The sequence below is a fragment of the Parvibaculum sp. genome, assembly GCF_046297875.1.
Classification (GTDB): domain Bacteria; phylum Pseudomonadota; class Alphaproteobacteria; order Parvibaculales; family Parvibaculaceae; genus Parvibaculum.
Genome location: NZ_JBKBHD010000001.1, coordinates 1739108 through 1962155 on the forward strand (window position 1 = coordinate 1739108; position 223048 = coordinate 1962155).

The window sequence follows — 223048 nt, forward strand, 5'->3', positions numbered from 1 at the left end:
GGCTCGTCCTTCAGGCGGCGCTCTGTCAGGATGTGCATTTCGCGCTCGTTCAGCGTTTCCATGGCGCGGGCGAGCATTTCGCGGCGGAGGCCCAGCTCCTGTTCCTCACCAAGCGTCGCTTCCTGATCGGCCGTGTCGTCGACCAGCCAGTCCTGCCACTCGCCGCTTTCCGAATCCTGCCGGAGCGGCGCATTCAGCGAATTGTCGGGGCCCGCCATGCGGCGGTTCATGGAGATGACTTCGTCCTCCGTCACGCCGAGGCGCTCGGAAATCGTCTTCACCTGATCGGGGTGAAGGTCGCCATCCTCGATCGCCTGGATCTGGCCCTTCACCTTGCGCAGGTTGAAGAAGAGCTTCTTCTGCGCCGCGGTCGTGCCCATCTTCACGAGCGACCAGCTCCTCAGGATATATTCCTGGATCGAGGCGCGGATCCACCACATGGCATAGGTCGCCAGCCGGAAGCCCTTTTCCGGCTCGAAGCGCTTCACCGCCTGCATCAGGCCGACATTGCCTTCCGAGATCACCTCGCCGATGGGCAGGCCATAGCCGCGATAGCCCATGGCGATCTTCGCCACGAGGCGCAGATGGCTCGTCACCAGCTTGTGCGCCGCATCGGTGTCCTCATGCTCCTTCCAGCGCTTGGCGAGCATGTATTCCTCCTGCGGCTCCAGCATTGGGAATTTGCGGATTTCCTGCAGGTAGCGCGACAGCGACCCTTCCGGGTTCGGCGCGGGCGCAAGCATTTTCGACTTCGTTTCGGCCATTGGGGCCCCCAATCCGGCCCGCGGGGCTCCCCTTTGGGATTTGGGGGAGGGGGAGGCGCGAGCCCTGTCATTCTTCCGTTCCGGGCCTTATGCCAAGGCCCGCCGCCGGATAATACCCGACGGATAAGGTCGGGCTATAAGATAACGGAAGAGGGGCGGAAAAATGGCATCCGTCCCCTCTCAAGGCGCATCCTGCCACGGGGATCGGCCTCAAGGCCCCCCGGCCGGCAGAGGGCTTATATGGGGAGGGGATCAGGGAGTTAAAGGGGTTGGCGGCCGCTAGGTACAACAAATGACCGCACCAACCGCGCATAGATTGGCGGCAAAATATTATGAGGCTAATCTTGGCAGAGAATTCAGATGCAGTTTTAAAGGACATGGGAAAGTGGACAGAGTCTCTCGAAGAATAAAGGCGCTCGAAGATCAGGCGCTTTACGAAGATGACACGAACGAGGTCCCACCGTCTGATATCGTCGCTTACAACGAGCTGCGATCTTGTGCCGATCTTTTCAGAATGGCCAACCAAGGGATTTTAGATATCCAACCCGATTTCCAGCGCGATATCGTTTGGAAAGGCACGGATCAGACCCGTTTCGTGGATTCGCTAATCAAACAACTTCCGATCCCTAGCATGTGCTTTGCTATGGACCACCGCGCTCAACGTTGGATAGTTATCGATGGTCTGCAGCGGATCTCGACAATTGTCAGATTTCTGAGAGGCGAGGATTGGCGACTTTCGCAGCTCGACGATATAAACCAAGACATTGCCGGTAAAACAGCTGCTGCGATTAAGACGTCTACAGATGATCTGCATCAATACTATTCAAGGGTTGAGAATCAAACCCTCCCGATAAATGTTCTTCGTTGCAATTTTCAGAAACGAGAACACATGGAATATCTGTTCACGATTTTTCACCGGTTGAATGCCGGCGGGATAAAGTTGAACAATCAGGAGATTCGAAACTGCATATTTAGCGGACCGTTCAATGAGCTTCTCAAAGATTTGGATCAATATGTGCCGTGGAGAAAACTCAACCGTATGTCTGCCGAGGGATTGTATCGATTCACAAAGCAAGAGCTAATACTGAGATTCTTTGCATTCTTGGAACAGCGAGGAAAGTACAAAGGGCAAGTGGCCAAGTTTTTGAACAGCTACATGCATGAAAACCGTAACGCTGACTTAGATACACTCGATCAAAAATCCAGACTGTTTCGCCGGACGGTTGACGTCATTCTTCGGACTGTCTTTTCGGAAGGGCCCCCAACAAAGATGCCGGTGACAATTATGGAGTCACTTCTGGTTGGAGTGGCTGCCAATATTGAGAGATTGGAATCAATAGACGCGGTCTCGGCCCACGAGATGTATGTCAAATTGATCGAGCATCCGCACTTTTCAGAGGACGCGTTAGCTGAGGGCTTGTCGAAGAAACCGAAAGTCGAGGAGCGTTTCTCAACAGCCGTAGAGATATTTGCGGGACGTTAAATGATTTCTAGAACGGAGATTGATCGGAATTTGAGAGCGCTCAACGGCAAGTTCCTTAAGGCAAGGCGAACAAAAGATGCTTTGTTCTTTTCGAAGCTGGCAATTATGGAATTGGGCGGGTGGATTGAGGTTTCGATGGATGACGTTGTGCGTCGTTGTTCAAAACGCATTCTCAAAGAGAGGGACAATCTTCAGCTGATTGAAACTAGCATCAAAAAGAATCACGGATTTAATTACAAGGAAAATTTCCGCCGTATGCTGATAGATCTAGTCGGAATTGTGAATGTTGAGCGAATCGAACGTCGAGCAGATCAGTCTAAGCGTTTGAAGATGGAGGCTGCGCTGAAGCACATTAAGGCATCGCGTGATCCCGAGGCCCATACTTACATAAAAGGAACCACTCGGACCATTGATGCGCCTTCACTTACTTACAGTAAGTTCGTTGATATTTACGAAGGACTTCAGGAGATAGAAAGAGTGTGTAGGTCGCAAAAATTTTGAGTTTATTTCTCCAAGAACTCCGATATCACTTTTTCCAATGTGCGGGTATCTTTCACTGCGCACTCCCAAATTATCAATTTCTCCCATCCTTCGGCGATTAGACGTTCCTCGGTCTCTTTGTCCCTTTTTTTGTTCCTATTTAGCTTTTTACTCCAATATTGTTCATTGGACTTCGGCATCCGTCCATCGAGGCAGGCCGGGTCGCTATGCTGATGCCAGAAGCATCCATGGACGAAAATCACTTTCCGGCGCGAGGAAAAGACCAGATCGGGTTTGCCAGGAAGGTCCTTGCGATGCAGACGGTAGCGGTATCCCATGCCGTGCACGAGCCGCCGGACAATCATTTCCGGCTTCATGTTCTTGCTTCGAATGCGCCGCATGTTTTCGCTGCGCCGTTCCTTCGAAATCCTGTCAGACATTGCGTTAGTCGATCAGTTTGGTCCGCCGCAGGTAACTGAGGTCTGTTTCATTGCGCGGGCTGACAGCAATCATTTCGTCGTCACCCGTATGCGGTGCCTTCAGAATCCGGAGAGCTGCCTTGTCGTAAAAGCCCGAGAGTAGCGCGACGCCTTCCGTACGAAGAATATCTCTGGCGCCTTGATTTCCACGGAGACGCTTCATGTAGTCCCGCTGATCGAAGAGAAGGGCCTGAATGACAGAACGGTGAACCGGCCTGCCGATATTCTCACGAAAGAACTGGGCAGCCCTTTTTGTACCGCCAGAAATCTCTCTTAGCTCCCGGAAGCGTTGCATATCGAGACCTTCCCAGTGACCTCGGGGATAAGGGGCTTCATTCACAAGCCATAGAATGTTTTTGAATGCCCCTTTCCTGACGCTCCTCTTCCTGTCCTGATTGGGGCTGTTCAGATAAGCGTCGCGTGCCAGCATGACGCCCATCCAGCACCGCTGATCCTGCTCGTCAAATGCGACCACGATGCAAGGCTCTTCGCTGCGATAGATTTCAGGGGGAATCATCCAGGATTCGCGGGTCGTATTCTTCACATCGACGTCCATTCCGTCGATGACCAGGTCCCGCAAACCCTTTGGGACATCCAGCATATCGCGAATGAAGTGTTCGACCTTCAAGCCAATAAATGTCTTCTCGACATTGTCCAGGTCTGACAGGCGCGTACGGCCTGTGCGGACCGGGTCCAGCACGAAATCAACCGCATCCCGCACGAGGACTGGCAGCTTTTCTTCAAGAGCGGTTTTGCCACCGGCACGATTCAGAACAAACCTGGCAATCTGATCCAGAACGGGGAAGTCTGGGTGTCCGGCCTTGACAATGCTTTCCGGAATATTCTTCATGCGCCGACGCTATACGGCGCTTGAGCGGAATTCTAGAGCTTAGCTTAGGCGCTTCTGCGAAGCGGTCTGCTATTCCGTTGCAAAGCAATGGCTATGTACTCGGCAACCGCCTGTGCAACCGGTGGCGGAAATGCATTCCCGACCTGTCTATAGGCAGCGGTTTTGCGGCCGGTAAAATACCAATCGTCAGGAAACCCCTGAAGCCGTGCGACCATCTGAACGGTCAGGCGCGGCATACCTGCGAAATTGGCGTCGGGTGCTTCCTCGGCAATGGTCATGCCATTGACGCCCAATGCGGCCCAGGCTTTCTTTGCGCGCGTCGGACCGAGATCGGGGCCGCCATGTTTCTTTGATCCGCCAACGATTGTAGGTGCAATTTCATTTGCGCGCGCAGCCCATGTCTTGGCGCCCCGCCACCCATTGGCCGCCATTAGATCGGCCAATGTTTCACCGACAGTTTTCGGCTTGCGCAAGGATTCTGTTGGCCAGACGAATGCGTCTGCCTGTTCCTTTCTGATTGCGGCAATTACAACTCTCGGGCGCAATTGGGGTACACCAAACCCGGACGCATTGAGGAGCCTCCAGTCAGTTGCGTAGCCTAGTTTGTCCAGTTGCTGCCGCAGTCCTTCTCTGTATTCACGGAAAACCGGATCGAGAAATCCGCGCACATTCTCGATCATCACAGCGCGGGGCCTGATGGCATCGATAATGTCGATGGCGTCTGGAAACAGATTGCGCTCGTCGGCGGCGCCTAGCTGCCTTCCTGCAACCGAAAAAGGAGGACATGGCAGGCCGCCTGCAACAAGGTCGACACCTTTGAAGTCTGCCGCTCTTTCCTTGAACAGCCGAAGGTCTTCTTCAAAAACTTTCCACCCGGCGCGGTTGTGACGAAGGGTATTGCAGCAATGAGGGTCAATTTCGACAAGCGCCTCGTGTTCAAAGCCGGCCATTTCAAGGCCAAGGGCCTGTCCGCCGGCTCCCGCGCACAATTCGATGGATGTCAACATATCGGTGGCTTTCCCCTCATTAAGCCCAAATGTAGTGGTGCTTTACTCTTGAGTCATGGCGAAACTTGTTTCTATTTTGTTCCTTTTGTCTGTCTGACGCAAGCTGAAGCTGGGCCGATTTGGAACGTAGTTTTGGAGCGCACTGGAGATGGCGAAAGGCTGCGTGTGGTTTAGCAGCGCCTAGACTTCCTCCAACTCCCCCACGAGCTCCGCAATATCCTCCGGCAACGGAGCATCGAAGCTGAGGTGTTCGCCGGTCACCGGGTGCTCGAAGCCGAGGTGCCAGGCGTGGAGGGCCTGGCGGTCGAGGCGGGCAAGCGCCGTGCGGGCTTCGTCGGAGAGTTTTGAGGCGCGGGTTTTCATGCCGGTGCCATAGGTGGGGTCGCCCAGCACCGGGTGGCCGATATGCGTCATGTGCACGCGGATCTGGTGGGTGCGGCCGGTTTCGAGCCGGCATTCGACGAGCGAGACGAGGCCGTCTGCGAATTCCTGCTCCACCTCGTAATGCGTGATGGCGCGGCGGCCGGCGGTGTTGTCGTCGCCTTCATCTTCGTTCCGCCGCGCGCGCGGCTTCAGCGCCGCCATCTTCATGCGGTTGTGGCTCGAGCGCGCGATATTCGCGTCCACCGTGCCGCGCTTTGGCGATGGCACGCCCCAGACCAGCGCCTTGTAGGCGCGGGTCAGTTTTCCGTCGCGGCCATGCGCGGCGAATTGTTCGGCGAGGCCGCGATGCGCGCGGTCGGTCTTGGCGACGACCATCAGGCCAGAGGTTTCCTTGTCGAGCCGGTGGACGATGCCGGGCCTGCGCTCGCCGCCAATGCCCGACAGCGTTTCGCCGCAATGGGCGATCAGCGCATTCACAAGCGTCATGTCGGGATTGCCGGGGGCGGGATGCACCACGAGCCCCGCCGGTTTCATCACCACAATGAGGTCTGCATCCTCGTAAACGACATCGAGCGGGATCGCCTGTCCCTCGGGCCTTGCGGGCGCGGGCGGCGGCAAGGTGAGCGTCAGCCGTTCGCCCGCTTTCACACGATATGAGGCATCGGTGAGCGGGCGCGGCCGCGTGCCCTCGATTTCGACGCGACCTTCCTCGATCAATTGCTTCACGCGGGCGCGGGACGGCGGCCCCTCGGCGTTTTCCTCCGCCTCGAACTTGCGGGCGAGCGCATCCGTGAGATACTTGTCGAGGCGCATGCCGCTTTCGTCATCAGCGACGGTCAGGGCGTGGCGCGTTTCATCATCTGAAGGCAGGGCGGCGGACATCATGGGCGAGACTATATCACCGGAAGGTTCCACGTCGCGCGAGGCGCCAGAACCGGGCCAGCCTCTTGATGAAGCAAAGCTGAGGAAGCTGAAGCTCCTCATGGGCATGATGTCGGGCTTTCTCGTGCTCACCTTCATGGTGGTGATCGCCGCCTTTGTCTGGCGCCTGTCGGGCGGCGGCGCGGAAGGCGGGGCGCCGCGTGCGTCGCTGCCGGCCGGTTATTTCGGCATTTCGCATGTCGGCATAGCGCCGGGCCAGATGGTGCGTTCCGTCACGCTGGGCGAGGGCCGTGTCGCCATCCATGTCACGGGCGGCGACGCCGACATGGTGATCCTCGCCGATCCGAAGAGCGGCGCCGAGCTTGGCCGTATCGTGGTCACGCCCATGTCCGATTTCGCGGCGCGATGAGATCGCGCCCAGGGTTTGATTTCGCTGTGCGCTGATCGCATCACAAGGATTGCCGGACATCCCAATGCCAGCCGCCGCGCCGGAAGCCTTCCGCGCGGGCCATCATGCTGCCGATTTTCGGGGGAGGGAGGGTGCCGCCGGTGCCGGGGGAGGAGGGAGGATGGCACCGGCGGCAATCTGAAAACCGGTCGGGGAGGAGGTCGACCGGCGTTTCGTGACACCAATATCGCCATGAAATGACATATTGTCAATCGTGATTTTTGTGCGTTGCAAAACTTTAACGTAGATTGGGATGAGAGCGGATTGCAGTGTAACTATATGAAATCCCTTACGTAAATTGCTAAAATGCGGAGTTTCGGACCGCGAAATCCGGCCCGGTGCGGTCGAATGACGCAGTGCGGGGAATTTGTTTTAGGGGGCAACCCCTAGTCTCTCTGGGGAGCGCGGCAGGGCGCAAACGAATGCTCTTGCGCGGCCCGGCACGGCATCATAGAAGGGGCGCCCGAACTGGTCCGTCCCCTTCGTCTAGCGGTCCAGGACGTCGCCCTCTCACGGCGAAAACAGGGGTTCGAGTCCCCTAGGGGACGCCATTTTCTCTTTTGAAAATCAACGTTTCACGCTGTCAGAAATAGACAGCGGCCGCTTCCATGGCCAGTGCGATCAGCGAACCAAGCAGGAGGATCACGGTCGAGGCGAGGCCGACGGTGAATCCGGTGGAGCGCTTGAGCGCCGCCGCATAGTAGCCGCGGGCATAGAGAACGCGGCCGACGGGATAGAAGATGCCAATGGCGGCGGCCCAGATGTCGCCGACCGTCAGCGCGAAGAGCCAGATCGCCGGCAGGAACAGCAGCAGGTTTTCGGCTGTATTTCCCTGAACCCTCAGCACACGAAGGAAGTCGTCGGGCCCGTCCATGCGGGGCGCCGGAATGCCGAATGCGGCGCGCGCCTTGCCGACCTTGAAGGCCATCCAGAAATAGACGATGAGCGTAATGATCGTGACCAGGCCGGTCAGCGGATAGGCGAAGGACGTCATGGCAGTCTCCCCGATGCGGTGCTCACATCAAAGAAATCAGCTTGCAGTGATTCCAGCAATCAAAAGAGAGGGGCCCGGCTAGTTGGCCACACCAGCCTCCAGCGCCCGGATGCGGGCGAGCAGGGCCTTGTCGCCGATATGGGCCTCCGTCAGGCGGTCGTCCGCTGAGGGAGCTGTGGTCCGGTCGTCTTCGGCCGTGGCGTCGAGCCGCTCCAGCGAGGCCTTGACCTCGGCCAGTGTGCGCGCCGCCTCGTCTTCATTTACCGCTGTTTCGGCTTTCGGGGCTTCGGCATGCGTTGCCTCAATCGGCTCCTCAGCGAAGACATGGGGATTGGCTGTCGCCACGGGAACCGGGCTGGGTTCAGGCGCATCGCCGATCGCTGTCTCGAGCGCGGAAATCTCATGCTTCAGCGCTGCGATCCGCTCAGCGATATAAACGGCATTCTGGCCGATATGGGCGCGCAATGCCGCTGCCTCCGCGCCCAGCCGGCCTGTCTCCGCCCGCAAGCTATTGATTTCACTGGCTAGAGCGGTGTTTTCGCGCACCAGGTCGTCATGTGACGCCGAAAGGGCTTCCTTGTCGCTGCGCAGACGGCTGATTTCGGCTTCGAGAGGGGCCGTTTCGCTGCGATGGCGCTGCATCAGGTTGTCGAGTTCGCGCACCCGCGCATCGTCAACGGTTTCGGTTTCCGTCTCGACGAGGCTGCGTCTGGTCACAGTGACAGCCCGGCGCCACACGAACTGGGCTGCAATTGCCGCAAACAGCGTGGCAACGAAAAAGCCAAGAGCAATCAGCATCAGGCTCTCGATCATGGCTTACCTGCATGGAACGGCGCCATTTGGCGCGTCGGGATGGAAAACTCCGGGAGCCTGCCAGAAATCCGGCCATGCTTCCACCTTGGACGCATGTCAGGCAGTCAATTCGCGGATGTGTGCGTCAGAAGGGCAACCATTCGCGCGTTTTAGTATATTTGAGGTAGCCGACAGATGCGCCGAGCCGGACGCCGACGCCAGAACGCATCGGTGCCAGAATAACGTCGTCGCGCTGCTGATAATTGATGCCGATGCCGCCGATCAGATAGGCGCTGCCCTCGACGCCGGGATAGCGCCGGTAAATGGTTTCTCCGTTGGGCAGATTGTAGACCAGGGTGAATACCTTCACCGCGTTGCCACCAAAGTCCCAGCCTGCGCTCGGCCCCTGCCAATAGACGCGCTGCCGCGTGCCGTTCTTCATCACGAGTTCGCCCTGGCCATAGCGCAGCCCGAGAACGAAGGCGCCGCTTGCTTCCTCGCCCTTGATATAGGCATTGGGTTCGCCATAGGCCTCGAAAACACTATGAACGGCATCGGCGAGGCCCTGCGATACGTCGCCAAAGAAGTCGCCTGCCTCCTTGACGATCTCATCCTGCTTGTAGGTGTCTTGATTGTTCCCGGATTGGGCGGCAGAGGGCTGAGCAGCAAATGTCAAGAGCGCAAGACCGATACACATGCCTGCAATGACCGGCGATCCCCGGAACATGCGCCTCGGCTGCGAATTGAAGATGGTCATGCTGCCCTCCTGTCCCGTCCGGCGCTTGCCGCCCGGCATCGTCCGTTTGCCATCGAATCGCCGTCAATGATTGCGAAAGTCTATATTAGAATCACATAGATTGAGGCATGGCGATATTGACGGCAGAGCATGGCGAAACAGTGGCCGGCCCGCGATGGCGCAAGTCCGGCTGCGTTGGAGCGCAATCGATATGCTGAAGGGCCGATGGCGCAAGCTGGCATTTTTCACTGTGCTCCTGCTGCTGGCGGTCATGATTGCCGCCGTGTGGGCCTGGCAGCAGCGCCGCGGCCTCGCCGAGCAGGTGATCGGTCAGGCGCTGGCGGAGCGTGGCATTGAGCCTGTGTCGTTCTCCGTCTCATTTATCGGGCTGCGGAGCATTTCGCTTTCGGATGTGGTGATCGGCGACCCGGCTGCACCGGATGTTCATGTCGACAATGTCTCGGTCTCCTATTCTCTCGGCGAGCTCATGTCCGGCCGCGTCCGTTCAATCGATGTTGGCGAGGCGAGGGGCCGGCTGGCATTGTCGGAAGATGGCCTGTCTTTCGGCGCGCTCGATCCGCTGCTGAAGGGGGAGGGCGGTGGCGGCGCGGCGCAGATACCACCGGTCGAGATCGAAAGTGCCCATATCGAAATCAAAACAAAGGAAGGCATACTTTCGATTGTTGGGCCTCTAGCCATTGTTCCGGACGGTGATGCATTTGCCGTTTCGACTGCAGGTATCCTTATCAGCGAGACAGGCGATGCGCCTCGTGTCGCTCCATTGCACGCGGCAGGTGCAGCGCGCATCGCGCCCGGCGCGATTTACCTCGAAGGCCAGATATCTACTGCGGACGGAGAACGCAGCGGCGTTCCGTTGATGCGCGTCGAGGGTGAATACGACATCGCCTTGCGGCAAGGCGCCCTGCGCGGCGAGGGCACGTTGTCGCTCGATAGAGATGGATTGACGGTTTCGCGTCTCGCCCCGGTGCTCGCGCCTTACTACATCGACCTTACGGGCGCCGTTTCATATCGCGGGGAAGCTGTTTTCGACGGTGAGGCGATTTCGGTGAACGGCGAAGCCGACATGCAGAATCTCGCCTTGCGGCAAACGGCGGCAGGCGATGCGCGCCTGACTGGCCTTGTGAAATTGGCTGCGGTAACGGGGGGCGCTGCCGTGCCGCTTCGTCTGGAATTTTCCGGCGTTCGGGTGGAGGACATGTCACGCCCGGAGCGTTTCGCGCCGGTGACGATCGAGGGGCCTTTGACGATGGTGAGGCGGCAGATTGAAGCCAAACTTGTCGTACGCAGCGCGCTTCCCGCGATCCGCGGCGCGCGCCTTGCGAATATCGACGGCCGGTTCGATATTGCCAAGGGTGAGGGGGAAATGCGGGCCAATGGCGACCTTGCCCTGGCGCCGGACAAGCTCGAATTGCAGACCATATTGCCGGTGTTCAAAGATGCCGTCATGCAGATGAGCGGCGGTCTGTCCTATTCGGCGCAAGCGAGACTGTCGGGCACCGGGCTGGCGACATCGGGCCGGGTGACGCTTAAAGATACCGGATTTGTTGCTGCCGCAGTTACTGCGCGTGGCGTCAGCGGTGTGGTCAACTTCAAAAACCTTGTTCCGCCGGCAACGAGTGGCGTGCAAACGCTGACGGTACGGGAAATCGACGCTGGCGTTCCGCTCGAGAAGGGAACGGTCTCATTCGAAGTGGATCGGACGGGCGTGCGGATCGTCGATGCGACCTGGCCCTTTGCCGATGGCAGGCTCGTTCTCGCATCCCGGGGTACATCGGCGTTGGCGGACGACGCGGCGTTTCTGTTGACGGTCGAGAATGTCGATCTGGGCATTTTGCTCGAGATCGCAGATGTCCCCGGCCTGCGGGCCACAGGACATATTTCCGGTGGCATTCCCGTCGTGATCCGTGATGGCGACCTCGTTCTTGTTGATGGTGCATTGGCCGCGCAGGAGAAGGGCACCATCGTCTATCGGAGCGAGGCGGGCGATGCTGTGCAGACCGAGCAGACGAAGCTGCTCACCGATGCGTTGAATAATTTCCATTATACGGAACTCAGTGGCGGTCTGTCCGGCAATGCAAATGGCGAAGTAGTGCTGCGCCTTTCATTGCGCGGGTCCAATCCCGATCTTTATGAGGGATATCCGTTCGCGATCAATGTGAATGTCGAAGGATCGCTTGCAGACCTGTTTCGCCGTGGTACCGTTGGCTTCAGGCCTCTTGAGCTCATCAAGCAGCACCCGGATGCGACCAGGGTGCCGTGATGCTGAAGGCGAGAGGAGAACCCGCAGAAATTTTGGTTCGGAGCGCGAGAATGCGAGGGAGATACATGTACAGAAATCAAGCCTTCGAACTCCGGCGGCACCGTGCCATGGCATTCGTGGTCGCTGCGACTTGCCTCGTCGTGGCTGGCTGCAATCCGACGGTGAAGATCGAGGCGCCGGACAAGCCCATCGAAATCAATCTGAATGTGAAGATCGAGCAGGAGGTGCGCGTCCGGGTCGACCGCGATCTCGACGATCTTCTTGCCAAGAACCCCGACCTGTTCTGAGGGAGAACTGGATCATGTATGCAATCGCAAAGCGCCATCTCCCGCTTGCCCTGTTTCTTTTCGTCTTTCTGGCCGTTTCCCCTGCATGGGCGATGGATCTCGACTCCGCCAAGGCGCAGGGCCTCGTCGGCGAGAAGCTGAACGGTTATGTTGGTATCGTTACGGCCTTGCCCACGCCGGAAGTGTCGAACATGGTGGACGAGATCAATCGCCGCCGCCGGGGCTCCTATCAGGAAATCGCCAACAGGACGCCGGGCGCGACGCTTGCCTCGGTCGAGGTGCTGGCGGGTGAAAAGCTGATCCAGCGAACGCCTTCGGGCCAGTTCGTGGAGACAGCGCCCGGGCGCTGGGTGAAGAAGCCCTGATCTGACCCGTTTCGGCACGCGCGCGCCCATATTGGAGCGCATGGTGCGGGAATACTGGCTTCGAATGCCGGTTTGCGGTCCATTCCCGCCCGCCCGGCGCGGCATATGCCTTGCAAATTACTTTGCAGCAAGCTCTTCCGCCCGCCGTTTCATCCGCGTGGCGGAGCCGGTGCGGGCCTCCGACGGTCGGGGGGCCAGTTCGCAGTCCGCACCGGTCAGCTCGCTTTATCCGACGGCCTCGACAGCACCGCGCCCGGATCCGCTTTCAGCGGGTCCGGGCAGGGTGCCGCGCGTTCTCAAACAAGTATGCCGCGAGCAACGAAGAAGGGATTGTCGAGCCCGCGTTCCGTCTTGCCATAGATGAGCGGTGTGCCGTCGAGCTGGGTTACGCTGCCACCCGCCGCAGCAAGTACGGCGTGTCCGGCGGCTGTATCCCATTCCATGGTGCGGCCATGACGGGGATAGAGATCGGCTTCGCCTGCTGCGATGACGCAGAATTTGAGCGACGAGCCGGCGGCGAGAAATTCCTTCACCTTGTAGAGGTTCAGATATTCGTCGGTCTTGGTGTCGCGATGGGTGCGGCTTGCAATGACGACGAGCCCGTCGTCTGCGGGTCTGCGCGCAGAGATCGCGTGTGAGGGGCCTTCGCTGCTTCCCTTGCTGCAGGCAGCAACCGTCTCCTCGAAAGCGTGTCCCTTGCCGTATCCGAAGAACATGCGCTCCTTTGCGGGCGCATAGACGACACCCGCGACCGGCAACCGGCCTTCGATGAGCGCGATGTTGACCGTGAATTCACCGTTCTTGTTGATGAACTCCTTGGTGCCGTCGAGCGGGTCGACAAGGAAGAAAGCGTGCCCGACATCGGGAATATGACCCGCGGCGGCGGCCTCTTCGGAAACGATGGGAATGTCGGGGGCAACGCGGCGCAGCTCGGCAAGGATGATCGCCTCGGCATCATTGTCAGCTGCCGTGACCGGGCTGTTGTCGTCCTTCCGGATCACTTCGAAATCGGTGCGATAGTGATCCATGATGGCGGCGCCGGCCATCAGGGCGATGCGGCGCAGTTCGCGGGTCAGGCCCGCCTTGTCGGAAATTGTCAAAACTCTGGTCCCTGGCATCTGCCGGCCCCGCATTCTTGCCGATCTGGTCCGGTCCTCGCCATGTGGGAGAGGTTGCCGCAAGTCGGGCAGGGCTGGCATTGAAGGCGGTGCAATGCTATCAGGCTTTCTAGACTTTCAGGGGTGCCGGGGCAATTCGATATGAGCGAAGCAACCGAAGTTTCCGCGCTTGAGCTTGCAGCTTTGATGTGCAGCCGGGTGTGCCACGATGTCATCAGCCCGGTGGGGGCGATCACCAACGGGCTTGAGGTGCTCGCGGATGATGACGATCCCGAGATGAAGGCCCATGCGATGGAGCTCATTACCAAGAGCGCCGCGCAGGCCTCGGCGAAGCTGCAGTTCGCACGGCTCTGTTTCGGGGCCGCCGGTTCGGCGGGGGCCGAACTCGATCTTCAGGACGCGAAGGCTGTGGCCGAAGGCCTCATGGCGGGGGAGAAGGCATCGCTTGCCTGGGATGCGCCTGCTGCGACCATCGGCAAGGACTATGTGAAACTGCTTCTCAACATGGTGCTGATCGGCATGGCCGCCATTCCGCGCGGCGGAGAGGTAGCGGTGACGGTCGAAGGCGATCTCGCAAAACCGGTATTGCGTGTCCGCTCGACAGGGCAGGCTGCGCGCGTGCCGGAGGAAACGGACAAGTTTCTCGGCGGGCGGGCGGCGGACCGTTTCCTCGATGCGCGCGCCGCGCAACCTTATTTCACGGGGCTTGTCGCGCGTTCGCTCGGTCTGACGATCAATGCGCGGATGGATGCCGATGCCTTTGTGATCGAGGCCTATTTCGCCGATGCGGGCGCCGGCGTCTGATCCTGGTTCGTGGCCGGAAAGAAAAGGGCGCCGGTGAGGCGCCCTTTGCATTTCAGCATCTGTCCTGCCGTCAGGCCGAGGCCTTGGCAGGCATTGCCGCTTCCGACGGATCGCGAAGCACATAGCCGCGTCCCCACACCGTTTCGATGTAGTGATCGCCGCCGGTCGATACGGCGAGCTTCTTGCGCAGCTTGCAGATGAAGACGTCGATGATCTTGAGTTCCGGCTCGTCCATGCCGCCATAGAGATGGTTGAGGAACATCTCCTTGGTGAGCGTGGTGCCCTTGCGGAGCGAAAGCAGCTCCAGCATCTGATATTCCTTGCCGGTCAGGTGGACGCGGTTGCCTTCGACCTCGACAGTCTTGGTGTCGAGATTGACGGTGAGCTTGCCCGTGTTGATGACCGACTGCGAGTGACCCTTGGACCGGCGCACCACGGCATGGATGCGGGCGACCAGCTCATCCTTGTGGAAGGGCTTCGTCATGTAGTCGTCGGCGCCGAAGCCGAGTCCACGGACCTTGTTCTCGATGCCGGCAAGGCCGGAGAGAATGAGGATCGGCGTGGTGATCTTGCCGACGCGCAGCGATTTCAGCACGTCATAGCCGCTCATATCCGGCAGGTTCAGGTCGAGAAGGATAATGTCGTAGTCGTATAGCTTCCCGAGATCGACGCCTTCTTCGCCGAGGTCGGTCGTGTACACATTGAACCCGTCCGACTTGAGCATCAGCTCGATGCTCTGTGCCGTCGCGCTGTCGTCTTCGATGAGCAGAACTCGCATTGGTCCCCCTCCGGCGATCCTCGATAGCCCCGATCGCCGTGGCTTGGTTAATCCGTATTTCCGGACATTAATGCGAATTGGTTAACAAAGGTTAATCGGAACGGAAAAAATTCAGAAAAATTTACGGGTCGGTCCGCAAGTCATTGGAATACGGCGATTCTGACAGAAATCCACCCTTTTGGACAGGTTCCATAATGAAGGAACCCGGGGCCGGGAAGTTAAATTCCTGCCTTGAAAGCCTTGGCCGTGGCCGGTTTTCAGGGTTTACGCCGTCTTAAAGTCTTCGCGGCATGATCCTCCAGCGGCGGCGGCTTCTTTGGGCCAACGTCAAAACCGGCTTTGGCGGCAGTAGCTGCCACAAGAGGGAGCCTGGAGGCCAGTGCAGGCATTGTTGGCGGAAATCGGCGCGCTTCCCGAAGTGAAGCATTACGGGCGCGTTGTGAGCATTCAGGGGCTTACGGTCGAGGTGGCCGGGCCGCTGCACGCCATGGGTATTGGCAGCCGCCTTTCGGTGTCGAACCGTGCGGGCGAGCAGGTAATCTGCGAGGTGGTCGGGTTTCGCGACAATCGCGCGCTTTGCCTCCCGTTCGGCGCGCTTTCCGGCATCGGGGTGGGCTGCAAGGCAGTGCTTTCCGCGGACGAGCCGCACATCTATCCCTCATCCGCCTGGCTTGGCCGGGTGGTCAATGCATTCGGCGAGCCGATCGACGGCAAGGGCCCGATCGCGCAGGGCGCCGTCCCCTATCCGCTGCGCAATACGCCGCCGCCTGCCCATATGCGCCAGCGCGTGAAGGGCAAGGTCGATCTCGGCGTCCGCGCGCTCAATACATTCACGACCGTCTGCCGCGGCCAGCGCATGGGCATCTTTGCCGGCTCGGGCGTCGGCAAATCGGTCCTGCTGTCGATGCTTGCGCGAAATACGGCCTGCGATGTCTCGGTGATCGGTCTGATCGGCGAGCGCGGCCGTGAAGTTCAGGAATTCATTGAGGACGATCTGGGGCCGGAGGGGCTCGCGCGCTCGGTCGTCGTCGTGGCGACCTCGGACGAGCCGGCGCTGATGCGCCGGCAGGCCGCCTATCTCACGCTTTCGCTGGCCGAATATTTCCGCGACCGCGATGAAGACGTGCTTTGCATGATGGACAGCGTAACGCGCTTTGCCATCGCCCAGCGCGAGATCGGACTTTCGACCGGCGAGCCGCCGACGAGCAAGGGCTATACGCCGACCGTGTTTGCAGAACTTCCGAAACTTCTCGAGCGGGCAGGGCCCGGTATGGGCAAGGGCAGCATCACAGGCCTCTTCACCGTGCTTGTCGATGGCGATGATCACAACGAGCCGGTGGCCGATGCCGTTCGTTCCATTCTCGACGGTCATATCGTCATGGAGCGCGCCATTGCCGAACGCGGGCGCTATCCCGCGATCAATATTCTCAAATCCGTTTCGCGCACCATGCCGGATTGCAACGCGCTGGAAGAAAACGATCTGATCCGCCGCGCGCGGGGGCTGCTTTCGACCTATGACGACATGGAAGAGCTGATCCGGCTCGGTGCCTACCGGCCCGGATCGGACCCGCTGGTCGATGAGGCGATCCATTATCAGCCGGCAATCGAGGCCTTTCTCGCGCAGCGAAAGGACGAGGCGACGAGCCTTGCCGATGGCTATGCGGCGCTGGCTGACATTCTGGACAGGCAGCCCGTGACGGACGAGGAGGCTGAGTGATGCGCAACCGCGAATCCCTGATCCGGCTTCACAAGTTCCAGGTGGATGAAAAGCGCCGCAAGGTAGCCGAGCTTGAACTCATGCTGGCCGAATTTCGCCAGCGCGAGCGCGATCTGGAAGCACAGGTCGAGGCCGAGCAACGCAAGGCCGGCATTTCGGACGTGGCCCATTTCGCCTATCCGATGTTTGCCAAATCGGTGATCCGGCGCCGCGAAAACATCCTCGAATCCATCGAGGGGATAGAAGTTCAGCTCGAAGTGGCAAAAGAGGAGCTTTCCGCCGCGTTCCGGGAACTCAAGAAGTACGAGCTTCTCGAAGACAGCCGCAAGCGCAAGGTCCGAAAGGCAGCGATGCGCGTGGAGCAGGCTGAACTCGACGAGATCGCGCTCACCATTCATCGCGGTCATTGAGCGGCGCAATCCGCCGAATCGCTCTTTCCACTGCAGCATGCTTCGTTAGAATGACCGTAGCGACAACGAGCAGCGGTCAACGTCCATGCCTTCCTTCGACATCGTTTCCAAGACGGATCTCGCCGAGATCGACAACGCGCTCCAGAACGTGATGCGCGAGATTTCCCAGCGCTACGACTTCAAGGGGTCGAATTGCAGCGTTGAGCGGAACGAGCAGGAGCTCACCATCAAGGCCGATGACGACCTGAAGCTGAAGCAGATGCATGAACTGCTGCAGGGGCATCTGGCGCGCCGGCAGATCGAGGCCGGTATTCTCGACTACAAGGAGCCGGAAAAGGCAGCGGGGCAGAGCGTGCGCCAGAAAGTTGGAATCCGCGAAGGCATCGACAAGGAACTGGCGAAGCGCATCGTCAAGGATATCAAGGGATCGGGTATCAAGGTTCAGGTCGCCATTCAGGGCGACGAACTGCGGGTGTCGGGCAAGAAGCGCGATGATCTGCAAGAGGTCATTCAGTTTGTGAAGGGGCTGAAAATCGATCAGCCCCTCCAGTATGAGAATTTCCGCGATTGAGGCGCGGTGCTAGCCGCGGAAGAAGAGGCGCCGCACCATATAGATCAGGCTGATCGCGATCAGATATCCGACAAAGCGAATGCCGACGAGTTGCAGCACTTCCATGTTGAGATAGTCAGGCAGCGGGTTCGCTGCGCCTGCATAGAAATTGCGGCCGATATTGACGAGCTCGTGTACCACGGTCGCGCCGACTGCATAGACCAGGATGCGGCTATAGCGGCTCATCAGGATGGCGGCGATAAGCGCGATGACCAGTCCCTGAATCGAATTGACCGTGTCGAAACCCATTCGGGCCCAGGCGAGCGCCTGGTTCAGAATTTCGTTGAGATCCATCTTGTCCCCCCTCAAGCGGTTACTTCGGAAGAGCCCCCTCTTCCAATGCGAAGCGTACTGCGCCTGCCACCACGCTGGCGCCGCACACGGTTGCGTGGCGAGAGGTTAGCCCAAAATGGGACAAGGTCTAGGTGTTTGCGGTGCAAAAAACGTCAGCCTGCGTTGCAAACCTGTCACAAGGGCTCCGGGATGGCGGCTTTCCGCCCTTTTTTCACAGTGAGTTTCCTTGCGTGGCGAGCTGCCGGCCGGGCTTTGAAAAGCCCTGGCCGGCAGGTTCGGCCTCTCGAATTGAACAATGCCGGTTTGCCTGTATCACACGCTGCCGACTGTGCGCAGTTTGATGCGCGGGTGGATTTCGTTCTGCGACATGACGAATGTCTGCGGACGGAACCTTTCCACGATCGACCGGACATAGGGCCGCACGCCGGGGCTCGTCAGCAGCACGGGAACGTCGCCCGCCTGTGCAGCTTCCTCGAAGCGGTCGCGCATGGTGCCGATGAACTCCTGCAAGAGGGACGGCTGCATCGCGAGCTGCTTCTCTTCGCCCTGGCCGACAAGCGACTCTGCGAAAGCCTGTTCCCAGCGCGGCGACATGGTGACGAGCGGCAAGGCGTTGTTCTGGTCGCTATGTGCGGCGCAGATCTGGCGGGCAAGGCGAGCACGCACATGTTCGGTGATGAGCGTCAGGCTTTGCGTGTGGCCCACGGCTTCCGCGATGCCTTCCATGATGGTCGGCAGGTCGCGAATTGAGATTCGCTCCGTGAGCAGCGTTTGGAGCACACGCTGGATACCCGTGATCGTGATCTGCGAAGGCACCAGGTCTTCCACGAGCTTCTTGTGTTCCTTGCCGAGTTCGTCGAGCAGCTTCTGTACTTCCGCATAGGAGAGCAGGTCGGCCATGTTGTCCTTGATGATCTCGGTCAGATGCGTCGTCAGCACCGTCGGCGGATCGACGACCGTGTAGCCGCGGAAGGAGGCTTCCTCGCGCAGACCTTCGTCGATCCATGTCGCCGGCAGGCCAAAAGCAGGCTCTGTTGTGTGGAGACCCGGCAACTGGATCTGGCCGCCATGCGGGTCCATGACCAGCAGCTGGCCGACATAGACTTCGCCGCGGCCCGACTCGACTTCCTTCACGCGGATCATGTAGCTGTTCGCGTCGATCTGCACATTGTCGAGGATGCGGACGGAAGGCATGACGAAGCCCATGTCGCTCGCGATCTGACGGCGCAGCGCCTTGATCTGGTCGGTGAGCTTCTGGTGATCCTTGCCGTTGATGAGTGGCAGCAAGGCGTAGCCGATTTCAAGGCGCAGTTCGTCCATCTTCAGGGCAGTGCTGATCGGCTCGTCTGCGACAGGCGCAGCCTTTGCTTCGCTTTCCCGCGCCGCTTCGGCGTCCACCACGCGTTGTTTTCGCGTTCGTGTCAGATAATAGGCAAGGCCGCCCGCACCGCCGGCAAGCGCAAGGAAGGGGATTGCGGGCAAGCCCGGAAGGAAAGCCATCGTTCCCATGACGAAGGACGACATGCCGAGCGCCTGCGGATAACCGGAAAGCTGGTCGAAAAGAGCCTGGTCGGCGGCGCCTTCGACACCCGCCTTGGAAACGAGGAGGCCGGCCGCGGTCGAGACGATCAACGCGGGGATCTGGCTGACGAGGCCGTCGCCGATTGTGAGCAGCGTGTAGGTGTGTGCCGCATCGCCGAAATTCATACCGTTCTGGGCAACGCCGACGATGATGCCGCCGACTATGTTGATGAAGGTGATGAGCAGGCCGGCGACGGCGTCGCCGCGAACGAATTTCGAGGCACCGTCCATCGCACCGAAGAAGGAGCTTTCCTTTTCCAGGTTCGAGCGGCGCTCGCGGGCTTCCTTTTCGTCGATCAGGCCGGCCGATAGATCGGCGTCGATCGCCATTTGCTTGCCGGGCATGGCATCGAGTGTGAAGCGCGCCGCGACTTCCGCGATACGGCCCGAACCTTTCGTGATGACGACGAAGTTCACGATCACGAGGATCGAGAAGACGATCACGCCAATCACGAAATTGCCCTGCATCACGAAATTGCCGAAGGCCTCGATGACTTTGCCGGCGCTGTCCGTGCCTTCATGGCCCTCGCCGAGAATGAGGCGTGTGGAAGCGAGGTTGAGTGCGAGGCGCAGCATCGTTGCGATCAGCAATACGGTCGGGAAGGCGCTGAATTCCAGCGGCTTCTGGATGAAGAGCGCCGTCATCAGCACGAGTACGGAGAAGGTAATCGAGATGGCGAGCGAGAAATCGAGTAGGAAGGCAGGCAGCGGCAGAATGAGGACGACGATGATTGCCATGACGCCAAGCGCAAGGGCAAGGTCGCCGCGCTTTGCAAGACTCGACATGACGCTGCCAGGCGTTACATCGGACAGTCCGTCGAACATTCCCTTTTTCGGGGCAGCGCCGCTCGCGTCACTCATTTATAAGGTTCCAACCTGCGCAGGAATGATGGTTGTTCAGCCGAATTGCGGGCGGGCTTCGCCCGGCGTGGGGATGGAGACGCCCTGCTCGCCATATTCCTTGAGCTTGTTGCGCAAGGTGCGGATCGAGATACCGAGAATGTTTGCCGCGTGGGTGCGGTTGCCGAAGCAGTGATCGAGCGTCTGCAGGATCAGATCCTGTTCGACTTCGGCAACTGTCTTGCCGACAAAGGCGCGTGAGGCGGCATCTGCCGCAGCGGCCGCCTTCTGGGCGACGCCGCCAAGCGGCGCTTCGTCGAGCTTCGTGCCGTCGGGGAGGCGGATCGCGTTGACGTCGATCTCGTCGGCGGTCGAAAGCAGGACCGCACGGTGCATCGTGTTTTCGAGTTCGCGCACATTGCCGTTCCAGCGATGGCGGGTAAGGAAGCCCCGCGCTTCGATGGAAAGTGCCTTGGGCGCGAGCCCGTTTGCCTTTGCGTAGCGAGCGGAGAAATGATCGGCGAGCGCGAGAATATCGGCAGGCCGCTCACGCAGAGCCGGGAGTTGAAGGTTCACGACATTCAGGCGATAGAAAAGGTCTTCGCGGAAACGTCCAGCACGGGCCTCCGACTGAAGATCACGGTTCGATGTGGCGATAATGCGGATATTAACCTTAACCGGTGTTTTTCCGCCGACACGGTCGATTTCGCGCTCCTGGATCGCCCGCAGGAGCTTTGCCTGAAGCCGAATATCCATTTCGCTGATTTCGTCGAGCAGCAGCGTCCCGCCATCGGCTTCCTCGAATTTGCCGATGCGCCGCGCAACAGCGCCGGTGAAGGCACCCTTTTCGTGGCCGAAGAGTTCGGATTCGAGGAGATTTTCAGGGATGGCAGCGCAGTTCACCGATATGAACGGCTTGTCGCGGCGAAGCGAGCGGTCATGAACATAGCGTGCCATGACTTCCTTGCCGGTGCCGGATTCACCCGTGATAAGGATCGAGGCTTCGGAAGCGGCCACCTGATCGGCGAGCCTCACGACATCGGCCATCTTCGCGTCCTTGAAGATGAGGGCGTGGCTGTCTTCCGCGACGGCAGCAAGAACGGCGGCGATGAGTTCGGCATCGGGCGGCAGCGGGATATACTCCTTCGCGCCGGCACGGATGGCGTTTACAGCGGCGCGGGCGTCGGTTTCGACGCCGCAGGCCACCACGGGAATGCAGATGTGCTCGGCCTGAAGCCGGGGAATGAGGCTGGAAATGTCGGCGGCAACATCGACCATCATCAGGTCGGCACCACGGCCCGCCCGCAGGGTTTCGATCGCCTGATCGACCGTTTCCGTATGCGTCACCTTGGCGCCCTTCGACATCGCCATCTTGGTGGCGGTTGAGAGCTGTCCGTTCAGGGTTCCGACGATCAGAAGGCGCATCTGCGGCTCCTCTACTTTCTAATGCGGTTACGTGTCAGTCCGTTTCAGGGCGATAGATCAGCTAACGCCGCCCTTGACGATTTCGGTCATGGTCACGCCAAGGCGGTCGTCGACGACCACGACTTCGCCGCGCGCGACAAGGCGGTCATTGACGTAGATGTCGATCGCTTCGCCGACCTTGCGGTCGAGTTCGACGACAGCGCCACGGCTGAGCTTGAGAAGGTTCGACACCTCCATATGCGTCTTGCCGAGAACGGCCGATACATTGACCGGCACGTCGAAGACGGCTTCGAGGTCATGCGCCGTGCGCGTCTGGTCTTCCTCCTCGATGCTCAGTGCCGGCACGTCTGCGGAAAGCGGTTCCGCGTCAGTGAGGTCGGGGAGGGTAACTTCTTCGTCCTGATCGGCCATGGTCATGTGCTCCTTGGAAATTTCTTACGACTGCGTTGCGCCATTGCGCGGTGCGGGTTCCGGCATGGCAAGCGCGTCGTGGTCCTTGTGTGCAGGCGCCAGCGTTTCGACGTAACGCGCGACAATCTGATTGATCTCGGCCTCTATTTCCGCACGGTCGCGAACGACGCCGCCATCCGCCCATTCTACAACGCAATCGCCTTCGGTCATTGCCGGTTCGCCGAGCAGGATGACGCGGCCGGAAAGCCCGCGTTCCATTGCCATCTGGTCGACCGCACCCTTCAGGCGTTCGACGAGAGGTGTGGAGACGCGAAGCAGAATGTGCGGCTCGCGGTTCAGATGGGTGAGGCAGTCGCGGAAAACCGCTTCGATCTCGGTTTCGGGACGGGTCGCTATCATGGCCGGCGCGAGCTTGCGGGCGATTTCAACCGCGGCGGTAATCGATTCACGGCGGGCAATCGCGGTCTGGCTGTCGAGCGCGGCCAGGAGGGCGCCAGCGCTCTCGGCAAGTTGCCGCATGGCGGCATTCAGGCTTTCGTCGGCGCGGGCAGCGGCTTCGCGTTCTCCGGCGGCAAGGCCTTCCGCATATCCGAGCTTGCGGGCATTTTCGACATCCGCCTCCGTCACGCGCATTTCGACTTCCGGCGCGCGCGCGGCGGCAGCCGGCCGTTCACCGAAATACGTGTCGAAGGTAAATTTCACTGCCTGCTTCATAATTCTGCCTGGTTGCCTTTTCGATATGTCCGGCGATCAGTAGATGAGTTCGTTGTCGGCGTTGTCCGATGCGATCATGATCTCGCCCTTGTTCGCGAGGTCCTTGGCGACGTTGACCATCATCATCTGTGCTTCGTCCACGTCCTTGAGGCGGACAGGGCCCATCATTTCCATGTCTTCGCGCATGATCTTGGCGGCGCGTTCCGACATGTTGGCGAAGAACAGGTCGCGCAGCGCGTCCGACGAGCCCTTGAGCGCAATGGCGAGCTTGTTCTTGTCCACGGCACGAAGCAGGGTCTGCACGCCGCCCGGATCGAGACGGCCGAGATCTTCGAAGGTGAACATGAGCGCCTTGATGCGGTCGGCGCTTTCGCGGGCGCGCTCCTCGAGAGCGGCGAGGAAGCGGCCTTCCGTCTGACGGTCGAAATTGTTGAAGATTTCGGCCATGAGTTCATGGCTGTCGCGGCGATTTGTGCGCGACAGGTTCGACATGAATTCAGAGCGCAGCGTCTGTTCGACCTTGTCGAGAATTTCCTTCTGCACCGACTCCATGCGCAGCATGCGGGTCACAACCTCGAGGGCAAAATCCTCGGGCAGATGCGTCAGCACGCGGGCGGCATGTTCAGAGCGGATTTTCGTCAGGACGACAGCGACAGTTTGCGGATATTCGTTCTTGAGGTAGCTCGCAAGCACGGCCTCGTTCACATTGCCGAGCTTTTCCCACATGGTGCGGCCGGCGGGACCCCGAATCTCGTCCATGACGGAGTTCACGCGGTCTTCCGGCAGGAAGCGCATCAAGAGCCGTTCGGTCGATTCATAAGAGCCGACAAGGGCGCCGGTTCCCGAGACTTTCGAGGCAAATTCGACGAGCAGCTTTTCGACCGTGCCGGCCTGGATCGTGCCGAGCGAGGACATGATCTGGGACATTTCCCTGATTTCGTCTTCGTCGAACATTTCCCAGAGCGGCGCGGCGTCATCGGCCCCAAGCGCGAGCATGAAGATGGCGGCTTTCTGAGGGCCAGTCAGCGTCTTGTCGTCCTTGATTTTGGGTGCAGTTGCCACTTTTCAGATCCTCAAACCGCTTCGTGCAGCCAGCTGCGGAGAATGGAAATCGACTCATCGGGGTGGTTGTTGACGAGTTCGCCGATCTTGCGAACGGAAGACTGCTTCACCTTGCCCGCGACCTGCGCGATGTCGATCAGCATGTCTTCGCTGAGCTGGTCGGGAGAGGGCAGGGCACCGGCAATGTCGTCGCTTCCTTCGGGACCGGCGAGTGCCATGCTGGACGGGCCGCCAGCGAAGGCCGGCTGGGCGCTGCCGGCGCCTGCAACCCCCGGCGCAACGCGCGCGATGAGCGGGCGCAGGACGAAGAACATGGCGATCAGGGCGAGGACACCGATGACGGCAAGTTCGGCAAGCCGCATGATGTCGCCGCGGCCGAATTCGAAGAGACCGGGCTCGGAGGCGGCATCGTCCGTCCCGAAATCCACGCCCGGCGTTTCGGCGAACTGAAGGTTCACAACTTCCACCTGATCGCCGCGCGCCTCATCGAAGCCGATCGCCGATTTCACAAGCGCCTGGATCTTCGCGAGCTCTTCATTGGAGCGAGGCGTATAGACCATGTTGCCGTCCGGGCCCGGCGCATAGGCGCCATCCACAAGCACGGCGACGGAAAGCCGCTTGATGCGGCCCGGTTCCATGACTTCGGTCTTGGTTGTGCGGGAAATTTCGTAGTTGACCGTTTCTTCGGTGCGGTTCGATGCCTGGCGCGAGCCTGCCTCGCCCTCAGCTGCGCCCAGATTGGCGTTCGGAAGGTTGTTGCCGACGGTCACACCCTCGTTGCGCACGCCGTCGGAGCTGGTGGAGGAATCCTCCACCGTCTGCGTCGAGCGGACGACCTGACTTGCAGGGTCGAATGTGTCCGAGGTCTGTGTGACGCGGTTGTAATCCATCTGCGCCGCGACTTCGACGCGCGCCTTGTCGGCGCCGACCACGCGCTGAAGGATGTTTTCGAGATGCGTGCGCATCCTCGTTTCATAGTTGGTGCGGCGTTCGTCCACCGAGCTTGTCAGCATGGATTGCGTGTCGTCGCCGGCGCCGCTTGCGAGCAGCGTGCCGCGCTCGTCAACGATGGAGACGCGGCCCGGTGCAAGACCGTCCACGGCTGAGGAGACGAGATACTGGATGGCCTTCACCTGCTGCGTGGCAAGCGAATTGCGGGAAACCTTCAAAACGATCGAGGCGGTCGGCTCGCGGCGGTCGCGCGAAAAAAGTTCGCGCTCCGGCAATACGAGGTGGACGCGCGCGCCATCGATGCCTTCGATGGCGCGGATCGTGCGCGCCAGCTCGCCCTCGAGCGCGCGCAGGTGATTGATGTTCTGGACGAAGCTTGTGGTGCCGAGCGAGTCCGCGTTGTCGAAAATCTCGTAGCCCACGGTGCCGCCGGCGGGGAGACCCTTTCCGGCAAGGGTCATGCGCAGACGCAGAACCTGCGACTGCGGTACGTAGATCATGCTGCCATTGCCGCGGAGTTCGTAGGGCACTTTGGCGGTATCGAGTTCGGCGATCATTTTCGCCGCGTCCTCGACGCCAACATCGGAAAAGAGCAGAGCCTTGGGCTCGCCGCCCATGCGCAAGGCGATGAATCCGAAGAAGCCGAGCAGCGTCACGGCGACAAGCGCCAGTGCCGCAAGCCGGGCCATGCCCAGGGACTTGAGAAATTCAGAGAGACCGCTCACGAACCCACCTCATCTTGCCAGTGCGCAAGCGTGGACCCGTTCCTGGATCTGTGCCTGTGCCCGACAGAAGGGAGGGTGCAATTCCTTTGCCCCAGAACCCCGGTTCCCGATTGCCCGACCGGGGGCCCCTTGCCGCTAGGCAGAAATTACCGCCTGCAGCCTAAACAGATGTTTAACGCGCCCGGCAATTTTTGCCGGGCTGGCCGGATTCTGGGGTAGATCGAAAGAAAGCGCCGGCGGAGGGAGGTCCGCCGGCGCTCGAAAGACAGCAAGTACGCAGATACTCTTCTATCTCACTGCCTGTACTGCTGGACACGGGTCGCGCGCAGTCCCGCGAGCCCATGGCGTTCGATGGACCGTTGCCAGCTCAGGAATTCTTCCACCGTCAGCGTGTAGCGGCGGCAGGCGTCGTCCAAGCTGATCAGGCCGCCGCGAACGGCAGCGACCACTTCGGCCTTGCGACGGATCACCCAGCGCTTCGTGTCGGGTGGCGGCAGGTCAGCGACCGTGAGCGGGCTCCCGTCAGGGCCGATCACGTAATTGACCTTCGCGGTCTGGTGCTCACTCATCGAACTTTGTTCTCCGTACTCATCGCGTGGTGAGAGCATAGACGGGCGCCTTTTAAAAAACGGCTAAGTGCCTTGGTAAAATTTGTCCAAAATCAAAGGCTTAGGCGTGTCATTGCGGGACGGACCAGACCGTTAAAGGGCTGCTCCCGGCTGCTTTACCGCGGTGATCTGGGAATAACGGATTTGCGCACCGTTAATTGTCAGGAGTGGATCAGTCGAAGTCATGTCGATGGCAGTGACGATCCCGGTCGTGCGTGTATCGACGGCAACAGGCGCGCCATTGGCGGCATTGGCCGTCACCTTCAGGAAAAAGGTGCCGTCGGGAAGCTGGCTGCCATTGCTATCCTTGCCGTCCCAGGCGAATTGATGGTTGCCCTTGCTCGCATCCATCCTGGTCGTGAAGACCGTCGCGCCATCTGCATTGATGACTTGCAGCATGGTGTCCGGCGCATCGGCGGCGGTGGCGAAGCTCCATGTTGCTTCGCCATTCTGCAGCAGGGCGCCAGTGCCGGAGCCCGTGACTTCCTTGCCGAGAAGCGAAATGGCCCCGCTCGCATTCTGGATGGCATTTGCGGTCAGCAGCAGCTCCAGATTGCGATTGGTCTGAATCGACTGTTCGACGCCGGACATCTGCACCAGCTGTTGGGTGAACTGGTCCGAACTCATCGGGTTGGTCGGGTCCTGATGCATGAGCTGGGTCGTCAGCAGTCTCAGGAATGTGTCGAAGTTTCCGGCGAGCGCCGTGGCGGCCGCGGAAGACTTGCCGCCATAGGTGGCCGCCTGAACGGCGGCTGATGCTGAAGCGATATCCATGATCCGGTTTCCTTTGTGTCAGACGCGGATATCGACGCCGCCATCGGCGGCGAGGTTCACGTTGTAGACAGGCAGCAACTGCGTATCGTCGTCCTCATCGCCTGTGCCTGCTGCGCTGCCGCCATCGGCGGTTGACTGGCTGGAAGCATTTTCCTGCCCGTCCTTCAGCGAAAAGTTCAGACTGTCGCTGTCGGCCTGAAGGCCCGCATTGTTGAGCGCCTGCTGCAGGGCGCGCGCATCGCGCTGAAGAAGATCGAGGGTTTCAGGCCGTTCGACCGACATGTGCGCGACGACCTGGCCGTCCTTGCGGATTTCCATGCGGACATCGATCCGGCCCATCTCCGGCGGATCGAGCCGGATATCGAAGCGGCTGATGCCCTTCTGGAGATTGCGCGCCATCTGGAGTGCGATCGCGGCGGCAGGGACCTGTGTCGGGTGGCTCTGGCCGGGAAGGGTTCCGATACGTACGGTCGCGGACGCGCTATTGGCCTGTGCACTCTGCGGCAGGCTGCTCGCCGGCATGTCGAGCGCGAGGCCGGTGCCGCTCGTCTGCATGGAGGCGGGCATGAGCGGCGCGCCCTGTGCCTGCGGGGCAGCGGCGCGCAGGATCTGCTGAGCCATCTGCTGCACCGCCTGGAGCGCCGCCTTGGGAAGGTCGCCCGTCAGTTTCGCGTCGGCCTTCTTGCCTGCAAGCTGCTCGGCGGCTTCCTGGCCGAGACCCTTCGCGGGCTTCGTGTCTCCCGCCTGTTTCGCCTCGGGCATTGCGGCATCCGCATCGCCGTCCGTGGCGGCAATATCCGCCGGCTGGTTGGCAGCCATCTGGCCGCGGGGCTTTTCAGCGACAGTCTCGCCTGCTGACCTCATTTCCTTGGGGGCAGTCTCCTGTGAAGCAGGCTGGGCTGCCACGGTGTTCACACCGGACGCATCAGGCGTGGACTTGGCGGTTTTATCCGTCGCCTGCTCCGCCTCATCGGCGACATGGGCGTCGGGCTTTGCCGTTGCGGCAGGGTCAGCTTCAGGTGCCACCTCATTGGCCACAATCGAGATGGGTGCTTCGACGGCGGCATGCGGTGTTTCGGTTGCTGCGGTATCGGCTTTCGCCTGAGTTGCGGTCTCGACGGCCACTTCTTGCGTGGTGGCGTCGAAGGCGACCGCTTCGCCGGTCTTTCCGGCTGTCACCGCGTCCTCAAGCAGCGGCAGGGCTGCAGCTTCGGCGGCTTGCGGGCGGGCGGTCTCGTCCTTCGTCGTTTCCCGATCGTCACCGGCCTTGCGGCTTTCCGTCTTGTCGTCTCGCGTCTCGCGCGGACGTTCCGCGGTGCGTTCGGTGCGTTCCGGCGCGCGATCATCGCGCCGGCGGCCCGCATCCGAACGGGCATTTTCGGCGAGATGGCGAGCAAATTCATTCGCAGCCACGGCCGTCGTCACGCGGACGGAGCCTGGCTGAATCGAAAGCGCCTCGGAAGTCGTGCTGCGCTGTGTGGCCGAAGAAGACAAATCCATTGGGTCACCTGGTAGAAAATGCGGTCCATGCCCGATGAAGCAAGCCGCAGGCCATGAGGGCTGATCCGAAAATCTCAATTATTTCATTGGGTTGGGCTTGACGCGCAGGGGCATGGACCCGATATTCCCTGCCGATCCGGCAAGTTTTGCCGGGCAGGAGCCGCTATATGCGCCGCGCATTCGACGAGACCACAGGACTGAACAGCCTCGATCTTCCGGGCCGCCCGGAGGAAACGCGGGTGGTCGTCGCCATGTCGGGCGGGGTGGACAGCTCGGTTACGGCCGCGCTGCTCAAGGAGCAGGGCTACGACGTGGTCGGCATCACCATGCAGCTCTACGATCATGGTGCCGCGGTTTCCCGCAAGGGGGCCTGCTGCGCCGGGCAGGACATCCACGATGCACGCCGCGTCGCCGAGCAGATAGGCATTCCTCATTATGTGCTCGATTATGAAGATCGCTTCCGCAAGGCGGTGATGGATGATTTCGCGGAATCCTATGCTGCTGGCGAAACGCCGATCCCCTGCGTGCGTTGCAATGAACGGGTGAAATTCCGCGACTTGCTCGACACGGCGCGCGATCTTGGCGCTGTGGCGATGGCAACCGGGCATTACATTTCAAGTGCGCCAGGGAAGGCAGGCAGGGAACTGCGCCGGCCGCGCGATCTCGACCGCGACCAGAGCTATTTCCTGTTCACCACAACGCGCGATCAGCTCGACTACCTTCGTTTCCCTCTGGGAGAGTTGACGAAACCCGAGGCACGGGCGCTTGCCGAGCGCATGGGGCTTGGCGTGGCTCAGAAGCCGGACAGCCAGGATATCTGTTTCGTGCCGACTGGCCGCTACACGACGATCGTTCAGCGGCTGAAGCCCGATGCCGCGGGACCGGGCGAGATCGTTCATCTCGACGGACGTGTGCTCGGGCGTCATGACGGTATCATCCACTTCACAATCGGCCAGCGCCGCGGACTTGGCATTGGCGCGGAGGGGCCGGAGAGCGAGCCGCTTTTCGTCGTCAAGCTCGATCCTGCGCGACGGCAGGTCATTGTCGGTCCGAAGGGCGCGCTCGAAACCCGCAAGCTTCATCTGCGCGACGTCAACTGGCTTGGCGACCTGCCGCTCGATGCCTTGCCGCCGGCGGGTATGGATATTCTCGCGCGCGTCCGTTCGACGCGGGAGCCGGTTCCAGCCCTGCTTGTGGCCGAAGAGGGCGGTGCAGTCGTCACTCTCGCGGATGGCGAGGGCGGCGTTGCGCCGGGGCAGGCTTGCGTGTTCTATGATGTGTCCGACCCCGCGCGCGTCCTTGGCGGCGGCTGGATCGCGCGGACCGAGAGCGAGTGGAAGATCCTGGCGGATGCAGCCGGCGTTCCGCTGGCCGCGCGCGCCTGACAACGCATTTTGGCCTTATTCAGTCACTTATAGTGTTGCGGGCGCGGGCCCAAGGGCCCAGAGTTGTGACAGCAAAAATTTACGGGGTGCGGAATTTTGAACGGGATTGTCCGGATAGACGAACAATCGGTCATCAAGGCCTATGCGCGCTGGGCGCCCGTCTATGATTTTTCCTTCGGTCCTATCGCAGATGCCGGGCGCAAGCGCGCCATCGACATCATCAACCAGCGCTCGGGCAGTTTGCTTGAAGTGGGTGTCGGCACCGGCGTGGCACTGCCCCGCTATGCACCCCATCTCACCGTCACCGGCATCGACCTTTCGCCCGACATGCTGCGCATTGCGCGCCAGCGTGTGCGGGAAAAACATCTGACCAATATTGCGGGCATCTACGAGATGGATGCGTCGGAACTCACCTTTGAAGATGCGTCTTTCGATACGGTGGTTGCGATGTATGTGATGACGGTGGTGCCCGATCCTGTGAAAGTGCTGGGCGAGCTTGAACGCGTCTGTGCGCCGGGCGGTGAAGTGCTGATCGTCAATCACTTTGCCCAGGATCACGGATTGCGTGGCTGGATCGAGACCTTCATGGCGCCGGCGGCGCGGGCGCTTGGCTGGCACCCTGATTTTCGTGCCGAGACAATCACCGATGCGACGACTCTCGAACTCGTCGAAACGGTCAAGCTGAGGCCCTTCGGGCTCTTCACCATGCTGCGCTTCCGCAAGGCCGATGAGGCCGGGGCGGGTGCCGCAGGCGAGACCGTCCCCGCTGCCTGAACCCAATTTTCCGGCGATTCACGAGTATCGGCGGGCGCCGCGCGCGCTTGCTTGACAGGCCCGCGTGTCGCCCCTTATATCCGGGTCTCCCCGGAGGCGGATGCGTCACGGGCCGCAGGATTTCGCGGTTTTCCAGGGGCGGAGTAGCTCAGTTGGTTAGAGCAGCGGAATCATAATCCGCGTGTCGGCGGTTCGAATCCGTCCTCCGCTACCACCGCCTTCAACACAGCGTTCGGAAATGATGGCGGGCCCATTTGAGGCGACTGTCTCGGTGGCACGTCAATTGCTGGTTGAGGAGGCAACCCCGGGTGGCGACGCCTGTCGCGGCGTCACTGTGCTGAATTCGAACGATGGTGTCCCAAAATGAACCGGTTTCCGACCCTTACCCGCAAGCGGGTGTTCGCGAGTGTTAGCACGGCAGCGGCTGCCGCAGGCGCAGTTCTGTATGTGCTGGTGAGCGCCACGCCGGCTCACGCCTGTGCCAGCGGGAACTACAATTTCAATTACAACTACAACTACAATTCCAACACGAACATCAACTCGAACTCGAACTCGAATTCCAACTTCAACAGCAATTCGAACTCCGTCATAATCCGTCAAAGCGTTTCGGGTTGATGCCTAGAAGGGGCATGCCTGTTTGAAAGTGCAGGGTTGCCCGTCGGAGGGATGACGGAGAGTCAGTTCCTCGGCATGAAGCTGCAGGCGGGAAGCCGCTGCGAGCGCGTCTCCTTCAGCGTAAAAACTGTCGCCCAGGATCGGGTGGCCGATGCTCAGCAGGTGAACGCGAAGCTGATGCGAGCGGCCGGTGAGCGGCTGAAGTTTCAGCCGCGTCGTGTTGTTTTCCCTTCCGATTACTTGCCACTCGGTGATCGCCGGTCTCCCCCTCGCATGGTCGACTTTCTGCTTTGGCCGGTTCGGTGCATCGGTTGCCAGCGGCAGGTCGATGCGTCCGCTTTCCTCCTCCACCCGGCCCCAGACCCGCGCGATATAGGTTTTCGAGAGTTTGCGTCTTTCGAACTGCAATCCGAGGTGACGCTGTGCGCGCCTGTTCATGGCCATGATCACGACGCCCGATGTCTCCCGGTCTAGACGATGAACGAGCAGCGCCTGCGGAAAGCGATCCTTGGCCCTGGCTTCCAGGCAATCGCGGTGGGTTTCCGGTTTGCCTGCCACGCAAAGAAGACCGCTTGGCTTGGCGAGGACGAGAATTCCCTCGTCCTGGTGCAGCACGGTCAGCCAGGGGTCTGCCGGCGGGCGGTAGTCGAAGCGGGCCGTGGTGCCTGGACCGGTTGTCATTGCGCGCTCCGGGCGGAAGCGGTCTGGGCGCCTGCCTCGCATGCCGCCCGAATCAGCTCCCTCTTGGCGGCGGCGGTAAGCCGTTTTATGGCGTATTCCTCCCGCTGGGCCTCGGCACGGCTTCCAAAGCCCCGGACAAAGACGATCCTTTCGGGCTTGTAGCTGCGGGTGAATTTGGCGCCTTTTCCCGCAGCGTGGGCCCGGAAGCGGGCCTCCAGATCGAGGGTTATCCCCGTATAGAGGCGCCCGCCGGCGCATTCCAGAATGTAGAGGTGCCAGACGCGACTAGCTGAAATTGCGGTTCCATTCTGCGTCACGGCGTCATTTTTCGCTTCTATCGGTGGCCGCGATCCCGCTATCATTTTTCCAGCTCTTGGGGAGGAGCGGGGGAATGAACGAGAATAGCACTCTCAGATATCTGGGCGAAGCCTATGGCAGCGTGAGTTCCAATCTGGAGCTCATCTGGTCGGCACTCGGCAGCGATGTTGCCATCCAGATCTACACGCTCACAGCGGCACTTGTTTTCGCCGGTTATGGCGTTTCATTCGTGCTGCGGAGCCTGCAGGATTTTGCTGGCGCAATGCGCGACGCATTTCGCAGGGCCTGACGGGCCGGACAAGGTCCGATTTGTACGGCGGGCTGCTGAGGCTGCCTCGCGAGTTGGTCTTTGCTCGCATGTATGCCGCAGTGACGCCCGGCTCCAAAGAGTGTTAGATGCTCGCCATTGAGTTGTCTGGCAGCCATCATATGAAAAAGAGACGAAGCGGCGCTATCCGCGGCCTTGCGCAAGTCGGTACGCGCAAGAAGCCTGACGGAAGCACATTCGGCGATGTTCTCAACTCCCTTGGGGACCGCAGTTTCGGCTGGGCGTTCATTCTGGTCGGTTTCACGAACATGCTGCCTTTGCCGCCGGGCGCCAACCTGATCCTCGGCATCCCGATCCTGTTCATTGCGACCCAGATGGCTTTGGGAAGGCCGACACTCTGGCTTCCAGGGTTCATCACGCGGCGCTTCATTTCGCGTGCGCGCTGGCGGGCAGGTGCCCTGACGGCGCTGCCTATTGCGCGGCCGCTCTCGCGCTTCACAAGCATCAGATACACCAGCCTGTTTCAGGGGCGAGCGGAGCGGTTGCTTGGCATGTTGATGCTGGTCACGGGCGTTGCTCTTTGTACGCCTCTGCCGCTCACCGGCTGGCTGCCGGCAATTTCCTGTTTCGTCGTCGGAATTGGTCTCGTCGAGCATGATGGCGCCATCGTCGCCCTCGGCGCGACGATTGGCATTGTCGCCATCGCTATCGCCGTGGCGATGGCTGCCGCAATCTATCTCGGTATCAGCTATGCGAGTGCCTGACGGTGCTTAACCGAGGTCGTATTGTCCGCCACGCTCGATGCCGCGCTTGTAGGCATCGCGCGCCTGCATGCGGGCAAGATAGGCCATGAGGCCCTTGAACGGTGTCAGCAGGCCGAGAGACTTTGCCGCTTCGAGCACGAAGGTGATCTGTATGTCGGCGCCGGTGAGACAGTCGCCGACAAAGAAGTCGCGCGTTCCAAGCTCGTGTTCCAAATAGCCGAAATGATTCCGGGTTTCGCTTTCGAGGCGAGGGCGGAGCGGCGCTGCGGCATCGCCAAGGCGCATCGTATAGAGCGTCAGCATCACGGGCAGCATGGCCGATCCTTCCGCATAGTGCAGCCAGTGCAGATAGGGCACGAAGTCCGCCGAGTCTTCGGCCGGCATCAGCTTGTCGCGGCCATATTTGCGGATCAGATATTCGACGATGGCGCCGGATTCCGCGACGGCCACGCCATTGTCGTTTATGACCGGAGATTTGCCGAGCGGATGAACCGCTTTAAGGCTGTCCGGCGCGAGGTTTGTTGTCGCGTCCCGCTGATAGCGTTTGATCTCGTAGTCTTGCCCCAGTTCCTCCAGCAGCCAGAGGATGCGCTGCGACCGGGAGTTGTTCAGGTGGTGGACGGTAATCATTGACGACCTCGCATTGTTGATGAGCCGACGCTAGCGAGACGCAGGGCATACGTCCAGAACCCGGCGCAAAACGAAAAAGGCCGGACCCTTGGGGTCCGGCCATTCCATTCGCGCTTTTGCAGCGGAATTCAAGCGACGGTTAGGTTTGCCGCCGACGTCTTGCCGCGCTCGGTCACGAGTTCATAATTGACCTGCTGACCTTCGTTGAGAGTGCTCAAGCCGGCGCGTTCAACGGCGCTGATATGGACGAACACGTCGCGGCCGCCATCGGACGGCTGAATGAAGCCGTAGCCCTTCTGCGTGTTGAACCACTTCACAGTACCTGTAGCCATTTCTAAGTCTCCTGTCGCATTTGCATGCGGGATTCACCGCGCGACCATCGCGCGGCGTGTACAACCTGGTCTTTGGGAGTCTTGAAAGGCCCTGAGGGCAATGCAGGCAAGGTAGTCCAAAAGTAAGATTGCCCATCAAGCGAACAGGATAAGGCCGTCCAAGTCAAATCAAAATGAAACCCCGATCGGGTCAGCCGCCGCGCCGGAGCTTCGCGTGAACGGCATCAAGCGCCCGGTCGATAGCGTCCTTTGCGCTGGCGGTCATGCCGCCGCGCTCGTATTGGCGCTTCACCAGCTCTTCGAGCCGCGCGACCATTGCATCGACACTTTCGCCTTCGCGCTTCACGGCGAAGTCCGGCGGCGGAATGCGGTCTGCGTCTCCGTATTTGTTGATCCAGTCTTCGAAGCGCCGCGCCGCATGCAGCACTTCATAGAACTGCCGGCCGGTGTCGCCTTCGCGATTGAAAAGAGAAATGGCAGCCGCGCCAAGAGACACGGGCGCCAGCAGCAGATCCTTCACGCTGTCCATGAGAAGCTTTCCCTGCAACACGGTGACATCCCGCAGCAGAACCCATCGCGTTACCGATGGTGCAAAGGCGTCCATCTCGCCGGAGGTTCTGCCGTGCTCTGCCGTCATGTTGCGGAAATCCGCTTGAGGCTTTCTAGCTGCCGATATTCTTGCGGACGAAGGTCACGGCGTAGAAAAGTTCGCCTTCGAACAGGTCCTTCGGCGCTCCCATGCCTTCGATCATCTGGAATTTGCGCTGAACGATCTGGCCTTCCATGCGATAGCCCTTCTCGCTCATGTTCCGGCGATGGAATTCCATCGCGGCCGGGGTGAAGTCCCGCGCGAGCACGGTGATGCGTTCGGGCAGTTCGCTTGTCTTGGTCTCGTCGGCCATCGGTCTCTCTAGCTCTGATATTCAGCACTGTGCCGGGCATCCGGCGGTTTCGGGCAGTATGAGGCGGGGGGCCTGCCTTGTCGATAGCTTGCCGTCTCCGGTCAGAAAAGGGGTGACGCCGGTGACGCAAGGGAGACCCAGAGAAGCATGACGCCGAGAAGGACAAGGGCGATGCCGCCAGCCAGCCGCAGGCCAAGCTCGAGCCGTTGTGTGCGCGGACTGTCGACCGTGCCGGCGAGGCGCAGCGCCACATTCTTGGAAAACACCGTCAGGATGGCCAGCGCCGAAACGGTAATCGCCGTGCCGACCGACATGGCCACGGCGGAAAGGACGCCGACTGCGAATGCCCCCTGGGTGAGCGCGAAAAGCAGAACGAGGATCGCGCCGCTGCAGGGCCTGAGGCCGACGGAGAGGATCATGGCCGCCATGCCCTTCCAGCCATCTGCCGCGCGGATTTCAGCAGGGGTCGGCATATGCGCGTGTGCATGTCCGTGGTCGCATTCGGCACCATGCGCATGATGGTGTTCATGGGAATGGTCATGCGCGTGATGGTGATGCGCGTGGCCGTGCCCGCGGGCACGGCTGATGGCCTGCCAGATCAACCAGACGCCAATGCCGGCGATCAGTACGAAACTTGCCCGCTCGATGATCGGGACCGCACCTGCGGTGCCCCGGCTCGACATGCCGATCATCATGGCGAGGATGCCTACGACGAGGATGGCGGTCACGGCCTGGGCAAAGGCAGAGAGAAAGGCGAGCAGGATGCCACGCCGAACATCGCGTTCGTCGGCAAGAAGATAGGAAGTGACGACGATCTTTCCGTGACCGGGGCCTGCAGCGTGAAATACGCCATAGAGGAACGAGATGGAGACAAGGCCCCAGACGGCCGCCGCCGACTGCTGCAGATTGACGGCCCGCAGCGCGCCCGCCATGGCGCGGTAATATTCCTGCTGCATGGCAATGATGTAGCGCGCCAGATCGGCATAGAAGCCCGGCTCGGGTGGCGGCGCGGCCTCGGTGCCCGGCACGGCGAAGGGACTTTGCGCCAGCGCGGGCAGGGCAGGGCCAAGGAGGGCGGCTGCGATTATCAGTGCAACTCTACTTCTCATGAGCCCGGCGGACAGGTAACGGTGACGATGGTCGCAAAATTGGCGCCAATCCGGGAGTTCGCGTCGGTAAAGGCGGTTTCCGGCAGGCCGATCCAGACATTCTCGACATTCGGCGTTTCGCTCACGATGGAGCATCCCTCCGGAACCTTGCCGGTCATGCGGACCGGATCGGTCCTCTCATACTCGATGGAGATGTAATAGGTGGGATCGTAGATCCGTAGCCGCAGCGGCGCCGCTTCTTCAGGCGCCAGCGGTTCTTTCAGCGGAACGGTGAACGAGAGTGACAGGCGTCCGCTCGTGTCATCCCATGTGGACTTGCCGTCCTCAGCCGCGCCGAGCGCAACACTTTCCGCGCCCGACGTGATGTCGGTGAAATAGTCCCATTCGGCAAGGTTCTGAAGATTGATCCCGGCAAGTTCAGCAAGATACTCGGGGTCATATTCCTTGCCGTTTCGCGGTGCGCCTTCCAGCGCGAAGGCGGAGTAGAACTCGTCGAAAGTCCAGGCGATTTGAATCGAGGCGACGCGGCCTTCATCGTCGAACCGGAGTTCCGTCCGCATGTCGATCCAGACATGCGGGTGAGCTAGAGCAGGGGAAGCAGGCACAAAGAGAACGGCCAGCGCAAAAAGCACTGCAACGAAACCACTTGTGCCGCTTGCCCTTGCCAGCACTTTACTTTCAGTACCCTTCGAGGTTTGCGAAGCGGTCGCGGTGGAAGTTGCCATCGCCGAAGCTGGCGGCGGCGACGCGGGCGCGCTTCATGAAGAGGCCGACATCGAACTGGTCGGTCATGCCCATGCCGCCATGCATCTGCAGGCCCTCATTGGTCATGAGGGTGGCGGTGTCGGAGAGCCGCGCCTTGGCGAGGCTCGCAAGCAGCGGCACGTCGTTGCGGCGGCCCTCGATGGCCGACAATGCGTCGAGGACCACAGAGCGGCAAAGCTCGATTTCGGCGAAGAGCACCGCCATGCGGTGCTGCAGCGCCTGGAACGAACCGATGACCTTGCCGAACTGCTTGCGCTCCTTGAGATAGGCAAGCGTCGTGTCGAAAGTTTCCTGCACGAGACCGAGCATTTCGGCGCAGAGGCCGATGCGCGCAATGTCGAGCACCTGTTCGAGAACGTCGTTGCCACCATCGATCGAGCCGAGTACGGCCGATGATGGCACTGAGACATTCCTGAACTCGACATTTGCCGCGTTTCGGCTGTCGACCATATGCGTGCGCGTCACTTTCACGCCGTCGGCGTTGGGGTCGACGAGGAAGAGTGTGATGCCGGAGCGGTCGTTGACGTCGCCGCTGGTGCGGGCGACGACGATCAACTGATCGGCGACGTGCCCGTCCAGCACGAAGGTCTTCTTGCCGGAGATACGGAAGGACGAACCATCGGCTTCGGCCCGCGTCGCAATGCGGGTCGGGTTGTGGTGGGGGCCTTCCTCGAGCGCCAGCGCCATGATGCGGTCGCCAGCGGCGATGGCCGAGAGGATTTCCTGGCGCTGCGTTGCGTTGCCCGCAAGCTGCACGGCGGAGCCGCATAGCAGGACCGTCGAAACGAGCGGCGTTGCGGCCAGCGTGCGGCCAGCTTGTTCGAGCACGAGGCCGAGGCCGACCGGACCGAACTCCGTGCCGCCGTACTTCTCGGAAATCATGATGCCGGCAAATCCGAGATCGGCCATTTCCTTCCATGCCGCGCGATCGAAGCCCGAAGCATCCTTGCTGTCGCGGAGCTTGCGCAAATTGGCGACCGGCAGGCGCTCCTGAAAGAACTGCGTTGCGGTGTCGCGGAGAAGCTGTTGCTCCTCGGTCAATACAAGTGCCATCTGTTCCAGATTTTCTTTTGTTGTTTCAAATGAGCGATCGGGAGCGCGCCGTGAAGCGCGCCCCTGACATGCGATCAGTCCGGCAGGCCGAGAACGCGCTTCGAGACGACGTTCAGCTGCACTTCGCTGGTGCCGCCCTCGATGGAATTGCCCTTGGAGCGGAGCCAGGAGCGCGTGATGCCGATTTCATCGTCGCTGAACCCGTCGCCTTCCCAGCCGAGCGCCTGTGTGCCCATCAGTTCGAGCAGCAATTCGTAGCGGCGCTTGTTCAGCTCCGTGCCGTAATATTTGAAGATCGAGCTTGCGGCGCCCGGTCCCTGACCGGCTTTCGCTTCTTCCATCGAGCGCTGCATGGTGAGTGCAAAGGCCTTCGAGTCCATCTTCTGGCGGGTGATGTGGTCGCGCAGCTGCGGGCTCGCAATCCTGCCGTCCACCTCGCCGAAATATTCTTTCGCCACCTGATCGAGACCGCCGAGGCCGCTGCCGGAGCCGACGCCGCCAAGGCCCATGCCGGAGATCATCTCGCGCTCATGCTGCAGCAGGCGCTTGGCGATGGTCCAGCCCTTGTTGAGCTCGCCGACGAGGTTGCCCTTCGGCACCTTCACATCGGTGAAGAAGGTTTCGCAGAACGGCGAGGCGCCGGAGATCATGCTGATCGGGCGGGCTTCCACGCCGGGCGACATCATGTCGAAAAGCAGGAAGCTGATGCCGTCGTGCTTCTTCGTCGGGTCGGTGCGGACGAGGCAGAAAATCCAGTCGGCCTTGTCGGCATAGGAGGTCCAGATCTTCTGGCCGTTGACGAGGTAATGGTCGCCCCTGTCTTCGCATTTCGTCTGAAGGCCCGCGAGGTCCGAGCCCGCGCCCGGTTCCGAATAGCCCTGACACCAGCGGATTTCACCGCGCACGATCTTCGGCAGATGTTCTTTCTTCTGCTCTTCATTGGCGAATTCGAGCAGGGCCGGCCCAAGCATCCAGATGCCGAAGCTCGACAGCGCCGGGCGCGCCTTGATGCGGCGCAATTCCTGCTGGAGAACGAGGTTTTCCTCTTTGGTGAGGCCGCCGCCGCCATATTCCTTCGGCCAGGCTGGCGCGGTCCAGCCGCGCGAGGCCATGCGGTCGAGCCAGAGTTTGGCTTCCGCATTCTTGTATTTGGCGTTGCGGCCGCCCCAGACCGTCTCGTCCTCGGAGGCCATGGGGGTCCGCATCGTGGGCGGGCAGTTCTCTTCGAGCCAGGCTCGGGTTTCCTGACGGAACTTCTCAAGCGCTTCCATAATCGTCTCTTTCTGCAAGCGGTTCTTGTTGCTGACACAATATCAGCCGGTCTTTGGCAGGCAACCGCGAAGCGGCAAAAAGCGCCTGTCCGCAAGGGTAGAATCATCCGCTCGACAGGCTTTATAGCGCGGGCGGCCGGGGGCGGGGATAAGTTGAAAAAGGCCGGTCCTGCGGGACCGGCCTTTTCCGTTTCAATTCAGTGCATTCGCGCTCAGGCGACGCCGAGCTCGCGCTTTGCGAATTCGGTTACACCCTTGTAGTCGGCCTTGCCGTTAGGTGCCCGGAAGGGGACCATGCCGATCAGGATACGTTTCGGCGTCTTGTAGCCCGCGAGCTTGTCGCGGACATGGGCGCGCAGGGCTTCCTCGTCGAAGCTCGATCCCTGATTGAGCTTCACGATGCCGGTGACGGCCTGTCCCCATTTCTCGTCCGGCAGGCCGACGACCAGCGCGTCCTCGACGGCGGGATGCGTCTTCAGCACTTCCTCGACCTCTTCCGGGTAGACCTTCTCGCCTGCGGTGTTGATGCAGACCGAACCTCGACCGAGCAGCGTCAGCGTGCCGTCCGGCTCCACGAGGCACCAGTCGCCGGGAATCGAATAGCGTTCGCCGCGCACCGTCTTGAAGGTCTTGGCGCTCTTTTCCGGGTCCTTGTAATAGCCGACGGGGATCGGCGCACCGAGCGCGATGAAGCCCGGCTTGCCCGAGCCCGGCACGACCGGCTCGTCGTTCTCGTCGAAGACCTTGCAGCGTTCGCCGATCTGGAACTTGGCGGTGGCAACCTCGCCATCCTTGGTCATCAGCGAAGAGCCGAGGCCAACTGCCTCGGAGGCACCGAAGCTGTCGGTCATGATGGCGTTCGGCATGTGCTGCAGGAGGCCGCGCTTCACCTCCGTCGACCACATAACGCCGGAAGAGATGATGGTGACGATGGAGGAGAGATCGTATTTACCGGGTGCCTCTTCCAGCGCGCGCAGCATCGGCTTTGCGAAGGCATCGCCGACGATTGCAACCTGCTGCACCTTGTTGCGGTCGACCGCTTCCCAAAGCTCATGCGGTTCGAGCGAGACGCTGTCGAGCGTCACGACGCAGCCGCCGGAGAGCATGTTGCCATTCGCGGTGAGAAGGCCGGTGCCATGCATCAGCGGGCAGGCAGGGATCATCGGGCCGGCCGGACCGACTTCCTTGATCGAGGCGACGAGTGCCTCCAGCGTTTCCGGCACGGGGCCGAGGCGGCGCAGAGCCGCAAGCTGCACTTCGCGCAGGTCGTCATGCGTCCACATCACACCTTTGGGCATGCCGGTGGTGCCGCCCGTATAGATGAACAGCATGTCGTCGGGCGAACGCTTGATGTCCACTTGCTCGCCGCTGCCTTGCGTGGCGAGGTCTTCGAAGCGTTCTGCAAAGGGGGCGATTTCGCCGCCGTCATTCACTTCAACGAAGGTGCCGACCTTGTTGAGCCGCGGGCGGATTTCCTCGATCACGTCGCGGAACTCGCTGCCATAGACGACGGTCTGCGCATCCGAATTGTCGAAGATGTAGAAGACTTCATCCGGCTTGTAGCGGTAGTTCACGTTCACATGGGTCAGCCGTGCCTTGTAGCAGGCGGCGAGCGTTTCCATGTACTCCGGCCGGTTGCGCATATAGAAGGCAACCTTGTCGCCGGCTTTTGCGCCGCGCTCGATCAGCGCGCGGCCAAGATTATTGCTGCGCTTTGTGGTTTCGCCCCAGGTGATGCGGCGTTTGCCGTGCACGAAGGCGGGCGCGTCTTGCGGCAGCACAGGCGAAATGGCGTCGAGGATGTCCCCGAGGTTCCAAGGCATTCTAGTCCTCCCAGACAGATGTTGAGTGCCGCCGCCTCTTTGCCGGGCGGTCGGCCAATTCTTTTGCGGCGTACTATAGGAGGGAAATGCGGAGCGGTCATCCGCAAGAGCGGGTCAGCAGGGCAGGCCGGGGCCGCCTTCGGCACTGGCGACAAGGCAGGCGACCGAGGTGCCGGGGGCACCTGTCCTCAGTACCTGTTCGATGACGTCGCGGAAAGGCCCGTCGACGCGCACGGCGGTGTTGGGGTTCATGCGGCCGTTATAGGGGCGGCCGGAAATATGGGTAATGGCGTTGAGCTGCGTCGAGTTCACGGCGACGAGATAGGAGACTCCTTTTTCGCGCAGGACCAGCGGCCCGCCGGACCAGCCCGGCATCATGTCGCAATCATGATTGAAGACGCGCTGGTCGAAGCCGTTGAGATCGGAAAAGCGCTTCGGCATCGGCCCGCATTTGTCCGACACCTGAAGCGGCCCACGCTCGCCATTGTGCCCGGCAAGAAGGAAGGTCGCGCCATTGGCGCGCAGCGTATTGGCATCTGCCTCGCCGAGTACGCGGGGAACGAGGCGGTCAAGCGCTTCAGGCAGGCGGCGGTCGAGCACAGCGACCGCCCAGTCATTGTGCCAGTTGCGATAGAGCTTCACGGCGCCGGTCTTGAGGAAAGTGATGCGCGCGGCGCGGGTGGCGTCGGCGCCGACATGGAATTCGCAATCGGTCAGGAAGCTGCCACCCGGCCCGACAAAGGCATGGGCTACCGTGACGATCACGTCGAAACGGGCCACGACATGGCGCTCGGGATCGGCAATCAGTGCGCCGACGGGGCGGCGCGTCGTGCCCTCGCAGACGATAGTGCCGACGCCGCTCATGCCGTCATCGGGACGGATGTCGCGGCGGTCGTCATTGCCGAAAATGTTGGATGCGGAGGGCGCGGGCACGAGCAGAAGGATCAGCAGACCGAGGCCTGCCGCGCGCATTGCCTTTGCGATTGCGCCATCCGTGCCGTGCATTCCGGGTAGCCCCTGGAACGATCACACCGGTGGAAAGGCTAGCACGGATGACGCAGCGTCAGCGGAACAATTCCGCGTGATCGTTCAGGCCGCTACGGGCGCTGATTTCCGCCGTCTTTTCGCCCAGGCGGCTATGCGAAGGCCGAGTGCGGCAAAGCCGAGCGCGGCGGTGGCGATGAAAATGATGCGCGGCTCGGGCGGCGCTTCGCGGGCGATGCGGCCGATATAGGAATTCATGAAAATCAGCCAGATGTAATAGCTGCCAATCAGGTGGAGCCGCCGCCAAGCCGCGGGCCCAAGTGTGCGTACCGACCAGTCATTGGAGGTGATGGCCATCAGCGAGACGAAGACATAGGCCATGCCGCCGCCGGTGATCGTCACCACGTCCGGCACCTCGCCGATCGAGACGAAAAAGCCTGTCAGCGCGCCCAGATGGATGAAATGGGCGAGCGCAAAGGAAAGGCCGATATAGCGCCGGTTGCGCCGCAGCCAGCGCGTGCCATCCGAAGGGAAAAGCTGGGCGAGGGCGCCAGCCGAGAAAGCAACGATGAAGATCAGGAAGGCAAATCGGGCCGTATAGCGCGTGAAGTGCTGCAGGCCGTCGCTCCCCATGCCCCAGATGCCGAAGCTCAGGCCAGCGATGAAGGCGGCGCCTGCGAGGGTCGCGGGGAAGAGCCAGTAGGGGCGGGAGCGGGCGTCGGCCATCGTTGCGGTTCCGGAATTTTCATACAGCGTGTATGATTTTATAGCCGAGTTTTAAAAATCATACAAGCTGTATGAAAGCATCCCGATTCATGTCCTCACTTCGCACCGCGCCTGCCAAGAAACCCTCCCGCAACCGCGTGAAGCTGATCGCGGCGGCACGGCGGCTCTTTGCCGAGAGGGGCTATGCCGATGTCGGCACGGAGGAGGTGGTGCGCGAGGCGGGGGTGACGCGCGGCGCGCTTTATCATCAGTTTGCGGATAAACGCGATCTCTTCCGCGCGGTGCTGGAAGAGATGCTGCCGGAGATCGGCCAGCGTCTCTATGAGGAGACGATGGCGCGGATCGGGCATGACCGCGAGGACCTGCAGGTCGGCGCCCGCGTATTGCTCGGCATCTATGCGGAACCGGAAGTGCGCCGCCTCTTTCTGATCGAGGGGCCGGCAGTGCTTGGACTTGGCGACTGGAAGGCGCTGCAGGCGCCGCTCTCTACGCTCTTTCTCGATCATGCGCTCCGGCATCTGGTGGAGGAGGGGCTCATCGCCGAAAGCGAAATGCCCTCGCTCAACGAACTCCTCTCCGGCGCGCTGCAACAGGCCGCACTCGGCATCGCCGCGGCGGAAGACCCGGAAGCCGCGAGGGCTTCCTACGCGGCGGGGCTCGACCGGATCATCGAGGGGCTGATGCGGGGGTGAGAAACAAAAAGGGCGGCAACCGGAGTTGCCGCCCCGATGCGTTTCTGCGACGTGTGCGTTATTCCGCAGCCGACATCTTGTCGAGTGAGTAGGCGCCGCCGCCCTGGCCGTTGAGCTGGCGCAGGAACTTGATGCCTTCTTCGGCGATGTCGTCGCCGATCATGCGGTCGCCTTCGCCATAGAGCTCCTTCATGTCAATAAAGGCGGCGTAGTTCATCGAGGTGCGGTCGGTGATGATACCGGCCTTGAGCAGCGTCTTGATCAGCACGCGGAAGATGTTGGAGCTTTCCTGCATGCTTTCGCGGATGTGCTTGTCCGTCAGCGCTTCCATGAAGGCGCCCTGCACCCATTCCCAGTCGAGACCGACTGCGGCATAGATGTGCTTCTTCTGCTCGGGGCTGCCGAGGTTATAGAGAAGCACCTGGAAGACTTCCCATGCCCAGTCCTCGATGGCGTTGCGCTGCTCTTCATTGAGGTTCGGGATTGTGCGATCGGCCCAGATCTTGCCGAACTTGTGATGGAAGGCCTCGTCCGTCATGGTGAGCTGCATCAGCTTCACCATCAGGGGGTCGCGGCCCCATTTGTAGAAGGAGGCGAAGGCGCCCATGGCGAGGCCTTCGACCAGCATCTGCATGCCAACGAGCTTCTTCCAGACGAGCGGCGAGTTGACGAGCTCCGTCAGGATGTTGCCGAGCGCCGGGCCCACGGGCACGGGCTTGCCCCAGCGGGCCTTGATGTAGTTCGAGAAGCCGGCGACATGGCGCGCTTCTTCGCGGGTCTGGTTCGCGGCATATTCCTGCGCGCCGGGGTCCTTGAGGATGTGGCAGAGCGACGCCGAAAGGGCGAGCGCGCCCGCTTCGCCGTGCAGGATCGAGGAGAGCGCCCATTGCACGTCCATGTTGACGAGCTTGATCTTCTGCTTCTCGTCGAGCTTGTCCTTCACCGCCGTTTTCAGGTCGGTGTTCTGCTCGGGATCGATGAGGTACTCATTCTCCATGTCGAAAGGCGCGGAGAAATCGACATATTTCGGATCCTGCGGGTCCCAGAAATGGTCATGGGTCGCGGAAATGATCTTGTCGAAGGCGGTGGAGCGCTTGCCGTAGCGGTCCACTTCCATCATGGCGGGGAAATCGTCGGGCGCGACCGCTTCGTAGGCCGCATCGACCGTGATATTCGTCGTGATCTTGTTCGTCATGGTTCCTCCAAACCCGGCTCAGCCGTCCTTGGGTACCAATATAGGCGCTGGGGTTAAGGGAAGCAAAATAAATGACGCCCCCGTCACGAATTTGGGGGACAAAAATGAGGAGAGGCGGGATGAAAGAGGGTTTCGCGGAGACGGCGCATGGGCGGCTCGCCTGGGTGGAGAGCGGGGGCAAGGGCCCGGCGGTGCTCTTGATTCACGGCAACTCCTCCTGCAAGGAGATGTTCGGGCGGCAGTTTTCTGCGCCGATGGCGGGGCGCTACCGGTTCATCGCCTTCGACCTGCCGGGGCATGGCAAGAGCTCGGATGCGCCTGACCCGGCTAAAACCTATTCGATCACCGGCTTTGCCGATGCGGCGATGGCGCTTCTGGAGGCGCTGAAGATCGAGCGGGCGGTCGCAATGGGCTGGTCGCTTGGCGGCCATGCAGCACTCGAGATGATGGCGCGCTGGCCGGGCACCACCGCTGCCTGGATCACGGGGACGCCGCCCGCCGGCGGCGCCGACATGGGCGAGGCGTTCCTGCCGTCGGACAAGATGGGCCTCACCTTCAAGCCGGACTTCACGGAGGAGGAGGCGCGGACCCAGGTGCAGGGCGGGCTCGGCGAGGGGGTGCCGATGGAGCCCTGGATGCTGGCGGCATCGCTCCGCGCCGACGGGCGCTTCCGGCCCCTGATGCTGCAATCGGCGGTGGAAGGCCGCGACCTCGACGGGCGGAAGATTGCGGGCGAGGCGCCGCAGCCGCTGGCCGTCGTGACGGGCGGGGCGGAGCCTTATGTGAACAATGCGTTCCTTGAGACTGTGACCTATCGCAATCTCTGGGACGGCAAGGTGCACGTCCTGCCGGGATTGGGTCACGCGCCATTCTGGGAGGCGCCGGAGGTTTTCAATCCGCTGTTCGAGAGGTTTCTCGAAGAGGTGAGTTGAGGGGCGCAGGCCCCTCGCTCAATTCGCAAAGCGGAAGTGCATCACGTCGCCGTCGGCGACGATGTAGTCCTTGCCTTCGAGACGCATCTTGCCGGCATCCTTGGCGCCCTGTTCGCCGTTCAGCGATACATAGTCGTCATAGGAAATCGTCTCTGCACGGATGAAACCCTTTTCGAAATCCGTGTGGATGACGCCGGCAGCCGCCGGTGCCCGAGTGCCCTTGGTGATGGTCCAGGCGCGGGTTTCCTTCGGTCCGACCGTGAAATAGGTGATGAGGTCGAGAAGCGCATAGCCCGCGCGGATGAGGCGGGAGAGGCCGGGCTCGGTGAGGCCCAGGGTTTCCAGATATTCGTCGCGGTCGGCGGGCGGAAGCTGTGCCACTTCTTCCTCGATGCGGGCGGAAATCACGACCGATTGCGCGCCTTCCGCCTTCGCGCGCTCTTCCACTGCTTTCGAATAGTCGTTGCCTGTCGAGGCGGAGGCTTCTTCAACGTTGCAGACATAGAGCACGGGCTTCGAGGTGAGGAGGTTCAGGCCCTCCCATGCCTTCATGTCCTCGTCCGAGACCTTGTCCTCGGCGGTCGCGATGCGCGCCGGGCGGCCGTCGCGCAGATAGGCGAGCGCGAGGTTCATCAGCTCGACCTGCTGCTTTGCATCCTTGTCGCCGCCCTTCGCCTTCTTTTCGTTGGCGGCGACGCGCTTTTCCAGGCTTTCGAGATCGGCGAGCATCAGTTCCGTCTCGACGATCTCGGCATCGGCGAGCGGGTCGATGCGGTTTTCGACATGGGTGATGTCGTCATCGACGAAGCAGCGCAGCACATAGGCGATGGCGTCCACTTCGCGGATATTGGCGAGGAACTGGTTGCCGAGGCCTTCGCCCTTCGATGCGCCTTTCACAAGGCCCGCAATATCGACGAAGGTGAGGCGCGTGGGAATGATTTCCTTGCTTTTGGCGATGGAGGCGAGCTTGTCGAGGCGTGGATCGGGAACCGCCACTTCGCCGACATTCGGCTCGATGGTGCAGAAGGGATAGTTCGCGGCCTGCGCGCTTGCCGTCTGCGTCAGCGCGTTGAACAGCGTGGACTTGCCGACATTGGGCAGTCCGACAATGCCGCATTTGAAACCCATGACCCGTTACTCTCCGTCGCTGTCTTGCTGCTTCGATTTCTTCTTCTCGGGCTCAGGATTGAGCGCGAGGTGAACCTTGTTTGCGAATGTCGCGTCCTTGCCCTGGGCGAGGAGCGGTGCTGCATCCGCCATGGCGTCCAGCATGGGTTCGACCCAGGCTGCATCCGCCTTGGCGAAATCGCCGAGCACATGGCCGAGCACACGCTCCTTGTCGCCTGGGTGGCCGATGCCGATGCGCACACGGCGGAACTCCGGCCCGATATGGGTGGCGATGGAGCGGATGCCGTTATGACCTGCCGCACCTCCGCCCGTCTTCATGCGGACCTTGCCCGCTTCGAGATCGAGTTCATCGTAAAAGACGACGATATCGGCGGGGGTGAGCTTGTAGAAGCGCATCGCCTCGCCGACAGCACGGCCGCTCTCGTTCATGTAGGTCGTGGGCTTCAGCACGATCGCCTTTTCGCCCGCAAGTGTGCCTTCGCAGACGAGCCCTTGAAAGCGCGCGCGCGATGGGGAAAAGGAATGGCGGCGGACGATCGCGTCCGCCGCCATGAATCCGACATTGTGCCTGTTCCGTGCGTATTTCTCGCCCGGATTTCCAAGACCGACGAGCAGGATCATCGCCGCCTCCCTTCAGGCAGTGAAGATCAATCGGCCTTCGTTTCGGCCTTGGCTTCAGCCTTCTCTTCCGCCTTGGCTTCGTTGTCCGCGGAGACAACGGCGGCCGGGGCGGCGATGGTCGCGATGGTGAAGTCGCGGTCGGCGATGGTCGGCTTCACATTGGCAGGCAGCGTGACCGCAGAGATGTGGATCGAGACGCCCATCTCGTAGCCCGTGAGGTCGATGTCGATCTGCTCGGGGATCGCATCCGCCGGGCAGGCGAGTTCGATCTCGTGGCGCACGATATTGAGCACGCCGCCGGCCTTGAGGCCGGGCGAGGCTTCGTGGTTGTGGAAATGCACGGGCACGTCGACGACGACGGATGCATTCTTGCCGAGACGCAGGAAATCGATATGGATGATGAAGTCGCGCACCGGTTCGAACTGCACGTCGCGGGGAATGACGCGCTCGGTCTTGCCGCCGACCTCGACATCGAGCGTGTGGCTCATGAAGGTGCCGGTCTGGTAGAGGGCGGTCACGTCCTTGTAGCTGACGGTGATGAGCTCGGGGGACTTCTTGTCACCATAGATGACGGCGGGGACGCGGCCTTCGCGGCGGAGCGAACGGACAGCCCCCTTGCTGCCTTTCTCGCGCGCCTCGGCCTTGAGCGTCAGTGACTCGGCCATAGCAAATTCTCCAATAAAAACGGGGCCTTAGAGGCCCGGGCAAATAGCCCGCAAGTCTCCTCCAGGGGTGTGGAAGTGCGGGATCGCGCGCCTTATAGCGCCTGAGGGGGAAAAACTCAACCCGTAGGGGACGTTAGGAGATCAGTCGAAAAGGCTCGAAACCGAGCGTTCTTCGGCCGTGCGGCGCATGGCCTCGCCGATCAGCGGGGCGATGGAGACGACGCGGATATTGTGCGCGACGCGGACGGCCTCGGTGGCCTGGATCGAATCCGTGATGACGAGTTCCTTGAGCTTCGAGGCGGAGACGCGGGCGACCGCGCCGCCTGACAGCACGCCATGCGTGACATAGGCGGAGACTTCGGTCGCGCCGGCCTTCAGCAGCGCATCGGCCGCATTGCAGAGGGTGCCGGCGCTGTCCACGATGTCGTCGACCAGGATGCAGGAACGGCCCGAAACATCGCCGATGATGTTCATGACTTCGGATTCGCCCGCGCGTTCGCGGCGTTTGTCCACGATGGCGAGGTCGGCGCCGATGCGCTTTGCGATTGCGCGGGCACGCACCACGCCGCCCACGTCCGGCGAGACGACCATGACGCCATTGCCGGTCTTGTAGTGCTGCTCGATATCGCGGGTCAGCACCGGGGCTGCAAAGAGATTGTCTGTCGGAATGTCGAAGAAGCCCTGGATCTGGCCGGCATGGAGATCGAGGGTCAGGACGCGGTCGGCGCCGGCGGTGGTGACCAGGTTGGCGACGAGCTTCGCAGAGATGGGCGTGCGGGCACCGGGTTTGCGGTCCTGCCGCGCATAGCCGAAATAGGGGATCACCGCCGTGATGCGGCGCGCTGAGGCGCGGCGCAGCGCATCCATGATGATCAGCGTTTCCATCAGGTGGTCGTTCGCGGGATAGGAGGTCGACTGGATTACGAAGACGTCCTCGCCGCGGACGTTTTCCTGAATTTCAACGAAGACTTCCATGTCGGCGAAGCGGCGCACGACGGATTTGGTGAGCGGCAGGTTCAGATAGGCGGCAATGGCTTCGGCAAGGGCCCGGTTGGAATTGCCCGCTATGAGTTTCATTGCGATGTCCCTGCGATTGCCTGTGTGCCGAATGGCGGGAAAAGCTGCCCCGATCCGAAAACGCCGCCCCTGGATGAAGGTCCGGTGACGGCGCGAGCGCGTTTTAACAAGGGGCCCAACCCGTGTAAACACGCAAACCTGTGCTGAAAACGGGTCGCATCAAATGGGGGCAGCGCCCTAGCCATTGGAGGCGATCCGCTCCGGCGCGGGCTGGAGTACGGCAACGACGCCATCGGCGGCGGCACGCGCCGCGGTTTCGGCGACCTCGCCCCAGCGGCCCGCGATGCGCGCGGCATCGAGCGCGTTTTTCTGGTGGATTTCGCCGAGCCGCGTGCCTTCAGCCGATTTCACCAGCCAGTGGATCGAGACGTCGGTGCGGCCGTCGCTGCGCGAGGCGGTGGCAATGCTGCCTTCGATGACGAAATTTTGGGCAGTGAGCCAGGGGGCGTTTTTCGCGCGCTCCTTCAATTCGGCATCGAGGGCGCGGGTGAGGGCGGCGGCGCCATCGCCGGGCGCCGGGCCGATGGAAATGGTGAAGGCGGCCGGTGCCGGGGCGGCAATGCTGCCGGTGACAATGGCATCGTGCGTCGCGGGCGCATTTGCGAGGCTCGGCGCTGGGCCGGGCGTGAAGGCCGCATACCATTTTGCGATCTTGCCCGCGGTTTCGGCGGCGAAGCGGCGCAGCGCGCGTTCGTCCACCGCGCTGCCTTCCAGCGTTGCCTCGCTGACGAGCCTGTGGAGCGGCCGGCCTGCCTCATCGGCAATGTCGATCACGGCGACAAGATAGGTGCCATCGCCGCCTTCGCCAGCGCCAAGCGCGCCGCCGATGGCGAAGGGAAGCGAGCCGCCGCGCGATGTCTCCTGCGTGAGATAGGTGGCAAAGATTGCCGCATCGGCGCTGCGGGCGGCTTCCAGCGGCACAATCTCGACCCTTGCCGGGGCGGCGGCATGGCCGGCGGCCTGGGTGGCGGGCGGCGCGGCGACATCATCGGCCTTGCCCGAGGCTGCCTCGTCCACGCATGCGGCGCTGGCCAGAATGGCAATGACCGCGCAGGCGCGCAGGCGGCGGAGTGCCCGTCCTTTCGCCTGCCAGCCTTGCATTGACTCTGTTTCCGATTGCACCTGGTATCGTCCCGCTGCCTGCCCGAAAGGCAGGATGTACCCGGTTACGGTTTTATCGCGATTCGGGAAGGCGGGTGCGAACTCGCAGCCCGATCTCACGGGCGGAGCATCAGCGCGGAAATCTGGCGGCCATAGTCCTTTTCCTTGCGATGCGTGGTGCGGCGGAAGGAAAAGAATCGCCTCTCGTCCTGATAGGTGCAATGGCCGAGCGCCGCCACCGTGCCGATTTCGCACGCTTCGAGGCGGGATGCGACATAGCCCGGCAGATCGAACATGAAGTGGCCGGGATGTTCCGAGGGCCCGAACCAGCGGCCATTCGCATCGCTATCGCTCAGGAACCGCTCATGAAATTCAGGGCCAACTTCATAGGCTTCCTTCGAGATGCAGGGGCCGATGGCGGCGGTAATGTTCTGCCGCTCCGCGCCGAGCCGGAGCATGGTCTCGATGGTCGTTTCGAGAACGCCGGTGACGGCGCCTTTCCAGCCGGCATGGGCGGCACCGATGACGCGGGCCTTCTTGTCTGCGAAGAGAACGGGCGCGCAGTCTGCGGTAAGGATGCCAAGCGCGATACCGTGCGTGGCCGTCACCATCGCATCGGCCTGCGGTGCGGTATCGGGTGTCCAGGGTTCAGTTACCTCGGCGACCGCGGGGCTGTGGATCTGATAGACGGTGAGCAGTTTCTCGCGCTCGACGCTCAACTTCTCCGCCACGCGGGCGCGGTTTTCGCGGACGTTTTCGGGCACATCGTCAGAGCCATAGCCGCAATTCAGCGAGGCATAGATGCCTTTCGAGACGCCGTCCTCGCGGGTGAAAAAGCCGTGGCGGATATGCGAGAGTACATCGAGGGGTTTCGCCGTCAGCATTGTTCGTTCCTCATGCGAAACCGGCAGGCGCGTCTGCGCCCGGCGGGGTGATCCCCAGCACCTTGAAGAGGCTGCCCATCTCCTGCGCGCCGGTCAACCGCGCAAGTGCGGCCTCGATATCGCGTTTCTGTGCTGCTGTTGCGTTTCGTGAGAGGCGTTCGGCGCGGGCGGCGATGCCGAGCGCCTCAAGGAAGGCGCCTTGTTCTATGGGGCCGTGCGGTTCCGCGCCGCCACGGCGGACGGCATGGGCAAGCGCCTCGAAATCGACATGGGCGGTGAGGTCCGCCTCGCCCGGCGCATCGAAGGGATCAGCGAAGCGATGGTTCCGCAGCGCCTGCAGCGTGTCGCCTGCTGCGCTTTTCGCGTAGCCATAGTCGATGATGAGGGCCGCGCCGCCGTGCCGGGCGATGCGGGCGGAGATGTCTTCGGCAATAGCGGTGGCGGCGGGGCATGTTTCGGCAATGGAACCGATGGGCGCACTTCGCACATTTGCAGCCAGCGCCTTGTCGTTTGCGGCGGCAACGGGCGGGAGGACAGGCGTGAATTTTCCATCGCGGTAGTCGACGCAGCGTTCGCACCAGCCGCGTTCCGTGCGCTGATATTGCGTGATGGGAAGCGCGTCGAAAAATTCATTGGCAATGAGGAAGAGCGGCAGAGCGGGCAGTTCGCCGATTGCGGCATGCCATTCGGCCTGCGGCACGCGGCTACGTTGCGCTTCGCGCAGGGCGGGGCTCGTCTCGACGAAATGGACGGAGGCCGCTTCCGTCATTCCCTGCACGGCGCGCATGGCGCGCAACGCATCTGCCATCAGTGTGCCGCGGCCGGGACCGAGTTCGGCAAGCGCGAAAGGGGCGGGGCTGCCGCTTGCGATCCAGCGGTCGGCGAGCCACAGGCCGACCAGCTCGCCGAACATCTGGCTCACCTCCGGCGCGGTGGTGAAGTCGCCCGCGCTGCCCAGTGGATCGCGCGTCATGTAGTAGCCATGCTCGGGATGGCCGAGCGCGAGCGCCATGTAGTGCGAGAGCGGCAGTGGCCCCGTTTCGCCGATCAGGCGAATGAGGTGATCGCGGAGATTCGCGCCGTTCATTTCTTCCGTGCGGGTTCTGCGGCGCGGGTGGCGGCAAACCACATCAGCGCTGCGCCGGCCAGCGCCATGGGGATCGACAGCACCATGCCCATCGTCAGCCATCCGCCCGCCAGATAACCGATCTGCGCATCGGGCTCGCGGAAGAATTCGACGAAGGTGCGGGCGATGCCATAGCCGCAGACGAAGGCGCCGGTCACGACACCGGGCTTCTTCAGCGTACCCAGACGCCAGATGAGGAACCAGAGAATGGCAAAGAGGAGAAGTCCTTCGAGGGCTGCTTCATAAAGCTGGCTCGGGTGGCGCGGCAGCGGGCCGCCATTCGGAAAGACGACGCCCCAGGGCACATCGGTGACGCGGCCCCACAGTTCGGCATTGATGAAGTTTGCGATGCGGCCGAAAAAGAGACCGATGGTGGCGGCGGCGCTCGTCACGTCCATCAATGAGATGAGCGGCAGCTTGCGTGAGCGCGCGAACAGATACAACGCCGCGAGTACGCCCGCAGCGCCGCCGTGGAAGCTCATGCCGCCCTGCCAGACATAGAGAATTTCAACCGGGTGCCAGAGATAGTGGCCCGGATTGTAGAAGACGACATAGCCGAGGCGGCCGCCGAGAATGACGCCGAGCGCCACCCAGAGCAGCATGTCGTCGGCATCGGTTTTCGTGATGGGCGACTTTTCCGGCCAGAGGCGACCCGCTTCGGCGAGCATCGCGACATAGCGCCAGCCGAGGATGAGGCCCGCGATATAGGCGAGCGCATACCAGCGGATGGCGAAGGGGCCAATCTGGATCAGGATGGGGTCAATATCGGGAAAGGGCATGAGGCTCCGGCTTTCGGCTCTGGCGATGCGCGCCAGTGTGGCGTGGCCGTGCCTCAAGTCAAGGAATGGGGCAGGTGGGCCGCAAATGCAGGCTCCGCTTCAAACAGTTCGGGCGGCCAACTGGCCGCCCATATCGTTCGATATGCCGCCTGGTGGCGTCAGTTCTTCGTCGGAATCAGAACCTTCATCGATTCATAGCCGCGCACGAAGGTGGAATAGCTGCGCTTCGGTTCAGCGGTGACGATGATTTCCGGGAAGCGCTTCAGGATTTCTTCCCAGATGATCGTGAGCTGCAGTTCGGCGAGGCGGTTGCCGACGCAGCGATGGATGCCGAAGCCGAAGGAGATGTGCTGGCGCGGCCGGGCGCGGTCGATGATGTAGTCGTTCGGACGCTCGATGACTTCATCGTCGCGGTTGCCCGAAAGGTACCACATGACGACCTTGTCGCCCTCGCGGATCTTCTTGCCCTGGAAGTCGATGTCGCGGTTCGCGGTGCGGCGCATATGCGCGAGCGGCGTCTGCCAGCGGATCGTCTCGGACACCATCGGCGTGACGAGCGAGGGATCGTTGCGGAGCTTTGCGAACTGGTCCGGGTTCTGGTTGAGCGCTAGAATGGAGCCGGAGATGGTATTCCGTGTCGTGTCGTTGCCGCCGACGGTCAGCAGCACGACATTGCCGAAATATTCGCGCGGTTCCATGTTCCGCGTCTCGGGGTGATGGGCGAGCATGGAAATAAGGTCGCCCACCGGCTCGGCGTTGACCTTCTCGTTCCAGAGATTGTTGAAATAAGTCGAATACTCGCCGAAGATTTCAAGCTTCTGCTCGAAGGTTTCGACAAGGCCGCCCGGTGCCGGAATGGCTGTGACGACATCCGACCAGTAGGTGATCTTGCGGCGGTCTTCCTGCGGCGCGCCGAACAGCGTCGCCAGCGTCATCGCGGTAAGTTCCTTCGAGACGAGGTCGACCCAGTCGAATTCCTCTCCGATCGGCAGGTTGTCGAGAATGCCTGCCGCGCGTTCGCGGATCTGCGGCGCCATCTGCGCCAGCGCTGAGGGGGCGACGGCGGGGCTGACTGCCTTGCGCTGCACGTCGTGGCGCGGCGGGTCCATGGCGATGAACATGGGCAGCGGCTCGAAATTTTCCTGGCCGCCGCTGATGGTGATGCCGCCCTTCATGTAGTCGGACGAAAACACCTGATGGTTCGTGTCGACAGCCATGATGTCGTTATATTTGGTGATCGACCAATAGGGGCCATAGTCGCTTTCCGGCGTGAAATGGACCGGGTCTTCGGCGCGCAGACGCTCGAAATAGGGAAGCACCGCATCGGCCTCGAACAGCGCCGGCTGCGCGGGGTTCAGCGTTTCGAGTGGCTGGGCGTAAGCCGCCTCGCGGTCGAGAGCCTTCTTTGAAACCTGCTCGTTCATAATATGATTCCTCCGGTCTGATGCGGGTACTGGAGCGGCATTCCGGGCATTCGAACAGCGTTCTGCAATGCCGGAAATTGCGGGAACGCTGCGGCTTTCCGTCCCGATCAGGCGGTGCGGTCGATCAGGAAGGCGGCGCCTGTCAGCAGTTTTTCGATCCGTTCGGGCGGAATTTCACCGGGCGGGTAGGATGCGATGATGGCTGCGATGCCGCGTCCCATCGCCCAGATCGCATGGGCGGCATTTTCCTGATGTTCTGGCGGCAGGCGGTCGTCCTCTTCCATCGAGGCGCGATAGGCGGCAATCGTCGCAAGTTCCGCCTCGCGTAGCGCGCCATGCTGGGCCATCAGATGCTCGTCGAACATCAGCGTGGCGAGAGCGGGGTGGGCCAGCACGAAATTGAAGAAGGCCCGCGCAGCGGCGCGCATGGGCGGGGCGTGTTCCGGCAGGGTGCGGAAATGCTCGATTTCGCGCTGCAGGTCGTGGAAGCCTGTGAGCGCCAGCTGCAGCAGCAATTCTTCCTTGCTGGCGAAGTAGTGATAGATCGAGGTGAGGCCGATGCCGGCGCTGTCGGCAATGGCACGCAGGCTCAAGGCGGCGACGCCCTTTTCGGCGAGGATCTGCATGGCGGCGGCGAGCGTGCGCGCGCGGACGCTGTCGATTGCGAGCAGAGTGTCCGAAGGCCGCGTGCTCTCCGCATCCTTGCGGGCGAACAGCGGCTTGCCGCTCGCAATGGCGCTCAGCGCATCGCGGATGCCTGCGGGCAGGTCCGTTTTCCTGTCTTTTGCCATGTGTCCATCGGTCCGGGGGCGGCGGTGGCGGAACTCTAGCATGAGGCCTCCGGGTGGGTTCGCTTTTCGCGCGCGCTACGACTATGTTGCCACCGAAGCATCGTAAGCGGAGCAGCCCATGACCCAGACCCAGAACCGGATTTTCGACGAGCTTGGCCGGCTTTTCACCAATGCGGCGGGCGCCGCGCAGGGTGTCAGGCAGGAGATCGAGACGGTCATCAAGGGGCAGGCCGAGCGGCTCATCGCCGATATGGACCTTGTGACGCGCGAGGAGTTCGAGGCGGTGCGCGCCATGGCGCAGCTTGCCCGCGAGGAGAACGAGGCGCTGAAGGCGCGGATCGAGGCGCTCGAGGCGGCTGCGTCGAAAAAGGCCGCCAGGAAGGCCGCAAGCGCGGACGACTGAGGCCGCCTGCTTCATCCACAGATTCGGCCCGGATTTCCCCACCTATCGGACCGCCGAGGGTTGCACCGACTCAATGTGTCGGGCACGGTTGTCTGGTATTCAAGGGGCGGGCAGCCCACTAGATGTAGGGTCCGGCGGGTAACCTCCGGTTCTAGCGGGCAACCCGAGCGGGGTGATGAATGTCAGGCTCTGTCGCCGAAGCCGAAGAATTCGACGGCAATCCGCTTGATCTACTCGAACAAGTCGCCTCTATCCGCGACTGGTTCTTCGAGCGAAGCCATGAGGATGAGCTGAATATCTGCGTCGCGGGCGAGTGGCGGGACTATCAGCTGTCGCTTAACTGGCGGAACGATATTTCCGGCCTTCATGTCGCCTGCACGCTGGACCTCAAGGTGCCGCCGGAAAAGCGGCCTGTGGTGCGCCACCTCATTACCCTCATCAACGAGCAGCTCTGGTCCGGCCATTTCGACATCTGGTCGGATGAGGGCGCGGTGCTTTACCGCAACAGCTTGCTGCTCTGCGGCGGGGCGGCGGCAACGCCCGAACAATGCGAGGCGCTGCTTCGGCTCGCCGTGGAAGCCTGCGAACGCTATTATCCGGCGCTGCAATTCGTGATGTGGGCGGGGAAATCGGCCGAGGAGGCCATTGCCGCTGCCATGTTCGAAACGCAGGGAAGCGCCTGACGCGCCGACGGTTTCCTCAGAAGACGGTTCCAGAGATGACAGTTTCGATCGAGCGTCCGCTTGTACTGGTGGGTGCGGGCAAGATGGGCAGTGCGCTGCTTTCCGGCTGGCTTCAGGGCGGGCTTTCGCCCTCGCTCGTGTATGTGCGCGAGCCGCAGGCCACGGACGAGATCCGCGCGCTTGGGGCGAAGGGGCTGAAGCTCAATGCGCCGGTCGAGGAGATTGCGGCGGCGCAGCCTGCGCTGGTGCTGATTGCGGTGAAGCCGCAGGCGATGGGCGCTGTGCTGCCGGAACTCAAGCCGCTGGTCGGGCCCGCGACCGTGTTTTTGTCGATCGCGGCGGGGACGGGACTTCAGCGGCTGGAGGAACTGCTCGGCGCCGATGTGGCCGCAATCCGCGCCATGCCGAATACGCCAGCCGCCGTGGGGCGGGGCGTCACGGTTGCCCATGCGAACCGGCATGTGACGGCGGAACAGCGCGCGCTGGCCGATGGGCTGCTCGCGGCGGTGGGCGAAGTCGGCTGGGTCGAAAGCGAGGGCCTTATCGACGCGGTGACGGCGATTTCGGGCAGCGGGCCTGCCTATGTGTTCCATCTCGTCGAATGTCTTGCGGCGGCGGGTGAGGCGCTGGGGCTCGATCAGGCGCTTGCAATGAAGCTTGCGCGCGAGACGGTCAGCGGCGCGGGCGAGATGCTGCACCGGCTGCCCGAACCTGCCTCCGAACTCCGCGCCAATGTGACCTCGCCGGGCGGCACGACCGCGGCGGCCCTTGATGTGCTGATGGGCGAGGGCGGCTTGTCGCCGCTGATGCGCCGGGCGGCAACGGCGGCGCGGGACCGGGCGCGCGAGCTTGGCAAGTAGGCTCGCCATCGGGCCTTACGGGGCCTATGTTCTGTCCGACAGGAGAACAACATGGCCCGCAAGAGCGACCCGGAAGAGAAAATCATCAATGCCGCGATGAAGCTCGCCGCCGCACAAGGCTGGCGAGACCTGACGCTTGCCGATATTGCGAAGGCGGCGAAGCTGAAACTTTCGGAAATGCCGGCGCATTTCCCGTCCAGGACCGCCATTCTCGCCGCCTATGGCAGGCGGATCGACGCGCGGGTGCTGGATGAAGCCTCCGCCGAAGATATGGACAGCGAAAGCGCGCGCGACCGGCTGTTCGATGTGCTGATGATGCGCTTCGATGCGATGGCGCCGGAAAAGAAGGCGCTGAAGCGCATTGCCGAGGACATGAAGCGCGAGCCGCTTTCTTCCGCCGTGCTGGCGCGGCCGATGCTGCAATCCATGAGCTGGATGCTCGAAGCCGCAGGTATCGACTCGTCCGGCTTCGCAGGCGCCTTGCGGGCGAGGGGCCTCGCACTCATCTGGGCTTCGGCGTTCAACACCTGGCTCGAGGATGATGACGATCAGTCGAAGACCATGGCCGTGCTCGACAGGAGACTGGCGGACGCCACCATGCTGATCGAACGCGTGTCGCGCTTCATGCCGAAGCGCCGCGAGGCCGGGGAAGCAGCCTAGAAGTGAAACACGCGGCAGGCGGTGAGCTTGCCACCTTTCCATTCGAGGATTTCGGCAACGCGCTTTCGCGCCGCCTCGTCGTCATTCACCACGCGCCAGTATTCGATGGCGGCGCGGCCTTCCTCATCCGTTCCTTCGGCGATGACGCTGGTTATGTCGGCGCGGAAGCTTGTGAGCACTTTCGCGACTTCCGCCGCATAGGCGCGCAGTTCGGCGGGGCCATGAAGCGTTCCATCGGCGCGCTTCATGCGCGCGGTCACGGCGGCGCTCATATGGGTGGCGTCATCGGCATAGAGGGCGGCGACCTTGTCCGGGTCGAGGCTCGACCAGGCCGCCTGCCATTTAAGAACCATCGCCGGAATTATCATTCGCTGTCACACCGGCAGATGGATGATGGCGCGCAACCCGCCCATGGGGCTGCGGGTGAGCGTGATGTCGCCGCCATGACCGCGCGCAATGTCGCGGGCGATTGCAAGGCCAAGGCCCGTGCCGCCTTCGTCGAGATTGCGCGCCGCGTCGAGCCGGTAGAAGGGGCGGAACACTTCTTCCAGCAGTTCTTCAGGTATGCCTTCGCCGTCATCATCCACCAGAATGTCGATGCTGCCATCCTCATCGCTTTCCGCATCGCGGATCGCGGTCACCCAGACATGGGGCGCATATTTACCGGCATTGTCTATGATGTTCGTCAGGCAGCGCTTGAAGGCATTGCGCCTGAGCGGCAGCGTGAGATCGCCATGCAGATCGAGCTTGACATTGTGGCCCTTGCGGATTGCATCGTCCTTCACTTCGGCGATGAGGTCGGCAAGGTCGGTTTCGACGGACGCCTCGCCCTGATGGCCGCGCGCGAATTCGAGATAGTCTTCGAGCATCCTTTCCATCTCGGCAATGTCTTCGTGCAGTTCGGCCACTTCCGGGCCGTCGGGCAGCATGGCGAGCTGCAGCTTGAAGCGCGTCAGCGGGGTACGCAGATCGTGGCTGACGCCGGCAAGCATGGCTGTGCGCTGCTCGATCTGGCGTTCGATGCGCGCCCGCATTTCCATGAAGGCCTGCGCGGCACGGCGCACTTCGGAAGCGCCTTGCGGGCGGAAGCTCTCGACATCGCGGCCCATGCCGAAGGATTCGGCCGCGGCGGCAAGACGCTCGATGGGACGAATCTGGTTTCTCAGAAAAATTATCGCGACGATGATAAGCACGATCGACGTGCCGACCATCCAGACGATGAAGATATGCGAGTTCGAGGCATAGACCTGGGACGCCGGCGTCAGCACGCGCATCACGCCGCCATTATAGGCGATGCGAATGTCGACATAGCGGTTCTGCCGCATCGTGTTGATCCAGTAGGGCCGCGCGATGCGCTTGCGGATTTCGTCGTTGAGCGAGTCCGCCAGCAATCCTCCGACCAATGATGGGGATTCCGGCAGCGTTTCGCCGTCGAGGAAGGCGATGGGGAGGCCGAGATTGTCGCCCGCGCGTTTGGTGATGCGGGACGCATGGAAGGGAGAGGGGTCTTCCTCGAATTCGTCGAGCAGCATTGCAATTTCGGCGATGGTCTTGGCCGAAAGGCGCTCGGTGACGAGCTGCCAGTGCCGCTCCAGAAAGACATAGGTGACGACGACCTGCAGCAGCACCATCGGCGCCACGATGATGATGAGCGAGCGCCAATAGAGGCCGGACGGCATCAGCCGTTTCAGCAGCATGAAGGGGTGAAGCGCGGGCATGGCCGGTGCCCCGCGTTTGCCGGGCGGCAGTGCCTGTGTCTTGCTCTCGGTGTCCGCGCTTGTCATATGCGTCAATCCGGCATCAATGCGTAGCCTTCGCCGCGCACGGTTTGCAGGTAAACCGGATTCTTCGGATCGGCTTCGAGCTTTCGGCGCAGGCGGTTGATCTGCACGTCGATCGAGCGTTCCGCGGCTTCGTTGTCGCAGAGATCGAGGCGCGAGAGCGGCCTGCCCGGATTGGCAGCGAAAATGCGCATGAGCTGGATTTCGCGTGTGGTCAGGCGGATCTGCATGTCGCCGTCCCAGAGCTCGCCGCGGGTGACGTTGAAACGCAGCGGCCCCAGCGAGATATCGTCGGCCTTTTTCATGCCCGGCATTTGCGCGCGGCGGAGAATTGTGCCGATGCGCAGCAGCAATTCGCGCGGTTCGAAAGGTTTGGCGAGATAATCGTCGGCGCCGCGTTCAAGCCCCTCGATGCGGTCGCCTGCCTCGCCGCGCGCCGTCAGCATGAGGATCGGGACGGGCGAGGTGCGCCGCAGCGACCGCGCAAAATCGAAACCGCTTTCGCCGGGCATCATCACATCGAGAACGATGAGATCGAAGGCGAGGCCTTCGAGCCGCGCCCGGGCCTCCGCGGCATGTTCGGCGGTGGTCACGCGGAAGCCATTTTCCGAGAGGTAGCGCTTCAGGAGTTCACGGATGCGGCGATCGTCATCGACGACGAGAATATGCGGCGCATCGTCGGCGACGGGTGCGCGGGCCGGCTCCAATGTGCTTCCCTGTTCTGCGGCCAAGTGCCGTCTCCTTCAGCCTGTGCGGCGCGTCAATTGGTCTGGGCCAGCCGGGCGGCAATGAGGCGCTCGACTTCCGGCCGGTCGTCCTCGTTCACGAGTGCAAGCAGCACGGCGCGCCAGGCGGCTTCGGCGCCGGGTCCGGCGCTTGCGAGCGCGGCGGCGACACGGGCCTGCTGCGGCGCAGCGAGGCGTTCTTCCAGTTCGAGACCGGCAGGCGTGAGGAAGAGCAGGCGCTGGCGCCGGTCCTGCTTGCCGGTTTCCTGTTCGATGAAGCCGCGCTCGATAAGCTGTTTCAGCACGCGGGCCAGGCTCTGCTTGGTGATGCGCAGGATGTTCAGCAATTCCGCCACGGTGATGCCGGGGTGGCGGCCCACGAAATGGATGACGCGGTGGTGGGCGCGGCCAAAGTCGTATTTCGCGAGCAGCTCGTCCGGATCGCTGATGAAGTCGCGATAGGCGAAGAAAAGAAGCTCGATGGCCTCGGTCAAAGGGCCGGTTTCGCGCGCGGGCATTCCTTGCGCGGGGAGTTCCGCCGCGCGGGCCGGGGCTTTTCCGGATGGTTTTGCCGTGACCGTCATTTTATGTCAGCCATGTTGACATATTTTCCGCTAAGTGCTACCCCTAACAAACCGCTTGAGACAGAATGGGCGCAAAGGCCGGGCAGATCGAATCTGCCGGTCAGTATAGAGGAAGTTCGCCCGAACTGGCTGTCTCCGGCAAATCCCTTAAAGGGGGACGCGGGCAGCCGGACAAGATTGGCAAAAACCGGCGCGGCGCGAAACGGCATCAGGAAGCATGGTCATGGCAGACGTTCCCTTCGACAAACGCGACGGCTTTATCTGGTTCAATGGCGAGCTTGTGCCGTGGGCGGATGCCAAGGTGCATGTGCTGACGCATGGGCTGCACTATGCGAGCTGCGTGTTCGAGGGCTGCCGGATGTATGGCGGCGAAATCTTCAAGCTGCGCGAGCACTCCGAACGGCTTATCAAATCCGCCGAAATCCTGGGCTTCACGATCCCCTACAGCGTCGAGGAAATCGACGAAGCCTGCATCGCGACGGTGCGTGCGCAGAAGCTGACCGACGGTTATCTGCGCCCCGTGGCATGGCGCGGCAGCGAAATGATGGGCGTCTCGGCGCAGAAGAACCGCATCAATTTTGCGGTCGCTGCATGGGAATGGCCGTCCTATTTCGATCCCGAACAGCGCAAGAAAGGCATCCGCCTCGACATCGCGCAGTACAAGCGCCCCTCGCCGGAAACGGCGCCTTCGATGGCGAAGGCGGCTGGCCTCTATATGATCTGCACGATCTCGAAGCATGCGGCGGAGAACAAAGGCTATGCCGATGCGCTGATGTATGACTATCGCGGCTATGTAGCGGAAGCGACGGGCGCCAACATCTTCTTCATCAAGGACGGCGTCATCCACACACCGAAACCCGACTGTTTCCTCGACGGCATCACGCGGCAGACCGTGATCGGTCTTGCCAGGGCGCGCGGCTACGAGATCGTCGAACGGCATATCAAGCCGGAAGAGCTTTCGGATTTCTCCGAATGTTTCATCACCGGCACGGCGGCGGAAGTGACGCCGGTGGGCGAGATCGGCCCGCACAAGTTCACGCCGGGCGAGATCTCGAACAATCTCCACCAGGACTACATCGCTGCGGTTCACGCGCATCAGCATCGCGCCAAGGCGGCGAACGGCTGAAAAAGCCGGTATCGAATGAAATAGGCGGCTCCTTGCGAGCCGCCTTTTTGTTTGGTCAGGGTGATTTCTTCCAGCGATGAACGGCTCGCTCGTCGCTCTCGCGCGCATCGACCCATTGCGACTCGCCGTTCCGCTCTTCCTTCTTCCAGAAGGGCGCGCGCGTTTTCAGATAGTCCATGAGGAAGGATGCCGCCTCGAAAGCGGCTTGGCGATGGGCGGAGGCGGCGATGACCAGCACGATATTGTCCCCCGGCTGGAGAATGCCCACGCGATGGACAATCAGGCTTGCCTGAAGCGGCCAGCGGCGATGCGCTTCCTCCTCGATGCGGGCGAGTTCCTTTTCCGTCATGCCGGGATAGTGCTCGAGTTCGAGCGGCACATCGCGCACAAGGCCGGAAAAGGTCACGACAGCACCGATATCCGTGCGGCCTTTCGTCAGCGCCTTCACTTCGGCGCCGATATCGAAATCCTGCGTCTCTACGCGGATCATGGCCTCAACCGCCGGTGACGGGCGGGAAAAAGGCGATTTCCGATGCGCCTGCGACCGGCGTTGCAAGGTCGCCATGTTCCTGATCGACGGCGCAGCGGATGACGGCGAGATCGGCGAAGGCAAGGGCGTAGTTCTCGCCGCGCGATTTCAGCCAGTCGATGACGCCCGCGACATCGCGAATGGCGGCGGGCAGCGTCACATCTTCCTCGGCTATGCCGGCCTTCTGCTTCACCCATGCGAAGTAGAGGAGTTTCACGAGCCGGATTCCTGTTTGGCCGCTGCGGGCGGCTGCTTCTTCGCGGGTTCGTCCTCGCGCAGATGGACGATACCGGCGCGGAAATAGTCGATGCCGGTGTAGAGCGTGAGGATCGCCGCTGCCCAGAGCAGAGTGAGGCCGGTCTCGGTGACGCCGGGCACGATCTTGTCGGCGGCGGGGCCCGCAAGCAGGAAGCCGAGCGCGACCATCTGGATCGCGGTCTTCCATTTTGCAAGCTGAGTCACCGGCACGCTGACGCGCAGTTCGGCCAGAAATTCGCGCAGGCCCGAGACGAGAATTTCGCGGCAGAGAATGATGATCGCTGCCCAGATCGCGACGTCGGCGATGATGCCTCGCCATGTCAGCGCGATCAGCACGACGGCCACGAGGAGCTTGTCGGCGATCGGATCGAGCATGCGGCCGAGCTTCGACTGCTGCTCCCAGGCGCGGGCGAGATAACCGTCGAAGAAGTCGGTGAGGCACGCAACGATGAAAAGCGCGAGTGCGACCCAGTGCGAGAGATCGCCCGGAATATAGAAGCAGGCCACCACTGCGGGCACCAGCGCGATGCGGAAATAGGTCAGCAGGTTCGGAAGATTGGTGGCCATTCTGCGGTCAGCTCCGTTGTCAGCGGCCAGAGTTTAGCACTCCCGACCTGAATGTCGCGCCATACGGCGCATATTCAAGGTGCCGAATCGGGATTTCCGTGAAAATGATCGTAAACGGTGCGCGCGACCTTTTCGCTGATCCCTTCCACCGCCTCGAGGTCGGCAAGGCCAGCCCGGGAGACGGCGCGGGCGGAACCGAAATGCTGCAGCAGGGCGCGCTTGCGGCCGGGGCCGATGCCCGGAATTTCGTCGAGCGGATTTGCGCTGACGGCCTTTGAGCGGCGTGCGCGGTGGCTGCCGATGGCGTAGCGGTGGGCTTCGTCGCGCAGGCGCTGCAGGTAGTAGAGAACGGGGTTGCGCGGTTCCATCATGAAGTCGGGCTTGCCCGCCATGAAGAAGCGTTCGCGGCCCGCATCGCGCTCCGGCCCCTTGGCGACGCCGACAGCCGTCACATTGTCGATGCCGAGTTCGGCCAGCACATCGAGCGCGACTTTCAGCTGGCCAGCGCCGCCGTCGATCAGGATGAGGTCGGGCCAGGCATCGTCATTCGCCTTGTTCTCCTCGCTCTCCTTCAGGAGGCGGGTGAAGCGGCGCGTCAGCACTTCGCGCATCATGGCGTAGTCGTCTCCCGGTTCCACATCCTCGCCCTTGATGTTGAACTTGCGGTACTGGTTCTTCATGAACCCTTCGGGCCCGGCGACGACCATGCCGCCGACAGGCTTGGTGCCGGAGATATGGCTGTTGTCATAGACCTCGATGCGGCCGGGCGGTGCGTCGAGATCGAAGACTTCGGCCACGCCTTCGAGGAGCTTTCGCTGCGTCGAGCTTTCGGCGAGGCGGCGGCCCAGCGCCTCGCGCGCATTGGTGAGCGCGTGATCGACGAGTGCGCGCTTCTCGCCACGGCGCGGAACGCCGACAGCGACCTTGCGTCCGGCACGAATGGTGAGCGCCTCGGCAAGCAGCGCGCGGCCCGGTACATCATGGCTCAGGAGTACCATGCGTGGGGGAGGGCGATCCTCGTAAAACTGGGCGAGGAAGGCGTCGAGCACTTCCTCCGTCGAAAGCTCCTTGTCGTGGCGCGGGAAATAGGCGCGGTTGCCCCAGTTCTGTCCGGCGCGGAAGAAAAAGACCTGTACGCAGGTCTGGCCGCCTTCGGCCCAGGCGGCAAAGACATCCGCTTCGGCGACGGTTTGCGGGTTGATCCCCTGATGCTGCTGGATCTGCGTCAGCGCGCGGATGCGGTCGCGGTAGATCGCGGCGCGCTCGAAATCGAGATCGGCCGAGGCCTGATCCATCAGCGTCACGAGTTCGCGCTGCGTCTTGCGGCTGCGGCCCTTGAGGAAGTCGCGCGCTTCGGCGAGGAGCATTGCATAGCCCTCCGCGCCGATCTCGCCGGTGCAGGGCGCGCTGCAGCGTTTGATCTGAAACAGGAGGCAGGGCCGCGTGCGGCTCTCGAACACGCTGTCGGAGCAGGAGCGCAGCAGAAACGCCTTTTGCAGTGCGTTGAGCGTGGCCGTCACGGCGCCGGCGCTGGCGAAGGGGCCGTAGTAATCGCCGGCGCGCGCGCGGGCGCCGCGATGTTTCAGAACTTGCGGGAAGGCGTGGTCCCCCGTCAGCAGGATGTAGGGGAAGGACTTGTCGTCCCGCATCAGCACGTTGTAGCGAGGCTTCAGCCTCTTGATGAGGTTCGCTTCCAGGAGCAGCGCGTCGGTCTCGGTCGCGGTGGTGATGAATTCCATCTGCGCCGTGGCGGCGATCATGCGGGCGATGCGGTTCGAATGGCCGCCGAGCTTGGCGTAGCTCGCCACGCGCTTTTTCAGGCTCCGCGCCTTGCCAACATAGAGCAGACCGCCATCGGCGGCATACATGCGGTAGACGCCGGGGCTGTCGGGCAGGAGTTTGACCTTGGCCGAAATAAGTACCGCGCCCACGGGTTTTTCCGGGACGGCGGGCTCGTTTCCTGTGTTGTCGCCGGATTCGCTCATTGTCTTCTGTATAGCATCGCCGGGGCGGGGCGGGATGGGCATCGCCCACCTTCCATGTTGCTGCGTCGCCTGTGGATAAGTTTGTTGAAAGCTTTCGCTGCAGAAACCCGAGTTTCCGTCAAGGTCTTGTAATAATTAGGATTTGTGACGCCGGCCGGAAATCTCGCCGGTTTTTAAGGCATTGAAACATATGAGTTTTTTGACCTATCCGGCCACATCCGAAAGGTTGCGGCGAGCCCGGGCTGTAATATTCGGGCTCGCGGAACCTGCTGACGCTGCTGTGCACAAACCTTCCGTATGCGGCATTTGGAATCTGCAAATCGTTGATTCCATTGCCGCTTTCCGGGGAGCTTCCGGCGTCAGGAACGATGGCGTGTGCGCTCGATCTCGACGCCGACGCTGGAGGCTTCGGGAATGACGGCAAGTTTTTCCACGCGGACCCGTGCCACCTGCACCCTTTCGTCGCCGAGGCAGGAGGCGGCGATACGTTCGGCGAGCGTCTCGACGAGGTTCAGGTGGCCTTCCTCGACGATCGCGCGGATGTTGCCGACAACGGTCGCATAACAAACGACGTTTCTCAGGTCATCGCCATGCGCGGCCTCGGCGACGGTGAGATCGACATTGACGCGGATGGGCTGGGTGCGGCCCTTCTCGTCCTTGTAGACGCCGATATGGGCATCGAGCAGCAGATCGCGGACAAAGACATGGCGGATCGCGCGCTCCGCATTGGCGATCTTGAGCGGTGTCACATTGTCGGGCTGGCTCATTGAGTGTCCTATTCGGAAATGCCGGTCACGTCCGGCGTTTCCCATGCGAGGTGCTGGCCGCCATCGAGCGCGATCATCTGGCCGGTCATGGCGGGCGCGGCGAGGATAAACCTGATCGCGGCGTAAATCTCTGCCGGCGAGGTGCCGCGGCGAAGAATTGTCGAGTCGAGCTGCTTCTGGAAGTCGGAAGCGGACTGGCGCGCATTTGCAAGCGTCGGGCCGGGGCCGATGGCGTTGACGCGGATCGAAGGAGCGAGCGAGCGGGCGAGGATCTGAGTCATGTCCCAGAGCGCCATCTTGCTGACCGTGTAGGAAATGAAGCGAGGCGTCGGCGCCCAGACGCGCTGGTCCACGATATTGACGATATTGCCTTCCGTGCCTTCGGGAAGCTGCGCGGCAAAGCCCTGCGAGAGAAAGGCAGGCGCGCGCAGATTGGTGTCGAAATGGGCGGCCCAGCTTTCGGGCGTCATGGTCTCGATCCCGTCATGCTCGAAAAGCGAGGCATTGTTGACGAGAAGCGTGAGCGGCCCAACGGCGTTCGTGGCAGTGCCGATGAGAGCCTGCGTCGCCGCGAGGTCCGACAAATCGGCATGAATGGTCTCGGCCTTGCCGCCCGCGGCGCGGATTTCGGCTACGGCCTCGGCGGCTTCAGCGGCCGAATGGTTGTGATGCAGTGCCACTGTCCAGCCGTCGCGCGCAAGACCGAGCGCTATTTCGCGGCCGACGCGACGTGCGGCGCCGGTGACAAGTGCTCCTTTGGATGCTGCGTTCATGGCCCGGTCCTTCAGGCGGCCGGCATGTGGCCGAAGGCGAACATGGCGTAGAGATAGGCGCCGTAGGCGGCGAGGAAGAGAATGCCCGCACCGCGCCCGACCTTGCGGCCCGTCATGGCGATGGGCAGCAGAAGCACGGCGGCGCCGAGCATGACCCAGAGATGGAAGGACAGGAAGTCGGACGAAACCGAAATCGGCGCGATGATCGCGGTGATGCCGAGGATCGCCAGGATGTTCATGATGTTGCTGCCGATGATGTTGCCGACCACCACATCGTCATTGCGCCGGAAGACCGCCATGACGGAGGTGGCAAGTTCGGGCAGCGAGGTGCCGACGGCTATGAGCGAGAGGCCGATCACCGCGTCCGACACGCCGAATGTTTCGGCAATGTCGATACCGCCATCCACGACGAAGCGCGCGCCGAGCGGCAGGCCGGCAATGCCGAAGAGAATCTTGAAGGCTATGAGGCGGCGCGACAGGTTCGGTGGTTCGATATCGCCATGCGGCAAGTCATGGGCGCTGGCCGTGCCTTCGCAAAAGGCGTCGTCCGGCCTTTCGGGCGAGGGCACGGCACCGCCTTCGGTGGCGGCGCAATAGGGGTTCTTGCGGGCGTCCCAGCCGGAATAGACGAGATAGGCAGTGAGCATGCCGAGCAGAAATACACCTTGCCAGAAGGCGAGCGGACCGTTGAAGCAGAGCGCAATCAGAAGCACGCTCGCCGCAAGCATGATGAGCATGTTGTGCGGCACGGCGCGGCCGGCGCAGGCGATAGGCGCAATAAGGGCTGGAATACCGAGGATGAGCAGAATGTTGGCGATGTTGCTGCCGACGACATTGCCGAGCGCGATGCCCGGCGCGCCGGCAAGCGCGGCGCGGACGCTGACGAGAAGTTCGGGCGCCGAGGTGCCGAAGGCAACAATGGTAAGCGCGATAAGGAGGGGCGAAAGCCCATATCGGGCGGCGAGTGCCGATGCGCCCTGAACGAGAAAATCGCCGCATACGATCAGGATCAGCAGGCCGCCTGCGACCAGCAAGAACATTTCGGACATCAACAAGCCTCGTCAGGGAAATGGGCCGGCCTTGCCGGTGGCAGCATGCCAGCGGCGTCCATGCGATAGATGCGGTCTATGGCCCGCATTTCGGCGCCCGATCCTCTCATCAATGGCAGGTCCGCCCCCGGTCCCGGTTCCAAGGCATATAGGGGCGCGGCGGCAATATGGCAAGAATGTCGCCGGAATCCTTTGTCGAGGCTTAATTCCGGCTTGGTCAGGCCTCGTAGATTGCGTAGTGCTTGCGGGTGCGTTCCACCACCTCCCAGGTGCCGGAAAAGCCGGCCGGAATGACGAAGGCATCGCCAGCCCGGACGGTCATTGCGGCGCCATTGTCGCTGGTGATGACGCTGACCCCTTCAAGGATGTGGCAGAACTCGTCCTCGGTGTAATGGATGATCCACTCGCCGGGATCGCCCTCCCAGATGCCGGAGAAGAACTTGCCGTCCCGCGAGGTATAGAGGTTCCAGCTCCGGTTCTGCGGATGGCCCTTGACGATGCGCTCGGGGGCCGGGCTCCCCTTTTCGGGCCTCAGATCCTTGATGTCGAAGGGGATCAGCGCAGCTTTCATCGATTTCTCCCATGCCTGTTTTCCTGATCCTACCACTTCATTGGCCGGGAGATTGCTGGGAGTGGGGAGAGAATCCGCATCGCGTCCCGAAAAGGGACAAGTTGGGTCAGGTCGGTACGATGAGCGTTTCGAGCGAAGATTTTACCATGGTCCCCGAGGCGGGCGGGGCGGCCCGGCCGCGCGGCATCAATGCGCGCTTCAGGGCGGGATATGAAGCGCGGCTCGCCCATGCGGCAGGGATCACGATCTACGAAACATTCGAGGCGGCGGAGCCGGTCTGGCGCGCCTTCGAGGGCCGGGCACGAGGCACGGCCTTCCAGAGCTTCGACTGGCTTTCCATCTGGCATGCGCATGTCGGTGCGGTGGACGGGATCGAGCCGGCCATTGCCGTGGTGGCGCGGCAGGGCGAGACGCTGCTGCTGGCGCCGCTCGGCATCGAACGGAAACTGGGGCTTCGCCGCCTTGTCTGGCTCGGCGGGCGGCTTGCCGACTACAAGGGGCCGCTGATTGCGCCGGAGTTCGCGGCGCAGGTTCCGCCTTCGGAGTTTCCGGCGCTGTGGCGGCAGATTCGCCGGGCGCTGCCGCGACACGATCTCGTGCTGCTCGAGAACCAGCCGCTTTCTCTCGGCACGCCGGATGCGCCGTTCGACAATCCATTTGCGGCGCTTGGCGGCGAGCTGGCGCCGGACGTGGCTTATGTGTTCGATCTACCGGGCGATTTTGAAACCTTCACGCTTCGCTACCGGGCGGAGACGCGACGTGCCGACCGCTCCAAGCTGAAAAAGCTGGAAGCGGAAGGCGAGCTGACATTCCGCTTCGCGGTAACGCCGGAAGAGCGGATGGCGATGGTGAGCGAGACGCTGGCGCGCAAGGCGGCACAGCTTGCGGCACAGGGCATACCGTCGATCTTTTCGGACGAGCGATACATTGCGGCCTTTCGCGAGCTGGCGCTGCTGCCGGAAGACCGCAAGTTGGTCGAGGCGGCGGAACTCCGGCTCGATGGCGTGTTCCTCTCGGGCAGCATCGGGCATCTGAAAAACGGGCGCACCACGCTGATGGTACATACCTATGATGCCGAGAAATTTCCGCGGCTGTCGCCGGGGCGGCTTCACCTGCTGAAGCTCATCCAGTCGAGCATTGAACGCAGGATCGGCGTCTACGATCTGTCCGTCGGATATGCGGCCTACAAGGAGAGTTTCTGCGAGGCGCCGACGGAGATGCGCAATCTTGTGGCCGGCGCTTCGCCTGCCGGTGCGCCGGTGGCCTTTGCGCTGCGTCAGGGGCTTGCGCTCAAGCGGTTCGTCAAGAACGAGCCGCGCCTGATGGCCACGTATCAGGCGGCGCGGGAACGCTTCGCAAAGAAGTGACATTGATATTGCCAATTTAATGGCGGCTGCCTAATCTTGCCGGTGATCCGACAGGAGGCATCATGCTGCGTATCACCGGGCCGAGACTGCTCACCGCTGTTCTGGCGCTTTTCTATGGCTTGTTCGTCTGGTGGTATGGCGGTGCGGGAAAACCGCTGACGCCGGAAGAGGCTGCGCATTATTTCGCGCTGCTGGACGGGCGTGAACATTCGCATCCGAACCCTTCGCTCCGTGCAGCGATGGAGGCGCTGGCGCGGAACGATGACGGGCGCGAATTCTACATGGTGAACCTCATCAACGACCCGGAAGACCCGGAGGCGGCGGCGGCCTATAACCGGCTCATCATTCCCGAACTTCTGAAGCGCGGCGGGCATCCTGTTTTCATCGCACGCCCCATTGGCCGGTTCATCGAGCCCGAGGGGCTCGAGGGCTGGGACCAGGTGGCGATCGTCCGATACCGGAGTTTCCGCGACCTGCTCGATATGATCACCTCGGACCTGGCAGAGGAGATCGAAGAGCTGAAGGCGGGTTCCGTATCGAAGACGCATGTCTTCCCCACGCATATGGAGTTCAGCTTCATCTGGGTGCGGTTCATCGTGGCGGTGCTGCTGATTGCGATTGGTGCGATGCTCCATCTCGCGCTCGGTCGCTTTGCCTTCTATTCGCGGGGCTGATCAGCGCGGGCGTTCATCCCAGGGTTCGAGCACGCCGGCAATGCGGCGCGGCGATGGATCGTCGATTTGCGCTATGGCGGCAGCGGAAATCTCGTCATGCGTCAGCCAGCGCGAGGCGCCGTTTTCGCGCATGAAGCCGAGGATCACCGCCGCATAGGTAATGTCCGTCTGATGAGCGAAGGCATCGGCCCTGAGCGCCGCGATGGACGGTTCGCCATTGCTCCCGGTGAGGATCGAGCGCGAACCCATGACTTCAACGAGAAGGCCACGCGGCGCGATCAATGCGTCGATTGCTGCACGGAGCAGTTCCGCGCGCGGCCTGATCCAGGTCAGTGCCAGTTCGAAGGGTGCATGATCCGCCAGTGCATCGAGCAAATGCGCTTCGTCCTCATAGGAGATCGGGAGGCGGGTGAGCTTCGCATCGAGCGCGGCACTGCCGAAGGAAAAGACACTGGCATTGCGCGAGACGAGAACGCATTCATCCGCGCGCATGGCCGCATGACGCGCCGCGGCGGCGAGCATGCCGGTGGTGCCGAGGAGGAGGGCTTTCGTCAAGCCGCAGGGCCTAGCCGCGCACGCGCTCATAGGCTGCGAGGCCGCGATCCGTTATCCGGTCCGTGTAGTGCCGGAAGAACCGATAGGCGTGATGGAGCGCAGGCGTGCCGAGCACGAGCGCGGCGGCAGCGAAAGTGACAAAGCCGCCGCCGACCAGCACGTCCGTCATCCAGTGCGCGCCGGCAGCAAGGCGCGGCAGCGAGAAGACGATGGTGAGGCCCGTGGCGATGAGGCCGACGCGCCAGCCATAGCCGAGCCACCAGACCAGCGTGAGCAGCATGGAGACGGTGGCGTGGTCGCCGGGGAAGCTCGTGTTCGAGCCTTCCTTGGCGCGCGACCAGGAAACGAAATCCTGAATCGAATGATAGCTGTCGAGGGCAAGCGAGGGCGAGAAGCGTGGGAAGGAAATCATCTCGCGCTGAAGCATGATGACGAGGCCGAGCAGCACGACGGTCGCCGCGCCGAAGGCGAGCCCGTGGCGGAACTCCTCCATGCCGTGGCGCGAGATGACAGCCAGATAGAACCCGGCCAGCACGAGGGCGGAGAAGACATCGAACAGGCGGTCGCCCGTAATGGCCCAGAAGCCGGCGAAACCCTGACCCCAGGTCACCGTTTGATTCAGCGCCTGAAAGGCGGCGACATCGAAGGCGTCCCAAACGGCGCGTGTTGCGGGCACGAGCCATGAGACGAAGAGCAGAATGGACAGGCCGCCCCAAATGGCGAGATGCCGGACGTTCCACCGATGCTCGAATATGCCTGTGACGCTGCCGTTCATTGCGGCGCTTTTCTCCTCTGCCGGTTTCATGACCGAATTATAACAGATGTTTCTCGAATTGATGAATTTTCCGGCCGTATCAGGCGGCGGGGCGGGGCCCGGCGGCCGCCGCCTCGGGCGCGGCAAGGCGGAGCAGCAGGCGATAGGCAAGCGCGCCTGCGATCATGGCGCCGAGGCCCATCACCACGCCCATGTCGAAGGTTTCCGGCAGATAGGCTTCGGTGGTGATGAGATGCCGCGTACCGCCGATTTCGATGAACTCGCGGTGCTGGAAGGGCCAGACGGCCAGCAGCGAGCCGCCCATGATGCCGGTGGCGGCGAGCATCATCGGCTGTGCATGGCGGGCGAGCAGGGCGCTCAACACGCGCGACAGGACGACGGCACCGAGGACTGCGCCTGCGATGAAGGGTGCGAGATAGGCGAAATCGACCCGTGCGACGGCCTCGATCGTTGCCGCATATTTGCCGAGGACGAGGAGCATCAGCGCAGCGGAGAGGCCGGGCATCATGGCGGCAACGGCGACGGTGAGCCCGCATAGGAAGAGGAACCAGATCTCGCTTGGCGTATCGACCGGCGTCAGCAGCGCCATCGAGACGCCGGCCGCGACACCGAGCGCGAGCCAGAGCCAGTCGAACCCGTGCGGCAGGCCGTGGCGGCGCAGCATGGTGGCGGTGGCGGCCGCGATCAGGCCGAAGAAAAGGCCGAACATGATCTCGGGCAGTTCCTGCGTCATCAGTTCGACGGGCACGACGCGCGAGAAGAAGGAGATGCCGGCGGCGGCGCCCGCGATCAGCGTCACCACGAAGACGAGATCGACATGCCGCATCGCATCGACGAGGCGGCCGGCGCGCAGCAGGCGCAAAAGCTCCGTATCGAAGCTCGCAACGGCGCGGATCAGGCGGCGATAGAGACCGAGGATCAGCGCGAAGCTGCCGCCGCTGACGCCGGGCATGAGCTGCGACACGCCGAGCAGCGTACCGCGCAGGAAGGGTGCCACCGGGCTCGGCCCGCCTTCGCCGGCGCTGCCGATCTTCTCGATGGCAACGAGCCAGAGATCGACCGCGCGGTCCGTGACGAAGCGCATGCCGCCTGTGAGATAGTGGAGGAGCGGCGTGCCGAAGATGAGCGCCGCGGTGAGCAGCGTCACGAAGCCGCCGCCGACCATCGCATCGGTCAGCCAGTGCGCGCCGGCCGCCATGCGCGGCAGGGCGAAGGCGAAGGTGAGCGCAAGCGCGAGAAGGCCGATGCGGCGGCCGAAGGCCGGCCACCAGCAGAGCGTCAGCAGCATCATCACGGTGGCGTGGTCGCCGGGAAAGCTGTTCGGCGCCGCTTCCTTGGCGCGCGACCAGGGAATCCAGGACTGGATCGAGTGCGTCGCGTCGAGCATCAGCGTCGGCGACATGCGCGGATATTCGATCCATTCGCGCTGCAGGGCGATCACGACCAGCAGGATGATCGAGACGGCGCCGCCATAGGCGATGCCGTGGCGGAGCTGCTCCATGCCGCCGCGCGAGATGATGTAGAGATAGAGAATGAGTACGATCAGCGCGGAGAAATAGTCGAAGCGGCGGTCGCCCGTCAGCGCCCAGAAGAGCGCGACGGAGCTGTCCAGCGCCACGGTCGCGTTCATCATGCGGAAGAAGGCGAGGTCCACCGCGTCCCAGAGGGCGCGCGTCGGCGGGAAGAGCCAGGAGGCGAACAGCAGCAGCGCAGCGCCGGTCCACAGTGCAAGCTGGCGCAGGTCCCAGCGATTGTCGAATATGCCGGTATCGGCGCGGTCATGCATCGAGAACTGTTCCCCCATCTTCCCGGATGTCACCGATTTGACACAAGTATAGGGCCCGTCCGTCCTCCGGCGGACTATTTCCGGCGCCGACAGGGACGTTTCGGCGGCAAGCGTGGCGAATATGATTCACTTTGGGGCGCTTGGATGGGCGCGCAGGCGGGGCGGGCCGCTTTAACGGATTTGTGACTGGCGAGTGCGGGCGCGGCTTCCCAAATGACCGCTGGGACCGGATTTTCGAGGGAGGAGAGAATGAGCGGCTTCATGGAGGCGCTGGCCGAGGCAAGCGCCGCGCAGGATGCCTATATCGCGGCGCTGCCCGCCTGGGTGCAGTACTGGATGTACTGGATGCTCGCCGTGCTGGGGCTCGGCAGCCTCGTCTTTTCCTTCTTCCGCTCCGAGGCGCGCTGGCTGCTGCTCGGCTTCGTCCTCTCGGGCGTGGCGGCGATGGGCCTCGGCATGACCATCGGCTGGAACAAGCTCTGGGGCGTGACGCATCTCGTCTTCTGGACGCCGGTCGCACTGCTTTTCATCCGCCGCTGGAGCCGCATCGACAAGCGCAGCGTCTACGGCGTCTGGTTCGTGCTGGCACTCGCAACGATGATCGTGTCGCTGGTCTTCGATGCGAAGGATGCGGTGGAGTATGTGATGGGTGTGTGAGGGGGAGGGCGCTTTGGTATTTGCTTTCTGACAAGTTCCCCAAATGGAGCCACAACCAAATCGTCATGACCCGCTTTATGCGGGTCATCCACGTCTTGGCTGACTTAGAAGGGAAGAAAGACGTGGATGGCCCGGACAAGCCGGGCAATGACGTGAAGTGAGGTGAGGGCGAGCGGAACTACCGCCCCTTGCCCTTGTACTTCCGCGCCCTTGTCCCCGGCTTGCCTGACGTCGACCGCCCCTTCGGCTTCACCGTGCGCGCCACGCTTTCCTCGACTGCCGATTGCCTTGCCATGGGGTCGTCCGCAATCGCGAGTTCGGTGGCTTCCAGCCGCTTGATCTCGTCGCGCAGGCGCGCGGCGGTTTCGAATTCGAGGTCTGCGGCGGCTTCCTTCATACGGGTTTCGAGGTCCGCGATATGGGCGCGGAGATTGTGGCCGATGAAGCTCTCATCCGCCTCGCCCGTATCGACGCGGACATGGTCGCGCTCATAGACGCTCTCGAGAATGTCGCCGATATTGCGGCGGATACTCTCCGGCGTGATGTTGTGCTCGATATTGTAGGCGCTCTGCTTTTCGCGGCGGCGGTTCGTCTCCGCGATGGCGCGTTCCATCGAGCCGGTGATGTTGTCGGCATAGAGGATGACGCGGCCATCGACGTTGCGCGCGGCGCGGCCGATGGTCTGGATGAGCGAGGTTTCCGAGCGCAGGAACCCCTCCTTGTCGGCATCGAGGATCGCGACCAGCGCGCATTCGGGAATGTCGAGGCCCTCGCGCAGCAGGTTGATGCCGATCAGTACGTCGAAGGCGCCGAGGCGCAGGTCGCGGATGATCTCGATGCGCTCCAGCGTGTCGATATCGGAATGCATGTAGCGCACGCGGATGCCCTGTTCATGCATGTATTCGGTCAGGTCTTCGGCCATGCGTTTCGTCAGCGTCGTCACCAGCACGCGGCTTCCCTTCGCCGCCACCTCGCGGCATTCGGCGACGAGGTCGTCCACCTGTGAGGCGACGGGGCGGATGATGGTCGGCGGGTCGATGAGGCCTGTCGGGCGGATCACCTGTTCGGTGAAGACGCCGCCCGTCTGCTCCATTTCCCAGGGGCCGGGCGTTGCCGAGACGAAGACCGATTGCGGCCGCATCGCGTTCCATTCCTCGAAGCGCATCGGCCGGTTGTCGACGCAGGAGGGCAGGCGGAAGCCGTATTCCGCGAGCGTCGATTTGCGCCGGTAGTCGCCGCGGAACATGCCGCCGATCTGCGGCACGGTGACATGGCTTTCATCGGCGAAGACGAGCGCATTGTCCGGCAGGTATTCGAAGAGCGTGGGCGGCGGCTCGCCGGGCTTGCGGCCCGTGAGGTAGCGCGAATAATTCTCGATGCCGGCGCAGCTTCCCGTCGCCTCCATCATTTCAAGGTCGAATTGCGTGCGCTGTTCGAGGCGCTGCGCCTCCAGCAGCTTGCCCTGTCCCTTCAGTTCCTGCAGGCGGACCTGCAGGTCGTGCTTGATCTCTTCCATCGCCTGATTGAGCGTCGGGCGCGGCGTCACGTAGTGCGAATTGGCGTAGAGCTTCACGTCCTTGAAGGTCGCGGTCTTCTGGCCGGTCAGCGGATCGAATTCAGAAATCTCCTCCACCTCGTCACCGAAGAGCGAGATGCGCCAGGCGCGGTCTTCATAGTGAGCGGGGAAGACTTCCACCGTGTCGCCGCGCACGCGGAAAGTGCCGCGGCCGAAGGCCTGATCGTTTCGCTTGTATTGCAGCGCCACGAGATCGGCGAGAAGCTGCTTGCGGTCGAGCCGCTCGCCCACCTTCACGCTGAATGTCATGGCCGAATAGGTCTCGACCGAGCCGATACCATAGATGCAGGAAACCGAGGCGACGATGATGACGTCGTCGCGTTCGAGCAGCGCGCGGGTCGCTGCGTGGCGCATCCGGTCGATCTGCTCGTTGATCGAGCTTTCCTTTTCGATATAGGTGTCGGTGCGCGGCACATAGGCTTCGGGCTGGTAGTAGTCGTAATAGGAAACGAAATACTCCACCGCGTTTTCCGGGAAGAAGCTCTTGAACTCGCCATAGAGCTGCGCGGCGAGCGTCTTGTTCGGCGCGAGGATCAAGGCCGGGCGCTGGGTGCGGTGGATGACCTGCGCCATCGTATAGGTCTTGCCGGAGCCCGTGACGCCGAGCAGCACCTGTTCGCGCTCGCCCTTCTGCACGCCCTCGACGAGTTCGGCAATCGCGGTCGGCTGGTCTCCGGCGGGTTCATATTCAGAGACGAGCTTGAAGCGGACGCCGCCTTCGGATTTTTCGGGCCGCTCGGGGCGGTGGGGCGCGAAAAGCGGCCAGCTTGCCGGATCGCCCTTGAGCGCGCCTGCCCATGAGTCGCGGTCGGCCTGCGCCAGCGCCTCGCGGTCCGCAGGCACGAAGCTTGCGCCCGGCGCTTCGGCCATGCCGCCCGGCAGGGGCCGCTCGGAGCCGCGCCCGAATGATTTGAACTTGTCTCTCGCCATGTGCCCAATATGGCGTGAGTCAGCCCCCGTTCAAAGGGCCAAGGGCGCGACGGGAACGGGCCGGGCATTCCAGGCGCCTTGTCAGGCGCGGCTTTCCATTGCGTGAGGCATCTGCAATCCTCGCAGCCATGAATCAGCCTGCCGCATCTTCCGTCCGTTCCGGCGCGCACTGGACGATCTATCTGCCCTCGCTCGCGGTCGCGGGCACATGGGGGCTCGTCTACTTCTGGGCCGTCACGCGCGATCCTGCGCTTTCCGCCATCGCCGCCATTGCGCTGGCGATTGAAGTGGCGGTGGTGCCGCTGCTCCTCATTCATGCCTTCTTGCGCGCGCGGGTGCTTGAGGCGGAAGTGGGTGCGGGGAAATTGAGGCTCGTCTCGGGGTTTCCGGTGCGGCGGCGGCTCGACATGGAACTTGGCGAGATTGCCGTGGCACAGGTCCGCCGGCCCGTTGCGCAGCGGCTTTTCGGCGGCGGCGCGCTCGCTCTTATCACGCGGCAGGGCAAGCGCCACCTCGTCGCCGATCTCGCCGATGCGGATGCGATTGCCGCCGCCATCAACAATGCGATCAGAAGGAACGGGGCTGCATGAGCCAGATGCTTGATTTCAACGAGGCCGCCGCGAAGGCGCTCGAGGCGATGTATCTGACGCCGGATGTGGTGGCGCAGCGCGCCCGTGTGCTCGATCTGCTGGCGCCGCGGCCGGGCGAGAGGATCATCGATATTGGTGTGGGGCCCGGACTGCTCGCGGAGGATATCGCGCGTCTCGTCGGCGACACGGGCCGCGTCACCGGGCTCGATATGGCCGAACCGATGGTGAAGATGGCGCGGACGCGGCTTGCAGCGCTGCCCCAGGCCGAATGCGTGGTGGGCGAGGCGACGTCGCTCGACTTTGCCGACGGCACGTTCGATGCCGCCGTGTCTACGCAGGTTTACGAATATGTGGCCGACATGCCGAAGGCGATGCGCGAGCTGCACCGCATCCTGAAGCCGGGCGGGCGGGCGCTGATCCTCGATACGGACTGGCGCAGCATCGTCTGGCACTCGTCGGACGAGGCGCGCATGGCCCGCATACTCGATTGCTGGGACGGGCATCTCGCCGATCCGCATCTGCCGGCCAGGCTCGGGCCGCTGTTTGCGCGGGCGGGCTTTCAGGTGCGCCGTGTCGAGGTTGTGCCGATGCTGTCGCCGCAATGGCAGCCCGTGTCCTATGCGGCGGGCATCATGCGCACCATTCACGGCTATGCGCGGGCGAACGGCGCGGCAAAAGGCATAGCGGCGGAGGAGATTCAGGCCTGGTATGACGATCAGCTCCGGCTCGCGGAGCGCGGCGAGTTCTTCTTCAGCGTAAACCGCTACGCCTTCCTCGCCACGCGCTAGTCTTTCGCGTCTGGCCCGTAAAGCGCAAGATAGGCGTCGATGATGCGGTGGATCTTCTCGTCCGCATCGGCGGGCAATACCGCATCTGCCCGGAATAGCGCGGGCCAGATGAAAACCTCTTTCAGCATACCGCCGCCAAGACGCGCGCCGAAGGCGCTGTCATGCGGTTTCAGCATGCCACGCCGGATCATTTCGTCGATCACAGTCATGAGGCTGTCATTGCGGCGGTTGCCCAGGAAGTCATACATATCGGCGGCAAGTTTCGGCACGCCCGGCACTTCGGCCATGACGATCCGCATCAGCGCGTTGGCCTTGTTGCCGAACTGGATTGCCAGATAGATGCGGCAAAGGCGGTAGAGAACGTCGCGGGCGGTATCGCCGGGCTTGATTGCCCCGGAATAGTCACCGGTCGCGAAGGCGACTTCCTTGACGATGGCGGAGAACAGCTCCTCCTTCGAACGGAAATGCTTGTAGAGGGTGGCGGTCGAGACGTCCGCGTCGCGGGCTATGTCGGCCATACCTGCGGCGGTATAGCCCGACTTAAGGAAGTGTTCCTTCGCCGCCCGGAGAATGGCGGTGCGTTTCTGGTCGCTGATCTTACGGCGATGCGTATCGAGTCCCAATTGCCGTTTCCCGCTGAGTCTTCTTTTCTAGTTGCCGTAAATCTTCAGATAGGCGTCGATGCAGGAATCAATCTTCGCGTCGAGATCGGCAGGTTTTTCGAAGCGGGAGGAAAAGAGCGCCGGCCAGACAACGAATTCCTTGACCATGCCACCGAGATGCAGCGCGCCGTCATGTGTGTTGTGAGACTTGAGATCACCGCGTTCCACGAGAACGTCCAGGGTAGTCCTAAGCTGTTCGTAGCGCGCCAGGACGCCGTCATTGTAGACGGCATTGGCGAGATGGGGTGCGGTCGGAACTTCAGCGATGACGACGCGAAGAAGCTCGTTCATCCGGTGATCGAATTGCTGCTCGACATAGGCGTCTGCAAAGCGCCTGAGGACTTCGCGCACACCCACACCCTGGCCCTTGATGTCGGTTGGCATAAGATTGTTTATCGTTGTGCAGGCATCCTCGACGATCGCTGCAAAAAGTGCGTCCTTCGAGGCGAAATGCTTGTAGAGAGTTGCGGTCGAGACGTCCGCATCCCGTGCGATATCGGCCATGGCCGCGCGGCTGTAGCCGCCGTTCAGGAAGTTTTCGCGCGCTGCCTTTAGGATTGCGGCCCGTTTGGTCTCGCTTACCGATCTTCTGTAGCTTGCCAATCCCAAAATGCAGCCGCCTCCAAGTTGACCAATGCCGCTCAACTACCTGCGCAATATTCAATACGTCGAATATTCGGCGGGTGGTCAAGCGCAATCCGGAAAACGGCCATCTTGCCTTTGTGTCCATATTTCCGTCTTCTTGACCTTACGCATACGGACAAAAATTGGATCATCAGAATTGTTGAGAGAGGCTTGCATTTGCAACAGGGCTCGCGAAGAGGACATAACGCAGCGGCCCTCTTTCCCTTGCATCGAAGGGATAGCAGGTGACGAGGGCAATGCCGTCGCCCTGGCGCGGATCGATGCCGGACCGGCCCGCATCGACAATTCTGGATTCGGAAATCTTGTACTCGTGTCTAGTTCCGTCGGACGTTGTCAGGATGACGACATCGTCATCTTTGAGTTCACGGAGAATTGAAAAATGCGTATCGCGGTGTGCCGCGATGACTGTCGTGCCCAGCCTGCCGGGCAGCGGCGTTGCGGCCAGATGGCCGGGGCCGAAGGCGAGGGCTTCGCCGCTCGCATTTGAGAGCACAATCTGACTCACGCCGTGCGAGGGGAATTCGAGTTTCGCCACCGGCCAGGCATCCGCCCATGACCAGGCCTTGTGCGGCTGGCCGTCGCGCAAGGTGCGTTCCCATGCGCGGTCGAGCAGCAGCTGCGCGAGTTCCGCCTTCCCCTTGATGTAGAGACCGTGGCCCAGTTGCCAGCTGCCAAAGGCGGCACAAAGGAAAATCGCGGCGGCCCAGAGCAGGGCCGCCGCATTGCGTTTCGGAAGGGCGCTCATTGCCGGTGCCTTGCCCAGGCCGTCGAGACCCAGAGGCGCTGCAGCCAGCGGAATGCGGCAAGCAGGGCCGCAAGCATGAGCAGGAAAGTGCCGGACTGGATCAGCGAGGGGGCGCCGGTTGCCGTTTGCGGCAGGGCGATGCCGGCCGTCGCTTCGGCTGCCGGGGGCGGTGCGGCGGCCATCGCAAGCTGCGCACCCGCAGGCATTCTGCTGGCATGCCTGGCAGCGGTCGCCTGTTGCGGCCCGAAGACCTTTTCGTAATTCCAGCCTTCGGGCAGGTTCACCGGCAGGTCGCGCTGTGTAAGCGGGGTGCCTTCGGGCCGCGCGGGGGTAACGTCGATGGCGACAAGGCTCGTGCGGCGGCTTACGAGATGGTGGTCGAGCGCGACCTGCAGGATCTCGCCGTCATTCATCTCCCAGTTGCCTGCGATCTGGGCGTCGGCCTCGAGCTGTTCGATCTTGCGGCGTGCCCAGAGTTTGCCGATGCCGGGGCGCATTTCGCCCGCATCCACGGCCATGCTCACTGCCCAGGGCTTGCCCGCCACATCACCGTTGAGGGTGAGCGTGCCTCTGGCTTGCGCCATGCGGGCGGAGAGGACGATGGGTTCGCCCTTGTAGAGATCGGGCACGGGGTTCGGCCAGCTCTCTGTGCGGCGGCCATCGGGCCAGGAGGCGGTGATGTTTGTCATCACCGGGCTTTCGAGCTTTTCAAACAGCTTGGTCATGCGCTCCTTCACCTGCGTTTCCGAGCCGATATGGGTGTAGGTGCCGCGGCCCGCTTCGGCGGCGCGGGTCATGAAGTAGCTGTTCGGCGCGGAGCCGATGCCGACCGTGAAGACGCGGGAGCGGCCGAGATTTGACGTGATCTCGGAGAAGAGTTCACGTTCGTTCGAGATGGCGCCATCGGTCAGGAAGACGACCTGGCGGACGCGGGAACCGTCCCGGACATTCCTGTCGCGGAGCGCTGCTTTCAGGGCGGGCAGCATTTCCGTGCCGCCGCGCGCCTCGAGGGCTTTCACGAATTTCCTCGCCATGTCGAGATTTTCGCCATGAGCGGGAACGGCGGCGGGGAACAGCACATCCATGGTGTGGTCGAAGCGGATCACGTTGAACGTGTCGCCAGGCTTCAGCCGGTCGAGGGCAAAGAGCAGGCTTTCCTTCGCTTGCACCATCGACGGGCCGGACATGGAGCCCGAATTGTCGATGACGAAGATCGCCTCGCGCGGGCGGGCCTCCGGCTGCACCTCGCCGGAAGGCGGTGTCAGCATGACGAGGAGATAGTCCTCATTGCCGATCCGCTCGCGGAAAAGGGCGGCGGATGGTGCGCGCGTCTCTGCCGGCTGCCAGACGAGTTCGAAGTCCTTGTCGGCGGGCGTGACGTCTTCGGCGAGCTTCAGGGCGGCCTTGTACTTGCCGTCGCGCGTGAGAGCGATCTTGTGGTGCGGGCTCGCCACATCGCCAAGCGGAAAGCCCGCATCGAGCGTGACGGCAAGGCTCACGGGATTGATCTTGCCTTCATCGGGGTGAAGCACCGGCGGCTGTTCGAGGCCGTCCGAAGGATCGCGAGGCTGGATATGGCCCCAGCCGCCTTCGCCGGGCGCAAAGTCCACAAGCTGCGGTTCGGCGGGTTGCGGCACGTAGCGCGGCGCGACCACCATCGGGAAGCGCAGCGAGAATTTCTCGCCATCGCGTCGCACCGTCTGCTGATACTCGATCTGGATAACGATCGTCTCATGTGGACCGATATTCGCCACGGAATTGATGAAGGCATTGGGGCGCTGCTGCTCGATGAGGCTCGCGCGCTGGCCGCTGTCGCGGGCTTCCTCATAGGCGCGGCGGGCTTCCGCCTTTTCCTTGATCTGGCCCTCGATCACGCGATCGCCGATGACCATTTTCAGCGTGTCGACGGCGGAATTTTCCGGCAGCGGGAAAACATATTTGCCCTCCACCCAGCCATCGCCCGGATTGATGAAGTGCTGGGTGACGCGGGTCCGTGCGATCGGGCCCGTCACATCGATCTTCACATCGGTGGCAAGGAGCGGCGCCGGGACATAAAGGCCGGGCTCGGTGGAATTGAACAGCAGCGCGCCGCTTTCCGGGCCGTTCAGCGCGACCAGGCCGCGCGTATCGGCCTGCGCATGGCGCGCAAGGCTCGCAACGATGAGCAAGGCAAGGCAGACAAAAGCAGAAAACAAGGCAAGCGAATGGGACCAGCCGCGCGGACGAGCCGCTGTGGCCGGACGGACCGGTGAATAGGACATGGCAATTCTCCCCGCGTTTTGGCGCGCCCAAGACTGACCCTCCTCAGGCGGACAAATTGTCGCGGGGAAATGGGGCGCAACGGGTCACGAAAGGCGACAGGACCGGACCCATTTCAAGGCCATTTTGTGTCACGCCGGCTCACACGGGAATTTCGGGAGGATTCTCCGCCTACGGACGCCAGCTCATCGGCACATGCAGTGGCTGATTCTGCACGCGCGCCAGCCAGGCGTTCACGGCGTTGTAGGGCGCGAGGTCGAAAGCGCCTTCATGCGCGACATGCGTATAGGCATAGAGCGCGATGTCGGCGATGGAATAGGCGCCGCCTGCGAACCATTCATGCGATGAGAGGTGACGATCCATCACGGCGAGCGCGTCATGGCCGCGGCGGTGCCATTCGGGAAACATTGCCGCCTTTTCCTCGCGGCCGCCCGGCTTGATCGAATGCCAGAAGCGGGCGACGGCAATATAGGGTTCGTGGCTATATTGCTCGAAGAACATCCATTGCAGGGCCTGAGCGCGGGCAAAGCCATTGTCCGGCAGAAGTGCTGTGCCCTCGGCGAGCCAGAAGAGGATCGCGTTCGATTCCGGCAGGCTGCGTCCGTCCCCGAGTTCCAGCGTCGGGACGCGGCCATTCGGATTGCGCTTCAGGAAATCCTCGGTCCGGCTCTCGCCTTTCAGGATGTCCACATCCACGAGTTCGAGGGGCTGGCCCAGCTGATGCGCGGCGAGGCGTACCTTGTAGCAATTGCCGCTGTCCTGCATCTGGTAGAGGCGCATATCGATCCTTTCACGGCCAGGTGGGGCAGCGGTTTGCACGCAGCACCTCGGCAAGCTCCCTTGTACCGCGCTTCAGAGCCGGTTCGGGGATGGAGGCATAGCCCATATAAAGGCCCGGAGGCCCTTCTTCCAGCCGGTAGAGCGAGAGCGGGCTCACATGAAGGCCGGCCTGCGAAGCGGCGGCGGCAAGCATGGTATCGTTTGCGCCATCGGGCAGGAAGGCCGACAGCTGAAGCCCGCCTTCGCCCGGCGCCGGACGGAGCCAGGGCGCGAGGCTGCCCTCGATCTCGGCCAGCAGGCAGGCGCGGCGCTCCGCATAGATCGCGCGCATCCGGCGGATATGGGCGCCGTAGTGGCCATCGGCCATGAAATCCGCGAGCGCCGCCTGAACCGCCGCAGGCGGTACATGGCCGGAGATGCGAATGGCCGCGGCAAAAGCGTCGACCAGGGCTTCCGGCACGATCAGATAGCCGAGCTTGATGGCGGGAAAGAGCGTCTTTGCGAAGGTGCCCATATAGATGACGGTATCCGCCTTATTGAGTCCCTGAAGCGAGGCGATGGGGCGGCCCTGATAGCGGTATTCGCTGTCGTAGTCGTCTTCGAGGATGAAAGCGCCGCATTGCCGCGCATGGTCGAGCAGGGCGAGGCGGCGGGGAAGCGACAGCGTCGCGCCGAGCGGGAACTGGTGCGACGGCGTGACATAGATGAGGCGCGGCGCGGCATGGCGGGCAATGCCCGCTGCCACATCGAGGCCCTCCGCATCGACAGGCACCGGAATGAGATTTGCTCCCGCGCCCGCCAGCGCGCCGCGCGCGCCAAGATAGCCGGGATCTTCCAGCCAGACCGGATCGCCCGGATCGAGCAGCATCCGAGCGGCGAGATCGAGTGCGCCCTGCGCGCCCACCGTCACGATCACCTGATCCTTCGTGCAGGTGACGCCGCGCGCCGCGCCCGCATAGGCCGCGATCGCCTCGCGCAGCGTTTCGACGCCGGTTCCCGTCTCATAACCGAAAAGGGCGGTCCGCGTGTCGCGCGAATGGCGGGCAAGAAGGCGGCTCCAGAGCATGGCCGGAAATTCGTCAATGGCAGGCAGACCGTGCTGGAACGGCTTACCGATGCCGCGTGCATAGCCGGGCGTCAGGCGCCGCGTGGCCGAGAGGGCCTGGCCGCGCTTCGAAAGCTGGCGGCTGTTGGCGTTGGCAGGCTTCGGCTTCACGCTTTGTGCCTGGCGGTCGAGCTGCAGCAGGCTGTCGGGCAGCGTTGCGGCGACAACCGTGCCAGCGCCCACTTGTCCTTCGAGATAGCCCTCCGCCGTCAACTGGTCGTAGGCGGCAAGCACCGTGTTGCGGCCGACGCCGAGTTCTGTGGCGAGGAGGCGCGAGGAGGGGAGCCGCGCGCCGGGGCCGAGGCGGCCTTCAAGGATCGCCTCGCGCAGCGCGTCATAGAGCTGGCGGTAGAGGGGCGAGGCGGCATCCGCGTCGAGTGCGATGGTGCCGAGCGGCAGGGGCGTGGCGGGCATGGGCAAGTCCTCAATTCAATATGGCTCTATCATATTTCCATGAATGGACCTTCTGGTAGGGCCAATCTGGGCAAATAGTCCGGGCCGCACAGACCGGAGAACGCCGCCCATGCTCGAAATGAAACCAGCCTGCGAGAAATGCGACGCACCGACGCCCAAGGACGGCGCGGCCGAAATCTGCAGCTTCGAATGCACCTTCTGTCCGCCTTGCGCCGGGGCGATGGACCATCGCTGCCCGAATTGCGGAGGCGAGCTTCTGGCCCGGCCGAAGCGGACGATCGACATCTAGGAATGCCATCATGAGCGACTACCCCACATCGAAGCCCTATCGCGTAAAGCAGGTCGCGAAGCGCGCGGCCTATGACCGCGAGACGGTTCACGCCATTCTCGACGCGGGCTATCTCGCGCATATCGGTTTCGCGACCGAGGCGGGGCCCGTCGCGTTGCCCATGTTCTATGTGCGGGACGGGGAGAGCGTGCTGTTCCACGGCTCGCGCAAGGCGCGTTTCATGCGTGTGCTCGCGGCAGGCGCGCCGATGTGTTTCACGGTTACGCATGTGGACGGGCTTGTCCTGGCGCGCTCGGCCTTTCACCACTCCATGAACTATCGCTCAGTGATGGCGCATGGGAGTGCCGAGGCACTATCCGGCGCCGAAAAGGACCGCGCCATGGCGCTGTTCACGGCGCGGGTGCGGGAAGGCCGTCCGGGCGGCGAGCGGCCCGCCAACAAGCAGGAAGCGAAGGCGACGGAAGTGCTGCGCCTGCCGCTCATCGAGGTAGCGGCAAAGGTCCGGACGGGCGGCCCCATCGACGATGCGGAAGACATGGACCTTCCCGTCTGGGCGGGCGTCGTTCCGATGCAGATGACATTCGGCGAGCCGGTGCGCGACATCGCGGCGGTTCCGGCGGAGTGATGAACATGCACAGCATCGTGATCGGCGTGATCTTCGTCCTGACCGGGCTTCTGAACGCTTACCCGGCCATCGGCATGTTCGGGCCGCGGCAGCTTCGCGGGCTTTACGGGCTCGATTTTTCGGAACCGAATCTCCTCACCCTGATGCAGCACCGGGCGGTAATGCTGGGGCTGATCGGGCTTTTCCTGATCGCCGCCGCCTTCCGCCGGGAGCTGCAGCCCGCCGCTTTCGTGCTCGGCTTTGCCAGCATGCTCTCCTTCGTGGTCTTTGCCCGGCTGCAGGGCGACCCGAACCCCCTCATCGCCCGGGTGGCAGTGGCTGATATTGCCGGGTCGGCGCTGCTTTTCGTTGCGCTCGTGCTTTATTGGCTGCGGGCCTGAGGAAATCGGCGCCGGGGCCGGGGAAGCCTGTTGCGCGGGCAAACGGGCGGGCTTAGGTTGCGCCCGTTCATTCAATCGCCCAACCCCGGAGATGTCACATGGGCTTTATTTCGGACGCGCTCAACCGCATTCAGCCGTCGGCCACGATTGCCGCCACGCAGAAAGCGCGCGACCTGAAAGCCCTGGGCCGCGACGTGATTTCGCTTGCGGCCGGCGAGCCCGACTTCGACACGCCCGACAACATCAAGGAAGCGGCCATCAAGGCGATCCGCGAGGGCAAGACGAAGTATACCGCCGTCGACGGAATCCCGGAGCTGAAGGCAGCGATCTGCGCCAAGTTCAAGCGCGAGAACGGGCTCGACTATCAGCCGAACCAGGCCTTCGTGGCGCCGGGCGGCAAGCCGATCATCTTCAATGCCATGATTGCGACGATCAATCCGGGCGACGAGGTGCTCATTCCCGCGCCCTACTGGGTGTCCTATCCCGACATTGTGGAGCTTGCTGGCGGCACGCCGGTCGCACTCGAAACCAAGCTTGAGGACGGATTCAAGCTGCAGCCCGAAGTGCTCGACAAGGCGATCACGAAGAAGACCAAGTGGTTCATCTTCAACTCGCCCTCGAACCCTTCCGGTGCGGCCTATACGGCTGCCGAACTGAAGAAGCTCACCGATGTGCTGATGAAGCACAGCCATGTCTGGATCCTGTCGGACGACATGTATGAGCACCTCACCTATGACGGCTTCAAGTTTGCCACGCCGGCGGAGGTGGAGCCAGGTCTCTACGAACGCACGCTCACCATGAACGGCGTCTCGAAGGCCTATGCCATGACCGGCTGGCGTATCGGCTATTGCGCGGGCCCGGCGCCGCTCATCCAGGCGATGACTAAAGTGCAGAGCCAGTCGACGTCCAACCCGACCTCGATCAGCCAGTGGGCTGCCGTCGAGGCGCTGAACGGGCCGCAGGATTTCATTGCGGAGCGGGCGGCGGCCTTCAAGGAACGGCGCGACCTCGTCGTCTCCATGCTCAACCAGGCGAAGGGGCTGAAATGCCCGACGCCGGAAGGCGCCTTCTATGTCTATCCGTCCTGCGAGGGCTGTATCGGCAAGAAGACGACGACGGGCAAGGTTATCGAAACGGACGAGGATTTCGCGCTCGCGCTGCTTGAGGCGGAAGGCATTTCGGTGGTGCATGGTGCGGCCTTCGGCCTCTCGCCCTTCTTCCGCATCTCCTATGCGACGTCCACGGAAGAACTCACCGACGCCTGCGAACGCATCCAGCGCTTCTGCGCTAGCCTGCTCTGAAGCACGGCGCTTCCAAATGAAAAGGCCCCGCAATGCGGGGCCTTTTTGTTGGGGTGGATCTTGCCCCGTCATGTGGTCAATATGGACCGGATTTTGAGGGGGAAGCATGTTCGACAATCTAAGAGCCCGCGGTTTCCAGATCGAATTTCATTCCCATGCCTGGGCCATTCTGTCGGTGGACTTCCCGGAGGCGATGAAAGAATTGAGCGTGGCGCTGCAAGGCCTCACTATTCCCATTGACGAGATCATTCGATCGGGCGGCGGCGAAGCCAAGGGTACACAGCGGCTGCGCAGGACGCTGAGTGAGCTTGGCTGGAAGAAGGCCAATTTCGAGATCAGGAAGACAATCAACAAAGTAGAGCGGGAGTCGATCAGCCATGAGATCGATCATGTTCGCTACTTTCCGGATGGTAAGGCGGTGGCGTTGGAGATTGAGTGGAACAACAAGGATCCGTTCTTCGACCGCGATCTGGAGAACTTCAAACGGCTGCACGCCGAAGGCGCAATATCTGTCGGTGCGATTGTGACGCGCGGTGCATCGCTTCAGGACAGAATGAAGGAATTTGTTGCTCGATATGCGGGCCTCAATCGAGTGGAGTCATTTGAGGATCTGAGACGGCTCGGTCTCAACCCTACCAACAGGCAGGAAGAGTCGGTTCTGCGCCGCGTCGACCGCGATAAGAACCCGGTGACATTCCGGGATGCCTGGGCCGATCAATTTGTTTCGGACAAATTCGGTGCAGCCACCACACATTGGCGCAAGCTTGAAGATCGCGTCCATCGCGGCGTTGGAAATCCGTGTCCGCTTTTGCTGATCGGATTGCCGGATACGATCGTTGCGTTCGACTAGATCGTGTGCGGCATTCAATCTGCAGCGATACGGTGCGCCTGCGAGTGGTGCGCATAGGTTTTCCACGTCGGTGCATAATCATCCGCTGCTTGATTACCCCATAGTGCCCAGTTGGGGCGCGTCCCTCTGGCAAAAAGCTCCAGATAGGGTCCGTGGGAACAGGACTCGATCAGGTCGTATTGTTCGTCGGGTTTGCGGCTGTGTTCGCGTTTGCGGGTTGCCATATAGTTGACCTGACGGCGCCCGGCTTCGCGTGTCCTTGCGTTCTTTCCGCGCACGCCGAAGAGCAGCAGTTCGGTCACATTGCGGAAGTAGAATCCGACGCCACGGCCATCGCTGCCGCCATCTTTCCGAATCTTGTGCCAGACGATGTTCGATTTGTAGTTGAAGCCCCACGCGGCCATCACGGCGAGACCATCCGGAAGCAGCGCGTTCGGCACCCAGAGATAGAGATGGGCGGTCGGTGCGGCGATGTCAGACACAGGCAGCAAAGAAATTTCGGGGACCGTCAGGGTGCCATAGCGGCTAAGGCGCTTGTGTTCCGGCGCGACCTTTCCTGTGCGGTTCTGAAACTGCCACGGCGGGTCGGCGAGAATGGTTGCGAACTTCTGATCGCCAACGAATGTCAGCAGATCTTCTCCTGCGGACGCCATCAATGTGCCTTTCCAGAAGTTCTTATTTTGTACCGGATATCAACATAGATGTGGGATGACGTAAAGCGCCATCCCACACCTTGTTGTGGATAAAGATCATACCTGATAGCCGAGCGCCGTCAGGTGCTGGCGAAGCGCGGAGATGCGTGTCTGGTCCGAGGGGTGGGTGGACATGAATTCGGGCGGCGGCGCCCCGCCGCTGCGCTGCGCCGACATGTTCTGCCAGAAGCGGAGCGACTGGCGCGGATCGTAGCCCGACTTGTGCATATAGGTGACGCCGAGCCGGTCGGCCTCCAACTCATGGGTGCGGGAATAGGGCAGCAGGATACCGAACTGCACGCCCGCGCCGAGAATGGCCGCGATCTGGCTTGCACCGCTCACATCACCCGATTGCAGGCCGATTTGGGCTGCCTGCATCGCCGTGCCGGCGGCTACCTGCTGGCTGTAGCGCTCGGCCGAATGGCGCGCGGCAACATGCGCAATTTCGTGGCCGAGCACGGTGGCGAGCTGGTCGTCATTTTCCATGCGCTTGAAAATGCCTTCATAGAAGCCGACCTTGCCGCCCGGCAGCACGAAGGCATTGGCCTCATTGCCCTGAAAGACGGTGTACTCCCAGGGCTGGTTCTGCAGCCCTGCCGCCTGCACCAGTTTCGGTCCGACCGTATTCAGCCTGCGATTTAATGTCTGGTTCGTGGAAACTTTTTTCTGCTGGCGGATTTGATTCCATGCGGAGGCGGAAAGCTGCGTCATCTGCGCCTCGGAAACGAGCAGCAACTGCTGCCGGCCGAGCTGCTGGTTCTGTACGCATCCGCCAAGCGCGACGATATAGCCCGCTGCAAGGCCCTTCACGAGCTGACGCCGGTTCATTTCGATGGGCTTGCTATCGAGAAATTCGATGAGAGTGGTCATCCCGGTCTCCACTTGGCTGAGGGCACGAGTGCCAGTCTAGGACAGCAATGCGGCAACGGTAAGTGCGGCGGTTCGGGGCTGCATGCAAGCTATTAGAATAATTCTAATTTATCTTGCATTTTGTTGATTATGGGCTATATATTGTCTCGAACCTAAAAAGGAGGTGTACCGTGAAAGTCGATACAGGCATCGCAGCGAATGACAGGAATGAAATTGCCGAAGGGCTCGCGCGTGTGCTCGCAGACACGTACACGCTGTATCTGAAGACCCACAATTACCACTGGAACGTAACCGGACCGCAGTTCCGCTCGCTGCATCTCATGTTCGAGGAGCAGTATCGCGAGCTCTGGGCCGCGACGGACCTGATTGCGGAGCGCATCCGCGCACTTGGCCAGTTCGCGCCGGGCACCTATGCCGAATATGGCAAGCTGACCTCCATCCAGGAGGACAACAGCGTGCCGAGTGCCGAGCAGATGGTGAAGAATCTCGTGAAAGGCCATGAGCAGGTCGTGAAGACCGCGCGCGATCTCTTCAAGGTTGCGTCCGGCGCCGCTGACGAGGTGACGGCGGACCTCATGGTCCAGCGCATGGATGCGAGCGAGAAGACGGCATGGATGCTCCGCAGCTCGGTGGAATGATCCGGTAACCTGCTGTCACAAGATTTGAAGATGAAAGCGCCATGTCCGCGGCTATAAGCGGGCATGGCGTTTTCCTTTTCCCCCTCCCTCATTATATTCGACTGCGACGGCGTGCTGGTCGACACCGAGCCGGTGGCGAACCGGCTGCTGGCGCCCGCGATGTCATTCATGAGCTGAAGACGCGCGGGCGTCCCTATTGCGTGGCATCGTCCGGCAAGTTCGAGAAGATGCGTTTCACGCTCGGCATGACGGGGCTCTTGCCGCTGGTGGAGGATGTTCTGTTCAGCGCGGAAGAAGTGCGCGCCGGCAAGCCCGCGCCCGACCTCTTCCTCCATGCGGCATCGCGTATGGGGCATGAGCCGTCCCGCTGCCCCGTGATCGAGGACAGTGTGCCCGGTGTGCAGGCGGCGGTGGCGGCGGGAATGCCGGTCATCGGCTATGCAGGCGATCCGCTGACCGATGCGGCGGCTCTCGAAAACGAAGGCGCCCATGTCATTTCGGAGATGGGCGCCCTGATCGATCTTCTGGAGCTTGGCTAGCTGCGGCTGAAGCCTTCGCCGGTCATCAGCCAATGGGCGCATTGCTCGCCGAGCTTCTCACGCGCCAGCGCCTCGTAGTGGGCGCTTTCCTCCGCACTCAGAATGTCGCGCCAGCGGCCATTCGTACCCTTGTTGATGAAGGTCGTGGCGCCGCCATCCCATAGCGCGCCGCCAAGGGGTGCGCTCTTGTCGGCATGGGATTTCATGTAGTCGAATGTGCAATGTTCGACGATCGCGGGGAAGCGCGCCTCGTCGATCCCGATTTCGAGAAAGGCGGCAAGGCGGCGGATTTCGCCTGCAAGGTCGCGCTTCATGTTCTCGAAATGCATGAAGTGGATATTCGGCAGATGCCGGATCGCCCACCAGCTCGAAACATTTTCCCAGAAGGGCCAGAAGGGATAGCCGTCGCGCGCGATCCATTCGTTGAAATAGCTGCGCACGTCTGTCGTGACGCGCTCCATCTTGGGGCCAACGAGCCCCGGCGTTTCGTTCAGGGCTTCGTAGAAGGCATCGTTCGCATTGACGTGGTGATTGTACATCGACCAGAGTACGTCGCGCCCGTCGCGGCCGATATAGATGTAGTGGGCCTTGGGCGAATAGACGAGCGCGTCGACCGGCAGATGCGTTTTCATGAAGCGGCGATGCGTCTGCGCTTCCAGTGCCTCGAGTTTCACTTCCGCAGGCGGCACGCGCAGGTCGAGCCAGGGCGAAAGCTCATTCACCGGCACGTCCTCGGCGCCGTTGAAGATCAGCTGACCGGCAATCTGCTGCGTCCAGGTCGTGCCGGCCTTGCCATAGGTCGAGATCACGATGTCACCATCCCGGAACCTGAACCGGTTCCAGACGGTCGACTCGAAATGATTGCTGTGCAGCTCGCGCGTCTTTTGCGGCCAGACACTGTCAGGTGTCGTCATGTTCCCTGCGCCCCCATGCCCCCGTGAACGGAGGGGAGGTTAGCGCCTGCATGGGCGGGGGAGAAGCGCAAAAGAAAACCGCCCGGAGAGCATCCGGGCGGTTTGTCTCAAATTCCAAGGGAAAGTGCGGTGGCGTTTACTCCGCCGCTTCGGCGTGCGCCTCTTGTGCGGCGAGCCAGCGTTCGGCTTCGAGCGCGGCCTGGCAGCCCATGCCCGCCGCCGTGACGGCCTGACGATAGACATCGTCAGTCACGTCGCCTGCCGCAAAGACGCCGGGGATGTTGGTACGCGGCGTGCCGGGCGCGGTTTTCAGGTAGCCGCCCTCCTTCATGTCGAGCTGACCGATGAAAAGCTCCGTCGCGGGTGCATGGCCGATGGCAACGAAAACGCCATGCGCGGGAATCTCGCGCGTCTCGCCGGTCTTGAGGTTCTTCACCTTCGCGCCGGTGACGCTGCGCGGATCGTCCGTGCCCACGATTTCCTCGACCGTCGAATCCCAGATCACCTCGATCTTCGGATTCTTGAAGAGGCGCTCCTGCATGATCTTTTCGGCGCGGAAGCTGTCGCGGCGGTGGATCACCGTCACCTTGGAGGCGAAGTTCGTGAGGAACAATGCTTCCTCGACGGCGGTATTGCCGCCGCCGATCAGCAGCACTTCCTTGCCGCGATAGAAGAAGCCGTCGCAGGTGGCGCAGGCCGAAACGCCGAAGCCCTGGAAATGCTGTTCGGAAGGAAGGCCGAGCCACTTCGCCTGTGCGCCTGTCGCGATGATGAGCGCGTCGGCGGTGTAAAGCGTGCCGCTGTCGCCCTTTAGTTCGAAGGGACGCTTCTTCAGATCGGCGGAGACGATCGTGTCGGCCACCATCTCGGTGCCCATGTGGCGCGCCTGCGCTTCCATCTGCTCCATCAGCCAGGGGCCCTGAATGGCCTCGGCGAAGCCCGGATAATTCTCGACATCGGTGGTGATGGTGAGCTGGCCGCCGGGCTGGATGCCCTGGATGAGAACGGGCTCGAGCATGGCGCGCGCAGCATAGATCGCCGCCGTATAGCCGGCCGCGCCGGCGCCGATGATGAGGACTTTTGCATGCTTGCTGTCGGACATGGTGCTTCTTTGCGTTTGGCCCGCAACGGGCGGAACGGGAAGGGCAGGAAGGCGGGCCCGCCGGTCAACCCACTATATAGGGACCGGCGGGCGCCGCCAAAAGGCTCAGAGCGCCTCGGCGTGGGCGCCGAGATACTTCGCGACGCCGGCGGCGTCGGCCTTCATGCCTTCCTCGCCCTTCTGCCAGCCGGCCGGGCAGACTTCGCCATGCTCTTCATGGAACTGCAGCGCATCCACCATGCGCAGCGCCTCGTCGGCATTGCGGCCGAGCGGAAGGTCGTTCACGAGCTGATGGCGGACGACGCCGTCGCGGTCGATCAGGAAGGTGCCGCGCAGCGCCACGCCGTCCTTCTCGATCAGCACGTCATAGTCGCGCGCGATCTGCTTCGTCATGTCGGCCACCATCGGGAACTTCACCGGGCCGAGGCCGCCATCCCTCGGCGCCGTGTTGCGCCAGGCGGCATGGGTGAACTGGCTGTCGACCGAGACGGCGACGACCTTCACATTCATCGCCTCGAATTTCGGCACGCGGTTCGAATAGGCGAGGATTTCCGACGGGCAGACGAAGGTGAAGTCGAGCGGGTAGAAGAAGACAAGGCCGTAGGCGCCGTTGAGATAGGCGCGGAGGTTGAAATCCTCGACGATATCGCCATCCGGCATGACGGCGGCGGCGGTGAAATCGGGAGCCTGTTTGCCAACGAGAACGGCCATGAAAATACTCCTTTGAAACGGGTGAGAAAGCCGGGAAGGGAGAATTCGGCTTTCCCGCTAACTAGACCCGTTCTAAGGAACATTCAAGGTTTTTTGCTGCACTGCGACAATAAAACACGGCGGATTTCTGCGGGAAAATCAGGCGGTGGGAGGATTGGCGGCACGGGGAGTGGGATGAATCTCGTAACCGTAACGGCAAAGCACTCCCGCGGTCTAGCGGGCTTCTTCGGGCTCAAAAGAAAGAAGCTCGCCGGGTTGACAGGCGAGAACGGAGCAGATTGCTGCCAAAGTCTGAAAGCGCATACCTTTCACCTTGCCGGTTCGTAAAAGCGACAGGTTGGCTTCCGTAATACCGACCTCGCGCGCGAGATCGCGAGCAGTGACACGACGCTCGACGAGCATGCGGTCGAGATGGATGGCAATGGTGCCGTGACGGGTGGTCGTATCATCTCGTTCCTTGGGCATGGCGACTCCTCAAACGAACTGGCGCTGTTCATCTTCGATCTTCCGCGCTTCTTCCATTACCCAAGAGACTACAATCAGCGCGAATCCGAGCAAAAGAAGGCCGACATTTACTGTGCCGATGGAAATCGTCACGAAGCGCTCCCCCGGCGGATTACCGAAAGTCACCAGCGGCGTCACCATCGCGCCGTAGAGGGTTTGCGCAATACATCCGAATAAAGCCGCGAAACCGAGGTGGCGGAAACTTGCTACTGTCACGGGCGAGAAATAGTTACCGTCGGCATAGGAACGGAAGAGACTCGCCAGTGCGAGCAGTCCCCAGATCATCGCCGATGCGGGAATCATGCCGATGACAAACCCGCCTGCGCGAACGGGGAGAGTCAGATTGTCCTGTCCGACTTTGCCAATGACTTCCGCGGGAAGCCAGTCAGAAGTAGGAGTGACCATAATCCAGAAGCTGGCATTGCCAGCCACCACCAGAAGGGTGCATGCAAGGCAAATGCAGCGCAGCCAGAGACTGGTCACGCGGATACGGTGATGCGCTGCCTCTATATCGAGGGCAAGTGAGGAAGTCTTTGGCATGATGGGGCTCCAGTGATGTGACACCGGAACTCTACACAAAAATTATCGTAAAACAATAATTATTTATTGTTTAACAATAATTTCAAAACCCGAACATATGGTCCAGGCAGAAGCTCTTGTCGCCGTTGACGAGGCCGTGGAAGCCGAAGAGGCGGCAGGTTGTGTCGCGGATGATGACATAGCCCGCGCCGCCCATGCGTTCGCGGTCTTCCATGCTGAACATTTCCGACAGGCGCCAGTGGAAGGAGCCGCCGCAGGCGATTTCCACCTTCGTTTCGGCGATGGGCTGGCCTTCCGCATTATGCAGGATGAGAAGCGTCGAGCTTTTCGGGTGCCATTCCGTCGAGGCCGGATAGATCAGGTGGCAGAGCGTATCCATCGCGCCGTCTTCGAGCGCGGGCCCCGCGATGCGCAGGAAGAGGCGCGTCGTCAGCCCCGGCGGCTTGTTGGTATAGCTCTGCGGCTCGTCCTTGTAGATCACCGCCGTGTTGTAGATATGCGCGCCGAAAATCGTCTCGGCGCGGTGGCCGCTCGATTTCTGCTCGAAGCGGCCAAGCGCGTGGAGCCAGCCATTCGCCTCGCCGCCATTGCGGAAGTCGTAGAGAAATTCGACATGGCCATAGCCTGAAGGAAGCTTCAGCGCCTCTTCCTTCATCCATTTCTCGATATCGACCTCCACGCTTTCGCGGCGCGGAATGCGGCCGAGATATTTGGTGGCGACCACGGTGCCGTTCGCGTCGATCATTTCGGCGCGCAGCGGCATTTCATGTTCGTCGCGCGCCATCGGCGTCGGCAGCATCACGGTTTCGAACTTGTCGCGCGGCAGGATGGGCAGCGGCATGATGTAGCCCTTGCCCATATGTTTTTCGAGGTTCGGAATTTCCGGGTTCGGCTTCAGGTCGGTGCGCTCGACATTCGCATGGGCGAGGCGGCGCTGGCCGTTGCCGCGGATCACCTCGTAGCGCGGACGCACGAAATAGCGGCCTGCGACGATCTCGATCTGGTCCGGCCATTTCGCATCCGGCAGCAGGCTTTCCACGGGGATGCCGCGCGTGCCGAAGGGCGGGATCTCATCCTCGTACCAGGCGACGTCCTGCGCGCCCATGATGTTGAGGCCGACGGTGCGCGGCGGAATGGGCATCGGGTGCGAGTTCTGCACGAAGAGCGTCACGCGCTCATCCGCGTCGCCTGCCGGCATACCGGCATAGTAGTCCGCCGGCCAGGCATTGGCATCATGGCTGCAGGACAGCGCGAGCCCGTTCTCGCCATACATGTCGAGCGCATATTTCACCACGTCATGGCCCTTGATGCGCACGGCATGGATGAAAAGCGAGCCGGTGAAATCGTCGAGGCCGAAGCGGTTGCGCACTTCCGCGCTGTCGATGATGAAGGGCGCACCGGGCGCGGGCATGGTCTCGCGCCATTCGGCGAGCTGGTTTCCCTTCTCGTCGAAGAGGCAGAGCCAGAGTTCCGGCTTGTCGGCGCCGTGCAGGCCCCAGTAATTCGCGCTGGCGACGCGCGTGTGGATGCCGTCATGGCCGTTCGCACCCTTCCTTTCGCGCATCAGCGCGAAATTGGTCGCGAAGTTCATCGGGTCGAGATAGTTCGCCTTGTTGGTCAGCATGTCGTCGGGCAGGCGGATGTCGTCGAGCGTCGCCACGCGCGCGCCTTCCGGAAACACATGCTGGATCGAGGGGAGCGTCTTGCCCGCATCGAAGGTGAGGACGAGAACCGCCTTCGCACCCGATGCCTTCATCGCGCTGACGGGCTTTGCCTCATGGCCGAGAAAGGCGGAGCCGAGGTCTTCGATGCGTTGCACGAAGTAACCGGCGATGTCGAGGCGGGCGAGATTGTAATAGGCGTGGAAGTTGCCGATCGTGCCGGAAGGATCGTAGACCGCGACGGGGCCGGCCTTTGCCAGATCGGCGATCAGCGCCTCGCCCTTCGGCGCGGTCAGCGGATGGCCGAGCGCCTTGAAAAGCGTCGCGCCGCCTGCATTGTTGCCGGGGCGCCAGCCATGCGAAAGATCGGCATTCTTGAAGGTCTCGATCTGCAGCGTCATCAAACTTTCCCGGCGGTCGTGTACTCGAAAACTCAGTAGGTGCCTTCGGCTTCTCGCGTGGCGCGGGAGCCGAAGGGGTTGAGCTTCTTCAGCGTTGACGTGAAGCGGTGGCGGCGCTGTTCATGCACCACCACCTCCTCATCCGTCACCCAGTTCATCTGGATGGCGCGGCGCTGACCCTCGAAAGGCTCATGCCCGTGCCAGGAATTGTCGGAGCGGCGGAAGACGAGCAGCGTGCCGCCATTGGGCGAGACTTCCTCCACCGCGTCATTGAGGTCCGTGCCCGAGCGCAGGATGCGCAGCCGCCCGCCGCCCGCTTCCCACTCTTGATTGAGATAGAGCAGCACCGTGATGATCTTCGATTTGGTGTCGGTGTGGATCTTGCCGTTGTTGCGCGCGCAGAAGCCGCGAATGGTGAACATGGTCGGGCGGTCGGAGAGGTCGAGGCCGAACTTCTCCTCGATCGCCTCGCGGAACTCCGGCCCGTTCATCTCGTCGAGCAGTTGCTGGAAGCTGCCATGAATGTCGAGCTCGCTCGGCGGGATGGAGCCCGTCGAGTCGATATTCGGGAAATCGGAGATCACGCTGTCGAGCGCCTTGCCGGTCACGAAGGCCGGCACCACGAAATAGTCGTAGGGGTCGGTCTTCAGCGGCGTGGCGCGCAATGCTTCGATGTCGATCAGGCTCATGATGGCTCTGCCTTGTCCTTGCCCGGCGGGGCTTCCGTTTCGTGCCGCGATGATGTGGAGCTTATAGCGGCAATCGCAACCGCCCAAATGTCGCGGGAACGAATTGCCGCACCCTGATTAACCTTGCTCCATTAACCCCTGGTTTCTTGCGCCTTTAAACCTGCAATATGGGCCTTGAGGCGCGTAGCGATGGCGGCGGCGATCTCGTCTGTCGCATTTAAGGGATGCGAGGCCCAGCTTTCAAGCGCGCCGCGGAAGGGGCGGGCGCCGCCGCTTTCATACATGGCATCGAGAAAGCGCCGGAATTTTGGCGATCCGCCCTCTAGTTCGATCACATGGACGGGCTTTCCGGTGAAGGCCGCTTCGCCCACCATGTTCACCGAATCGCAGGTCACGATGACGGCATCGGCGAGCCCGAGAAATCCGAAATAGGGGTTTGCGCCCGTCCCGTCCCAGACGATGGCCGGCAGGCCCTTCAGCGCCTCGGCGATGATCTGCGTCTGCCGCTCGCCGGTGCGGCGGGACGGCGTCACCATCAGTCCTGCGCCCTTCCCCGCAATGGCGGCAAGCTCTCGCCCGAGTTTTGCGGTGACCTCCTCGCTCAGTTGATAGACGGCATTTGTGCCGCCGATCAGCACGGCGACGCGCGGATGCGGCAGGTGCGCCACCTGCGGCGCAAAGAGCGCGGCTTCTTCCGCGAGGCGTTTCTGCGTCAGACGGTGCGGCGAAACGGGCGTCGACAGCACATTGGGGCCCGTAAGCCGGTCATGCGCGGGCGCCCAGACGAAATCGAAATTCGCAGGGCTGACGCGCGGGTCCTGCAGGATCACCGTGAAGGTGCGCCCGCCCGATTTCTTCCGGATCATCCGCGCATAGGGGATCGACTGGCGGCCGGAAGCGATCAGCACATCCGGCCAGGGCGGGGCGATGCCTTCTTGCGGCTGCGCCGGGCCGTGAGGCGCCAACCATTTGAAGGGCGGAGTGGGGGCGACGCGCTTCACCTCGGGCGCGAGGCCCAGTGCCTCGGCCACGCCGATCACCTGCGTCTCGAAGCCCGCCATGCCATTGGTCAGCACCCAGCAGGTGAGATTGGCGGGGATTTCGGTCATATTCGTGCGCTATCCGGTAATATTATTGCTGAAACGCGGCGCTCAAGAGAGTAAGTAAAACAGCGGGAACCACAAGTCACCTGCCGAGGGCCCCATGAAGCGGGCAAAGCTCGATCATATCGATCTGCGGATACTTGCCGAGCTGCAGGCGGACGGGCGCATCACCAATGTCGATCTGGCCTCGCGGGTGGGCATTTCCGCGCCGCCATGCCTGCGCCGCGTGCGCGCGCTCGAAACGGCGGGCTTCATCAAGGGCTATCACGCCGATATCGACGGCCGCGCGCTCGGTTTCGAGGTGACGGTGTTCGCGATGGTCGGGCTCCACAGCCAGGCGGAAGCCGATCTCAAGGCCTTCGAGGCGGAAGTGGCCACATGGCCGCTTGTGCGCGAGTGCCACATGCTCAACGGCGAAATCGACTTCATATTGAAGTGCGTCGCGCCGGACCTTTCCACCTTCCAGAGTTTCCTCACCGAGAAGCTCACGCCCGCGCCCAATGTCGCAAGCGTGCGCACCTCGCTCACCATCCGCCGCTCGAAGCACGAGCCCGGCGTGCCGGTGGAGATGCTGGAAGAGGAGTGAGGATGGAAGTTGACGGTTCAACTCAATTATAGATTTGCGAGGAGACAAATTTGAGCGTTGATCCTCACGAATGGGCAAAAGAGGTGTTTCGCGATCACGCGCGTAGAGCGGAAGCGATGGAGGCATCATCCATTGAATCTGCGAATTTGGCCTTGCGAGCGCTGCTTCTGTTGAACGGCGGAGCCAGCGTTGCCTTGTTGGGGTTTCTCGCAAGCATCTTTTCGTCCAATCACAGTTCTGAAAATCAAATAGAGATGCTGATCCCCTTTATCGGTGCGCTCGGCAAATTCGCTTGGGGGGCTGGGCTGGCGGTTCTTTCTGCGGCCCTCGCATATCTTACTAATTCGCTATATGCCCGCTGGCTCATCGGATACGACAGGCAATGGGATTGGCCTTATGTTGTGGAAACAAGCGCTGCGAAGCGAGAATGGCGCTTCGCAATGCTCCTGAACTGGCTGGCCGTTTTCGCAGGTGCCGGCTCGTTGGGTATGTTCATCTGGGGCTGTATTAAAGTAGGGGTCGCATACTAAAAGTCAGGTCACCAGTAAGCAAAAACCGCCGCTTGAAACACGAGCCCGGCGTGCCGGTGGAGATGCTGGAAGAGGAGTGAGGGTTTTTCACTCCAACCAACTACGCGTCATGGCCCGCTTCATGCTGGCCATCCACGTCTTTCTTTCTTGCTGACTCAGCCAAGACGTGGATGGCCCGGACAAGCCGGGCCATGACGTGTTTTTTTATGGTGTGAAGTGAAGTCGGCCCCCTACTTGAACCGAACCTTCAGGATTTCATAGCTCTTGCCGCCGCCAGGCGTCACGACTTCCACGCTGTCGCCGGCCGCCTTGCCGATCAGCGCGCGGGCGATGGGCGAGGTGATGGAGACGCGGCCCTTCTTCACATCGGCTTCCGTCTCGCCGACGATCTGATAGGTCACTTCCTCTTCCGTATCCTCGTCCACGAGATCGACGGTCGCGCCGAATTTCACCGTGTCGCCGGAAAGCTTCGACACGTCGATGATGTCGGCGCGGGAAATCTTGTCCTCGAGTTCCGCCACGCGGCTCTCATTGAGGCCCTGCTGCTCCTTCGCGGCGTGATATTCCGCGTTTTCGCTCAGATCGCCATGCGCACGGGCTTCCGCGATCGCCTTGATGATGCGCGGCCGCTCCACCGATTTCAGGAACCTGACCTCCTCTTCCAGGGCCTTGTAGCCTTCGGAAGTTATTGGAATCTTTTCCATTTCGCTCGACGATCTTTCTTCTCTTCCGGTTGATGAAAATCCCGCCCGGTTCCGTCCGGGGAACCCATGTGGCGGGACAACAAGCCGATTGTGAGTGAGTGAGGCGGCGCGCGTCAAATGGGATTTGAGGCACGCCGCCTTGCATTACCTAAGTATAGGACTGGAGGGAGGCAACTTCCAGTTGGCCCTTGCTCACGGCCTCGATGCCTTCCACGGCGGCGCGGGCGCCGGCGGCGGTCGTATAGTAAGGCACCTTCATCATCAGTGCGGCGCGGCGCAGCGACATCGAATCGGCCAGCGCCTGCGCGCCTTCCGTCGTGTTGAAGACGAGGGCGACCTCGCCATTCTTGATCGCGTCGACGATATGCGGACGGCCTTCCAGAACCTTGTTGATGGTGCCGACTTCGAGGCCCTGCTCCTCCAGATAGCGTTGTGTGCCGCCTGTCGCGATGAGCTTGAAGCCCATGTCGACCAGCTTTTTCGCAGGTGCCACCAGTTTCGCCTTGTCGCTGTCGCGCACCGACACGAAGACCGTGCCGGAAGTCGGCACCTTCGTGCCGCCGCCGAGCTGGCTCTTCGCGAAGGCGACGGCGAAGCTCTTGTCGAGGCCCATCACTTCGCCGGTCGAGCGCATTTCGGGCCCGAGCACCGTGTCGACGCCGGGAAAGCGCGCGAAGGGGAAGACGGCTTCCTTCACCGCGACGCGGCCATGCGCATCGGGCTTCAGGTTGAAGTCGGCGAGTTTCGCACCCGCCATCACCTTCGCCGCGATCTTCGCCACCGGCTCGCCGATCACTTTCGCCACGAAGGGAACGGTGCGCGAGGCGCGCGGGTTCACTTCCAGCACATAGATCGTGCCGTCCTGCACCGCATATTGAACATTCATCAGCCCGCCGACATTGAGCGCCAGCGCCATGTCGCGCGTCTGGCGTTCGATTTCGGCAATCGTTGCGGCCGGCAGCGAATAGGGCGGGAGCGAGCAGGCGCTGTCGCCGGAATGGACCCCCGCTTCCTCGATATGTTCCATGATACCGCAGATCACGACATCCTTGCCGTCGCAAAGCGCGTCCACGTCCACTTCGATCGCATCATGCAGATAGCCGTCGATCAGCACCGGGCTCTTGCCGGAGACGATCACGGCCTCGTTGATGTAGCGTTCGAGATGCGCCGTATCGCGCACGATTTCCATGCCGCGCCCGCCCAGCACGTATGAGGGGCGGATGACGACGGGATAGCCGATCTTTTCTGCAATCGCCTTCGCTTCGGCGGCGGAGCGCGCGATGCCGTTCGGCGGCTGCCTGAGATCGAGCTTTTCGAGCAGCGCCTTGAAGCGGTCGCGGTCTTCGGCAAGGTCGATGGCGTCGGGCGAGGTGCCGAGGATCGGCACATTCGCGCGTTCGAGATCGTTTGCGAGTTTCAGCGGCGTCTGGCCGCCGAACTGAACGATGACGCCCGCCAGCGTTCCCTTCGATCGTTCGACGTCGATCAGCTCCAGCACGTCTTCGGTGGTGAGTGGCTCGAAATAGAGGCGGTCCGATGTGTCGTAGTCGGTCGAGACCGTTTCCGGGTTGCAGTTCACCATGATGCTTTCGATGCCGATTTCATCGAGCGCGAAGGCGGCATGGCAGCAGCAATAGTCGAATTCGATGCCCTGGCCGATGCGGTTCGGCCCGCCGCCAAGAATGATCGCCTTCTTCGCGTCGGACGGCAGGGATTCGCAATCGGCGTGCCCCGCGAAATCCGTCTCATAGGTCGAATACATATAGGGCGTCAGGCTTTCGAACTCGGCGGCGCAAGTGTCGATCCGCTTGTAGACCGGGCGAACGCCCATTTCGCGCCGCGCCTTGCGCACGGCTTCTTCTTCCGAGCCTGCAAGCTCGGCCAGCCGCGCATCGGAAAAGCCCATAGCCTTCAGCGCGCGCATTTCGGCCTTCGTCTGCGGCAACCCGCTTTTCCGCACCGCTTCTTCCGCGTCCACGATTTCCTGAAGCTGTTCGATGAACCATGGATCGTAGGAGCAGGAGGCGCGGATCTGGTCATGCGGCACGCCGAGGCGGAGCGCCTGCGCAATCACCAGCAGGCGGTCGGGCGTCGGGCGGCCGAGCGCAGCGCGGATCGCATTCTTGTCGTCGCCTTCGCCCATTCCGGGCACGGTGACTTCGTTGAGGCCGGTGAGGCCCGTCTCCATCGAGCGGAGCGCCTTCTGCAAGCTCTCTTTAAACGTGCGGCCGATGGCCATGGCCTCGCCGACGGATTTCATCGCCGTGCCGAGCAGCTTTTCGGCGCCCGCGAATTTCTCGAAGGCAAAGCGCGGAATCTTGGTCACGACATAGTCGATGGTCGGCTCGAAGCTTGCGGGCGTGACCTTGGTGATGTCGTTCTGCAATTCGTCCAGCGTGTAGCCGACGGCGAGTTTCGCCGCGACCTTGGCAATCGGGAAGCCCGTCGCCTTGGAGGCAAGCGCGGAGGAGCGCGAGACGCGCGGGTTCATTTCGATGACGACGAGGCGTCCGTCCTTCGGGTTCACGGCGAACTGCACATTCGAGCCGCCGGTCTCCACGCCGATTTCGCGCAGCACGGCGATGCTCGCATTGCGCATCACCTGATATTCCTTGTCGGTGAGCGTCAGCGCCGGGGCAATGGTGATCGAGTCGCCGGTATGGACGCCCATCGGGTCCACATTCTCGATGGAGCAGATGATGATGCAGTTGTCCGCGCGGTCGCGGACCACTTCCATCTCGAATTCCTTCCAGCCGAGCACACTTTCTTCGACCAGCACCTCGTTCACGGGGCTCGCATCGAGGCCGCTTTCGATGATGTCGGCAAATTCCTGGCGGTTATAGGCGATGCCACCGCCTGTGCCGCCCATGGTGAAGGAGGGGCGGATGATGGCGGGAAGCCCCACAAATTCCAGCGCCTCCAGCGCCTCGTCCATATTGTGCGCAACGCGCGAGCGCGGGCTTTCGATGCCGATCCGGTCCATCGCGTCGCGGAAGAGCTGGCGGTCTTCGGCCATCTCGATTGCTTCGCGCTTCGCGCCGATCATCTCGACGCCGAATTTTTCGAGCACACCCATATCAGCGAGTGCGAGCGCGGTGTTGAGCGCGGTCTGACCGCCCATCGTCGGCAAGAGCGCGTCGGGCCGTTCCTTCTCGATGATCTTCGCGACGATGTCCGGCGTGATCGGCTCGATATAGGTCGCGTCCGCCAGCTCCGGGTCCGTCATGATCGTCGCCGGATTGGAGTTCACCAGGATGATGCGATAGCCCTCATCCTTCAGCGCCTTGCAAGCCTGCGTGCCCGAATAATCGAACTCGCAAGCCTGACCGATGATGATCGGCCCCGCGCCGATGATCATGATGCTTTTGATGTCTGTACGTTTGGGCATGACTATCGGTTACCGGCTGAAGAAGTAGAATGAAGGTTCAACTCCCTCTCCCCATCGGGGAGAGGGAAGGGGCCCGCCGAAGGCGGGAAGGGTGAGGGGGGCGGCAGGCTCCGCATACGCCATCACTTCCCCTCCTCGATCAGCTTCACGAAGCGGTCGAAGAGGTAGTGGCTGTCCTGCGGGCCGGGCGAGGCTTCCGGGTGGTACTGCACGGAGAAGACGGGGCGGCCCTTGAGCCTGATGCCGCAATTCGAGCCGTCGAAAAGCGAGACATGCGTCTCTTCCACCGTTTCGGGCAGGCTCTCGTGCGAGACCGCGAAGCCGTGGTTCATCGAGGTGATCTCGACCTTGCCGGTCGTATGGTCCTTCACGGGATGGTTCGCGCCGTGATGGCCCTGATGCATCTTTTCCGTCTTGGCGCCGAGCGCGAGCGCGAGCATCTGGTGGCCGAGGCAGATGCCGAAGACGGGCTTGCCGCTCTCGACGAGCTTGCGGATTTCCGGCACGGCATATTGGCCCGTCGCCGCCGGGTCGCCAGGGCCGTTCGAGAGGAACACGCCATCGGGGTTCAGCGCGAGAATGTCTTCGGCCTTCGTCTCGGCCGGCACCACCGTCACTTCGCAGCCCGCGCTCACAAGGCAGCGAAGGATGTTGCGCTTTATGCCGTAGTCGATGGCGACGACGCGGTGCTTCAGCGCCTTGCCCTCGGTGAAGCCCTTGTCCCATGCCCATGTCGCTTCGCGCCATGAATAGGACTGGCCGCAGGTCACGTCCTTCACGAGGTCCATGCCGACAAGGCCCGGCCAGCCGCGCGCCTTTTCAAGCAGCTTGGGAATATCGAAATTGCCGGCAGGGTCATGCGCGATGAGCCCGTCCACATAGCCCTTTTCGCGGATGCGCCGCGTCAGCGCGCGCGTGTCGATGCCGGAAAGGCCGATGATGCCGCGCGCCTTCAGCCATTGGTCGAGATGCTGCGCGGCGCGGTAGTTCGAGGGGTTCGTGATATCGGCGCGGATCACCATGCCGCGTACGCCGGAGGCGGAGGCGAGGTTCGAGGTTTCGATATCCTCGTCGTTGGTGCCGACATTGCCGATATGGGGGAAGGTGAAGGTGATGATCTGTCCGGCATAGGAGGGGTCTGTCAGGATTTCCTGATAGCCGGTGATCGCCGTGTTGAAGCAGACCTCGCCCACCGCTTCGCCGATGGCGCCGACACCGCGCCCTGAAAGTACCGTGCCATCCTTGAGAACCAGGAGGGCAGTCGGTTTTTCGGTCGCGGTCATGGAGCTTGCTTCTCTTGGTTTGGGCGTCTGGTTCGCGGTGTCGGGCGGCGCTGCGCTCATGCCGACTCCTCCCCGGAACGCTGCGGGCTTTCTGCCTCGCGCCGTTCCGTGGCGGCTTTCGTCGTCACATCCATAGCGGCAACTCCAGGGGAGGAACCGGACCGTAAGGAACCGGCGCGGTGCGGCATGCGCCCGCGCGCGGAAAGACCCGGTTTCCCGTTGAATTTGGCGGACACTAAGGGATAGGCCGGATTCCGTCAAGCAGGCTTGCGATCAAAATAACCCAATAAAATCATATGCTTGGTGCAAGCGCGGCATTGCGTTCCGAGATTGCAAGGGCAAGTGCTTTGGTTTAGCGTGGCGCCGATTCCGGGAGCGCGAGAGTGTGAGCAAGCCGCGCTCCCTTTTCATTGGAGGTGGGCCATGAGCCAAAGCCTGCGCGAAAGCATCAAGCAAGGACTGGTCGAGGCGACGAAATCGCAGGACAAGCGCCGCATGGCGACGCTCCGGCTGATCCAGGCCGCCCTCAAGGACCGCGACATTGCAGGCCGCACCGAAGGCCGCGATGCGGGCGTGAGCGATGCCGAAATCCTCGATGTCCTCTCCAAGATGGTGAAGCAGCGCCGCGAATCGGCCGGCATCTATGAGGAAGCCGGGCGCTTGGAACTGGCCCAGCAGGAAAAGGAAGAAATCGAGATCATCGAGAGCTTCCTGCCGAAGCAGCTGTCCGACGCAGAGACATCCGCCGCCGTCGAAGCCGTCATCAAGGAGACAGGCGCCGCCAGCATCAAGGATATGGGCCGGGTGATGGGCGAACTAAAAACGCGCCATGCCGGCCAGATGGATTTCGGCAAGGCCGGCGCGATCGTGAAAGAGAAGCTGGCGTAAGGCCCGACTCGCTTCGCCAGGGGACGGGTGGCAGAATGTCCGGCCATCACGTCACCGGAGCGGCTTTACCCCCATGTCCTTCCCCAAAGGCTTTCTCGACGAATTGAAGGGGCGCATCCGCGTCTCGGATGTCGTTGGCCGGAAGGTGAAGCTCCGGCGGCAGGGCAGGGAGTTCATCGGCCTCTCGCCTTTCACCAACGAGAAAAGCCCGAGCTTCACGGTGAATGACGACAAGCAGTTCTATCACTGCTTCTCGTCGGGCGAGCATGGCGACGTCATCAGGTTTCTCGAAAAGACCGAGAACCTCTCCTTCATCGAGGCGGTGGAGCGGCTCGCCGCCGAGGCCGGCATGGAGATGCCGGAGCGCGATCCCCATGCCGCCGAGCGCGACAAGGAAGCCGCGACACTTATAGATGTGATGGAGATGGCGGCGGGTTTCTTCCGCCAGAAACTTGCCGAAGGCGTGGGCGCGGAAGCGCGGGCCTATCTCGACCGGCGCGGCCTCAAGGGCAAGACCATCGACGATTTCGGCATCGGCTATGCGCCGGGCGACGACCGGGCGGACCGGGCCTCGCTCCTCAAATTCCTGAAATCGAAGAATGTAACCATCGATCAGATGATCGAGGCGGGGCTTGTCATCGGCGGGCCGGACATCGCCGAGCCTTACGACCGTTTCCGCAACCGCGTGATGTTTCCGATTGCCGATGCGCGCGGCCGCGTCATCGCCTTTGGCGGGCGGGCGCTCGCCAGCGATGCCAAGGCGAAATACCTCAATTCGCCCGAGACGCCGCTCTTTCATAAAGGCCGCCAGCTCTACAATCTTCACCGCGCGCGCAAGCCCGCGCATGACGAAGGCACGGTGATTGCCGTCGAAGGCTATATGGATGTGGTGGGGCTTGCGCAGGGCGGCATCTTCCACGCCGTCGCCCCGCTCGGCACGGCGCTCACCGAAGACCAGATTCAGCTTCTCTGGCGCATGGCGCCCGAGCCCATTCTCTGTTTCGACGGCGACAAGGCGGGGCTTCGCGCCGCTTACCGCGCTGTCGAGCGCGTGCTGCCGATGCTGAAGCCCGGCCATTCGCTCCGCTTCGCGCTGCTGCCGGAGGGGAAAGACCCGGACGATCTCGTGCGCGAGGAAGGCGGCGAGGCGATGCGCGAGATACTGGCGAAAGCGAGGCCGCTCTCCGACATGCTGTGGGAGAAGGAAATCTCGACCGGTTCATGGGACACGCCGGAGCGCCGCGCGAAGCTCGAGGCCGATCTCGAGGCGGCCGTTGCTGCGATCGGCGATCCGAAGGTCCGCTCGCATTACGCCGAGGCGCTGCGCGAGCGGGTGCGCAAGTTCTTCGGCGGTGCGCCGCGGCAGGGCGGGAGCTTCCGTCAGGGCGGTTTCAGGGGCGGCTTCGGCGGCCAGCGGCCGGGCAGGGGCAATTTTCGAGAGCGCGGCGGCTTCGGGCGGGGCGAGGCTTTCATGCCGCCTGTCACGCCGGAACTGCGCCGCTCGGCGCTGGCGAGCGGTGCCGCGGGAGAGGGCGGACGGGAGGGACTATTGCTCCTCACGCTGCTTAACCACCCGGAACTCCTTGAGAATTACGCAGAGGATATCTCGCGAATCGAGATAAGAACCCCGGCGCTTGACAGATTACGCAATGAAATCATAGATATAGCGGCCCTCCATGCGCCTCTTGAAAGGGAGGCGCTGAAGGGCCACTTGCTGAGCAGGAATCTGGTGGATATCGCCCAGCGGCTGGAGGCCGGTTCAGCCTTCGGGAGCGACCGGTTTGCATGGCCCGATGCGGCGCCGGACGAGGCGGAAGCGGGCTTCCTCCACACGCTTGCGAGGCACCGGCGCGTCATCGTGCTGGAAACGGAATTGAAGGCCGCCGAGCGCGCGCTCGCGGAAGAGATGACGGAAGAGAATTTCGCCCGTCTGCAGGCCATTCATGCGCAGCTTGAGCGCGCTGAACCGGCGGACGGGCTTTAGTCTGGGCAGCAGACCAGGCGGTATCGGATTTTAACGGGGATCGGTCAGCAGCGGGATTTCGAGGGCAGAGCGGCTTCGGGCGATTGCGGGAATTTGTTCCGCGAAGGGGACGCCGGAAGCAAAGGCTGAAAGCACATGGAACGATTGGACGCAGGCATTCGGGAGAGCCCCGCATGTCGCTCCGGTCTTTTACCGCTTTCGGCTAAAGGCTCTGGTTCTTGCCGCCCCTATGACCTATCTGGATCGAGAAATGGGGCTTTCCGGCCCGTGGGTTCCCTCGATGGGAGCGGCCGGATGCCCGTCATGTCGGAGAAAGTGTGAATGGCGAGCAAGACGGCGGAACAGGAAGCTCCGGAAGCAGCCCCCGAGGCATCGCAGGACAGCCCGCTCCTCGATATGTCGGATGCGGCGGTCAAGAAGATGATCAAGGCCGCCAAGGCGCGCGGCTTCGTCACCTATGACGAGCTGAACAAGGTTCTGCCCTCCGAGGAGTTCTCGTCCGAGCAGATCGAGGACACGCTGTCGATGCTCTCCGAAATGGGCATCAATGTCGTCGAGAACGACGAAGCCGACGAGCAGGGCGAAGGCGGCGGCGACGCATCCGACGACGAGGAAGAAGAAGAGACGACGGGCAAGGCCGTCGCGACCACGACCACCACAACGACGGCGCTCGACCGCACGGACGATCCCGTGCGCATGTATCTGCGCGAGATGGGCTCGGTCGAGCTTCTGTCGCGCGAGGGCGAAATCGCCATCGCCAAGCGCATCGAGGCCGGCCGCGAAACCATGATTGCCGGGCTCTGCGAAAGCCCGCTCACCTTTCAGGCCATCATCATCTGGCGCGACGAATTGAACGAAGGGAAGATTCTCCTTCGCGACATCATCGACCTCGACGCGACCTATGCCGGTCCCGACGCGAAGAAGATCGACCATTCGGAGGCCGCCCTTGCGGGCGAGGCGCCGCCGCGCATCGAACCGGAAGAAGAAGAGGTCGATGAAGACGGCGAGGACGAAAACAACATGTCGCTCGCCGCGATGGAAGCGGAACTGAAGCCGAAGGTTCTCGAAACCTTCGACAAGATCGCCGGTGACTACAAGAAACTCCGCAAGCTGCAGGACCAGAAGGTCGAACTCGCTCTCAAGGGCGAGGAGATGCCGTCCGCGCAGGACAAGAAATATCAGAAGCTCACCTCCGATCTCATCGACGAGGTGAAGAGCCTTTCGCTCAACAACAACCGTATTGAGTCGCTCGTCGAGCAGCTCTACGCGATCAACAAGCGGCTGATGGGCCTCGAAGGCCGCCTGCTGCGCCTCGCCGAAAGCCACGGCGTGCCGCGCGAGGAATTCCTCAAGCAGTATTTCGGCAACGAGCTCGATCCGAACTGGATTCGCCGCGTCAGCCGCCTCAAGGGCAAGGGCTGGGTGAGCTTCACGAAGGATGAGCGCGACCAGGTGAAGGATCTGCGCAACGATATCCAGACGCTGGCCTCCGAAACCGGCCTCGACATCCAGGAATATCGCCGCATCGTCGCCATGGTGCAGAAGGGCGAGCGCGAGGCGCGCATTGCCAAGAAGGAAATGGTGGAGGCGAACCTCCGCCTCGTCATCTCCATCGCGAAGAAATACACGAACCGCGGGCTGCAGTTCCTCGATCTCATTCAGGAAGGCAATATCGGCCTCATGAAGGCGGTCGACAAGTTCGAATACCGCCGCGGCTACAAGTTCAGCACTTACGCGACTTGGTGGATCCGGCAGGCGATCACGCGATCGATCGCCGACCAGGCGCGCACCATTCGTATTCCTGTGCACATGATCGAGACGATCAACAAGCTCGTTCGCACCTCGCGCCAGATGCTGCACGAGATCGGCCGCGAGCCGACGCCGGAAGAGCTCGCCGAAAAGCTCGGCATGCCGCTCGAAAAGGTGCGCAAGGTTCTGAAGATCGCGAAGGAGCCGATCTCGCTCGAAACGCCGATCGGCGACGAGGAAGATTCGCATCTCGGCGACTTCATCGAGGACAAGAACGCGATCCTGCCCATCGACGCGGCGATCCAGTCGAACCTGCGCGAGACGACCACGCGCGTGCTCGCCTCGCTCACGCCGCGCGAGGAGCGCGTGCTGCGCATGCGCTTCGGCATCGGCATGAACACGGACCATACGCTGGAAGAAGTCGGCCAGCAGTTCTCCGTCACGCGCGAACGCATCCGCCAGATCGAGGCCAAGGCGCTCAGGAAGCTGAAGCACCCGAGCCGCTCACGGAAGCTCCGCTCGTTCCTCGATAACTAGCCTGACTTGTCATTGCCGGGTCCTTCCTGATTTGAAGGAGGCCGGCAATCCAGAAGCCGCTTTGCGGCGTCGGGAAGACTCTCGGGGCCTCGCCCGCCGCACTGGATGCCCGGGTCAAGCCTGGGCATGACGGTTGGTTGATGAAGTTTGGGAGCCCGGATCGGAAAATCCGGGCTTTTGAATTCGAAGAAAAAACTTATCCCCGCCCCCTTGCGCGCCCCCATATTGGATGCACCCGTTCCGCATGAGGGCGTATCCGGAATGACCAGATGCGGGAGCGGGTGTCGCGGTATCGAGGTGCGGGGCGTTTGTCTCCGGCCGTAAAGCGGAAACGGACATGACGCCCGTGGAAGCCGGCATCGCGGCGCGCGGGGCGGAACGAGGCCGCTCCCTCACTACTACCGCACCTCAATGTGCGGCCGAGTTCCATGCGCCCCGCGCACCCTCTACTTTGGGCAAATCTTCGAAGGCGCCTGCCTTGCGGAGCCCGGCGGCGATTCAGGTTTTTTGTCTTGCCGCCGCTTTTTCCGCTTTTGCGGCCTTCTTTTCGGCCTTTGCGTCGGCTGCGTCCCTGGCCAGGCGCTGCGCCTTCAGCTTTTCAGTCTTGGTGGCGCGCAGCTCCGCCTCGCTATCCGCGATGGCGCGGGCGGCGACCGTCGTCTGGTCGGCCTTGCTGGCGCGGATCTGGGCGGGCGTCGTGTGATTGTTGAAAAGCGTTTTGCGGCGTGAAGACATGGGGCCGGCTCCTCGAGAGGGGCACCCGCGCTGTCATTCGCGAGGGCAGACATGAAAAAAGGCCGGAATGACCCGGCCTTGTCCCAATCATTCCGATTGTCCGCCATTACATCCGTGGTCAGCCGCCGAAATGAATTACCGGCCCTTTGCGGGGCCCCGGCTGTGCCGGGCGGCTCGTCCTGCGGCGCTTGGCGCGCTGAAACAAGCCTCGATTGAATGGATATGGGGTGCCCGGCCGGGAATACAAGGGGCCTTGTCAGCAGCAGGCGCCGGAGGTCTCGCCGCCGGTTTCGGCGTAGGGCATGGCCGTGCCGCAGCCGGGGAAGATGCCGAAATGGCGCGAGAAATCGCCGATGAAGGTGAAGTGCGGCGCGAAGCGGCTTTCCTTCAGCATGCGGAATGTATTGCCGCAGACGGGGAAGGCGCGGCCTTTCTCGATCCGGTGGTGCCCGTCGAGCAGGAAGGCGTCTTCGGCATGCGCGATGCCGCCATTATAGATCACCGCCTGACCGTGATCCTCGCAGGCGGGTTCGAGCCCCTCGATGTTGAAAAGCCGGTAGGTGGCGGAGAAGAAGCGCGCGTCGCCCAGTTTCCGGCGGATCGCGGGTTCCACGATGTCCAGCGGCCGGCTCGTCACGAGGCGCGGATCGGCGAAGCCACAGGCTTTGGCGAGGTTCTGGAAATCGTTCCAGTAGAGCGCGCCGCCAAGGCATTCGCCGAGCAGCACAGGGTCGTCGCGGAGCGAGGCGTCGAGCCTGCGGTCGGCATAGACGTCGGCGAAATAGAATTCGCCGCCGGGTTTCAGCAGCGCCCGCGCGCCTTCCAGCACGGCGCGCTTGTCCGGCGAGAGGTTCACCACGCAGTTCGAGACGATGATGTCGAAGCTTGCGGGTTCAAGGCCCAGTTCGCCAAGCTGCTCGATATATCCCTCGCGGAATTCCACATTCGCATGTGTGTGTCCGAAGCGTTCCATGTGCCAGCCGATATGCGCCCGCGCCACGGCAAGCTGTTCCGGCGTCATGTCGACGCCCGTCACATGGCCCTTGGGGCCCACCAGCCTTGCCAGCGCATAGGCATCGCGCCCCGCGCCGCAGCCGAGGTCCAGCACGCGCATCCCTTCGAGCTTGTCGGGGATGACGAGGCCGCAGCCGTAATAGCGCGTCAGCACCTCGTCATGGATGAGCGAGAGCGCTTCCTTCACATGCTCGGGCATGGCGCCGGGGTCGCAACAGGCGTCCGTTTTCAGGTCGGCCGAGCCTTGCAGCGTCTGCCCGTAATATTCCTTCACGCTTTCGATGCTCATGCCACACTCCCTGTTGCCGGGAGAAGCTGCACGGGCGCAGGCTCACAGTCCATTCACAAGTGAGAGAGCGCGGCTCCCCCTCACCCTTCCGCCGTCTGCCGACGTCTCCCTCCTTCTCCCCTTGGGGAGAGGGAGGGGGCCCGCTGCCGCGCAGCGGCAGTGGGAAGGGTGAGGGGGCGCGGTGCCCGCTATCTCGCTTCCGGCACCGGATATTCAAGCTGCACCGCCACGAAATGCGCCGTGCCCGCGCCCAACGTCTCGCCGATCCAGGCGAGCATGTCCTCGCGCAGCGTGGCGGCATTCTCAATCCGCAACGAGCCTTCGCCATCATCGCCCGGCAGGCGGATCACATGAGTGCGCTTCGGCGCCTCGCCCGTGACATCGGGGAGAAGGGTGAGGCCGTGCCGCGCCGTCACTTCATCGCTGTCTCCGAAGAGCCGCGCATTGCTTTTCCAGCTTCGCGCCGCGAAGTCGAGCGGGAAGGCGAGGTCCACCTCGCTCACGCCTTCATGCGCCGCAATCAATATCTCCGCGCGCGGCCAGCCGAAGAGCAGGTTCTTCGCCGCTATCGCCATTTCGCGCATGCCGATATTGAAAGCCTCGCTGTCATGCGCCGCGCTCCATTCGTCCAGCCCGTGATGCGCGGCAATCTCTGCCGCGCGCTCGCGCCCGGCAATGCTCTCCGCCAGCATCAGCGACACGGGCAGCGAGGCGCTGACGCCCGACGACGAGATCGTGTTGCCGTCCTCGACATAGCGGATGTTCCGCAGCCATTCGACATTTGGATAGCGTTTCACACGGGCTTCATGTTCGTAGAAATGGCCGGTCGCGCGGCGGCCGTCGAGGAGCCCCGCTTCAGCGAGTGTGCTCGCGCCCTCGCAGATCGACACCATCAGCGCGCCCTTCGCCGCCTGTTCGCGGAGCCAGCGCGTCACGGCCTCGTCGCCCCGCTCGATCATGGCGGGAATGATGACGATGTCCGCGCCCTTGTCATGCGCCGCGTCGAAGCCCGCGAAATCCATATGCGGGCGAATGCGCCCCGCCGGCCAGAGCGCGACGCGCGCTGCCTCCGGCGCGACGGCCAGCACTTCCGCGCCCGCCTCCGCGAGAATGCCGTAAGGCACCAGGAAGTCCGTCACCTCGGTGCCCGCATTGAGCGCAACGACCGCCACCAGCACGCGCTCTCGGCCGTGGCTTGGCTCGATGCTTGCCGCCCGCGCCGCACCCATGACGAGCGACGCCGCCATCAGGCCGATGAGTAGCGCGATGCAGAAACGAAGGGCAGGGCGGCGGGTATCGTCCGAATAAGGCGCGCGCATGGGAGAGGCTCCGGTGCTGAGGCGGCAATGAGCCTCATGCTCGCGCGAGCGGCGTCAGGCGGAAAGGACAAGGAGGCGGCGTTTTCTGCCAAAGGCGCACATTTTTCGTAGCGGGCGGCAAATCAAAACTCGTCATGGCCCGCTTTATGCGGGCCATCCACGTCTTTCTTCCTTTCTGAGTCAGCCAAGACGTGGATGACCCGGACAAGCCGGGTCATGACGGATTTGGGTTTGGGGCGCAACAGGCGCTACCCCCTTGCCGCCTCGATCAGTACCCGGATGGCCCAGCGTTTCACCTCGCGGGCTTCCTTTTCGTCGAGTTGCAGCACATCCCTGAAGACGATCATGGCTTCCGTGCCGACGATCAGCGCCAGTGCCTTTTGAAGCCGGTCGAGCGAGGCGCGGTTGAACTCCGACTTCGCGGGCGCGAGCGCCGCCTCGATCATCGGGGTGCGGCGGTTCTGGCGGGCGGGGAGCGCGCTGTCGCCTTCGGCCACGCGGCGTTCCATGCTCTTTGCGAGCATGAGGCGGAGCGCGGTTTCGTTTTCGAGGATCATGTCGTGGAAGGCGGCGTCGACGCGCTCCATCCGCGCAACGGGGTCCTTTGTCGGCGCGCCCGCGAAGAGCGCCGTCTCGTCGGGCAAAGCAAGGTCGAGCGGCGCCTCGATCAGCAGCGCCTCGACATTCGGGAAATAGCGATAGGCCGTCGCGCGGGAGACGAGCGCCTCTTCCGCGATCTCCTCGAGGCTCGGGTTCCGCCCTTCCTTCAGCAGCCTTGCCGCCGCCTGCAGCAGGTCCTTCCTTGTGCGCCGCTTCTGATTGGCGCGCGCGTTTGCGCCGCTCATGCGGCTGCGTCTTCCACTTGCGGCAATTGCCGGATCACCGCTGCCAGATCGACCCAGACATTTTCGCGCAAGATATCCCCGCCCTCCGTGAACTCGATAACATGAAGCAGGCGGAATTCGAGCGGGCGTCCGCGCCCCTCGATGCCGAAGGGGCGGCCCGGTGCCGTTCCACGCCAGAGCGATTCATCGACCAGGAAATTGGCCCCGTGATAACGCCGCAGAGACTTCACCTCGCCTTCGGCGAGATCCGCGAAAAGCGTCTCGTAGAAGGGGCGGGCGGCCTCGCGGCCATGGGCAGGGCCTGTCGGCCAGCCGACTACGTCATGCTCCACATCGGGCGTCAGCGTGGAGAGCACGCCCTCCACATCGTCGTTCGCCTCGAAGGCGAAATGTTCGTCGATCTTCCGGTCCATCTCGGCGGCGGTGAGCGGCATGGGCGTTTCCTCAAAAGGGCATTGGCTGAGCGTGCGCCGGATTTAATGAGACAAACGTCGCATGTCAATATCAAAGTCGCATTACCGGGCAAGAAAAAGGGCGGCGTTCATGAAGAACGCCGCCTTGCCCTATCTGCCGGTCCTTGTCGTTCTGGGCCGCGGGGGCCAGTTCCCGGTCGAAGTCCCTTCGGCCGAATGCTGTTCGAGAGGTCAGTTGATGCGGATGACGAGGGTGACATTGGCCGAGACGGTCTGCTCGCCGGCCGCCATCGGCACCGGGGCGCCCTCGGCGCGCACGGCCATCATCATGTCCTTGGCGTAATAGGGCTGGGGCATGGAGGCGCCGCTTTCCGAGATAGAGAGGATCTCGCCGACGGCAACGCCGGCCGCGCCCGCATAGAGCTTCGCCTTGTCGAGCGCGTCCTTCACGGCCGCCTGGCGCGCCTCGTTCATCAAGGGCTTCGGATCGTCGATCGCGAAGCGGACGCCGGAAAGCTGGTTCGAGCCGAGCGAGACGACGCGGTCGAGAATGGCGCCGAGATTGTCGAGGTCGCGGACCTTCACGGTGAGCTGGTTCTGCACCGTGTAGCCGCCGATCTTCGGCGTGTGCGGGCGGTTGTCGTCGGGCCGCACCTGCTCATAGACCGGATAGACGGAGAAGTTCGAGGTCTGCATGTCCTTCTTGTCGATGCCCGCCTTTCCGAGCCCTTCGAAGACCTTTTCCATCGCCGCCGTGTTGGCGGCCAGCGCCTCTCCGGCGGTCTTGCCTTCGCTGACGACGCCCATATCGACATAGGCGATGTCGGGCGCGGCGGTCACTTCGCCTTCGCCGGTGATGGTAATGATGCGCGGCGCCTTTTCCGTCGCATGGGCGGCCGGGGCGAGCGCGAGGCTCGCGGCGACGGCGAGGGCGGAAAGCGAGAGGATGGAAAGCGGGCGGGCAGAGCGGGAGAGCGGCATATTATGCCTCCTTGAAAGAGATGGCCGTCAGATGGGAGCCTTATCGGCCTTGTGCGCTGAACCCGGCCTGAATGAATTGCCGCGAGCATCCGGCGGGATTGGGGCAAAATCGGGGCATATGGGCGGGTGCCTGTGGAATAAGGAAAACCCGTTCCGGGCCATTGCGAACCGGGACCGCAGGTGCATGGTGCCGGAGATCGTCAGTATTCGATCCGATCTCGCATCGGAACCGGAAATTCTTCGCCATTCGGCTTCATCGTCACCATATGAAGCAGACACATGTTTTTTGCTGCCGTGAATATGGGAGCGATTCAGCCGGAGCGCCCCTTGATCAGACTCAGGATCCATCACCAGACAAGCTATCGCTATCGCCAGCCGGTAGATCTCGGGCCGCACCGGATGATGCTCCGCCCGCGGGAAAACCGCGATCTCCAGTTGAATTCGATCGATATCTCCGTCACGCCGCCCGCCACAGTCAAATGGGCGCATGATGTTTTCGGAAACGCAGTGGCGACCGCAAACTTCTCGGCCAGGACGGATCACCTGCTCATCGACAGCATCGCAGAGCTCAAGCTCGATGCGGTTGCCTGGCCTGTCTTCGACATGGCCGCTTCCGCCATTTCGTTTCCCTTCCGCTACTCCGACGACGAATGGGCGGATCTCGGCGCGCTTGCGGTTCAGCAATATCCGGACCCGGACGGCCGCGTGCGGAGCTGGGCGCAGGGGTTCGTACGCAGCAACCCTACCGACACGCTCGCCATGCTCAAGGATCTGTCCGCAGGCGTATCGAGTGCGATTTCCTACCGGAGCCGGGAGGATGAAGGCACTCAATCGCCTGTCGAGACGCTTGATCTGGGTGTCGGTTCCTGCCGCGATTTCGCGGTTCTCTTCGCCGAAGCGGTGCGCAGCCTGGGCTTCGGCGCGCGGCTCGTATCCGGCTATCTCTACAATCCGGCACAGGACATTTTCGGCGACCGGACCGCAGGGTCGACCCATGCCTGGGCCGAGGTCTATCTGCCCGGCGCGGGCTGGATCACATTCGATCCCACCAGCCGAAGCATCGGTGGCGCCAATCTCATCCCGGTCGCCGTCGGGCGGAACATGTCACAGATCATCCCTGTTGCGGGTCATTTTGCCGGTCCGGCAAATGCTTTCCACGAGATGACCGTGAAAGTCACGGTGACGACATGACGGAAGTATCAGCAAATCGAACCATCCGGTTGTTCGTTCCGTCCCAAGGCGCATTGTCCGGCGCGCGAGCGCCGCGGACAAAACCACGAACAAGAGTTGATGGGAAAGGCTGTGCCGGCATTGCCCGGCTTCGATTGGGCAATGCCGGCATGTGTCTGGCTTGGACGAGCTCGTTCAGTTCTTGATTCTCGTTATCTTCGTGCCCTCGATGCTGATGCCTGCCATCAGGCCCTGCTGATTGAAAATGAAGGCGTATGCTGCGTCCTTCATCGTCGATGTCGAGAGGTTCTTGGCGGCGCCTTCATCCATGACGACGACCGTCGGGCCCACGCCGATTTCCCATCCCCTGGAACTGTCGAGATATTCCATGGCTTCGTCCGTCATCAGAAACACGGCATATGAATATGACTGTGCGCCGGCCTGCAGACCCCAGGAGCCTGTAAAGGAATTGAAGTATCCGTCGACCTTCGATCCCTTCTTCAGGACCCCTTCGCCATATGCGCCACCGAAGATCAGACCCGCTTTGACGACATTGGGGAAAACCAGCACGGCTTTCGCCCGTTTGGAAACCTGCAGCGCCACAGGATCATTCTTGTAGAGCAGTTCCAGCGCCTGCGCGGCGTCTCTCTCGAGGTCTTCCGTAGTCGCCGCGTTCGCGCGATTGAACATGGCGGCCGCGACAAGCGCGGTAATGGCAAAAATGCCTACCAGATAAAGGGTTCGACGGTTCATCATTGTGTTGTTCCTGCTGAATGAAGTATCCGAATTCCTGTTGCGACAGGCCGTTTGCATCTCCTGCTTCGCAGGCCGGTGGTTGTTGTTCCGCGTTTGCGGAAGGCCGAAACACCGGTTGGCATGCAAACACAAGACGTGGATGCAAGCCGCCGGGGGCGAGTCAACACGTCCCGTATTCCAGATTCCGACAGCTCGAGCCTAGCTGACGCGGCTGGCCGGCGGCAGGCTCGGATACTACGCATGGCGGCAGGCTCTAGTGGCGCATCAGGACGTTTCAAAATGACACCTTGTAGTGCGGTGGCGAATCCGGCATCGCGGCGATATGGAAAGCGTGATAGGATTCAACGGCGCTTCCCTCTTGGGAGCTGCCGAGGGAGAACAGAATATGCCAGGAAGCCGCTCGCCTCAGGCGAGAGCCGTCCGGCTGAGTCAATTGGAACGCGCCCCGCTCCTTGAAGCCGATCGTCTGGCATCTGACAATTTTCCAGTTGTCGGCATCGGTGCCTCGGCAGGCGGTTTAGAAGCATGCAAGAAACTTGTGGACGCGCTACCGGCCAATATCGGAATGGCATTTATTCTGGTCCAGCACCTGGATCCGAGCCATGAAAGCATGATGGCCGGCCTGCTGGCGGAACACACGACGATGAGTGTCCTGCCGGCCACTGACGGCATGCCGATCGAACGAGATCACTTCTATCTCATTCCGCCTGGAACCTATCTCTCTGTCAGGAAGGGCGTTCTGCACCTTTCGCAACCCGAGGCTCGCCACGGCGCGCGTTTGCCATTCGATTTTCTTCTGCACTCCCTTGCCGAGGATTGCGGCCAGCGCGCTGCTTGCGTGGTTCTTTCGGGCACGGGGGCGGATGGAAGTCTAGGCCTTAGAACCGTGAACCGGAAAGGCGGTCTGGTCATCGCGCAAGATCCCCGCGAGGCCGCTTATGACGGGATGCCGCGCAGCGCGATCGTAACAGGAGCGGTGGATCTTGTGCTTCCCCTGGCCGAAATTCCCGGCGCGCTCATCGAGTATGCGCGGCGGATAGCTCTTTTCCGCCATGAGCCAGACCCTGAGCAGATGGCGGTTCAGGGCAGATTGCCCGAGATCGTCGATCTTCTGCGCGCGAAGACGGCCCACAATTTCACGCTCTACAAGAGCGGCACATTGTGCAGGCGGATCGAGCGGCGGATGGAGCTGGCTGCGGTCAAGCCCGACGACATCGATCGCTATCTCGAAATCCTGCGAAACGATGACGCCGAACTCGACCTCCTTGCAAAGGACTTGCTTATCAACGTCACCAGCTTCTTTCGCGACCTCAAGGTGTTCGAGTTTCTGGCGGATACGGTCATACCCGATCTGGTCATTGGCCGTACATTCGATCGGCCGCTCCGCATCTGGATCGCAGGGTGCAGCACGGGCGAGGAAGTCTATTCGCTCGCCATGCTCTTTCAGGAGCAGATCGAAGTCGCAAGTCACGGAATCAAGCTGCAGATATTCGCCTCCGATGTCGACGAAGACGCCGTGGCGACTGCCCGCGAAGGACTTTACCCCGAGGCGATAGAAGACGATGTATCGCGTGAGCGCCTGGCGCGGTTCTTTACCAAGGAAGGCCAGAGCTACAGAATTCTGCCGGCGTTGCGCGCGGCGGTGGTTTTCGCGGTACAGGATGTGCTGACGGACCCGCCATTTTCGCGCCTCGACATGATCTCCTGCCGCAATCTTCTGATCTATCTCCGTCCCGAAGCGCAGGCGAGAGCCTTGTCGGTTTTCCGGTTTGCATTGAACGAAGGCGGCATTCTCGTGCTTGGAAGTTCGGAGACGATAGGCAATGACGACGGCCGCTTCCAGGTTGTCTCCAAGCAGGCGCGGATCTACCGGCAGGTGGGGCGTGCGAGTCCGGCGGAAATCGGTCAGTCGATCGGCGTCAGCGACAGCGTGAAATATTCCTCCCGGATCGGACCGGCTGTTACATTTTCTCACCACGCGATGCTCGCCGACCTTTGCCGGAAGCTGGTGATGGAGACCTATGCACCGGCGGCCGTACTGATCGACCGCAATCATGACTGCCTCTATTCGATTGGACCGACGGACCGTTATCTGCGTGTCGCGCCCGGGCTACCGACGCATGACCTACTCGCAATGGCGCGTAAGGACCTGCGTGTCAAACTTCGTTCCGCCATTCAGAAGGCGCAACAGGAGAATGCGCGAGTGTCGATTGCAGGCGGCACAACAGGCGAGGGACCGCCGGTATCGTTCAGGATAGAAGCACTGCCTGTGGTCAATGATGGCGAAGAGTTGGTGCTTGTTTGTTTTGTCGACGAGCCCAAATTGGAGCCAAGAGCAAATGCCATCGTCAGGCTCGAGGACATATCGCGCGTTGCAGAACTTGAGCAGGAACTCGAGTCCACGCGAAATGAACTTCAGGGAGCTATCCACGATCTTGAGCTGTCGAGCGAAGAGCAGAAGGCGATCAACGAAGAAGCGCTCTCCGTCAATGAGGAATATCAATCCACGAACGAGGAATTGCTGACATCCAAGGAAGAATTGCAGTCGCTCAACGAGGAGCTCACCGCCCTCAACGCCCAGCTGCAGGAATCTCTCGAGCGCCAGCGCACCACGTCCAACGATCTTCAGAACGTTCTCTATAGCACGGATGTCGCGACGCTGTTTCTCGACACTGCTCTCAACATTCGATTTTTCACACCGGCAGCGAGATCGCTGTTCAGTATTATTCCGGGTGATATAGGTCGGCCGCTTACGGACATTGCGTCATTGACAATGGATGGTGATCTGCCCGCCGATGCGCGCGCGGTGCTCAAGGATTTGATTCCGATCGGGCGCGAGATCGAGGGAAGAAACGGATTCTGGTTCATTCGCCGAATCCTTCCCTACCGCACGGATGACGACAGAGTTGAAGGCGTCGTTATCACCTTCACGGATATCACCGAACAAAAGCGAACGTCGGCGGCTCTGGATGCCGCAAGGCAGGAGGCGGACTTGGCCAATATTGCCAAGTCTCGGTTCCTAGCAGCCGCGAGCCACGACTTGCGGCAACCGCTTCAAACTCTCGCGCTGCTCCAGGGGCTGTTGTCAAAGATGGTCAGCGGCGAAGGCGAAAGGAGGCTGGTCGTCAGGCTGGAAGCGACCCTGGCGTCGATGTCTGGAATGCTGAACGCATTGCTCGATCTGAACCAGATCGAGGCCGGCACGTTTCACGCGGAAATTGCCGACGTGAAGATCGGCGATATTCTTTCGAGGCTGAATGATGAATTCGCTTACACCGCGCAAGCACAGGGCTTGCAATTCCAGGTTGTTCCGTGCGGTCTTTCAGTGCGCAGCGATCCACACTTTCTCGAGCAGATGATCCGCAACATTCTCTCGAACGCATTCAAATACACAGCATATGGAAAAGTCCTGCTTGGCTGCCGGCGCCGAGGGAACGCCCTCAGCATTCAGATTCACGACTCCGGCATGGGCATTCCGCTGGACGAACATGAAGCGATATTCGATGAGTATCATCAGATTGACAATTCGGCACGCGAGCGCAGTCGCGGCCTCGGCCTTGGTCTTTCCATTGTCAGGCAACTGGGAAAGCTTCTCGATCATCCCATCGGCGTCCGCTCGCAACCCGGCCGGGGTGCTTGCTTCTCTATCGACGTTCCGCTCGGTCCGCACCTCGCGGAGGCGACCACTCAGCTCCCAAGGCGCCGCCGGCACGGTAAGCCAGAGAACGACATTCGGCATTCGGGCACGGTTCTGATTGTTGAGGACGATCCGGAGGTGCGCGAATTGCTCGAGCTGTTGATCGGTAATGAAGGTCACCGTGTCATCGCATCAACAGACGGTGTCGCGGCGCTGGACATGGTGACACGCGACGCAATTCGACCTGATGTCGTTCTCGCCGATTATAATCTGCCGAATGGTATGGACGGGCTTGAGTTCGTTACAAAACTGCGGCAAAAACTGCAATCGCCTTTGCCGGTCATCATTCTGACCGGAGACATATCGGCGAGGTTGCTGCGGAACATTGCAGCCAACAATTGCATTCAACTCAACAAGCCGGTCAAGTCGAACGAACTCACGGATGCCATTCAGCGTCTTATCCCGGCCGCCGCCGTGCCAATGCCGGAACCCGAAGCGTCTTCCGCCGCGCTTGACGAAACCTCCGGCAATCCGATCATTTTCATCGTCGATGATGACAGTCAGATACGCCGGGCAATTCGCGACTTGCTCGAAGCGGATGGCTTTGCAGTTGAAGATTATGCTGACAGCGAGTCGTTCCTGAAGTCCTATCGGCCGGGCGGCGAAGCATGCCTTCTGATCGACGCGATGTTGCCCGGAATGGACGGCTTCGGGCTGCTGCAGCATCTGAGCGACAGAGGTCACAGCTTGCCTGCCGTGATGATTACGGGTAATGGCGATGTTTCAATGGCGGTTCGAGCGATGAAGGCTGGCGCCGTTGATTTTATCGAAAAGCCAATCGGTCACGGCGAGCTGCTTACTGGCATTCGACGCGCCCTGGATCAATCTCGCGACTGGACCAAGCTGTCCGCATGGCGGGAAAAGGCGGCGCGGAAGCTGGCGCTTCTCACGGAGCGCCAGCGTCAGATCATGGAACTCGTTCTTGCTGGGCAACCCAGCAAGAATATCGCGGCGGATCTCGGCATCAGTCAACGTACTGTTGAGGGCCATCGCGCCGCGATCATGAAAAAGACCGGATCCAAATCCCTTCCGGCGCTTGCGCGACTTGCGCTTGCTGCAGCTGGTAGCGCTGCCGATCGGCCATCGGGCGCGTGACGCTTGATGCCGGTCAGGCGCGCCAATGAGTATTTTCCGACTCTATGGCGCCTTGCCGTCTGCAGATACATTTCGCCCTGTCCCTTTTCATCCCCTTTTCAGGAGGACGTATATGGGCGTGGACATTGGCACAATTGTGCTCTTCGTCTTGTTGCTGCTGATGATCGCCGCGCTGCCGAAGTGGCCGCACAGTGCCAATTGGGGATACTACCCGAGCGGCGGACTGACTGCCGTCATGATTATCGTTCATGTGATAATACTGACGCAAAAATTCTGAACCGGCTGTCTGCGAACATTGTGATGCAAGGCGGAGCGATCTTTGTACACGTCACCCAGACGTGAATTCGCTCTCCAGCGCGTTCTGACTCTTCTCAACCCAAAGGCATTTCAATGACTACCATGTCGAGACTGACGATTTTTGCCTTGTTGCTTCTCTTCGGAGCGGTTTCGTTTCTGGGCGGCTGCAACACGGTTGCGGGTGCAGGCAGAGATATTTCCAATGCCGGTGACAGCATTGAAGAGAGCGCCGAAAGAAACAAGTGACCAACAAAGGTTGCGCGGGCTAGATCAAGGGAATATCCCGGCGATCGCGCGGGCCAAGCGTGGAAAATCCGAACCAGGACGATTTTCGACCGTTACAAGCCTGCGTCAATGCGGGCTTGTTCCTTTTTCGGCCAAACTGGAAATTCCGGGAGTGGGAAAAAAGGTGAGCCGCCGGTCTGGGGGGCTCGGGAGAGGGCGGACCGGCGGCTCGATGGCGGATGGGGTCCGCCATTTCTCGTTCGGCAACCGGGAAGAACCCGGCGTCCGGCCGTTTCGGATATATCGAGACCTTCTTGCGCGCTTCGGCAGACAGTCCAGACATACCGGTCAGGCAATATCTCTATTCATTCAGGTCAACGATATCGCTGGAAGCGCGATACCGTCAGGGTCGGAATCTACTCGGGGAGATCGTCAGACCGGGGAGGAATGCCGGATTTGCACCTCGCAACCCGTCATGCGGCATGTCAAATGCGGCCAGAAAGCACGAGAACCAGCAAAATAATAACGACAATACCCAGCCCGCCGCTCGGGTAGTAGCCCCAGTTGGCGCTGTGCGGCCAGGTCGGCAGTGTGCCCAGCAGGATCAGAATGAGGATAACCAACAGGATAGTGCTGAGCATTGAAAACTCCTCCGGGGACGGCGTATTTCGCCAGAAATGGCGGGCAGATCTGAAACTTGTTTGCAGGCGGGGAGGGGCCGGTGTTGCGAAATATCCGGCGACCCTCCCCAGGCAGTTCCGCAACTGCCCCGCTTTGTGGCGCTCCTTGGATTTATCGGGCGAGTTTAGCCAGCGAAGCGGGGTGGCATCAGGCTCGGAAACTACTTGTCCGGGCAGCATCGATATCCGCCTGGAGGCGCTGACGAAGTCGGCCGCGGGCAGGATACCAAAACCGAATTGCATCGTTCGTATTGGGAAAATCAGGGCGAATTGGGGAGGAGGGCTGTCCTGCCGAGCCGTAGCTCGCGCCCGCAGAGAGATGAGCTGGTGGGCCCGGCAGGACTCGAACCTGCGACCAAACCGTTATGAGCGGTCCGCTCTAACCAACTGAGCTACAGGCCCCCAGCAGCCGCCATATAACAGCAAGATTCCCGGGCTGCCAGCAGGCTTTCGGGCCGGTGATTGAAACTTAGGTATTGACCTAAGTGTTGGCCACTGTTACTTAGGCATATGCCTAAACAACAGCAAATGCAGCTCGACCGTGTTTTTCATGCGCTTGGCGACCCGACGCGGCGCGCCGTGATCCGGCGCCTTGGCCGGGGGCCGGCGGCGGTGGGCGAACTCGCGCAGCCTCACAAGATGGCGCTGCCGTCTTTCATGCAGCATCTCGCGGCGCTGGAGAAATGCGGGCTCGTCACCTCGCGCAAGGATGGCAGGGCGCGCATCTACCGCCTGCAGCCAAAGCCGCTCGAAGCGGCCGAAAAATGGATGACCGAACAGCGCGCGCTCTGGGAAGCGCGGCTCGACCAGCTCGACGACTATCTCTTGCAGATGAAGGAAAGTGAAACATGAGTATGCCTCCCCTCGATCCGAAACTCGATCTCGTGCTGGAGCGCGTGGTGGATGTGAGCCCGCGTCTCGTCTGGCGGGCCTGGACGGAGCCTGAACATCTGATGAAGTGGTTTTGCCCGCGGCCTTGGGCGACGGTCGAATGCAGGATCGATCTCAGGCCCGGCGGCGAGTTCTACACCAAGATGCGTTCGCCCGAAGGCGTGGACATGGATGGCGGTGCTGGCTGTTATCTCGAAGTGGTGCCGGAGCGGCGTCTGGTCTGGACCTCCGCGCTCGGGCCCGGCTATCGCCCGCTTGCCGCGCAGCCAGAGGAGTTTCTGTTCACGGCCTATATCCTGATCGAGCCGCAGGGAAGCGGCGCGAAGTACACAGCCATCGCCATGCATTCCGACGAGGCAGGCGCGAAGCGCCATGAGGAAATGGGCTTCCAGCACGGCTGGGGCACGGCGCTCGATCAGCTTGTGGACTATATGAAAACGGTCTAGCTGCGCTTTTCGAAGAGCCGGCCGCGCGTTGCGGCGATCAGGGTAAGGGCGACGAGACCCATCGCGCCCATGCGCACCCATTCGGCCATGTCAGGCAGGCGCAGCAATTCACCTGTCAGATTGTTGGTGAAGTGAATGAGGATCGCGGACAGCGTGCTTCCGGCGCTCGCGTTGAAGAGCGCTGACATGATGACCGAAAGGAAAACGACGCTCACCATGTAGCGCCAGAAGGCGGGTGATAGAAACCCGAGTGATGCCTGATGGCTGCCCTCCATGAAGAAGAGCGGCAGGTGCCAGACCGCGTGTGCCGCGCCAAGCAGAAGCGCTGCAGCGAGCGCGCCATGCGCGGTCTGCAATTTCGGCAGGGCATAGCCGCGCCAGCCCAGTTCTTCGGGCAGCGGGCCGAACAGAAAGATGAAAACGAGGAAGGGGAGAAGCGTCAGCGGCGCTGCTGCAAAGCTCCTGAGCGGTGCGAAATCCGGCCACGCGCCGGTTTGTAGGATATGGGCCGCGACGCCCAGAAGCGCCAGGGCAGGCGGGAGCAGGATGATCGCAAGCCAGCCGCCCAGGCGGATGCGCCGCAGCTCGACAAGGCGCTGCCAATAGTCACGGCGTTCGGCGGCGCTGCCGGCCGTGAAAAGCAGCAGCAGCGCCATGCCCGGCACACCTGCCGCACCGGCGATCAGCAGCGCCATCTGGATCGGACTGCCGAAAGAAGCGCCGCTTGCCGCGGCCGCAACCCAGAAAGCCCAGGTCCAGCCGATGGCAAGCGCCATGTAGAGCCAGCCCCGCGTGGCATTGCGTGTCATGCGCGTTTCCCTGTTTATTGCCCCACCTCGCGCGATCCGCTAGAAGGGGCGCCGTTCCGCCCCGCAGTCAAGGATCAAGACACCACATGGCCGCTTATCAGTATGTCTATGTCATGGACCGCCTGTCGAAGACCTATCCGGGCGGCAAGCAGGTTCTGAAGGATATTCGCCTGTCCTTCTTCCCCGGCGTGAAGATCGGCGTGGTGGGTCTCAACGGCGCCGGCAAGTCGACGCTGCTGCGGATCATGGCGGGCGTGGACAAGGATTTCACGGGCGAGGCCTGGGCCGCGGCGGGCGCGAAGGTCGGTTATCTGGCGCAGGAGCCGGAACTCGACGGCACGAAGGATGTGTTCGGCAATGTGATGGACGGGGCGGCCGAGAAGAAGGCGCTCATCGACCGCTACAACGAACTCGCCATGAACTATTCGGACGAGACGGCCGAGGAGATGGCGAAGCTCCAGGACGTCATCGATGCGCAGAATCTCTGGGATCTCGATGCGCAGGTCGAAATGGCGATGGATGCGCTGCGCTGCCCGGAGGGCGACGCGGATGTGTCGAAGCTCTCTGGCGGCGAAAAGCGCCGTGTGGCGCTGTGCCGTCTTCTGCTTGCCTCGCCCGACCTGCTGCTGCTCGACGAACCGACGAACCATCTCGATGCGGAATCGATTGCCTGGCTGCAGAACTATCTGAAGGAATATTCAGGCACCGTCGTCATGGTCACCCATGACCGCTACTTCCTCGACAATGTGACCGGCTGGATTCTCGAGCTCGACCGCGGATCGGGCATTCCCTACGAAGGCAATTATTCCTCCTGGCTCGAACAGAAGGAAAAGCGGCTCGAACAGGAGGGCCGGCAGGAAGAGGCAAAGCAGCGCACCCTTGCCCGCGAACTCGAATGGATCCGCCAGAGCCCCAAGGCACGTCAGGCGAAATCCAAGGCGCGTATCAATGCCTATGACGAACTGCTCGCCGAGGCCGGCCGCCAGCAGGAAGGCAAGGCGCAGATCGTTATTCCGGCAGGCCCGCGGCTTGGCGGCAATGTCTATGAGGCCGAGCACATCTCCAAGGGCTTCGGCGACCGGCTGCTGATCGACGACCTGTCGTTCAAGCTGCCGCCCGGCGGCATTGTCGGCGTGATCGGCCCGAACGGCGCCGGCAAGACGACGCTGTTCCGCATGCTGACGGGACAGGAGAAGCCGGACAGCGGCACGCTCAAGATCGGCGAGACGGTGGTGATGGGCTATGTCGACCAGAGCCGCGATACGCTCGATCCGAACAAGACGGTCTGGGAGGAAATTTCCGGGGGCACGGACATCGTTGAACTCGGCAGGGTGACGATGCCGAGCCGGGCCTATGTTGGCTCGTTCAACTTCAAGGGATCGGACCAGCAGAAGAAGGTGGGGCTGCTTTCGGGCGGCGAGCGCAACCGCGTTCACCTTGCCAAGATGCTGAAATCGGGCGCGAATCTGCTGCTGCTCGACGAACCGACCAACGATCTCGACGTGGAAACGCTGCGCGCGCTTGAAGATGCGCTGGTCGCCTTTGCGGGCTGCGCCGTGGTCATTTCCCATGACCGCTGGTTCCTCGACCGCATCGCTACGCACATGCTCGCCTTCGAGGGCGACAGCCATGTGGAATGGTTCGAGGGCAACTATCAGGAGTACGAGGAGGACAAGAAGCGCCGCCTTGGGCCGGAAGCCGAAATTCCACACCGGATCAAATACAAGCGGTTCAGCCGCTAGGCGCTGCCGTATCCGGTACGCTGAAACACCCGTTTTTCGCTGCGTCAATCACGGCAATCGGGTGGCCTTCTTCACGCCGCGTTAATTCTGTTCTCCCTAAATTCGTCGCTTCGAGGGGGAACGGAGGGCGCAATACGCGCGGGCGCATGGATCATGCGGGCGCGCGGGCGTGGGATGGCTCGGCATGAGCGAAAAAAAACAGGATTGGGATCTGGAATCGATTGTGCTGGAGGCGGTGAACCGCCTGCCGGGCGGCTTTGTCATTTTCGGTCCCAATCACGAAATCCTTCTCTCCAACGACCAGAACGAACGCGACTTTCCCTTCACCAACAAGGCGCTTCGCGAGGGCAAGACCTATGTCGAGGCGGCCTATGTGGCGGTGAAGGCGGTTGTTCCGAGTCTGTCCGACGACGACGCCTGGGCGACGGCGGAATCCATTATCGGGTCGCTGGAAAGAGGCGAGCCTGTCGAGCTCCAGACGCATCTCGGCACGATCATGCAGGTCGTCGAAATTCCGCTGTCCTTCGGCGGCTGGGTGGCGGTGGGCGCCGATGTGACGGCGCTGCGCGAGCGCGAGAAGGAACTGAAGAAGGCGCGGAAAGAAGCGGAAGCGGCGAATGAAGCGAAGTCCGCCTTCCTCGCCAATATCAGCCACGAAATCCGCACGCCGCTGAACGGCATTCTCGGCATGGCTCAGCTCATGGCGGCATCAGACCTTACGCCGGATCAGCGCGACCAGCTCGACACGATCCTCGACAGCGGCAAGACGCTGATGGCGATCCTGAACGACGTCCTCGATCTTTCGAAGATCGAGGCCGGCAAGTTCGATATCTCGCCGATCGACAACGATCTTGGGCATCTGCTGCGCCGTCTCGAAAAGCTCTGGTCACCGCGCGCGACGGAGAAGGGGCTTTCGCTGAAGCTCGAAATCGAACCGGATTCCGCAACCTTCCTGCGCTTCGATCCGGTGCGTGTGCGCCAATGCGTGTCGAACCTCGTTTCGAACGCGATCAAGTTCACCGACAAGGGCAGCATCACCGTCACCGCTTCGGCATCTGCGCTTGAGGACGGCGACTATGACGTGAGCATCCGTGTCGCCGACACAGGCATCGGCATGGACCGGGAAACCGCCGCGAAGCTTTTCACACCGTTCACGCAGGCAGACGCTTCGACATCGCGCCGCTTCGGCGGCACGGGGCTCGGTCTTTCGATCAGCCGCAAGCTCGCGCAACTCATGGATGGCGATGTGACCATCGAAAGCGAGGCGGGCAAGGGATCGGTCTTCACGCTCACGTTCCGCGCGGCAGAGGGCCGCCGCGCCGACGAAGCACCGGCAAATTCCGATGTCGACAAGACGGGCGGTGTGCGCTGGGCGAAGGGACTTTCGGTGCTGCTGGTGGACGATCATGCGCTCAACCGGAAAGTTGCCCGGCTTTTCCTCGAACCGCTCGGCATCTCCATCATCGAGGTGGAAAACGGCGAAGAAGCCATCCGCTGGCTGCAAACGCAGAAATTCGATCTCGTGCTGCTCGACATGCACATGCCGGTGATGGACGGTGCGGAGACGCTGCACCATATCCGCGAACATGCCGATCTTGCGATCCGCAACGTGCCGGTGATCGCGCTGACGGCGGATTCGCTGGGGCCGAACAAGGGCCGCTATCACGAGCTTGGCGCGGATGGCTATGTCGGCAAGCCGATCGACCACCGCGAACTCATCATCGAGATCGGACGGGTGCTCGAGCAGAAATACGGGCAGGTGCCGGCGCCGCGCGCGGCCTATCCGGATTTGCGTCAGGCAGGTACCTGAGGCCTGTCAGTCCGGCACACCTGCGCCTATATCGATGAAGCGTTCGGCGTCGCGATTTTCGAAGCGGAATTTCCCGTCGGCCAGATGCGGCTCCAGAGTGCCGAAGCCTTCAGAGATGCCGAGGATAAGGCGGGCTCCCGCCGCACTGTCGAGCATCGGAAACTGCGTCATCTCGATCGGTTCGCGATACCCGTCGAGGTGTGCGACTTCCTTGCTGATCCAGCGGCCGCAGGGCCGTGGACCAAACATGAGCTGCATGGAGCTCCCGGCACTGTTGCGATTTTCCTCCGGCACGAAATCGGCATAACTCATGCCGCGCAGTTCGCAGCCGAGCCCGTCGCGGATCGCCTGACCGGCAAGACGGATGACAATGCGGCGCGCAGGATCGTCGCTGAGTTCGACGAGAAAGATGCAGTTGAGGAAGGCCGCGAAGCGCTCCGGCCTGAAGGCGGACTTCTCGGGGATGAGGCCGTCCCCCGGGATCGTTTCCCAGGCATTCTGAAAGGCAAGACTTCGCTGCGATCGCGCCGGGCGATCAGCCGATACAAATGTCTGGTTGGCCTCGATGCGCACGGCCTCGTGTCACTGAGGCATACGGGAACACAAATCAGCATGAGTGTCGCCCCGGGCGTGTTAACGCGGCCTGAATCCCGCGATCGCCGCGCTGCCACAAAGTGAAACGGCGCGTCCGTTTCCGGAGCGCGCCGTCGGATTCACGTGCCGTCCGGAACGGTCAGTTTGCAGCGGTGACGCTGATATCCTCGCCGGCTTCGACGCGGCCGATCTGGGCGCGAAGATGCTTCAGCAGGGCATCGAAATTGCCGCCATTGTTGCGGATGACGCTGATGAAGGCCGAGCGCTGCTCCTGGGCCAGCCAGACGCCGACGACATTGACGTCGAAAATCTTGTAGCCGCCATCCATCTTCACGAGCCACCAGTCAACCGAGACGGGCTGACGGCCATTGGTGAAGCGGATTTCGCTCTGGACGATGGCCTGATCCTCGCCGCGCTCGCGCGCGCCAAGAATGGTCAGCTTTTCGTCGTTATAGTCCGTGAGCCGCGTCACATAGACCTTCACGATGAAGTTCTCGACGAGATCGCGATATTCGGCGCGCTGCGCGTCGTCTGGTGTGCGGCGGTACTGGCCGAGCGCGAAGGCTGCGATCCGGTCCATGTCGGCGTTTTCGTTGAGCAGGGTGCGGAAGGTGACTTCGCGCTCTTCGGGGCTCGCGGATTTGTCGCTGATGATGGCGATCGCTCGCTCCGCAACCGTTTCGACGAATGCAATCGCCTCGTCGGTGGAGGCTTGCGCCGGGGCGCCGGCAAGGGCAAAGCACAGCAGCAGCGGTGCGGCAAGCAAACGCGCCGGAATGCCTTTCATGATCGCGACCATCGAATTCTCCTGAACCTGTTATCCCCGGATGTAGCGCCTCGCCCTATGATCGGGCGCGGCGTTGCATCACAAACGCATATCGGGACTGTTGGGTTCGTTTGTGTCGAAATTTAGGTTGTCGATATCCGGCAGATCGTCGAAATCGCGCTGGCCATTGGCAATCTCGTTCTTGCGGATCTGGCGGTAGAGATTGCGGACCGTGGCGTAGTGATCCACGGAAGTGCGCTCGATCTGGTCCAGCGTGTCGAGGCTGCGGGCGCGCTGGTCGACACCGTTGAGCACAAAGCGCGTGACGGGCACGGTTTTCGCACGGTCCCAGTAGATATACGTGAGCGGGTCGAAGAACTGGTCGACCGCAAAGCCCGCAAGGTCGCGGGGCGGTGCGGGTCCGAGTACCGGGAGGTAGAGATAGGCGCCTTCCGGCGTGCCATAGACGCCGAGGGTCTGGCCGAAGTCCTCGCTGTGCTTGGGCATGCCCCAGCCGGCGGCGGGATCGAAAAGGCCGAGTACACCGACCGTCGTGTTGATGCCGAAGCGGCTGGCGGTGGTGCCGGCGCGGTCCCATTCGCCCTGAAGCAGGTCGTTTGCCAGGATCACGGGGCTGCGCAGATTGTCGAGAAAGTTGCGGACACCGTCGCGGCCAGGCTCTGGCACGACACCATCATACCAGGTGGCCACGGGCTTCAGCAGGATCGTGTCGAAGAACTTGTTGAGCTCGAAGAAGTAGCGGTTCATCGGCTCGAGCGGATCGTTCTCATCATCGGCTGCCGCATCCTGCGCCTGGGCAGGCGAAATGCCTGCCGGTGCCGTCAGGGCAACCGAAAGTCCGAAAAGAAGGGCGAAGCCGAACCGCATCGCCGTCGCGCCGCTACCAGGGATAACCTTCATGAGCCCGTTCCGATCTCTTCCTTCCAGACCGCTGGTCCCGCTTGGGGCACCTTGTGGCCGATTCCGCGAGCATTCAGCGCGCAGATTAAAACCCCGTGAATAACGCCGAAAATTCTTGGATTTCCGCCGATTCCCGCGTTTCGGCGGTCTTTCTGACTAGCACATGACACATGTATTAACCACGTGTGAGATGTCGAGCGGCCACAGATTTCGACGCGACGTTGCCAAAATGTAGCGGCGGAAAAAAGCATTGGGAAAGACATAAAGATATGTTTATATCCATCCCGACATTTTGCGGAGCGATTTCCCATGGAGCAACTTCTGGCGGGACTGAGGGCGGCAGGCGAGCCGACGCGGCTGCGCCTGCTGGCGCTTCTGGCGCGTGGCGAGCTGACGGTGACCGAACTCACCCAGATCCTGAGGCAGAGCCAGCCCAGGGTGAGCCGCCATCTGAAGCTGCTTTGCGAAGCGGGGCTGCTTGAGCGGTACCGCGAGGGGAGCTGGGTGTTCTACCGGCTGGCCGACACAGGCCAGGTGGGCGAGCTGGCCGAGGTGCTGAGCGGGCTCATACCGCAGGAAGATATCGTGATTGCGCGCGATCTCGAACGCTTTGAGGCGGTGCGGGCGGCGCGGGCGGAGAAGGCTTCGGCCTATTTCCGGGCCAATTCGGGTGAGTGGAATCGCATCCGCTCGCTCTACGTGCCGGAAGACAAGGTCGAGCAGGCGATGGTCGAGCTGGGCGCGCGCGACGGGCTCGGTCTTGTCGCCGATCTCGGCACGGGCACGGGCCGCATGCTCGAACTGTTCGGGCCGATGGCAAAGACGGGGCTGGGGATCGATCTCAGCCCGGAAATGCTCGCGCTGGCACGGGCGCAGCTCGACCGGCCGGAACTGCAGCATTGTTCCGTCCGGCAGGGCGACCTTTATGACCTGCCGCTGCAGGACGAGAGCGCCGATCTCGTGACGCTTCACATGGTGCTGCACTTTCTGGACGATCCGGCGGCATCGATTGCCGAAGCGGCGCGCGTGCTGAAGCCGGGAGGGCGCTTGCTGATCGCGGATTTCGCGCCGCATGAACTCGACTATCTGCGCGAAAGCCATGCGCATCGCCGCCTTGGCTTTGCGGAAAACGAAGTGGCCGGATGGCTGGCGGATGCCGGGCTCGCGGCCGGCGAAACGAGAACCCTGCCGCCCGAGGGTGGCGAAGACGCAAAGCTGACGGTTCAAATCTGGGTTGCTGGCAAGGACGGCAAGATGGTGAACAAGGCGGTGCGGCCGGTTGAATTCGAGGGAGCGAAGTAAGAGATGCCGAACAAGCAGAAGCCGGAGCGGACGGAGCGGACGAAAGTATCGTTCGAATTCTTTCCGCCCAAATCGCCGGAAATGGAAGAGACGCTGTGGAAGTCGATCCGCAGACTGGAACCGCTGCGGCCCGAATTTGTCTCCGTCACCTATGGCGCGGGGGGCTCCACGCGCGAGCGTACCCATGCGACGGTGAAACGGATTCACGATGAGACGACGCTTGAGCCGGTGGCGCATCTGACCTGTGTCGGCGCGTCGCGTGCGGAAGTGGACGATGTGATCCGCGCCTATTGGGACGCGGGCATCCGCCATATCGTGGCGCTGCGCGGCGACATGCCGGAGCTTGGTGCGCCTTATCAGCCGCATTCGGACGGCTACCAATCGACGCCGGAGCTTATCGAGGGCATTCGCCGGATCGGCGATTTCGATGTGATCGTGTCTGCATATCCGGAAAAGCACCCGGAATCGGCCTCGCTCGAAGCCGATATCGAATTGCTGAAGCGCAAGGTGGATGCGGGTGCGACGCGGGCCATCACGCAGTTCGTGTTCGATACGGACCGGCATGTCCGCTTTCTCGAAAAGGTGCGCAAGGCCGGTATCGAAGTGCCTGTCGTGCCGGGCATCATGCCGACCACGAATTTCAAGGGCACGAAGCGCATGGCGGAGCGTTGCGGCGCCAGCGTGCCGAAGTGGCTTGAGGATTATTACATCGGGCTCGACGACGATCTCGGTACGCGCAAGCTGATCTCGGCCTATGTGGCCGCGGAGCAGGTGAACAGGCTGCGAGGCTACGGCTTCGATCGCTTCCATTTCTACACGCTGAACCAGGCAGACCTCACCTTTGCGATCTGCCACGTGCTGGGCCTGCGGCCGCAATCCGTTCCGGCCGAAGCTGCAACCGTTTGATTTGTCCTGGAGGACGCAAGATGAGCCATCCAAAAACGCGCGAAGAACGTATTGCCCATCTCAAGCAGGAGGTGAAGAAGCGCGTGCTCATTCTCGATGGCGCAATGGGTACGATGATCCAGCGCTACAAGCTGCAGGAAGCGGACTATCGCGGCGAGCGCTTCAAGGATCATGGCAGCGACGTGAAAGGCAACAACGAGCTGATCTCGCTCGTGCAGCCCGACATCCTGCGCGACATTCATCTGCAATATTACCGTTCGGGCGCCGACATTGCCGAGACCAACACGTTCGGCGCGACTCGCATCGCGCAGGCGGACTACCATATGGAAGATCTCGCCTATGAGATGAATGTGGCGAGCGCGCGCATCGCGCGCGAGGCGGCAGATATCTGCGAGAAGGAGACGCCGGGCCGCGTCTGCTATGTGGCGGGTGTGCTCGGGCCGACGAACCGCACGGCGTCGATCTCGCCGGATGTGAACGATCCCGGCTTCCGAAATGTCGATTTCGACAAGCTGCACGAAGCCTACATGGAGGCGACGCGCGGGCTCATCGAAGGCGGCGCGGATATCATTCTGGTCGAGACGATCTTCGATACGCTGAACGCGAAGGCCGCGCTTTACGCCGTGCAGGATGTGTTCGATGAGGACGGCGTGACGCTGCCGATCATGATTTCGGGCACGATCACCGACATGTCGGGACGGCTTCTTTCGGGTCAGACACCGGAAGCCTTCTGGAATTCAGTGCGCCATGTGGAGCCCTTTTCCATCGGGCTCAATTGCGCACTGGGCGCGAAGGAGATGCGCCAGCATATCGGCACGCTGTCGCGCGTGGCGGATACGCTTGTCTCCGCGCACCCCAATGCCGGATTGCCGAACGAAATGGGCGAATATGACGAAAGCCCCGAACAGATGTCGAAGCTTGTCGGCGAGTTTGTCTCGTCGGGGCTGGTGAATATTCTCGGCGGCTGCTGCGGTACGACGCCGGACCATATCCGTGCGATTGCGGAAGCCTCGAAAGGCGGCAAGCCGCGCGAGATACCGGAAATTGAACGCAAGATGCGGCTTTCCGGCCTCGAACCCTTCGCGGCAGACTGATGAGCGGGCCATCGCGCCTGAACGGGAACACGTAAAGCAAGATCGGGATGAGATGACTCAAACCACGGCGAACTTCATCAATGTCGGCGAGCGGACCAATGTGACGGGCTCGGCGCGCTTCAAGAAGCTGATCCTCGAAGACCGTTTCGCGGAGGCGCTGGAAGTGGCGCGCCAGCAGGTCGAGAACGGCGCGCAGGTGATCGACATCAACATGGATGAGGGGATGCTCGACTCCGAGGCCGCGATGATCAAGTTCCTGAACTTGATCGCGGCGGAGCCGGACATTGCACGCGTGCCGATCATGATCGACTCGTCCAAATGGAACGTGATCGAGGCGGGGCTGAAGCGCGTTCAGGGCAAGCCGATCGTGAACTCGATCAGCCTGAAGGAAGGCGAGGAGCCATTCCTCGCACATGCGCGCAAGATCCGCCGCTATGGCGCGGCGGCGGTCGTCATGGCGTTCGACGAGGTGGGGCAGGCGGATACGGCCGACCGCAAGTTCGAGATCTGCGAGCGGGCCTACATGCTGCTGACCGAGAAGATCGGTTTTCCGCCGGAAGACATCATCTTCGATCCCAACATTTTCGCGGTGGCGACGGGCATCGAGGAACATAACAACTATGCGATCGAGTTCATCGAGGCATGCGCGCGGATCAAGCAGAACCTTCCATATGCGCATATTTCTGGCGGTGTCTCGAACATCTCTTTCTCGTTCCGCGGCAACGAGCCGGTGCGCGAGGCGATGCATTCCGTATTTCTCTACCACGCCATCAAGGCGGGGATGGATATGGGCATCGTCAATGCGGGACAGCTCGCGATCTATGACGATATTGAGCCGGAGCTCCGCGAGCGTGTGGAAGATGTGATCCTGAACCGGCGGCCCGATGCGACCGAGCGCCTGCTCGAAACGGCTGAGCGCTTCAGGGGCGAGGCGGGCAAGAAGCGCGAGGAAGACCTTTCCTGGCGTGAGAAGCCCGTGAAGGAACGCATCACGCATTCGCTTGTAAAGGGCATCAATGCCTTCATCGAGGAAGACGTGGAGGAGGCGCGGCATCTCTTCGAGCGGCCGCTGCACGTTATCGAAGGGCCGCTGATGGACGGCATGAACGTCGTCGGCGATCTGTTCGGTTCGGGCAAGATGTTCCTGCCGCAGGTCGTGAAAAGTGCCCGCGTGATGAAGCAGGCGGTTGCCTACCTCATGCCCTTCATGGAGAAGGAGAAGGAAGAGCTCGGCATCACAGACGATGACGCTGCGGCGCGTATTCTCATGGCGACGGTGAAGGGCGATGTGCACGACATCGGCAAGAACATCGTGGGCGTCGTGCTCCAGTGCAACAATTTCGAGGTGATCGATCTCGGAGTGATGCAGCCGGCTGAGAAGATTCTCGAGGAAGCGCGCAAGCACAAGGTCGACATCATCGGGCTGTCGGGGCTCATCACGCCGTCGCTTGACGAAATGTGCCATGTGGCGGCCGAGATGGAGCGGCAGGGCTTCAATATTCCGCTGATGATCGGCGGCGCGACGACCAGCCAGATTCACACTGCGGTGAAGATCCACCCGAACTACAAGGCGGGGCAGGCGATCTATGTGACCGATGCGAGCCGCGCGGTGGGAGTTGCCTCAAACCTCATTTCCGAGCGGAAAGAGGACTACATCGCGGATATTCGCAACAACTACCAGGATCTTGCCGCACGCCACGCAGCAGGTCAGAAGAAGAAGGACCGGCAGACGCTCGAGGCCGCGCGCAAGAACCGTCTCAAGGTCGACTGGGACGGCTACAAGCCGGTGAAGCCTTCCTTCCTCGGCACCAAGGTGTTCGACGATTATCCGATCGACAAGCTCGTTCCCTATATCGACTGGACGCCTTTCTTCCAGACATGGGAACTGGCAGGACGCTATCCGCAGATTCTCGAAGACGAGGCTGTGGGCGAGGCGGCGCGTTCGCTTTTTGCCGATGCGCAGGAAATGCTGAAGCAGATGGTGGAGGAGAAGTGGCTGAAGGCGCGCGCCGTGGTCGGCTTCTGGCCGGCGAACGAAGTGGGCACCGACGATATAGAGCTTTATACGGGCGACGACCGGAAGGAGGCGCTGGCAACTTTCCACTCGCTGCGGCAGCAGATGAAGCGGACGTCGGAGCGCGCGAATTTCGCGCTGGCGGATTTTGTGGCGCCTAAGGAGAGCGGCATTGCCGATTATGTCGGCGCCTTCTGCGTCAGTACGGGGTTCGGCGAGGACGATGTGGCCAGGGAATTCAAGAAGAAGAATGACGACTATCGCGCCATTCTCTCGCAGGCGCTGGCCGACCGGCTTGCGGAAGCCTTTGCCGAACATATGCATGAGCGCGTGCGGCGCGAATTCTGGGCCTATGCGGCGGACGAGAAGCTGACGAATGCGGATCTCATCGAGGAGAAGTATCAGGGCATCCGCCCCGCGCCCGGCTATCCGGCACAGCCCGACCACACGGAAAAGGCGACGCTGTTCCGGCTGCTCGATGCGGAAGAGAAAATCGGCGTGAAGCTGACGGAAAGCTATGCCATGTGGCCCGGCGCATCGGTGAGCGGGCTCTATTTCAGCCATCCGCAGGCGGAATATTTCGGTGTCGGCAAGATCGAGCGCGATCAGGTGGTGGATTATGCGCGGCGCAAGGGCATGGAGCTGCGCGTCGTGGAACGCTGGCTCGCTCCGATCCTCAACTACACGCCGGGGCAGGAACCGGAAGAGCAAGCGGCCTGACGATCAGGCGAGCGACTTCGCCCATTTTTCGGACCAGACGGTGAGGGGCGTGAGGTGCGCGAGCAGCTCGCGCCCTTGCCTCGTCAGCGCATAGCCCTCATCGGGCAGCAGGCCGACAAGCGCTGCCTCGCGCAGTTCGGCAAGACGCGTGTTGAGGACGCTTGGTGAAATGCCGCCGCAGGCGGCCTGCAGCGCGCGGAAGTTCAACGCCTCGCCGCGAAGTTCCCAGAGTATCCGCAAGACCCAGCGCCGCCCGAGCAGATCGAGCAGCACCATGACGGGGCGGCCGGTAGACGAGCCCCGCACGGCGCGGCCAGGCTTAGGCGGATTTGGTTTTCTGTCGCTCATGGCCTGAGAATAGCGCTTGTGCTTCGAAAACAGAAGCAATATGTTTGCTATGAAAAACGTAGCAATCGAGGTGGTGCATGAGCACGAGGATCGAGCCGGCCGTGAGGCCCTATGAAGACGACATGGAAAAGACTCTCGAGAGGCTGATGCCGCCCGGTGTCGAACCTCTCGTCCTTTTCCGGACGCTGGCGCGCAATCCGCGCGTCTTCCGCCGCTTCATGGCAGGCGGGCTCCTCGACAAGGGAACGATCACGCTGCGCGAAAGGGAGATTGCCATCGACCGCGCCTGCGCGCGCTGCGGCGGCGAGTATGAATGGGGTGTGCATATCGCGCTTTTCGCGGCGAAGGCCGGCTTCGGGCCCGACGAAATCGCGGCGACGGTGGCGCCGCGTGCGAATGCAGATTGCTGGACGGAGCGGGAGCGGCTGATCGTGCGGCTGGTCGATCAATTGCACGATACCCACAATGTCGATGACGAGCTTTGGGCGGCACTCAAGGCAGAGTTTGCGGATGAACAGATCGTCGAGCTCGTGGTGCTGACGGGGCTCTATCACATGGTGTCGTTCACGGTGAATGCGCTGCGCCTGCCGATGGAGGGCTATGCGCCGCACTTTCCGGCGCGGGCCTGAAACGAGGAAGGGCGCCTCCCGCGGGAAGCGCCCTTCGAATTTCATGGTCAGCCTGCCGGCCGCGGCGGGTTCAGAAGAACCCCATGGTGACCGCGCCTATGAAAAGAAACGCAAGCCCGGTCGCCAGATACCCAACCTTCATTGCGAGCATTTCAGCCTCCACTTAGCGGGTGGAGGGAGATTTTCAGGCTTCGCGGCGGTGCATCGCAAGCGGAATCCGGTGCGCGCCTCGGCGCCGTATTCGGGCGTTTCAGGAATGGCTTCCAAGTGCTTGAATCTGCCTCTTAATCGGCGTGTGAATGACAATCCGTCAGCATTCGTGTTTTGGTCACATACCGCACTGCGGCACGGCCGGGGGTGCGACTCTCGTGCATTCTCTGGCTCAGGAATGTGGATCAGGCGCGGAATCGGATGACCGGCTTGCCGATACTTTCGCGGTCGAGCAGACGCTGCAGCACGGCGGGGGCTTCGGCGAGCGGGAAACTCGCCGCCGGTTCGGGATGGATTTTTCCGGCCGTCACCCACTCCGTCAGCTTCTGCATCAGCGGAATATTGGAGGCGGGGTTCGCGCGGATATGTCCGCCCCAGTCGACGCCGACAATGGAGGCGCGCTTCAGGAGCGGCAGATTGAGCGGGATGCGCGGAATGTCGCCTGCCGCGAAACCGACGACGAGATGGCGGCCGCCGGGCGCCAGCGAGCGGAAGGCGGCTTCGGAGAAATCGCCACCGACGGGATCGTAGACGAGATCGACATCGCGGCGTCCCGTGATGGGCTCGAGTTGCTTGCGCCATTCGGGATCGGAATAGTCGAGCGCAAAATCGGCGCCTGCGGCGAGCGCGGCTTTGCGCTTTTCATCCGTCGAGGCGGCGGCAATTACCTTCGCGCCCATGGCCTTTGCGACATCGATTGCGGCCATGCCCACACCGCCTGCCGCGCCGAGCACGAGCACGGTTTCGCCTTCGCGGAGATGTCCGCAATCAGCGAAGCCGTAGAGCGCGGTGCAATAGGAGACGATGAAGCCGGCGGCTGCCTCCGCGCTCATGTTTGCGGGCACGGGAATACAGCCCATGGCGGGGAGTGCGAGTTTCTCGGCGAGCGCACCGCGCGGCGACAGCGCCATGACGCGCGTGCCCATCATCTTTTCCGGCACGCCTTCGCCCAGCGCGACGACGCGGCCCGCCACCTCGCTGCCCGGCACGAAGGGGAGCGGCGTCTTCACCTGGTAACGGCCCGCGATGAGAAGCGCATCGACATAGCCGAGGCCCGCTGCTTCCGTCTCGATCACGACTTCACCTGCGCGGGGTGCGAGATCGGGAAGTTCTTCAAGCGTAAGCGAGGAGGGTGCGCCATAGGCATGGCAGCGGATGGCTTTCATGTGGGATTTCTTTCGGAGATCAGTTTCAGATGGTGTTTCGTATGAGCATACCCTCCCCTTGAGGGAGGGTCGAAAAATTCAAACGAAGTGCAGAATTTTTGGGGAGGGGTGCGCAGGGGAAACGGAGGGCAATTCATTCGCGGGTGGCGGAGTCCCCCTCCCCGAAATCCGCTTCGCCGACGCTTGCGAATTTCGACCCTCCCTCAAGGGGAGGGTGGACCTCAAGCTGACTCGGTGCCAACCCCGCCGCCGCCGGGTGTCCTGACGATCACCGTATCGCCCGCATCGAGTTCTGCCGTAGCGGAACCGCCGAGAGTTTCGGTGCTGCCATCGGCGCGGCGGATTTCGTTTTCGCCGAGTGCCGCATCGCCGCCGCCTGCGAGGCCGAAGGGCGGCACGATGCGGTGGGTCGAGAGGATCGAGAGGCTCATCTTCTCGCGGAAGCGGATCGCGCGGATGACGCCGTTGCCGCCTCTGTGCCTGCCCTTGCCGCCGGAGCCGCGGCGGATGGAAAATTCCTCCAGCAGCACGGGGAAGCGCCATTCGAGGATTTCCGGATCGGTGAGGCGCGAATTTGTCATGTGCGTCTGCACGGCATCCGCGCCGTCAAAGGTGGGGCCAGCGCCTGCGCCGCCCGCGATGGTCTCGTAATACTGGTGGCGGTCATTGCCGAAGGTGAGATTGTTCATCGTGCCCTGGGCGGCGGCCATTGCGCCGAAAGCACCGAAAAGCGCATCCGTTACGGCCTGGCTCGTTTCGACATTGCCGCCGACAACGGCTGCGGGGAATGAAGGCGCGAGCATGGAGCCTTCGGGAATGACGATCTCGATGGGCTTGAGACAGCCTTCATTGAGCGGAATATCGTCGTCGACCATACAGCGGAAGACATAGAGGACGGCGGCGCGCGTCACGGAGGAGGGTGCGTTGAGATTGCTTTCAAGCGCGGGGCTGGTGCCGGTGAAGTCGATCAGGGCGCTGCGCGCCTCGCGGTTCACCTTCACGGAAACGCAGATTTTCGAGCCGTCATCCATAAGGAGTTCGAAACGCGCATCCTTCAGCCGCCCGATCACGCGGCGGACATTTTCCTCCGCATTGTCCTGAACATGGGTCATATAGGCCTCGACAACACCGAGACCGAACTCGGCCACCATGCGGCGAAGCTCCTGCGCACCTTTCTCGCAGGCCGCGATCTGCGCGCGCAGGTCCGCGAGGTTCTGTTCCGGGTTGCGGGCGGGATATTTCGCCTGCGCCAGCATGGCGCGCATCTCTGCCTCGCGGAAGCGGCCGCGCTCGACAATGCGGAAATTGTCGATAAGGACGCCTTCTTCCTCGACATTCTTCGAATGCGCGGGCATGGAGCCCGGCGTGATGCCGCCGATATCGGCGTGATGGCCGCGCGCGGCGGTGTAGAAGAGGCAGGTCTCGCCCACATCGTCATAGACGGGGGCGACGACCGTTACGTCCGGCAGATGCGTGCCGCCATTGTAAGGCGCGTTCAGCACGAAGACATCGCCGGGGCCCATATCGGGGTTCTGGTCGATGACGGCGCGCACACTCGCGCCCATCGAACCGAGATGCACGGGCATGTGCGGTGCATTGGAAACAAGGCCGCCCGCGCGGTCGAAAACGGCGCAGGAGAAATCGAGACGTTCCTTGATGTTGACCGAAGAGGCTGTGTTCTGCAGCGCCGCACCCATCTGCTCGGCTATGGACATGAAGCGGTTGTTGAAGATTTCGAGCATGACGGGATCGGCGCCCGTGCCGATCGAAGTGCGCCGCGGCAGGGCCACGGTGCGCGTCAACACGATGTGATCGAGCTGCGTCACTTCCGCCGTCCAGCCTGGCTCGATCACGATGGTCTGGTTGTCCTCGATGATAAGGGCGGGGCCTGCCATGCGGCCGCCGGGCGTGAGGTCCGCGCGGCGGAAGATGGACGTATCTATCCACTCGCCATTGAAATGGATCTTGCGGATGTCGCCCGTTTTTGGGGCGCGGCTCATGGGCGCCGCGGCGGGGCTTGATTTGCCTTTGTCGAGGCGTGTGGCGGCGGCGATTTCGACGGCTTCCGCGACCACCATCTTGTTCTCGAAGCTGAAGCCGAATTGCGCCTTGTGCGCTGTCTCGAAGCCCGCGATGGCAGCGGCGCGGTCGCGGGATGAGAAATCCGTTTGCAAGGCGGTGTCGCTGCCGTCATAGCGCAGGTGAAGAAGCGGCGTTACTTCGACATCCGCTTCGCTGATGCCTTGCGCGGTGAGTTCGGCGACGGCCTCTTTCGTGAGTTCTGCGATGGCCGCACCGAGTTCGGGCAGAAGCGCCTCGCCGAAAGGCTTGATGAAGGCGCGGGTGCGCGAGGCGGCGATGCGGGCAAGGCCAATGCCATAGGCAGAGAGCAGGCCGGAGAAAGGATGGATGTGCACGGTCTTCATGCCGAGCGCATCGGCAACGAGACAGGCATGCTGGCCGCCTGCACCACCGAAGCAGGAGAGCGCATAGGCGGTGACGTTGTGGCCGCGCTCGATCGAGATTTTCTTGATGGCGTTCGCCATGTTCTCGACGGCGACGCGGAGGAAGCCTTCGGCAACCTCCTCAGGCGTGCGGCCGCCGATCTGTCCAGCGAGTTCCACGAAGCGGGTGCGCACAATATCGGCATCGAGCGGCGCATTCTGCTCCGGCCCGAAGACATGAGGGAAGAGGTCGGGCTGGAGTTTGCCGAGCATGACATTTGCGTCGGTGACGGCGAGCGGCCCGCCGCGGCGGTAGCAGGCGGGGCCGGGATTGGCACCTGCGGAATCGGGGCCGACCTGAAAGCGCCCGTCTTCGTAGTGGAGGATGGAACCGCCGCCCGCGGCGACGGTGTGAATGCGCATCATGGGTACGCGCATGCGCACGCCCGCGACTTCGGTTTCGAAGCTCCGCTCATATTCGCCATCGAAATGCGACACGTCCGTCGATGTGCCGCCCATGTCGAAGCCGATCACTTTTGCAAAGCCCGCTTCCGCCGCCGTCATGGCCGCACCGACAACGCCGCCTGCGGGGCCGGAGAGGATCGCATCCTTGCCCTGAAAGAACGCGGCATCGGTGAGGCCGCCCGAGGACTGCATGAAGAAGAGCCGCGTGTCGGGATCTCCCGTGCCGATGGTGCCAGCGACGCGGCCGACATAGCGGCGAAGCAGCGGCGAGAGATAGGCGTCAACGACCGTCGTGTCGCCGCGCGAGACGAATTTCACGAGCGGGCTCACGAGGTGGCTGACGGATACCTGCGTGAAGCCGATCTCGCGGGCGAGGGCGGCGGCTTCATCCTCATGTGCGGGATAGCGATAGCCATGCATGAATGAGATGGCAACGGAGCGGATGCCCTCCGCAAAGGCGGCTCCGAGGGCACGGCGTACGGCCTCTCGGTCGAGCGGTGTCAGTACCTCGCCTTCGGCGCTCATACGCTCCGGCACTTCTGCCACGCGCTCGTAGAGCAGTTCCGGCTTCTCGATTTTCAGCCGGAAGAGATGGGGCCGTGCCTGATAGCCGATGGCGAGCGCATCGCGGAAACCTCTCGTGGTGAGGAGGAGGGTGCGGTCGCCCTTGCGCTCCAGCAGCGCGTTGGTCGCAACGGTCGTGCCCATCTTGACCGAGCCGATCCGGCCTTCGGGAAGCGCCGCGCCTGAAGCTATGCCGAGCAGGCCGCGGATGCCCTGCAGCGCCGCATCCTCATAATGTTCAGGGTTTTCGGACAGGAGCTTCCGCGCATGGAGGGTGCCATCCGGCGCACGGCCGATCACATCGGTGAAGGTGCCGCCCCGGTCGATCCAGAAGTCCCAGCGGTTTGTCATTCCGTGTCCAGATTTTTATCGATGCAGCGCATGGAAGTCTTCATACTCATTGCGGTACCCCGTTTGCCGGAGGCCGCTTTGGGGGAAGTTCAATGCATCGATTTATCAGATTTTTCTGTGTGATGCTGGCTGTGGCGGGGATTGCGGCCCCGGCGCTGGCGAGCGGTTTTCCTGATGACGTTCGTACCATTCATCTCATCGTCAGTCCCGATCAGGCGCTCGGACAAGTGCTGACGGTTTCTACAGGCGACGTGGTCTATAGCGACAGCCGGACTGCTGTGTATCGTACCATCGTCACGAACGACCGTATCCAAAATCTATGTGTCGATGGCGTATGTCACAACGTGCCGCGCGATAACGCTTACGAGCAGGTACCCTATGGCATGTCGATTTATTGCACTCGGGGAACATTTGCTGAAGCATCGAACCTGTTCGGCAAGCGCGCGGTGCACTCCTGCATCAGAACGAAAAACTCTGCCGATCTGAGCAATATCGAGATTTTTTCGATTGCGAGTTTCGACAGCAATCTTCGTATTGTGCCTCGGCCCCACAATGTAGGTAACTATCTGCGCCTTGCAGACGAAAAGCTCGACTCCATCGCGGGCACGCAGGTCGAGGGGTGGGCGGATTTCTTTACGCCCGTAGAGCTTCGCAATCTCGGCGTGGCCGATGGAAAGATTCGGTTTCGGGTCATCTCGCGCAATGACGAGAGCGTTGTTCGAACGGTGAACTTTCCCTATGAGGGCGGCAATGGCCGGATTCCTGTATCCGGCGTCAACACAAAGGCGGGCGATACAGACTTCCCAAATGCACGGCGCGGCGGCACGGATGAGGAGGTGACCGGTATGGTGCTGGCGGTATCCTCGGCGGATGCCAACTCGATCGCCTATGCCGTCGAGCAGGTGACTTTCGAGCGCCAGTTTGCCGGGTCGCAAATCAGCCTGGCCCAGGGGGACACGACGATTTCGCTTCGCTCTGGCCCCGCCAGATAGGGAAGGTCATTTTCCGCAAGGTCATCCTCACATTTCGCAGGTGCGAAGCGCGGAAAAAGGCCCTAATCTCCCCCCATGTCGATTTGGGGAAAAATCGCGGGCGCCGGCGTGGGACTTGCCGTCGGTGGGCCCCTTGGTGCGCTTCTGGGCGCGGTCGCCGGCCATGTGGTCATCGACCGGGCGCTGGAGGACAGCGAGGTCGTGTTCACGGTGGCTCTGATCGCGCTTTCGGCCAAGATGGCCAAGGCCGATGGCGAGGTGACGGATTCCGAAATCCGCGCCTTCGAGGAAATCTTCAAGATTCCGCCCGGCGAGGCGAAGAATGTCGCCCGCGTCTACAAGGTGGCGCAGCAGGATGTGGCGGGCTTCGAGGCCTATGCGCGGCAGGTAGCGCGCATCTATCGCGGCAAGCCGGCGATCCTCGAAGACGTGATGGATGCGCTGTTTCATATCGCCAAGGCGGACGGGCATGTGCACCCACAGGAGCTCGAATATCTGCGCACGGTGGCCGATATTTTCGGCTTTTCGGAAATCGAGTTCGCCCGTATCCGGGTGAGCCATCTGGGGCAGGAAAAGGGCGACCCCTATCTCGTGCTCGGCATTACGCCCGATATTTCCGACGAAGACCTGAAAAAGGCCTATCGCCGCCTCGTGCGCGAAAATCACCCCGACATGCTGATTGCGCGCGGGGTGCCGCCCGAGCTTGTCAGCATCGCCAATGAGAAGCTCGCCGCGATCAACGTCGCCTATGACCGGGTCGTCAAGGCGAGAGGCATCGCGGCGTGAGGGCCGCTCCTGTTTTTATTCGTTTCCGGCTCTAGTCGCCCCGGCGCCGTTGGGATAACACAAGAAAAATCACAATCATCCGGCGGGCCTTTCGCCGGGCTTCCCGCGGTTTCGAGATGACCCCCCTCCATCTGGGCTTCATGGTCCTCATCAATCTGATCTGGGGTTTCGCGCTGATTGCCGCGAAGGTGTCGCTCGAGCATTTTCCGCCGCTGCTGTTCGCGGCGCTGCGATTCACGCTGATCGTGCTGGTGCTGTTTCCGTTCCTGAAGATTCACAAGGGGCGGATGAAGGAAGTCACCATCATCGCGCTGTGCGCGGGGCCGGTCGGCTTCGGCTTCTTCTTTCTTGGCCTAGCGCTTTCCAATGCCTCGGTCGTCGCCGTGACGAGCCAGCTCGGCGTGCCCTTCGCCACGATCATGTCCATCATCTTCCTGAAGGAAGAGGTACACTGGCGGCGCTGGCTCGGCATTTCGCTGTCGTTTCTCGGTGTCATGGTCATCAGCTTCGATCCGGCGGTGTTCACCTATATCGACGGGCTGCTCTTCGTCGTCGCCTCGGCGCTGGTCGGTTCGGTCGGCACGATCTATCAGCGGCAGTTGAAGAATGTCGGCGTGTTCGAGCTGCAGGCCTGGGTGGCGGTTGCCGCCGCGCCGCTGATGCTCGCTGCGTCCCTTGCCTTCGAGAGCAACATGGTCGAACTGGTGATGACGGCGAACATGCTCGAATGGGCGGGCGTCTTCTATGTTGCCTTTGCGTCGAGCCTTGTCGGCCATGCGGGCATCTATTACCTGTTGCAGCGCTATGAGGTGACGCAGACCGCGCCGCTGACGCTGCTTTCGCCGATTTTCACGGTGTTTTTCGCGGTGATGCTGCTTGGCGAAGTGCTGACCACACGTATGATGATCGGCGCAGGCATTGCGCTGACCGGCGTTCTCATCGTGTCGATACGGCAGAAGCGCATCGTGGATACGGGGTTCTGATGTCTCTCGCGATGATCGAGCGTCCCTCGCCGAATTTCAATGAGCGTCCCGAGGGGCGGCGGCCCGACATTTTGTTGCTGCACTACACCGGTATGGCGAGTGCGGAAGCGGCAGCGGCGCGGCTCTGCGATCCGGCTGCGAAGGTCTCGTCGCATTATCTCGTGGATGAAGAGGGCCGGATCACGTGCATGGTGCCGGAGCATTTGCGCGCCTGGCATGCGGGCGTCGGCCAGTGGGCGGGCGAGAGCGACATCAACGGCTGTTCCATCGGCATCGAGATCGCGAATGGCGGGCATGAGTTCGGCTCGCCGCCTTATCCCGACATTCAGATGCGTGCCGTCGAGGCGCTGTGCCGCGATATTCTTTCGCGCCATCCCATTCCGCCGCGCCGCGTGCTCGGACATTCGGACATTGCGCCGGGGCGGAAGGCTGACCCCGGCGAATGGTTCGACTGGGCGCGGCTTTCGCGAGCGGGCGTCGGGCTCTGGGTGAAGCCGGAACCGGTGATCGAGGGGCCCAGCCTTCAGAACGGCGACCGCGGCGACACGGTAGCCGAGCTGCAATTCATGCTTGGCGATTACGGCTACGGCATCGAGGTGCTGGGCCGCTACGACGAGGCAACGGAAGCCGTGGTGACTGCGTTCCAGCGCCATTTCCGGCCCGAGAGGGTCGACGGGGTGGCCGATGTTTCCACCATTGCCACGCTCCGCCGCCTTCTCGAAGCCGCGAAGGGCTAGGGTTTCATCGTTACGCGGCCGAAAGCCTTGCGGCTTTCGATATAGTCGTGGGCTGCAGCGGCATCCTTCAACGCAAATTCCTTGTCGAGCACGACTTTCAATTCGCCCTTCGCAATTTCCTCGATCATCCGCGCGATGTTGCCATGGACGCGCGGTGTGAAGATTTCCGCGCCGAGGAAGACGCCGGTGACGGACTGGTTGCCTGCCCGCAATGTCGAGAGGTCGATGAGCGCCGCCTCGCGGCCGGCATCGCCGACGGTCGAAACGCGGCCGCGATAGCCGAGCGACAGGATCGACTTCTGAAGGGTGGGGCCACCGACGGGATCGACGACGACATCGACGCCCTTGTTGTCGGTGAGGCGCTTCACTTCCGCGACGAGATCCTGCGTGCGGTAGTTTATGCCGTGGTCCATGCCGAATTCGCGCAGTCTTTCGAGCTTTTCCTCGCTGGATGCGGTGGCGATGACGGTGGCGCCTTCGCGCTTTGCAAGCTGGATCGCGGCGAGGCCTACGGCGCTGGCACCTGCCTGAATGAGCACGGTCTCGCCGCGCTTCAGATGGCCGAATTCGAACAGGCAATCATGCGCGGTACCGAAGGGGACGGGGATTGCCGAGGCGGTGCGGATGTCCATCGTGTCCGGCACGGGCCAGGCGGTGGCGGCGAAAACGGCCCGGCGCGAGGCATGGGAGCCGAACATGTTGACGGTCGTCACGCGCTGGCCAGGCTTCAGGCTCGTCACCTGCGCGCCCACCTCGATGATGGTGCCGGCGGCCTGATAGCCGACAATGTGGGGCGCCGAATGAAGCGCGCCGCGGGCGCGGTTTAGCGTGTCGCCGCCTTCGATCGAGACGGCTTCCACCTCGATGACGATGCCTTCCGGCGGGCAGACGGGGTCGGGCACGTCTTCGTATTTGAACACGCCGGGCGGTCCGTTCTCGTAATAGACGGCGGCTTTCATTGCTTTCCTTCCTTGGGATTTCTTCTGTCCCGCCTATGTCGGTGTTCGAACGCCAAAGTGCAAGCGCCTTGACGCAGGGGCGCTTTCGGCTCATTTGCAGGGGGTCAGATGGCCGGATGACCGCTGCCCTCCTTTTTCGGAAGGACGGGCAGAGGAAAGTCCGGGCTCCACGGAAACACGGTGCCGGATAACGTCCGGCGGGGGCGACCCCAGGGAAAGTGCCACAGAGAGCAGACCGCCGGTCCTGCGGGACCGGTAAGGGTGAAAGGGTGCGGTAAGAGCGCACCGCGCGGCCGGTAACGGAAGCGGCACGGCAAACCCCACCGGGAGCAAGACCAAATAGGGGCGGCATTTCGGGCGAAAGCCCGAGAACCCGTTTCCGGGCGGCCGCCCGGGTTGGTTGCTTGAGGCGTCCGGCGACGGGCGTCCCAGATGAATGGTCATCGCCCGCAAGGGTACAGAACCCGGCTTACAGGCCATCTGACGCTTTTTTCGACATTGAACTGCATCGCGCGGCGCATGCCCGCCTGAACCGTGCTGATCCAGAATGGTTCAAGTACAGGCAAATGTTCTACTTATGTTCGTCGCAATATCGACAATTTTGACGAGCTGTCAGGCAAGGAAATACCGCGCAAAACCGCGAAATTACTGGGGTTTCCCGTTGACGCCCATGATATCCCATGTTATCCCATGATGTCCCGTACAAGGCCATGCTGCCCCTTCTGGTGCCAGCCGGTCCCGCGGTGACAGGGCTCCTTCGCAGGGGAAGGGGTGCCCATTCAGGGAGCAGGTCGGGCGATGGAGTCGTTCCGGGGGCGTTTCACGAACAAGATCGACTCGAAGGGGCGGGTGTCCGTTCCGGCGAAGTTTCGTGCCGTCACCATGGCTCAGGGCCTGAATGGCGTGATCTGCTTTCCGCCGCTCAATCCGGGCGCCTTCTTCGAGGGCTGCGGCCCGGCCTTTTCCGACATCGTCGACCAGATGCTCGATCGGCTCGACCCGTTCTCCCCGGAGCGGCAGTCGCTGGCGGCGGTGCTGATCGGCGAAAGCGCGGAACTCAATTTCGACGCCGATGGCCGGGTGATCCTGCCCGAGACGCTGCGCAATCTTGCCGGCATCAAGGATGAGGCGACATTTGTCGGCATGGGCCAGCGCTTCCAGGTCTGGGAGCCGAAAGCCTATGACGAGTATTACGCGAAGGCGCTGGAAGAGGCGCAACGCAACCGCGATCTCCTGCGCGCGCCCAACGCACAGTCCGGCAATGGCACGGGAGGCGCACGATGAGCGTTACCGGCCAGGGCAATGTTCCTCATGTTCCGGTGATGCTGGCCGATGTGCTCGATGTGCTGAAACCTCGCGACGGCGGCATCTATGTGGACGGCACGTTCGGCGCGGGCGGCTATACGCGCGCGATCCTCGGCGCTGCCGACTGCGCTGTGCTCGCGATCGACCGCGATCCGAGCGCCATCCTGCGCGGCCGCGCGCTCGCCACCGAATTTGCCGGACGGCTGACGCTGATCGAGGGCTGCTTCGGCGACATGGAGCGGCTGGTACGCGCGCTTGGCCATGACAGCGTCGATGGCGTCGTGCTCGATGTCGGCGTCTCTTCCATGCAGATCGATCAGGCGGAGCGCGGCTTCTCCTTCCAGAAGGATGGGCCGCTCGACATGCGCATGGGCGGCGAAGGGCCGAGCGCGGCAGATGTCGTCAACAGCTACGACGAGAGCGACCTTGCGCGCATCATCGCCGTCTATGGCGAGGAGAAGCGCGCCCGCGCCGTTGCGCGCGCGATCGTGAAGGCGCGGGAGGAGGCGGAGCTTCACCGCACCCTCGAGCTTGCAGAGCTTGTTGCCAAGGTGATCGGGCGCAAGCCGCAGGACAAGATCCATCCGGCGACGCGGACATTCCAGGCGCTCAGGATTTTCGTGAACGACGAACTGGGCGAGCTGGCGCGCGGGCTTTCCGGCGCCGAGGCGCTTCTTGCCGAAGGCGGGCGGCTTGCCGTCGTGACGTTCCATTCGCTCGAAGACCGCATCGTGAAACGCTTTCTTACCGAACGCACGGGCCGCGGCGGACGCCCCAACCGCTACATGCCCGCTGTCGAGGAAGAGGTTCCGTCCTTCGAGGAAATCGCGCACAAGGCGCGCAAGGCTTCGGATGAGGAAGTGGAGACGAATGCACGGGCGCGCTCGGCGAAACTCCGCGCCGCGATCCGCACGGCCGCGCCGCAGCGCCCGCTCGATCTCGATGCGCTCGGTTTTCGCGTCGCGCCCTCCCTCGCGGGAGGTGCCGCATGATGCGCGTCATCAATTCTCTTCTGATCGTTGCCGTGATCGGTCTTTCGGTCGGTCTCTACGACATCAAGTACAAAGCGGAAGAAGCCGTGCGCCATGCGCGCCAGCTCGAGCAGCGCATTGCAAACGAGCAGGAAGCGATCCGCGTTCTGCGTGCCGAGTGGAGCTATCTGAACCAGCCAGAACGCCTGCAGGAGCTCGCAAGCCGCTACACGGCGCTGCAGCCGCTGAGCGCCGGGCAGATAGGCAGTTTCGAAGACGTGCCCATGCCGCATATGGCCGATGACTTCTATGTGCCATCGGGCCGCCAGCCGCTCGGGGGATATGCCGGCGGCATCGCGCCGGGTGCGCCGGGGAGTACGATCCAATGATCGGGCGCAACAACGACAACGCGAACAAGGGCCGCTATTTGCCGCCAGGCCATGACGCGATCTCAAAGCCGCGCGCACGGGTGCGTGAGGGCCGCCGAACGCCGTCGCAGCGTCGTATCTTTCTTGCGCTTGCCGTTTTCGCTGCCTGCTTCACGCTGGTCGGGGCGCGGCTTGTCGGTCTGGCCATCATGGGCGGCGGTGGCGAGGGCGCGGCCCTGGTTGCGAGCGGTACGACGCAGGTCAACCGGCCCGACATCGTCGACCGGAACGGCGAGGTCATGGCGACGGATATCGTCACGGCTTCTCTTTTTGCTGATACGCGCTATGTGATCGACCCGCACGAGACGGCTCGCCAGCTCGTGACCGTGCTGACCGATCTCAATGAAGACGATGTGGTGCAGCGGCTTGAATCCGGCCGCGCCTTCGTCTGGCTGAAGCGCGACCTGACCCCGCGTCAGCAATATGCCGTTCATTATCTCGGTCTGCCGGGCCTCGATTTCCGCAAGGAACAGAAGCGCGTCTATCCGAACGGCAAGAACGGCTCCACCGTGCTTGGCATGGTCGATGTCGACAATCGGGGCCTTGCGGGCATGGAACTTTACATGGACCGCTCGATCAGCCGCACGGATGCCGCAGGCAAGCCCAAATTCGACCGCAATGCCAATGTCATGCTGTCGCTCGATCTGCATGTGCAGCATGCGCTGCGCGACGAACTTGAAAAGGCGATGGTGGAATTCCGTGCGCTCGCAGCGGCCGGCATCATCATGAATGTGCATACAGGCGAAGTGGTGGCGATGACCTCGCTCCCCGACTTCGATCCGAACGATCCGATGTCTGCACCGGAAGAGGGCCGGTTCAACCGCGCCACTCTCGGTGTTTATGAAATGGGTTCGGTGTTCAAGGCGGTGACGCTAGCAGCGGCGCTCGACAGCGGCCGTATTCATGTGGGCGAGCGTTTCGACGCGACGCAGCCGATCAAGGTAGCGCGTTTCACCATCCGAGACTTCCATGCCAAGAACCGCTGGCTCTCCGTGCCGGAGGTCTTTGTCTATTCCTCCAATATCGGCACGGCCAAGATTGCGCTGCAGCTCGGTACGGAAGACTACAAGGACTATCTGCGCCGCTTCGGTCTCATGACGCGGCCCGCGATCGAACTGCCGGAAGTCAGCCGTCCGCTGGTGCCAGCGCGCTGGGGCGAGCTGTCGACGATCACCACGTCGTATGGTCATGGCATCGCGGTGACGCCGCTGCAGGTGGTGAGTGCCTTATCGACCATTGTCAATGGCGGTTTCAAGGTGGAGCCGACATTGCTTCGGCGCAACGACGTACAGCTTGGCGAGCGCGTGATCTCGGCGGAAGCAAGCGCGACGATGAAGACGCTGCTGCGCATGGTCGTGCAGGAGGGAACAGGCCGCAACGCCGACGTCGAAGGTTATCCGGTGATGGGCAAGACCGGCACGGCGGAAAAGGCGATCAATGGCGGCTATGCGCGCAACCGGCTCATCACGTCATTCATCAGTTCCTTCCCGGCGAACGATCCGCGCTACGCGATGATCGTGATGTTCGACGAGCCGAAGGCGACGAAGAACACTTATGGCTATGCAACGGCAGGCTGGAACGCGGCGCCGGTGACATCGCGCGTGGTGACGCGCGTGGCGCCGCTTCTCGGGCTGCGCCCGGCAACGCAACCGCAGAAGAACGAAATGCTGCGGGAGGCACAACTCGTCTCCTTCGGGGCGAACGGACAGTAAGAAGTTTGACGATGCCGGCGCAAGGACGGCGAAACGAAATGTTGGGTGACATGCAACTGGCGGCGCTTATCGGGACCGATGCCCTGCCGCTCCCTGAGGAGGGGGCGACGGAGATACTCGGCCTGACGGCGGACAGCCGTGCGGTGAAGCCCGGCTATCTGTTCGCCGCGCTGCCGGGCACGAAGCTCGACGGTACGGCCTTCATTGCGCAGGCGCTCGACAAGGGCGCGGCGGCGCTGCTTGTGCCGCAAGGTGCGGTTGTGGAAGCGCGCGTGCCGGTGATTGCCGACTGCAATCCGCGACGGAAGCTTGCGCAGATGGCGGCCCGTTTCTTCGGCGCGCAGCCGAAGGTGATTGCCGCGGTGACGGGGACGAACGGCAAGACTTCGGTTGCAACGTTCCTGCGCCAGATCTGGATCGCGCTTGGCGAAGAAGCGGCGAGCCTCGGCACGCTCGGCATTTCGAGTGCCAAGGGCGATCGTCCGCTCGGTTTCACGACGCCGGACCCCGTTGCGCTGCAGGCGGAGCTTGCGGCGCTCGCAAAAGAGGGCGTCACGCATCTTGCGATGGAGGCTTCAAGCCACGGGCTTGCACAATACCGTCTCGATGGGGCGAAGCTGACGGCGGCGGGCTTCACCAATATTACCCGCGACCATATGGACTATCACTCGAGCTTCGACGATTACCTCTATGCGAAGCTGCGCCTGTTCGGCGAAGTGATGGGGCCGGGCGGTATCGCGGTCATCAATGCGGATACGGCGCAGTTCGCCGAGTTCGAAGCCGTGTCCTGGGCGCGCGGGCACCGGGTGATCTCGGTCGGCCGAAAGGGGCGCGACATCTGCCTCGTCGCGACGCGGACCCATGCGCGTGGGCAGGTGCTGGAACTCGTCCATGGCGGCCAGAACTACGAAGTGAAGCTGCCGCTGGTCGGCGCCTTCCAGGCATCGAATGCGCTTGTAGCGGCGGGACTTGCCATCGGCTGCGGCGGTGAGGCGGCAAAGGTGTTCGCCGCGCTTGAAAACCTTGCCGGCGCCAAGGGGCGCATGGAAGAGGCGGCGCATCTGCCGAACGGGGCCTCGGTCTATATCGATTATGCGCATACACCTGACGCGCTCGAAAATGTGCTGGACGCGATGCGGCCGCATACGCAGGCCAAACTTTCGGTGGTGTTCGGCTGCGGCGGCGACCGCGACCCGGGCAAGCGCGCCATGATGGGCGAAGTGGCGGCGCGGCTCGCCGATACCGTGTTCGTGACGGACGACAATCCGCGCAGCGAAGAGCCCTCCGCCATCCGTGCGGCGATCCTCAAGGGTTGCCCCGGCGCAACGGAGATCGGCGACCGGGCGAAAGCAATCGAAACGGCGATGCGCGCGCTTCATGCAGGCGATGTGCTGGTTGTGGCCGGCAAGGGACACGAGACCGGGCAGATCATCGGCGCGACGACGGTGCATTTTTCGGATCATGAGGCCGTTCTCGCGGCGGCGGAAAAGATCGGAGGCGGCAAATGAGTGCGCCTCTCTGGACGCGGGAAGATGTGATTGCGGCGACGGCGGGCAAGGCCGAAGGAGGCGCCTGGACGGCGAGCGGCGTGTCGATCGACAGCCGGACGCTCGAGCCAGGCGACCTCTTCGTCGCCATCATCGGTGAGAATTCTGACGGACATAAATATGTGGAAGGCGCGCTGAAGAAAGGCGCCGCCGCCGCCATCGTGTCCGCGCCGGATGATGCAATGCGTGCGGCGGGGCCGCTCGTCATTGTGGAAGATACGCTGAAGGCGCTCGAAACCCTTGGCCGCGCTGCGCGCCACCGCGCCCGCGCGAAGATCGTCGCCGTCACGGGCAGCGTGGGCAAGACGGGCACGAAGGAGGCGCTGCGCCTCATCCTTTCGGAGCAGGGCGCGACCCATGCTTCCGCCGCTTCATACAATAATATGTGGGGCGTACCGCTTTCGCTGGCGCGGATGCCCGCCGATACACGCTTCGGCATTTTCGAAGTCGGCATGAACCATCCCGGCGAGATCACGCCGCTGTCGAAGCTGGTGGAGCCTTTCGTTGCTCTCATCACGACGGTCGAAGCGGTTCATATGGAATTCTTCGACTCGGTCGAGCAGATTGCCGATGCGAAGGGGGAAATCTTCGACGGGCTGCAGAAGGGCGGCGTCGCCATTCTCAATCGCGACAATCCGCATTATGCGCGGTTGCGCGCGAAGGCGGAGGCAAGCGGCGCCGGGCAGATCATCACCTTCGGCGAGCACCGCCAGGCCGATGCGCGTCTCGACAAGGTGGCGCTGAAGGAAGATTGCTCCTGCGTGTCGGCGACGATCTGTGGGCAGCCCGTGACCTACAAGCTCTCCGTGCCGGGCCGGCACATCGTGATGAACTCGCTGGCAGTGCTGGCCGTGGTGTATGCGCTCGATGCCGATCTCGCCATGGCGGCGCTTGCGATGGCCAATCTCAAGGCGCCGAAGGGGCGCGGCGAACGGCATCGTGTCGAAATGCCGACCGGCGCCTTCACCGTGATCGACGAAAGCTATAACGCCAATCCGGCCTCGATGCGCGCGGCGCTCGAAACGCTTGGCCAGGTAAAGCCTGCCGGCAAGGGCCGCCGCATCGCCGTGATCGGCGACATGCTGGAGCTGGGCGAAACATCAATCGAGATGCATCGCGGACTGGCCGAGCCGATCAGGGCGGCATCGGTCGACCTTGTCTTCGCGAGCGGGCCGCATATGCGCGAACTCTACAAGGCGCTGCCGGCCAGCGTGCAGGGCGCCTATGCCGAAAGCTCGGCGGATCTTGGCGATGCGCTCGGTGCGGCCATTGAGCCGGGCGACGTGGTGATGGTGAAGGGGTCTCTCGGTTCCCGCATGGGGCCGCTTGTCGAACTGCTGAGGGGGCTTGGCGACGACGAAGGCGAGAGCATCCGGCGCAACAGAGGGGGCAACTGATGCTTTACGATCTTCTCGTCGGCCTTTCGTCCGATTTTCCGGCACTCAATGCATTCCGTTACATCACGTCGCGCACGGGCGGCGCCACGGTGACGGCGCTGCTCATCAGCTTCCTGTTCGGGCCGCGGCTCATTGCCATGTTGCGCGCAAGGCAGCGGCGCGGCCAGCCGATCCGCGAGGACGGGCCGCAGACGCATGTGATCCAAAAGCAGGGTACGCCGACCATGGGCGGCTTTCTCATTCTGGTCGGACTTGTGCCGGCGGTTCTGCTCTGGGCCGACCTGCGCAATCCTTACATCTGGATCGTGCTTTTCGTGACGCTCGGCTTCGGCGCTGTGGGCTTCGCAGACGATTACCTGAAGGTGTCGAAGATTTCGCCGAAGGGCGTTCCGGGCCGGGTGAAGCTGTTTTTCGAATTCGTGATCGCGCTAGCGGCGATGTGGGCTCTGGTGCTGGTGGCGAGCGAGCCCTTGCAGACGGCGCTCACCGTTCCCTTCTTCAAGGGCGTGCTGATCCAGATGGGAGGGCTCTTCTTCCTGTTCGGCGCGCTGGTGATCGTCGGTTCGTCCAATGCGGTGAACCTGACCGACGGGCTCGACGGGCTTGCAATCGTGCCGGTGATGATCGCGGCAGCAGCTTTCGGCCTCATCGTCTATCTCGTCGGCAATGCGGTGTTCGCCGACTATCTGCAGATCCATTTCGTGCCGGGCACGGGCGAGCTTGCCGTCTTCTGCGGCGCGCTGATCGGCGCGGGGCTCGGTTTCCTCTGGTACAACGCGCCGCCTGCCATGGTGTTCATGGGCGACACGGGCTCGCTTGCGCTCGGCGGTGCGCTCGGCGCCGTTGCCGTGGCAGCCAAACACGAGCTGGTGCTTGCGATCATCGGCGGTCTCTTCGTGCTTGAAGCCGTGTCGGTGATCGTTCAGGTCGCGTCGTTCAAGCTGACGGGCAAGCGCGTCTTCCGGATGGCACCGCTGCATCATCATTTCGAACAGAAGGGCTGGGCGGAACCGACCGTCGTCGTGCGCTTCTGGATCATCTCGGTCGTGCTCGCCATGGCGGGCCTTGCCACGCTGAAGCTGAGGTGACACGCATGATAGCGGCGACGGGCTTCGAGAAAAGGAACGTGGGGGTGCTGGGACTCGGCAAGTCCGGGCTCGCAACCGTGCGTTCTCTCGAGGCGGGCGGCGCCAAGGTGTTTGCCTGGGACGATGCGCCGGCAAAGCGGGAGGATGCGGCGAAGGAAGGATTTCTTCTCGTCGACAGTTCGGGCTGGGACTGGAAGAGCCTCGCGGCCATGATCCTGAGCCCCGGCATTCCCTTTACGCATCCCGAGCCGCACCCAGCCGTCAAGCAGGCACAGGCGGCAGGTGTGGAAGTGATCGGCGACATCGAACTCTTCCAGCGCGCGGTGAAGGCGAGCGGCAAGCCCGCGCGCATCGTCGCGATCACGGGCACTAACGGCAAGTCGACCACGACGGCCCTAATCGGCCATATGGTGCGGCGCTGCGGCGGCAATGCGCAGGTGGGCGGCAATATCGGCAAGGCGGTACTCGAACTCGACGAGCCGGAAGCATCGACTATTTATGTCGTGGAAGTTTCGTCCTATCAGATCGACCTTGCGCCTTCGCTTGCGCCGAATGTTGCGGTGCTGCTCAACATCACGCCGGACCATATCGACCGGCATGGCACGGTCGATCACTACGCGGAAGTAAAAGCACGCATTTTTGCGCATCAGGGTGAGAGCGATACGGCCGTCATCGGCATCGACGATGGACGCACCAGCGAAATTTGCACGCGCGAAGTTGCGAAGCGGGTGGAGAAGGTGGTGCCGGTTTCCGTCGGCAAGACGATTTCGCGCGGTATCTATGCGCTCGGCGGCCAGCTCTATGACAGCCTCGGGACGCAGACGGTGAAGGCGGGCGATCTTGCCGCGATCAAGACGCTGGCAGGCGCGCATAACTGGCAGAATGCGGCAGCAGCCTATGCGACGGGCCGTGCGCTCGGCTATCAGCGCGAACGGATTCTCGCCGCCTTTGAAAGCTTTCCGGGACTCGCGCATCGCATGGAAATCGTCGGGGAGGCGGATGGCGTTCGCTATGTGAACGACAGCAAGGCGACGAATGCCGATGCGGCGTCGAAGGCGCTTGCGACCTATGACAATATCTACTGGATCATCGGCGGCAAGGCGAAGGAAGGCGGCATTGCCTCGCTCGAACAGTGGTTCCCGCGCATTCGCCGCGCCTACCTCATTGGTGAGGCGGCGCACGGTTTCGCCGAGACGCTGCGCGGCAAGGTCGAGGCCATTCATTGCGGTACGCTCGACCGTGCGGTGGACGCCGCTTCGCGCGATGCGGCAGGTGACAGCGCGGACCTGAAAGTCGTTCTGCTGTCGCCGGCTTGCGCCTCGTTCGATCAGTTCAAGAGTTTCGAGGAGCGCGGCGACGTCTTCCGCGCCGCGGTGCAGGAACGCCTCGCTGCAAGGGGAGGGGCCGCCGCATGATCCGCCTCGCCCGAACAAACCGCAGCGTGATTGCCGAATGGTGGTGGACTGTCGACAAGTGGACGCTGCTCGGCCTTTTCTGCCTGATGATGCTCGGGGCGGTGCTGGCGCTTGCCGCGAGCCCGGCGGTTGCCACGCGCATCAACCTGCCGCCGTTTCATTTCGTCTACCGGCAGCTCATTTTCTTCATTCCCGCCATCGCCGTCATGATCGGCGTGTCGCTGCTCAACCTGCGGATGGTGCGCCGCCTTGCTGCCATCGTGTTCGCGGGTGCATTCGTTCTCATGATGCTCACGCTCGTCATCGGGCCGACGGTGAACGGTGCGCAGCGCTGGCTTTATATCGGTCCGTTCGGACTTCAGCCCTCGGAATTCGTGAAGCCTGCCTTCATCGTGCTTGCCGCCTGGTTCTTCGCAGAGGCACAGCGTACGCCGGGCGTTCCGGGAACGGCACTCGCCATCGGCCTTTATGCGGCCGTTGTCGGTGTGCTGGCACTGCAGCCCGATTTTGGCCAGCTCATGCTGGTGACGATGGTGTTCGGCGCAATGTTCTTCATGGCCGGGTTGTCCTGGGGCTGGATCGGCGGTCTCGGTTCCGCCGCGGCGGTGGGCGCGTTCGGTGCCTATTCGACCATGCCGCATGTGGCAAGCCGCGTGGACCGGTTCCTCAATCCCGAATCCGGCGACACCTATCAGATCGACCGCGCTCTCGATGCGGTGAATGCAGGCGGGTTGTTCGGCCGGGGGCCGGGCGAGGGCATCGTGAAGCGCATCCTGCCGGACGCACACACCGATTTCATCTTCGCGGTAGCGGCCGAGGAATATGGTGTCATCGTCGGTCTCATCATCATCGGCCTTTTCGCCTTCATTGTAATCCGTGCACTCCGTCAGGCGATGGACGAGCAGGATCTCTTCGTGCAGTTCGCGACCTGCGGCCTCGTGGCACAGTTCGGCCTGCAGGCGCTCATCAATATGGCGGTCAATGTGAACCTGATGCCGGCCAAGGGCATGACGCTGCCTTTCATCTCCTATGGCGGTTCGTCGCTGCTCGCGCTGGCATTTTCGATGGGCATGCTGCTGGCACTGACGCGCCGCCGCGTGGGCGGAAACGCCAATGCCGCAAGCGGATGGAGGAACGCATGACGCGCCATCCGCAGGGTCCAATCATCATTGCCGCCGGCGGCACTGGCGGACATCTCTTTCCCGGTCAGGCGCTGGCGCAGGAACTGCGCCGTCGCGGCCGCAAAATCGTGCTGATGACGGATGAACGGGTGCAGCGCTTCGACAAGCTCTTCCCGGATGCGGATATCTACGAAGTACCGTCGGCGACACCTTCAGGCAAAGGCTTCGCCGGCCTTGTGAGGGCGGCGCCCGCAATCATTGCGGGCGTCGCGCGCTCCTTTGCCATTCTGCAGCGGGTGAAGCCCGCCGCACTGATCGGCTTTGGCGGCTATCCGACGTTGCCGCCGGTGGCTGCTGCCGTCCTTCGCGGCATTCCTTGCTGCGTGCATGAACAGAATGCGGTGCTTGGCCGTGTGAACAGGCTCGTTGCGCCGCATGTCGACGCGATCGCCTCGACCTTCGACCAGCCGAAATTCCTGAAGGCGCGCGACTCGGGCAAACTCGTGCTGACCGGCAATCCGGTGCGCGATGCGGTAATTGCGCAGGCTGGCCGCAACTACGAAATGCCGCTCGCAGATGGCGTTATCCGGCTTCTCGTCTTCGGCGGCAGTCAGGGTGCGCGCGTGATGAGCGATGTGGTGCCAGGCGCGCTGGCGAAGCTGCCGCAGGAGATGCGCGACCGGCTGCGCGTGGTACAGCAGGCACGGCCCGAAGACATGGAGCGTGTGCGTGCCATTTATGCGGAAGCGGGTATTGCGGCGGAACTCAACGCCTTCTTCGACGACATGCCGGAGCGGATTGCGGCGGCGCATCTCGTGATCGGGCGTTCGGGCGCTTCGACGGTGAGCGAACTCGCCGTGATCGGCCGCCCCGCGATCATGGTGCCGCTGCCGCATTCGCTCGACAATGACCAGAAGGCCAATGCGGGAAAGCTCGCCGAGGCAGGCGCAGGCTGGATGATCGAGCAGAAGGATTTTACCGAAACTGCGCTTGCGGCGCGGCTGCAGGCGCTTTTCGCACAGCCGACCGAACTTGCCGCCGCGGCGCAGGCTGCCAAGGCACAAGGCCAGCCCGGCGCCGTGCGCGCACTTGCCGATCTCGTCGAGGCGCTGGGGCGCGGCGACTACCGCGCCGTGCGCAACCTCGCGCCGAAGCAGATCGCCGCCAATGATGGCGGGTCCAACCATCTCAAATTCGCCGCGGGAGGTGCATGATGCGTCCGGCGCCACTCGACATCGGCACCATTCACTTCACCGGCATCGGCGGTATCGGCATGAGCGGTATCGCGGAGGTGATGCACAATCTCGGTTACAAGGTGCAGGGCAGCGATCTGTCCGACAGCGCCAATGTGAAGCGGCTGAAGGCGCTGGGAATCAAGGTGTTCATTGACCAGAAGGCGGAGAACCTGAAGGACGCGCAGGTGATCGTCGTGTCGTCAGCGATCCGTCCCGAGAACCCCGAGCTGATGGAAGCGCGGGCGCGTTTCCTGCCGGTGGTGCGCCGCGCGGAAATGCTTGCCGAGCTGATGCGTCTCAAGAGCTGCGTCGCCATTGCCGGTACGCATGGCAAGACGACGACGACTTCGATGGTCGCCGCGATCCTCGACAAGGCAGGGCTCGACCCGACTGTCATTAATGGCGGCATCATCAATGCCTATGGCACCAATGCGCGGCTCGGCGAAGGCGAGTGGATGGTGGTGGAGGCGGACGAGTCCGACGGCACGTTCGTAAAGCTGCCGGCGACGCTTGCAATCGTCACGAATATCGACCCCGAGCATCTCGATTATTACGGCACCTTCGAGGCGGCGAAGGATGCCTTCCTGACCTTTGTCGAGAATGTTCCGTTCTATGGCGCTGCCGTGATGTGCATCGATCATCCGGAAGTGCAGGCGCTGATCGGCCGCGTGCGCGACCGGCGGATCGTGACCTATGGCACCAATCCGCAGGCCGATATCCGCGCGACGAATGCGCGTGTCGAGGATGGCTTCAACGTGTTCGATGTGACGATCACCGACCGCAAGAATGGCGAGAAGCGCGAGATGACGGGTGTGCGGCTTGCGATGCACGGCACACATAACATGCTGAACAGCCTCGCCGCCATTGGCGTTGCCGTGCAGATGGGCATCAAGGACAAGGGCATTCGCGCCGCGCTGGAAGGCTTTGGCGGCGTGAAGCGGCGCTTTACCCATGTGGGCGTGTGGAGCGGCGTCAACATCTATGACGATTACGGCCATCATCCGGTGGAGATTGCCGCCGTGCTGCAGGCGGCGCGCTCCGCATCGCAGGGGCGTACCATCGCGGTGGTGCAACCGCATCGCTACACGCGGCTTCACAATCTGTTCGATGAGTTCTGCTCCTGCTTCAACGATGCCGATGCGGTGATCGTTGCCGATGTCTATGAAGCAGGCGAAAAGCCGATCGAGGGTGCGAACAGGGATGCGCTGGTGCAGGGCCTTCGCGACCGCGGCCACCGCGACGCGATGGCGCTCCAAAGCCCGGAGGCATTGCCGGGGCTGATCGCGGAAGTCGCAAAGCCGGGCGATCTCGTCGTCTGTCTCGGTGCGGGCAGCATCACCTATTGGGCGAATGCGCTGGCGGAGGATCTGGCGAAGCTTGGCAAGAAAAGCGCGAAGAAGGCGACCGCAAAGACAAAGAAGCCGGGAGGGAAAAAATGATGGCCGCTGAAGCCACCCGTTCCCTCATCGACCGGCTGCCGAAGATACGTGGCGAGCTTGTGGCAGATGCGCCGCTTGCGCCGCTGACCTGGTTCCGCGCAGGCGGCAACGCGGAAGTGCTGTTCCGTCCGGCGGATGCAGACGACCTCGCGGACTTTCTTGCCGGTACGCCGGAGGATGTGCCGGTGACGGTGATCGGTGTCGGCTCGAACCTTCTTGTGCGCGAGGGCGGTGTGACGGGCGTCGTCATACGGCTTGGGCGCGGCTTCATGAATATCTCCGTCGAAGGAACACGCCTGCGCGCAGGAACGGCTGCGCTCGATGTGGCAGTCTCGCGGGCGGCTCAGGAAGCGGGCCTTGCAGGGCTTGAGTTCTATCGCGGCATTCCGGGCTCGATCGGCGGGGCGCTGCGCATGAATGCGGGTGCCTATGGCGGCGAGACGAAGGACGTGCTGGTGGAAGCCATCGCCATCGACCGCAAGGGCAAGCGGCATGTGCTGACAAACGAGGACATGAAGTATCGCTATCGCCACAGCGGTGCGGCGGAAGACCTGATTTTCGTCGAGGCGGTGTTCCGGTGCCGGCCCGGCGACAGGGACGAGATCCTTGCCAAGATGAACGAGATCACCTCGTCGCGCGAGGCGACGCAGCCCGTGCGCACACGTACCGGCGGCTCGACCTTCAAGAACCCGGAAGGCTACAAGTCGTGGCAGCTCATCGACGCGGCAGGCTGCCGCGGGCTCACACGGGGCGGGGCGCAGGTGTCGGAGCTGCATTGCAACTTCCTCATCAATACCGGAGATGCGACTGCGACCGACCTTGAAGAGCTTGGCGAGGAAGTGCGCCGCCGCGTGAAGGAGCAGAGCGGCGTCACGCTCGAATGGGAAATCAGGCGGATCGGCACTCGCGAAGGAGGGGACGCATGAGCGGCAAGCATGTCGCCGTCCTCAAGGGCGGCTGGAGCGCGGAACGCGAAGTCAGCCTCGTCTCCGGCAAGGGGTGTGCCGAGGCGCTGAAACAACATGGCTATCGCGTGACCGAGATCGATGTCGGCCGTGACATTGCGGACCAGCTTCTCAAGGTGAAGCCGGACGTCGCCTTCAATGCGCTGCATGGCCGCTGGGGCGAAGATGGCTGCATTCAGGGCCTGCTCGAAATTCTCCGTATTCCCTATACACATTCGGGGGTGCTTGCCTCCGCGCTCGCCATGAACAAGGAACGGTCGAAGCCGATGTTCCGCGCGGCGGGGCTGCCTGTCGCGGAAAGCGTGGTCGTGCCGCGCGAGCAGGCGGCGCTCGGCCATGTGATGGACCCGCCTTACGTCATCAAGCCGGTCTGCGAGGGATCGTCCGTCGGCGTCTTCATCATTCGCAAAGGCGACAACCGCCCGCCTGCCGAACTCACCTCGCCGGAATGGAACCTCGGCGACGAGGTTATGGTGGAGCGCTATATCGCGGGCCGCGAGCTCACTTGTGCCGTGATGGGCGAGGAAGTGCTGGGCGTGACGGAGATCGTCGCAGCGACGCAGTTCTACGACTATGAAGCGAAGTACAAGGCGGGCGGATCGCGCCACATCATTCCCGCGCCGATCCATGCCGATATATATGCCGAGGTGCAGCGCGTGACGCTTGCCGCGCACAAGGCACTCGGATGCCGCGGCGTTTCCCGCGCCGATTTCCGCTTCGACGACACGCGACCCGCCAAAGGTGAGCTCATTCTTCTCGAAGTGAACACGCAGCCCGGAATGACGCCAACATCTCTGGTGCCCGAGCTTGCGGGGCTTGCGGGCTACACCTATGGCGAGCTTGTGAGCTGGATGGTGGAGGATGCTTCATGCGACAGGTAAAGGCTCAGTCGCGCACAGGCGTCCGTACGGCACCGAAGCGGAATGCGAAGATCGCGCCCGGCAAGCGGCGCAATGTGAGCGCCATGAGCACATTCGGCCGCCGCAAGGAGCGTCCGTCGGGCCGGTTTGCCGAGTGGCTCGAACGGCTCCGCGAGGGCGACTTCGCGACGCGGCCCTTTACCTGGGGCGCAGTTGCGCTGATTGCGCTGGTTGGCATTTACGGTTTTGGTGTTGGTGGCCATGCGCAGGCAGCGCGTGATGCGGTAAGCGACCGGGCAAACCGATTGCTCGCGCTATCCGGCCTTTCGATTCAGGATGTCCGTGTGATCGGCCGCTCGCAGACACGCAAGGATGATCTGCTTGCCGCGGTGGGCGTCGAGCGCGGCGACCCGATTTTCGGGTTCGATACGGAAATGGCGCGGCAGCGCATCGAACGTCTCGACTGGGTCGAGGCGGCGACAGTGACGCGGCTTCTGCCCGACACGATCCGTATCGAGATCAGCGAGCGCGATCCATTCGCGTTGTGGCAGCGCGGTGGCGAGCTGTCGCTGATCGACGCAAGCGGACGTCCCATCACCGACGAGGGTGTACAGGATTTCGCGCATCTGCCCTTCATCGTGGGCTTCGGTGCGCCGCGCGCTGCGCCCGAGCTTCTCAAGCTCATGCGGGCCGAACAGCCGCTGCTTCTCGCGCGCGTACGTGCCTTTGTGCGCGTCAGCGACCGGCGCTGGAACCTCCGTCTTGAAAATGGCGTCGATGTGAAACTGCCGGAAACAGGCGTAGCCGCGGCGCTCGCCCTTCTGGCTGCACAGGACGGCAAACACAGAATTCTGTCGCGCGATATTGCGGCTGTCGATCTCCGCCTGCCGGACCGGGTAACGGTCGAGCTGACAGATAGTGCGATGAACGGCACAGGTCTCGCGACTGAAGCAAAAACAAACAAGGGCGTTGTGGGGCCGGGTCGGGCCGCACGTGGGGGCAATACATGAATATGGTCTCTATTGGATCACGCAGTTTTCAGGGACGTCCGGTCGCGGCCAGCAGGTCCGGCACGATTGCTGCGCTCGATGTCGGGTCGAGCAAGATTTCCTGTTTCATCGCGAAGATAGAACCGGGACGGCATGCGAACGGTCATGCGCCGGTCCGTGTCATCGGTATCGGGCACCAGGTCTCGCGCGGTATCCGCGCGGGCGCCGTGGTGGACATGGATGCGGCGGAAGAGGCGATCCGCGTGGCGGTCGATGCGGCGGAACGGATGGCCGGCGTGACGATCCGCGATGTCGTGGTCGGTTTTTCCGGCGCCGAACCGAAAAGCCAGACGGTCGGCGTGCGGGCATCGATTTCGGGCGGCGAGGTGAGCGATCAGGATGTGTCGCGCCTTATCCATCATGCGCAGACGAACTTCCAGCCGGAAGGGCGCGACGTGATGCATGCGATTCCGACCAACTATTCGGTAGATGGCAGCCGTGGCGTGCGCGATCCGCGCGGCATGTTCGGCGAAAAGCTCGGTGTCGAGGTGCATATGGTGAGTGTATTGCGCGGCCCGCTGCGCAACCTCGAACTCTGCATTGAACGCTGCCACCTCTCGGTCGCGGGAATCGCCGTCAGCCCCTATGCGAGCGGACTGGCCTGTCTCGTCGAGGACGAAATGGACCTCGGCGTCGCCATGATCGACATGGGCGGAGGCACGACCTCGCTCTCGATCTTCTTCGAAGGTGCTATGGTCTACTGCGATTCCGTGCCAATTGGCGGGAATCACATTACCAATGATATTGCCCGGGGGCTCTCCACGCCGCTCGCACATGCGGAGCGGATGAAGACGCTTTACGGGAGCGCGCTTGCGAGCCCGTCGGATGAGAGAGAAATGATCGACGTGCCGCAGGTTGGGGAAAGCGATGCCGATTCGGCCAACCATATTCCAAGGTCGATGCTGACCGGCATCATTCAGCCTCGTCTGGAGGAAACGTTCGAACTGGTGAGGGACAGGATGGAGGCGAGCGGCTATGGCCGGCTCGCAGGCAGGAGGGTGGTGCTGACAGGCGGCGCCGCGCAGCTCAACGGCGCGCGCGAACTTGCCTCACGCATGCTCGACAAACAGGTCCGCGTCGGACATCCGCTCAGGGTCACGGGCCTTGCGGATGCGACGGGCGGCCCCGCCTTCTCCACTTGTGCCGGTCTTCTCACCTATTCGCAGATCTCGCCGCTGGAAACGGCGGGGGCAGGCGATGAGGACGACGCCGCTCAATCGCGCGGGCATATCCGCCGGTTCGGGCGCTGGCTGAAGGAGAACTTCTGATGCAGTGCGCAAAGCCGGGAACGACTTTCGTTGAACGCGCACTCGGGCGGCTTGCGGCGCCGCCCGGCAAAAGGGGTGCAGAACCGCCGCCACGACGACGATGTGCGGCAACCCAGACCCCGGCAACCCAATTCGCTCCCAGGAGGCAGTCATGAGCATCAAACTTACGGTTCCCCAAACTCAGGAACTCAAGCCCCGTATCACCGTCTTCGGCGTTGGCGGCGCCGGCGGCAATGCCGTCAACAACATGATCGAGGCGGGCCTCGAGGGTGTCGATTTCGTGGTCGCGAATACGGACGCGCAGGCACTGGCACTGTCCTCTGCGGAACGGCGCATCCAGCTCGGCGCGTCGATCACAGAGGGTCTCGGCGCCGGTTCGCGGCCGGAAGTCGGCTGCGCGGCGGCCGAAGAGGCGCTTCATGAGATCGTGGAGCACCTGCAGGGCGCCCATATGGTCTTCATCACGGCCGGCATGGGCGGCGGCACGGGCACGGGCGCGGCGCCCGTAATTGCCCGGGCAGCACGCGAGCATGGCATCCTGACGGTCGGCGTGGTGACGAAGCCCTTCCAGTTCGAGGGCTCTCGCCGGATGCGGCTTGCCGAAGAGGGCATCCGCGACCTGCAGCAGTATGTCGATACGCTCATCATCATCCCGAACCAGAACCTCTTCCGGGTCGCCAACGAGAACACGACCTTCGCCGATGCCTTCGGTATGGCGGATCAGGTGCTGCACTCGGGCGTGGCGGGCATCACCGACCTCATGATGAAGCCCGGCCTCATCAATCTCGACTTCGCGGATGTGCGCACCGTGATGAACGAGATGGGCAAGGCCATGATGGGAACGGGTGAGGCGAATGGCGAAAACCGCGCCATCGAGGCCGCCGAAGCCGCAATCTCGAACCCGCTGCTCGACGAAGTGTCGATGAAGGGCGCCAAGGGTGTGCTCATCAACATCACGGGCGGCATGGACCTCACTCTTTATGAGGTGGACGAGGCGGCAAACCGGATCCGGTCGGAAGTTGACCCGGATGCGAACATCATCGTCGGTTCGACCTTCGACAGCTCGCTCGACGGGCGGATGCGCGTGTCGGTCGTCGCTACGGGCATCGAGGCGACCGAGGCGCAGATGGCGAAGACCGAGGCCACCGCGGCGCAGGCTCGCGCTGTTGCGGCAGAGCGTGCGCCCGTGCGGGCCCCGGTTCAGGCCCAGGCGGTCCGGCATGTCAGCCCGGTTCAGGCGCAGGTTGGGCAGATTGAGGAACGGATGACGCCCGCCGCGGCGGCGCAGCCCGAACTCGACATCGAGGAAGAAGCGCCGAAGCTGCCGGTCTCCGGTCAGTTCGATCCGAAGGAGTTCGAGGCCGAAGTCATCATCCGCAAGCCGGAGCCCCGTCAGCCGGTCATGCGTCAGCCGGAAACCCCGGTGATTGCGGTGGCAGACGTCAAGGCGGAGCCCAGGACATCGACGCCGTTCATTCCGGGCGATCTCGACCGGGTGCAGACGGGCAAGAGCGACCTGCCGTCCTTCCTTGGTCAGAAGAACCAGCCGGTTCAGGCTTCGCGGGTGCCCAAGAAGGGGCCGAGCTTCTTCGAGCGCCTGACGGGTGGCCGCCGCAAGGAGGCCGAAGAGGAAGTGCATGCTGCGCCGCAGCATCCCCGGCGTGAGCCGACTGTGGCCCAGCGCCCCGCCGCCCGCCCGGCGGCCGAGCAGGTCCGCCAGCAGGAGAGCCTCTCGTCTTCCACCGAAAGCCGCCTTGTGCAGCCTTCGCATGAGGAAGAGCAGCTCGAGATCCCGACCTTCCTGCGCCGCCAGGCAAACTGAGGCGCCGGAAAAGCCCTGAAATGCGATAAACCCGCCCGTCTGGAACCGATTTCCAGCGGGCGGGTTTTCCTTTTCCAGATCAACGGGTTAGGCGGCCGTTAAAATGGTAACAAACCGTAAGAAACTGTTATTTGAGGCCGATTCCCCGCACTGCTAGAACCTTTTCAAGCGGACCAGAGGGGGCAGGTTTGCTTGGGGGTGTCAAAGGTGTTCAGAGTGCCGAAATCAGAATTCGAAACCATCATGCTGGAAAATGTCCGGCGCGACCGTCGCGTGCGGGCAATTGCGTTTCCGCAGAAGACGCTGGCGCGGCCCGTCGTGATCGACGGTGTGGGGCTGCATAGCGGCGTGGAAATCCACATGGTGCTGCATCCGGCGGAAGCAGACCGGGGCATCGTGTTCCGGCGGACGGATCTTGTGTCGCAGGGTCGCGAGGTTTCAGACATCCCCGCACTTTATGATCATGTCGCCGACACCACGCTGTCGACCGCCATCGGCAATGCGGCCGGCACGACGATCAGCACCATCGAACATCTGATGGCAGCGTTTTCCGCGCTCGGCGTCGACAATGCGCTGGTTGAGATCGATGCGGCGGAAGTGCCCGTGCTCGACGGCAGCAGCGAAATCTTTATCGAAAAGATCGAAGCGGCGGGGCTCGAAAAGCTCGACGCGCCGCGCAAGGCGATCCGCATTCTCAAGCCGGTCGTCGTCGAAGACGGTCTGAAGCGCGCCGCGCTCCTGCCGGGCGAGGGCTTCAAGCTCTTCTTCGAGATCGATTTCGACAATGAAGTCATCGGTCACCAGGAGATCGAGGCGGACCTTCGCGACCCGTTCTTTGCCGAGGACATCCTTCGCGCCCGGACCTTCTGCCTGCGCAAGGATATCGAGGCGATGTGGGCGGTGGGGCTTGCCAAGGGCGGCTCGCTCGAAAACGCGGTGGTGGTCGATACCCATGCCATCCTCAACGAGGAAGGGCTGCGCTACGAGGACGAATTCGTGCGCCACAAGCTGCTCGATGCCGTGGGCGACCTTGCCCTGTTGGGCATGCCGCTGATCGGCCGCTACGAAGGCTCCAGGGCCGGGCACGCCATGAACAACCGCGTGTTGCGGGCGCTGATGGCGGACCGTTCGGCATGGGAAATCGTCGAATATTCCGAGGACAACCGGTCCAGCGCGCCGCTCCGGGCGGAACTCAGGGCCATTCCGGCCGATTGAGGATTTTACTTGTTTCCAGGATCAAGGGCGCGCCTTCGGGGGCGCCCTTTCCATTTGCGGGGCTGCATCTGCCGCTATGGCCACCTGCAGCTTATTGGGCTAGAAATGGGCTCGGATCGGCTTTGTGCCGGGCGAGTCGGCTGCCTCCCGCGCCGCGCCCGGTCCGTGCGGCCGGAATTGAGAAAAATGGACGTTGCTCGCATGCGTGAGGCCCGGTTGCCCTTCGGTCGTTTTCGTTTCAGCTCCTTCCGCGCTCTTGCCGCCGGGGCCGTTCTTGCGGCGGTGGCGGGGCTTGCCGGCTGCTCGTCCAGTGATGAGCTGCCCTATGAGGAGCGGCCTGTCGAGCAGATCTACAACACCGCGATGGACCATATGGAAGCCGGGCGCTACCTGCCGGCGACCAAGGAGTTCGACGAAGTCGAAAGGCAGCACCCCTATTCGGAATGGGCGCGCCGTTCGATGCTGATGAACGCCTATGCAAATTACAAAGTGAACAAATACAACGAGGCAATTCTCAGCGCGCAGCGTTTCATCTCGCTGCATCCGAGCAATCGGGACGTGCCATATGCCTATTATCTGATCGGTCTTTCCTATTACGAGCAGATATCGGATGTGGGCCGCGATCAGAGGATGACCGAAAATGCGCTGGCCGCGTTCACGGAACTCGTGCGCCGTTTTCCGCAGAGCGAATATGCGCGCGATGCACGGCTGAAGATCGACCTGACCCATGACCATCTCGCGGGCAAGGAAATGGAGATCGGACGCTATTACCTGAACCGCCGCGACTATGTGGCGGCGATCAACCGCTTCCGTATCGTCATCGAGAAATATCAGACGACGACGCATACACCGGAAGCGCTGCAGCGCCTGACGGAAGCCTATCTCTCGCTCGGCGTGACGGCCGAGGCGCAGACCGCCGCCGCTATCCTCGGCTACAACTTCCCCGGAAGCGACTGGTATGAGGACGGCTATGCGCTGCTTGCGAACCAGGGGCTTGAACCGGTCGAGAACAAGGACTCCTGGATCAGCCGGGCGTGGAAAACCGTTTTCTGATCTTCGGACTTACCTATAGAAGGCGTGTTTCATGCTCGCCGCGCTGTCGATCCGCGACATCGTTCTGATTGAGAAGCTCGAACTCTCGCTCGATGGCGGGCTGTGTACGCTCACGGGCGAAACGGGTGCCGGGAAATCCATCCTGCTTGATGCGCTGGGGCTTGCGATCGGCGCGCGGGCCGATGCGGGCCTTGTGCGCCAGGGAGCGGAGCAGGGCAGCATCAGCGCCGTGTTCGATCTTCCTGCCACTCATCCCGCGCGCGCGGTTCTCAGCAAAAACGGCTTCGAGGCCGATGGCGACATCATCCTGCGACGGGTGCAGACGAAAGATGGGCGCTCGCGCGCCTTCATCAACGATCAGCCGGTGAGCGTCGGTCTGCTGCGGCAAGTGGGCGACATGCTGGTTGAGGTGCATGGCCAGCATGACGAGCGCGGCCTTCTCGACGCATCGGGCCACCGCGCCATGCTGGACGCCTTTGGCGGCTTCGAAAAACAGGTCGCAGATCTGCGCGCGCTCTGGCATGCCGCTTCGGCGGCGCGCGAGGCGCAGGCGGCGCATGAGGCGCTGCTTGCCCGCGCAAAAGCCGAGCAGGACTATCTGACCCATGTCGTCGGTGAACTGGACGAATTGCAACCGCAGCCCGGCGAAGAAACGACGCTTGCCGAAGAGCGCACGCTGATGATGCATTCTGAAAAGATTGCGGGCGATCTCACGGAGGCGGAGGAAGCCCTGTCGGGCGATGGCGGGCTCGATGCGCGGCTCACCGTTGCGCTGCGCCGGCTTGCGCGCGCCGCGGAGCAGGCGGGCGGGCGGCTCGATGCGGCGATTGCCGCGCTCGACCGGACGCTGACGGAAGCAGCCGAAGCGCGCGACCAGATTGCGCAGGCGATGCGCGCGCTGGAGTTCGACCCGGCGCGGCTTGAGCAGGCGGAAACGCGGCTCTTCGCACTTCGCGCCGCGGCGCGCAAACACAATGTGCAGGTGGACGATCTCGCGGCGCTGGCGGACAAGTTGCGCGGCGAGTTGCAGGAAATCGAGGGGGGCGAGGCGCGGCTTGCCGTGCTGAAGAAGGCGGCGGCGGAAGCGGAAGCGCGCTATGGCGCCGCAGCGCGGACGCTTTCCGAGGAGCGGGCCCGAGCGGCGGCGAAGCTCGACAAGGAAGTGATGAAAGAGCTGAAGCCGCTGAAACTCGACAAGGCGAGCTTCAGGACGAATATCGAGGTGCTGCCGGAAGCTCATGGCGGGCCGGAGGGGATCGACCGCGTGTCCTTCCTCGTTTCGACCAATCCGGGCGCGCCTTTCGGTCCGATCATCAAGATCGCATCGGGCGGCGAGCTGTCGCGTTTCGTGCTGGCGCTGAAAGTGGCGCTCGCCTCGCGCGGCAGCGCGCCCACGCTCATTTTCGACGAAGTGGATTCGGGTGTCGGCGGCGCGGTGGCGGAGGCGGTGGGGCTGCGGCTTGCCGAACTTGCGCGCGCCGTGCAGGTGATCGTGGTCACGCATTCGCCGCAGGTAGCGGCGCGAGCGCAGCATCATTTCCGCATCTCCAAGGGCGGTGAGGCGAAGGCGCAGAAGATTGCCACCAGCGTCGAGACGCTGGATGCTCCGGCGCGGCGTGAGGAAATTGCGCGGATGCTGGCGGGTGCGATGGTGACGGATGAGGCGCGCGCCGCCGCCGACCGGCTTATCGGCGGGCACCCGTGAGCAGGTCATCGAAAAAGCAGGCGCCCGAAAAAGACGAGGCGCTGTCCCGCAAGGACGTTTCCCATCTGACGATGGAAGAAGCGGCGGAAGAACTTGAGCGGCTCGCGCATGAGATAGGCGAACACGACAAGCTCTATTATCAAAAAGATTCGCCGCGTGTATCCGACGCCGAGTATGACGCGCTACGCCAGCGCAACGATGCCGTCGAGGCGCGCTACCCCGAGCTTGTGCGCGAGGATAGCCCGAGTGCGCGTGTGGGCGCAGAGCCGGCAGACGGGTTCGGCAAGGTCGTACATTCGGTGCCGATGCTTTCGCTCGGCAATGCCTTCGACGACAACGACGTCACGGATTTCTGGAACCGGATTCGCAAATTCCTGAATCTGAAAGAGCACGACGAGCTTGCCGTGACGGCGGAACCGAAGATCGATGGGTTGTCGGCGGCGCTGCGCTACGAGAAAGGCAGGCTGGTGCAGGGCGCGACGCGGGGCGACGGCCGCGAAGGCGAAAATGTCACGGAGAATCTGCGGACCATCGCCGACATTCCTGCCACGCTGAAGGGGAAGAACATTCCCGGCGTCGTGGAAGTGCGCGGCGAAGTCTATATGTCGCATGAGGATTTTGCGAAACTGAACAAGCGGCAGCGCGAGGCGGGCAAGCCCGTCTTCGCCAATCCGCGCAATGCAGCGGCGGGTTCGCTTCGCCAGCTCGATGCGAAGGTAACGGAATCGCGGCCCTTGCGTTTCTTTGCCTATGCCTGGGGTGAGATGCCGGAAATGCCGGCCGACACGCAGGCGGGCATGATCGAGGCCTTCGAGAAATGGGGCTTTACGGTCAATCCTCTATTCACGCGCTGCAAAAGCATCGAGGAACTGATCGCCTTCTATCACGATGTCGAAGAGCGGCGCGCTACGCTCGGCTATGATATTGATGGTGTGGTCTACAAAGTGGACCGGCTCGACTGGCAGAGCCGTCTCGGCTTCGTGTCGCGCTCGCCCCGCTGGGCGATTGCGCACAAGTTTCCTGCAGAACAGGCGATGACGGTGCTTGAAAGCATCGACATTCAGGTGGGACGGACGGGCGCGATGACGCCGGTTGCGCGGCTCACGCCGGTAACGGTTGGCGGTGTCGTTGTTTCCAATGCGACGCTCCACAATGCCGACGAGATCGAGCGGCTGGGCGTGCGGCCGGGCGATACGGTGGTGGTGCAGCGCGCGGGCGATGTGATCCCGCAGATCGTGCGCGTGGTGGAAGACAGGCCGCGCGGCAAGGCGAAGTACAAGTTCCCCGATACATGCCCCGAATGCGGCAGCCATGCCGTGCGCGAGATGAACCCGAAGACGGGCAAGCTCGATGCGGTGATGCGCTGCACGGGCGGACTCGTCTGCCCGGCACAAGCCGTCGAGCGGCTCCGGCATTTCGTGTCGCGCAATGCCTTTGACATCGAGGGGCTCGGCGAGAAGCAGATCGCCGCTTTCTACCAGGACGGGCTGATCGCCCGACCCGACGAGATTTTCACGCTGGAAGAGCGCGACAAGCATTCGCTGAAGAAGCTGAAGGATCGCGAGGGCTGGGGCGCGACGTCCGTCAAAAAGCTTTTCGAGGCGATAGACCAGCGGCGCGAGGTGGAACTCGACCGCTTTATCTTCGCGCTCGGCATCCGCCATGTCGGAGAGACGAACGCGCGGCTGCTGGCGCGGAGCTACGGCACGCTGGAAAATTTCGAAGCGCAGATGCGCGCCGCCGCCGACCCCGAAAGCGAGGCGCGGGAAGAGCTTCTTTCGATCGACGGGGTGGGGGATGTGCTGGCGGAATCGATCGTCGATTTCTTCGCCGAAAAGCACAACCGCGAGGTGGTTGAAGGGCTGCGGAAGGCAGGTGTTAAGGCGCTGCCGCTGGAGGCGCAGCAGACCGACAGCCCCGTGGCCGGCAAGACCGTCGTCTTCACCGGTTCGCTCGAACGGATGACGCGCCCTGAGGCCAAGGCCCGGGCGGAGCAGATGGGAGCGAAGGTGGCGGGCTCCGTTTCGTCCAAGACCGACCTCATCGTGGCGGGGCCCGGGGCGGGCTCGAAGCTCGCCAAGGCCCGCGAACTCGGCATCGAGATCATCGACGAGGATCAGTGGATCGAAATGGCGGGTGGCTGAGGCCGGTTTCGGCCCAAATGGTTAGACGATCTTAACCCTCTCGCGGCGAAACTGAGATTTCTTTATCGGACGGATTATCCGGCACCGGGCGGAGACTTATGGAAGCCATTCTGTTCCTTCAGGACGCGCTTGTGCTCGACCAGCTGATCTATGCGGCTGGCGCGGCGCTGACGCGCGGGCGGGAGGGGGCTTCGCTCGCGGGTATCGAAGTCGCAAGCTATTCCGGTCCCGAGGTCCATGCGATTGCGCCGGAATGGCGGGCGCTCGAAAAGCGGCAGCCCGATGCCGGCACGGTCTTCCAGTCTTGCGATCTCATTCTTGCCTGGGAGCGGCATTTCGCCAATGCGCGGAACGAGCTTCGCATCATCACGGTGCGCCGCCGGGGCGAGCTCGTGCTTGTCTGGCCGCTTGCCGTTGAGACGACGTCTTTCGGGCGGATGGCCTGCTGGGCGGGCGATCCGATCGGGCAATATGGCGATGTGATCGCGGCCGATGGCCCGGCGCGAGAGGAATGGATCGAAGCGGCCTTCGCGGAAATCGGCCGGCAGGAAGATATCGGATTTCTCTGCCTGCGCGGGCTTCGCGCGGACAGCGCGATTGCGGCATGGGCGGCGCGGCGCGGTATCGCGCTCGGGCCTGCCGCCGTAACGCCGGTGCTCGACACGACGGCCTATAGCTGCCTTGACGGGTTCATGGCGGAGGACTGGCCGATCGCCAAGCGCAACGCCAAGCGGATGCGCAAATTCGACTCGCTGGGCGGCATGAATTTCGAGATCGTGGGGCCGGGGCAGGAAGCGGTCGCGCTTGTCGCCAAGGCCTTTGCCTTCAAGCGCGAATGGCTTGCGGCGCGCGGGCTTTATGGCCGCGCCTTCAACGACAACCGCATGGAAGAGTGCCTTGTCGAATTTGCAGGCGATGCCTCGGCATCGTCCGGGCTTGCGGTGTCGCATCTCACTGTCGATGGCGACACGGCGGCCATCGAGATCGGTTTCCGGCGCGGCGGCAGGCATTATGCCTATATGGGTACTTTCGCGCCCGAGTTTGCGAAACACAGCCCCGGCTTCGTGGTGACGGAACTTACCATCCGCGACTGTGTGGAACAGGGCATTGCGGAATACGATCCGATGCCGCCGGCCGACGACTACAAGCTCGCCTGGAGCAATGCGCGCGTCGCCGTGCATGATTACGGCATCGTGCTCGGCTGGGGCGGCTATCTCTCTCTTGCCGTCGCGGCATGGGCGCGGCCTGCCGCGAAGCGGCTCTTCGTACGGCTGCCGCTGAAGCTCAGGCAGAAGCTGCGGAAGTAGGCCTTAGATCGCCCGCGTCGCCTCTTCGAGCCATCCGCGGGTTTCCGCGTCGAGGCCGGGGGAGAGCGCCGCGTGGACGCGGGCGTGATAGGCGTTGAGCCAGGCCACTTCCTCTTCCGAGAGCAGGTTTTTTTCCACCAGCGCGAGATCGATGGGCGCGAGCGTCAGCGTTTCGAAGCCGAGCATCATGCGCTCGCCGCCTTCGACGGGCGCGGGCGGCGTTACCACCACGAGATTTTCGATGCGGATGCCATAGGCGCCGGTCTTGTAGTAGCCGGGCTCGTTCGAGACGATCATGCCGGGCTTCAGCGGCTGGTGGCCCATCCTTGAAATGCGCTGCGGCCCTTCATGGACCGAAAGATAGGAGCCGACGCCGTGACCGGTGCCGTGGTCATAGTCGAGACCTGCCTTCCAGAGCGCCATGCGGGCGAAGGCATCGAGCTGCGCGCCCGAGGTTCCTTCCGGGAAGCGGGCGGTGGCGATTCCGATATGGCCTTTCAGCACACGGGTGAAGCGGTCGCGCTCTTCCGCGCCCGGCTTGCCGATGGCGATGGTTCGGGTGACGTCCGTCGTGCCGTCGAGATATTGCGCGCCGGAATCGACGAGGAAGAGTTCGCCGGGATTGAGCTTGCGGTTCGTCGCCTCGGTCACGCGGTAATGCACGATGGCACCGTTCTCGCCCGCGCCTGAAATCGTGTCGAAGCTCACATCCTTCAGCTTGCCGGTGTCGGTACGAAAGGCTTCGAGGCGTTTGGCGGCGTCGATTTCGGTCACTGTGCCCTTGGGCGCTTCCGCCGCAATCCATGCCAGGAATTTCGTCAGCGCCTGCCCGTCGCGAAGATGGGCTGCGCGTGTGCCTGCGACTTCGGCCTCGTTCTTGATCGCCTTGGGCAGTTCGCAAGGGTCCGCGCCGCGCTTCACTTCGGCACCGGCGGCGGAAAGCCGCGCCTCGATCCATGAGGCGCAGGTGGCGGGATCGACCAGCACGGTCTTGCCTGCAGCGCCGAGTGCATCGAGCGCCGCGCCCAGCGCGTCCTTCGGATGCACGGTCACGATATTGCCGAGGTGCGCGCGGGCCTCATCGCCGAGTTTCCGCTCGTCGATAAAGAGTTCGGCATGGCCGTCTTCATGCAGCAGCGCGAAGGAGAGCGGCAGCGGCGTGTGCGGTACATCGGCACCGCGGATATTGAAAAGCCATGCGATCGAATCCGGCATGGTGAGGACGGCAGTGTCGGCATCGCCCGACATGAGGTTGCTGGCGAGGCGGCGGATCTTGTCGGACGCCGGTTCGCCAGCAAATTCGATCGGGTGCGGCTCGACGCGGGCGCGCGGCGGCTCGGGCTGATCTTCCCAGACGGCATCGAGCGGGTTCGTGTCGACGGGCACGAGCGAGCCGCCCGCCTTTTCGGCGGCGGCGCGGAGCCGGGCCACGCTGTCTATCGTGTGGAGCCAGGGGTCATAGGCGAGCTTTGCGCCCCTTGGCAGGTTTTCCTCGATCCAGCGCGACGGCGGTTCCTCGATCAGGTGCTTCGCCTCGAAGGTGTCGAGATCGACCTGATGGCGGACCTGCAGCGTATAGCGGCCATCGACGAAGATGGCGGCACGGTCGCGGAGCGCCACGGCCATGCCGGCCGAGCCGTTGAAGCCCGTCAGCCAGCGCAGGCGCTCGGCATGGGGCGGGACATATTCGCCCTGATGCTCGTCGGCGCGGGGGATGAGGAAGCCGTCAAGGTTCCGGCGCGCCAGCTCCTCCCGGAGTTTCGCTGCGCGGGCCTTGCCGAGGGCCGGATTGGCTGTGTCGTCATAGGTCTGGAACATGGAATGAATGTAAGTGGCGGCCGGGGCCGGGGCAATGGGGCTGGCGGCGAGCTAGCGCGCCATGCGGAGCGTCACCCAGTCGCCTTTCGGCTTGCGGGAGACGAGGCGGAAGCCCTGCAGACGCATGGCGCCGGCGACCATCGCCTCCTGCGTCCGCAGTGTGCCGGACAGGATCAGCGTTCCGCCGGGCCGCAGATGGGCGCGGAAGGCGGGGGCAAGGGAGACGAGGGGCCTTGCGAGGATATTCGCCACGATGAGGTCGTATGGCGCTCGGGCGGCAAGGGCGGTGTGGCCGAAGCCCCTGGCCGTGACGGCGGTGACGAAGGGGCCGACGCCATTCGCCCGTGCATTCGTGCGGGTCACCTTCACGGCTACGGGGTCGATATCGGAGGCGAGGACATTCACGCGGGCGAGCTTCGCGATGGCGATGGCCAGCACGCCCGTGCCTGTGCCGATATCGAGGGCGTTCACGCGGCGGCCGGGTGCCACGAGTTCGGAAACATATTCGAGGCAGCCAGATGTCGTCTCGTGATGGCCGGTGCCGAAGGCCTGCCCTGCATCGACGAGAAGGGGGATCGCGCCTGCGGGCACCTTCGCCGCATCGTGGCTGCCATGGACGAAGAAGCGACCGGCGCGGACGGGCTCCAGCCCTTCCAGCGACCGGGTCACCCAGTCCTGATCCGGCAGGGGCTCGACGGCCAGCGCTTGCGCCTTGATGCCGGATTTCGCTTCGGCGCTTTCGATCAGCTTACGGAGCGTTTCGGGATCGGGTTCCTCGGCATAAAGCGCCTCGATGCGCCAGAGCCCATGCGCCTCTACCTCGTTCCATTCGGATGCCGTTTTGACGAGCGGCGAGGAGCCAGGCTCGGCCTCGCTCATGGTGACGGCCAGCGCTTCCGGCCAGATCGCCGCTTCCAGCGCGTCGGAGAAGGCGTCGACGGCTTCATAGGGCAAGATGAAGGAGAATTTCCAGAGGGAGGTCATGGGTGTGTTGTTCCACCTACACCCCTCATGTCATGCCCGGACTTGATCCGGGCATCCAGGGGCCACTTGCTCTGTGTTCTGTCGCTCTGGATTGCCGGGTCAAGCCCGGCAATGACGGACTTGATTGAGAGAAATGATGCCACCCTCAAACCCGCTCCAGAAAACTGTCGATCACCTTCTTGCGGCCGGCCTTTTCGAAGTCGACGGTGAGTTTGTTGCCGTCGATCTCGGTGACATGGCCATAGCCGAATTTCTGGTGGAAGACGCGCTCGCCCTTGCCATAGCTTGCGGCAGAGGGATCGCTGGTCGCGACGAGTTCGGCATGGGCTTCATAGGCGGGGGGCTTCACGCGGATTTCGGCATTGGCTTGCGCGCGGCGCCAGCCGGGGCTCGAATAATCGCTGCCGCGCGCGAAATCCTGCGCGAAGCGGCTCTGGCTGTAATTCTGGTAGCTCGCGCCCGCCATGGCGCTTTCCGTCACCTCGACATAGGTTTTCGGCAGTTCGTCCACGAAGCGGGATGGGATCGAACTTTGCCAGAGCGCATGTATGCGGCGGTTTGCGGCGAAGGAAATCAAGGCGCGCTTTTTCGCGCGCGTGATGCCGACATAGGCGAGACGGCGTTCTTCCTCGAGCCCCGCTATGCCGTTTTCATCGAGCGACCGCTGATGCGGGAAGAGCCCTTCTTCCCAGCCGGGCAGGAATACCGTGTCGAACTCAAGGCCCTTGGCGCTGTGGAGCGTCATCAGGTTGATCTTGTCGGCGGTTTCGTTCTGCTCGATCTCCATGACGAGGGAGATATGTTCGAGATAACCGGCCAGCGTCTCGAAATGCTCCATTGAGCGGATGAGTTCCTTCAGGTTTTCGATCTTGCCGGGGGCATCCGCCGATTTGTCGTTCTGCCAAATCTCCGTATAGCCGGACTCATCGAGCACGATTTCGGCAAGCTCGGTATGCGGCATGCCGGGGACGAGGGCGCGCCATCGTTCCATCATCTCGATGAAACCGGCAAGCGCGCGGCGCGCGGCGGGCTTCAGCTCCTCCGTCGTCACGATCATCTTCGAGGCGCGATAAAGCGAGGTGTTTTCCGCGCGGGCGAGCCGGTGCACCGTCTGCAGCGCCACATCGCCTAGCCCACGGCGTGGCTTGTTCACGATGCGCTCGAAGGCGAGGTCGTCGTCGGCTTGAGCGACCAGGCGGAGATAGGCGTTGGCATCGCGGATTTCTGCGCGTTCATAAAAGCGAGGGCCGCCGACCACGCGATAGGGGATTCCAAGATTGATGAAGCGGTCTTCGAATTCGCGCATCTGGAAGGAGGCGCGCACAAGGATCGCCATGTTGCGCAGCAGATGACCCTGCCGCTGCAGCTGTTCCACTTCCTCGGCGACGGCGCGCGCTTCCTCCTCGCCGTCCCAATAGGAGGCAATCTTGATCTTCTCGCCTTCATTGTCGTTCGCTTCGGTCCAGAGTGTCTTGCCGAGGCGCTGTTCATTCGCGGCGATGAGGCCGGAGGCGGCGCCAAGGATATTCGCCGTCGAGCGGTAGTTCCGTTCGAGGCGGATGACCATGGCACCGGGAAAATCCTTTTCGAAGCGGAGAATGTTGTCCACTTCCGCGCCGCGCCAGCCATAGATCGACTGGTCGTCGTCGCCGACGCAGCAGATGTTCCGGTGCTTCTGCGCGAGGAGGCGAAGCCAGAGATATTGCGCGACATTGGTGTCCTGATATTCGTCCACCAGCATGTATTTGAAACGGTCCTGCCATTCGGCCAGCACTTCCGGGTGTTCCTGGAAGATGCGCAGCACTTCGAGCAGCAGGTCGCCGAAATCGGCAGCGTTCAGCACCTTGAGGCGGGCCTGATAGGCGGCGTAAAGCTCGCCGCCCTTGCCGTTTGCGAATGCCTGTGCTTCGCCTGCGAGCACTTTCTCCGGCGTAAGTCCGCGGTTCTTCCAGCCGTCAATGTGTGCCGCGAGCTGGCGGGCGGGCCAGCGTTTCTCGTCTATGCCTTCAGCCTGGATGATCTGCTTCATCAGGCGCTGCTGGTCGTCGGCGTCGAGAATGGTGAAGTCGGAGCGCAGCCCCGCGAGCTCGGCATGGCGGCGGAGCATCTTCGCGCCGAGTGCATGGAAGGTGCCGAGCCATTGCATGCCCTCGACTGCGCCGCCGATCAGCGCGCCGATGCGTTCATGCATTTCGCGCGCGGCCTTGTTGGTGAAGGTCACGGCGAGGATCTGGCCGGGCCAGGCGCGGCGCGTGGCGAGAAGATGGGCAAGCCTCGTGGTCAGCACGCGAGTCTTGCCGGTGCCCGCGCCTGCGAGCACCAGGACGGGGCCGTCGAGCGACACCACCGCCTCGCGCTGCTCTGCATTCAGCCCTTCGAGATAGGGCGCGCGCATGGAGGCGATGGCCTGCTCACTCGTCGTGCGGGCGGTCGTTTCCTCGGGAATGTTCCCGAGATCGAAGGGGTCACCGGATGGGGTCATGATTCCGGTATTGTAGCAGGGTGAGGCGCATTTTGCGTAACCATCCTTCCCACCAGGTGTCATTGCCGGGCTTGACCCGGGGGTCCAGAAGGCGCGTTAGCGCCGCCGGCTTCGCACAAGCAATTTTCCGCATTTTCCGAAGTGGTTTCTGAAGGGAGACGCCGCCTGCCGGCGTCTTCTGGACCCCCGGGTCAAGCCCGGGGGTGACATCCATTTTTTACTTTTCCCTACTTCCGCTTGATCCCGATAACCCGGCCTGCCTGCACGGGGCGGGGCATCCCCTCATGGGCCTTCATCATTGCGGCGATGCGGGCCTGCTGTTCGGCCGGGAAGGGGGAGGCGCGGCGGGATTTCATGTCCACATGGATGCACATCTGCTCGCTGGTGGCGGCGAGATAGCCCTTTTCGGCGTGGTACATATGGCCGAAGACATGGATGCGCTTCTCGTCCGCATCGAGAAGCTGATAGGTGACGCGCAGCGGATCGCCTTCCTTCACCTCGTCGAGATAGCAGACATGGACTTCCGCCGTGAAGCAGGAGCCTTCGCCCTTCTGCGTGTAGTCCCAGCCGATGCCGAGCGTGGAAAAGGCGACGTCGAGCGATTCGTCGAAGACCAGGTGATAATAGGCCATATTCATATGGCCGTTCAGATCGACCCACTGCTTCTCCACCTTGCGGAGCGGGCTTTCGAGCGGGGCGGCGAAGGCGAGGTCGGTCATGGGCGTCTCCCGGTGTTCTTGTTCGAGGGTTTTTCGAACCATAGCCGCGTTCAAATCCCGGTGTCACCCCGGCTTTTGCCGGATGGCACAGCGTTGGAAGCTGAGCGTTCGGCTTTGCCCGTGCTATCCTCTCCGCCGGAGGAAACACCCATGAGCGAAGCGGCAAGGAAAGAGGGCAGGGAGGCTGCGCTGGCGGCGCTTTCCGCGCTGCTCGGCGCGCGGCTCACCACGGCGGCGGCGATCCGCGAGGCGCATGGGCGCGACGAGAGCTGGCATGCGGTTGCGATGCCCGATGCGGTTGCCTTTGCGGAGACGACGGAGGAAGTCGCCGCGATCATGCGCATCTGCGCGGCGCATGGCCTGCCGGTCATTCCCTTCGGCGCGGGCACCTCGCTCGAGGGCCATGTCTCTGCGGTGCATGGCGGGCTCTCGCTCGATCTTTCCCGCATGGACCGCATCATCGAAGTGAATACGGCGGATCTCGATGTGCGTGTCGAGGCCGGCGTGACGCGGAAGGCGCTCAACGATTATCTGCGCGACACCGGGCTTTTCTTCCCGATCGACCCCGGCGCCAACGCGACGCTTGGCGGCATGGCGGCGACGCGGGCTTCCGGCACAAACGCCGTGCGCTACGGCACGATGCGCGAGAACGTGCTGGCGCTCACCGCCGTGATGGCGGACGGCTCCATCATCCGCACGGGCACGCGGGCGCGGAAATCGTCGGCCGGATACGACCTCACGCGGCTTCTCATCGGCTCGGAAGGCACGCTTGGCATCATCACGGAACTCACGCTCCGGCTTTACGGCATCCCGGAAGCGGTGCGCTCCGGCGTTGTGCCTTTCGCAAGCATCGAAGGGGCGGTCGATGCGGTGATCGAGACGATCCAGTCGGGGCTCCCCGTTGCGCGGATCGAAATTCTCGATCCCCTGTCGATCCGCGCCTGCAACGCCTATTCGAAACTGACGCTTGCCGAAGTGCCGACGCTCTTTGTCGAGTTTCACGGGACGGAGGCCTCCGTCGCCGAGCAGGCGGACCGCTTCGGCGCCATCGCGGCGGCGCATGGCGGTCAGCAAGCGGAATGGGCCTCGAAACCGGAGGACCGCACGCGGCTCTGGGAGGCGCGGCACAATGCCTATTATGCGGCGCTTGCCTTCCAGCCCGGCAAGAAGGGCATGGTGACGGATGTTTGCGTGCCGATCTCGCGGCTCGCGGAAGCGATTTCGGGCACGCTCGCCGATCTCGAAACCTCGTTCCTCAAGGCACCCATCGTCGGCCATGTCGGCGACGGCAATTTCCACATGTTGCTTCTGATGGACCCGTCCGATCCGAGCGATCTCGCCGAAGCGACGCGCATCCACGATCTCATGGTCGCCCGCGCGCTTTCGCTTGGCGGCACCTGCACCGGCGAGCACGGCATCGGCGAGGGCAAGATCAAGTTCCTCGAAGCGGAGCACGGGCCGGGCGTCGGCGTCATGCGCGCGATCAAGCATGCGCTCGATCCGAAGGGCATTTTGAATCCGGGGAAGATATTCGGGTAGCGGTATTTTCCCACCCCGTCATTGCCGGGCTTGACCCGGCAATCCAGCAAGCAGCCCCTGGATGCCCGGATCAAGTCCGGGCATGACGAATTAAAAGAAAGAGGCGTTACTCATCGCCCTAGTCGAGCGTCTGGCGGTATCGGTTGAGCGAAATCAGCGATACGACGAGCAGGAAGGCGAGGATCGCGGCGAGGTCGGGGGCGATTTCGGGGAAGCCGTTTCCCTTCAGCAATATGCCGCGCGTGATGCGCAGGAAATGAGTGAGCGGCAGCGCCTCGCCAAGCCATTGCGCCCATTCGGGCATGCCGCGGAAGGGGAACATGAAACCCGACAGAAGGATCGATGGCAGAAAGAAGAAGATCGTCATCTGCACGGCCTGAAGCTGGTTCCGCGCCAGCGTCGAGAAGGTGAAGCCGACGGCGAGGTTCGCCGCGACGAAGAAGAAAAGAACGAAGGCGAGAAGGCCGAGGCTGCCTGTGAACGGCACCTCGAACAGCCACCAAGCGGCGGTGAGCACGACGGCGGTCTGCACATAGCCGATGATGATATAGGGCAATATCTTTCCCATCATCACTTCAAGCGGGCGCACCGGCATGGTGAGAAGGTTTTCCATCGTGCCGCGCTCGGTCTCGCGCGTCATGGCGAGTGCGGTGAAGATGATCATGGTCATGGTGAGGATGACGCCGATCAGGCCCGGCACGATGTTCAATTCGGTGCGGCCTTCGGCGTTGTAGCGGCGATGGATGACCACATCGACCGGGCCCGGTGCGCCTTGCGCGGCGAGCGGGCCTGTGAGATCGCGGGCAAGGACGCCTGCTGCGAGGAACTGGATGCTTGCGGCCGCGTTGCCGGTTGCGGCGGGGTCGGTCGCATCGGCGTCGAGCAATATTTGAGGGCGGAGGCCGCGCTCGATATCGCGGCTGAAACCGGACGGGATGTGCAACACGAATTGCACCTTGCCCGAGCGGATCAGCTCTTCCGCTTGCGCCTCGCTATGCGCCTCCGCGACGAAGCGGAAATAGTCGGAATTTTCCATGCCTTTCACGAAGCTGCGGGTGAAGGCGGAATGGTCCTGCGCATGGATCGCAGCGGGGAGGTGCTTCGGGTCTGCATTGATCGCATAGCCAAACAGGATGAGCTGCATCACCGGCACGCCGAGCATCATGGCGAAGGTGAGCCGGTCGCGGCGCATCTGGATGAATTCCTTGCGGATCATGGCGCCGAGACGGCGGAGGGAGAAACGCGCGGCCATGCTCAGCCTGCCTTTCGCTTCGCGAAATTGTCTGTCACGTCGCGCATGAGATGCACGAAGACATCTTCAAGCGTGGGGGACGCCTTCAATGTGCGCAGGCCAGATTGCTCGATGACCTCATCCACCGTGCCGCGGGCGAGAAGCTTGCCATAGGCGAGGTAGCAGATCTTGTGGCAGCGTTCGGCCTCGTCCATGTAGTGGGTGCTAACGAGAACGGTGAGACCTTCGGCGGCGAGCGCGTGAATCTCGTCCCAGAAATCGCGCCGGGCCTTGGGGTCGACGCCCGCCGTCGGCTCGTCGAGCAGCAGGAGCTTCGGTTTGTGCATGATGGCGGCGGCGAGTGCGAGGCGCTGCTTCCAGCCGCCCGACAGGTTGCCCGCAAGCTGATGCGAGCGGTCGGCGAGGTTCAGCTTTTCCAGCGTTTCCTTCACGGCGCGTTTCGGTTTCGCAATGCCGTAGATCGAGGCGACGAATTCGAGGTTTTCGCGGATCGACAGGTCCTCGTAGAGACTGAAGCGCTGGGTCATGTAGCCTGTCTCGCGCTTGATCGCCTCGCTTGCGCTCAGAACATCATGGCCGAGGCAGGTGCCTTCGCCGCCATCCGGCGTGAGCAACCCGCAGATCAGGCGGATGGTCGTCGTCTTGCCGCTGCCATTCGGCCCCAGAAATCCGTAGATCTCGCCGCGCGCGACCTGCATGTCGAGACCATCGACGACCTTCGTGCCACCGAAGCTTTTGGTGAGGCCGCGCACATCGATGGCGAGTATCGCGCTCATTAGGTATCACTCCGGCGAAGCGGGGGGCAGGGAGACCGTGACGGGCTTGCCGGGATGAAAATTCTCCGGCGCCGCATCGGGCACGGCTTCGGCCATATAGACGAGTTTTTCCTTCGATCGGTCGCTATAGATCACGGGTGGGGTGAACTCCGCCTCTTTCGAGATGAAGCGGATGGTGCCGGTGAGTCCTTCCGGGCAATTGGAGCAGGCGAGGCGGACGGGCCGGCCTTCGGAAATTTTCATGAGATCCGCTTCCGGCACGAAAAAGCGGATCTTGATATTGCCGGGTGGCAGCAGTGTCACCACCGGCTGACCGGCCGACGCCATTTCGCCTTCGCGGAACAGCACGTCCTGCACCAGCGCGTCGGAAGGTGCATGGCCTTCGCGCCGGGCGAGACGCCATTTTGCCTGATCGAGTGAAGATGCGGCGACGAGCATGGCAGCGCCCGCGCGGTCGCGCCTTGCGCGGGCTGTGTCAACCTCCGCTTGCGCCACGTTGCGCGTCGTGCGCAGGTCAAGTTTCCGTTTCAGTTCGAGTTCGGCTTCGTGGAGAGTTGCCTTTGTTTCGGCAAGCGTTGCCTCCGCCGCATCGCGCGCAAGCTCTTCGGAACGTTTTTCAAGGCGGAAGAGGAAGGCGCCCGCCTTCACGCGGTCGCCGCGCCTGACGGCGACTTCCTCGACAATGCCGCCTTCCATGGCGGCGACGCGCACATAGTCGCCCTCGGCATAGCCTTGCCAGGTGTTTTCCGGCGCGTCGTTGCAGGCGGCAAGAAGGAGCGCGGCCAGGCAAACGGAGAGGAGGGAATGGAGGCGCATCGCTTACACCTCCCTTTCCGCTGCGAGGCCGCGCCGGACGAACTCCGCATGAGCGGTAAAGAAACCGTCGGGGTCGAATTGCGGAAGCTTGCCGAACGTATTTCGCGCGATGGTATTGAGAAGGATGGGAAAGACGATGGCCTGCACGGCGGCGTTCACGTTGCAGGTCCGGAACTCGCCGCGCGCAATGCCGCGCTCAATGATGCGGCCGAGACTGGTAAAGCCGCGCAAGATCACTTGGTCGCGGTAGAAGTCGCGGATTTCCGGAAAGTTCTTCGCTTCCGACAGGATGATCTTTGCGAGCGAGGGAAGCTGGGTATCCGTTGCGATCTCGCGGAACTTGGCGATGACGAAGTCCAGCAGCACGGCGCTCGGCCCGTCATAGGCGGACAGCAGAGCCTCCATTTCCTCGAAGCGGGGCGTGGCGATATCCCGGACGATGGCGGCGAAGAGGTCGGCCTTGCTCTCGAAATAGAGGTAGATCGTCGCCTTGCTTACGCCGGCACGCTCCGCCACGTCCTCAAGCCTTGCTGCCGCAAAGCCGCGCTCGGCGAAAATATCGAGGCCGGCCGCCATGATTTCGGCGGGGCGGGCTTCCTTGCGGCGCTGGCGTTTTGGCGATTGCGGGGCCATTCAAGCCTCATTTAATAACTGACCAGTCAGTTATTAAATGAGATGCGGGGAGTGGTCAAGCGGATTGCGCCGGGCTTGCGAAGGAGCGTCTCAGGTGCCGGAAGGGCCGCGCTCGTCATTCTCCGGCGGGCGCGCGCCGAGCTTCTCGCCCTCGAGAAAGCGGGCGCGGCGTTCGGCCTCGATCCTGGCGCGCTTTTTCTCTGCCCCCGTGCGCCCGAAGCGGACCCGGTTCGCGGCGGCGGCCTTTTCCTTTTCCTGCTTCGCCGCGCGCTTCTTTTCGTCGCGCGACGTTTTCTTGAAGGAAGAGAAATTAACTATATTTCCGCCGTCCGAATCCATAATTTGCCTGCAAGCTGGCGATGCGGCACCGGGGCCGCTTGGGTCGTCCGGGAATCCTAGGCCAAAGAACGGCCTCGGGAAACCGGCGGCGCGCCCTTATTCTTCTGACTGCCGCGCTGGAGATGGTGTTGAATTCGATCCTGACCTATATCGCGGGGCTGCTCGTCGCATTGCTCTTCGCGGCGCTGGTTGGTCCGAGCCTGATCGACTGGAATCAGTTCCGGTCGGAAATCGAGGCGCAGGCCTCGCAAGCGACCGGGCGGCAGGTGAGAATTGCGGGCGATATCGATTTCCGTATTCTGCCGGCGCCGCAGATGACGCTGAACCGTGTTCGCGTGAGCCACATCGCGCAGCAGAGCGCACTTCCCTCCGATCCAGATTTCGCGAGCTTCGAGGCAATCAACGCGGAAGTCGCGCTGGCGCCGTTGCTCAGCGGCGACATCAAGGTCACGAGCGTGGTCGTCGTGCGGCCGCAAATCAATCTCGAAATCCTGCCGGACGGCACGCCGAACTGGGGTGGCATCGACATCGCCGGGCGCATTCCCGCGAATGGCATGTTCTCGCTCGCCTCGATCAGCCTCGATCGCGCACGCTTCGAGAATGCAACGATCAATTACAGCAACCGGAGCAATGGCCGCCGCTGGACCGCGGAGCAGGCTAGCGGCGAGATCGTCGCCTCATCCTTGCTTGGGCCGATGCGCGCGGATGTGGAGACTGTCTTTTCCGGCGTGCCGGTGGCGATGCGCCTCGGCCTCGGTGCGTTCGGCGGCCAAAAGGCGTTTCAGATCACATTCGATGTCGAGGCGAAGAACTATCCCGCGCAGTTCCTTTTTTCCGGCGTTGCGACGGAGTTTTCGCTGGCGGCGCGGCTGGATGGCAATGGCCGGCTGCGGATCGGCGAAGCAGGGCAGGGCAGCGACACCGCTCCGCTCCGCATCGACGCCGGCATGGTCGTCAATGCGCGCCGCGCCGATTTGCGCAATCTCACGATCGCATCCGAAGGTGCAACGCTCACCGGCGCCGGGCAGGTGCGTTGGGAAGGGCGGCCGCGATTCACGCTCGATCTTGCCGCAGAGAGTTTTTCCTTCGACGCGCTGCTCGATTCCTTCAACGTCCGCAGCGAGAGCGGTGAACCAAACCTTGTTGACCGGTTGCTTGCCTTGCCCGTTCCCGAAGGAGTGGATGGCAGCCTGAAATTCAATGCCAAGACGCTTCTGGTGCGCGATGTTCCGCTGCGCGAAGTGGTACTTGATGCAGCGCTGAAGGACGGCGTCATCGAACTGGGACGCGCTGCCGCCGAACTTGGCGGCGCGACGGAAGTGGAACTCACCGGCAAGGCGTCCAATGCCGCCGAAGGCATGCGCTTCATCGGCAACGGAGAAGTGCGCAGCGGCAATGTCGTGGCGCTTGCGTCATGGCTGGCACCGGCCACGAATGGCAAGACGGCGGCGAGGCCGGGCGGGCAGGCACGTCCCTTCTCGGCCCGGTCGGGGCTCGAACTTCGCTCGGGGCATTATCTCTTCAACGGGATTGAGCTTGCCTATGCGCCAAATCTGACCGTGCCGGCTCTTCGCGGAAATCTGTCCAGCGAAAATATTGACGGGCGTCCATTGATCCGCACCGATCTCGACATCGGCCAGTTCGATTTCGATCCGCTGATCGCCCTGCTTGCCGGTGGCAGCGATCCATTCGCCTGGTTCGATGCCCGCGACATCGCGCTCACGCTCAATGCCGAAGCGATGACGATTTTCCGGCAGGCCATGAATGGCGTGGATGCGGAAATGTCGCTCCGCTCCGGCAGGCTTGCGATCTCCCGCTTCTATGTTGCGGATATTTCCGGGGCGTCGCTTGCGCTGACGGGCGATCTCGACGGCGTGACGGCGGGAACGCGGCATGATGTGAAGGGCAGGTTCAACGGGTCGATCAAGGCGGATCGCTTCGGCGGTCTTCTCGCGATAGGCGGTTTCGACGTGCCGGATATGGAAGGTCCGGTCGATCTCGTCGTGAACGGATTTTCGGGCGAGGCCGATGACAGCGATCTGCGCGTCGATACGATGACGCTGCAGGGCACGTTGCGCGGCAGCCGCGTGGACGGAGTATTGAAGCGGCGGCACGGGCCTGCGGGTGGCGTTGACCGGCTGGAAATCTCCGGCAACGCCGCGAACGGGGAAGGGCGCATCCTTCTCGAACAGCTTGGCCTCTCGCCGCGCGAAGATCTGCCGGGCGCTGGTACGGTCTCCGTTCAGCTCAATGGGGACACCGGCGGCACTTACGATTCAAATTTCCGCGTCAATGTCGGTGGCACGACGCTGACTGCGCGCGGCAAGGTCGAAGCGCCCTTCGAGGCGATCCGTTTCACAGGCCGGGCGGATATTGCGGCGTCCGGCGTGATGCATGTGCTGGGCGGCTTCGGCGCGCCGGAAGGGCTAGCGCATTGGGTTGGCCGGCAGGCGGCAGGCCCCGGATTCGTCTTCTCGTCCAAAGTCGTCTGGGACAAGCAGCGCCTCGCGCTTTCCGATCTCGAAGCGATTGCAGGCAGTTTTCGCCTTCTGGGGGAGGCGGTCTGGACGGAAGCAGAGGGTGAGGCGCTGCCGCGGCTCACCGGCAAGCTCGATGCGAATGGCATCGACCTCACGCCGCTCATCGGCAGCGGCGAGGCGGCCGTTTGGCCCGCGCATGCGCTCGACTGGTCGGCGCTCGGCGCGCTCAATGCGGAGGTCGATCTGAAAGCCGGGAGTCTGGTGCTTGGCCGGTTGTCGGCGGGCAGCGTCGCGACGAAGATTTCGCTCTCGCATGGCGTGTTGACGGCATCACCGCTCACCGGCGATTTCGCGCGCGGGCGGCTTTCGATCGGTGCGCGGATCGAAGGCGGCAAGGGTCAGCCAGGTGTCGGTCTCACGGTGCGGCTTGAAAATGCCAATTTGCGGCAGGCATTGACGCCGCCGCTTGGCGGCTCGCCCGGAGGCGGCCGTATCGATCTCGAAGCAGAGCTGCAGGCGCAGGGCCGGAGCTGGCTTGCGCTCGTTTCCTCGATGAGCGGACGCGTGGACGCGAAGCTCACCGATCTCAGGCTGTCCCCGCTTGATCTTCCGGCTTTCGGTGCGGCGCTGGGCGACCTCTCGTCGATCGAGGCGTTCCCGGCGCTTGTCGAGGAGGAGCTCTTCAAGGGCGAGACCGGCGCACAGGACCTCGAACTTCTTTTCGAGACGGATGACGGCGTGTTGCGCGTGACGGGCAAGGACATGACGCTCGAGGGCGGCAATGCCGTGCTCGATCTCGTTTACGATCTGCCGCGTCTTGCCGCCGATGCGGCGATGTCCGTCAATCTCGATGTGCCGCAAGGCGCGCCGGGCTTCATCATCGCCGGGACGAGCCGGGCGGGCCGGATCGACGTGCAGACCGACATGCTCGATCTGCAGAATTTCGTCGCGCGTCGCATTCTCCAGCGCAGTGTCGATGATGCAGGTGCGGTTGTGCCGCGGGAACTGCGCGATCTGATGGAGCTTCCGGCGCCGCCGGCAGGTGGCGCGCCTGCCGCACCGCTGCCCATGCCGCGGCCCGCCGCGACCTAGGGTTCCACCCGGCAGGTGGCGGCTTTCGCCTGTGCCGACTTCAGCACATGAACGCGAATGGCGGATGAGAGACTGCCCTTGCCGTCCCGCGCGACGTCTATGCGCCGGACGAGTTCGTTCACCGATGTCTTTTCGGAGCAGGCGAGCTCCTTGAGCGCATTCCAGAAGGGGCGCTCGAGCGAAATCGAGGTACGGTGGCCGGCGATGGTCACCGAGCGCTTGACGTCTTCGATGTCATCGCCAGCCATCTCGTTTCTCCGGTTATTCCGGTGCGATCATCTTTTCGGGGCGGACGACGGCGTCGAATTCCTCATCCGTCACATAGCCGCCGCCGACCGCCTCCTCGCGGAGGGTGGTGCCGTTCTTGTGCGCGGTCTTGGCGATCTTCGCGGCATTGTCGTAGCCGATCTTCGGCGCGAGCGCCGTGACCAGCATCAGCGAGCGTTCGAGCGCGGCCTTGATGTTGTCCTCGCGCGGCTCGATGCCGAGGACGCAATTATCGGTGAAGCTTACCGCCGCATCGGCCATCAGCCGCACGGACTGCAGGAAGTTGTAGGCCATGACCGGGTTGAAGACGTTGAGTTCGAAATGGCCCTGGCTGCCCGCGAAGGTGAGGGCGGCGTGGTTGCCGAAAATCTGCACACAGACCTGCGTCATCGCCTCGCACTGCGTCGGGTTCACCTTGCCCGGCATGATGGAGGAGCCGGGCTCATTTTCCGGCAGCGAGAGTTCGCCGAGGCCAGAGCGCGGGCCAGAACCGAGGAAGCGGATGTCATTCGCGATCTTGAAGAGCGAGGCCGCGACCGTGTTGATCGCACCGTGGCTGAAGACCATCGCGTCATGCGCGGCGAGCGCCTCGAACTTGTTGGGTGCGGTCTTGAATGGCAGCTTGGTGATGGCGGCGACATTTTCCGCCACCTTCTCCGCAAAGCCGATGGGGGCATTGAGGCCGGTGCCGACGGCGGTGCCGCCCTGCGCGAGCTCCATCAGCTTCGGCAGCGTCTGTTCGATACGGGCAATGCCGTTTTCGACCTGCGCCGTGTAGCCGGAGAATTCCTGACCGAGCGTCAGCGGTGTCGCGTCCTGCGTGTGGGTGCGGCCGATCTTGATGATGTGGTTCCAGGCCTGCGCCTTGTCGTTCAGCGCATTGCGCAGCTTCTGCAGCGCGGGCAGCAGGCGATGGTGGATTTCCTCCGCACAGGCTATGTGCATGGCCGTCGGATAGGTGTCGTTCGACGACTGGCTCATGTTCACGTGATCGTTCGGATGGACGGGCTTCTTCGAACCCATCTCGCCGCCCATGATTTCGATGGCGCGGTTCGAGATCACTTCATTGGCGTTCATGTTGGACTGTGTGCCGGAGCCCGTCTGCCAGACCACGAGGGGGAAGTGTTCGTCGAGCTTGCCCTCGATCACTTCCTGCGCTGCCTGCACGATGGCCTTGCCGATTGCGGGATCGAGGCGGCCAAGCGCCATGTTTGCTTCCGCCGCGGCACGCTTCACGATGCCGAGCGCGCGGACCACCGGAAGGGGCTGCTTTTCCCAGCCGATCCTGAAATTGCCGAGGCTGCGCTGCGCCTGCGCGCCCCAATATTTGCCGGCATCCACTTCGATGGGGCCGAATGTATCGGTTTCGGTGCGGGTCTTGGTCATGTCGCGCTCCAGAAATGCCGCCCGGCAGGGACGGAAAGTTCGAATGGGCGCCGGTTTAGCATGTGGGGTGCGGCCCGCCAAGGCGGGCGGGAGGCACGGCCGGGGTGCTATTTCTTGCGGAAAGCGTCGAGGCTCACCACTTCGCCTGCGGTGCCGGCGGCAGGGGCGTCTTCGGCCGGCTTCGAGGCTTCCGTTGCCTTGTCTTCGGCGACATTTGAGCCGGCGCTGACGCCTTCCACCTGGAACTGCAGGCCGAACTGGACGCTCGGGTCAAAGAAGCCCTGAACAGCCGAGAAGGGCACGACAAGGCGCTCGGGGATCTTGTTGAAGGTCAGGTCGACCGAGAAACGCTCGTCGTTCACTTCCAGGTTCCAGAACTGGTGTTGAAGAACAATGGTTATTTCTTCGGGGTATTGCGAGCGGAGCTTTTCGGAAACTTCTACGCCCGGCGCATCCGTGCGGAAGGAAATGTAGAAATGATGCTCGCCCGGCAGGCCCTGGTCGCGTGCGATCTTCAATGCGCGGCGGACGACGCCGCGGAGGGCGTCCTGTGCCAGCACATCATATCGCATCAGGTCTTCGGCCAATTTGGGCTCCCGTCGAGTTGAATTTCATTAATGAGGATTCAAGCAGCGTTTGGCCGGGAAATCCAGACGAAGGCGGCCGGGAGAGCCGCATTTCGCCCGGTTTCCGGTCTTTGTGGCGTGAACGACGCAGCCCGAACGGGCGGGCGGCGGCAAGACCGTGCTGGCGCCGCCGCCCATTTCCTCAGTTCGTGGCGTAGATCCTCGCCGATGTCGCCCGGATGAAGACGCCCTGTCCGATTCCGAGTTCGCTGCCGCTATAGAGTTCGCGCGGTACCTCCGCCTCGATGCGAGCTGCCCTGCCTTCGACGGAGAGCTCGACGGTGACGGTGGGGCCGAAGGGGCGCACGGCGCGGATGACGGCGGGAACACCTTCCGCCCGCTCGCGCGAGACGATCTCTATTTCATGGGCGCGGACATAGGCGAGTGCCGGCCCGGAATAGTCGCCATCACCTTCGAGCGGGAAGGCGCTGCCCAGCACATCCGCCTCACCGTCCTTCGCCGTCACCTCGAAGCGGGCGACGCCGCCGAGGAATTCACAGACGAAAGGTGTGGCAGGTTCGTCGTAGATTTCCGACGGTGTACCGACCTGTTCCACGCGGCCTGCGCGCATGATGACGACGCGGTCGGCGAGTTCGAGGGCTTCTTCCTGGTCGTGCGTCACGAAAACGGTGGTGAGGCCGGTTTCGGTGTGAAGTTCGCGGAGCCAGCTTCTGAGTTCCTTGCGGACCTTTGCGTCGAGCGCGCCGAAAGGTTCGTCGAGCAGCAATACGCGCGGCTCGATGGCAAGCGCGCGGGCCAGCGCCACGCGCTGGCGCTGGCCGCCGGAGATCTGGCTCGGAAAGCGCTTTTCGAGGCCGCCCAGCTGCACGAGGTCGAGCAGGCGGCGGACACGGCGCGCAATTTCTCCCGCGCGCGGGCGCTCCTCGCGCAGGCGGACGCGCAGGCCGAAGGCGACATTGTCGAAGACTGTCATGTGCCGGAAGAGGGCATATTGCTGGAAGACGAAGCCCACGCGGCGATCGCGGAGCGAGAGCACGGTCGCATCTTCGCCGTCGAAACGGATCGTGCCTTCTTCAGTGGCGGTTAGCCCCGCAATGGCGCGCAGCAGCGTCGTCTTGCCGGAGCCCGAGGGGCCGAGCAGCGCCAGCAATTCGCCGGGCTTCACGGTGAGCGAGACATTCTCCAGCGCGGCGAAACTCCCGTAGGACTTGCCCAGCTCCTCGATTTCGATCCTGACCGGCGTGTGCCGGCGTGCTTCATTCAGTTGCACGATGCCAGCCCCTTTAATGACTGCCGCCGGTCGCGGCAATTTCACCACTGTACCGCCATTCGAGGATGGATTTGAGGACGAGGGTGACGAGGGCGAGGAATGCCAGGAGAGAGGCAACCGCAAAGGCGGCAACGAAATTGTATTCATTGTAGAGGATCTCCACATGAAGCGGCATGATGCTGGTCTTGCCGCGGATATGTCCTGAAACAACAGAGACGGCGCCAAACTCACCCATGGCGCGTGCATTGCAAAGCAAAACGCCATAGAGCAGCGCCCATTTGATGTTGGGCAACGTCACTCGGAAGAAAGTCTGAATGCCCGTTGCGCCGAGTGAGAGAGCGGCTTCCTCGTCGCCCCTGCCTTGCTGTTCCATCAGCGGAATGAGCTGACGGGCAACAAAGGGAAAGGTGACGAAGATAGTGGCGAGCACGATGCCCGGCACGGCGAAGACGATCTGGTAACCATTCGCAATCAACCAAGGGCCGATGAAGCCGTAGGAGCCGAAGAGCAGGATATAGACGAGGCCGGAGATCACCGGCGACACCGAGAAAGGCAGGTCGATCAGCGTGATCAGGAAGGACTTACCCTTGAACTCGAATTTCGCGATCGACCAAGACGCGACAAGACCGAAAACGAGATTGGCAGGGACTGAAATCGCAGCGACGAAAAGAGTCAGGCGAATGGCGGAAAGCGCATCCGGCTCCACCAGCGCGGCGAAGAAAGGTTCCGTGCCGCGGCGAAAGGCCTCGAAGAAGACGGCCGCAAGCGGCAGGAAGATCATTGCAACGATGAAGGCGAGGCCGATTGCGATCAGCGTGAACTTCACGAGCGGCGTTTCGGTGACCGGCGTGCGGAAGAATGGCCGCGGCGCAGGCGACGGGCGCGAGGGAATGCGCGAGGCGTCGATAGCGAGAGGATCGTAGGACATGAAAAACCTCCTCAAGCCTGAATGCCGGTGCGGCGGCGGTTCCACGCCTGCAGCAGATTGATGAGAAGCAGCAGCACGAAGGAGATCACCAGCATGATGGCGGCGATTGCCGTTGCGCCCGCATAGTTGAACTCCTCCAGCCGGATCACGATCAGGAGCGGCGCGATTTCCGAGACATAGGGAATGTTGCCTGCGATGAAGATGACCGAGCCGTATTCGCCGACGCCGCGCGCAAAGGCGAGCGCAAAGCCTGTGAGCAGCGAGGGCAGAAGCGCGGGCAGGATCACTTTCACGGCAGTCTGAAGCCGCGTTGCGCCCAGCGTGGCGGAAGCTTCTTCGAGTTCCTTGTCAAAATCGGCGAGCACAGGCTGCACGGAGCGCACGACGAAGGGCAGGCCGATGAAGATGAGTGCGACAATGATGCCGAGTGGCGTATAGGCAACCTTGATGCCGAGCGGCACGAGCCAGCTGCCGAGCCAGCCATTCGGTGCATAAAGCGCGGTGAAGGCGAGGCCCGCCACCGCCGTCGGCAGGGCGAAGGGAAGGTCGATCGCCGCATCGAAAAGGCGTTTGCCCGGAAAGTCGTAGCGCACCAGCACCCAGGCGGCGAGAAAACCGAAGACGACATTCACGCCGGCGGCGATGAGGGCCGCGCCGAAGGAAAGTTTCAGCGCAGCGACAGTGCGCGGGTCGAGCGCCAGCCTCCAGAACTCTTCCCAGCCGAGCCCCGCCGATTTGATGAACACGCCTGCAAGCGGGATCAGAATAACGAGGCTCAGCCAGGTGAGGGTGAGGCCCATCGTAATCCCCCAGCCCGGCAGGACGGAAGGCGCCGGGCGAAGCGATTTGGCAAAGGTGTTCATCTGGGTTGCTCCGCCGTCGGATTGGTTTAGCGCCGGCCCGGCCGGTAAATCTGGTCGAACACGCCGCCGTCGCCGAAATGCTCGGGCTGCGCCTTCACCCAACCGCCGAAGGTGCCATCGACGGTGAAGAGCTTGACGCTCACGAAGCGCTCCGCATCTTCCTTCGCGGCATGCTCCGGATGTCGCGGGCGGTAATAATGTTTGGCCGCAAGGCGCTGGCCTTCGGGCGAGTAGAGATATTCGAGATAGGCTTCCGCCAGCTTGCGCGTGCCCTTGCGGTCGGCATTCGCATCGACGACCGTCACAGGCGGCTCGGCGAGAATGGAAATCGAGGGAACGACGATCTCGAACTGGCCGGGAAATTCCTTCTGGGCGAGGAATGCCTCGTTCTCCCAGGAGATGAAGACATCGCCGATGCCGCGCTGTACGAAGGTGGTCAGCGAGCCGCGGGCGCCCGTGTCGAGCACGGGCACGTTCCTGTAGATCTGGCCGACGAATTCGCGCGCCTTGGCGTCGTCACCGCCATTTTTCTCAAGCGCATAGGCATAGGCCGCAAGATAGTTCCAGCGCGCGCCGCCGGAGGTTTTCGGGTTCGGCGTGATGACCTGGATGCCCGGCTTTGCGAGATCGCTCCAGTCCTTGATCGCCTTCGGGTTGCCCTTGCGAACTAGGAGAACGATGGTCGAGGTGTAGGGCGAGGAATTGTCCGGGAGACGCGTCTGCCAGTCCTTCGGCAGGAGACCGGAATTCGCGACTTCATCGATGTCGCCGGCCAGCGCCAGCGTCAGCACATCTGCCTGCAACCCGTCGATCACCGCGCGGGCCTGCTTGCCCGAGCCGCCGTGGGACTGTTCGAAGGTTACGGTCTCGCCGGTTTCCTTCTTCCAGTGCGCGGCGAAAGCATCGTTGTAGTCGCGATAGAACTCGCGTGTCGGGTCGTAGGACACGTTGACGATGGCTGTTTGGGCATTGACCTCGAAGGTCGTGCCGAGAAGGAGGGCAAGTCCGCCCAGAAGCAGCGCGGAGCGCCGGGTCAAATTGGTAAAGGTCATGTCAGTCTCCGTTATACCTTTTGTCGATCAAAATAGTAGTGTTTAAGGTCAAAATTTTTTCCCAGTCTCAGGCGCCGATTGCCGCTTTCAGTCCGGCAGCGTCCGATCCGGTTGCGTCGGCAAGCGTCATCCCGTCGAGGATTGCGGCCGCCGCGTCTCGGACTTCCCGCATCGTCTTTCGGACGGCGCAGGCCTTTTCGTCCCGGCAGTCGGCGCAGCGCCGGTAGCCGGTCAGGCTCGCACAGGGAATAGGCGCCAATGGCCCATCCATGATGCGAATGATCTGGCCGAAGGTAATCGTATCGGCCGGTTTCGCGAGCGCATATCCGCCCAGCTTGCCGCGCTGGCTGCGAACGAGGCCGTTCTTGCGCAGCTCAAGCAGGATCAGCTCCAGAAACTTCCGGGGCACGTTCTGCCGTTCCGCTATGTCCGCTGCCTGCAGCAATTCACCCTCATCCTGGGTTGCGAGCGCGATCATTGCCTTCAGCGCATATTTGGCTTTCTGCGACAACATTCTCTATCTACCGAGTAGGGTATGAAGGAGGTGGGGGCTCGTCAAGCGAAATTCCACAGAAATTTACTCACTTGAGTTTAAATAACGTTTCACAAGTGTGCTTTATGCATGGCCAAGCTGCCGCTTGGAGCATAGGCGGATTCGCGCGGCAAGGGGCGGCGTCGCAGAGACTGCGAGCCGGAGGAGGAAAAATCAAAGGGGAGGGAAAAGGTGCAGGTTTCTGTTGCCAGGTACCTGCGAACCCCGCCTTACCCGGCTAAAGGCAAGGACTTCAATCGAGGTTGTCGCACTGCTTACGCAGCGAGACGCGCCTCAGCATAGTTGTCGTTGGCAACTATAAAACGGCCCGATGACGGCGGAACCATGCCGGGCAAAAAGACTGTCTTTACACCCTCGTCGATCCTGTTTCGCCCCCAGGAAACCCTGCCGCGACAGGGAGGAATCTGGTGGAGGCGCCGGGTACTGCCCCCGGGTCCGAATGGTTTATTGCACAATCCGTTTATCGCCATAGCCGGACGGAGAACCGCCAGCACCCTCAATATAGGGCGTACCGGCAGGAATTAAAGCCCTATCGGCATTCAACCGGCAGGCAGGTTTTCCCGGAACAGACGGATGACATTGTCGCCCATCACCTTGAAGATTTCCTCCTCGGTGAAATCCGCCTTGCGCATCTCCTCCGTCAGCACGGCGATTTCCGATGTGTCGAAATCGGTGCGGACGGCGCCGTCGTAATCCGAACCGAGGCCGACGTGATCCACGCCCAGCAGATCGATCGCATAACGGATGGTGCGTACCACGTTGGCCGGGCTTGAATCGCAGATCGCACCGGGCCAATAGCCGATGCCGATGATGCCGCCCTTTTCGGCGATGCGTTTTGCAAGGTCGTCCTCGATGTTGCGCGGGCTGTCGCAGGCGCCGCGAAGCCCGGTGTGGGAAAGGACGATCGGTTTGGTGGCAATCGCCAGCACATCTTCCACGACGGCGGGCGAGGAATGGGCGACGTCGACGGTGATGCCGAAGCGTTCCATTTCGCGGAGTGCTTCCTTGCCGAAGTCGCTCAGGCCCTCGCCGGTGGTGCCGTGAAACGAGCCGCCGAGTTCATTGTCGAAGAAATGATGGAGGCCCATCAGCCGGTAGCCCGCGGCATGGAGCCGCTCGACATTGGCAATCTCGCCTTCGAGCGGGTGCGACCCTTCGATGCCGAGAAGACCACCGATCTGTCGCGAACCCTCTTCGCGGGAGGCGAGAAGCGCATCGAGATCGGCGCGGCTGCGGATGATGCGCAGCGTTTCCGGCGCGCGGCGTTCCGCATCTTCGAGTTTCCAGGCCTGATAGAGCGCGCGTTCGAGCAGGCTGTCCCAGGTGCGCGCTGGCCAGCGCTGCGCCATCAGAAGCCAGGGCAGTACGTCGGAGCCCGCCTCATTGCTCTCGTAGTTCTGGCCGAAGGGCACCTTGGTGACGGCGGTGAAGACCTGCAGCGCCACATTGCCTTCGTCGAGACGGGGCAGGTCGACATGCCCGCGCGAGGCGCGTTTCAGCGGGTCGCGCGCCCAGAGCAGCGTGTCGGCATGGAGATCGGCGATGACGAGGCGCTGGTGGAGGGCGCGGGTTTCCTCGCTGATTTCGTAAGGCTCATGCGGGGTAACGCGGTTGATCTGGCCCTCGACGAAGCCGGGCAGCAAGGCGAGGGCGAGAATCACCACGAGAACGAGGAAGATGGCGAGGCCGATCAGGAAGCGTTTCATGGCGTTTCATCCGGTCATGTCTCTTGTTGAGGGCATTCTGGCGCGGGTGGCGGCAAGCCGCCAGTTTTTCCCCTGTGGATAAGTGACTGCTCCGGCATTTTGCGGCGGCGGTGGCAAGGCAGGGCAGCTTCGCGCTAGACTGATATCATTCGAATCTCAGGGCAGACCCATGCAGCAATATCTCTACCTTCTGCGACTTGCGCGCGACAAGGGCGTGACCAAGACCGACCGCACAGGCACGGGCACACGCAGCATTTTCGGGCATCAGATGCGCTTCGATCTGTCGGAGGGCTTTCCGATGGTCACGACGAAGAAGCTGCACACGAAGTCGATCATTCACGAGTTGCTGTGGTTCCTCTCGGGCGACACGAATACCCGCTATCTGAAGGCTAATGGCGTCAGCATCTGGGACGAGTGGGCGGACGAGAATGGCGAGCTCGGGCCCGTCTATGGCCATCAGTGGCGCTCATGGCCGACGCCCGACGGCGGCAAGATCGACCAGATCAAGAACCTGCTCGACCAGATCAAATCGAACCCGGATTCACGCCGCCTTATCGTCTCGGCATGGAATGTGGCCGATGTCGACAAGATGGCGCTGCCGCCCTGCCACTGCCTGTTCCAGTTCTATGTGGCGGAAGGCAAACTCTCCTGCCAGCTTTACCAGCGCTCGGCAGACATTTTCCTCGGTGTGCCCTTCAACATTGCATCCTATGCGCTGCTCACCATGATGGTGGCGCAGGTGACGGGGCTCGAAGCGGGCGAATTCATCCACACGTTCGGCGATGCGCATCTCTATCTCAATCATCTGGAACAGGCGGACAAGCAGCTTTCGCGCGACCCGAAGCCGCTGCCGCGCATGATCATCAATCCGGATGTGAAGAGCCTGTTCGATTTCACCTTCGAGGATTTCAAGCTCGAAGGCTATGAGGCGCATCCGCATATCTCCGCGCCTGTTGCGGTCTGATGCGGCTTCGCCAGCGCGTGATTGCCGGGCTGCTCATTCTCGCCGTTCTCCTGCTCGCGGTATTTTCCATGTGGATCATTCTTCTGCGCATGCGGCCGATCGATCCCGAAATGCTGCGCGCGCCGGCTTTCTCGCAGATTGAAATGTTCGATGTCGCGGTGGCCACATGACGGTGCATGTCTCTTTCGTCGTGGCGATTGCCGATAATGGCGTGATCGGTAACGACAACGGGCTGCCGTGGAGACTCTCAAGCGACATGGCTCACTTCAAGCGCGTGACGATGGGAAAGCCCGTCATCATGGGCCGCAAGACATGGGAGTCGCTGCCGCGAAAGCCTTTGCCGGGTCGGCCCAATATCGTCGTCACGCGCGATCCGGCCTATGCGGCGGAAGGGGCGGAAGTCGTGACCGGCACGGAAGCGGCGCTCAAGCGAGGGCTCGCGCTTGCCAAGGAAACGAGCGCCGGTGAAGTGGCGGTGATCGGCGGCGCGCAGCTTTATGCCGAAATGTTCGATCATGCGACGCGGCTCTACATCACCGAGGTTCATGCCGAGCCTGAAGGCGATGTGAGTTTTCCCGCCTTCGACATGTCGCGGTGGCGCGAGGTGTCGCGCGAGCGGCATGAGGCAGGCGAAAAGGACAGCGCGCCTTACTCGTTCGTGCTTCTGGAACGGCATGGCTGACACAAATTTGACGGCTGGTCAGAATTGACGCCGCGCGATTGAGTTCGGGCAATAGCGCTCCCATAGTCTTCATCCGCCATGCAGGCGGAAAGATTTTCCGGGGAACACATGAAACTCGCTACCGCTCTTCTTCTTTCCCTCGCCCTGGTCTGTGGTGCCGGTGCCGCGCGAGCGTCGGAAAGCGACGCGGCGGTCGCGGAAAGGACTGCCATGCTCGACGCGCGAATGGAAATCGCCGATCTCGTCAACAACTGGGCCCTTTTTCGCGATCAGGAGAAGTGGGACGAACTCGCCGCCATCTTTCATGAAGAGGGCACGATTTCGCTGAGCTGGTTTGCCGGGCCGCATGATGGTTTCATTGCGGCATCGCGACAGCTTGCGGCGCGGAGCGGTGCGCTGCTCAAGCACTATATCGGTGTGCCGCGCATTCGCGTCGAAGGCAGCCGCGCGCTGAGCGAGGTCAATGTGACGATCATGGTGCGCGCGAAAACACCGGCCGGCGAGGTGGATACCACGTCCTATGCGCGTTTCATCGACCGGATCGAAAAACGAGATGACGCGTGGCGTATCGTGCAGCGAGTGGCGGTCTACGAGAAAGACCGCGCGGACCCGGTGGACCGGGCGTCGCTGCCAGATGCGGTTTTCGAGGGGATGGAGAAATATCCGGCGGAACTGAAATTTCTCGCCGCGAGCCTCGACAGGAGCGGTATTCCGCTTTCGCCTGTGACCGTTCTCGACAAAAGCCCGGAACTGGCGGCGCTTCATAAGGAAAACGAGGCCTGGCTCACCGGGCGGTAGAAGCGTCATTTCCGCGCCGTGCGATTGAGTTTCGTCTGCCGCCGCCGCACAATGCCCGAATTGGCATTTCATGCGGTAACGGAGACGGCTTATGGATGTGCGTGCGGCGGTGGCCTTCGAAGCGGGCAAACCCCTCGAGATCGAAACGGTCCAGCTTGAGGGACCGAAGGAGGGCGAGGTTCTCGTTGAGATCAAGGCGACGGGCATCTGCCACACGGATGCCTTCACGCTGTCGGGCGAAGATCCAGAAGGCGCTTTCCCCGCGATCCTCGGCCATGAGGGCGCGGGCGTCGTCGTCGAAGTCGGCAAGGGTGTGAAGTCGCTCGCCGTCGGCGATCATGTGATCCCGCTCTACACGCCCGAATGCCGCGAATGCAAGAGCTGCACCAGCCATAAGACCAACCTCTGCACTTCCATCCGCGCGACGCAGGGCAAGGGCGTGATGCCGGACGGAACAAGCCGCTTTTCATACAAGGGCAAACCCGTGCTGCATTACATGGGCTGCTCCACCTTCGCGAATTACACGGTGCTGCCGGAGATCGCGCTCGCCAAGGTGCGCAAGGACGCGCCCTTCGACAAGATCTGCTATATCGGCTGCGGTGTGACGACGGGCATCGGTGCCGTCATATTCACGGCGGGCGTGGAAGCCGGCGCCAATGTCGTGGTTTTCGGCCTTGGCGGCATCGGCCTCAATGTGATACAGGGCGCGCGCATGGTGGGCGCCAACATGATCGTTGGCGTCGACATCAACCCTACGCGCGAGAGCCTTGCCCGTGAATTCGGCATGACGCATTTCGTGAACCCGAAAGAGATCAATGGCGATGTGGTTGGTCATATCGTGGAACTCACGGGCGGCGGTGCCGATTACAGCTTCGAATGTATCGGCAATGTGAACACGATGCGGCAGGCGCTTGAGTGCTGCCATCGTGGCTGGGGCGAAAGCATCATCATCGGCGTGGCAGGTGCGGGGCAGGAGATTTCGACGCGTCCCTTCCAGCTCGTCACAGGCCGCGTCTGGAAGGGCACGGCGTTCGGCGGCGCGCGCGGGCGCACCGATGTGCCGCGCATCGTCGACTGGTACATGGACGGCAAGATCAATATCGATGATCTCATCACCCACACCATGCCGCTCGAAGACATCAACAAGGGATTCGACCTCATGCATGAAGGCAAGTCGATCCGCTCGGTGGTCGTTTTCTGATGACCCCCGAAACCCTTTCGTCGCATCGTTGCTTCGGCGGCACACTCCGCATCTGCCGTCACTCCTCGGCGGCGACGGGCACGCCGATGCAGTTCTCGATTTTCCTGCCGGCGGGCAAGGGGCCATTTCCAACTCTGACCTTTCTCGCCGGCCTCACCTGCACGGAGGAGAACTTCACCGCGAAGGCGGGCGCCTATCGCGTGGCAAGCGAGCTTGGACTTGCCATCGTCGCACCCGATACAAGCCCGCGAGGTGAAGGCGTTGCCGATGACGAAGCATACGATCTCGGCCAGGGTGCGGGTTTCTACATCGATGCGACGGAGGCGCCATGGGCGCCGCATTTCAGCATGGAGACATATGTCATCCGCGACCTTGCTGCGGTCGTGCGCGACAATTTTCCGGTGGATGCGCGGCGTCAGTCGATCAGCGGTCATTCGATGGGCGGGCACGGGGCGCTGACGCTGGCGCTCAAATATCCCGAGCATTTCCGGTCCGTCTCGGCCTTCGCGCCCATCGTCTCGCCATCTCGCTGCGCCTGGGGCGAAAAGGCGTTCACCGCCTATCTCGGGAAGGACCATTCATCATGGGCGGCGCATGACGCCACCGCCCTGATGACGAGCGGCAATGCGGTCGGACACTTCGACGACATATTGGTCGATCAGGGGCTCGCCGATCCGTTTCTCGAGAAACAGTTGATGCCCGAGCTGTTCGAGGAAGCCTGTGCAATACACCGCCAGAAGCTGACGCTCAAGCGGCATGAGAGTTACGACCACTCCTATTATTTCATTCAGAGTTTCATCGAGGATCATTTGCGCTTTCATGCCGAGCGGCTGAAATGACGGTTGTCGATGTCGCAGTGGTGGGAGCAGGCGCGGCCGGCCTCGCCACCGCGCATCGTGCTTATGAGCTTGGGCTCTCCTGCTATCTCCTCGAAGCGAAGCCGCGCATCGGCGGGCGGACGCATACCGACACGGAAACTTTCGGCGTTCCGTGGGATCGTGGGGCGCATTGGCTGCATTCGGCGGACGTCAACCCGCTGACGCGGATTGCCGAAGAGCTTGACCATCCCTATCTAGCCCGGCCGCGGCCCTTCGACGGGAATTTTCATCTCGGCGAACGCTGGGGTGCGAAGGCGGAGTGGCGCGCCTATCGTGATGAGTTCGAAGCCGCTTACGAGCGTGCGCATGAGGCAGGCGAAACGGGCCACGATATTTCCGTGCTTGAGGTGATGGACAATGGCTCGCGCTGGGCGCGCATGGTGCATCACATCTTCACCGCGATTTCCGGCATGCCGCCCTCCGGAATTTCGACCGGCGATCTCGCGGCCTATCGCGACAGCGGCGCAAACTGGCCGCTTGTGCGCGGCTATGGTGCGCTTATCGAAGCGCGTTATGCGGGCCTGCCGGTCGAGCTGTCGACGCCGGTCAGCGCCATAGACACGGGCGGCACGCATATTCTTCTCGAAACGCCACGCGGCACAGTGCGAGCGCGGAGCCTTGTCGTCACGGTCTCGACCAATGTGCTCGCTTCCGGCGCGATCCGCTTCACGCCGGAGCTGCCGCTACCGCTTCAATCCGCGCTGACGCATGTGCCGACGGGCCATGCGAACAAGGTCGCTTTTCATTTCCGACGCGATGTCTTCGGTCTGCCGGAAACGAGCTATGTGAATTTCATGGATGAGCGCGATCCGTCGCGGCCTGCCGCATCGTTCCAGATCAATCCTTTCGGCAGCAATCTCGCCATTGCCTATCTCGGCGGCGATCTTGCGGAAGGTCTCGACAGGGCAGGCGAGGTGGAGATGATCTCTTTTGCGCGTGCCGCGCTTTCCGACATGTTCGGTTCGGACATTGTCAGGGATTTGTCCGGCGTGAGCGCGACGCGGTGGACCAGCGATCCGCATACGCTCGGCGCCTATTCCTGTGCGCGGCCGGGCCATGCGGATCAACGCGCCGTTCTGGCCGAACCCGTCAGCGAACGTTTCTTTCTCGCAGGTGAGGCAGTCTCCGCCGACTGGTATTCGACGGTGCAGGGCGCGCATGTGAGCGGCATCGAAGCGGCGGAGAAGGTGGCCGCATTGCTCGATCGCGCCATTGCGGCGGCGCGGCCGCGTTGACAGAATAAGGCTAACAAGAACACCGCATATAAACAGGGAGGAAAAAGTGGCGGATATGAAACTCATTGCAGACGGGCTGAGGTTCCCCGAAGGACCGATCGCGATGCCGGACGGGAGCATTCTGCTGGTCGAAATTGCGCGCGGCACGCTGACGCGCATTACGCCGGACGGGAAGAAGGAAATCGTCGCGGAGCCGGGCGGCGGACCGAACGGCGCTGCGATCGGCCCGGATGGTGCCTGCTATATCTGCAACAATGGCGGCTTCGAATGGCATGACCGCGGCGGTCTGCTGTTCCCCGGCGACATGGCGAAGGACTATTCGGGCGGCCGCATCGAGCGCGTCGATCTCAAGACCGGCAAGGTCGAGACGCTCTACAAGGAATGCAACGGCATCCCGCTCAACGGGCCGAACGATATCGTGTTCGACAAGTCGGGCGGCTTCTGGTTCACCGATCTCGGCAAGGGCCGAGGCCGGACGCAGGATCGCGGCGGTCTTTATTATGCGAAGACTGACGGCTCCTCGATCAAGGAAGTCGTGTTCCCGATCACCTCTCCGAATGGCGTCGGCCTCTCGCCGGACGAAAAGACCGTCTATGTCGCCGACACGATCCCCGGCCGTCTCTGGGCGTTTGACATTACCGGGCCTGGCGAAGTGGCGCCGCCCGAAGGTCCGCTGCCCGGCCGCTTTGTCGGCTCGCCCGCCGGCCTCAACTTCTTCGACTCGCTTGCGGTCGATTCGGCAGGCAATGTTTGCGTCGCAACGATCTTCAATGCGGGCATCACGATCTTCTCACCGGATGGCAGCAAGATCAGCCATGTGGCGACGGACGATCTCATCACCACGAATATCTGCTTCGGCGGCAAGGACCTGAAGACGGCCTATATCACGCTGTCGACGACAGGCCGTCTCGTTGCGACGGAATGGGCGGTACCGGGATTGCCGCTCAACTTCCTCAACAAGTAGGGCCAGGATTGGCTTGACACGTTCCGGCTGCGGAACGTGTCTTTGCCTGTCTCTTGCGCCGTGCAAACATGCGCGGCCTTTGGGGTACGCGGCGTCTGAATTATCAGGGAGGATAAAAGATGCGCCTATTTGTCAGTGTACTCGTTGCGTTGTTTGCGTTCACCGGAGCGGCTCTCGCCGATCCCTTTGCGAATTTCTACGGCAATACTGTCAATGTCGTGGGCCCGGCAGGCGAACGCCAGGTCTATATCGATGCCGGCGGCAGCTACTCGCAGAAGCTGCCCGATGGCAGCACGGCAGAAGGCAAGTACGAGATCAATGGGGACACGGCCTGCTTCCTTGGCGGCGAAGAGCCCTATTGCGTACCTGCCCAGTCGCGCAACGTCGGCGAGACCTGGGAACTGACCGCACCGGACGGCTCGACGGAAACGGCGACCCTCGTTGCCGGCCGCTAATCCCGGCAGATCGCGAAGCGAATTCGGCCGGTCCTTCGGGGCCGGCCGTTTTCATTTTCAGACGGGATCGCGTCAGGCGGTCTTGCGATTTGCGCTTTTCGACGCTTCGTCGACGATGGGCGAGAAGGTGCCATAGATCATGCGCTGTCCGTCAAAGGGCACCGTGGCGGGATCGTACTTCATGCGCTGGTCTTCCATAAGCTTCGGCCAGGCTGCCTCACGCGCTTCCTTCGAAGGCCATTCGACCCATGAAAAGACGATGGCTTCGTCCTTCGTTGCCTTTACGGCGCGGCGGAAGTCCGTCACCTTGCCGTCGGCCACATCGTCTTCCCAGCATTCGACGACGCGCGTTGCGCCGTGATCGAGGAAGACAGGCGCGGCTTTCGCGGCCATCTCTCGATAGGCTTCTTCGTTGGCCTTCGGCACGGCGAGAACATAGCCATCGATGTGGCCCATCTTTCCGCCTGGGCCTTCATCGACAAAGACGGAAAAGCCGCCATAGACCATGCGCATGCCATCGAAGGGCATCTGTCCCATCTCGTGCATGCGCGGATCACTTCTCATTTTCTGTCCGGCTGCGTCGCGGATTTCCTTCGAGGGATATTCACACCATGAAAAGAGCGCGACCTCATCCGCCTTCAGGTCCACGGCGCGCTTGAAGTCCGTCACCTTGCCGTCGGGCACGTCGTCGCCCCAGCCTTCGACGAGCCGGTTCATGCCGAACTCGCCGAACATGGGCCAGGCGCCCTGCGCATGCTTGCGGTAGAGCTCCTTGTTGGCGGCAGGCACAGCCACCAGAAATCCTTCTACATAGGACATTGTTCGCTTCCTTCAGTTCAACCTGCAAAGGTTGATATCAAAATAAAAGGACCGAGTCAAAGCTGCCGGTCCGGAAAGGAGAAGTTCCATAGTGGAAGGAGGCGTCAGTCCTCGATGGCGATGGCGGGCGCCTTGCGCGCGCCGCCGCCGAGCGCGCGGTCGAGATGTTCGCCGATGCGGCGCGCGATTTCGATGAAGGGGCGCGCTTCATCGCTTTCCGGTGCTGTGGCCGCAATGGGCTCGCCGCTATCGGATTTCTCGCGGATCGACATATGCAGCGGTATTTCGCCCAGAAAATCGCAGCCGAGTTTCTCCGCCATGCGCCGCGCGCCGCCCTGACCGAAGATGTAGGACTTCTCTCCCGAGCCGGGGCTCACGAAATAAGCCATGTTCTCGACAATGCCGAAGACGGGGATATGCGTCTTCTCGAACATGGCGAAGCCCTTGCGCGCATCGATCAATGCAATTTCCTGCGGCGTGGAAACGACGACCGCACCGGTGAGCGGCACGCGCTGCGCCATGGTGAGCTGTGCATCGCCGGTGCCGGGCGGCATGTCGATGATCAGCACATCGAGTTCGCCCCATTCCACATCGCTCATCATCTGGGTGAGGGCGGACTGCACCATCGGCCCGCGCCAGATCATCGGCGTATCCTCGTTGACGAGATAGCCGATGGACATGGTCTTGATGCCGTATTTCACTTTCGGCAACAGCTTCTTGCCGTCCTTGCTCTCGGGCTTGCCGGTGAGGCCCATCATGCGCGGGATGGAAGGTCCGTAAATATCCGCATCAAGAAGGCCGACGCGCCGCCCGAGCTTCGCGAGTGCCAAGGCGAGGTTGACAGCGACAGTTGATTTGCCGACTCCGCCCTTGCCGCTGGCGATGGCGACGATTGCCTTTACGCCCGGAATCTTCATTGCGCCTTGCGGTGCGCGCTCACCCGGATGTGCCTGGGCCTGATGTGAATGGGAATGTCCCCTCGCAGGCGAGGGCGATTGCCCTGCGGCACGATGCGCAGTGAGGACCGCCGTGACGCTCAGCACGCCGGGCACATTCTTCGCGGCAGCCTCGCAGGCCGCGCGCAGCGGCTCCTTTTCCGCGCCTTTCGCAGGATCGACTTCGAGCGAAAAACCGACATGGCCTTCGCGAACAACGAGGCCCTGAACGAGCCCGGTGCTCATGACATCATTGCCGCTCTCCTCGTCGATCACATTCGCGAGAGCTGCTGCAATATCGTCCCTGCTTACGCGCGACATGTTGTATTCCCGATTTTGCCGCAACGAGGATGCGCGGCACCGTTCATTTTGCTTTAAGGCTTGTCCGGTTCGCGTTGCACCTGCCGGGTCTCTGTCATATAAACCCCGGGGTATGCGTTTCCAACTGGTCCATTCCTTCGCAATCAAAGGATTTTTGATGCCCTGGAGCAATAATAACGGCGGTGGCGGCTGGCAGGGCGGCGGTGGAGGCGGCGACCGTGGGCCTTGGGGACAAGGGCCGCGCGGCGGTGGCGGTGGCGGAAATCAGCCGCCGGATCTCGATGAATTGCTGCGCCGTGCGCAGGAGAAGCTGCGACAGGTGTTCGGCGGTGCCGGCGGACCGGGAGGCGGCGGAGGAACCACCACTGCGGGCGGTGGTTCCGGGCCGGTCTTTCTGATTGGCCTCGTTCTGCTGGGCCTTCTCGCCTATTCATCATTTTTCCGCGTGAATACCGACCAGCAGGGTATCGTGCTCCGCTTCGGCCATGTAGTACGCACGGTCGAGCCGGGCCTGCACCTCAAGTTTCCCTATCCTGTGGAAACGGTTTTCACGCCGGCAGTCACGCGCATTGAAACAATTGCCATCGGCGCGGTGAGCCAGGAACGCTTGATGCTCACCGGCGACGAGAACATCGTCGACATCCGCTTCAATGTTCAGTGGAAGATCAAGGCCGGGCAGGCAGCCGAATTCCTGTTCAATGTGGAAAACCCGGAGCAGGCCGTGAAGGCCGTTTCCGAAAGCGTCATGCGCGAGGTCGTCGGCCAGTCGAATATCGAATTCCTGCAGACGATCGGACGAAGCGACGTGCAGGTGCAAGTTCTCCAGAAGGTTCAGGATACGCTGGATAGCTACCGGGCGGGTATCGAGATTACCGAAGTCTCGATCAATGAAGTCGATCCGCCTGCCGAAGTCATCGACGCCTATCGCGATGTGCAGGCTGCGCGTACCGACCGGGAGCGCCTCCAGAATCAGGCCGAAACCTATGCGAACACGGTCGTTCCGCGCGCCCGAGGCGATGCGGCGCGGATCACGCAAGCGGCTGAAGCCTATCGTGAGCAGATCGTTGCGGCGGCTGAAGGTGATGCAAACCGTTTCCTTGCCATCTATAACGAGTATCGCAAGGCGCAGGATGTGACCCGCAAGCGCATCTACATCGAAACGATGCAGCATGTGCTTGGCGATACGAACAAGCTGTTCCTGAGCGACCCGAACAGCGGCAAGGGTATTCTTCCCTATCTGCCGCTCAATGAATTGCAACCGCGCGCGCGTAGTGGGGCTTCCACAGGGGAAGCATCCTCGAACGGCAACCAGCCCGCGACAGGAGGCCGCTGATGAATAGGTCCATCGCCATCGGTGTTGGTATCGTCGCCCTTATCGCCGGCTTCGCGATCTATCTATCCGCTTACACCGTCAACATGACGCAGCAGGCGATCGTGCTGCAGTTTGGCGACCCGCGAGCGGTCGTGACGACACCCGGCCTGCACTGGAAGCTGCCGGTCATTCAGAATGTGATCTATATCGACAAGCGCATTCTCAATCTGAATCACGGTACGGAGCCGACTGAAATCATTGCGAAGGACCGCAAGCGTCTCGATGTCGATGCCTTTGCCCGCTATCGGATCGTCGACTCGCTTCGCTTCTACCAGTCGGTTGGCGACCCGAGGAACGTCGACAGCCGCCTTCGTCCGATTTTCGTTTCGTCGCTGCGAAATGTGCTTGGCGACAACACGCTGGAAGAACTCGTGCGCGACAATCGTGCCGGCCTGATGAACAATATTCAGCAGGCGTTCAATAGGGCCGCACAGCAGTTCGGCATCGAAGTGATCGACGTGCGCATCCGCCGCGCCGATCTGCCGGTGCAGAACAGTCAGGCGATCTATCAGCGCATGCAGACAGAACGTGAGCGTGAAGCGGCGGAAATCCGCGCGCAGGGTAACGAAGAGTCGCAGCGCATTCGAAGCCGCGCCGATCGCGACGTGACGGTCATTCTCGCCGAGGCCGAGCGCGATGCCCAGATCATGCGAGGCGAGGGCGATGCGAGACGGAACGAAATCTTCGCCGAAGCCTATTCACAGGACCCCGAGTTCTTTGCTTTCTATCGCTCGATGGATGCCTATCGGGCGAGCCTGAAGAGCGAAAACACGACGATGATCGTGACGCCGGACAGCGAGTTCTTCCGTTATTTCGGCTCCGAAAGGGGCAGGCGCTGAGTCGCTCAGAACGGCGGTGACGGAGCTTCTTTCCGCGCTCGGCCTCGCCATCGCCCTGGAAGGCGTGCTCTATGCCGCTTTTCCTGGGCCGGTTCGCCGGGCGCTGATGTCGCTCGCTGAAATCTCCGACCAGAAGCTCAGGATGGGCGGCCTTGCCGCGCTGGCGCTTGGCGTCTTTTTGGTCTGGCTGGTCCGGGGCTGAGGCAACGCCTCATTTCGTCCATAATCGGAACGAAACATGACAGAAGTGTCACAAGGCGCATGTGCGTTTCGAGCGGAGCTGTTGAATGAATCTGGCGATTGGCGGCAGAGCGGCCAGGTGGGGCATCTGTCTTGCCGTCCTCATCCTTGTTTCGGCGATGCAGGCGGACGCGCGGCCGGCGCTGAACGGATTTGCCGATCTTGCCGAGCGCCTTTCGCCCGCCGTGGTGAATATTTCCACTTCGCAGGTGCTCAAGCCGCGCGACATGGAAATTCCGGGATTGCCGGAGGATTCGCCTCTCAAGGATTTTTTCGATGAGTTTCTGGAACTGCAACGCCGCGGCGGGCCGCAGCGCGTGCAGTCGCTCGGATCGGGCTTTGTGATCGATCCTACGGGCATCGTTATCACCAACCATCATGTCATTGACGGCGCGGACCGCATCGAAGTCACCTTCATCGACGGTACGACGCTTCCCGCAGAGATTGCGGGAACGGACCCCAAGACCGATCTTGCCGTGCTGCGCGTCGAAAGCGACAAGCCGCTGCCGCATGTCGAACTCGGCGACAGCGGGCGTCTGCGCGTCGGCGACTGGGTGCTCGCGATCGGCAATCCCTTCGGTCTTGGCGGTACGGTGACGGCCGGCATCGTCTCGGCCCTCAACCGCGATATACATGCAGGCAATTACGACGATTTCATCCAGACGGATGCGGCAATCAACCGTGGCAACTCGGGCGGACCGCTGTTCAATCTCGATGGTGAGGTGGTGGGCGTCAATTCGGCGATCATCTCTCCATCTGGCGCTTCGGTGGGCATCGGCTTTGCCGTTCCCGCGAGCACGGTAAAGCCCATCGTTGCGCAAATTCTCGAATATGGTGAGACGCGGCGCGGGTGGATCGGCGTCCGTATCCAGACGGTGACGCCCGAGATTGCGGACAGTCTGGGGCTCGGCGCCACGCGCGGCGCGCTTGTTGCCGGCATCACCGCCGACGGGCCTGCGGCCGCTGCGGGGCTTGAGCCCGGCGACGTCGTTCTCGCCTTCGACGGGCGCAACATCGCGACCATGCGCGATCTGCCGCGCGTCGTCGCGGAAGCGAAGATCGGCTCGACAGTCGACATGCAGATTTTCCGGGATGGCGAAACGCTGACGCGGAAGATCACCGTGGCACAACTCGAAGAGGCGAGCGCCGCCGAAGCACCTGCGCCGGACGCCACAGAGCCAGATGTGGCCGAAACGGTCGTGCTCGGTCTCGGCCTCGCCTCGCTCAACGATGATTTGCGCCGCCGTTTCAATGTTGCGGAGAGTCTTGCGGGTGTCCTCGTCATCGAAGTCGATCCGCTTAGTGCGGCGGCCGAGAGGGGTGTGCGCCCCGGCGATGTCATCGTGCAAGTGGCACAGCGCGCGGTTTCCTCGCCGGAGGATGTTAAACGGATCGTGGAGTCGGAGGAGAAAGCGGGCCGCAATTCCGTGCTGCTGCGTCTCGTTGCCGGCGGCGAGACACGCTTCGTCGCGCTCCGGCTCGGCGGCCGGCCCTAGTCCCTGATCTCTTCCTGCCTGTATCCTTGCAGATAGAGCAGCGCCGTCAGGTCGCCGTGATCGATGCGCGCTGCGGCGGCTTCCGCCACCACGGGCTTTGCGTGATAGGCGACGCCGAGGCCCGCCTCGGCGATCATCGCGAGGTCGTTCGCGCCGTCGCCGACAGCCAGCGTTTCATGGCGTTTCAGGCCGAGTTCCTCGCGCAGATGGATCAGCGCGTCGAGCTTGGCCTGCCGTCCGAGGATCGGTTCGGCCACGCCGCCCGTCAGCTTGTCATCGGCGAATATGAGGCGGTTTGCCTGATTGGTATTGAAACCGACCGCATGGGCAACGCGCTCGGTGAAAAAGGTGAAGCCGCCCGAGACAAGTGCGCAGGCATGACCATCGGCGCGCATGGTGGCGGTCAGCGCCTTCGCGCCGGGCATCACGGTGATGCGCTCGCGATAGACTTTTTCCAGCGCCCCGAGTGGCAGGCCCTTCAGCAGTCCTACGCGCTCGCGCAGCGCCGGTTCGAACTCGATCTCACCGCGCATGGCGCGTTCGGTGATTTCGGAAATCTGCTGCTTGATGCCGAATTCGGCGGCCAGCTCGTCGATACATTCCTGCTCGATGATGGTCGAATCCATGTCGGCGACGAGCAGCTTCTTGCGGCGCCCTTCGGCGGGCTGCACGGCGAGGTCGATCTTCGCGCCCTTAAGTGCCGCGCGGGCGGCGGCTTCCGCCGCTTTCGCGTCGCCCTCGAAAGGAATGTCGCAGGCCATGGCCTCGGCAAGCCAGCCTGCTGCGGCGGGAGAAGGCAGGGCGGCGCGGGCCGCCTCCACATGCGCACTTGCAAGCGGCGTTGCTTTGTTGCCTATCAGGGTCAGGACGTATTTCATGTGGCAGACTTTTTTCTCAACCAATGTCATGCCCGGGCTTGACCTGGGCATCCAGGAACCGCTCACTCAGCGTCTGATCGCTCTGGATTGCCGGCCTCCTTATAGAGCAAAGGAGGGCCCGGCAATGACGAGGAAGTTTAGTTGTGACCGATCCCATCCATATCGAACGTGCCGTCCTTATTGCAGGGCCGACCGCCAGCGGCAAGTCGGCGCTGGCGCTCGCACTTGCCGAACGGTTGGGCGGCGAGGTGGTCAATGCGGATTCGATGCAGGTGTACCGCGAAATGCGGGTCATCACGGCACGTCCCTCGCGGGAGGATGACGCGCGCGTTCCACACCACCTCTATGGCGTGAGGAGCGCGGCGGCGCCCTTGTCTGCCGGGCGCTGGGCGGCGCTTGCCGCACGCGTCATGGGGGAGATCGCGGGCCGCGGCGCTGTCCCCATCGTGGTGGGCGGCACAGGGCTTTATTTCCGGGCGCTGACCGAGGGGCTTGCGCCGGTGCCGCAGATCCCGTCCGAAATACGTGAGGCTGCGCGCGCCGAGGTGGCGGAGGCCGGGCCGCACGCCCATGCGCTGCTTGCGGAAGCCGACCCCGCTCTCGCCGCGGCCATCCGGCCTTCCGACCGGCAGCGGATCGCGCGGGGGATCGAGGTTTTCCGGGCGACGGGAAGGCCGCTTTCTGCGTGGCAGCAGGAGCCGCTGGCACCGCTCGTTTCAGGCAGATTTGCGAAAATCGTCCTCACGCCGGAGCGCGACTGGCTGCGGGAGCGGATTGCCCGGCGCTTCGATCTGATGATGGAGGAAGGGGCGCTCGAAGAGGCGCGGCTTATGGCCGGTTTCGGACTCGATCCGTCGCTCCCCGCCATGAAGGCGCTGGGGCTTCGCCCGCTGATCCGGCATCTGGAGGGAGAGGTGACTCGCGAAGAGGCCGTAGATGCCGGAAAGAGCGAGAGCCGTGCCTATGCCAAACGGCAGGAAACCTGGTTCAGAACGCAGATGATTGCGTGGAATAGCCTTTATGCGCAAGATTCGGAAAGTCTTAATGGGGAAATCTTTTCGTTTATTGACGATTTGGGGTTGACCCGGTCCTGAGGCGCGGCTAGGTTGCGCGCGCTTTCGGCGGCGATGCGCGGAAAAGGACCGGAAATCCGGTTCTCGCGCGGGGCCGCCTTGTTGTTTTTGCCCCTGAAGGGCGAAGAAGGACCGGAACAATGGCGGCTCAGGAACTGACAGGCGCGGAAATCGTCATCAAGGCGCTGGTCGATCAGGGCGTGGATACGATTTTCGGCTATCCCGGCGGCGCCGTGCTGCCGATCTATGACGCGCTGTTCCAGCAGAACAAGATCCGCCACATCCTCGTCCGCCACGAGCAGGGCGCGGTCCATGCCGCGGAGGGATATGCGCGCTCGACGGGCAAGCCCGGCGTCGTTCTCGTGACATCCGGGCCGGGTGCCACCAATGCCATTACCGGCCTCACCGATGCGCTGATGGATTCGATTCCGATCGTCTGCCTGACGGGCCAGGTCGCCACCCATCTCATCGGTTCGGACGCCTTCCAGGAGTGCGACACGGTCGGCATCACGCGCCATTGCACGAAGCATAACTGGCTGGTGAAGTCGGTGCCGGAGCTTGCGCGCGTCATGCATGAGGCGTTCTACGTCGCGACGCATGGCCGCCCCGGCCCTGTCGTCATCGACATTCCGAAGGACGTCCAGTTCCAGAAGGCGGAATACACCGTCTCGCCGCATATCACGCACCGCACCTATCGTCCGGTCGTGAAGGGCGATATCGAAAAGATCAAGGAAGCGATCGATCTCATCGTCAATGCGAAGAAGCCGGTCTTCTACACGGGCGGCGGCATCATCAATTCGGGTCCGGTTGCGAGCCAGTTGCTCCGCGAATTCGTGCGGCTGACGGGCTATCCCATCACCTCGACGCTGATGGGGCTCGGCGCTTATCCGGCTTCGGACAAGCAGTGGCTCGGCATGCTCGGCATGCATGGCACCTATGAAGCCAACAACGCCATGCATGACTGCGATGTGCTCATCAATATCGGCGCGCGTTTTGATGACCGCGTGACGGGGCGTCTCGATGCCTTCTCGCCCTATTCGAAGAAGATCCATGTCGATATCGACGCCTCGTCGATCAACAAGAATGTCCGTGCCGATATCGGCATCATCGGCGATTGCGCCCATGTGCTCGAAGACATGCTGCGCATCTGGAAGTCGAAGGCGCGCCGGCCGGACAAGGCGGCGCTTGCCGACTGGTGGAAGCAGATCGACCTGTGGCGTGGCCGCAAGTCGCTTTCCTTCAAGACCAATGACGAGGTCATCAAGCCGCAACAGGCGATCCAGCGCCTCTTCGAACTGACGAAAGGCCGCGAGACCTTCATCACCACGGAAGTCGGCCAGCATCAGATGTGGGCGGCGCAGCACTTCCATTTCGACGAGCCGAACCGCTGGATGACGTCGGGCGGCCTCGGCACGATGGGCTATGGCCTGCCGGCCGCTATCGGCGTGCAGATCGCGCATCCGAAGGCGCTGGTGGTCGACATTGCTGGCGAAGCCTCGATCCTCATGAACATGCAGGAAATGTCGACGGCGGTGCAGTTCATGCTGCCGGTCAAGATATTCATCCTGAACAATGAATATATGGGCATGGTCCGCCAGTGGCAGGAACTGCTCCATGAAGGCCGCTATTCGCATTCCTATTCGGATTCGCTGCCCGATTTCGTGAAGCTCGCCGAGGCCTATGGCGCGACGGGCATCCGGGCCTCGAAGCCCTCCGAGCTCGATGCGGCGATCCGGAAGATGATCGACACGCCGGGCCCGGTCATTTTCGACTGCCGGGTGGACCAGCTCGAGAATTGCTACCCCATGATCCCGTCGGGTGCGGCCCATAACGAGATGATCCTTGGCGACGACCCGGAAGGGGCGAGCGTCTCGGAAGAGGGGAAGATGCTGGTCTGACGGCCCGGAAGGGGCGGGAACCCCAAAAATAGCTTCCCCCCGGACCCCATACCCACTACAGAGACGCGCATGAAAAAGGACGAACCTATCGAGCGGCACACGATTTCCGTTCTCGTGGACAACGAGGCGGGCGTGCTTGCGCGCGTGATCGGGCTCTTTTCGGGCCGGGGCTACAATATCGAGAGCCTGACGGTTGCCGAAGTGGACCAGGCGGAGCATACGTCGCGGATCACCGTGGTGACGTCCGGCACGCCCATGGTCATCGAGCAGATCAAGGCGCAGCTCGACCGGCTGGTGCCGGTCCACAAGGTGGTGGACCTGACCGTCGAGACGAAGGCCGTCGAGCGCGAAATGGCGCTTGTGAAGGTCGCGGGCTCGGGCGAAAAGCGCGTCGAGGCGCTGCGCCTGTCGGATGCGTTCCGCGCCCGCGTGATCGACACGACGCATGCCTCCTTCATTTTCGAGGTGACGGGCACGCCGGAAAAGCTCGACGCCTTTATCGGGCTGATGCGCCCGCTCGGACTGGTTGATGTGTCGCGGACAGGCGTGGTGGCGATCGCCCGCGGTCCCGAAGCGATGTAAACGAAACGACTGGAGCGTGTTTCCCAAAAGTGGCCGCCGGTTTTGGGATAAAAACACGCTCAGCACTTTAAAGACGGACAAAGGACAAGAGCCATGCGCGTTTATTACGACCGCGACGCGGACGTTAACCTGATCAAGAGCAAGAAAGTCGCCATCATCGGTTATGGCAGCCAGGGCCATGCCCATGCGCTGAACCTGCGCGACTCGGGCGTGAAGGAAGTCGCCGTGGCGCTCCGCGCGGGCTCGGCCACCGCCAAGAAGGCGGAAGGCGAGGGCCTGAAGGTGATGACGGTTGCCGAAGCCGCGAAGTGGGCCGATGTGCTGATGATGCTGACGCCTGACGAGCTTCAGGCCGACATCTATTATGCGGACCTGCATGACAACATGAAGCCGGGCGCGGCGCTTCTCTTCGCGCATGGCCTCAACATCCATTTCAACCTGATCGAGCCACGCAAGGACATCGACGTGCTCATGGTCGCGCCGAAGGGCCCCGGCCACACGGTGCGTTCGGAATACAAGCGCGGTGGCGGCGTGCCGTCCCTCATTGCCGTCCATCAGGACGCGACGGGCAACGCGCATGACGTCGGCCTCTCCTACGCCTCGGCGAATGGCGGCGGCCGCGCCGGTATCATCGAGACCACGTTCCGCGAGGAATGCGAGACCGATCTTTTCGGCGAGCAGGTCGTGCTTTGCGGCGGTCTCGTCGAGCTCATCCGTGCCGGTTTCGAAACGCTGACGGAAGCGGGCTACGCGCCGGAAATGGCCTATTTCGAATGCCTGCACGAAGTAAAGCTGATCGTCGACCTGATCTATGAAGGCGGCATCGCCAACATGAACTACTCGATCTCGAACACGGCCGAGTATGGCGAATACGTCACTGGCCCGCGCATCATCACGCCGGAAACCAAGGCGGAAATGAAGCGCGTGCTGCACGACATTCAGTCGGGCAAGTTCACGCGCGACTGGATGCTCGAGAACAAGGTCAACCAGACGAGCTTCAAGGCGACGCGCGCGGCTGCAGCCGCTCACCCGATCGAAGAGGTCGGTGCGCGCCTTCGAGAGATGATGCCGTGGATTTCGGCGAACAAACTCGTAGACAAGGCCAAGAACTGACGCGATCTCGCGAACAGCCCCTTGCATCATGGGCCCTCCGCGCAGATCGCGCGGGGGGCCTTTCTCTTTTTGGAGAGGTCTCATGCCTCCATCATTCGCTCCTCATGGCGCTGCCATCGCCTTTCTGCATACGGCGGCGCTCCATATCGAAACCTTCGAGCGCTTGCGTGATGAAATTGCGCCGGGCCTCAGGCTGCATCATGCCGTGCGCGAGGATCTGCTCGCCGCGACGGAGAAGGCAGGGCGCGTGACGCCCGCCGTCTCGCTCGATACGCAGGAGGCGCTGCTGGCTCTGGCGGAGGGCGGCGCGCGCGTCGTCGTCTGCACCTGTTCGACGCTTGGCGGCGAGGCGGAGAAGGCGGCGCGCGAGGCGGAAATTCCCGTCATGCGGATCGACCGGCCGATGGCCGACCGCGCGGTGCGCATGGGTGCCCGCATCGGCGTCTGCGCCGCGCTAGGCGCAACGCTCGCGCCCACGCGCGCGCTGATCGAAAGTTCGGCGGCGCGGGCGAAGCGCGATATTTCCGTCCGCGAGTTTCTGTTCGATGACGTCTGGTCCGCCTTCCGCGAAGGCCGTCTCGGCGATTATCATCAGGGCATCGCCGCACGTCTCGGCGAAGCGTCGCGCGAGGTCGATGTGCTGGTGCTGGCGCAGGCTTCGATGGCACCTGCGATCCCGCTTGCCGGTGCGCTCAACGCGCCGGTGCTGTCGTCACCGCGGATCGGCTTCGAGGAAGCGGCGAGGATTGCGGGCGTGAGCGTGGGGGAGACTGCTTGAACCAATAATTCAAAGTGTCATGCCGGGGGTGACGAGTGTGGGAATGAAGTCCCTCAGCCCACTTCCATCCCGTATTTCGCCGCCTGCTCCGCGATGAAGGTGTCGATGTCGTGCAGCATTGCTTCCCATGCGGCGTCGGTCGCGTCGTCCCATTCGCTGCCGAGACTGTCACGGAAGCAATCCCTCACGACACGGAAGAATGTCGCAAAGGTTCGCGGCGGCACGCCGAGATTGCGGTGGTTCGTGAGTTCGCTCTGGATGAGCACCGGCGCATAGGCGCGGGGCCCGAGAAGATCGAAAACGCAATCGAGGGCTTCGACGAGCATATGCCCCTTGGCGCTGCCATCCGTATCGAGCACGAAGAGAGATTCCATTTCCGGCTGCTCGGCAAAGAGCCGCGCATAAACAAGCCCGGTCGGATCGCCTTCCACGTCCGCCACGCGCTCGATCGAGCGTTCGATACTCTGCTTCTGATCGTCTGTGAGGCTCATGGGTGTCTCCCTTGTTCTTGCTGTCATTGCCGGACTTGATCCGGCAATCCAGCAGCCGCCGAAAGGCGGCGTCTTCTTCACGAAGACTGTTCTTTTTGTCTGACGCTGAGTGTGAAGCTCTGGACCCCCGGGTCAAGCCCGGGGGTGACGAACAAAGAGGGGAAAGAGCAAAAAGTCTATCCGTACACCATCCCGTGCCAGCCGGAGCGGTCGAAGGGGGACCAGTCGGCTTCGGTTTGTGCCAGCCGGTCGGCAATCGCCCAGAGCACAAGCGGGTTGAAGCCCATGCCGATATGGGTGGCCGGCACTTCGATATTGTCGGTGCGCGAGGAGGGGAGTTCGCGGCAGGCCTCCCAGGGCACGATGCCGTCGCTCTTCGAATAGATCGCGGAGCAGGGCACGGGCGGAGGCAGGCGGCGGCGCGCGGCGGCTTCGGGCTTGCGGCTGCCATCGACAGCGATGTCGGAGCCGAAGGGGCTCCCCAGTGTCACCACCTGGCGTACGGCAAAGGGAAACTCCCGCGCCAGTTCCCGCGCGAAAATGCCGCCGAGGCTCCAGCCGACGATGCTGATGCGGCGGCCATAGCGATCGTAAAGCTCTTTGAGCCGTATACGGAGTTTTTCGTGCAGCTCGCGGCTCGGGCCCCAGTTGTGGCCCTGTTTCCAGGGATGAGCGGCGTAGCCCAGTTCTTCCAGATATCGGCGGATGACGAGGGTGGATTCGTCCCCTGTCAGCACGCCGGGCAGCACCAGCACGGCATGGCCGTCGCCGCGCGGGGCCGAGAGGAGAGCCGGAATGGCGGGCGCCAGCGTGCCAAGCTCCGCGAAGATGCGCAGTTCGCCGAGATAGGAAAGCCAGCCAGGCTCGCGCCCCGCGCCGTCTTTCCAATAGCCGCCAGTATCCGTCATCGAGGGCCCCTTCACGCCAAGGCAGGATTATACCGCATTGCAGCATGAAGCGGCGGAATATTTCATGCGCGGTCAGTGGGCGTGTCCGGCAGCGTGATCCGGGCAGCTTTCCTCTTCGATCTGCACCGTCGCATGGCCGATGCCGAATTCGGCGGCGAGCCGCGCCTTGATGGCGGCCAGCGCCATGCCGGGATCGATTCCCGGCGCGAGGCGAGCATGAAGGGTTGCCACAGCGCGGTTCGAGCCGAGCGACCAGGCATGGACATGGTGGACATCGGCAAGACCTTCGACATTGGCCATGAGGTCGCCGGCGATCCGCTCGCCTTCGGCGCCCTCGGGCGTTCCCTCCATCAGGACATGTGCGCTTTCGCGGACGATGCCGGCAGCGCTTCGCAGGATGAGGAGGGCGACGAGAACGGAGAGGAGCGGGTCGGCGATGGTGTAACCGGTCCCCATGATGATGAGGGCGGCGGCTATGGCGGCGACCGAGCCCAGCATGTCGCCCAGCACATGTACCATGGCGCCGCGCATGTTGAGCGTCTGTTCGCCGCCATGCAGCAGCTTGAAGGCCATGATGTTGACGAGGAGACCCGTAATCGCGATCGCCAGCATGGGCAAGCCCATGACGGGCGAGGGCGAGAGGATGCGGCTCGCGGCCTCGAAGAGAATCCATGCAACGACGCCGATCATCACAAGACCATTGGTGAAGGCCGCAAGGATTTCGGCCCGTGCATAGCCATAGGAGCGCGCCCCGTCGGCCGGGCGCTTCGCCAGCCGCGTTGCAATGAAGGCGAGAAAAAGCGCGCCTGTGTCGGTCAGCATGTGGCCGGCATCTGCGATCAGCGCGAGAGAGCCCGAGATCACGCCGCCCACCGCCTCGATCACCATGAAGCCGCCGGTCAGCCACATGGCGAACATCACGCGCTTCTCGTTGCCAAGCCCGTCCGCATGCGGGCCATGCGCGTGGCCGTGATCGTGCGGGTGATGATGGTGATGCGCGCTCATTCGGCGTCCTCGTTCACATGGGCGATCATGTCGGAAATGACATGGGCCACGTGCTGGTCGTGTATCCGGTAGAAGATCTGCTTGCCGCGCCGGTCCGGCGTGACGAGGCGGGCTGCGCGCAGAAGCCGCAGATGATGGCTCACCAGCGAGAGCGAAAGACCGAGCCTATCGGCAATATCGCTCACGGCCACAGGGCCTTCCAGCGTCGCAATCACGATGCGCAGGCGTGTCGGATCGCCGAGCATCTTGAACATGTCGGCGAGTTCGAAGGTCTTGTCGTCCGGCAGGGCGGGAGCGGACGGCCTTGCAACAGCCGTGGCAGCGGTTTTCGGGGCTGCGCTCATGCCAACCTCATCAATTGAACAACTGTTCAAGTGTTATCGGTTTGCGGAGCAGGGTGCAAGACCGAGATGCGTGGATACGGGGACATGTCCCATACCGGTCTCAATGTGCTAAACCGCCTCCAATTCAACCTTCGGAGGCCCCATGCGCATCGGCACGCCGCTTTCCCCATCCGCTTTCCGCGTCATGCTTCTGGGCTCCGGCGAGCTTGGCAAGGAAGTGGTGATCGAACTGCAGCGGCTCGGCGTCGAGGTGATCGCCGTTGACCGCTATGAGAACGCCCCGGCGCAACAGGTCGCCCATCGCGCTCATGTGATCGCCATGACGGACGCAAAGGCGCTTCGCGCGTTGGTAGAGAAGGAGCGGCCGCATCTTATCGTGCCGGAAATCGAGGCGATTGCGACGGACGAGCTTGCACGGATCGAGGCGGACGGGCTTGCCGAGGTCATTCCCACGGCCCGGGCGACGCAGCTCACCATGAACCGTGAGGGCATTCGCCGTCTTGCCGCGGAAGAGCTTGGCCTGCCGACCTCGCCTTATGCCTTTGCCTCCACCGCAGCGGAATTGAAGGCGGCGATTGCGGGCGGCATCGGCTTTCCCTGTTTCGTGAAGCCAGTCATGTCGTCTTCCGGCAAGGGGCAGAGCCTGTTGAAAGGGCCGGACGATATTCAGCCCGCCTGGGACTATGCGATGGCGGGCGGCCGCGTCGAGGCGCCGCGCGTCATCGTCGAAGGGCTGATCGATTTCGACTATGAGATCACGCAGCTCACCGTGCGTGCCGTGGGCGCAAGCGGCCAAATCGAGACGCAATTTTGCGCGCCAATCGGCCACCGCCAGGTGAAGGGTGATTATGTCGAGAGCTGGCAGCCGCAAGAGATGAGCGCGAAGGCGCTTTCCGGCTCGCGCGACATCGCGGCAAAGGTCACGGGCGCGCTTGGCGGGCGCGGCATTTTCGGCGTCGAGCTTTTCGTGAGGGGCGACATGGTCTGGTTCTCGGAAGTGAGCCCGCGCCCGCACGATACGGGCCTCGTCACGCTCATCACCCAACATCAGAGCGAATTCGCGCTTCATGCCCGCGCCATTCTCGGCCTGCCGGTCTCGGTCGAGCAGATTTCGCCGGGCGCCTCCGCCGTCATCTATGGCGGGCTGGAAGAAAAGGGCATTGCTTTCGAAGGTGTCGAAAAGGCGCTCGCCATTCCGGGCACAGATCTCCGGCTATTCGGCAAGCCCGAGTCTTTCGAGCGCCGACGCATGGGTGTGGCGCTTGCGCGGGCGTCCGACACGGATGAAGCCCGCCGGATTGCGAAACAGGCGGCGGATGCCGTGACGCCCGTATCCGGGTGAGACAATGCCGCAAGGGGATTCAGGTTCTGTTAACCCTGAGGTTCGAAACCGGCAAATATGGCCGCGAGATTACGAAACATTAGCGGCTGCGGGCAAGTATTCTCTCCGAAAGGAGTGCCCGAATTGACGGAAGTTTCTGCCACGAATGTTGCCGGATGCGGCCAGACGCTGCCCGCAGAAATGCGCGCAGTGAAAAAGGGCCGCGCGGCGGCGCTTTCCGTCGTCACA

At 62.5% G+C, this 223048-nt stretch carries 217 protein-coding genes, 3 tRNA genes, 2 other RNA genes and 1 pseudogene (2 of these 223 cut by a window edge); 101 read left to right on the forward strand and 122 right to left on the reverse strand.

The window, feature by feature from the left end; translation table 11 throughout:
* Positions 1–764: the 5' portion of an RNA polymerase sigma factor RpoH gene (rpoH, locus tag ACK4FH_RS08475; RefSeq protein ID WP_409812652.1), read on the reverse strand. Its footprint begins 154 nt before the window's first position; the window shows 764 of its 918 coding nt (coding positions 1–764); the start codon lies at positions 762–764; the stop codon falls past the left edge of the window.
* A 292-nt stretch (positions 765–1056) separates the two neighbouring features.
* Here rpoH and ACK4FH_RS08480 point away from each other — a divergent pair, with 292 nt between their 5' ends.
* Both ACK4FH_RS08480 and ACK4FH_RS08485 read left to right on the forward strand, forming a co-directional pair.
* Positions 1057–2247: a DUF262 domain-containing protein gene (locus tag ACK4FH_RS08480; protein WP_409812654.1), complete on the forward strand. Its 1191-nt coding sequence runs from the start codon at positions 1057–1059 to the stop codon at positions 2245–2247.
* Between the two features lie 30 nt (positions 2248–2277).
* Positions 2278–2748: a hypothetical protein gene (locus ACK4FH_RS08485; RefSeq protein ID WP_409812656.1), complete on the forward strand. Its 471-nt coding sequence runs from the start codon at positions 2278–2280 to the stop codon at positions 2746–2748.
* Positions 2749–2750: 2 nt separating this feature from the next.
* Here the strand turns inward: ACK4FH_RS08485 and ACK4FH_RS08490 are convergent, their stop codons facing one another.
* The 4 genes from ACK4FH_RS08490 to ACK4FH_RS08505 form a co-directional block, all read right to left on the reverse strand.
* Complete coding sequence (locus tag ACK4FH_RS08490) at positions 2751–3167, reverse strand: very short patch repair endonuclease (protein ID WP_409812658.1); 417 nt, start codon at positions 3165–3167, stop codon at positions 2751–2753.
* 4 nt (positions 3168–3171) lie between these two features.
* Positions 3172–4056 carry a NaeI family type II restriction endonuclease gene (locus tag ACK4FH_RS08495; protein ID WP_409812660.1) on the reverse strand — a complete coding sequence of 295 codons (885 nt, stop codon included), beginning with the start codon at positions 4054–4056 and terminating at the stop codon, positions 3172–3174.
* 44 nt (positions 4057–4100) lie between these two features.
* A complete protein-coding gene (locus tag ACK4FH_RS08500; protein ID WP_409812662.1) occupies positions 4101–5063 on the reverse strand; it encodes a DNA cytosine methyltransferase in 963 nt (320 codons plus the stop codon).
* Between the two features lie 180 nt (positions 5064–5243).
* Positions 5244–6329 (reverse strand): RluA family pseudouridine synthase, encoded by a 1086-nt coding sequence (locus ACK4FH_RS08505; protein ID WP_409815213.1) that lies wholly within the window; start codon positions 6327–6329, stop codon positions 5244–5246.
* Between the two features lies 1 nt (position 6330).
* Here ACK4FH_RS08505 and ACK4FH_RS08510 point away from each other — a divergent pair, with 1 nt between their 5' ends.
* Together ACK4FH_RS08510 and ACK4FH_RS08515 are read left to right on the forward strand one after the other, a co-directional pair.
* Complete coding sequence (locus tag ACK4FH_RS08510) at positions 6331–6738, forward strand: hypothetical protein (protein ID WP_409812663.1); 408 nt, start codon at positions 6331–6333, stop codon at positions 6736–6738.
* 514 nt (positions 6739–7252) lie between these two features.
* A tRNA-Glu gene (locus tag ACK4FH_RS08515) sits at positions 7253–7328 on the forward strand.
* A 32-nt stretch (positions 7329–7360) separates the two neighbouring features.
* On the opposite strand, the gene ACK4FH_RS08520 is transcribed toward ACK4FH_RS08515, so the two are convergent.
* The 3 genes from ACK4FH_RS08520 to ACK4FH_RS08530 form a co-directional block, all read right to left on the reverse strand.
* Positions 7361–7771, reverse strand: a complete 411-nt coding sequence (locus ACK4FH_RS08520) for an MAPEG family protein (RefSeq protein ID WP_409812665.1) — start codon at positions 7769–7771, stop codon at positions 7361–7363.
* Positions 7772–7849: 78 nt separating this feature from the next.
* Positions 7850–8584 carry a hypothetical protein gene (locus ACK4FH_RS08525; protein WP_409812667.1) on the reverse strand — a complete coding sequence of 245 codons (735 nt, stop codon included), beginning with the start codon at positions 8582–8584 and terminating at the stop codon, positions 7850–7852.
* A 124-nt stretch (positions 8585–8708) separates the two neighbouring features.
* Positions 8709–9320, reverse strand: a complete 612-nt coding sequence (locus tag ACK4FH_RS08530; RefSeq protein ID WP_409812669.1) for a DUF1134 domain-containing protein — start codon at positions 9318–9320, stop codon at positions 8709–8711.
* Between the two features lie 190 nt (positions 9321–9510).
* On the opposite strand from ACK4FH_RS08530, the gene ACK4FH_RS08535 reads away from it, so the two are divergent.
* The 3 genes from ACK4FH_RS08535 (at position 9511) to ACK4FH_RS08545 (ending at position 12232) form a co-directional block, all read left to right on the forward strand.
* Positions 9511–11580 (forward strand): YdbH domain-containing protein, encoded by a 2070-nt coding sequence (locus ACK4FH_RS08535; protein WP_409812671.1) that lies wholly within the window; start codon positions 9511–9513, stop codon positions 11578–11580.
* A 65-nt stretch (positions 11581–11645) separates the two neighbouring features.
* The gene (locus ACK4FH_RS08540; protein WP_409812673.1) at positions 11646–11867 is read left to right on the forward strand and encodes a YnbE family lipoprotein; all 222 of its coding nucleotides are present in this window, start codon (positions 11646–11648) and stop codon (positions 11865–11867) included.
* A 14-nt stretch (positions 11868–11881) separates the two neighbouring features.
* The gene (locus ACK4FH_RS08545) at positions 11882–12232 is read left to right on the forward strand and encodes a YdbL family protein (RefSeq protein ID WP_409812675.1); all 351 of its coding nucleotides are present in this window, start codon (positions 11882–11884) and stop codon (positions 12230–12232) included.
* 296 nt (positions 12233–12528) lie between these two features.
* Here the strand turns inward: ACK4FH_RS08545 and cysQ are convergent, their stop codons facing one another.
* Positions 12529–13332, reverse strand: a complete 804-nt coding sequence (cysQ, locus tag ACK4FH_RS08550; RefSeq protein WP_409812677.1) for a 3'(2'),5'-bisphosphate nucleotidase CysQ — start codon at positions 13330–13332, stop codon at positions 12529–12531.
* A gap of 159 nt (positions 13333–13491) precedes the next feature.
* On the opposite strand from cysQ, the gene chpT reads away from it, so the two are divergent.
* Positions 13492–14154 (forward strand): histidine phosphotransferase ChpT, encoded by a 663-nt coding sequence (gene chpT, locus ACK4FH_RS08555; protein WP_409812679.1) that lies wholly within the window; start codon positions 13492–13494, stop codon positions 14152–14154.
* A 70-nt stretch (positions 14155–14224) separates the two neighbouring features.
* On the opposite strand, the gene ctrA is transcribed toward chpT, so the two are convergent.
* Positions 14225–14932, reverse strand: coding sequence for a response regulator transcription factor CtrA (gene ctrA, locus ACK4FH_RS08560; protein WP_409812681.1), 708 nt, complete (start codon positions 14930–14932; stop codon positions 14225–14227).
* 379 nt (positions 14933–15311) lie between these two features.
* Between ctrA and fliI the strand changes: the two genes are divergently transcribed.
* The 3 genes from fliI (at position 15312) to ACK4FH_RS08575 (ending at position 17630) form a co-directional block, all read left to right on the forward strand.
* The gene (gene fliI / locus ACK4FH_RS08565; RefSeq protein ID WP_409812683.1) at positions 15312–16649 is read left to right on the forward strand and encodes a flagellar protein export ATPase FliI; all 1338 of its coding nucleotides are present in this window, start codon (positions 15312–15314) and stop codon (positions 16647–16649) included.
* The gene (gene fliJ / locus ACK4FH_RS08570) at positions 16649–17059 is read left to right on the forward strand and encodes a flagellar export protein FliJ (RefSeq protein WP_409812685.1); all 411 of its coding nucleotides are present in this window, start codon (positions 16649–16651) and stop codon (positions 17057–17059) included. Before fliI ends, fliJ begins: the two co-directional genes overlap by 1 nt.
* A gap of 85 nt (positions 17060–17144) precedes the next feature.
* Positions 17145–17630 (forward strand): YajQ family cyclic di-GMP-binding protein, encoded by a 486-nt coding sequence (locus ACK4FH_RS08575; protein WP_409812687.1) that lies wholly within the window; start codon positions 17145–17147, stop codon positions 17628–17630.
* 9 nt (positions 17631–17639) lie between these two features.
* Here the strand turns inward: ACK4FH_RS08575 and ACK4FH_RS08580 are convergent, their stop codons facing one another.
* The 10 genes from ACK4FH_RS08580 to ACK4FH_RS08625 form a co-directional block, all read right to left on the reverse strand.
* Positions 17640–17963, reverse strand: a complete 324-nt coding sequence (locus tag ACK4FH_RS08580) for a hypothetical protein (protein WP_409812689.1) — start codon at positions 17961–17963, stop codon at positions 17640–17642.
* 312 nt (positions 17964–18275) lie between these two features.
* Entirely contained in the window at positions 18276–20369 is a 2094-nt protein-coding gene (flhA, locus tag ACK4FH_RS08585; RefSeq protein ID WP_409815215.1) for a flagellar biosynthesis protein FlhA, read from the reverse strand.
* Positions 20370–20441: 72 nt separating this feature from the next.
* Positions 20442–21809, reverse strand: coding sequence for a sigma-54-dependent transcriptional regulator (locus ACK4FH_RS08590; RefSeq protein ID WP_409812691.1), 1368 nt, complete (start codon positions 21807–21809; stop codon positions 20442–20444).
* 57 nt (positions 21810–21866) lie between these two features.
* The gene (gene fliN, locus ACK4FH_RS08595) at positions 21867–22220 is read right to left on the reverse strand and encodes a flagellar motor switch protein FliN (protein WP_409812693.1); all 354 of its coding nucleotides are present in this window, start codon (positions 22218–22220) and stop codon (positions 21867–21869) included.
* A 24-nt stretch (positions 22221–22244) separates the two neighbouring features.
* Positions 22245–22934: a hypothetical protein gene (locus ACK4FH_RS08600; protein ID WP_409812695.1), complete on the reverse strand. Its 690-nt coding sequence runs from the start codon at positions 22932–22934 to the stop codon at positions 22245–22247.
* A gap of 36 nt (positions 22935–22970) precedes the next feature.
* Positions 22971–23996, reverse strand: coding sequence for a flagellar motor switch protein FliG (gene fliG / locus ACK4FH_RS08605; protein WP_409812697.1), 1026 nt, complete (start codon positions 23994–23996; stop codon positions 22971–22973).
* Between the two features lie 11 nt (positions 23997–24007).
* Positions 24008–25672 carry a flagellar basal-body MS-ring/collar protein FliF gene (gene fliF / locus ACK4FH_RS08610; protein WP_409812699.1) on the reverse strand — a complete coding sequence of 555 codons (1665 nt, stop codon included), beginning with the start codon at positions 25670–25672 and terminating at the stop codon, positions 24008–24010.
* Positions 25673–25965: 293 nt separating this feature from the next.
* Positions 25966–26241, reverse strand: a complete 276-nt coding sequence (locus tag ACK4FH_RS08615) for a DUF1153 domain-containing protein (protein ID WP_409666900.1) — start codon at positions 26239–26241, stop codon at positions 25966–25968.
* 132 nt (positions 26242–26373) lie between these two features.
* On the reverse strand, positions 26374–27054 hold the full coding sequence (locus ACK4FH_RS08620) for a flagellar hook assembly protein FlgD (protein ID WP_409812701.1): 681 nt from the start codon (positions 27052–27054) through the stop codon (positions 26374–26376).
* Positions 27055–27072: 18 nt separating this feature from the next.
* A complete protein-coding gene (locus ACK4FH_RS08625) occupies positions 27073–28554 on the reverse strand; it encodes a flagellar hook-length control protein FliK (protein WP_409812703.1) in 1482 nt (493 codons plus the stop codon).
* 167 nt (positions 28555–28721) lie between these two features.
* On the opposite strand from ACK4FH_RS08625, the gene mnmA reads away from it, so the two are divergent.
* From mnmA to ACK4FH_RS08645, 4 genes are all read left to right on the forward strand, one after another.
* Positions 28722–29939, forward strand: coding sequence for a tRNA 2-thiouridine(34) synthase MnmA (gene mnmA, locus ACK4FH_RS08630; protein WP_409812705.1), 1218 nt, complete (start codon positions 28722–28724; stop codon positions 29937–29939).
* 96 nt (positions 29940–30035) lie between these two features.
* Positions 30036–30713, forward strand: a complete 678-nt coding sequence (locus tag ACK4FH_RS08635) for a class I SAM-dependent methyltransferase (RefSeq protein WP_409812707.1) — start codon at positions 30036–30038, stop codon at positions 30711–30713.
* A gap of 137 nt (positions 30714–30850) precedes the next feature.
* Positions 30851–30927, forward strand: a tRNA-Met gene (locus ACK4FH_RS08640).
* A gap of 149 nt (positions 30928–31076) precedes the next feature.
* On the forward strand, positions 31077–31328 hold the full coding sequence (locus ACK4FH_RS08645; RefSeq protein WP_409812709.1) for a hypothetical protein: 252 nt from the start codon (positions 31077–31079) through the stop codon (positions 31326–31328).
* 3 nt (positions 31329–31331) lie between these two features.
* Here ACK4FH_RS08645 and ACK4FH_RS08650 read toward each other — a convergent pair whose 3' ends face one another.
* Positions 31332–32009 (reverse strand): pseudouridine synthase, encoded by a 678-nt coding sequence (locus ACK4FH_RS08650; protein WP_409812711.1) that lies wholly within the window; start codon positions 32007–32009, stop codon positions 31332–31334.
* Positions 32006–32371: a GIY-YIG nuclease family protein gene (locus ACK4FH_RS08655; RefSeq protein WP_409812713.1), complete on the reverse strand. Its 366-nt coding sequence runs from the start codon at positions 32369–32371 to the stop codon at positions 32006–32008. Before ACK4FH_RS08655 ends, ACK4FH_RS08650 begins: the two co-directional genes overlap by 4 nt.
* Before the next feature lie 29 nt (positions 32372–32400).
* Between ACK4FH_RS08655 and ACK4FH_RS08660 the strand changes: the two genes are divergently transcribed.
* Together ACK4FH_RS08660 and ACK4FH_RS08665 are read left to right on the forward strand one after the other, a co-directional pair.
* A complete protein-coding gene (locus ACK4FH_RS08660) occupies positions 32401–32616 on the forward strand; it encodes a hypothetical protein (protein WP_409812715.1) in 216 nt (71 codons plus the stop codon).
* Between the two features lie 140 nt (positions 32617–32756).
* Entirely contained in the window at positions 32757–33359 is a 603-nt protein-coding gene (locus ACK4FH_RS08665; RefSeq protein ID WP_409812717.1) for an exopolysaccharide biosynthesis protein, read from the forward strand.
* A 6-nt stretch (positions 33360–33365) separates the two neighbouring features.
* On the opposite strand, the gene ACK4FH_RS08670 is transcribed toward ACK4FH_RS08665, so the two are convergent.
* The 11 genes from ACK4FH_RS08670 to ACK4FH_RS08720 all read right to left on the reverse strand — a co-directional run bounded on the left by ACK4FH_RS08670 (position 33366) and on the right by ACK4FH_RS08720 (position 42954).
* Positions 33366–33989, reverse strand: coding sequence for a glutathione S-transferase family protein (locus ACK4FH_RS08670; protein WP_409812719.1), 624 nt, complete (start codon positions 33987–33989; stop codon positions 33366–33368).
* Between the two features lie 128 nt (positions 33990–34117).
* The gene (locus tag ACK4FH_RS08675) at positions 34118–34321 is read right to left on the reverse strand and encodes a cold-shock protein (protein WP_409812721.1); all 204 of its coding nucleotides are present in this window, start codon (positions 34319–34321) and stop codon (positions 34118–34120) included.
* Between the two features lie 190 nt (positions 34322–34511).
* Positions 34512–34958 (reverse strand): hypothetical protein, encoded by a 447-nt coding sequence (locus ACK4FH_RS08680; protein ID WP_409812723.1) that lies wholly within the window; start codon positions 34956–34958, stop codon positions 34512–34514.
* Between the two features lie 25 nt (positions 34959–34983).
* Positions 34984–35223, reverse strand: a complete 240-nt coding sequence (locus tag ACK4FH_RS08685; protein ID WP_409812725.1) for an AMP nucleosidase — start codon at positions 35221–35223, stop codon at positions 34984–34986.
* A 101-nt stretch (positions 35224–35324) separates the two neighbouring features.
* Positions 35325–36332: a nickel/cobalt transporter gene (locus tag ACK4FH_RS08690; RefSeq protein ID WP_409812727.1), complete on the reverse strand. Its 1008-nt coding sequence runs from the start codon at positions 36330–36332 to the stop codon at positions 35325–35327.
* On the reverse strand, positions 36329–37057 hold the full coding sequence (locus ACK4FH_RS08695; protein WP_409812729.1) for a DUF1007 family protein: 729 nt from the start codon (positions 37055–37057) through the stop codon (positions 36329–36331). The genes ACK4FH_RS08690 and ACK4FH_RS08695 overlap by 4 nt, the downstream gene beginning before the upstream one ends.
* On the reverse strand, positions 37011–38150 hold the full coding sequence (locus tag ACK4FH_RS08700; protein WP_409812731.1) for an acyl-CoA dehydrogenase family protein: 1140 nt from the start codon (positions 38148–38150) through the stop codon (positions 37011–37013). Before ACK4FH_RS08700 ends, ACK4FH_RS08695 begins: the two co-directional genes overlap by 47 nt.
* 74 nt (positions 38151–38224) lie before the next feature.
* Positions 38225–39421: an acyl-CoA dehydrogenase family protein gene (locus tag ACK4FH_RS08705; protein ID WP_409812733.1), complete on the reverse strand. Its 1197-nt coding sequence runs from the start codon at positions 39419–39421 to the stop codon at positions 38225–38227.
* 212 nt (positions 39422–39633) lie between these two features.
* On the reverse strand, positions 39634–41244 hold the full coding sequence (locus ACK4FH_RS08710; protein WP_409812735.1) for an acyl-CoA synthetase: 1611 nt from the start codon (positions 41242–41244) through the stop codon (positions 39634–39636).
* A 114-nt stretch (positions 41245–41358) separates the two neighbouring features.
* Positions 41359–42249, reverse strand: a complete 891-nt coding sequence (locus tag ACK4FH_RS08715; protein WP_409812736.1) for a trypsin-like serine peptidase — start codon at positions 42247–42249, stop codon at positions 41359–41361.
* 84 nt (positions 42250–42333) lie between these two features.
* Positions 42334–42954: a hypothetical protein gene (locus ACK4FH_RS08720; RefSeq protein WP_409812738.1), complete on the reverse strand. Its 621-nt coding sequence runs from the start codon at positions 42952–42954 to the stop codon at positions 42334–42336.
* A gap of 89 nt (positions 42955–43043) precedes the next feature.
* Here ACK4FH_RS08720 and ACK4FH_RS08725 point away from each other — a divergent pair, with 89 nt between their 5' ends.
* On the forward strand, positions 43044–43646 hold the full coding sequence (locus tag ACK4FH_RS08725; protein WP_409812740.1) for a helix-turn-helix domain-containing protein: 603 nt from the start codon (positions 43044–43046) through the stop codon (positions 43644–43646).
* 58 nt (positions 43647–43704) lie between these two features.
* On the opposite strand, the gene ACK4FH_RS08730 is transcribed toward ACK4FH_RS08725, so the two are convergent.
* Positions 43705–44841 (reverse strand): ferritin-like domain-containing protein, encoded by a 1137-nt coding sequence (locus ACK4FH_RS08730; protein WP_409812742.1) that lies wholly within the window; start codon positions 44839–44841, stop codon positions 43705–43707.
* Between the two features lie 119 nt (positions 44842–44960).
* Between ACK4FH_RS08730 and ACK4FH_RS08735 the strand changes: the two genes are divergently transcribed.
* Entirely contained in the window at positions 44961–45773 is an 813-nt protein-coding gene (locus ACK4FH_RS08735) for an alpha/beta fold hydrolase (protein WP_409812744.1), read from the forward strand.
* A gap of 18 nt (positions 45774–45791) precedes the next feature.
* Here ACK4FH_RS08735 and ychF read toward each other — a convergent pair whose 3' ends face one another.
* From ychF to ACK4FH_RS08785, 10 genes are all read right to left on the reverse strand, one after another.
* Positions 45792–46901 (reverse strand): redox-regulated ATPase YchF, encoded by a 1110-nt coding sequence (gene ychF / locus ACK4FH_RS08740; protein ID WP_409812745.1) that lies wholly within the window; start codon positions 46899–46901, stop codon positions 45792–45794.
* A gap of 6 nt (positions 46902–46907) precedes the next feature.
* The gene (pth, locus tag ACK4FH_RS08745) at positions 46908–47522 is read right to left on the reverse strand and encodes an aminoacyl-tRNA hydrolase (protein WP_409812747.1); all 615 of its coding nucleotides are present in this window, start codon (positions 47520–47522) and stop codon (positions 46908–46910) included.
* A 26-nt stretch (positions 47523–47548) separates the two neighbouring features.
* A complete protein-coding gene (locus ACK4FH_RS08750) occupies positions 47549–48187 on the reverse strand; it encodes a 50S ribosomal protein L25/general stress protein Ctc (protein WP_409812748.1) in 639 nt (212 codons plus the stop codon).
* A gap of 141 nt (positions 48188–48328) precedes the next feature.
* Positions 48329–49264: a ribose-phosphate pyrophosphokinase gene (locus tag ACK4FH_RS08755; protein ID WP_409812750.1), complete on the reverse strand. Its 936-nt coding sequence runs from the start codon at positions 49262–49264 to the stop codon at positions 48329–48331.
* Positions 49265–49441: 177 nt separating this feature from the next.
* Entirely contained in the window at positions 49442–50365 is a 924-nt protein-coding gene (locus tag ACK4FH_RS08760; RefSeq protein WP_409812751.1) for a hypothetical protein, read from the reverse strand.
* Positions 50366–50481: 116 nt separating this feature from the next.
* A complete protein-coding gene (gene pgeF / locus ACK4FH_RS08765; RefSeq protein WP_409812753.1) occupies positions 50482–51249 on the reverse strand; it encodes a peptidoglycan editing factor PgeF in 768 nt (255 codons plus the stop codon).
* A gap of 10 nt (positions 51250–51259) precedes the next feature.
* Positions 51260–52336, reverse strand: a complete 1077-nt coding sequence (locus ACK4FH_RS08770; protein ID WP_409812754.1) for a class I SAM-dependent methyltransferase — start codon at positions 52334–52336, stop codon at positions 51260–51262.
* A complete protein-coding gene (gene lgt / locus ACK4FH_RS08775) occupies positions 52333–53154 on the reverse strand; it encodes a prolipoprotein diacylglyceryl transferase (RefSeq protein ID WP_409812756.1) in 822 nt (273 codons plus the stop codon). Before lgt ends, ACK4FH_RS08770 begins: the two co-directional genes overlap by 4 nt.
* A 158-nt stretch (positions 53155–53312) precedes the next feature.
* Complete coding sequence (locus ACK4FH_RS08780; protein WP_409812758.1) at positions 53313–54578, reverse strand: cytochrome P450; 1266 nt, start codon at positions 54576–54578, stop codon at positions 53313–53315.
* A gap of 107 nt (positions 54579–54685) precedes the next feature.
* Positions 54686–55369 (reverse strand): TetR/AcrR family transcriptional regulator, encoded by a 684-nt coding sequence (locus ACK4FH_RS08785; protein ID WP_409812760.1) that lies wholly within the window; start codon positions 55367–55369, stop codon positions 54686–54688.
* Positions 55370–55487: 118 nt separating this feature from the next.
* Between ACK4FH_RS08785 and ACK4FH_RS08790 the strand changes: the two genes are divergently transcribed.
* The 4 genes from ACK4FH_RS08790 (at position 55488) to ACK4FH_RS08805 (ending at position 57975) form a co-directional block, all read left to right on the forward strand.
* Complete coding sequence (locus ACK4FH_RS08790; RefSeq protein ID WP_409812762.1) at positions 55488–55772, forward strand: accessory factor UbiK family protein; 285 nt, start codon at positions 55488–55490, stop codon at positions 55770–55772.
* A 179-nt stretch (positions 55773–55951) separates the two neighbouring features.
* Complete coding sequence (locus ACK4FH_RS08795) at positions 55952–56455, forward strand: YbjN domain-containing protein (protein WP_409812764.1); 504 nt, start codon at positions 55952–55954, stop codon at positions 56453–56455.
* Positions 56456–56490: 35 nt separating this feature from the next.
* Positions 56491–57315, forward strand: a complete 825-nt coding sequence (gene proC / locus ACK4FH_RS08800) for a pyrroline-5-carboxylate reductase (protein WP_409812766.1) — start codon at positions 56491–56493, stop codon at positions 57313–57315.
* Positions 57316–57366: 51 nt separating this feature from the next.
* Positions 57367–57975 carry a TetR family transcriptional regulator gene (locus ACK4FH_RS08805; protein ID WP_409812767.1) on the forward strand — a complete coding sequence of 203 codons (609 nt, stop codon included), beginning with the start codon at positions 57367–57369 and terminating at the stop codon, positions 57973–57975.
* Here the strand turns inward: ACK4FH_RS08805 and ACK4FH_RS08810 are convergent.
* From ACK4FH_RS08810 to ACK4FH_RS08825, 4 genes are read right to left on the reverse strand one after another with little or no spacing between them, the layout of a single operon-like run.
* Positions 57972–58343 (reverse strand): nuclear transport factor 2 family protein, encoded by a 372-nt coding sequence (locus ACK4FH_RS08810; RefSeq protein WP_409812769.1) that lies wholly within the window; start codon positions 58341–58343, stop codon positions 57972–57974. The genes ACK4FH_RS08805 and ACK4FH_RS08810 overlap by 4 nt on opposite strands.
* A gap of 6 nt (positions 58344–58349) precedes the next feature.
* Positions 58350–59759 (reverse strand): ATP-binding protein, encoded by a 1410-nt coding sequence (locus ACK4FH_RS08815; protein WP_409812771.1) that lies wholly within the window; start codon positions 59757–59759, stop codon positions 58350–58352.
* 5 nt (positions 59760–59764) lie between these two features.
* The gene (locus ACK4FH_RS08820; protein ID WP_409812773.1) at positions 59765–60487 is read right to left on the reverse strand and encodes a response regulator; all 723 of its coding nucleotides are present in this window, start codon (positions 60485–60487) and stop codon (positions 59765–59767) included.
* Positions 60488–60516: 29 nt separating this feature from the next.
* On the reverse strand, positions 60517–60999 hold the full coding sequence (locus ACK4FH_RS08825; protein WP_409812775.1) for a MarR family winged helix-turn-helix transcriptional regulator: 483 nt from the start codon (positions 60997–60999) through the stop codon (positions 60517–60519).
* A 289-nt stretch (positions 61000–61288) separates the two neighbouring features.
* Between ACK4FH_RS08825 and ACK4FH_RS08830 the strand changes: the two genes are divergently transcribed.
* A complete protein-coding gene (locus ACK4FH_RS08830; protein ID WP_409812777.1) occupies positions 61289–62191 on the forward strand; it encodes a branched-chain amino acid aminotransferase in 903 nt (300 codons plus the stop codon).
* Between the two features lie 55 nt (positions 62192–62246).
* Here ACK4FH_RS08830 and ACK4FH_RS08835 read toward each other — a convergent pair whose 3' ends face one another.
* The 8 genes from ACK4FH_RS08835 to ACK4FH_RS08870 all read right to left on the reverse strand — a co-directional run bounded on the left by ACK4FH_RS08835 (position 62247) and on the right by ACK4FH_RS08870 (position 68690).
* Positions 62247–62681, reverse strand: a complete 435-nt coding sequence (locus tag ACK4FH_RS08835; RefSeq protein ID WP_409812778.1) for a molybdenum cofactor biosynthesis protein MoaE — start codon at positions 62679–62681, stop codon at positions 62247–62249.
* A gap of 4 nt (positions 62682–62685) precedes the next feature.
* On the reverse strand, positions 62686–62937 hold the full coding sequence (gene moaD, locus ACK4FH_RS08840) for a molybdopterin converting factor subunit 1 (protein ID WP_409812780.1): 252 nt from the start codon (positions 62935–62937) through the stop codon (positions 62686–62688).
* Entirely contained in the window at positions 62934–63545 is a 612-nt protein-coding gene (gene pgsA, locus ACK4FH_RS08845) for a CDP-diacylglycerol--glycerol-3-phosphate 3-phosphatidyltransferase (protein WP_409812781.1), read from the reverse strand. Before pgsA ends, moaD begins: the two co-directional genes overlap by 4 nt.
* A gap of 74 nt (positions 63546–63619) precedes the next feature.
* A complete protein-coding gene (gene uvrC, locus ACK4FH_RS08850; protein ID WP_409812783.1) occupies positions 63620–65530 on the reverse strand; it encodes an excinuclease ABC subunit UvrC in 1911 nt (636 codons plus the stop codon).
* Between the two features lie 359 nt (positions 65531–65889).
* Entirely contained in the window at positions 65890–66297 is a 408-nt protein-coding gene (folB, locus tag ACK4FH_RS08855) for a dihydroneopterin aldolase (protein ID WP_409812785.1), read from the reverse strand.
* Between the two features lie 8 nt (positions 66298–66305).
* The gene (locus ACK4FH_RS08860) at positions 66306–67070 is read right to left on the reverse strand and encodes an SDR family oxidoreductase (RefSeq protein WP_409812787.1); all 765 of its coding nucleotides are present in this window, start codon (positions 67068–67070) and stop codon (positions 66306–66308) included.
* An 11-nt stretch (positions 67071–67081) separates the two neighbouring features.
* A complete protein-coding gene (locus ACK4FH_RS08865; protein ID WP_409812789.1) occupies positions 67082–68119 on the reverse strand; it encodes a calcium/sodium antiporter in 1038 nt (345 codons plus the stop codon).
* A 217-nt stretch (positions 68120–68336) separates the two neighbouring features.
* Entirely contained in the window at positions 68337–68690 is a 354-nt protein-coding gene (locus tag ACK4FH_RS08870) for a cupin domain-containing protein (protein WP_409812790.1), read from the reverse strand.
* Between the two features lie 119 nt (positions 68691–68809).
* Between ACK4FH_RS08870 and ACK4FH_RS08875 the strand changes: the two genes are divergently transcribed.
* Both ACK4FH_RS08875 and ACK4FH_RS08880 read left to right on the forward strand, forming a co-directional pair.
* The gene (locus ACK4FH_RS08875; RefSeq protein WP_409812792.1) at positions 68810–70057 is read left to right on the forward strand and encodes a GNAT family N-acetyltransferase; all 1248 of its coding nucleotides are present in this window, start codon (positions 68810–68812) and stop codon (positions 70055–70057) included.
* A 62-nt stretch (positions 70058–70119) separates the two neighbouring features.
* Positions 70120–70731: a hypothetical protein gene (locus tag ACK4FH_RS08880; RefSeq protein WP_409812793.1), complete on the forward strand. Its 612-nt coding sequence runs from the start codon at positions 70120–70122 to the stop codon at positions 70729–70731.
* On the opposite strand, the gene ACK4FH_RS08885 is transcribed toward ACK4FH_RS08880, so the two are convergent.
* The 3 genes from ACK4FH_RS08885 to ACK4FH_RS08895 form a co-directional block, all read right to left on the reverse strand.
* Positions 70732–71286, reverse strand: a complete 555-nt coding sequence (locus tag ACK4FH_RS08885) for a hypothetical protein (RefSeq protein ID WP_409812794.1) — start codon at positions 71284–71286, stop codon at positions 70732–70734.
* Positions 71287–71296: 10 nt separating this feature from the next.
* Positions 71297–72061 carry a phosphatase PAP2 family protein gene (locus ACK4FH_RS08890; protein WP_409812795.1) on the reverse strand — a complete coding sequence of 255 codons (765 nt, stop codon included), beginning with the start codon at positions 72059–72061 and terminating at the stop codon, positions 71297–71299.
* 79 nt (positions 72062–72140) lie between these two features.
* Positions 72141–73865: an undecaprenyl phosphate translocase family protein gene (locus ACK4FH_RS08895; protein WP_409812797.1), complete on the reverse strand. Its 1725-nt coding sequence runs from the start codon at positions 73863–73865 to the stop codon at positions 72141–72143.
* Between the two features lie 231 nt (positions 73866–74096).
* Between ACK4FH_RS08895 and ACK4FH_RS08900 the strand changes: the two genes are divergently transcribed.
* Positions 74097–74504, forward strand: a complete 408-nt coding sequence (locus tag ACK4FH_RS08900; RefSeq protein WP_409812799.1) for a hypothetical protein — start codon at positions 74097–74099, stop codon at positions 74502–74504.
* Between the two features lie 178 nt (positions 74505–74682).
* Here the strand turns inward: ACK4FH_RS08900 and uvrB are convergent, their stop codons facing one another.
* Positions 74683–77010, reverse strand: a complete 2328-nt coding sequence (gene uvrB, locus ACK4FH_RS08905) for an excinuclease ABC subunit UvrB (RefSeq protein ID WP_409812801.1) — start codon at positions 77008–77010, stop codon at positions 74683–74685.
* Between the two features lie 128 nt (positions 77011–77138).
* Here uvrB and ACK4FH_RS08910 point away from each other — a divergent pair, with 128 nt between their 5' ends.
* Positions 77139–77600: a PH domain-containing protein gene (locus tag ACK4FH_RS08910; protein ID WP_409812803.1), complete on the forward strand. Its 462-nt coding sequence runs from the start codon at positions 77139–77141 to the stop codon at positions 77598–77600.
* The gene (locus tag ACK4FH_RS08915; RefSeq protein WP_409812804.1) at positions 77597–78388 is read left to right on the forward strand and encodes a class I SAM-dependent methyltransferase; all 792 of its coding nucleotides are present in this window, start codon (positions 77597–77599) and stop codon (positions 78386–78388) included. Before ACK4FH_RS08910 ends, ACK4FH_RS08915 begins: the two co-directional genes overlap by 4 nt.
* On the opposite strand, the gene ACK4FH_RS08920 is transcribed toward ACK4FH_RS08915, so the two are convergent.
* The 6 genes from ACK4FH_RS08920 to ACK4FH_RS08945 all read right to left on the reverse strand — a co-directional run bounded on the left by ACK4FH_RS08920 (position 78385) and on the right by ACK4FH_RS08945 (position 84998).
* The gene (locus ACK4FH_RS08920) at positions 78385–79011 is read right to left on the reverse strand and encodes a TetR/AcrR family transcriptional regulator (protein WP_409812806.1); all 627 of its coding nucleotides are present in this window, start codon (positions 79009–79011) and stop codon (positions 78385–78387) included. The genes ACK4FH_RS08915 and ACK4FH_RS08920 overlap by 4 nt on opposite strands.
* A gap of 27 nt (positions 79012–79038) precedes the next feature.
* Positions 79039–79695 carry a TetR/AcrR family transcriptional regulator gene (locus ACK4FH_RS08925; RefSeq protein ID WP_409812808.1) on the reverse strand — a complete coding sequence of 219 codons (657 nt, stop codon included), beginning with the start codon at positions 79693–79695 and terminating at the stop codon, positions 79039–79041.
* Between the two features lie 130 nt (positions 79696–79825).
* Positions 79826–80440: a class GN sortase gene (locus ACK4FH_RS08930; protein ID WP_409812810.1), complete on the reverse strand. Its 615-nt coding sequence runs from the start codon at positions 80438–80440 to the stop codon at positions 79826–79828.
* Positions 80437–82701 carry a marine proteobacterial sortase target protein gene (locus ACK4FH_RS08935; protein ID WP_409812812.1) on the reverse strand — a complete coding sequence of 755 codons (2265 nt, stop codon included), beginning with the start codon at positions 82699–82701 and terminating at the stop codon, positions 80437–80439. Before ACK4FH_RS08935 ends, ACK4FH_RS08930 begins: the two co-directional genes overlap by 4 nt.
* Positions 82702–82870: 169 nt before the next feature.
* Complete coding sequence (locus ACK4FH_RS08940; protein ID WP_409812814.1) at positions 82871–83479, reverse strand: glutathione S-transferase family protein; 609 nt, start codon at positions 83477–83479, stop codon at positions 82871–82873.
* A 10-nt stretch (positions 83480–83489) separates the two neighbouring features.
* The gene (locus ACK4FH_RS08945; RefSeq protein ID WP_409812816.1) at positions 83490–84998 is read right to left on the reverse strand and encodes a PLP-dependent aminotransferase family protein; all 1509 of its coding nucleotides are present in this window, start codon (positions 84996–84998) and stop codon (positions 83490–83492) included.
* A gap of 109 nt (positions 84999–85107) precedes the next feature.
* Between ACK4FH_RS08945 and ACK4FH_RS08950 the strand changes: the two genes are divergently transcribed.
* The 5 genes from ACK4FH_RS08950 (at position 85108) to ACK4FH_RS08970 (ending at position 88443) form a co-directional block, all read left to right on the forward strand.
* Complete coding sequence (locus ACK4FH_RS08950) at positions 85108–85287, forward strand: DUF1272 domain-containing protein (protein ID WP_409812818.1); 180 nt, start codon at positions 85108–85110, stop codon at positions 85285–85287.
* Between the two features lie 10 nt (positions 85288–85297).
* Positions 85298–85912 carry a pyridoxamine 5'-phosphate oxidase family protein gene (locus ACK4FH_RS08955; protein WP_409812820.1) on the forward strand — a complete coding sequence of 205 codons (615 nt, stop codon included), beginning with the start codon at positions 85298–85300 and terminating at the stop codon, positions 85910–85912.
* Complete coding sequence (locus tag ACK4FH_RS08960; RefSeq protein WP_409812822.1) at positions 85912–86292, forward strand: hypothetical protein; 381 nt, start codon at positions 85912–85914, stop codon at positions 86290–86292. Before ACK4FH_RS08955 ends, ACK4FH_RS08960 begins: the two co-directional genes overlap by 1 nt.
* A gap of 98 nt (positions 86293–86390) precedes the next feature.
* Entirely contained in the window at positions 86391–87593 is a 1203-nt protein-coding gene (locus ACK4FH_RS08965; protein ID WP_409812823.1) for a pyridoxal phosphate-dependent aminotransferase, read from the forward strand.
* A gap of 106 nt (positions 87594–87699) precedes the next feature.
* Positions 87700–88443 (forward strand): BglII/BstYI family type II restriction endonuclease, encoded by a 744-nt coding sequence (locus tag ACK4FH_RS08970; protein WP_409812824.1) that lies wholly within the window; start codon positions 87700–87702, stop codon positions 88441–88443.
* Positions 88444–88457: 14 nt separating this feature from the next.
* Here ACK4FH_RS08970 and ACK4FH_RS08975 read toward each other — a convergent pair whose 3' ends face one another.
* The gene (locus ACK4FH_RS08975) at positions 88458–89096 is read right to left on the reverse strand and encodes an MT-A70 family methyltransferase (RefSeq protein ID WP_409812825.1); all 639 of its coding nucleotides are present in this window, start codon (positions 89094–89096) and stop codon (positions 88458–88460) included.
* Positions 89097–89192: 96 nt separating this feature from the next.
* Positions 89193–90005, reverse strand: a complete 813-nt coding sequence (locus ACK4FH_RS08980) for a M48 family metallopeptidase (protein WP_409812827.1) — start codon at positions 90003–90005, stop codon at positions 89193–89195.
* 170 nt (positions 90006–90175) lie between these two features.
* On the opposite strand from ACK4FH_RS08980, the gene ACK4FH_RS08985 reads away from it, so the two are divergent.
* Positions 90176–90643 (forward strand): Dps family protein, encoded by a 468-nt coding sequence (locus ACK4FH_RS08985; RefSeq protein WP_409812828.1) that lies wholly within the window; start codon positions 90176–90178, stop codon positions 90641–90643.
* Between the two features lie 41 nt (positions 90644–90684).
* On the forward strand, positions 90685–91182 hold the full coding sequence (locus tag ACK4FH_RS08990; protein WP_409812829.1) for an HAD family hydrolase: 498 nt from the start codon (positions 90685–90687) through the stop codon (positions 91180–91182).
* Here ACK4FH_RS08990 and ACK4FH_RS08995 read toward each other — a convergent pair.
* The 8 genes from ACK4FH_RS08995 to ACK4FH_RS09030 form a co-directional block, all read right to left on the reverse strand.
* Positions 91179–92096 (reverse strand): sulfotransferase domain-containing protein, encoded by a 918-nt coding sequence (locus ACK4FH_RS08995; RefSeq protein ID WP_409812831.1) that lies wholly within the window; start codon positions 92094–92096, stop codon positions 91179–91181. The genes ACK4FH_RS08990 and ACK4FH_RS08995 overlap by 4 nt on opposite strands.
* Before the next feature lie 136 nt (positions 92097–92232).
* A complete protein-coding gene (gene trxB, locus ACK4FH_RS09000) occupies positions 92233–93198 on the reverse strand; it encodes a thioredoxin-disulfide reductase (protein WP_409812833.1) in 966 nt (321 codons plus the stop codon).
* 105 nt (positions 93199–93303) lie between these two features.
* Positions 93304–93909, reverse strand: a complete 606-nt coding sequence (locus tag ACK4FH_RS09005; RefSeq protein ID WP_409812835.1) for a peroxiredoxin — start codon at positions 93907–93909, stop codon at positions 93304–93306.
* Between the two features lie 213 nt (positions 93910–94122).
* Entirely contained in the window at positions 94123–94374 is a 252-nt protein-coding gene (locus ACK4FH_RS09010; protein ID WP_409812837.1) for a helix-turn-helix domain-containing protein, read from the reverse strand.
* 9 nt (positions 94375–94383) lie between these two features.
* A complete protein-coding gene (locus ACK4FH_RS09015; RefSeq protein WP_409812839.1) occupies positions 94384–94953 on the reverse strand; it encodes a DUF2975 domain-containing protein in 570 nt (189 codons plus the stop codon).
* A gap of 82 nt (positions 94954–95035) precedes the next feature.
* Positions 95036–97015, reverse strand: coding sequence for a hypothetical protein (locus tag ACK4FH_RS09020; RefSeq protein ID WP_409812840.1), 1980 nt, complete (start codon positions 97013–97015; stop codon positions 95036–95038).
* A gap of 32 nt (positions 97016–97047) precedes the next feature.
* Positions 97048–97704, reverse strand: coding sequence for a 2OG-Fe(II) oxygenase (locus ACK4FH_RS09025; RefSeq protein WP_409812841.1), 657 nt, complete (start codon positions 97702–97704; stop codon positions 97048–97050).
* A gap of 131 nt (positions 97705–97835) precedes the next feature.
* Positions 97836–98813, reverse strand: a complete 978-nt coding sequence (locus ACK4FH_RS09030) for a mitochondrial fission ELM1 family protein (protein WP_409812843.1) — start codon at positions 98811–98813, stop codon at positions 97836–97838.
* Positions 98814–98907: 94 nt separating this feature from the next.
* Between ACK4FH_RS09030 and ACK4FH_RS09035 the strand changes: the two genes are divergently transcribed.
* On the forward strand, positions 98908–99393 hold the full coding sequence (locus ACK4FH_RS09035) for an Lrp/AsnC family transcriptional regulator (protein ID WP_409812845.1): 486 nt from the start codon (positions 98908–98910) through the stop codon (positions 99391–99393).
* Between the two features lie 50 nt (positions 99394–99443).
* Entirely contained in the window at positions 99444–99923 is a 480-nt protein-coding gene (locus ACK4FH_RS09040) for a hypothetical protein (protein ID WP_409812847.1), read from the forward strand.
* A gap of 230 nt (positions 99924–100153) precedes the next feature.
* On the opposite strand, the gene greA is transcribed toward ACK4FH_RS09040, so the two are convergent.
* The 3 genes from greA to carA all read right to left on the reverse strand — a co-directional run bounded on the left by greA (position 100154) and on the right by carA (position 105298).
* Positions 100154–100627 carry a transcription elongation factor GreA gene (greA, locus tag ACK4FH_RS09045; RefSeq protein ID WP_409812848.1) on the reverse strand — a complete coding sequence of 158 codons (474 nt, stop codon included), beginning with the start codon at positions 100625–100627 and terminating at the stop codon, positions 100154–100156.
* A 148-nt stretch (positions 100628–100775) separates the two neighbouring features.
* On the reverse strand, positions 100776–104015 hold the full coding sequence (gene carB, locus ACK4FH_RS09050; protein ID WP_409812850.1) for a carbamoyl-phosphate synthase large subunit: 3240 nt from the start codon (positions 104013–104015) through the stop codon (positions 100776–100778).
* 122 nt (positions 104016–104137) lie between these two features.
* Positions 104138–105298 carry a glutamine-hydrolyzing carbamoyl-phosphate synthase small subunit gene (gene carA, locus ACK4FH_RS09055; RefSeq protein ID WP_409815218.1) on the reverse strand — a complete coding sequence of 387 codons (1161 nt, stop codon included), beginning with the start codon at positions 105296–105298 and terminating at the stop codon, positions 104138–104140.
* 423 nt (positions 105299–105721) lie between these two features.
* Here carA and ACK4FH_RS09060 point away from each other — a divergent pair, with 423 nt between their 5' ends.
* From ACK4FH_RS09060 to rpoD, 3 genes are all read left to right on the forward strand, one after another.
* Positions 105722–106186: a GatB/YqeY domain-containing protein gene (locus ACK4FH_RS09060; protein ID WP_409812852.1), complete on the forward strand. Its 465-nt coding sequence runs from the start codon at positions 105722–105724 to the stop codon at positions 106184–106186.
* 73 nt (positions 106187–106259) lie between these two features.
* The gene (gene dnaG, locus ACK4FH_RS09065; protein ID WP_409812854.1) at positions 106260–108170 is read left to right on the forward strand and encodes a DNA primase; all 1911 of its coding nucleotides are present in this window, start codon (positions 106260–106262) and stop codon (positions 108168–108170) included.
* 321 nt (positions 108171–108491) lie between these two features.
* A complete protein-coding gene (gene rpoD, locus ACK4FH_RS09070; RefSeq protein WP_409812856.1) occupies positions 108492–110456 on the forward strand; it encodes an RNA polymerase sigma factor RpoD in 1965 nt (654 codons plus the stop codon).
* A 498-nt stretch (positions 110457–110954) separates the two neighbouring features.
* Here rpoD and ACK4FH_RS09075 read toward each other — a convergent pair whose 3' ends face one another.
* The 6 genes from ACK4FH_RS09075 to ACK4FH_RS09100 all read right to left on the reverse strand — a co-directional run bounded on the left by ACK4FH_RS09075 (position 110955) and on the right by ACK4FH_RS09100 (position 116052).
* Positions 110955–111191 carry a hypothetical protein gene (locus ACK4FH_RS09075; RefSeq protein ID WP_409812858.1) on the reverse strand — a complete coding sequence of 79 codons (237 nt, stop codon included), beginning with the start codon at positions 111189–111191 and terminating at the stop codon, positions 110955–110957.
* A 256-nt stretch (positions 111192–111447) separates the two neighbouring features.
* Positions 111448–112494, reverse strand: coding sequence for a methyltransferase domain-containing protein (locus ACK4FH_RS09080; RefSeq protein WP_409812859.1), 1047 nt, complete (start codon positions 112492–112494; stop codon positions 111448–111450).
* 188 nt (positions 112495–112682) lie between these two features.
* On the reverse strand, positions 112683–113813 hold the full coding sequence (locus tag ACK4FH_RS09085; protein ID WP_409812860.1) for a DJ-1/PfpI family protein: 1131 nt from the start codon (positions 113811–113813) through the stop codon (positions 112683–112685).
* 248 nt (positions 113814–114061) lie between these two features.
* Positions 114062–114658, reverse strand: coding sequence for a TetR/AcrR family transcriptional regulator (locus ACK4FH_RS09090; protein ID WP_409812861.1), 597 nt, complete (start codon positions 114656–114658; stop codon positions 114062–114064).
* Positions 114655–115092 carry a nuclear transport factor 2 family protein gene (locus ACK4FH_RS09095; protein WP_409812863.1) on the reverse strand — a complete coding sequence of 146 codons (438 nt, stop codon included), beginning with the start codon at positions 115090–115092 and terminating at the stop codon, positions 114655–114657. The genes ACK4FH_RS09090 and ACK4FH_RS09095 overlap by 4 nt, the downstream gene beginning before the upstream one ends.
* A 210-nt stretch (positions 115093–115302) precedes the next feature.
* Entirely contained in the window at positions 115303–116052 is a 750-nt protein-coding gene (locus ACK4FH_RS09100; protein WP_409812865.1) for an SIMPL domain-containing protein, read from the reverse strand.
* 327 nt (positions 116053–116379) lie between these two features.
* Between ACK4FH_RS09100 and ACK4FH_RS09105 the strand changes: the two genes are divergently transcribed.
* On the forward strand, positions 116380–117243 hold the full coding sequence (locus tag ACK4FH_RS09105) for a transglutaminase domain-containing protein (protein ID WP_409812867.1): 864 nt from the start codon (positions 116380–116382) through the stop codon (positions 117241–117243).
* Positions 117244–117417: 174 nt separating this feature from the next.
* Here the strand turns inward: ACK4FH_RS09105 and ACK4FH_RS09110 are convergent, their stop codons facing one another.
* On the reverse strand, positions 117418–117978 hold the full coding sequence (locus tag ACK4FH_RS09110) for a YSC84-related protein (protein ID WP_409812869.1): 561 nt from the start codon (positions 117976–117978) through the stop codon (positions 117418–117420).
* Between the two features lie 385 nt (positions 117979–118363).
* Here ACK4FH_RS09110 and ACK4FH_RS09115 point away from each other — a divergent pair, with 385 nt between their 5' ends.
* The 3 genes from ACK4FH_RS09115 to ACK4FH_RS09125 all read left to right on the forward strand — a co-directional run bounded on the left by ACK4FH_RS09115 (position 118364) and on the right by ACK4FH_RS09125 (position 123313).
* On the forward strand, positions 118364–122770 hold the full coding sequence (locus ACK4FH_RS09115; RefSeq protein WP_409812871.1) for a chemotaxis protein CheB: 4407 nt from the start codon (positions 118364–118366) through the stop codon (positions 122768–122770).
* A 112-nt stretch (positions 122771–122882) separates the two neighbouring features.
* Entirely contained in the window at positions 122883–123047 is a 165-nt protein-coding gene (locus ACK4FH_RS09120) for a DUF3309 domain-containing protein (protein ID WP_409812873.1), read from the forward strand.
* Positions 123048–123160: 113 nt separating this feature from the next.
* Positions 123161–123313, forward strand: coding sequence for an entericidin A/B family lipoprotein (locus ACK4FH_RS09125; protein ID WP_409812874.1), 153 nt, complete (start codon positions 123161–123163; stop codon positions 123311–123313).
* A gap of 464 nt (positions 123314–123777) precedes the next feature.
* Here ACK4FH_RS09125 and ACK4FH_RS09130 read toward each other — a convergent pair whose 3' ends face one another.
* On the reverse strand, positions 123778–123933 hold the full coding sequence (locus ACK4FH_RS09130) for a DUF3309 family protein (protein WP_409812876.1): 156 nt from the start codon (positions 123931–123933) through the stop codon (positions 123778–123780).
* Between the two features lie 364 nt (positions 123934–124297).
* Positions 124298–124374, reverse strand: a tRNA-Ile gene (locus tag ACK4FH_RS09135).
* Between the two features lie 126 nt (positions 124375–124500).
* Between ACK4FH_RS09135 and ACK4FH_RS09140 the strand changes: the two genes are divergently transcribed.
* Together ACK4FH_RS09140 and ACK4FH_RS09145 are read left to right on the forward strand one after the other, a co-directional pair.
* Positions 124501–124824, forward strand: a complete 324-nt coding sequence (locus ACK4FH_RS09140) for an ArsR/SmtB family transcription factor (protein WP_409812878.1) — start codon at positions 124501–124503, stop codon at positions 124822–124824.
* Entirely contained in the window at positions 124821–125309 is a 489-nt protein-coding gene (locus ACK4FH_RS09145; RefSeq protein ID WP_409812879.1) for an SRPBCC family protein, read from the forward strand. The genes ACK4FH_RS09140 and ACK4FH_RS09145 overlap by 4 nt, the downstream gene beginning before the upstream one ends.
* On the opposite strand, the gene ACK4FH_RS09150 is transcribed toward ACK4FH_RS09145, so the two are convergent.
* Positions 125306–126118, reverse strand: a complete 813-nt coding sequence (locus ACK4FH_RS09150; RefSeq protein ID WP_409812881.1) for a CPBP family intramembrane glutamic endopeptidase — start codon at positions 126116–126118, stop codon at positions 125306–125308. The two genes, ACK4FH_RS09145 and ACK4FH_RS09150, sit on opposite strands and share 4 nt — an antisense overlap.
* Before the next feature lie 86 nt (positions 126119–126204).
* Here ACK4FH_RS09150 and ettA point away from each other — a divergent pair, with 86 nt between their 5' ends.
* Positions 126205–127860 carry an energy-dependent translational throttle protein EttA gene (gene ettA, locus ACK4FH_RS09155; RefSeq protein ID WP_409812883.1) on the forward strand — a complete coding sequence of 552 codons (1656 nt, stop codon included), beginning with the start codon at positions 126205–126207 and terminating at the stop codon, positions 127858–127860.
* Positions 127861–128044: 184 nt separating this feature from the next.
* Complete coding sequence (locus tag ACK4FH_RS09160; protein WP_409812885.1) at positions 128045–129670, forward strand: ATP-binding protein; 1626 nt, start codon at positions 128045–128047, stop codon at positions 129668–129670.
* 6 nt (positions 129671–129676) lie between these two features.
* On the opposite strand, the gene ACK4FH_RS09165 is transcribed toward ACK4FH_RS09160, so the two are convergent.
* From ACK4FH_RS09165 to ACK4FH_RS09175, 3 genes are all read right to left on the reverse strand, one after another.
* On the reverse strand, positions 129677–130243 hold the full coding sequence (locus ACK4FH_RS09165) for a PAS domain-containing protein (RefSeq protein ID WP_409812887.1): 567 nt from the start codon (positions 130241–130243) through the stop codon (positions 129677–129679).
* A 160-nt stretch (positions 130244–130403) separates the two neighbouring features.
* A complete protein-coding gene (locus tag ACK4FH_RS09170; protein WP_409812889.1) occupies positions 130404–131063 on the reverse strand; it encodes a phospholipid-binding protein MlaC in 660 nt (219 codons plus the stop codon).
* A 66-nt stretch (positions 131064–131129) separates the two neighbouring features.
* Positions 131130–131951 carry a VacJ family lipoprotein gene (locus tag ACK4FH_RS09175; RefSeq protein ID WP_409812891.1) on the reverse strand — a complete coding sequence of 274 codons (822 nt, stop codon included), beginning with the start codon at positions 131949–131951 and terminating at the stop codon, positions 131130–131132.
* A gap of 309 nt (positions 131952–132260) precedes the next feature.
* On the opposite strand from ACK4FH_RS09175, the gene ACK4FH_RS09180 reads away from it, so the two are divergent.
* From ACK4FH_RS09180 to metH, 3 genes and pseudogenes are all read left to right on the forward strand, one after another.
* Entirely contained in the window at positions 132261–133253 is a 993-nt protein-coding gene (locus ACK4FH_RS09180) for an ArsR/SmtB family transcription factor (RefSeq protein WP_409812893.1), read from the forward strand.
* Between the two features lie 3 nt (positions 133254–133256).
* Positions 133257–134159 (forward strand): methylenetetrahydrofolate reductase [NAD(P)H], encoded by a 903-nt coding sequence (metF, locus tag ACK4FH_RS09185; RefSeq protein ID WP_409812894.1) that lies wholly within the window; start codon positions 133257–133259, stop codon positions 134157–134159.
* A gap of 20 nt (positions 134160–134179) precedes the next feature.
* Positions 134180–137987: pseudogene (gene metH / locus ACK4FH_RS09190) on the forward strand (methionine synthase).
* A gap of 3 nt (positions 137988–137990) precedes the next feature.
* Here the strand turns inward: metH and ACK4FH_RS09195 are convergent.
* Positions 137991–138335, reverse strand: coding sequence for a winged helix-turn-helix transcriptional regulator (locus ACK4FH_RS09195; protein WP_409812896.1), 345 nt, complete (start codon positions 138333–138335; stop codon positions 137991–137993).
* A gap of 77 nt (positions 138336–138412) precedes the next feature.
* Here ACK4FH_RS09195 and ACK4FH_RS09200 point away from each other — a divergent pair, with 77 nt between their 5' ends.
* On the forward strand, positions 138413–138964 hold the full coding sequence (locus ACK4FH_RS09200; RefSeq protein ID WP_409812897.1) for a carboxymuconolactone decarboxylase family protein: 552 nt from the start codon (positions 138413–138415) through the stop codon (positions 138962–138964).
* Positions 138965–139359: 395 nt separating this feature from the next.
* Here the strand turns inward: ACK4FH_RS09200 and ACK4FH_RS09205 are convergent, their stop codons facing one another.
* Both ACK4FH_RS09205 and ACK4FH_RS09210 read right to left on the reverse strand, forming a co-directional pair.
* Positions 139360–140340: an NADPH:quinone oxidoreductase family protein gene (locus tag ACK4FH_RS09205; protein WP_409812898.1), complete on the reverse strand. Its 981-nt coding sequence runs from the start codon at positions 140338–140340 to the stop codon at positions 139360–139362.
* 221 nt (positions 140341–140561) lie between these two features.
* Positions 140562–144164 (reverse strand): hydantoinase B/oxoprolinase family protein, encoded by a 3603-nt coding sequence (locus tag ACK4FH_RS09210; RefSeq protein ID WP_409812900.1) that lies wholly within the window; start codon positions 144162–144164, stop codon positions 140562–140564.
* A gap of 92 nt (positions 144165–144256) precedes the next feature.
* On the opposite strand from ACK4FH_RS09210, the gene ACK4FH_RS09215 reads away from it, so the two are divergent.
* From ACK4FH_RS09215 to ACK4FH_RS09230, 4 genes are all read left to right on the forward strand, one after another.
* Complete coding sequence (locus ACK4FH_RS09215) at positions 144257–145156, forward strand: hypothetical protein (protein ID WP_409812902.1); 900 nt, start codon at positions 144257–144259, stop codon at positions 145154–145156.
* Between the two features lie 75 nt (positions 145157–145231).
* On the forward strand, positions 145232–145942 hold the full coding sequence (locus tag ACK4FH_RS09220) for a TerB family tellurite resistance protein (protein ID WP_409812903.1): 711 nt from the start codon (positions 145232–145234) through the stop codon (positions 145940–145942).
* A gap of 116 nt (positions 145943–146058) precedes the next feature.
* Positions 146059–146925, forward strand: a complete 867-nt coding sequence (locus ACK4FH_RS09225) for a DMT family transporter (RefSeq protein WP_409812905.1) — start codon at positions 146059–146061, stop codon at positions 146923–146925.
* Positions 146925–147662 carry an N-acetylmuramoyl-L-alanine amidase gene (locus ACK4FH_RS09230; RefSeq protein WP_409812907.1) on the forward strand — a complete coding sequence of 246 codons (738 nt, stop codon included), beginning with the start codon at positions 146925–146927 and terminating at the stop codon, positions 147660–147662. Before ACK4FH_RS09225 ends, ACK4FH_RS09230 begins: the two co-directional genes overlap by 1 nt.
* Here the strand turns inward: ACK4FH_RS09230 and ACK4FH_RS09235 are convergent.
* Positions 147659–148621, reverse strand: a complete 963-nt coding sequence (locus tag ACK4FH_RS09235) for a zinc-binding alcohol dehydrogenase family protein (protein WP_409812909.1) — start codon at positions 148619–148621, stop codon at positions 147659–147661. The genes ACK4FH_RS09230 and ACK4FH_RS09235 overlap by 4 nt on opposite strands.
* Before the next feature lie 104 nt (positions 148622–148725).
* Here ACK4FH_RS09235 and rnpB point away from each other — a divergent pair.
* The 22 genes from rnpB to ACK4FH_RS09345 all read left to right on the forward strand — a co-directional run bounded on the left by rnpB (position 148726) and on the right by ACK4FH_RS09345 (position 175667).
* An RNA gene (gene rnpB / locus ACK4FH_RS09240) (RNase P RNA component class A) lies at positions 148726–149109 on the forward strand.
* A gap of 310 nt (positions 149110–149419) precedes the next feature.
* The gene (locus ACK4FH_RS09245; protein ID WP_409812910.1) at positions 149420–149905 is read left to right on the forward strand and encodes a division/cell wall cluster transcriptional repressor MraZ; all 486 of its coding nucleotides are present in this window, start codon (positions 149420–149422) and stop codon (positions 149903–149905) included.
* Positions 149902–150918, forward strand: coding sequence for a 16S rRNA (cytosine(1402)-N(4))-methyltransferase RsmH (rsmH, locus tag ACK4FH_RS09250; RefSeq protein WP_409812912.1), 1017 nt, complete (start codon positions 149902–149904; stop codon positions 150916–150918). Before ACK4FH_RS09245 ends, rsmH begins: the two co-directional genes overlap by 4 nt.
* A complete protein-coding gene (locus ACK4FH_RS09255; protein WP_409812914.1) occupies positions 150915–151286 on the forward strand; it encodes a hypothetical protein in 372 nt (123 codons plus the stop codon). Before rsmH ends, ACK4FH_RS09255 begins: the two co-directional genes overlap by 4 nt.
* On the forward strand, positions 151283–153037 hold the full coding sequence (locus tag ACK4FH_RS09260) for a peptidoglycan D,D-transpeptidase FtsI family protein (protein WP_409812916.1): 1755 nt from the start codon (positions 151283–151285) through the stop codon (positions 153035–153037). The genes ACK4FH_RS09255 and ACK4FH_RS09260 overlap by 4 nt, the downstream gene beginning before the upstream one ends.
* A 50-nt stretch (positions 153038–153087) precedes the next feature.
* Complete coding sequence (locus ACK4FH_RS09265) at positions 153088–154545, forward strand: UDP-N-acetylmuramoyl-L-alanyl-D-glutamate--2,6-diaminopimelate ligase (RefSeq protein ID WP_409815220.1); 1458 nt, start codon at positions 153088–153090, stop codon at positions 154543–154545.
* The gene (locus tag ACK4FH_RS09270; RefSeq protein ID WP_409812918.1) at positions 154542–155981 is read left to right on the forward strand and encodes a UDP-N-acetylmuramoylalanyl-D-glutamyl-2,6-diaminopimelate--D-alanyl-D-alanine ligase; all 1440 of its coding nucleotides are present in this window, start codon (positions 154542–154544) and stop codon (positions 155979–155981) included. The genes ACK4FH_RS09265 and ACK4FH_RS09270 overlap by 4 nt, the downstream gene beginning before the upstream one ends.
* A complete protein-coding gene (mraY, locus tag ACK4FH_RS09275) occupies positions 155981–157069 on the forward strand; it encodes a phospho-N-acetylmuramoyl-pentapeptide-transferase (protein ID WP_409812919.1) in 1089 nt (362 codons plus the stop codon). Before ACK4FH_RS09270 ends, mraY begins: the two co-directional genes overlap by 1 nt.
* 5 nt (positions 157070–157074) lie before the next feature.
* The gene (murD, locus tag ACK4FH_RS09280) at positions 157075–158484 is read left to right on the forward strand and encodes a UDP-N-acetylmuramoyl-L-alanine--D-glutamate ligase (RefSeq protein ID WP_409812921.1); all 1410 of its coding nucleotides are present in this window, start codon (positions 157075–157077) and stop codon (positions 158482–158484) included.
* Positions 158481–159626 carry a putative lipid II flippase FtsW gene (gene ftsW / locus ACK4FH_RS09285; RefSeq protein ID WP_409812923.1) on the forward strand — a complete coding sequence of 382 codons (1146 nt, stop codon included), beginning with the start codon at positions 158481–158483 and terminating at the stop codon, positions 159624–159626. Before murD ends, ftsW begins: the two co-directional genes overlap by 4 nt.
* A complete protein-coding gene (gene murG, locus ACK4FH_RS09290) occupies positions 159623–160819 on the forward strand; it encodes an undecaprenyldiphospho-muramoylpentapeptide beta-N-acetylglucosaminyltransferase (RefSeq protein WP_409812925.1) in 1197 nt (398 codons plus the stop codon). The genes ftsW and murG overlap by 4 nt, the downstream gene beginning before the upstream one ends.
* Entirely contained in the window at positions 160819–162279 is a 1461-nt protein-coding gene (murC, locus tag ACK4FH_RS09295) for a UDP-N-acetylmuramate--L-alanine ligase (protein WP_409815223.1), read from the forward strand. The genes murG and murC overlap by 1 nt, the downstream gene beginning before the upstream one ends.
* A complete protein-coding gene (gene murB, locus ACK4FH_RS09300) occupies positions 162276–163205 on the forward strand; it encodes a UDP-N-acetylmuramate dehydrogenase (protein WP_409812927.1) in 930 nt (309 codons plus the stop codon). Before murC ends, murB begins: the two co-directional genes overlap by 4 nt.
* Positions 163202–164125, forward strand: a complete 924-nt coding sequence (locus ACK4FH_RS09305) for a D-alanine--D-alanine ligase (protein WP_409812928.1) — start codon at positions 163202–163204, stop codon at positions 164123–164125. Before murB ends, ACK4FH_RS09305 begins: the two co-directional genes overlap by 4 nt.
* A complete protein-coding gene (locus ACK4FH_RS09310) occupies positions 164113–165114 on the forward strand; it encodes a cell division protein FtsQ/DivIB (RefSeq protein ID WP_409812930.1) in 1002 nt (333 codons plus the stop codon). Before ACK4FH_RS09305 ends, ACK4FH_RS09310 begins: the two co-directional genes overlap by 13 nt.
* Positions 165111–166421, forward strand: a complete 1311-nt coding sequence (gene ftsA, locus ACK4FH_RS09315; RefSeq protein ID WP_409812932.1) for a cell division protein FtsA — start codon at positions 165111–165113, stop codon at positions 166419–166421. The genes ACK4FH_RS09310 and ftsA overlap by 4 nt, the downstream gene beginning before the upstream one ends.
* Before the next feature lie 151 nt (positions 166422–166572).
* Positions 166573–168243: a cell division protein FtsZ gene (gene ftsZ, locus ACK4FH_RS09320; RefSeq protein WP_409812933.1), complete on the forward strand. Its 1671-nt coding sequence runs from the start codon at positions 166573–166575 to the stop codon at positions 168241–168243.
* A 243-nt stretch (positions 168244–168486) separates the two neighbouring features.
* A complete protein-coding gene (lpxC, locus tag ACK4FH_RS09325) occupies positions 168487–169458 on the forward strand; it encodes a UDP-3-O-acyl-N-acetylglucosamine deacetylase (RefSeq protein ID WP_409815224.1) in 972 nt (323 codons plus the stop codon).
* Positions 169459–169644: 186 nt separating this feature from the next.
* Complete coding sequence (locus tag ACK4FH_RS09330) at positions 169645–170511, forward strand: outer membrane protein assembly factor BamD (protein ID WP_409812935.1); 867 nt, start codon at positions 169645–169647, stop codon at positions 170509–170511.
* A gap of 31 nt (positions 170512–170542) precedes the next feature.
* Positions 170543–172216: a DNA repair protein RecN gene (gene recN, locus ACK4FH_RS09335; RefSeq protein WP_409812936.1), complete on the forward strand. Its 1674-nt coding sequence runs from the start codon at positions 170543–170545 to the stop codon at positions 172214–172216.
* A gap of 71 nt (positions 172217–172287) precedes the next feature.
* Entirely contained in the window at positions 172288–174360 is a 2073-nt protein-coding gene (gene ligA / locus ACK4FH_RS09340) for an NAD-dependent DNA ligase LigA (RefSeq protein WP_409815227.1), read from the forward strand.
* A 98-nt stretch (positions 174361–174458) separates the two neighbouring features.
* On the forward strand, positions 174459–175667 hold the full coding sequence (locus tag ACK4FH_RS09345; protein ID WP_409812938.1) for a GNAT family N-acetyltransferase: 1209 nt from the start codon (positions 174459–174461) through the stop codon (positions 175665–175667).
* Between the two features lie 3 nt (positions 175668–175670).
* Here the strand turns inward: ACK4FH_RS09345 and ACK4FH_RS09350 are convergent, their stop codons facing one another.
* The 4 genes from ACK4FH_RS09350 to ACK4FH_RS09365 all read right to left on the reverse strand — a co-directional run bounded on the left by ACK4FH_RS09350 (position 175671) and on the right by ACK4FH_RS09365 (position 181670).
* The gene (locus ACK4FH_RS09350; protein ID WP_409812940.1) at positions 175671–177485 is read right to left on the reverse strand and encodes an aminopeptidase P family protein; all 1815 of its coding nucleotides are present in this window, start codon (positions 177483–177485) and stop codon (positions 175671–175673) included.
* Between the two features lie 51 nt (positions 177486–177536).
* Positions 177537–178469 carry a 50S ribosomal protein L11 methyltransferase gene (locus tag ACK4FH_RS09355; protein WP_409812941.1) on the reverse strand — a complete coding sequence of 311 codons (933 nt, stop codon included), beginning with the start codon at positions 178467–178469 and terminating at the stop codon, positions 177537–177539.
* 145 nt (positions 178470–178614) lie between these two features.
* On the reverse strand, positions 178615–180951 hold the full coding sequence (locus tag ACK4FH_RS09360; protein WP_409812943.1) for a UvrD-helicase domain-containing protein: 2337 nt from the start codon (positions 180949–180951) through the stop codon (positions 178615–178617).
* A 227-nt stretch (positions 180952–181178) separates the two neighbouring features.
* Positions 181179–181670, reverse strand: coding sequence for a thioesterase family protein (locus ACK4FH_RS09365; RefSeq protein WP_409812945.1), 492 nt, complete (start codon positions 181668–181670; stop codon positions 181179–181181).
* A 150-nt stretch (positions 181671–181820) separates the two neighbouring features.
* Here ACK4FH_RS09365 and ACK4FH_RS09370 point away from each other — a divergent pair, with 150 nt between their 5' ends.
* The gene (locus tag ACK4FH_RS09370) at positions 181821–183209 is read left to right on the forward strand and encodes an FAD-binding oxidoreductase (protein ID WP_409812946.1); all 1389 of its coding nucleotides are present in this window, start codon (positions 181821–181823) and stop codon (positions 183207–183209) included.
* Between the two features lie 118 nt (positions 183210–183327).
* Here the strand turns inward: ACK4FH_RS09370 and ACK4FH_RS09375 are convergent, their stop codons facing one another.
* From ACK4FH_RS09375 to ACK4FH_RS09395, 5 genes are all read right to left on the reverse strand, one after another.
* Positions 183328–184461, reverse strand: coding sequence for an ABC transporter permease (locus tag ACK4FH_RS09375; protein ID WP_409812948.1), 1134 nt, complete (start codon positions 184459–184461; stop codon positions 183328–183330).
* Between the two features lie 2 nt (positions 184462–184463).
* Positions 184464–185237, reverse strand: coding sequence for an ABC transporter ATP-binding protein (locus ACK4FH_RS09380; protein ID WP_409812950.1), 774 nt, complete (start codon positions 185235–185237; stop codon positions 184464–184466).
* A gap of 6 nt (positions 185238–185243) precedes the next feature.
* Entirely contained in the window at positions 185244–186053 is an 810-nt protein-coding gene (locus ACK4FH_RS09385) for an HlyD family secretion protein (protein WP_409812952.1), read from the reverse strand.
* Positions 186054–186056: 3 nt separating this feature from the next.
* Entirely contained in the window at positions 186057–186686 is a 630-nt protein-coding gene (locus tag ACK4FH_RS09390) for a TetR/AcrR family transcriptional regulator (RefSeq protein WP_409812953.1), read from the reverse strand.
* 90 nt (positions 186687–186776) lie between these two features.
* The gene (locus tag ACK4FH_RS09395; protein WP_409812955.1) at positions 186777–187025 is read right to left on the reverse strand and encodes a DUF4169 family protein; all 249 of its coding nucleotides are present in this window, start codon (positions 187023–187025) and stop codon (positions 186777–186779) included.
* A gap of 128 nt (positions 187026–187153) precedes the next feature.
* Between ACK4FH_RS09395 and ACK4FH_RS09400 the strand changes: the two genes are divergently transcribed.
* A complete protein-coding gene (locus tag ACK4FH_RS09400; protein WP_409812957.1) occupies positions 187154–190597 on the forward strand; it encodes an AsmA family protein in 3444 nt (1147 codons plus the stop codon).
* On the opposite strand, the gene ACK4FH_RS09405 is transcribed toward ACK4FH_RS09400, so the two are convergent.
* From ACK4FH_RS09405 to ACK4FH_RS09450, 10 genes are all read right to left on the reverse strand, one after another.
* Positions 190594–190845, reverse strand: coding sequence for a ribbon-helix-helix domain-containing protein (locus ACK4FH_RS09405; RefSeq protein ID WP_409812959.1), 252 nt, complete (start codon positions 190843–190845; stop codon positions 190594–190596). The genes ACK4FH_RS09400 and ACK4FH_RS09405 overlap by 4 nt on opposite strands.
* A 13-nt stretch (positions 190846–190858) precedes the next feature.
* Complete coding sequence (gene fumC / locus ACK4FH_RS09410) at positions 190859–192250, reverse strand: class II fumarate hydratase (protein ID WP_409812961.1); 1392 nt, start codon at positions 192248–192250, stop codon at positions 190859–190861.
* A gap of 107 nt (positions 192251–192357) precedes the next feature.
* Positions 192358–192837: an SspB family protein gene (locus tag ACK4FH_RS09415; RefSeq protein ID WP_409812962.1), complete on the reverse strand. Its 480-nt coding sequence runs from the start codon at positions 192835–192837 to the stop codon at positions 192358–192360.
* Positions 192838–193018: 181 nt separating this feature from the next.
* A complete protein-coding gene (locus ACK4FH_RS09420) occupies positions 193019–194068 on the reverse strand; it encodes a sulfate/molybdate ABC transporter ATP-binding protein (RefSeq protein ID WP_409815228.1) in 1050 nt (349 codons plus the stop codon).
* Between the two features lie 52 nt (positions 194069–194120).
* On the reverse strand, positions 194121–195035 hold the full coding sequence (gene cysW / locus ACK4FH_RS09425; protein ID WP_409812963.1) for a sulfate ABC transporter permease subunit CysW: 915 nt from the start codon (positions 195033–195035) through the stop codon (positions 194121–194123).
* Positions 195036–195046: 11 nt separating this feature from the next.
* Positions 195047–195898: a sulfate ABC transporter permease subunit CysT gene (gene cysT, locus ACK4FH_RS09430; RefSeq protein WP_409812964.1), complete on the reverse strand. Its 852-nt coding sequence runs from the start codon at positions 195896–195898 to the stop codon at positions 195047–195049.
* A 26-nt stretch (positions 195899–195924) separates the two neighbouring features.
* On the reverse strand, positions 195925–196950 hold the full coding sequence (locus ACK4FH_RS09435) for a sulfate ABC transporter substrate-binding protein (RefSeq protein WP_409812965.1): 1026 nt from the start codon (positions 196948–196950) through the stop codon (positions 195925–195927).
* A gap of 67 nt (positions 196951–197017) precedes the next feature.
* Positions 197018–197464, reverse strand: a complete 447-nt coding sequence (locus ACK4FH_RS09440; protein WP_409812966.1) for an RrF2 family transcriptional regulator — start codon at positions 197462–197464, stop codon at positions 197018–197020.
* Positions 197465–197673: 209 nt separating this feature from the next.
* Positions 197674–198033, reverse strand: a transfer-messenger RNA (tmRNA) gene (gene ssrA / locus ACK4FH_RS09445).
* A gap of 9 nt (positions 198034–198042) precedes the next feature.
* Positions 198043–199209 (reverse strand): dipeptidase, encoded by a 1167-nt coding sequence (locus ACK4FH_RS09450; RefSeq protein ID WP_409812968.1) that lies wholly within the window; start codon positions 199207–199209, stop codon positions 198043–198045.
* Positions 199210–199378: 169 nt separating this feature from the next.
* On the opposite strand from ACK4FH_RS09450, the gene ACK4FH_RS09455 reads away from it, so the two are divergent.
* From ACK4FH_RS09455 to ACK4FH_RS09495, 9 genes are all read left to right on the forward strand, one after another.
* Positions 199379–200173, forward strand: a complete 795-nt coding sequence (locus ACK4FH_RS09455) for a thymidylate synthase (RefSeq protein WP_409812969.1) — start codon at positions 199379–199381, stop codon at positions 200171–200173.
* Positions 200173–200343, forward strand: coding sequence for a hypothetical protein (locus ACK4FH_RS09460; protein WP_409812970.1), 171 nt, complete (start codon positions 200173–200175; stop codon positions 200341–200343). The genes ACK4FH_RS09455 and ACK4FH_RS09460 overlap by 1 nt, the downstream gene beginning before the upstream one ends.
* Positions 200344–200345: 2 nt before the next feature.
* Complete coding sequence (locus tag ACK4FH_RS09465) at positions 200346–200855, forward strand: dihydrofolate reductase (protein ID WP_409815231.1); 510 nt, start codon at positions 200346–200348, stop codon at positions 200853–200855.
* Between the two features lie 108 nt (positions 200856–200963).
* On the forward strand, positions 200964–201653 hold the full coding sequence (locus tag ACK4FH_RS09470; protein WP_409812972.1) for a nuclear transport factor 2 family protein: 690 nt from the start codon (positions 200964–200966) through the stop codon (positions 201651–201653).
* Positions 201654–201744: 91 nt separating this feature from the next.
* A complete protein-coding gene (locus ACK4FH_RS09475) occupies positions 201745–202854 on the forward strand; it encodes an S-(hydroxymethyl)glutathione dehydrogenase/class III alcohol dehydrogenase (RefSeq protein WP_409812974.1) in 1110 nt (369 codons plus the stop codon).
* Positions 202854–203693: an S-formylglutathione hydrolase gene (fghA, locus tag ACK4FH_RS09480; RefSeq protein ID WP_409812975.1), complete on the forward strand. Its 840-nt coding sequence runs from the start codon at positions 202854–202856 to the stop codon at positions 203691–203693. Before ACK4FH_RS09475 ends, fghA begins: the two co-directional genes overlap by 1 nt.
* Positions 203690–204967, forward strand: coding sequence for a flavin monoamine oxidase family protein (locus ACK4FH_RS09485; protein WP_409812976.1), 1278 nt, complete (start codon positions 203690–203692; stop codon positions 204965–204967). The genes fghA and ACK4FH_RS09485 overlap by 4 nt, the downstream gene beginning before the upstream one ends.
* 46 nt (positions 204968–205013) lie before the next feature.
* On the forward strand, positions 205014–205931 hold the full coding sequence (locus tag ACK4FH_RS09490; RefSeq protein ID WP_409812978.1) for an SMP-30/gluconolactonase/LRE family protein: 918 nt from the start codon (positions 205014–205016) through the stop codon (positions 205929–205931).
* A 119-nt stretch (positions 205932–206050) separates the two neighbouring features.
* Complete coding sequence (locus ACK4FH_RS09495) at positions 206051–206386, forward strand: hypothetical protein (RefSeq protein ID WP_409812980.1); 336 nt, start codon at positions 206051–206053, stop codon at positions 206384–206386.
* A gap of 72 nt (positions 206387–206458) precedes the next feature.
* Here ACK4FH_RS09495 and ACK4FH_RS09500 read toward each other — a convergent pair whose 3' ends face one another.
* Both ACK4FH_RS09500 and ACK4FH_RS09505 read right to left on the reverse strand, forming a co-directional pair.
* Positions 206459–207205, reverse strand: a complete 747-nt coding sequence (locus ACK4FH_RS09500) for a DUF1428 domain-containing protein (protein WP_409812982.1) — start codon at positions 207203–207205, stop codon at positions 206459–206461.
* A gap of 104 nt (positions 207206–207309) precedes the next feature.
* Entirely contained in the window at positions 207310–208461 is a 1152-nt protein-coding gene (locus tag ACK4FH_RS09505; RefSeq protein WP_409812984.1) for an Mrp/NBP35 family ATP-binding protein, read from the reverse strand.
* Positions 208462–208618: 157 nt separating this feature from the next.
* Here ACK4FH_RS09505 and hflK point away from each other — a divergent pair, with 157 nt between their 5' ends.
* The 4 genes from hflK to ACK4FH_RS09525 all read left to right on the forward strand — a co-directional run bounded on the left by hflK (position 208619) and on the right by ACK4FH_RS09525 (position 212408).
* Positions 208619–209794, forward strand: a complete 1176-nt coding sequence (gene hflK / locus ACK4FH_RS09510; protein WP_409812985.1) for an FtsH protease activity modulator HflK — start codon at positions 208619–208621, stop codon at positions 209792–209794.
* Positions 209794–210672, forward strand: a complete 879-nt coding sequence (gene hflC / locus ACK4FH_RS09515; RefSeq protein ID WP_409812987.1) for a protease modulator HflC — start codon at positions 209794–209796, stop codon at positions 210670–210672. Before hflK ends, hflC begins: the two co-directional genes overlap by 1 nt.
* A 16-nt stretch (positions 210673–210688) precedes the next feature.
* Entirely contained in the window at positions 210689–210874 is a 186-nt protein-coding gene (locus tag ACK4FH_RS09520) for a DUF2065 domain-containing protein (protein ID WP_409812989.1), read from the forward strand.
* 85 nt (positions 210875–210959) lie between these two features.
* A complete protein-coding gene (locus tag ACK4FH_RS09525; protein WP_409812991.1) occupies positions 210960–212408 on the forward strand; it encodes a DegQ family serine endoprotease in 1449 nt (482 codons plus the stop codon).
* Here the strand turns inward: ACK4FH_RS09525 and serB are convergent.
* Positions 212405–213286, reverse strand: a complete 882-nt coding sequence (gene serB / locus ACK4FH_RS09530) for a phosphoserine phosphatase SerB (RefSeq protein ID WP_409812993.1) — start codon at positions 213284–213286, stop codon at positions 212405–212407. The two genes, ACK4FH_RS09525 and serB, sit on opposite strands and share 4 nt — an antisense overlap.
* A 143-nt stretch (positions 213287–213429) precedes the next feature.
* Between serB and miaA the strand changes: the two genes are divergently transcribed.
* From miaA to ACK4FH_RS09555, 5 genes are all read left to right on the forward strand, one after another.
* Positions 213430–214380 (forward strand): tRNA (adenosine(37)-N6)-dimethylallyltransferase MiaA, encoded by a 951-nt coding sequence (gene miaA, locus ACK4FH_RS09535; protein WP_409812995.1) that lies wholly within the window; start codon positions 213430–213432, stop codon positions 214378–214380.
* A 119-nt stretch (positions 214381–214499) separates the two neighbouring features.
* Entirely contained in the window at positions 214500–216257 is a 1758-nt protein-coding gene (locus ACK4FH_RS09540; RefSeq protein WP_409812996.1) for an acetolactate synthase 3 large subunit, read from the forward strand.
* Between the two features lie 69 nt (positions 216258–216326).
* Positions 216327–216839 (forward strand): acetolactate synthase small subunit, encoded by a 513-nt coding sequence (gene ilvN, locus ACK4FH_RS09545; RefSeq protein ID WP_409812998.1) that lies wholly within the window; start codon positions 216327–216329, stop codon positions 216837–216839.
* A gap of 93 nt (positions 216840–216932) precedes the next feature.
* The gene (gene ilvC / locus ACK4FH_RS09550; protein ID WP_409813000.1) at positions 216933–217952 is read left to right on the forward strand and encodes a ketol-acid reductoisomerase; all 1020 of its coding nucleotides are present in this window, start codon (positions 216933–216935) and stop codon (positions 217950–217952) included.
* A gap of 82 nt (positions 217953–218034) precedes the next feature.
* On the forward strand, positions 218035–218730 hold the full coding sequence (locus ACK4FH_RS09555; RefSeq protein WP_409813002.1) for an aspartate/glutamate racemase family protein: 696 nt from the start codon (positions 218035–218037) through the stop codon (positions 218728–218730).
* A 53-nt stretch (positions 218731–218783) separates the two neighbouring features.
* Here ACK4FH_RS09555 and ACK4FH_RS09560 read toward each other — a convergent pair whose 3' ends face one another.
* The 4 genes from ACK4FH_RS09560 to ACK4FH_RS09575 all read right to left on the reverse strand — a co-directional run bounded on the left by ACK4FH_RS09560 (position 218784) and on the right by ACK4FH_RS09575 (position 221478).
* Complete coding sequence (locus ACK4FH_RS09560) at positions 218784–219221, reverse strand: globin domain-containing protein (protein ID WP_409813003.1); 438 nt, start codon at positions 219219–219221, stop codon at positions 218784–218786.
* A gap of 176 nt (positions 219222–219397) precedes the next feature.
* On the reverse strand, positions 219398–220129 hold the full coding sequence (locus tag ACK4FH_RS09565) for an alpha/beta hydrolase (RefSeq protein ID WP_409813005.1): 732 nt from the start codon (positions 220127–220129) through the stop codon (positions 219398–219400).
* 72 nt (positions 220130–220201) lie between these two features.
* The gene (locus ACK4FH_RS09570; RefSeq protein WP_409813006.1) at positions 220202–221134 is read right to left on the reverse strand and encodes a cation diffusion facilitator family transporter; all 933 of its coding nucleotides are present in this window, start codon (positions 221132–221134) and stop codon (positions 220202–220204) included.
* Positions 221131–221478: an ArsR/SmtB family transcription factor gene (locus ACK4FH_RS09575; RefSeq protein ID WP_409813008.1), complete on the reverse strand. Its 348-nt coding sequence runs from the start codon at positions 221476–221478 to the stop codon at positions 221131–221133. The genes ACK4FH_RS09570 and ACK4FH_RS09575 overlap by 4 nt, the downstream gene beginning before the upstream one ends.
* A gap of 142 nt (positions 221479–221620) precedes the next feature.
* On the opposite strand from ACK4FH_RS09575, the gene purT reads away from it, so the two are divergent.
* Complete coding sequence (purT, locus tag ACK4FH_RS09580; RefSeq protein ID WP_409813010.1) at positions 221621–222820, forward strand: formate-dependent phosphoribosylglycinamide formyltransferase; 1200 nt, start codon at positions 221621–221623, stop codon at positions 222818–222820.
* A 123-nt stretch (positions 222821–222943) separates the two neighbouring features.
* Positions 222944–223048, forward strand: partial view of a cation diffusion facilitator family transporter gene (locus ACK4FH_RS09585; RefSeq protein ID WP_409813012.1) — the 5' portion only. It continues 858 nt past the right edge of the window; the window shows 105 of its 963 coding nt (coding positions 1–105); it begins with the start codon at positions 222944–222946; its stop codon lies beyond the right edge, outside the window.

Coding starts and splice junctions, on each gene's coding strand:
- ACK4FH_RS08480 (WP_409812654.1), top strand. CDS start 1,057: ATGACCGCACCAACCGCGCATAGATTGGCGGCAAAATATTATGAGGCT.
- ACK4FH_RS08490 (WP_409812658.1), bottom strand. CDS start 3,167: ATGTCTGACAGGATTTCGAAGGAACGGCGCAGCGAAAACATGCGGCGC.
- ACK4FH_RS08495 (WP_409812660.1), bottom strand. CDS start 4,056: ATGAAGAATATTCCGGAAAGCATTGTCAAGGCCGGACACCCAGACTTC.
- ACK4FH_RS08500 (WP_409812662.1), bottom strand. CDS start 5,063: ATGTTGACATCCATCGAATTGTGCGCGGGAGCCGGCGGACAGGCCCTT.
- ACK4FH_RS08505 (WP_409815213.1), bottom strand. CDS start 6,329: ATGTCCGCCGCCCTGCCTTCAGATGATGAAACGCGCCACGCCCTGACC.
- ACK4FH_RS08510 (WP_409812663.1), top strand. CDS start 6,331: ATGGGCGAGACTATATCACCGGAAGGTTCCACGTCGCGCGAGGCGCCA.
- ACK4FH_RS08520 (WP_409812665.1), bottom strand. CDS start 7,771: ATGACGTCCTTCGCCTATCCGCTGACCGGCCTGGTCACGATCATTACG.
- ACK4FH_RS08525 (WP_409812667.1), bottom strand. CDS start 8,584: ATGATCGAGAGCCTGATGCTGATTGCTCTTGGCTTTTTCGTTGCCACG.
- ACK4FH_RS08530 (WP_409812669.1), bottom strand. CDS start 9,320: ATGACCATCTTCAATTCGCAGCCGAGGCGCATGTTCCGGGGATCGCCG.
- ACK4FH_RS08535 (WP_409812671.1), top strand. CDS start 9,511: ATGCTGAAGGGCCGATGGCGCAAGCTGGCATTTTTCACTGTGCTCCTG.
- ACK4FH_RS08540 (WP_409812673.1), top strand. CDS start 11,646: ATGTACAGAAATCAAGCCTTCGAACTCCGGCGGCACCGTGCCATGGCA.
- ACK4FH_RS08545 (WP_409812675.1), top strand. CDS start 11,882: ATGTATGCAATCGCAAAGCGCCATCTCCCGCTTGCCCTGTTTCTTTTC.
- chpT (WP_409812679.1), top strand. CDS start 13,492: ATGAGCGAAGCAACCGAAGTTTCCGCGCTTGAGCTTGCAGCTTTGATG.
- ctrA (WP_409812681.1), bottom strand. CDS start 14,932: ATGCGAGTTCTGCTCATCGAAGACGACAGCGCGACGGCACAGAGCATC.
- fliJ (WP_409812685.1), top strand. CDS start 16,649: ATGCGCAACCGCGAATCCCTGATCCGGCTTCACAAGTTCCAGGTGGAT.
- ACK4FH_RS08575 (WP_409812687.1), top strand. CDS start 17,145: ATGCCTTCCTTCGACATCGTTTCCAAGACGGATCTCGCCGAGATCGAC.
- ACK4FH_RS08580 (WP_409812689.1), bottom strand. CDS start 17,963: ATGGATCTCAACGAAATTCTGAACCAGGCGCTCGCCTGGGCCCGAATG.
- flhA (WP_409815215.1), bottom strand. CDS start 20,369: ATGTTCGACGGACTGTCCGATGTAACGCCTGGCAGCGTCATGTCGAGT.
- ACK4FH_RS08590 (WP_409812691.1), bottom strand. CDS start 21,809: ATGCGCCTTCTGATCGTCGGAACCCTGAACGGACAGCTCTCAACCGCC.
- fliN (WP_409812693.1), bottom strand. CDS start 22,220: ATGGCCGATCAGGACGAAGAAGTTACCCTCCCCGACCTCACTGACGCG.
- ACK4FH_RS08600 (WP_409812695.1), bottom strand. CDS start 22,934: ATGAAGCAGGCAGTGAAATTTACCTTCGACACGTATTTCGGTGAACGG.
- ACK4FH_RS08615 (WP_409666900.1), bottom strand. CDS start 26,241: ATGAGTGAGCACCAGACCGCGAAGGTCAATTACGTGATCGGCCCTGAC.
- ACK4FH_RS08620 (WP_409812701.1), bottom strand. CDS start 27,054: ATGGATATCGCTTCAGCATCAGCCGCCGTTCAGGCGGCCACCTATGGC.
- ACK4FH_RS08625 (WP_409812703.1), bottom strand. CDS start 28,554: ATGGATTTGTCTTCTTCGGCCACACAGCGCAGCACGACTTCCGAGGCG.
- mnmA (WP_409812705.1), top strand. CDS start 28,722: ATGCGCCGCGCATTCGACGAGACCACAGGACTGAACAGCCTCGATCTT.
- ACK4FH_RS08645 (WP_409812709.1), top strand. CDS start 31,077: ATGAACCGGTTTCCGACCCTTACCCGCAAGCGGGTGTTCGCGAGTGTT.
- ACK4FH_RS08650 (WP_409812711.1), bottom strand. CDS start 32,009: ATGACAACCGGTCCAGGCACCACGGCCCGCTTCGACTACCGCCCGCCG.
- ACK4FH_RS08655 (WP_409812713.1), bottom strand. CDS start 32,371: ATGATAGCGGGATCGCGGCCACCGATAGAAGCGAAAAATGACGCCGTG.
- ACK4FH_RS08660 (WP_409812715.1), top strand. CDS start 32,401: ATGAACGAGAATAGCACTCTCAGATATCTGGGCGAAGCCTATGGCAGC.
- ACK4FH_RS08665 (WP_409812717.1), top strand. CDS start 32,757: ATGAAAAAGAGACGAAGCGGCGCTATCCGCGGCCTTGCGCAAGTCGGT.
- ACK4FH_RS08670 (WP_409812719.1), bottom strand. CDS start 33,989: ATGATTACCGTCCACCACCTGAACAACTCCCGGTCGCAGCGCATCCTC.
- ACK4FH_RS08675 (WP_409812721.1), bottom strand. CDS start 34,321: ATGGCTACAGGTACTGTGAAGTGGTTCAACACGCAGAAGGGCTACGGC.
- ACK4FH_RS08680 (WP_409812723.1), bottom strand. CDS start 34,958: ATGACGGCAGAGCACGGCAGAACCTCCGGCGAGATGGACGCCTTTGCA.
- ACK4FH_RS08685 (WP_409812725.1), bottom strand. CDS start 35,223: ATGGCCGACGAGACCAAGACAAGCGAACTGCCCGAACGCATCACCGTG.
- ACK4FH_RS08690 (WP_409812727.1), bottom strand. CDS start 36,332: ATGAGAAGTAGAGTTGCACTGATAATCGCAGCCGCCCTCCTTGGCCCT.
- ACK4FH_RS08695 (WP_409812729.1), bottom strand. CDS start 37,057: ATGGCAACTTCCACCGCGACCGCTTCGCAAACCTCGAAGGGTACTGAA.
- ACK4FH_RS08700 (WP_409812731.1), bottom strand. CDS start 38,150: ATGGCACTTGTATTGACCGAGGAGCAACAGCTTCTCCGCGACACCGCA.
- ACK4FH_RS08705 (WP_409812733.1), bottom strand. CDS start 39,421: ATGGAAGCGCTTGAGAAGTTCCGTCAGGAAACCCGAGCCTGGCTCGAA.
- ACK4FH_RS08710 (WP_409812735.1), bottom strand. CDS start 41,244: ATGCCTTGGAACCTCGGGGACATCCTCGACGCCATTTCGCCTGTGCTG.
- ACK4FH_RS08715 (WP_409812736.1), bottom strand. CDS start 42,249: ATGCACGGCACGGATGGCGCAATCGCAAAGGCAATGCGCGCGGCAGGC.
- ACK4FH_RS08720 (WP_409812738.1), bottom strand. CDS start 42,954: ATGGCCGACGCCCGCTCCCGCCCCTACTGGCTCTTCCCCGCGACCCTC.
- ACK4FH_RS08725 (WP_409812740.1), top strand. CDS start 43,044: ATGTCCTCACTTCGCACCGCGCCTGCCAAGAAACCCTCCCGCAACCGC.
- ACK4FH_RS08730 (WP_409812742.1), bottom strand. CDS start 44,841: ATGACGAACAAGATCACGACGAATATCACGGTCGATGCGGCCTACGAA.
- ACK4FH_RS08735 (WP_409812744.1), top strand. CDS start 44,961: ATGAAAGAGGGTTTCGCGGAGACGGCGCATGGGCGGCTCGCCTGGGTG.
- ychF (WP_409812745.1), bottom strand. CDS start 46,901: ATGGGTTTCAAATGCGGCATTGTCGGACTGCCCAATGTCGGCAAGTCC.
- pth (WP_409812747.1), bottom strand. CDS start 47,522: ATGATCCTGCTCGTCGGTCTTGGAAATCCGGGCGAGAAATACGCACGG.
- ACK4FH_RS08750 (WP_409812748.1), bottom strand. CDS start 48,187: ATGGCCGAGTCACTGACGCTCAAGGCCGAGGCGCGCGAGAAAGGCAGC.
- ACK4FH_RS08755 (WP_409812750.1), bottom strand. CDS start 49,264: ATGAAACTCATAGCGGGCAATTCCAACCGGGCCCTTGCCGAAGCCATT.
- ACK4FH_RS08760 (WP_409812751.1), bottom strand. CDS start 50,365: ATGCAAGGCTGGCAGGCGAAAGGACGGGCACTCCGCCGCCTGCGCGCC.
- pgeF (WP_409812753.1), bottom strand. CDS start 51,249: ATGCTGACGGCGAAACCCCTCGATGTACTCTCGCATATCCGCCACGGC.
- ACK4FH_RS08770 (WP_409812754.1), bottom strand. CDS start 52,336: ATGAACGGCGCGAATCTCCGCGATCACCTCATTCGCCTGATCGGCGAA.
- lgt (WP_409812756.1), bottom strand. CDS start 53,154: ATGCCCTTTCCCGATATTGACCCCATCCTGATCCAGATTGGCCCCTTC.
- ACK4FH_RS08780 (WP_409812758.1), bottom strand. CDS start 54,578: ATGAACGAGCAGGTTTCAAAGAAGGCTCTCGACCGCGAGGCGGCTTAC.
- ACK4FH_RS08785 (WP_409812760.1), bottom strand. CDS start 55,369: ATGGCAAAAGACAGGAAAACGGACCTGCCCGCAGGCATCCGCGATGCG.
- ACK4FH_RS08790 (WP_409812762.1), top strand. CDS start 55,488: ATGACCCAGACCCAGAACCGGATTTTCGACGAGCTTGGCCGGCTTTTC.
- ACK4FH_RS08795 (WP_409812764.1), top strand. CDS start 55,952: ATGTCAGGCTCTGTCGCCGAAGCCGAAGAATTCGACGGCAATCCGCTT.
- proC (WP_409812766.1), top strand. CDS start 56,491: ATGACAGTTTCGATCGAGCGTCCGCTTGTACTGGTGGGTGCGGGCAAG.
- ACK4FH_RS08805 (WP_409812767.1), top strand. CDS start 57,367: ATGGCCCGCAAGAGCGACCCGGAAGAGAAAATCATCAATGCCGCGATG.
- ACK4FH_RS08810 (WP_409812769.1), bottom strand. CDS start 58,343: ATGATAATTCCGGCGATGGTTCTTAAATGGCAGGCGGCCTGGTCGAGC.
- ACK4FH_RS08815 (WP_409812771.1), bottom strand. CDS start 59,759: ATGACAAGCGCGGACACCGAGAGCAAGACACAGGCACTGCCGCCCGGC.
- ACK4FH_RS08825 (WP_409812775.1), bottom strand. CDS start 60,999: ATGCCCGCGCGCGAAACCGGCCCTTTGACCGAGGCCATCGAGCTTCTT.
- ACK4FH_RS08830 (WP_409812777.1), top strand. CDS start 61,289: ATGGCAGACGTTCCCTTCGACAAACGCGACGGCTTTATCTGGTTCAAT.
- ACK4FH_RS08835 (WP_409812778.1), bottom strand. CDS start 62,681: ATGATCCGCGTAGAGACGCAGGATTTCGATATCGGCGCCGAAGTGAAG.
- pgsA (WP_409812781.1), bottom strand. CDS start 63,545: ATGGCCACCAATCTTCCGAACCTGCTGACCTATTTCCGCATCGCGCTG.
- uvrC (WP_409812783.1), bottom strand. CDS start 65,530: ATGAGCGAATCCGGCGACAACACAGGAAACGAGCCCGCCGTCCCGGAA.
- folB (WP_409812785.1), bottom strand. CDS start 66,297: ATGAGCCAGCCCGACAATGTGACACCGCTCAAGATCGCCAATGCGGAG.
- ACK4FH_RS08860 (WP_409812787.1), bottom strand. CDS start 67,070: ATGAACGCAGCATCCAAAGGAGCACTTGTCACCGGCGCCGCACGTCGC.
- ACK4FH_RS08865 (WP_409812789.1), bottom strand. CDS start 68,119: ATGTCCGAAATGTTCTTGCTGGTCGCAGGCGGCCTGCTGATCCTGATC.
- ACK4FH_RS08870 (WP_409812790.1), bottom strand. CDS start 68,690: ATGAAAGCTGCGCTGATCCCCTTCGACATCAAGGATCTGAGGCCCGAA.
- ACK4FH_RS08875 (WP_409812792.1), top strand. CDS start 68,810: ATGAGCGTTTCGAGCGAAGATTTTACCATGGTCCCCGAGGCGGGCGGG.
- ACK4FH_RS08880 (WP_409812793.1), top strand. CDS start 70,120: ATGCTGCGTATCACCGGGCCGAGACTGCTCACCGCTGTTCTGGCGCTT.
- ACK4FH_RS08890 (WP_409812795.1), bottom strand. CDS start 72,061: ATGAACGGCAGCGTCACAGGCATATTCGAGCATCGGTGGAACGTCCGG.
- ACK4FH_RS08895 (WP_409812797.1), bottom strand. CDS start 73,865: ATGGGGGAACAGTTCTCGATGCATGACCGCGCCGATACCGGCATATTC.
- ACK4FH_RS08900 (WP_409812799.1), top strand. CDS start 74,097: ATGAGCGGCTTCATGGAGGCGCTGGCCGAGGCAAGCGCCGCGCAGGAT.
- uvrB (WP_409812801.1), bottom strand. CDS start 77,010: ATGGCGAGAGACAAGTTCAAATCATTCGGGCGCGGCTCCGAGCGGCCC.
- ACK4FH_RS08910 (WP_409812803.1), top strand. CDS start 77,139: ATGAATCAGCCTGCCGCATCTTCCGTCCGTTCCGGCGCGCACTGGACG.
- ACK4FH_RS08915 (WP_409812804.1), top strand. CDS start 77,597: ATGAGCCAGATGCTTGATTTCAACGAGGCCGCCGCGAAGGCGCTCGAG.
- ACK4FH_RS08930 (WP_409812810.1), bottom strand. CDS start 80,440: ATGAGCGCCCTTCCGAAACGCAATGCGGCGGCCCTGCTCTGGGCCGCC.
- ACK4FH_RS08935 (WP_409812812.1), bottom strand. CDS start 82,701: ATGTCCTATTCACCGGTCCGTCCGGCCACAGCGGCTCGTCCGCGCGGC.
- ACK4FH_RS08940 (WP_409812814.1), bottom strand. CDS start 83,479: ATGCGCCTCTACCAGATGCAGGACAGCGGCAATTGCTACAAGGTACGC.
- ACK4FH_RS08945 (WP_409812816.1), bottom strand. CDS start 84,998: ATGCCCGCCACGCCCCTGCCGCTCGGCACCATCGCACTCGACGCGGAT.
- ACK4FH_RS08950 (WP_409812818.1), top strand. CDS start 85,108: ATGCTCGAAATGAAACCAGCCTGCGAGAAATGCGACGCACCGACGCCC.
- ACK4FH_RS08955 (WP_409812820.1), top strand. CDS start 85,298: ATGAGCGACTACCCCACATCGAAGCCCTATCGCGTAAAGCAGGTCGCG.
- ACK4FH_RS08960 (WP_409812822.1), top strand. CDS start 85,912: ATGAACATGCACAGCATCGTGATCGGCGTGATCTTCGTCCTGACCGGG.
- ACK4FH_RS08965 (WP_409812823.1), top strand. CDS start 86,391: ATGGGCTTTATTTCGGACGCGCTCAACCGCATTCAGCCGTCGGCCACG.
- ACK4FH_RS08970 (WP_409812824.1), top strand. CDS start 87,700: ATGTTCGACAATCTAAGAGCCCGCGGTTTCCAGATCGAATTTCATTCC.
- ACK4FH_RS08975 (WP_409812825.1), bottom strand. CDS start 89,096: ATGGCGTCCGCAGGAGAAGATCTGCTGACATTCGTTGGCGATCAGAAG.
- ACK4FH_RS08980 (WP_409812827.1), bottom strand. CDS start 90,005: ATGACCACTCTCATCGAATTTCTCGATAGCAAGCCCATCGAAATGAAC.
- ACK4FH_RS08990 (WP_409812829.1), top strand. CDS start 90,685: ATGTCCGCGGCTATAAGCGGGCATGGCGTTTTCCTTTTCCCCCTCCCT.
- ACK4FH_RS08995 (WP_409812831.1), bottom strand. CDS start 92,096: ATGACGACACCTGACAGTGTCTGGCCGCAAAAGACGCGCGAGCTGCAC.
- trxB (WP_409812833.1), bottom strand. CDS start 93,198: ATGTCCGACAGCAAGCATGCAAAAGTCCTCATCATCGGCGCCGGCGCG.
- ACK4FH_RS09005 (WP_409812835.1), bottom strand. CDS start 93,909: ATGGCCGTTCTCGTTGGCAAACAGGCTCCCGATTTCACCGCCGCCGCC.
- ACK4FH_RS09010 (WP_409812837.1), bottom strand. CDS start 94,374: ATGCCCAAGGAACGAGATGATACGACCACCCGTCACGGCACCATTGCC.
- ACK4FH_RS09015 (WP_409812839.1), bottom strand. CDS start 94,953: ATGCCAAAGACTTCCTCACTTGCCCTCGATATAGAGGCAGCGCATCAC.
- ACK4FH_RS09020 (WP_409812840.1), bottom strand. CDS start 97,015: ATGACGCTGCAGATCGAGACCTTCAAGAATGCCGATCTTTCGCATGGC.
- ACK4FH_RS09025 (WP_409812841.1), bottom strand. CDS start 97,704: ATGAGCCTGATCGACATCGAAGCATTGCGCGCCACGCCGCTGAAGACC.
- ACK4FH_RS09030 (WP_409812843.1), bottom strand. CDS start 98,813: ATGACCGAAATCCCCGCCAATCTCACCTGCTGGGTGCTGACCAATGGC.
- ACK4FH_RS09035 (WP_409812845.1), top strand. CDS start 98,908: ATGAAGCGGGCAAAGCTCGATCATATCGATCTGCGGATACTTGCCGAG.
- greA (WP_409812848.1), bottom strand. CDS start 100,627: ATGGAAAAGATTCCAATAACTTCCGAAGGCTACAAGGCCCTGGAAGAG.
- carB (WP_409812850.1), bottom strand. CDS start 104,015: ATGCCCAAACGTACAGACATCAAAAGCATCATGATCATCGGCGCGGGG.
- carA (WP_409815218.1), bottom strand. CDS start 105,298: ATGACCGCGACCGAAAAACCGACTGCCCTCCTGGTTCTCAAGGATGGC.
- ACK4FH_RS09060 (WP_409812852.1), top strand. CDS start 105,722: ATGAGCCAAAGCCTGCGCGAAAGCATCAAGCAAGGACTGGTCGAGGCG.
- dnaG (WP_409812854.1), top strand. CDS start 106,260: ATGTCCTTCCCCAAAGGCTTTCTCGACGAATTGAAGGGGCGCATCCGC.
- rpoD (WP_409812856.1), top strand. CDS start 108,492: ATGGCGAGCAAGACGGCGGAACAGGAAGCTCCGGAAGCAGCCCCCGAG.
- ACK4FH_RS09075 (WP_409812858.1), bottom strand. CDS start 111,191: ATGTCTTCACGCCGCAAAACGCTTTTCAACAATCACACGACGCCCGCC.
- ACK4FH_RS09080 (WP_409812859.1), bottom strand. CDS start 112,494: ATGAGCATCGAAAGCGTGAAGGAATATTACGGGCAGACGCTGCAAGGC.
- ACK4FH_RS09085 (WP_409812860.1), bottom strand. CDS start 113,813: ATGCGCGCGCCTTATTCGGACGATACCCGCCGCCCTGCCCTTCGTTTC.
- ACK4FH_RS09090 (WP_409812861.1), bottom strand. CDS start 114,658: ATGAGCGGCGCAAACGCGCGCGCCAATCAGAAGCGGCGCACAAGGAAG.
- ACK4FH_RS09095 (WP_409812863.1), bottom strand. CDS start 115,092: ATGCCGCTCACCGCCGCCGAGATGGACCGGAAGATCGACGAACATTTC.
- ACK4FH_RS09100 (WP_409812865.1), bottom strand. CDS start 116,052: ATGCCGCTCTCCCGCTCTGCCCGCCCGCTTTCCATCCTCTCGCTTTCC.
- ACK4FH_RS09110 (WP_409812869.1), bottom strand. CDS start 117,978: ATGATGAACCGTCGAACCCTTTATCTGGTAGGCATTTTTGCCATTACC.
- ACK4FH_RS09115 (WP_409812871.1), top strand. CDS start 118,364: ATGCCAGGAAGCCGCTCGCCTCAGGCGAGAGCCGTCCGGCTGAGTCAA.
- ACK4FH_RS09120 (WP_409812873.1), top strand. CDS start 122,883: ATGGGCGTGGACATTGGCACAATTGTGCTCTTCGTCTTGTTGCTGCTG.
- ACK4FH_RS09125 (WP_409812874.1), top strand. CDS start 123,161: ATGACTACCATGTCGAGACTGACGATTTTTGCCTTGTTGCTTCTCTTC.
- ACK4FH_RS09130 (WP_409812876.1), bottom strand. CDS start 123,933: ATGCTCAGCACTATCCTGTTGGTTATCCTCATTCTGATCCTGCTGGGC.
- ACK4FH_RS09140 (WP_409812878.1), top strand. CDS start 124,501: ATGCAGCTCGACCGTGTTTTTCATGCGCTTGGCGACCCGACGCGGCGC.
- ACK4FH_RS09145 (WP_409812879.1), top strand. CDS start 124,821: ATGAGTATGCCTCCCCTCGATCCGAAACTCGATCTCGTGCTGGAGCGC.
- ACK4FH_RS09150 (WP_409812881.1), bottom strand. CDS start 126,118: ATGACACGCAATGCCACGCGGGGCTGGCTCTACATGGCGCTTGCCATC.
- ettA (WP_409812883.1), top strand. CDS start 126,205: ATGGCCGCTTATCAGTATGTCTATGTCATGGACCGCCTGTCGAAGACC.
- ACK4FH_RS09160 (WP_409812885.1), top strand. CDS start 128,045: ATGAGCGAAAAAAAACAGGATTGGGATCTGGAATCGATTGTGCTGGAG.
- ACK4FH_RS09170 (WP_409812889.1), bottom strand. CDS start 131,063: ATGGTCGCGATCATGAAAGGCATTCCGGCGCGTTTGCTTGCCGCACCG.
- ACK4FH_RS09175 (WP_409812891.1), bottom strand. CDS start 131,951: ATGAAGGTTATCCCTGGTAGCGGCGCGACGGCGATGCGGTTCGGCTTC.
- ACK4FH_RS09180 (WP_409812893.1), top strand. CDS start 132,261: ATGGAGCAACTTCTGGCGGGACTGAGGGCGGCAGGCGAGCCGACGCGG.
- metF (WP_409812894.1), top strand. CDS start 133,257: ATGCCGAACAAGCAGAAGCCGGAGCGGACGGAGCGGACGAAAGTATCG.
- ACK4FH_RS09195 (WP_409812896.1), bottom strand. CDS start 138,335: ATGAGCGACAGAAAACCAAATCCGCCTAAGCCTGGCCGCGCCGTGCGG.
- ACK4FH_RS09200 (WP_409812897.1), top strand. CDS start 138,413: ATGAGCACGAGGATCGAGCCGGCCGTGAGGCCCTATGAAGACGACATG.
- ACK4FH_RS09205 (WP_409812898.1), bottom strand. CDS start 140,340: ATGAAAGCCATCCGCTGCCATGCCTATGGCGCACCCTCCTCGCTTACG.
- ACK4FH_RS09210 (WP_409812900.1), bottom strand. CDS start 144,164: ATGACAAACCGCTGGGACTTCTGGATCGACCGGGGCGGCACCTTCACC.
- ACK4FH_RS09215 (WP_409812902.1), top strand. CDS start 144,257: ATGCATCGATTTATCAGATTTTTCTGTGTGATGCTGGCTGTGGCGGGG.
- ACK4FH_RS09220 (WP_409812903.1), top strand. CDS start 145,232: ATGTCGATTTGGGGAAAAATCGCGGGCGCCGGCGTGGGACTTGCCGTC.
- ACK4FH_RS09225 (WP_409812905.1), top strand. CDS start 146,059: ATGACCCCCCTCCATCTGGGCTTCATGGTCCTCATCAATCTGATCTGG.
- ACK4FH_RS09230 (WP_409812907.1), top strand. CDS start 146,925: ATGTCTCTCGCGATGATCGAGCGTCCCTCGCCGAATTTCAATGAGCGT.
- ACK4FH_RS09235 (WP_409812909.1), bottom strand. CDS start 148,621: ATGAAAGCCGCCGTCTATTACGAGAACGGACCGCCCGGCGTGTTCAAA.
- ACK4FH_RS09245 (WP_409812910.1), top strand. CDS start 149,420: ATGGAGTCGTTCCGGGGGCGTTTCACGAACAAGATCGACTCGAAGGGG.
- rsmH (WP_409812912.1), top strand. CDS start 149,902: ATGAGCGTTACCGGCCAGGGCAATGTTCCTCATGTTCCGGTGATGCTG.
- ACK4FH_RS09255 (WP_409812914.1), top strand. CDS start 150,915: ATGATGCGCGTCATCAATTCTCTTCTGATCGTTGCCGTGATCGGTCTT.
- ACK4FH_RS09260 (WP_409812916.1), top strand. CDS start 151,283: ATGATCGGGCGCAACAACGACAACGCGAACAAGGGCCGCTATTTGCCG.
- ACK4FH_RS09265 (WP_409815220.1), top strand. CDS start 153,088: ATGCAACTGGCGGCGCTTATCGGGACCGATGCCCTGCCGCTCCCTGAG.
- ACK4FH_RS09270 (WP_409812918.1), top strand. CDS start 154,542: ATGAGTGCGCCTCTCTGGACGCGGGAAGATGTGATTGCGGCGACGGCG.
- mraY (WP_409812919.1), top strand. CDS start 155,981: ATGCTTTACGATCTTCTCGTCGGCCTTTCGTCCGATTTTCCGGCACTC.
- murD (WP_409812921.1), top strand. CDS start 157,075: ATGATAGCGGCGACGGGCTTCGAGAAAAGGAACGTGGGGGTGCTGGGA.
- ftsW (WP_409812923.1), top strand. CDS start 158,481: ATGATCCGCCTCGCCCGAACAAACCGCAGCGTGATTGCCGAATGGTGG.
- murG (WP_409812925.1), top strand. CDS start 159,623: ATGACGCGCCATCCGCAGGGTCCAATCATCATTGCCGCCGGCGGCACT.
- murC (WP_409815223.1), top strand. CDS start 160,819: ATGCGTCCGGCGCCACTCGACATCGGCACCATTCACTTCACCGGCATC.
- murB (WP_409812927.1), top strand. CDS start 162,276: ATGATGGCCGCTGAAGCCACCCGTTCCCTCATCGACCGGCTGCCGAAG.
- ACK4FH_RS09305 (WP_409812928.1), top strand. CDS start 163,202: ATGAGCGGCAAGCATGTCGCCGTCCTCAAGGGCGGCTGGAGCGCGGAA.
- ACK4FH_RS09310 (WP_409812930.1), top strand. CDS start 164,113: ATGCGACAGGTAAAGGCTCAGTCGCGCACAGGCGTCCGTACGGCACCG.
- ftsA (WP_409812932.1), top strand. CDS start 165,111: ATGAATATGGTCTCTATTGGATCACGCAGTTTTCAGGGACGTCCGGTC.
- ftsZ (WP_409812933.1), top strand. CDS start 166,573: ATGAGCATCAAACTTACGGTTCCCCAAACTCAGGAACTCAAGCCCCGT.
- lpxC (WP_409815224.1), top strand. CDS start 168,487: ATGCTGGAAAATGTCCGGCGCGACCGTCGCGTGCGGGCAATTGCGTTT.
- ACK4FH_RS09330 (WP_409812935.1), top strand. CDS start 169,645: ATGGACGTTGCTCGCATGCGTGAGGCCCGGTTGCCCTTCGGTCGTTTT.
- recN (WP_409812936.1), top strand. CDS start 170,543: ATGCTCGCCGCGCTGTCGATCCGCGACATCGTTCTGATTGAGAAGCTC.
- ligA (WP_409815227.1), top strand. CDS start 172,288: ATGGAAGAAGCGGCGGAAGAACTTGAGCGGCTCGCGCATGAGATAGGC.
- ACK4FH_RS09345 (WP_409812938.1), top strand. CDS start 174,459: ATGGAAGCCATTCTGTTCCTTCAGGACGCGCTTGTGCTCGACCAGCTG.
- ACK4FH_RS09350 (WP_409812940.1), bottom strand. CDS start 177,485: ATGTTCCAGACCTATGACGACACAGCCAATCCGGCCCTCGGCAAGGCC.
- ACK4FH_RS09355 (WP_409812941.1), bottom strand. CDS start 178,469: ATGACCTCCCTCTGGAAATTCTCCTTCATCTTGCCCTATGAAGCCGTC.
- ACK4FH_RS09360 (WP_409812943.1), bottom strand. CDS start 180,951: ATGACCCCATCCGGTGACCCCTTCGATCTCGGGAACATTCCCGAGGAA.
- ACK4FH_RS09365 (WP_409812945.1), bottom strand. CDS start 181,670: ATGACCGACCTCGCCTTCGCCGCCCCGCTCGAAAGCCCGCTCCGCAAG.
- ACK4FH_RS09370 (WP_409812946.1), top strand. CDS start 181,821: ATGAGCGAAGCGGCAAGGAAAGAGGGCAGGGAGGCTGCGCTGGCGGCG.
- ACK4FH_RS09375 (WP_409812948.1), bottom strand. CDS start 184,461: ATGGCCGCGCGTTTCTCCCTCCGCCGTCTCGGCGCCATGATCCGCAAG.
- ACK4FH_RS09380 (WP_409812950.1), bottom strand. CDS start 185,237: ATGAGCGCGATACTCGCCATCGATGTGCGCGGCCTCACCAAAAGCTTC.
- ACK4FH_RS09385 (WP_409812952.1), bottom strand. CDS start 186,053: ATGCGCCTCCATTCCCTCCTCTCCGTTTGCCTGGCCGCGCTCCTTCTT.
- ACK4FH_RS09390 (WP_409812953.1), bottom strand. CDS start 186,686: ATGGCCCCGCAATCGCCAAAACGCCAGCGCCGCAAGGAAGCCCGCCCC.
- ACK4FH_RS09395 (WP_409812955.1), bottom strand. CDS start 187,025: ATGGATTCGGACGGCGGAAATATAGTTAATTTCTCTTCCTTCAAGAAA.
- ACK4FH_RS09405 (WP_409812959.1), bottom strand. CDS start 190,845: ATGGCTGGCGATGACATCGAAGACGTCAAGCGCTCGGTGACCATCGCC.
- fumC (WP_409812961.1), bottom strand. CDS start 192,250: ATGACCAAGACCCGCACCGAAACCGATACATTCGGCCCCATCGAAGTG.
- cysW (WP_409812963.1), bottom strand. CDS start 195,035: ATGTCCTACGATCCTCTCGCTATCGACGCCTCGCGCATTCCCTCGCGC.
- cysT (WP_409812964.1), bottom strand. CDS start 195,898: ATGAACACCTTTGCCAAATCGCTTCGCCCGGCGCCTTCCGTCCTGCCG.
- ACK4FH_RS09435 (WP_409812965.1), bottom strand. CDS start 196,950: ATGACCTTTACCAATTTGACCCGGCGCTCCGCGCTGCTTCTGGGCGGA.
- ACK4FH_RS09440 (WP_409812966.1), bottom strand. CDS start 197,464: ATGTTGTCGCAGAAAGCCAAATATGCGCTGAAGGCAATGATCGCGCTC.
- ACK4FH_RS09450 (WP_409812968.1), bottom strand. CDS start 199,209: ATGAAACGCTTCCTGATCGGCCTCGCCATCTTCCTCGTTCTCGTGGTG.
- ACK4FH_RS09455 (WP_409812969.1), top strand. CDS start 199,379: ATGCAGCAATATCTCTACCTTCTGCGACTTGCGCGCGACAAGGGCGTG.
- ACK4FH_RS09460 (WP_409812970.1), top strand. CDS start 200,173: ATGCGGCTTCGCCAGCGCGTGATTGCCGGGCTGCTCATTCTCGCCGTT.
- ACK4FH_RS09470 (WP_409812972.1), top strand. CDS start 200,964: ATGAAACTCGCTACCGCTCTTCTTCTTTCCCTCGCCCTGGTCTGTGGT.
- ACK4FH_RS09475 (WP_409812974.1), top strand. CDS start 201,745: ATGGATGTGCGTGCGGCGGTGGCCTTCGAAGCGGGCAAACCCCTCGAG.
- fghA (WP_409812975.1), top strand. CDS start 202,854: ATGACCCCCGAAACCCTTTCGTCGCATCGTTGCTTCGGCGGCACACTC.
- ACK4FH_RS09485 (WP_409812976.1), top strand. CDS start 203,690: ATGACGGTTGTCGATGTCGCAGTGGTGGGAGCAGGCGCGGCCGGCCTC.
- ACK4FH_RS09495 (WP_409812980.1), top strand. CDS start 206,051: ATGCGCCTATTTGTCAGTGTACTCGTTGCGTTGTTTGCGTTCACCGGA.
- ACK4FH_RS09500 (WP_409812982.1), bottom strand. CDS start 207,205: ATGTCCTATGTAGAAGGATTTCTGGTGGCTGTGCCTGCCGCCAACAAG.
- ACK4FH_RS09505 (WP_409812984.1), bottom strand. CDS start 208,461: ATGTCGCGCGTAAGCAGGGACGATATTGCAGCAGCTCTCGCGAATGTG.
- hflK (WP_409812985.1), top strand. CDS start 208,619: ATGCCCTGGAGCAATAATAACGGCGGTGGCGGCTGGCAGGGCGGCGGT.
- hflC (WP_409812987.1), top strand. CDS start 209,794: ATGAATAGGTCCATCGCCATCGGTGTTGGTATCGTCGCCCTTATCGCC.
- ACK4FH_RS09525 (WP_409812991.1), top strand. CDS start 210,960: ATGAATCTGGCGATTGGCGGCAGAGCGGCCAGGTGGGGCATCTGTCTT.
- serB (WP_409812993.1), bottom strand. CDS start 213,286: ATGAAATACGTCCTGACCCTGATAGGCAACAAAGCAACGCCGCTTGCA.
- ACK4FH_RS09540 (WP_409812996.1), top strand. CDS start 214,500: ATGGCGGCTCAGGAACTGACAGGCGCGGAAATCGTCATCAAGGCGCTG.
- ilvN (WP_409812998.1), top strand. CDS start 216,327: ATGAAAAAGGACGAACCTATCGAGCGGCACACGATTTCCGTTCTCGTG.
- ilvC (WP_409813000.1), top strand. CDS start 216,933: ATGCGCGTTTATTACGACCGCGACGCGGACGTTAACCTGATCAAGAGC.
- ACK4FH_RS09555 (WP_409813002.1), top strand. CDS start 218,035: ATGCCTCCATCATTCGCTCCTCATGGCGCTGCCATCGCCTTTCTGCAT.
- ACK4FH_RS09560 (WP_409813003.1), bottom strand. CDS start 219,221: ATGAGCCTCACAGACGATCAGAAGCAGAGTATCGAACGCTCGATCGAG.
- ACK4FH_RS09565 (WP_409813005.1), bottom strand. CDS start 220,129: ATGACGGATACTGGCGGCTATTGGAAAGACGGCGCGGGGCGCGAGCCT.
- ACK4FH_RS09570 (WP_409813006.1), bottom strand. CDS start 221,134: ATGAGCGCGCATCACCATCATCACCCGCACGATCACGGCCACGCGCAT.
- ACK4FH_RS09575 (WP_409813008.1), bottom strand. CDS start 221,478: ATGAGCGCAGCCCCGAAAACCGCTGCCACGGCTGTTGCAAGGCCGTCC.
- purT (WP_409813010.1), top strand. CDS start 221,621: ATGCGCATCGGCACGCCGCTTTCCCCATCCGCTTTCCGCGTCATGCTT.